We start from the raw sequence: 230,686 nt of genomic DNA on the forward strand, positions 1-230,686 counted from the left end.
CTAAACCAGCTAATAGTTTGTCAACATTTTCAATAAAAAAATGAAATTACACATGCTATACTAAAAATGAGTATACCAAATAACCTACCAATCTGTACTTTTTGGAAGGTCTTGGTCTATCTAGTTAGATATAGCTATCAAGCTACATCTTGGAAAGGTGTTTTGCTTTTCAGTAAAGCATAAATCCAATGTAAGAGTTTATTGACACAAGCAATGACAGCGACTCTAAATGGTTTACCTTCTTCGCGTTTTTTATCGTAAAACTCTCTGAGTCTCTTGTTCCGTGCAATAATTTCGTCGGTTGTCTTTTGCTTACGAGAATCTCTAATCCCGCATTGAACGGCCATAAATAAGGCATGTCTCAGTCTGGAAGAGCCTCTTTTAGTTATCCGATTAACGGAAGCTGTAAACTTTCCTGAAGAGTAAACACTAGGGTCGACTCCAGCGAATGCAACCAACTTCTTTGGGTGATTAAACCGATCTATCTCACCGATCTCAGAAGTAATCGTGGCGGCGATCTTTTCTCCAATTCCGGGAATAGATTGGATAATCTGATATTCTTCAATTTCTTTCGCAAGGGCATCTATTTCAGTTGCGATGTTGGATAGGTGCTCTTGGTATTGAAGAACGATGTTCGTTAACATCTCCAAATTAAAAATATGACTCTCATACAAATTCTTTTGAAACGGGTTACGCAAGGCAGCCTCTCGCAGCTTTTGTGCTTTTTCTATGGCCCACCTCTCAGAACGACTTTTACATAACGAAGCGATCTTTTCGACCAATTCAGACTCATCCACTTGTAAGACAGCCTCTGAAGTTGGAAAAGCCTGCAGGGTTAATAACGATACCTTCGAATACAAACTACCAAATACGCCTCTGTATTCAGGAAACACCTGATCCAATAAGGAATGGAGTTGTAGTTTCGTATTCGCCGATACTTCAGCGATCGTCTCTTGTTGTCTGGTTAAATTACGAAGATTTAAGAGTTGAATCCCTCGTTTTTTATAGGGTTCAAGCTCCTCCTTGTAGTAAAGCTCGCACAAATGATACGCATCAACGGCATCTGTTTTTACCTTGCGTAAGCTCGAACTTTTCGCTCGATGCGAAATGAGTGGGTTGATGACAATATACACATACTTTTGGTCCTCCAGAAACTGAATCACAGGTAGATGATAATGACCTGTCGACTCTAAAACCACAGAAGGTGGTTGTCCTTGTGCTGCTTGTTCGACTTCTTGAAGAAATGCCAAGAATGTCTCGAGACCCTCACGATTATGTTTAATACTGAAACTCTTACGATAAGGCTTTCCCTTGTCCAAGAAGGCTTGAACCTGACTTTCTCCTTTTGAGACATCCAGACCGATGACTGGATTCATTGTTTATCAACTCCTAGAAATAAATTAGTCGGTAACCCCTAGAGCTTCTTGTAGTGTCATAGGTTCGCTTGTTAAACGGGATCATTTCTATGTCCCAACCAGCCTGAAACATGTTCATACAAGTAGGGGGCGAACAGTTTAGCTAACGGGATCGAGTCCCACGGGTGCGACGTTCTACCCCGACTACCGCTATCATATGACCATAAAAAATAAGGTCAACCAGAAATATTTTCTTATCTGGCTAACCTTATATTACGAACGGGTGCTTTAGTTGAATAAGGTAATAAAATTGGACCACACATATTAGATATGTGTGGTCCTTTTAATTTCAACTGTTTCACTTATCTAACCTAAACAGAAGAAATCTGAGCGTTTTTACATGCCATTTACATTACCAATTGGTTGTTAATATATATGCTGAGTAGCATACTATTGACATAGTTATTTCTACTTTTCTCCTCGTCAACCGAACCCGTTATTTAGCAATCACTTCTTTTTTATATTCCAATTTTCAGTATCTACTTTCTTTTGCTTACCGATCCACCAATCCCTTGAATGTTTCATCATACGTATCCATCATTTCATTGACACTATCTAAAAAATCTTGGTCAACTTCCTTAGTGGCAGGAGACTTCTTTGATTTTTGAATGCGAATTTCATTGCCTTCCATATGAAAAGAAATATGATCCCCATAATTGATACCTAGATGCTGCACTACTTTTTGAGGGAGCATAATCCCTAACCCATTTCCAACATTTGTGATTTTACTTTCCACTTTCCCCACCGCCATTATCATTATTTACGCTCCAAATATTCTTCCCATTATAACAGACATATATATCGGCTACATACTTCCAACTTCCTTGTTAAGAACGCAGTCTTTTAAAGCCTCCATACGTAATCTAGATTGCAAGGGGGAGGGGATTGATACCCCTTCTTAGTCTGATTTCCCGTCGACACCTTCGAATCAATCATACTTGTAATTCACAAAAATGTTGACTTTTCCCAACCGAACTATTAATATAAATTCTCATATATATGAGGTGATATAATTGACAAGAATTCTAATGATTATATTTTTAGGCTTCTTTCTTATTGTTGGTGCTGCATTACTATTGATAAATGACAGAGTAAATGTAGGTTTAGAAGATTTGCAAGGCAAGGGTGAAGTAATTGAATCAATTACTTCACCTGATGAGAATTATACTGCTAATGTTTATCTTATTAATGAAGGAGGGGCAACAACTAGGTTTCAAATTAGAGTAGCAATTTATTCAAATAACAATGATACTGCATATGAAAAGACTTTTGATGACAACACAATTTATTGGGAATACGGTACAGGTGAAAAAACTACAGTTTTTTGGGTCGATAAAGAGACTATAAAAATAAATGATGTCACCTTAAATATTTTTAATGACACATATAATTGGAAAAAAGACAGAATAGAATAGATTAATAATTGAACTTACTATCTGTGAACTACCCACCACTTACCACCCTTACGGGTTGCTTGGCGTAGTACCCATCTATATGAACCAAGCTAACCCTCTTGTTCCAAGAGTTTGTATTTTTACTAGGCAATCGCTAACAAGCGAATTAGCAGGATCCAAATCCATGCAGCGCGTAGGTAAGTTCAGAAGATACCTACCCTAAGCTCGTTTATCTTTCTTGAGCAGTAAAAAAGGCTTCAAGAGTTTTAATTCTACCTTCACGGATCTCAATAGTACCTCTCATGAGTTCTTTCTCCCTTTCTACCCTCAATTTCGCCTAGACCAGCTACATAAGCGACATTTAACTAAATATCCCAAAAATCATTCATTTTAAGACCAGGATCAACTTTTCTGACGCTTTTCAGTATCTTCTTCATCACCGCAGGACTAGGAACATAATCGGCTTCATTGCAAGCCTTCGTCAACGTCCGTCTACTTACACCTGTCTCCTTAGAAAACTCTACCGTAGAGACACTATGCTTATCTATAAATTTTCCTAACTTACTTCTCTTTTTCCCTAATCCGAACATGGTATCACGCCTCCTATGTGAACCATATTTGCCAAAAAAAAGAATACCTATACTCAAAATGAGTAAATTACTTCGCTTATTGTACAATGTCCTTCCCAACAAGACCCGATTCTAGAGGTCAATCTCCAAGGAGTGAAATTACTAGAGGGTTGACAGGTATGGAGTAGCGAGGAATATTAAAACCCAAAAAGTCGGCCCTAGGAATATAGGAACCGACCTTTCTAATGTAAAAAATGCTCATTTTTATATATTTAGAAATGCTTTTAACATCCAATTATTTTTTTGGAGTTTTTCGATCAATCCAAGAAAAAGATCACTTGTAACTTCGTCGTTGTTTTGCTCAGCAATAATCATACCAGCTTTTAATTCATCGATGATTAAAGAAAAGTCTTTGATCACCGTTTGTACCATTTCTTCTGCACTTAATTGCTCAGTTGTTTCCTCAATTGATGCTAGTTGAAGGGACTCTTTTAACGTTGATATTGGTTTGCCATTATTAATAAGTAATTGTTCTGCAAATTCGTCAATAATGGTAGCTACTTCCTCATATAACTCCTCAAATTTAGAATGTAAAGTAAAGAAGTGTGGCCCTTTCACATACCAGTGAAAACGATGTAATTTCGTATATAATACGTTCCAGTTCGCAATTTGTTGGTTCATTACTTGTTCAAGTGTCATGTGATATTCCTCCTAAGTGATTATATTATTAATTATAATAAATAAAATTTAATAATCAATACTATATTATAATTATTATAAATAACGGTTGTTTTCTTTCTATTGTGATCGAAATAATGTAGTTAATGGTGGTGAGAACACAGAAGAAACTATGCTGATCGGTATTGCCCATCCAAGTTCTTAACCTCTCATAAACAGAAAAGTTCAAATACTATCCTATCCATTCCTTTCTAATTTCCCTTGTTATATAGTTAGTATTGACTAGGAATATATAGGTGTGTTGCACACCGCATATTGAGATATTGTGGAAGAATTTAGGTTGAGATCGAGAGGAGAAAAGGAATGAAGGGTTTTATGAATGTATTTAAAGCATCATTAAAGATGAAGTTAATTATTTCTTTTGCCATTATTTTAATCGTACCGTCTGTTATTATAGGCATTTTAGCTTATAATGCCGCTAAAGATGCTGTGGAGGACGAAATTATTTCGGCCGCAGCACAGAAGGTAGATATCTTAGATATGATCATCACTGATACAATTGATCCTAAGATGAATGACATGAACGTATTCTCTGAATCCACTACATCTGATTTATATGATGGACCAGAGAGTCCCGAATTAAGAGAACGCTTTTCACAATACGCTGCCTTACATCCGGAAGCGACGAGTATTTTTGTAGGGACAGAAGAAGAGGGGTTGTTTATTCAGGAGCCTGCTGTAGCAATGGACCCTGATTATGACCCAAGAGAAAGAGGCTGGTACAGCGACGCTATATCCAATAGAGGAGATATCATTATTTCAGAGCCTTATATAGCCGCTGGAACGGATGACATGGTTATTACCATTTCGAAAGCTATACAAGATGGATCTGGGGTTGTAGCAGTAAGTGTAGACTTAACTCATCTCCAAGCACTAGTAAATTCGATACAGATAGGTAATCAAGGATATGCGATCTTATTAGATGCCAACCAAATGTACATCGCTCATCCATTTGAAGACGGCGGTTCACAAGCAACTGAACCATACTATGGAAGTCTATACAACCAGGAGAATGGTGAATTTTCATATGCTTCAGATGGAGATTCGAAGTACATGGTTTTTGAAACAAATGGGACGACGGGATGGAAAGTAGCTGGTACTATGTTTGAAGAAGAGGTCGATCAAGCCGCACATCCTATCTTCCTTACAACAATTGCAGTAATTGCTATTTCAGTACTGTTAGGAGCGGTAGCCGTTTACTTTATAATCCGTTCTATTATCAGTCCAATCAGAATGTTAATTGACACTGCTGAAACAGTGAGCAGAGGTGACCTTACTCAAAAGATAACTGTTCACTCTAAAGATGAAATAGGTCAATTAGGAACAGCATTTAATAATATGCAATCGAGCCTTAAAGAGTTAATACATGAGGTTGACTCAAGAACGGATTTAGTGGCCGCTTCAGCGGAACAACTAACTGCCAGTTCCGAAGAAACAAGTGCTGCTACTTCACAAGTAGCTAGCTCTATCCAATTAGTTGCTAGTAGCGCAGAAAATCAAACAAACGGAATCGACAAGAACTCACAAGCAGTAGATGAAATAGCGATCGGTGTGGGAAGAATTGCAGAAAGTTCAATGAGTGTAGCTGAATTGACTCAACAGGCTACATTGCAGGCAGAGGAGGGGAATGAAGCCCTTCAAAACACAATTAGCCAAATGAATTCAATTGATGCTTCGGTTGCTGAATCTAATACTATGATACGTTCATTATCTGATCGTTCAAAGGAGATCACATCTATCCTAGATGTCATTACGGGAATTTCTGAACAAACCAATTTACTTGCTTTAAATGCGGCGATTGAAGCGGCAAGAGCGGGTGAACATGGAAAAGGATTTGCGGTGGTAGCTGGTGAAGTTCGTAAGCTTGCAGAACAATCTCAAGACTCGGCTAAACAAATTTTTGAGCTGATTCAAGGTATACAAAAGGATACAGATAGTTCCGTACAAGTCATGTCAAAAGTAACGCATAATGTAAAAGATGGGATGACGATCTCTCAGGAGGCAATGGATAAATTCAGAGAGATATTATCTAGCATGAGAAACATTACACCTCAAATGCAAGAGGTCTCTGCTACAGCTGAACAAATGTCAGCTGGAGTTCAAGAGGTAAATGCAACAGCAAGTGAATTAGCAAGCATTGCTACCAATAATGCAGCAACATCTGAAGAAGTGGCAGCGACAACAGAGGAGCAGTTAGCTGCTATGGAGGAAGTAGCAACCTCAGCTAAATCTCTTTCTGAAATGGCTGAGGAATTAAAACTATTGCTATCTAAATTCAAAATCTAAACATCCAGCCTAGCCATTACTAACCCTTGTTCCGGCCATATTTAATATTGCGTATTGACCCAACTATTCCGAGGAAAGGATTAGTTGGGTCTTTTTCCAATGTATAACTAGCTCCTAGCACATTTATATACCCATATTTATATACCCATATTGAGAAAAAAATTGCGCATAATGTACAAGGTGTTTCTCATATAAATAAGTAAGACGTAAAAAAAGACGTCACTTACAAGGAGAGTGTGTTTACATGAGCAAAGAGTTAGCAACAGAATTATTAAAAAGAAAAGACGTCTACCTTACCGAGAACGGGCGTCAGGAGTTAATTAGAATTGTAGAAAGGGAGGAGGGTTGAGATCTATAGACCAACTGTACGTTATCCAGACACCTATAAGAAGTATGTAGATGACGTCTTTGAAGCTACTACATTAGATCGCAACCAAATTATGAGAGCTGCTTTATTTCAGGCAGCACTTTCCGAAGATTTTAATCGGATTATTCACGAACATTTGAAAGAAGGGAAGGAACTACCTAGACCACGATGGGGGGAAAGTGATGACTCCGTTTGGCTAGAAGCACCAGCTAAACAGAAGGTTATTACAGAAGAGAAGCAACCATTCTTGATTAGTCAGTCGAAAAAGAACGGGAAGATTAGTATTGTCATCACATGATTCCTATATTTTTCTAAAGGTACTCCATGCTTTTGTCGCGGTATTGTAATATTTCCATGCTGTTGTGACCGCTGAGGAGAGGCAGCCATTCGTAATCGAATAAAAATTGGAGGACATTGCGAGGAGGCAATGTTCTTTTTATTTACACCACCTGTCCGTTAGATTATATCTAAACAGGACATTAGTTGTGGTAATATAATATCAGTTTAATATTATATGCTTTTGCTTTAAGGTAAGGAGATGCTCATCATTAGCAAGTTTTTTAGCTTCTATTTTTTTGAGAAAATGGCTATTTTAAACCTTTTCTTAGTTATACCTACATGTATTTCACTCTCCTATTTAGGGATATTTCCTATTTTAGTGTACACGATGATTGCACTTGGAGTCTTGGTGAATTTTACAGGGATTGTTTTAACGACACCTCGCTTCGCAAAGAAATTAAGTAGTTAATTATAGCGATAAGTTGCGCTTTAACAGAGAAAAATTTCAATAATTAAAGAAAAGGTAAAAATAAAAGCATACTAATTTAGTATGCTTTTATCCTTTATTTATGTAGTCTACAAATTATATAAGGTTGTAGACAGCTAAAAGAAATCTTTGACTGAATTAATAACAACCAGTATAGCAAACACTACTAATACGGATGGTAAGATAGCTTTTTTTTTAATTTTCTTTTTGTTTGCATAGTGCGCTCCGAATACAATCCCCGCTGCAACTACAAGTAGACTTAGATATTCCTCCAAATTAAATAAGATCCTTTATAACATTTACAATAATCAACAGAACAAACATGAGAGCAGAAGCTGGCACAATAGATTTTTTTGGCATCTTTTCTTTGTCAAAGTAATGCGTCAATAATACAATACCCACTGCAATAAATAATAGCATTATGTACTGAGTCACCCTAGTCATCCTTTCTCTTGCTAATACTATGTGACCCATCTGGTTTGAGTGTAAATAAGAGTGGTTTGCTGTCTCTCCAATCATCAGGGTCTTTGCTCAGATAAAGCAATACTTCTTTTGTACCGCTGGTTGGTACAGGTGTGCCGGTGATGTAGCCCCAATACGGGATCTTTTCTTGTACAGCATACCCTCCAACACTTGCAATTACTGTCCCAGCACGTGAAGAATTAAAGGTTTTATCGGCTTTATCAAAGAGTTTATTCACTCCGGGAATTTTAGAAGCGGTTCGGCCCAACATATAAGATCCATAAACCGTCGTAGTCGCTTGAGCTGTTAACCCAACATAATAATTCACGGTTCCTTGCTGAGCATTTTGAGTGTAATAATAATAATCAGGATTATCCTTGAAAATGATAAGTTGGTCATCAACAATTTCATATCTTACTGAAACGCCATCTACTGTTACACTTGAAGGCTCTTTACCCAAATAAGCCGCCGCATCAAAACTTTCCCCTTTGGTTATAGCCATTTTTCCATTGTCACTTTCCCATTTAATCTCCCCATTCCTCCATTCTTCCTTACCATCTTTATTCGTCGGAGTTAGTGCCGCATTTAACTGAGTGTAATAAGCTAATGGATTATGCCATTTGTCAAAAGTCACAGGAGACTTTGAAAGAAACAAAGGATTATGTGTGAATGGGTTTGATTGTCTATGCCTGCTAGCTAACGATGAATTTAACAATAACGAGGCAGGGGAAAAATGTAGGGCTGTACCGTTAAAAGTAGCTTGCCCCTTAGAAACTTGAAACGCTGACTGAATCTCTTGTAAATAATTATTCATGAGAGCAAGGTCTGCTTCAAGAGTATTTAGGCTTGTTGTGGTCTGATAATCTAATTCATTTAACTGTTCAACCGTGTCATTAGCTTGTTTTTTTGCTTCTATGATATCCTGCTGTACGTTTTTATCGGATAAAGGTGGTAAATAAACCAGGTCGGATACCGATTGCATCACTTTATTCGTTGATGAGGTCAGCTGAGAAGTGGCTTGCTCCAGTTGGGCTAAACCATTTTGGACGTCTATTTCAATAAATTGCTCTCGAACAACTCCCGAAGTAGATGGTTCATATTGAGAGATGGATTGTTTAATTTGATCTAAAGTTGAATCATATTGCAAAAAGCTCAAGTGTAGAAATTGAAGAAAAGGAAGGTGGCACTGCTCATAAAAAGAGCGGATTGCTGAAGCTGCTGCTCCAGTGAAGAGGTGTTTTGTTTGTAAAAAAGAAGTAATAGAAACCTCTACTTGATTAAGTTGTTCTTGTTGCTTACGAACTTGTTGTTGGACCTCTTCAATTCCTCGAAGTAAATCTTCAACTACTAATAATTTCATCCTAACACCTCATTCCATTATTCCATTTAAATATTAACATAATATAGGAAATGGTGAAATTATTGTTAGTGAAAAAGATCACAAAATTTATACTTCAGTATGCACACGCATACTTAGTTCGTGAGCATATTAATTTACTTTAAGAATGGAGGAATACTCTATGCGCACCCTAATATCATCTTCAGTTAAGATGGAAAGTTTCTGTTTCATGCCAGGTTTCTCAGAAATTGTACCAGTGACACTCTGTACTGACTCCAGGTCCCAATAATAGATGGTTGCTGGTTCCCCATATCTCATCTTCTCTTCAATCAAATAACCAATTTCGCTTAGTTCCTGCTCATCTAATTTGGGTCTGATCGGCCTTTTCTTTTCTTCTCGTTCCCTTCTAATCATTTCAATGTGCTCGGGTATGGCCATTTGAGTCCATTTAATCATGCCTCGATATTGCATCAATAACACTTCCTTATTTTTTCAGTTTATAAGAACGTAAGTTCGGTATATACTAATTATAACGAATAATATCGGAGATTCAAGGGAGCGAGTGAAATGAACTATGATCTTTTTCCAAAGCAGTCGTATTTATGTCTCGACGTGAAAAGCTTTTACGCCAGTGCCGCAGCAGTAAAAAGAGGCTTAGACCCTCTTCATTGTAAGTTAGCTGTAGTTGGAGACACCAAGCGACAAGGTAGTGTAGTCTTGGCAGCCACTCCTAAATTAAAAGAATGGGGGATAAAGACAGGGAGTCGATTATGGGAGATCCCTAAACACGAGGACATTCATATCGTCAATGCAGAAATGGAAGAATTTCTAATTATCTCCACAGAGATTACGAAGTTGATTGAAGAGTATGTGCCCCCAGAAGATGTTTGGTGCTACTCTATAGATGAATCATTCATAAAACTGACTTCTAAAAGGATGAAGGGAAGAGATAATCAAGAAGCTTTTTCAAGACATCTCCAAGAAGCGATAAAACTATCGTTCGGCTTAACTGTGGCCGTAGGTTCCTCCGAGTGCAATATGCTATTGTCTAAGGTTGCCCTAGATATAGAAGCTAAGAAGAAACCCAATCATTTTGCTCATTGGGATCACGACGATGTTCCAAACAAACTTTGGCCCATTCAACCATTATCTGATCTATGGGGAATTGGACGTAATATTGAAAAGAAGTTAATGAATATGGGGATTCGATCAGTAGGTCAATTAGCTCGAACTCCAGTAGATCGACTAGAAAAAGTGTTTGGTCGCGTCATGGGGCAGCAGTTGTATCAACACGCATGGGGTGTTGACCTTAGTGATATTCATAAGCCTGCTAAAATCAAGGCAAAGAGTTATTCTTCTGGGCAAATTCTACTCCGTGACTACCTAGGGGAAGAAGAAATTAAAGTACCTCTACTAGAACGCTGTGAGGAAATTGCAAGAAGAGCAAGGAAAGATCGCATGGCAGGGAGAACATTAAGTTTGGGTGTTGGTTATAGTCATGAGCAGGGTGGAGGAGGCTTTTCTAGACAATTGAAATTGTCCCATTCTACTAACATCACAATGGAGCTATATGAGCATTGTATGAAGCTTTTTAAACGTTATTATAATGGTATGATTATTAGGCAAGTCCACGTAAGTCTTAGTGATGTAGCGGACGACTCAGTGAGACAAATTTCATTATTCGAAGATGAAAAAGAAATCACCCGTAAAAGACAGCTGGGATACACGATGGATGCGATACGTGACCGATTTGGTTCAACAGCCATATTACGGGCTAGTTCCTACACTAAAGCAGGTACAGCTCTACACAGGAGTGGTTTAATAGGTGGTCATAAAAAATAAATGTAGGGGGAAGTAAAATAATGGACGCTTTTATTGAAACAAGGAGACAGCTGATAGTGATTCTGAGCCTTTTCTTAGAACTTCGTATCAACCTACAACAGCATTTGAGGATTTAGTACAATATTTGCAAACCAAGCATCCTACCGTCGAGCCAGCACTCATTCGTGCAGTCGCCAAAACAGAAATTGAAGCCTATGAAGATGAAATTGTGTAAGGGTAGATACATTTTATGATTAAGTCCTTTTTCGACTCTATGGATACATTGATCGAATCCCAGATAAATAGCTTGTCCTGTCATGGTTTGGCAACCTTGTATCATGAGTTTTTAGATGAACACTTGGTTCGATCCGGTACAGCAGAGAATTTGACTGGTTTAAGTGAGTTTCTCGTTATTCGGTACTTCACTTTCTTATTGAAAGATAACCCAATTTATCGATTGGATGTAAATCAAACTATAAAGGGGAAAGAAGGCAAGAATAAGCCGGATATTGTGATTTACAAGCGAGATGACATGTTTGCGATTATCTCCATTAAAGGGTCAAAAAGTGTGTCTCAAGCAGTACTTAAACAAGATTTAAGTAGAATCGATAATATACGACCAGAGGGAGTTAAGTCGATGTTAATAAGTATGAGTTCTAACCATTCAAAGACTCCCTTCAATAGATATGATCACAAACTCCTCTATTTAAAGGATAACAGTAGCACATTAAAAGGTGAGATAGATGGCTTTTTTTCCTTTAATTAAACAAGGCGCTTGATAAGTCACTTCTACCGTAACTGAATATCATTTAGAGAATAACCAATTAGGGCTAAGAAGGGCTTTAGAAGGCAGTTGCATCCATTGCAACTGCTTTTTTTGAGCCACTAATATAATAGCGGCTCAATTGTGGAGTATATCTAACGACCGATAGTTAATTCTAGGTGTAGAGGTGTCGTTATTTCTAGCCTTAACTAACCTTTTAACGAACTTCCGAAAGAAGTCTCCCTCTTCAAGCGTGTGAAGGGCATAGCCCAACGGTAAGGGGGAGACTTCTTTCGGTTGGGCGACAGCCCAAAGACTGTTACTTTCGAATGCTATATGGTATAGTCAGTCTTATAACGAATAAGGAATGATGTATCAATGAAATTAGATAGTAATAATCATTCAGTCTTCTCGATGTATTACCATCTTGTTTTGGTTGTGAAATACAGAAGAAGCGTCATTGACGACACGATTTCAGACTATGCCAAAAATAAATTTGTCTCTTTGGGCGAGAATTACAATATTACATTGGTCGAGTGGAACCACGACATTGACCACGTTCATATTCTGTTCAAAGCTCACCCAAATACGGAATTATCCAAGTTCATCAACGCTTACAAAAGTGCCAGTTCAAGGCTTATTAAAAAAGAGTTTCCTTTTGTCCGAAAAGAGTTATGGAAAGAGATGTTCTGGTCAAGAAGCTTTTGTTTGTTGACGACTGGCGGTTCACCTATTGAAGTCGTGAAAAAATATATTGAAAATCAAGGAATGAAATGAGGTGATTTGATATGGCTAAGCAAAACAAAGCGTATAAATTCCGTTTGTACCCCACAGAAGAACAGGAATTGGTTATCCGCAAAACCTTCGGTTGTGTTCGCTTTGTGTATAACAAAATGCTAGATGAACGAAAAGCGACTTATGAGTTACTGAAAGAGGATAAAGAAGTATTGAAAAAAGTGAAACATCCTACTCCCGCAAAGTACAAGCGTGAGTTTGAGTGGTTGAAAGAAGTAGACTCATTATCTTTAGCGAACGCTCAACTAAACTTGGATAAAGCGTATAAAGCCTTTTTCAAAGGCAATGGTAAGTTTCCAAAGTTCAAAAGCAAACGACATAAACAAAGCTATACAACCAATGTCGTCAATGGAAACATTCAACTGTTGGACAGTCATATCAAATTGCCGAAACTCAAAATGGTTAAAATCAAACAACATCGAACCATTCCTTCGGAATGTATCATTAAGTCCTGTACCATTTCTTTGTCTTCATCAGGAAAATACTACATCTCTATTTTGACAGAGTACGAAAAAGAGATTGAAAGCAAAAAAATTGAAAGTGTTGTAGGATTGGATTTTGCGATGAATGGATTGTTTGTCGATAGCGAAGGTAAGAAAGCCAATTACCCGAAGTTCTATCGTCAAATGCTCGACAAGTTAGCACAAGAACAACGCAAACTTTCTCGAAAGAAGAAAGGTTCTTCAAATTGGAACAAACAACGGATTCGAGTTGCCAGAATTCAAGAGAAGGTCGCCAATCAACGAAAAAACTTTCTTCACCATAAGTCAAAAGAATTGGTGTCCAATTATGATGCCGTCATCATTGAGGATTTGGATATGAAAGGGATGTCACAAGCCTTGAAGTTTGGCAAGAGTGTTGCCGATAACGGATGGGGGATGTTCACTTCCTTCCTGAAATACAAACTAAATGAGCAAGGAAAACAACTTGTGAAAATCGACAAATGGTTTCCGTCAACAAAAACTTGTTCCTGTTGTGGAAACACACAACCAATGCCAATGAACCTTCGGTCATACATTTGCAGCTGCGGACTGCATCTCGATAGAGATGTCAATGCGGCAATCAACATCAAAAAAGAAGGCATTCGCTTATTAGCGATCGCCTAATCACCAAATATAAACTCTTGGAACAAGAGGGTTAGCTTGGTTGATTTCGTCAGCTATCAAAAGTGGCGATTACCCAAGAAGCCCCCACTTCAAGCAACCCGTAAGGGTGGTAAGTGGCGGGTAGTTCACTAAATATCCATCCAAAGAGGTAATGAATATGGACAATACCAATTTATTTATTAGACCCATGCTCCTACATAAAGCCCCTAATAATGAACCACTACAGTCAAAAGATTATATTAATGAGGTTAAATTGGATGGTATTCGCCTTGTGGCATGTTTTTATAATCGAAAACGATTTTTTACTCGTCATGGTGTAGATTAACTATACTATAATAATAGTAGAACAATTAGTATAATATATGAACCTATTCTATTATTTTTTTACATACTAAAATTATTAAACAGATTTAAAAAGATTGGTTCAATATGTATAATATGTAAACGGTTCAGAGGGGGACATAGATGAAAGTTCAGGAAGTCTTATTGAAAATAATATGAAAAGATACATGTTACTGGATGACAAAGGGCTGCTAGTCCTTCCGGTGATGAAATACATAAAATACCTAGATACACGGGGAAAAAGCCCAAATACTCAAAAAACGTACTGTTATGCATTAAAGGAGTATTTTACATTCTTAGAGGATGTCAACCTGGGATATAAAGATGTAAGATTAGAAGATTTGGTGGACTTTATTGCATGGCTTCGGAATCCATACGGAATTAATAAAGCAGTGCCACTTCAACCAACTGAAGCCAGAAAAAAGGAAAACACTATCAATCTAATTCTTACAGCTGTAAATGGTTTTTATGACTATTTATATCGAAATGAAGAGTTAGATAAAGCCATGGTTGATTTAGTCACGAAAGAACAATTATTTAAAGGGGCAAAGAGGGCATATAGAGATTTCCTCTACCATGTTAATCAAAATAGTCCTTCGCATAAAAACGTCCTGAGGGTCAAGAAGAGGAAAGTAAAGTTAAAAGTGTTGTCAAAAATGGAAGTTGAAATGCTCTATAATGGAGCAACGAATATTAGGGATAAGTTGTTAATACAAACTCTATATGAGACGGGCTTACGAATTGGAGAATTACTTTCGCTTTTTATTGAGGATTTTATATTTGATCATAAGGGCGGTCATAGGATTAAGCTTGTTGACCGTGGTGAGCTTGAAAATGGTGCCAAACTAAAAACTAGCGAAAGGGAAATTTATGTATCGCAATCACTTATGGACCTATTAGACGATTATCTTTATGAAGTGATTGACGATCTTGATATTGATACGAATTTCGTCTTTGTAAAATTAAAGGGAAAAAATATTGGACACCCAATGAATTATCAAAATGTTTCTGCTCTATTCAAACGGCTACGGAAAAAAGTCAAATTCAAGGTCCATCCACACCTTCTTAGGCATACTCACGCAACCATGTATTACAGACAAACTGGCGACATTAAACAGGTGCAAGAGCGTATAGGGCATAGCCAAATTCAAACGACTATAAATTTTTATCTTCATCCTTCCGAAGAAGATATCCGAAATAACTGGGAAAAGGCTCAGTCAGCGTTTCAAATCGGCAGTAAAGAATATAGTAATGGGGAGTAATGAAATGAACCTAAATGAACATAAGAGAGAAACTGAGGATTCGTTCTATCAGCGATTGACGAAAGAACTTTCCTTTTACATTGAAAAGGTGAAAACCAAAGAGGGATTAACTAATCTTACTGTTAATGACCCATATTTTTTATTGAATGATACATGGAGTATCGAAAAACTAGCCACCATCGAAAATTTTAAAGATGCGATTGCGAAGAAAAAATTTAATCGAACGAACGTTATTTTTAGGTTCAGTAATCCTCAAATTCTACTAGAAATGAAATATTTCGTCTTCCGGAAAATGTTCGATGATAACTGGACTATTAACACTTTATTTGTTCAAGGAAATTATAATTTAAAACAGTTAGGACTTTTTCTGGATGAAAAGTTTCCAAGATTGAATTCTATTTTAGATCTTGACATCGAAAAAGCTAATAAAAGGTGGATGATGTGGCTTCAGGAAAAGGGAATCGGTACACATACTAAGGATAAAAGATATGAGAATCCCGTTAAACGACCGGTAACAAGGTTTCTAAAGAGTGTTTATAATGATTTATCAAAACTACTTGATTTTCGGGATGAATGGGAAAAAGAAGTTTGGGATGTGCGTAATCTAAACCAGAAATACGGGATTTATTATAATCATGCTCGTAGTCATGTGAGGCTAGATTTTACAGTTGTGAAACAAATCCCCTTCCGTTTTGAAATACAAAAATGGCTGAAGTATCGCCTTCTTTCAAATGACTTAACTTGGGGTACAGCCGTTAATTATATGGTCAGCATTCCAAAGTTTCTGGATTTTATCTTTGAGTTAGAACCCACATGGAAAAATCTTAATGAACTTTCACGATCTCATTTTGAAGAATATTTGGACCTTTTACATAAAGAAAATGCCGAAAGGCAAAGAGTAACGTATTCTTATGAATACGTTACAAAAGCCATTTCTTCGGCAAATAAATTCCTTGAAGGTTTACAAACGATCAATTCACCTTTAGCACCTAAAAAAGATGTTAGAATGATTATTTTTAGATATGACCGTCCTAAAAAGAAAAAGAAGTCAAAAAAAGTAAAATATATTCCTGATTCTGTTTTACAACAACTATTTGACAATATTAATTACCTTCACGAGGAAGTACAACCTATTATATGGATAAGCTTTAAGACAGGATTAAGGGTGTCTGATACCTTGAGGCTGACACAAGACTGTTTGTTGAGAATTGATGGAAAATACCAACTTATTTCAGACGTGACCAAAACATGTTTAAAAGATCATTCGATACCGATAGATGATGAATTGGCAGATGTAATTGCGGTATTAATTAAGAATTCAAAGGAAAACAGTAACGAAGAAAACAATCCGCAAAACTACATATTCGTTCGCTATCGAGGAGTCCGAAAGGGAAGACCGTACTCTGCCGATTGGATTGGTGAAAGACTTAATTCATTGGCGAAAGAGAAAAAGATTGTTGATGAAAAAGGAGAGATATATCATTTCAGAATGCACCAATTTAGGCACACCTACGCTGTTAAAATGTTAAATAGTGGCGCAGATTTCTTTACAGTTCAGCAGTTATTGGCGCATTCCTCTCCGGAAATGACGCTTGTTTACGCAAGATTATTAGACACGACCAAGAGAAAAGTATTCGAAGAAGCAATGAAGCAAGGGTTGTTTAGTTTTGATGTGAACGGAGAAATGAAACAAATCAAGCCAAATGAAGAAATTCCTGAGGATATTTTAGAAGTCTTGTGGCGTGAACAAAAGTTAAGTGCTGTTGACAATCCTTACGGAACTTGCCACGCTAGAATCAATGGAAATTGCCCACACGCAGAAGAACCTCCGTGTCTTACATGTAATGGCGGTAGCCCTTGTAAGGATCTCGCAATAGGCTTTTCTGAATTAGACATCCAAAAATATGAGCTGCTTGTAAAAACTTCCTCTAGGACTATTGAAGTGTTGGAACAACGTGGTCGTCAAGATATTGCTGAAAAGAACAAAAAGAACTTGGAGCGATACCAAAATATCTTAAACACCATCCAATCCGGCAAATTTATTTTTGGACGTTTGGACAGCATTAAAAGAAAGCAGGGTTTGGCAAATGTCTAATTTTAATCGAAAAGAACAATTGAAAAAAATCCACGAGAGCCGCAAAGCAAATACGGCTTTAAAAGTGGACGGAGCAATCAAAAGGCTTATAAAAGCAAATGAAAGTATTAATTTTAACAGCGTGTCAAAGGAAGCCGGCATTGCAAAAGCAACGTTGTATAACAACGAGGACTTCCGTTCGAGAATTGAAAAATTAAGAAACCAACAATCACAAGTACCCACCCCGAAACAAGTGAAACAGGAAATGAATGAAAGCAACAAGGATGCCCTCATTGCATCCTTAAAAAGAAAAAATCAAAAACTGGAACAGGAAAACAAGCAATTAAGGAAGCAGCTGAAAGTTGCTTATGCAGATGTCTACAAAAAGTTATGAGGGAGAACAACGTTCTCCCTTTCTTCTTGAACGAACGGGCAGTTTAATTGAATAAGAATCAGACATTGGGAATTGGGATAATCCAATTTTTTATTTTTCATTCAAATAAAGGTTTGAATATCATTTAAAAAAGGAGTATACTTTAATCAAACAAACATTTGAATAATAAGGGGGGATTTTATGGAATTAAATAAGTTAGAGTTTTATTTGATGAATAATCCGATTAGACGTTGGTTACAAAAAAACGTTGAATTTAAAACTTTTAAGGGATTCTTAGATGAGCATAATCTTTCATTGGAGGGAAAAGTAGTATTAGATGCTGGTTGTGGATCGGGCTATAGCACAAAATTAATCCAACAATTCTCACCTGCTGAACTTGTAGGATTTGATTTAATGCCATCGCAAATTGTAAAGGCGAAACAAAAATATCCGGAATTGGATTTTTTTGTTGGGAATGTGTTAGACACACAATTAGATTCTAATAAGTTTGATGCAGTTTTTGTTTTTGGGATTTTACATCATATTCCTAAATGGAAAGATGCTATTGGAGAACTTTATAGAGTATTAAAGCCTGGAGGGGTACTTTTAGTTGAAGATTTGAATAAAGATGGCTCTCACTTCTTTGCAACTTATATGAAATTAGATCATCCCCCGGAAGCCTATTTTACTTGGGATGAGTTTACTCATCATCTTGAGGATACAGGATTCACTATTTTAGAACAAAGAAGGATTATCTCAAATGGAGTCGGGTCTTTCCTTTGTTTAAAAAGATAATATTTAAAACATTTCATTGATAAGGAGTGGTCAGTTTGAGTAAAAAAGACAATTGTGAGATTTATTGTTATGACGAAGAAAAAGTCAATCGAATACAAGGGGAATTGCAAAAGGAAGATATTTTTAGTGTTGCCCAACTATTTAAAGCACTTGCAGATGATAACAGGGCAAAGATTTCTTATGCTTTATGCCAAGATGATGAGTTATGCGTATGTGATGTTGCAAATATCATTGGTTCCTCTGTGGCAACAGCTTCCCATCACTTACGAACTCTTCATAAGCAAGGGATTGTGAAGTATCGAAAAGAAGGAAAACTTGCGTTTTATTCGCTAGATGATGAACATATTAAGCAGTTAATCGTTATTGCTTTGGCACATAAGAAAGAGGTGAAAGTAAATGTCTGAACAACAAGCAAAATTATCTGAAGAAGAAATGAAAACCTATCGCGTTCAAGGGTTTACCTGTGCAAATTGTGCAGGAAAGTTTGAAAATAATGTTAAAAAACTTCCTGGAGTTCAGGACGCAAAAGTAAATTTTGGTGCGTCTAAGATATCTGTTTACGGAGATGCAACGATTGAAGAATTAGAAAAAGCCGGTGCATTTGAGAATCTTAAAGTAAATCCTGAAAAATCTGCCCGTCATGTTTCGCAAGAGGTAACCGATGATACAAAAGAAGAAAAAGTTCCATTTTATAAAAAGTATAGTACATTACTTTATTCAACTTCGTTCCTTGCTTTCGGTTATCTCTCCTACTTTGTAAATGGAGAAGAAAATCTTCTTACAACCCTATTATTTTTAGCATCAATGTTGGTAGGTGGATTGTCGCTTTTTAAAGTAGGTTTGCAAAACTTATTACGCTTTGAATTTGACATGAAAACCCTTATGACAGTAGCTGTTATAGGTGGAGCCATTATTGGTGAATGGGGAGAAGTTGCTATTGTTGTCATTCTCTTTGCTATCAGTGAAGAACTTGAACGATTTTCCATGGATAGAGCAAGAAATTCGATTCGTTCTCTAATGGATATCGCTCCTAAAGAAGCACTCGTTAGACGTAATGGTCAAGAAATAATGATTCATGTCGATGAGATTGCTGTTGGTGATATCATGATTGTAAAACCTGGTGAAAAAATAGCGATGGATGGTGTAGTTGTAAATGGTTACTCTGCCGTCAACCAAGCAGCTATTACGGGTGAATCAGTTCCCGTTGAAAAAACGGTTGACGATGAAGTATTTGCAGGTACTTTAAATGAAGAAGGATTACTTGAAATAAAAATAACGAAACTTGTAGAAGATACAACGATATCTAAAATTATTCATCTTGTAGAGGAAGCACAAGGAGAACGCGCTCCTTCGCAGGCATTTGTCGATAAATTTGCAAAATATTACACACCCATCATTATGATCATTGCAGCATTAGTTGCTGTAGTCCCTCCCCTACTCTTAGGTAGTAGTTGGGAAACATGGGTTTATCAAGGATTGGCCGTTCTTGTTGTTGGTTGTCCATGTGCGTTGGTCATATCGACTCCGATTTCTATTGTTTCAGCAATTGGGAATGCTGCGAAAAAAGGTGTACTTGTAAAAGGCGGAGTGTATTTAGAAGAAATGGGTGCTTTAAAGGCAATAGCATTTGATAAAACAGGTACATTAACAAAAGGTGTTCCCGTTGTAACTGATTTTGATGTATTGAATAACCAAACGAATGAAAAAGATTTATTGGCGATTATTACTGCACTAGAGTATCGTTCCCAGCATCCCCTTGCTTCAGCTATCATGAAAAAAGCAGAAGAAGAAAACATTTTATATTCTAAAGTACTGGTAGAGGATTTCTCATCTATTACAGGTAAGGGTATCAAAGGAATTGTAAATGGGATGACATATTATATCGGTAGCCCGAAACTCTTTAGGGAATTATTAACTACTGATTTCGATAAAGACTTAGAACAAAATATTACTGCTCTTCAAAATCAAGGTAAAACAGCAATGATTATTGGAACTGAAAAAGAAATACTTGGAATTATTGCAGTTGCTGATGAAGTCCGTGAATCAAGCAAGGACATTATTCAAAAGTTACATCAACTTGGTATCAAAAAGACTATTATGCTTACAGGTGATAACAAAGGTACGGCGAATGCAATAGGAAGTCATGTTGGAGTATCTGATATCCGAGCCGATCTGATGCCTCAGGACAAATTAGAATATATAAAACAATTAAGGGCCGACTTTGGGAATGTCGCCATGGTTGGAGATGGTGTCAATGATGCACCTGCATTGGCAGCCTCAACAGTCGGTATCGCAATGGGTGGAGCCGGTACAGACACAGCCTTAGAAACGGCAGACGTCGCTCTAATGGGAGACGATTTAAGAAAACTTCCATTCACTGTAAAACTTAGCCGAAAAGCTCTTAATATCATCAAAGCTAACATTACTTTCGCCATTGCTATTAAATTTATTGCCTTACTATTGGTTATCCCAGGTTGGTTAACACTTTGGATTGCCATCCTTTCAGATATGGGGGCGACCATTCTAGTAGCGCTAAATGGTTTGCGCCTAATGAGAGTGAAAGAAGAATAAAGGAAAAGGGCTAAAAAGGCTTTCTAGACAGTTTGGAAAGCCTTTTTCTAAAATAATTTCAAATAGTATTACTTCTTAATATCCATCCTAAATAAATATGGGAAGATTGGGTATAAGTAAATAACAGCTTCATATTACATATAGGTATCCATATGGATAAAAAGAACTTTCATTGGAATTAAAATTAATTCTATTCTTTATCAAATCAAAGGAGGAAACTGATATGACTGTTGAAGGAAAAAGAGAAGTAGATTTGTTAGTTATTGGTGCAGGTTCAGGAGGTTATGTAGCTGCTATACGTGCTGCTCAGTTAGGGAAAAAAGTGGTGTTGGTGGATAAAGCAGAGTTAGGAGGGGTTTGCCTTAATCGTGGATGTATACCTTCAAAGGCTCTTATCAGTGCTTCTGAACGAGTAAAACACATAAAACATGCTAATACAATAGGGATAAAGGTTTCAGGTGAAGTTAATGTAGAGATGCCAGAAGTAGTGAAATGGAAGGACGGTATAGTGAATAAACTAACGAATGGTGTTCAGACTTTGCTGAAAGGAAATGGTGTCGAAGTCATTAGTGGGGAAGCATATCTGACTGAACCCTTTGTTGTCAAAATAAATATTGGTAACCAAGAACAAGTCTTTTCATACAAAGACTTAATTCTTGCAATAGGATCATTACCTACTGAGTTAAAAAGTATGCCATTTGATAGAAAAAGAATCATCTCTTCGACTGAGGCATTGACACTTCAGGAAGTACCGAAACATTTAGTTGTAGTAGGTGGCGGTTATATCGGTTTAGAGTTAGGAACTGCTTATGCCAAATTCGGAGCTAAAGTGACCATCCTTGAAGGATCAGATACAATTATTCCAGGTACGGACCCTATGCTGACAAGCGTAGTCAAACGTCATTTAAAGGAACATGGAATCACGGTCAAAACGAATGCTTTAGTCCAAGGCGGAGAAAATACAGGCGATGAAGTAAACATTGAGGTTCAAATTAATGGAAAAGAAGAGATAATCAAGGGTGACTATTGCTTAGTTTCCATTGGAAGAAAACCGAATACAGGGAAAATGGGGTTGGAAAATATTGGGGTAGAACTTGACCGACACGGGTTTATTAAAATAAATGATAAATGTCAAACAAATGTTGAACATGTATATGCGATTGGAGACTGTGCTGGTGGTTACCTCCTTGCTCATAAAGCTAGTTACGAGGGTAAAATAGCTGCCGAAGTAATAAGTGGGCTAAAAAGTGTGATTGATTTTCAGGCAATGCCTTTTGTAATTTTCAGCGATCCTGAAGTAGCCTATACAGGTTTAACGGAGAAGGAAGCAAAGGAAAAAGGATATGAAACGGTTTCTAGTCGATTTCCATTCCAAGCTAACGGTAGAGCCTTATCTGTTTCGGACGGTGATGGTTTCGTAAAAGTTGTAGCCGACAAAAAATCCAATCGAGTGTTAGGTGTACAAATGGTCGGACCAGATGTATCATCCCTGATTGCTGAAGCAGTTTTTGCGATTGAGTGTGGAGCAACAGCAGAAGATCTCAGCCTTACGATACATGCACATCCAACTTTACCTGAGCCCTTAATGGAAGCTGCTGAAGGTGTTATGGGACATGCTATTCATATGTTAAATAAAATATAATTAGAACAAGTTTGAGCATTAGAGTTGTCTAGAATAATAAAATCACGCCTCCCAACAATTTTTTTAATACATCTATATAAGAGTGTAAATTAAGGGGTTTTTAATATGAAGAAAAGTCCACATCCCAAAACATTGGAGATGGAAAAATGATTGTAACAATGCTTACAGCTGCTACGGTTTATGTGGCGACAGGAATTGATTATCTCGTTATCTTAATCCTCTTGTTTTCGCAAATAAAAAAAGGTGAGGTAAAACATATTTGGATAGGACAATATATAGGAACTGCGATTATTATAGGAGTAAGTCTTTTTGTTGCTCTAGGGGTTGCAAATTTAATTCCTCAGCAATGGGTTATAGGACTACTAGGGCTTTTACCACTTTACTTAGGTGTAAAAATATGGATTAAAGGAGAAGGTGATGAAGATGAAAGTAAGATTTTATCCTTATTCTCCTCAGGTAAATTTAATCAATTATTTGTGACGGTTACTTTCATTGTATTGGCTTCTAGTGCGGATGATTTTTCCATTTATGTACCGTACTTCACGACGTTAAATATGATTGAAATCTTTGTTGCTATTATTGTCTTTTTAATTATGGTTGGAGTTTTATGCTATGTCAGCTATCGTTTAGCTTCCTTAGATTTAGTATCGCAAAAAATTGAGAAATATGAACGTTGGATTGTACCAATTGTATTCATAGGGTTAGGGGTTTATATAATGTTTGAAAATGACACATTCGATGCTTTGATTTCATTTCTTCTTTGAAGTGACAAATCCAAACAATAAAGGAGAACTTTTTATGAATGTTGTTATAATCGGTAGGCCGACAGGCTGGTTAACAATGGGGAGGCACTCAAACAACATAAAATAAGTTTCATAGCGATTGCTAAAAAAATGTACAAGGTAAACAGTCGGTCTTCCGTAATGGGCACGATTGTTGAATAAGGAGTAAAGGAGTGATACATATTAGTCATAACTAGTATGTATCACTCCTTATTTTTTATGACTTTTTTTGATTTAGGTCTTGATAAAAACAGAAGTTACTTCACGATTTCCAGAGTTGCAACAAATTGAAATAGAACCAGGTACGGTGTTAGATGGAGAGCTGATTGTTACAGACAAAGAAGGGAAACCAGATTTTGAAGCAATGATGCGACGGTTTCAAACTAACTTAGTGAAAGATAGACAACAGGTACAATATGTAGTCTTTGATGTGATCTACAGGAACAACCAGAATGTAAGTAGAATGCCTTTGGTAAAGCGGAAGGAACTGTTAGCAGATTTCTTAGGTCCTGACACCGAACTATTAGCTCAAATAAAGTATGTGATAGGTTACGGTAAAGAATTATATGACGCCATTAAACAGGAGCATTTAGAAGGCATTGTCCAAAAACAAGCACAGTCGGTTTATGAGATCGGAAAGCGCAGCCATTCGTGGCTGAAAGTGATCGATTATAATTTTGCAGAAGTAATGATATCTGGTTATTTAAAGAATAAGTTGGGTTGGTTGTTGCAGTTTGATAATGGTGTATATGCAGGAATGATGGAATTAGGAATACCAAGTGAGGCTAAAAATGTCTTCTATTCAATTGCTTCCCAATTGATCACTCGTGAGAAAGAAAACGTTGTATATATAGAACCCATCATCCAATGCAAAGTAAAGTATCGAAATATGACTAGTAAGGGGCTTCTACGACTTCCAAGCTTTGTTGAATTTATAATTCAATGAGACTGCCTAAACAACATAGGAAAGAAACTATATAGCCATTTTTGAACCTTCAAAGAAATTTTAACGTTTTTTAAAAACACCTATACTTTCTTTACTAATTTTACTGGAGTTGATATTAGAAACGTAACAAAGCCCCTTTTCTAAGCATTAAAAATGGGGCTTTGTTCTTAACACTTTTAGACGGAGGCTCTATTTACTTCAATAACCCTCTTAACGATTTCAATTTTATTTTTCACTCTTAACTTCTTCTTGATTCTACTAATATTATTATTGACTGTATGCACACTTATACATGCTTTGTTTGCTATTTCTTCAGTCTTGTACCCATTAAATAGGTAGTGGACAATATCTTTTTCAGTTTGGTTAAACGTAGAGAAAGGTTCTTGGGTGAAAGAAGGAGCCTCTTCATTCTCTTCCCCTTTTTGTACCTCTTTTAGGACTAGTTCTTGAAAGGTTAATGCTAAATAGGGGTGGTAAGTGACTGCTTTATTTAATTCTTCACCAAGAGTCTCCTTTATAGAAGGGATAACACTCGCCTCATGGTACGTTAAAATGGAATTAACTAATGCTCTCTCTTCAGGGTCTATAGCCCAAATAATCATTGAATCATTAAGTTCTTCAAGTAAGTCATCTATGAAAGAAGCAACGTGTTTCCATTTCAGATTTAGGTAATGTATTGTAATGGTTTGCGGTGTTTTTTTGAAATGACGTTTAATGGCAGGGGATAGTGAACGATGAGTAGTAATAACAGCAATGCGTGGAACAATAGGGCTTACAATCAACCTTATTCAACTTCCTTTCTCAACCTCATTAGGCATACAAATATTCCCTAAATATAAAAAGAATAGTAACCCTTAAGAATATTAACCTATTTTGCATACTATAAGAAACATGTCGAAAGTTGTATTTTATTGTTGAATAATGGTAATTGGGTAAACGGGGAAGATTATTCTGTTGACGTTAAGTGGTTTAACATATCATGTGCGAGGAGTAGCATTTCGGTGTAATAATCAACTGGCAAATTTAAATTAGAGGCTGCAATATCAAAGGTTCGACGAGTATCGAGGTATCCATTTTTGGCTTTTTCTATCTCAACGCGTTTATCTTCGAAATAAATTTCTCGCAAATCGTCTGGCAAATAAAAGAGAGCATTTTGACGCTCTAGGTGTGTAATTAGTTCATCTACTTCATCTTGAAACTCTTCTTCTAAGAATGATAACCATTCTTCTTCGGGCAACTGTTTAAATCCATCTTCCATATCTTCATTCATCTGTCATTCCTCCTTATATAGCATTTTTCGACACTCTCATTGTTTTTTCCTTTAATTAGTAAAATATTTCTTTACTACTAAGAAGAGCCTATTGGAAAATTATGTTGCTGAGCCTTTTCCATGGTACGATAACACAGTAAAACAAATGAGGAGGATGAGAAATGAATAATCGGAGTATATTTATTACTTTATTGATCGTATTAACTTTGATTGTTACACCGGTCAATGCACAGAGTAAATTCCCAGATGTCGCAAATACACACTGGGGAATCAATGAAATTAACTATCTATCTGAAAAAGGGATCATTAATGGGTTTCCTGATGGAAGATTTGGCCCTACTAATAACGTGACTCGTGGGGATGCAGCAATCATGATAGCTGGTGCTCTAGGGCTGGAGTTAACAGGATCAAAAGCCCCTTTTAACGATGTTCCGAAAACTTATTATGCTCATGATGCCATTTCAGCTGTTGCTGCAGAAGGGATTATTGGGGGGTATAGAGGTAACTATTCTCCGCGTGATCCATTAACAAGGGGACAGATGGCCGCAATCCTTCAACGCGCCTTTAACTTATCTGGAACGTGGGACAGAGAGTTTAAGGATGTAGCCAACGATCATTTATTTTATTCTAGTATTCAAGCAGTAGCTTCTAATAATATTACGGTGGGATACCCCGACCTAACGTTTAAGCCAAGTAATCAAACGCAACGAGCTGAGTTCTCTGCCTTTTTAGCTAGAACTCTTGAAGAAGAATTCAGACCGAAGTTGGTATCACCATTACCAATCGACGACTTAGAAATTCACCACTTAGATGTAGGACAAGGTGACTCGACCCTTATCATAGCTCCTAATGGCAAAACCATTCTAATTGATGCAGGTACTCAAACTGCTGGACAACAAGTGGTAAGCTACTTAAAACAAGCGGGTATAACGACAATCGACCATCTTATTATCACTCATGCTCACGCAGACCATGTAGGCGGTGCTATTCAGGTGATGAATGAGTTTCAAGTAAATAATGTCATAGACAGTGGGATTCCTCATACCTCCCAAACATACTTAAACTATTTAACGTATATTGATGAACATAATGTTCCGTTTGAAGTAGCAACAGTAGGTGACTCTATTAACCTAGATCCTTCACTAGATATTATAGTTGTAAATAGCGGGGAAGAAGGAGATAGTTTAAATGACGCTTCCGTTTCCTTGCACCTTACGTTTGATTCATTCACATACTTAATTACAGGCGATGCAGAGGAAACAGCTGAGCACCGCATTGTAGAACAATTCAACGTACAATCTGACGTATTAAGAGTAGGGCATCATGGATCTCGTACCAGCACGACTCCTTACTTCATTACAAATGTTCTACCACAAACGGCCATTATTAGCGTCGGTGAAGGTAATTCTTACGGACATCCCCATCCAGAAGTATTAGATCGTTTAAAAGAGGTTGGAGTAGAAGATATTTTCACCACGATCGGTGGAAGTGTCATTGTCTATTCTGATGGTAATGACTATACAGTAGAAAAACAAAACGGTAATGGGCAGCCCGGTTCGGATCCGATCATCGATGATCCAATCGACGAATCACCTTCTTACCCTATTAATATTAATACAGCTGGTTTTGAGGAGCTTCAGCATATTACGGGAGTAGGTGACGTTATTGCTCAAAGGATCATTGACTACCGTCAAGCGAATGGTCCATTTCAAGCGATAGCAGAGATTAAAAATGTTAGTGGTATTGGAGATGCAACGTTTGAAAGAATGAAAGACCAAATCACAGTACACTAAAGGGTGAGGGTCATGGAGAAGTACACAGTAGATCGGATAGAAGATGGTCAAATGGCCGTCCTTTTGAAACGTGATGACGAAAAAATCAGCAAAGATGTTTCTCTGGATGACCTTCCCAAAGGTATTTCAGAGGGGGATATCTTATCTATCCGATTTGATGAGCAGGGTAACATAGTGCAGGCTAAAATATTGAAGGTTGAGAAAGAAGCCGCTCTAAAGAAAGCTAATGACTTATTAGAGAAGCTGAGAAATAAAAACAAAAAATCGTAATTATTCGTTCGAGCACTTACATTAGTAAGTGCTTTTTTGTACATGACCGGTAATGGCGAACTCTAGGGTGCAATTCTTGTGGAGGAGCATACAACTAATGGAGGTGTATCTGATGAGACTAAGCTTGAAAATTTTCTATTATCTATGTGTTATTTTAATAGGGATTATACTTACTATTGCTATTTACAATTACCGATTAAATCTAGTAAGCGGTAGTAAAATAGAGAAGGACAGAATTTTACAAGAAACGATTTGGAGTTTACAAGAAGAGGGATATAATAAAGAGGATATTCATTTTGTTTATAGTGATTTCAATTATTATAAAGGTCAATCCTATGAAGCGTATGTAGCGTTTGAAGAGGATCATCAAACCTTATATATCTATACCTGGAATGATCCTAAGAGAAAAGAGTTTGTAAAAAGAGTAGGAGAAACTGGTAATACTTTAAATGACTAAAGCGTTTTGAAAAGATTCAGACGCACCTTGGTTACGATCACAATTGTAATTAATTAAAAAAGACCATTAGTAACCTCAAAATCTCTGTTGTTAATCTGTTGCCTATGATAAAAATAAATATTATCATTAATAATAACAGAACCCACCACGCCTCTTAGCAATGCGGACCAAGGTGGGTCATTTTATTTTTAAGGAGAAATATAAAATAAATGGGATCTATTAATACCTGCACGGCTTGAAATACGTTTGATGAAGTATCTCATCTGGGCATTGCTCATTCGATGTGAGGATCGATCTGTGAAAAAATAGCAGGGGCAGCATCTTTCCGGTTGTGGATATACCGTTTTAAAATAAGGTCTTTGGAAGTTGTAACAAAGATGCCCGGCTAATTATTAATTATATCCCTTGCTCTCCTATATTACTGAGCTTTTTTCGAACGTATGTTAGTATTAATATAATCTGAAATTTCTCAAGGGAGGAAAATAAAATGGACCAAGTGAAACCTTTAACCTTTCAGATCGAAGAGATACAAGCTAGATTTGAATTATTTGTAAGCAACGTCTTCTTAAATGATGAAAATAACGTGGTGAGAACAGAGATATTACCTAAGCTATGGGAAGTCTCGGTTCCAGAAAAAGATTTCAAAGTATTGGTCGAGTGTAAAAACATAGGGAATTGGCATGGAGTAGAGCAATGGTGTGCTGTAGTTACTGAGCCAAACGGAGATAGCTCTAATTTTCTCCTATTTGAAGAAGAAATCAAAGTGTGGTTAGAAGAACAGAGGAGAATGAGAGGGATAGAATCTTGAAAGGAAGATGCTTATGGCTGACATTAATCAAGTAGTCCTGTCTGGCAGGTTAACTTCCGATCCACAACTCCACTACATTAATCGAAATAACGAAAAAGTAGCAGTCTGTAATTTCTCAATCGCTTCAAAGGATACACATGGCCGAACTTCCTTTATTAGCATTATTGTATGGCGTCAATATGGCGAGGCTGCAGCCAACTATCTAGAGAGTGGGCAGGATGTAACAATAGTAGGTAAATTGTATAGTCGCAAAGATCCGAAGTCATCTAGAACATTCATAGAGGTTCATGCTAGTGAGATAAAATATGGGAATAAACCAGGTGTTAATCATGAATGATTTTAACGAACTTATAAATGGGCTATGTAGACCTTTTCCACCAGAAACATATCAACCTAGACATGATGGCCATGGAGTGTATATTCCTATTAGATATTATATCGAACGTCTTAATCAAGTCGCTAGCGACCACTGGTCACATGAACGAGTAGGAGAGCCTATATTTTATGAAGACGATAAATTTGTCCATACGGTAGTCAAAGTGACCATTATGGGCAGAAGTCATATGGGAGAAGGTTTTTCCAGATATCAGACAGATGATAAAGGGAAAATCATAAATAGACATTATGCTATCCGTTCAGCAACAAAAGATGGCATTAGAGATGCTATTTCGTTCTTCGGGATAGGGAAAGACCTAGAGTCAGCTACTAAGCCTACAGCGGCTAAAGTAAAAGAAAACGAGAGAGTTGACCATTCAATACAGAAACTCATTTGTATAAAGTGTAATAGAGAGTTGAGTGACTATGAAGTGAGATTGCTTCAATCACACAAAGTAAAATTAACGTATTGCGAAGATCACATTCCATCCCACTTCTTAAAAAAATGATAAAAGAAGCAATTTTAATCAGTAGGAAGGTTGTGTCAAAATGATCGACTATTATAAGTTTGACGTAATGTTCTTTGATGAGGTCATTGCCTATGTAGATTTAAGACCTTATGGAAGTGATAAACCATATGTTATTAATTATATTGAAGGATTTAACAAACAATTTTCCCCGAAACCCGAAGGAAACATCACAATAGTTGAATTAGAAAAATGGCTAAAGTGGCGGGTGTTTCCTGAAACTAGGGTCAATGCTGATGAATTACTAGCAGCACTTGGTTTAAATAGCTATAACCGGTGGGCTATTGTTCGTAAAACACATGGTGTAATGGCTGATGATGAGATCTGGCTACGCTTTAAAGGTGAAACCTTGAAGCATCGTGATGTCACCCTGCGCAAATCTCTCTATTATCCAGATTCCCCCTCTATATAGTCTCAAACTGAGAACTGGGATTAATACAGAAAATCTGTCATGGTAATCAGATCTATCGATATCAATTATAAGAGTGGCGGTGCAAATATTTATTTTGAAATTAGATAATCTTTAAGTATGTAATAGGTGGAGTTTTTCACCTGTTACTTTTAAAATTCGTGCTACAAGTATCTTGAGGGTAGGGGTCTTAATCTAAAAAGAAGTCATTATTTTATTGTTCGTATAATATAAATTTCATGAACAATTGGTGGTATAATTATTTTATAGTAAAAGTTAAATGTCGCCAATTGTACGTTGAAGCAAAGTCATATACATATGGGAACCGAAGTTATATACATAAGAGAAATTTCACTTAAATAGCATCATTATTCTCTATCTGTTGGGAATCAAAGTTATATACATACCGAAAGCGATGACGCAAACTCATATGCATTCTCGTGTGTCCTTTTTAAGAATAGTAATTGGTAAATCTTTTTTATTTATTCAATCAGCTATTTTATTTAATATTAGTGTAAAGGTCTTACTAAATAAAAAGGTTGGTTGATTACCATGGCCCTTAGCTCAGAAAATAAAGATAAAACATTAAATAGTTTTCCTTGGTTTGTAAAAGAATATTTTGATAACAGTAATCTAGTTACACAAACCAAAGAAGGTTATATTATTGATCTTCTAACATTTTTTAATTGGCTATCGAATTCAAAGCTAAATAACTGTTTAATTTCGGAAGTTTCTCTTAAAGATCTCCAAAATCTTAAGGCTCGTGATATAGTGCAATTTAAAAAATACTTAGAGACAAATATCTTCAATCCTAGAAATAATAAATCTGGTCTGAGCGATTCTGCAGTTTCACGCAAGCTATCTGCATTGAGTTCACTTTTTAATTATCTAGCTTATAAAGCAGAGTTTGATGATGGTGAACCTTATCTGAATTACAATGCTGTCTCTCACATTAGAATAACCAAAGTTAAAAATGAAAATATCAATAGTATTAAAAAGCTCGATGACTCACTATTTCTTACTGAAGAAGAATATAACAAATTCAGGACTTTTATAGTGAAAGATTATGAATTAATGATTAAGAACAATAGACAGTTGCTTTTATATCAGCGTAATAAAGAACGCGATATTGCCATTATATCTTTACTATTGGAAAGTGGATTACGTGTAAAGGAGCTCACTAATCTGCAATTAGAGAATTTAGATTTAGAAAAAAATAAAATAATTACTAATGACTGCACTCGAAGCACTGTCGTCTTACCTGAACAAGCAAAGGTAGATTTAGAAAACTATCTTAAGGTTCGAAAGGTGCGTTATAATCCCAATGAAAATGTAGTTGATGTATTCATAACCAGGTATTCTCAAAGTGCGAAGTCACTTAGTGTTAGAGCAGTTCAAAATATAATCGACAAGTATGCTGAAGCTTTTGGAATGGTTGGACTTACTGCACAAAGACTAAGGTATTCTTTCGCGATTAATTTGTATAAAAGAACAAATGATTTAAGATATGTTAATGATCAACTAGCTCAAAAATCTACAAATTTGAAATGGTTCTATAATAGTTTCGAGGACAATTTATAACATAATTAAATTTCAGTCTTAGGTATATCCATATTATCAACAGCATTTTTCAAATCATCATTCTTAATGTGTGTATATATCATAGTTGTTTGAATAGAAGAATGACCAAGTTGCCTTCTTAGTTTAGGTACATCATTTATTTCCCTATGGTATCTTGTTGCAAAAGAATGTCGCAGTTTATGAACTGAAAGAGAAGGTTTACCATATGCAAGTGCATACTTTTCAACCATTTTTTCAATGGCTCTGGCACTTAACCTTCGAGATGTTCCCTTAGGTCCCATTGGAGCAGATACAAAAAGCGCTTTTACACCTTTCTCGACTTTATACCGTTCGGTTCTTACTGTTAGGTATTCCTGTAAATCGTCCATCGCTAATTTACTAAAATAAACGAATTGCTCTTTGTTCCCTTTGCGAATTGCGCGTGCTGTAAATTTGTTAAAATCGATGTCAGCCAAATCTAGGTTTACAACTTCGGATAGTCTAAGGCCTGAACCTAGAATTAATGATATGATGGCTGTATCTCGTTCCTTATTTAAAATATGAAAGTTAAATATTTTTTTGTTGTTTTTATTTATTTGACCGTAATCGTGGGAGATGAACTGCCTAAAGGCTTCATATTCATCTCCCATGAGTATTTTCCCTTCCATTTTATTTGCAGTAGTTTCTATACTGTCTTTCATTACATTAAAATCTATTTTGGTCATAACATTCCTGCTAATATATGGATTTAAATCAGGCGTTTCAGCTATATTTTGTAGATAATTGAATAATGATTTTAAGGCGGAAAGTTTACGGTTGACTGTAATTTCTTTGTTTTCCAATACATATTCTAAGAAACCTAGAAAACTTTCCATTTGTTGTACAGTTAATTTCTCCATTATTTCTAATGGGACCTCTTTGATATTACCTTGATAAATAGATTCAGATATAATCCAATTAAAGAAGATTTTAAAATCATGACAGTAATTCATCAGAGAACTCGAAGAAAGTTTTCTTCTCCTGTGATCAATGAACTCTCCTACGTACCATGGCAAATCCTTAAGTAACTGCTGCATTTTTATATAATGATTTTGTTGCTGTGAATTTATTGCCATATAATCACCTCATTTTAAGTAATTCTATAAATAAGTCTTAAATCCTTTAAATTTATTACGTAAAAACAACATTTTACGTAATAAATTGAAGGTGATACTACATATAGAATTTAGATTTGTTGTTATATGTTCAAAGCCAAAAAGTACGTACAGTAAAGACATGAATTTATGTACCAAAATCTTTAATTGTAATTACCAATCAAAACGGTTCCTTCTCCCTCCATAAACTGTTCTACTAGTACAAAATTTTATGTCTTAGAATTACAATGTACATACGTTATTTGTTTTAATTTAGAGACAAAAAACGTATGTACATTTTTCGTTAGCATTTGATACTTGATATCTTGTACAGATTTTTATATCCTTTTACATTTATATTCATTCAGACTTTAAGCTTTTTCAATGTTTATTTTTATGTTTGTATATAAGCTTTTGTATCTCAGAGTAATGCGATCATTCTCCATTTATGGTAGAAACACGCACCACTGTCCTGCTCATTTAATTTAAGTGTAACATTTCACAATCTAAAAGCCTATGAGATATCCTCAAAGGATGGTCATTATTCTACCATTGCACTAGTAAACCACTAGAAGTATTTTATAAGCGCTAGAACTTTTTTTAAAACATTACGTCTTTATTTCATATCTACAAAATGACTGAGTTGAAAATAGGTGTTTGCACCTGTTTGGACCTGTTTAATTTAACTGCAAATAGGCTTTGCAAAAATCAATCGCCCTGTACTTGTTTGTAATGCCTTCGAAACAACAACAATTACATTCTGCCCTATATGTTCTTGGCCATCATCAACTACGATCATTGTCCCATCATTAAGATAGGCAATACCTTGATGATATTCTTTTCCATGCTTTATAATTTGTACCTTAAGTTTTTCACCGGGTAGGACAATAGGTTTCATTGCATTTGCCAAATCATTAATGTTCAGAACCTTAATACCTTGGAGTTCGCATACTTTATTTAAATTAAAATCATTTGTAATGACGACACCTGGTAAAACTTTTGCTAACTTTACTAGCTTACTATCCACCTCTTGTATATCTGGAAATTTGCCTTCATAGATTTCAATTTCAACATTAGCATGTAAATTGTTTCGTATTTTATTAAGAATATCTAAACCGCGCTGACCACGAATTCGTTTTAATTTATCAGACGAGTCTGCAATATGTTGTAGTTCTCCTAACACAAAATCTGGAATAACTAATGTCCCTTCTATAAAACCCGCCTCACAAATATCTGCAATTCTACCGTCAATAATCACGCTCGTATCGAGAATTTTCATTTCTATTCTGTTTTTCTTATGTGCTCCTTCTTCCGCTTTCTTCTTGTCTTTACTGAAGTGTCTTGTTAAAGAAAATAAATTATTTAACTCATGACGTTTCTTAAATCCAATCTGATAACCTAAGTAGCCAATAAAAATCGTTACAAAAATTGGTGAAATTGTACTTACAACAGGAATTTGAATGGCACTAATAGGAATTCCAATTAAATACGCAACGATAAGTCCGAGAATCAATCCCATCGTACCAAATATCACATCCGTTACTGGTGCTTTAATTATGGATTCCTCCATTAGCTTCATTAAATTGACAATATAATGAGTCAGCCCAAATGTCGTATAATAGAAAATAATTACTCCAAAAGCTGTACCTACATAAGGATTTATCAACCATAAAGGTATTTCTCTTAAAACATTACTAATTTCTGGAATGAATAAATAACCTAACGTTCCTCCAATAAATATAAATAATAAATGCACAAGACGGTTTAACACTATTTACCTCCTGCTTTTTCTTTTTGAGGAGTTTTCAACTTTCAACTTTCAACTGTTAGCTGATTTCTGGACTCCACTATCTATTGAACTACTTATAATGACAATTAGGGCACACAATAATTTGTCGAGTTGATTTGCTAAATAGAGAAATAAAGGAGTTCTAACATTTCCGGCGAACTTTTATATATTAATTTACCATTTTTATTTGACTTCAGGAAATTTAGGAAAATCCTATCATTCCTATCACTAGTTCAGAGATTAAACAAATAAAAAGGTCGGTATTTTGCATTTCAGATTATTATTACTGCTTTGTACGAATTGGTCTTTATCTTAATTGTAGACAATAAATTTGAAGAAAACGTGAATTTAAATTTATTAGGGAATACTTATTTTCTTTTTAATATAGTGTTTCTGTTAAATTGCTGATTTCATTAACTCATCTTTTAAAATCCTTTTTATTATTTTCTTGTGGTTAAATCGTGTTCTTCATTTTTAGCAATAATACTCATTGTTTCTTATAAAAACCATTATGATAAATAACACGATATGAATTATAAAAAAGACAACCCTAGTCCTTTTTGGAACCAGAGTCGACTTGAACGTATATATTCGTAATGAATTACTCTTTTTCCTGAAATAATGCAGTAGATAAATATCTTTCTCCCGTATCAGGTAAAATAACAACCATAGTTTTGCCCTTGTTTTCAGGGCGTTTACCTAGTACAGAAGCTGCATGAAGAGCTGCACCGGAGGAAATTCCAACTAAGATACCTTCTTCCCTCGCAAGCTTACGCGCAGCTTCAAAAGCCTCCTCATTACTAATCTGAATAACTTCATCATAGCTATCAACATTTAACACCTTTGGAACAAAACCAGCACCTATTCCTTGTATTTTATGAGGCCCCGGATTTCCTCCAGATAAGACAGGAGATGCAAGTGGTTCAACGGCTACAGAAAGGAAAGATGATTTTCGTTTTTTTAGTACTTCTGAGACACCAGTGATCGTCCCACCGGTACCAATCCCGCTAATTAGGATATCAACCTCTCCTTCAGTATCAGCCCAAATTTCTTCGGCCGTGGTTTTTCTATGGATTTCTGGATTAGCGGGATTATCAAACTGTTGTGGCATATACGCATTTGGTGTACTTTCAACTAGTTCGTTAGCTTTTTCAATTGCACCTTTCATTCCTTTTGCTCCCTCTGTTAAAACTAACTCTGCCCCTAGGGCTTTAAGAATATTACGACGTTCAATACTCATCGTTTCAGGCATAACGAGGGTACACTGATAACCTTTGGCTGCACATACATATGCTAGTGCAATTCCCGTATTCCCACTGGTTGGCTCAATTATGACTGTCTCTTTATTAATGAAACCTTGTTCTTCGGCAACACTTATCATCGCAAATCCGATCCGGTCCTTGACACTAGACAATGGATTAAAGTACTCCAGCTTTGCTAAAACTTCAGTACATGTGCTGTCACTAATTTCGTTGAGTCTAACTAAGGGTGTTCTACCGATTAACTCTGTGATGTTTTTAGCTATCTTCGGACGATTTAAATCCACTATGAAACTCCTCCTTAGAATTAATATTTTAATTGTTCATATTTATCATAGGATTAAAATGTGTTGAAACTATGAAAGATATAAAAAATAATAAACTCTTTATGAAGAAACAAAACTTAATCAAACACCTTCAATTGTATCTGTGTTATCCCTACTAATCCGGAAACTTTCTTCGGTTAGTTTATGTCTAAATAAGGTACTCTAAATAAGCTGACATTTACTGTTAATAGTTTTTACGTAATTTACTTTGCCTACTTTTCCCATATCGCGTCATTCCTTGTGGCTTATATACTGACAAGATAATAGTTAAAAACAACACCACTAATCCACCCCCAGCATGAAGAAGTTGGCCCCACAGACCATCAAAGTTAAAAGCACCAGTCTGATGGGTGATATTCGCTAGATAACTAACTGTCGGCATATTTAAAAGCAAAACAACAGTTGCAACTATGGTAAGAAGAAGTTTAAAGAGAATCCAATAATGCCTAAATAAGCCCCAGGCGGTCCCGAGTGACATGACAAGCCCAGTTAGAAAAGAAACGAGTGCTAATGGGACAATGACATACCATCCAATAATCTCCATAGCACTCCACGCAACTCGCCCCGTTTGAACATCTTGCGTTGTCAATGCAGCTATTACGAGAGCTATGTATCCAAATACCGCTCCCAACCAGCCAACTGTAGATGTAATATGTATCGTGAGTGTTAATTTGCGAAACCATGGTACCATAATCATTAATAACTACCTCCGGACGCTAAATGGCGACCTGGTCCATGATCGCCTGTGAAGATCATTATGATAACTAGTACAGCTATGAGGATCACAATGATTCCTATTACCTTAACCCAGGTTGGTGTTCTATGGTTAGAATCAGAGCCGGAATTTTCCATATCCTTATCAATTTTAGTGTCTGATGAAAACTTTTTCATTTAGGTAACCTCCAAATTATAAACTACAGTTAAGTATAACAATTTTTTATGAACATTCGATGAATAGATTTTCTCTTTTTAGCTATCAAAGAACAGATGGTTTATCGAATTTTTCTCTTTCATATGTTATATCCTTTTTCCAATTCCACTAACAAAACACTTAATAATTTTTCATCAAGGAGACACAAACGTGTCGTTCTACAAACTTTCTACAAAATTTATTTATAATATGTGGTTAGAATATAAAATCTAGAGGCGAAATCAAGGAAACTTAGATTTTTGTGATGACTACCTTAGGGAGAGTAATAGCTAAAAAGATATAAAGCAAACAAGAACGAATACTAGCTAATATCCGCATCTTGATATTTAAGGTCCTTACAAAAATTGCGTTTTCAAAATATGTGTATAGCTGATTTGTCAGACTTTTATAGCCTCAAAAAGTATAGGAGATGTATTATGATATATGGAATAGAAAGCAGAAGGTTAATTTTTATTCGACATCTAGGCGTAGCGGTAATTTCCGCTATATTGGTTTATTTGTTTTATCTATCTTATTCAGCATGGGGGGTTGTTCCTGCTTTATTCCCAGATTGGGGAGCTGATCATCCATTTTGGAGGGCATGGGCACATGCTGCATTTGTTCTTCTTTTCCTTACCCTGATCATTTCACCAGCTGCCACACTATGGCCCCCTATTAAACGATTGTATTCTTGGAGGCGTGAATTGGGTATATGGTTTGCTGTGTTATCTTTCGGACATGGTTACGCTATATGGGACCGTTGGGCACGCTGGGATGTGGCAAGATTATTTGGATTTGAATATATGGAAGACGTAGGTGGATATATTCTCTTTAGACCAGAAGTTGGCATAATGAACATGATGGGACTTATAATAGCTCCTATGATCATCTTACTTGTCGTTACTTCTTTTGACGGGGCAGTAAAGTTACTCGGAGCATCTGCATGGAAGTGGCTTCACACCACATTAGTACATGTTATTTTCTATATTGTTATGATTCGCGGTGTATTGTATCTTTTTTATTTCTTTCAATATTCACCTCCTAACTGGCGGGCGTATCCTCCAATTTGGTTCTTATATGTTTTTCTTGGGATGGCTATTTTTGTCGTTTTACTTCAGGCGTGCGCCTTTACTAAGACTGTACTCCATCGGAGAGGACGCAAACAAAAGAATGGTATTATCCAGATAGCTGCAGTAATTAGTATAGCCATAATGTTTGCAATGCCTTTAGTGCTAATGACGGGAACGGTTGCGTATTTTGACAATCGAACGATAAAAGAACCACCCGAGTTTACCCAGGCCGCAGAAGATTATGCACAAAATTTTGAAATGGTTATCCATGAAGAAAACCAGAATATTTACATTTGGGCAAAAAACCTTGACAGTGCACCATACTTTCGCCAAATGACCGAAATATCAGGGGAGAAGGTTCTGAACCAGATATACCGTTACGACGATCAGACTTTATATATGGAAGAACTAGATGCTGACATGGAGCTTGTTTGGTCTAAAATAGAGAATGTGAGACCAGAAGATATTGGAATTTTAGAAGTTGCCATAGAAACAGGGGGATGGGCAGAACAGTACGGAGCAGGAGAACACAAAATTCCATTTTCTAGTGGAGAATTACAAGTCTCCATTCATAATGTAGGAGAAATCATTCCCGATGCGGTGTTTGAAATTCCCGATGATATTGAATTTAGTTCACCTTAATGAGGTATCCGTAAGTTAATTCTGAAATTATACATTGTAGTGTGGCTATATATGAAGAGCTTGTTTTTACAATCACATTGAATTTGTAGAGACAAGCTCATTTTTTTCATAAAACATGGAATATAGGAATCGATTATAAATCCTTATTCATTACCAACAAATTACTTTCCCACAAAAAAACATTATAATTATATTTCAACGTGTAACACGCTAACTAATTTAATAAAATTATGGCTCTATACCAAAACATGTTCTTGACTAAGAGCCATACTGAATCCATTCTTCATTGCATTCTAATAAAATATGTTGTTTATAACACTCTTGGTTACGCGTGAAATAGTGACGACGTTGAAGTGCCTTGATTTTATTGTTTTTCCCTTCAACGGCCGCATTCGTAAAGCGTAATTGATGGTAATTACAGATTTCCTCTTGCCAATGAAGCATTGTTTTTAAACAGGATTCTACAATCGGATGCTCAATTGCTTTCCCTTGTGCCAACCATCTTTTGTAGCTTTTCTGGGCAATGACATAGGATGGACTACAGTCATACCAAGCAATAAAGGCTTCTTTCCATTCATACACTTGGCGAAGTAATTTTGCATAACCTAACAGTCGTTTTAAGATATCCATTTCGTCTTGTGTGAGCTGGTCATGGCGCTTCCCTAATATACGGAAGTGTTTGCTTTACATCCGCTTTCGCAAAGGGGGAGAGGCTTTTTTGAACCAACTTTCGCGTATTTTGTAGAGCGTCCGTTACATAACGATTGACGTGAAAACGATCGGCAATTCGAATGGCATTTGGGTACATTTCTTTTACGAATGTATGATAGCCTTGCGCTAAATCCATGACGACAGCGACGGGATTAAGCGTCTGCCAAATCGGCTGCGCTTGATAATAATCCTGTAATTCTGCAATCGTACGACCTGGGATGACATCTAAAAACGTGCCACCACGTAAATCGTGTAAGCCAGTGTTATAGCGATGTCCTTTACGAATCGCAAAGTCATCGATACCCAGTACAAGACCCGTACTCACTTTAGCCTGTTGTTCGCATCGTCTTTGAACGCGAACCGACTCCACTGCCATCCATTGACGTACAACACGGTGAACCGTTGTTGGTGGTGTTTCAGAGAGGCGCACCGCATGGGCAATCGTCGCTCCTATCGCTTGTTTCGGTAACGTGGCTTCAAATGCCTTTGTATAGCGCTTTTTTGGCGCAACACAGTCGTAATGCCACACAAAATGGGCATGACAATCTTTGCATGTTAAACGGATTGCGGGTAGAAGTAAATACACTCGCTTCCCAAACGCAGCGAGGTGACGTACTTTTCGTTGATATGCCGTGCCACGACGAATCGTTTGCGTTGATGCACAAACTGGACAAGGCTGTGTGGCATCAATCGGTGTCACTTCAATGAGCACTTGATCTTTTTCTTTTTGAATAGCACATACATTTAACTCTGGTAAATCGAGTAAAACCTTGATAGAATGGGAATGCATCTGTATACCTCGTTCTGTTGTTTGGTCGTACTTTCAACATTAACGGATACAGATGTTTTTTTGTATGCTTTTTTTAATGCAAGAACAGATTTTGGCGTTGAACCAAAATTATTTTTAAACTTTTGCTAGTCTCTAATTTACATAAGATTGAAATCCGAACTTTAAGAGGAGAGGTTGACATAGGAACCTCTCCTCCTTTTATTAATGTCCTCCGTGGTCATCTCCACCTAATGAGACAATTTCCAGTTTTTCATCTAATATACCTTGAGTTGTAAATGGAATATCAGTAAATGTACCAATTATAAAGCCGTGGTTATATGGTCCTTCTGTTGGTTCTTCCTGAAATGCGGGTTTAACTTTGGCAAGATACTGATAAAGTTCATCTGTGATTTCACCTTCATCTAACCAAATCATTGGAGCATGCTTCCCTAAATGAGCAAAAGGAGCAGCCGCAATGGCAAGTTCAGGTGTATTAGTTGATGAAAACACAAAACCGTGCCCAGGACTAGTAATTCCCCAACCAAATCCTGTTTCAGCATCTTTATATGAGGCGAATTCAATGGATTGAGCTACTGGATTATCCCCTTCAATTCGGTGAACCGTTCCATACGTTTCTAACTCTTGAGCAATCTCATCAGATATAATATCTTCTGGTCCTACAAGATAGATCGTTACCCCATTCTCTCTTGCATTAAGAGCATCAATTGTTTCTTGAGGAATACCATCATTGTCTACATAAAGTAAAGATTCGTTCATGTGAGCAATCCAATTCCCAACAGAAATTGTATATTCTTTTGCGTCTTCCTCTGAAGAACCAATGATTACATTTGGATGAACTTCGTTAATGGTTTCTGTGAATTTTGCTTCAATGTTTCTAGCGAAATCAGCAGCATTTTCACCTTGTACTTGTTCAACATTATAAGCGTTTAATTTATTAAATTCCGCTTCTGGAAGATCGCCAACCACAAGCACTTGAATATGTTCACTATTACCTTTTGGTTGTAGTCGATTAAGTTCATTTAAGACATCATCAGAAATTTCTCCGTCCCAATACAGCAATGGACCATCATTAGGATGGTGAACCAACGTTAGGGCGGCTAAGGAATATTGCCATTGATTTAAAGGAGCCAATATAACTGTCCCAGGTTGATTCTCCTCATGGGTTGCTGGCCAAACAGTTTGTGATACGTGAATGGATAATTGGATAGGGTCGTTCTCGTTTATTCGAGTAATATTCTTAGTATTTACGACCTTTAATTCATCAGTTGCTAAATCATTTAGGTTTTCTGGAGCTTTTGCAGCTTCCTGTTCTAAATTAGATCTATCAACATCAACTGAATCGTTATGATGCCCTCCATGATCCATCTCTTCGTCCATACGATCCATTTCTTCGCCGTGATCGATATCCTGATCGTTTCCATGCCCTGCATGTTCTTCTTCGGCTTGGGTACAAGCGGCAAGAAGCATACTTAACAGTAAGAAGGTTACAATTAACATCAACTTAGTAGCTTTTGCTTTTTTCAATTTATTCATTCCTTTCTACTCATTAGCTTCTTTTATATCTCCTGCTTTTATCTTATCCTAATCAACTCTACTCAATCGTTGATTTGAATTTTTTAAGTCTCAAAGTGTTTAACACAACTGAAACAGAACTAAATGCCATTGCTGCTCCGGCTAACATAGGATTTAGTAAAATTCCAAATAGAGGATATAGTAAACCGGCTGCAACTGGAATCAAGACAATGTTATACCCAAACGCCCACCCAAGGTTCTGCCAAATCATCTTCATCGTTGATTTAGATAGTCTAAGGGCCGTTACAACGCTTTTAATATCACCACGCATCAATGTGATATCAGCGGTTTCCATCGCAACATCAGTCCCCGTTCCAATCGCAATCCCTACATCGGCTTGTGCGAGTGCAGGAGCATCATTTATACCATCACCGACCATAGCCACCATTTTTCCTTCTCCTTGTAGTTTTTTTACTTCTTCTGCCTTATGTTCTGGTAACACCTCAGCAATATAGTTATCGATTCCGGCTTCCATTGCAATCGCTTTGGCCGTTCGTTTATGATCGCCTGTTAACATAATCACTTCAATGCCCATCGATTTTAAAGCTTTGATAGCTGGGATGGTTCCTTTTTTCAATGTATCAGCTACTGCTATGATCCCTGCAAATTCCCCGTCAATCCCAACATACATGGGTGTTTTCCCTTGATCAGCTAATGCAATTGCTTTTTCTTCGTATAACCCCAAATCAATATTGTATTTACTCATCAGTTTGATGTTACCAATTAAGACTTCTTTGTTATTTAATGAGGCAAGTAATCCGTGACCAACAATCGCTTCGAAAGATTCAGGGTCATTTATAGGAAGGTCTTTTTCTTTTGCAGCTTCCACAATTGCTTCACCTAATGGATGCTCTGATGCAGTTTCAACTGATGCAGCCACTTGCAATAGTTCCTGTTCACTTACTATTTCAGTTGTAATGATATCTGTTAGTTTTGGCTTGCCTTCCGTTATGGTACCGGTCTTATCTAAAACAACGGTCTTAATTTTATGGGCACGTTCTAAACTTGTAGCATTTTTAATTAGGATGCCATTTTCAGCTCCTTTTTCTGTACCAACCATGATTGCCGTTGGTGTTGCCAAACCTAACGCGCAAGGACAAGCAATAATAAGAATCGCAATAAAGGTAGTTAATGCGAAAATTAGACTTGGGTCCGGACCGACAAAATACCAAACAATAAATGAGACCACCGCTATTAGTAAGACTGCCGGTACAAAGTAAGCAGAAATTAAATCAACGACACGTTGAATGGGAGCTTTCGAACCTTGAGCTTCATTAACCATTCGAATAATTTGTGCGAGTGCCGTCTCTTTCCCTACTTTTGTTGCACGAAAACGGAAACTTCCAGATTTGTTAATAGTCGCACCGATAACCTCATCTCCAGCTGCTTTTTCTACTGGGATAGACTCACCGGTTAACATGGATTCATCTATCGTAGATCTACCTTTCGTGACGACTCCATCGACAGGAATACGTTCGCCTGGTCTTACAATGATCTCATCATCAATCTTTACTTCATCAACAGAAATTTCGAGTTCATTTCCATCTCTAATCACTCTGGCTGTTTTTGCTTGCAAACTCATTAATTTCTTAATTGCAGTAGAGGTTTGCCCTTTTGCTTTCGCTTCAAAGTAACGTCCTAAGAGGATAAGCGTCGTAATAACGGTTGTGACATCGTAATAAAGTTGGTACGGGAAACCCATTGCCGTAAGCTGATCTGGAAATAACGTCATCGCACCACTATAAAGCCACGCAGCTGACGTACCCATTGCTACTAATACATTCATATCTGCTGAACCATTTCTTAATACCTTATAGCTATTTTTGTAAAATCTCCAACCAGGTACGAGTTGGATGTAACTTGTTAACACAAGTAAGAATAAAGGATTAGACAAAAATGTCGGTACCCATGCTCCCCATCCATGCATCATGTGAGGGATGCTACCAACTAACACAACGGTTGTTAAGACGGCTGCTAATGTAAAATCTTTTAAAAGCTTTCTCGTTTCTACCTCTTGCTCATCAGATTCTTCTCTCTGTTCATTTTCATTGATAATTGATGCTTCATATCCTATCTTTTCAATTCGTTTTATAACAGCTTCGGGATCTAATATTCCTTTTTCTCCTTCAACCTGAGCTTGATTAGCAGCCAGGTTCACATTAACAGATTGCACACCTTCTACTTTTGCAATAGCCTTTTCCACACGGGTAACACATGATGAACATGTCATTCCCTTTACAGAAAATAGAACCTTTCTTCGATCATCGTTATCAATGGGCTTAGCATCATATCCAGCCTTCTCAATAGCCTTTATAATTGCCTCAGACATTTCTATTGTTTCATCCGCTTCAACTTGAGCTTGATTGGCTGCCAGGTTTACATTAACAGATCGAACACCCTCTACTTTTGAGATCATCTTTTCAACGCGATTGACACAAGAGGCACATGTCATTCCTTTTACCGAAAATATCATCTTACTCACCTGATTCCCCTCCTTTACAATTCGAATAATACTGTTATTGTGATCATATTTCCCCTATAGATTACCAAGAGAATGTAAAGAAAATATGTGAGATACATCACAGATTCTTCTTTGTTTCTATAAGTATCTTCATTTAGATAAAGCTAATGAAAATAGTGAAGAAGGTCGTACTAAAATCGTGCGACCTCACTTATATGATCCCATGCAACTACTTCATTCTACATCATATCCTTGTTCTTCAATCTCATGAATAATTTGATCTAATGAAATAACATCAGAATCATAATTAAGGTTTACTTTCCCTTCAGACAGCATAACTTTTACTGAGTTGACACCATTTAACTTTCCTATATTGTTTTCTATTGTACTTATGCAATGCCCACATGACATTCCGTTCACTTTTAATGTTTTTTGTTCCATTATTTTAGCCTCCCAAAATGTTATGATATGATATTTTCTTTTCAAACTAAATTTACCATACCCCCCTACGGTAATCAAGTTAATTGCTTCGTTGAAATTACTCCCCAAGCACTTCCATGCAGGGGAGTATTCGTTATGCAGAATTCTTTGATGTATAAAATACTTTACCCAAATTTTAAAAATGTATTCTTTAGTGGCTTTTTAATTGGAGGGATATAAGTTGCTAATCACACCAAGCATGAAAAACCTATGAATCTGATAAACGAAAGACATTTCGAATTTAATAATTGTATAAAAGCAAAAACCGAAAGTTCATTTGAAATTCAAATGAACTTTCGGTTTTCTTGTACAAAGTACATATTTCATAGTGTCGGAGATAGGGGTTAAATACTGTTAGGATCTTCATTCACTCCAAAACGTAAAAAAAGCATGAATGACAATATTTATTAATGCTACGATTGCTACAACTACCCAATACTCCTCATTAACACCGTACGCAATAAGGATAGTTAACAATATGCTTAGGCTAGCGTATACAAACTTATTTCTTTTCCTTTTAATCGACTTGGGAGAGTCTTTTTCAAGCTCATCTCTAAAGGCATCTAAAATAGAATCAACTTTCTTGTCAATATGGCCCTCTTTAATAAGAAATTGAACCATAGCGTCCTGGTCAACATTTTCAGCGGACAATTCTTGTTTAGTTTCTGAAATGACATGCCTTCTGACTATTTCCCTTAAATTACTCATTTATCCTTTTTGCCTTTCTTAAACTCTTTTCTCGCAATATCAGCTAACTCTTTTGCAGCTAACTTAATATGAGACATTAAGTGTTTACCTAAGTCACTGGCCATTTCTTCAGAAACTTTCTTAACTCCTTTTTCTTTAAGAAAATCTTGGATTTCATCATCTAAATGTAATTTAGAAATACTAACCTCTGTAGCGTCCATGTATCTTGCATCCTGCTTTTCATAAGGTTTTAGCGGTTCTGTTTTCAACTCGAATAACGCCAATTGACAAATTTTAATACCAGGAATAAGTCTAAAACGAACGGGTGTATTGTTTACTGCAATTAGACTAATTTGTCCGCGATATCCGGGATTCATATAGTGAGCAGGACTAATCATTAGACCCAGAGACTTTACTCCATACCGCTCATATATGCGAGCAGTCATATTATGGGGAACCTTTAAGAATTCATGTGTCTGAATCAAAACAGATTCTTTTGGTTCAAGCCAGAACTCATCTACAGAAATATCAAACTTTTCATAGTGATCCTCAGTTACTTCCTTACCTAGTATAATGGGCTCATTGGAAGAATAACGTTTAACAACTGTATCCAACGTTAAGTTGATAGTCGCTCCTTCACAATACTCCGGATTATATGGTGTTATCAACTCTTCCTCTATTGCTAGGGTGTGCAAATCACGATCACTTAACATTCCTTCCTCCCCCTTTCCATTTTCATTTTGTTACCTTAATATTGCCATAAAAAATGAATTTTACAAGGGGGAACATGTGAACTAATGTATAACCTTGAAATCTCCTCGCGTAATATCCATTTTTTCATTCTGCCATCAGTAGCATTGCATAAATAAATTCTACTAATGTCAAATCACTGTTTTTTGGTCGCTTAGATAAGTCTGAACATTCAGATTTTATGTTATTCAGGTCAAAGTGAAAAAAGGGCAACAGGTAAGTAAATGGTAGTCCTTATCCACAATTTTACATTTATTATTTTTCCTAGTTAAACAGTGGATCGTACGTCAAGTCGTCTAGATGGCTCACCTCACCTTCTGCGAATTGGTGCTCGATTACTCGAAACTCTTGTTTCCAATTCTGTTTTCGGCGTCCTGTTGAAAAGCGTGTTGGTTGCCTAAAAAGCGAACGAAGAAAGGTGTCAAAGCCTTTAAACAACAGATTCTGTAGGGTTTTCTTTATCTCGAGTAAAGGACCATTGTGCTGCAGCTGCTCTTGTAAAAGCACTTGTAAACAGTACGTGATGAGCGCGACCCAGATTTGATTGCACACCGCATTCTCACTCTTTCCATAGAACGTTTTGAACGTGAGGTGCTGTTTCATCCATTTGAAAAAGGTCTCGATCTTCCAACGATAACGATATAAGTCACCGATTTCTTCGGCAGATAAGTCAAAACAGTTCGTGACGATCATGACGACGTTTCCTTGACTATCTTGTGTCTCGATTAAGCGCAAGGGATGTGTCATTTTTGTCCCATTTTGCGAGTTACCTAGAAACACTTCTTGGTCTTTCACAATAGGTGAACCTGCTTGTGGAATTTGTTCGGATAGCACTTCGACCTGTGCGTTCTTCTTCAAACGAGTGATAAAGCGAACATCGTGTAAACAGAGATGATCAAATTGTTTATAGTCGATATAACCACGATCAAACAAGTGGATCGCATCCGAATCCATTTCAATGAGATCTCCCATTTGAGTGCGGTCTGCATGCTTAGCTGGTAAAAGAATTCCTTTATCGGGTAAGGTCAACTCTTTGGTAACCACGACTCGTAAATGAAGGCGAATCCCAGCTTTCGTTTTACGAAAAGTCGCCCAAGGGTACTGACTTACACTCATGCTCATCGTTGTTGAATCGATCACGTGTAAGCGACCAATCTCACGAATGATCGGCGATTGCTTCATCTTTGCTTGAATGTTCAACACGAGATAATGAAAGATCTTCTCAAATAACGTTGGGGATAAATCACCCAATTTCCTTGAAAGCTGTGACGTGCTAATCGTATCAAATGCGAGTTGAACTTGAAGCTCTTCCTTATCTTTTAGCTTCTTTGACATTTGAGTTAAGCTTTTGGTTTCTTTCAATTGCGAAATGATCAGCAGTTGAAGAAACTTATAGGCTGTCAGCTTTTTCACGTATTTATCAAGGTCAATCACGTTAATTAGATTGGAAAAAAGTATGTTCATCAATGACTTTTAGTAGTTCATTTATTGTAGATTTTATGGTATTCTTGTCCATGTGAAGGCTCCTTTTAATTTGGATTTGGACAGAACTACCAAACCTAATTATAAGGAGTTTTTTTATGTCTTGAAACCATAAATTTCTACTCGAAACTACTTGACAAATTTTTAATAACTTTATGCAAAGCTAATGTTCTGCCATTAGTTTATTTGACAAAAAAGTGACCACATTTTTAACGAAAAGTGAACACTACGTTAAATGTAATCAAAATCTCTTTTAGTGAGGGGAGATAACATTTAACATATAACTATATAAAAAAGTTTTTAAAAATGTAGGGGGCAAGAAGATGAAAAAATTTAAAGGTTTATTAGTACTGTCAATGACGGCTTTTGTTTTAGCAGCTTGTGGTGGGGACACAACAACTGAAGAACCAGATACGTCGACACCGGAAGAAACTACAGAGGAAAATACTACAGAAGAAACAGAAGCTTCAGCAGTTGAAGAAGGTCAAGTATTCACACTGGAAGAACTTAGTGAGTATAATGGGCAAGATGGAAACCCCGCTTATGTAGCGGTTGACGGAGTCGTTTACGATGTTTCAGATATTGGAGCTTGGGAAGGTGGAGAACACTTTGGTGGAGTAATGGCTGGTGCTGACAACACAGAAGAAATTTCAGCATCTCCACACGGCTCTTCTGTATTGGAAAACTTACCAATCGTCGGTACACTTGAATAACAATAAGAATGAAACAAGACACCTAGTTACGATTCAAACAATCGTAACTAGGTGTCTTTGTTTAAAGGTGGCGGGAGAGCCTTATTACAATCCCAGTGTTGTCTATAGTCTTGAGTTTTGGAGAAGTTCGTTAACAAAATAAACATTAGGGGCTGCAACTGACAACTTTGAGTTCCGCTCTAGTTAGCAATAGGTAAGCCTTTGAAGCCATCTCCAGCTTTTCCCCTGCTCCGCACCGAACGTGCTAGTTTCCCAGCATTCGGCGGTCCATCTAACGATGTATATTAAATTATAAGTTCTTCGTTACTTTTTGACGTGAGATGTTTCTACCTCTTCAAGCCCACATTCTATTCGAAATTGATTTATTTTCTTTATCATTAAGTTGTTAAAGTCGAATTTTTGTATTTCTGATACAATCATGTCCTTATCTTTACTGTGAATAAGCCTATGTATGTCTTTATGTAGAATGCGAAGGTTGTTAAAGTTATCCGTTCCTCCAAGATGTTTGGGTAAATAATGGTGACAGTGAACATCATGGGCGGATAGATCCCAACCTGTGATTTCGCATTTTCCCATTTTCATACTGAAACGACTAATTCGATTATCCAAATATTCAACCGTTCTGTTAGGAAGTGTTGCTTTCATCAGTACGCTGATTTCAGTTTCAATATCTGGTTTTAATTTATCATAGATTTTCTTTCTGCCTTCTTCTGTAAAGAGAGATAATGTTGGACTAAAGTTCATTGCATTTACCGTTTTTACGTTCCCTATCGGGAACAGGTGAACAGTGGCGATTTTGAACGTTTTAAATCCTGTACTGTAAAACTTTTTATAGGTAGACGTAGGATTAATTGGATGTCCATATTTCCCCACAGGACGAAGGCGATTGTACAGAAAGGCTTTTAGCTCGTAGGCAAGACGTGAGAATTCTGGATTGACTTGTGTAGCTCGGTTAAAATAGTTATGGATACCTAAAACAAAACTGTTAAAGCGTAAGGCATTTTGAATTGTAGGGGAGTCTTTAATTCTTCGGATGTGCATTTTAGCTTGTTCCTTGAGTTTCTCCCGTTTTTTGTGTTTAATGCCTGTGTGGGCAACTCTTTTCTTTCCTTTAATATCTGCCCTAATCGTGAAACCTAAGAATTCGGATTCTCGTTTTCGCAAATTTACGATTTGCGATTTCTCTGGTGAAATATCTAGTTTTAATCGTTCCTTCAAGTACAATCTTACTGCGTGATACCACTTTTGAGCCGTTTTTCCATCTCGACAGAGAATTTTAAGGCAAGTAGACCACTGGAACTTCCCCAGTAGTCTCTCTCAGAACCGGACGTGAACCTCTCAGCTCATCCGGCTCCCATTATTCAGCCGTAGGTTTGATACCTAAATCCCAGTGTTTGAAGAGTTCAGGATTTTGTTTAGAAATTCTGCCTAGAAAGTGTTCTGCCCTTTTCTTGTGTCGAGATAACTTTTTATATTTCCTTCTCGCCCACATAATTAAGGCTTTGTTTATGTGCCTTAAAGAGGAGTACATTTCAGATTTGTAGAACTTCCCATAGTAGTTAATCCACCCTTGAATTACAGAGTTAAACATATTAGATAGGTCTATGAGCTCCTTATCAGCCTTCAATTGTAGTTTCCAATCTCTCACTTTTTGCTGAATTGATTTCTTAGATTTATTACTGATAGCTGGCGTGAAATTCACAAAATGCTTTCCCCACCTGTTCTTCGACAGCCTTGGTCTGAACGTGTATCCCAGAAAATCAAACGTTATGTTTTTATGGTCTTCTCTTCTGTCTGCATCTTTACAATATACAATTTTGGTTTTGGAAGGATGCAGTTCGAGTTTACATTCGTTCATCCTTTGGTTTAAGGATTCAAGCACTCTCTTTGCTTCTTCCTCTGTCTTGCAGTGGATGACTGCGTCATCTGCATATCTAGCGAACGGATTTCGTGGATGATTAATAGCCATCCATTTATCAAACGCATAGTGTAGAAATAAATTTGCTAGTACTGGACTAATGACTCCACCTTGCGGTGTGCCGGAGGTACGTTCTTTTATTCCTTCTTTTGTTTGAAATGGTGCTGTTAACCATCTTTTGATGTACAACTTAACCCATTCTATGTCTGTATGCTTATCTACTGCTCTCATCAGTAACTCATGGTCGATGTTATCGAATAAACCTTTAATATCAAATTCAAGTACCCAATTGTACTTCCAGCATCTTTTTCGAGTTGTCTCTATTGCTTGAATAGCGCTTTTCTTAGGTCTGTATCCATAGGAATCCTCATGAAAGAATGGTTCTACCAAAGGTTCGAAATATAATTTCACTGTCATCTGTGCAATTCTATCCGCAACCGTTGGAATTCCAAGTGTCCTAATACCTCCAGCTTTCTTTGGTATTTCTACCGCTTTAACCGCTGGAGGAATGTAGCTTCCCGATGACATTCTGTTCCAAACTTTATACAGATTATCTTTTAGGTTCCTTTCAAATTCATCTATGGATTGCTCATCAATTCCTGCTGACCCTTTATTTGCTTTAACTCTATTAAAAGCTTCAAATACTATCTTTTTAGATATCGCATAAGGCTTTGTTTTATGCATAAGTTCCTCCCAATTCGATGGTTGACTTGTTTATAAAACTGAATAACATAACCCCTTTGCTCCTTCTCCGTTAGGAGATTTCATTGCTACTACGAGTTATTCCGCCCCTATACATGGTATTGGTACTCTGATTCTTGTGGGGCTTCCACTTGAAATCTCTCCCTTAGCATCCATGTCGTAGGTTCCCACGTTCCACACAAAAGCCTGTATTAAGTTCACGCCGCCTTTATACCAGTCACCGAACGGACAGTAAAACAGGTTTCCTCCGAACTTATCCTGAGTTAACGACTCCCCCTCAGTTTTGATGACATTTCTACGCTTTCGATACTTCTTCAGCGGTTCAGTGGTTTTCGTCTCCTTAATACGTACCTGACAGTGTCCTGCACTGCCTTTTCCCTAACGCTCAATACCATAGCTTTTGACTAAAGCACCTTAGGGTGGTTTGAAATCTCCACCTGTATGGCGATTTCGAGGGGCCCACCCTCATCTTTTGTGCAGCATGTTACACTATGCAACTCTTCGAGTTGCTTTTGTGTCCCTTCGTGGCACACAATCGTCCGCGTAACGGACGAGATACCCCTCTTTGAGATTTGTACGCTTCTTAGCGTATAGCTCACCTTCTCTTGTTTTATATTTATTTGTGAGATGGAAGAATTCCCATTGTTCGGAAACCCAGTGGTCCAAGTCATTGAGTACAACATTTGATAATATTGTCGATAACAAACCACCCTGCGGTACGCCTTTAGATGATACGCCTTCTTTATCAATTTCAGCTTTTAGCATTTTAGCAATGCAAGCTAGAACCTTTCTATCATGTATACCTAAGTTCCATAATTGTTTAAGAAGAAGGGTATGGTTGACATTATCGAAAAATCCCTTAATATCAACATCAACCACATAATGCAGTTGCGATTTATTGATTAAGAATTGTATTCTTGCCATAGCATGATGAGTAGACCTTAACGGTCTAAAGCCGTAGCTATGTTTATAAAAGTGAGCTTCGGCGATTGGCTCGAGAACTTGTTTAAAACATTGTTGAATAATGCGGTCAAGAATACATGGAATGCCAAGTGGTCTAAATTTACCGTTTTCCTTTTCAATCCATTTTCTTCTGACCTTCTTAGGGTGATAGTTTTCTAGTTTTGTTTGGATAGTTTTCACTAACTCATTTTCCGATAGCTTTTTAATATCTTTGATGGTTTTCCCATCTGTACCAGGTGTTTTCGAACCTTTATTAGATTTCATTGTGCGGTAGGCTAGTAGAATATTTTCCCTTGATGTGATGATTTCATATAGATAATCAAAGGACTCGTTGTTACTAGCTCTTTCGTGTAAATCCGTAAAGGTTTCTGTCATATTGTAGTAATCCCAATATCTCAAAGTTGACACTGTGGCATCCCTCCTTATGAGTGATGTCCCCACATTCCTACCCGATCGGTGTCATACGTGTGAAGAAAATAATCGTTCTAATTCGCTAGACTTGGGGCTGTTCCTCCACTCCCATTACAGGAGATTCGCCAGTCGTACCCCTACCTTCGCAAGAATAAATGCATTTCAGCTTTTGCCTTATAGCAAACGTTTCGAATGACAGTCCTTGATTCAACGTTTCTTACTTCCCAAGTACCTTACAACGTAGCTATCCATTCTAAACGTAGGTGCTTCCTTTAAGCCTGCGAGCTTGATACCGCCATTGTTCGGTATAGCGTTTTTCAGAGGGTGCAGTTTTACTCGACACCACTCGCCCCACCGTATGGTGGGACATAGCATTACACTATGTTCTAACTTTAGACCCTTAAATTCGGAAGTTTGTCAGTTCCTTTTGAATGGAACATTCTCACCATATCTAGTTTTTTAGCCATCCGGCATATCAGTTAACATACCTTTTCCATTGGAATGGCTCTAGTCTTCCTTCTGCCGACTCTACCTGTGCTTCGAACCCCATGAACTGTCATTCATGACGCACGCAGGAGTCTTGATGGGATTGTTTCGGGAAACTTGGTTCCATCATTCCAATCCGCCGTTGTAAAGTTGAAGATTTTCTAGTAAACTTCCTGTATTTTCACGCTAGAAAGCGTTTATAACAGAACTTGTCGCGTGCACCCGTTAATTGAATAAGTTAGTTTTTCTCCACGTCTCTGCTTTATCATCAATTGCCTTAATATAATTGTTCTTGCCTTCTATATACTTAGTTATATTTGTAGGGGATTTCTCTGCCAATGTTTGTTTCAATTCACTGTACTTTATAGCTTCCTCTGGATGTGCAATCATATAATCCCTAAATGCTAAGTGACGAGCAATTTCTTCATTACCTTCTTCGTAAAAATGAACATGATGAGTTCTATTATCGCCACCCTTAATAAAAAAACGCCTTTTAGGAATTCCGTATTCACCCATCACTACAGAGCCTAATTGTTCCATCTGGCTATTGAACTTATCAACTTCACTAATGTTAGTAACCTTAACCATAATATCAATTACTGGTTTAGCTTTAATATTTGGAATGGGTACTTCCAATATGATACACATTTAAAATTTCGTTTTTAAACAAAGCTTTAAGTTTCTAACTTTCCTCCCGAACCATTTCTAACCATTCCTCACTATATGGTAAAACCTCAACTCTTCGCAACATAAATAATACCAGAAAAGGACTAATTGTTGTTCTTGTTTTTCATAGGGTTGTAACGGATTGGGGGTTAATATCTTGGAAGTGACGGACTAAGAGATTTGCTTGCAGTCGGTAGGCATTCAAGTATGGGGCGAAAATCCTTCAATTCGTTTCTCAGCTTTGTATGCTTCCCAGGCTTTGGTTAGTTGCACAGCTTGTTCCCTCCTATGTATTATGTGTATTTTAGAGGAATTATTTCCATTAAAGATTACTTAGCTTTATCCAGCGAAGGATTAAAACCATCGAGTCTTGCTCATCGTGTTCGTTTTATCCGATCATTTTTTCGTTGGTTCACGAGGAAGGTCATATAACCACTAATCCTGCTGCCAAAATCACGGAACCAAAAGTAGGAAAACGAATCCCAAAGTTCTTAACAGAACGTGAAATTGAACATTTAAGGGAAGGTTGCCATACCCCGATGGAGAAGGCCTTGTTTGAGTTTATGTTTTCGACGGGATGTAGAATTGGTGAGATTGTTTCATTAGATAAGGATTGTATTTAATGTTGGGAATCGTTCAGCGAGTGTAAGAGGGAAAGGAGATAAAGAGCGTGAAGTGTATTTTAATATCAGATGTGATATTTGGTTAAAGCGTTACCTTTAGTTGAACAACCTATTGGACGTTTTAAATAACTTTATTGTAAATGTAACAACTTTATTTGTATTTAAACGACTTTATTGTCAATCGACATTCATGACAACGATGGAAGATTTAGACTTTTTGAAGTTTTTGAAAACTAAGGAAGGTCTAGACCACACTTTCTGTTCCCTTGAAAAGATTTATTGCCTGTTAGCATTCAGCAATTTATGAAGAAGGTCACGAAAAGGTCTTCTATATGCGAACGCACGTTGCACAAATAAAGAGGAAGGGTACTCCTTCCTCTCATACTAAAAAATTATTTAGAGTTCCTAATTTGTTTCAGTCTCGTCGCTTCCATATGATTCCATAAAGTTATTGCATGCTTCCATCATATTCTCGCCTTCTAAGGAATTCATACCTTCCATCATATTCATCATGCCATGGTTTTCATTAGCTTGAGATATTCCTGAGAACCCCATTGTTCCTACGACTAAAACAGAAGATAATCCAAATGAAAAGAGTAACATTTTCGTTTTTTTCCGCATGTTATTCACTCCTCTTAATAATGTATTGAATTTATTTTACATTTTTAGTTTAGACTTTAATTTTGATGAAACTGTGATAAATACTGATTTAATTTAATTTTTTTCTTTTAAATACGTATATTTTTGTTCGAATTCACTTTGTGTTTACAGCCATTAAATTGACCCAGTAATGCCATCTTTTTAACCCACCTCGGACATGGTTTTGACCCAAGAGAGACACGACTGACCCACCCTCCTATATAATGAAGGAGCACATACGTGCAAATTTATTATATAGGAGGTTTTTTTGTGATTAAGTACCGAGAAATTTTAAGGCTTCACTCGCAGGAAGTCACACAAAGGGGGATAGCTTCAAGTTGTGGTCACTCTAGGAACACTATTAGAGAAATAATTAGACGAGCGGAAGAGAAGAGTATTCAGTGGCCAATTGAGAAGGAAGTGACAGATTTAGATTTACAAACGATTTTATTCCCGGAGAAGAAGCTTCCTTCGGACCATCGTCGAAAACCCGATGGCGAGTATGTTCATAAGGAATTAGCTAAATCTGGGGTTACACTCTCCCTTTTATGGGACGAGTACTCATTACAGTGCAGGGCAAGCGATGAAATCCCTTATAGTTATCGCCAGTTCTGTAGGTTTTACAACGATTATGCCAGGAAAACCAAAGCAACCATGCGAATCAAAAGAAAACCGGGGGAACACATGGAAGTCGACTGGGCAGGTAAAACCATGCATCTCACGAACAACCTAACCGGTGAAGAGATTCCTGTTTATATCTTTGTCTCTACATTACCGTGCAGCCAATATTCCTATGTAGAAGGGTTCTTATCAATGGATATAGAGAGCTGGATTACGGCTCATATTCATGCTTTTGAATATTATGGAGGAGTCACGAGAATTATTGTTCCTGATAACTTAAAGACTGGAGTAACAAAGTCTTCCCGTACCGACCCAATTATTAATCAAAGCTACCAGGAAATGGCTGAATATTACCAGACTACTATTATCCCAGCACGTGTACGTCAGCCCAAGGACAAAGCAAGTGTAGAAGGTAATGTTGGCCATATATCAACTTGGATCATAGCCTCCCTTCGTAATGAAAAGTTCTTTTCTTTGGTTGAGCTAAACAAAGCGATTAGAGAGAAATTAGATGTGGTGAATACAAAATCTTTCCAAAAGAGAAAAGGGAATAGGCAGGAAGCATTCTTAGAAGAAGAAAAATTTGCATTGATTCCCCTGCCTCATTCACCATACGAGATTGCGAGCTGGGCAAAGACCGTTGTCCAGCCCGATTATCATGTGAAAATTGATAATAACTATTACTCTGTACCCTATGATTATATCAAATGTACGGTAGACGTTCGAGTAACGAGGAATATCGTTGAAGTGTTTTATAAGAATATTCGGATTGCTTCACATAAAAGGTCAAATAAATCAGGTGGGGATTTCAACACGATTCCTGACCATATGCCTAAGGACCATAGAAAGTATGCATCCTTTGATAGGGAATTTATATTAGAGTGGGGTGCCTCAACCGGCCCTTCCACTTTATTAACTATTGAAAGAATCCTAGAATCTTATCCAACGGAAAAGCAGGGACTGAAATCCACCTATGCATTGATGAAACTGGCAGATAAATACTCTATTGAACGCATAGAGACAGCATGTGAAAGAGTACTATCTTATACACCAAGGCCAAAATTAAAAAGCATACAGACTATCCTGAAAACAGGACATGATAAATTACCATTAGAGGACACAGGCAAACAAATAAACACACAAAAAAATGATAACGCTTACGGATTTACTCGTGGCGCTGCTTACTATGGAGGAAAGAATAATGACAACTGATAATACTTTAACAAAGTTAAATGAAATGAGAATGTCTGCGATGGCAGAAACATTTAGAGAGCAATTGAGAAATCCGGAATATCAAGAACTTTCTTTTGAAGATCGATTCGGCTTACTGGTTGATATCGAATGGTCCAGAAGGCAAAATAATAAACTGGATCGCCTCATCAAACAAGCAGAATTACGGGACACACAGGCATGTATCGAAGATATTGAATATCATCCGGATAGAAAGCTAGATAAGGCACAAATTTTGCGATTAGCAACTGGTAATTATATTGAAGAGCATCACAATATTATATTGATGGGTGCTTCGGGAAATGGGAAGACGTATTTAGCCTGCGCATTTGGCATCGCTGCATGTCGTCAATTCTATAAAGTAAAATATATTCGATTACCTGATCTTTTGGACGAATTGGCAATCGCAAGAGGAGAAGGAACGTACAGAAAGGTTATGAAAAAATACAAGAATATAAATCTACTTATTTTAGACGAGTGGCTATTAACCCCTTTAAAAGAAACAGAGGCAAGAGACCTTCTTGAAATCGTAGAAGCACGCCACCAGCAGGGTTCAACTATCTTTTGTTCTCAATTTGATCCGAGAGGATGGCATGAAAAAATTGGAGAAAGCACATTAGCAGACGCAATTTTGGACAGAATTGTGCACGATTCTTACAACATACTTATTGACGGTAATGCCTCAATGAGAGAACGTCATGGACTGGCGGTATCCAAGTGATTCCTGAAGAAGTAGAACTCCGTATAGCAAGGTATTTCTTTCATATGTATTTACCGGATGACGTTATGAGAAAGGTGGAAGCGAAGCTATTGCCTACATGTACATGGAAAGATGAAGAGGATTTGAACCATGAGGAACTCGTTCGCTGGGCACTAGAGATAATTGATAAACAACTAGACGGTAAACGTTTTAAATAAGCTAAACAGCCAGTGGGAATGAAATACATCCCCCTGGCTGTTTATAAATCTACTAGTGGATCACTTCTGTCATAGGTGGATCAATAACTTGTCCGAAGTGGGTCAAAAAGATGGCAGAGGTGGAACTAACTTATGTCCTTCTTCACTTTGCGTTAAATCTCCTTTTGCAAACCGTTCTTTTAAAATTTGAAGTGATGTATCTTGGTCCCAATCTTGAGAATTATTGTTAGAATCCTTTTTATTTAAAAGTCTCATGACTAATACCAATCCACCATAAATGATTAAACCTAATATAAGAATTACTAAGATCATGTACAAAATCATACCGAGATTCATCATTCCCCAGTTCATCATCATGATTAAACACCTCCAATTATTTAGACTAAATGATTCCTTAGATTAAATCCAAATTATCCTTGCTACTCAATTCAGTCACAATAATATATTTCTTATTTCAACTATCCTTCGTTACTTTTATTTTAAAATATAAATGTGATAAAACTTTGATACATCTAAGAAAACAGTTTGCTAGTTTTGAAAAAAATAAAGAACTACTGTGTATAAACGCGAATCCAAGGTTCGTGTGTCTCAATATTTACATAAATTAATATGTTTACTATCTTTATACACATGTAATCAACCTTCTGTTAGGTAAGAGTCTAATAGAATATTAGTTTTTTTCTGTATTCTTACTGTTACTTCATCATTAATTAACTGATGCTGAACTCCGCCATGTAGGGTTAAAGCTGCTTCTAAATGATCAGCATCCCCAATCGCCGTAATAATAAAAGGAGCTGATGAAATATTTCCGTCTACACTTATTACAGGCCCTATACATTGAATAAATGATGAATGTCTTAGGCGATACCCATTTACGGCAATTGCTTCCGCTCCAGCAACATATAATTCTTGGACCACCTGTTGGATATGTCCTTCATGAACAATGTAATCATTCGGATTAGCCCCGTTAGGTAAATAGTCTGAATCCTCTAATGAGATTTCAATTCCTGGTCCAGTTACTTGCACTTGTCCTACAATCTTTCTTAACCTCTCTATGTCTTCGAGCAAATTTTCTGCTTTTTCTTCACTTTTTTCATTAACGGTGCTTAAGTTTTCTTCAAGTTCCCGTACCTGATATTGATATAACCTTAACTCCTCTTGAAGCATTTTGTTTAAGGATTGTTCCATGATGATTTGGTTTCTAAGTTCATTTTCCTGTGCCCATGTCGAATTCAATCTATTCAGAGGATCAAAGTTACCTGAATCTGTAGACTCATAATTCACCACTAAAATAAAACCAGTCAAGAACAGGACAAAAAATAAAATAATATGTTTTCCCCTTATCTTCAATCTTCTCCCCCTCTTCTAAAACTAGTTTTCAACCCAAGAATTCTTTAAGGGTCGCACACTCAAATGGATTAACCGAGTTTTATAAAAAACATAACCTTAGCTGTATGACATCTTGAGAATAGCGGTAGAATCATCATCATTTTGACACTACTAGAGAAATAATCTTTAATTACTTTAACATTATTTACCAATAAAAGTATAGTTATCTGACTATGTACAAAAGTAAACAGTGGAGAGAAGCATATTCATAGCCAGTAAAGGGCCCTTAGAGAAAAATCGTAAGCGTCAAATAACACACACATTCCAATAGGTATAAGCCCATGCGATACTCTAATCAAGAACGATGAAAGGGTGTCGCTATGAATCGTAAAGAAAAATACCATCTATGGAAAAACCGCATGGAAGACTTTGAAGCTAGCGGAGACACTATCCATGAATGGGTAGCCAAACAAGAAGAGATTACGGAGTATCAATTCCATTATTGGCGAAAGAAATTCAAGTCAGAAACAAACTCACAGTCAAACAACCAGATAAACAGTGGTTGGACATCCTTAGATGTCCCTACCTTTACCACTAACACAGCTATTGAGTTGAGACTAGATGATCTATCTGTCTATATCCCTGAAGATGTGAGTGAAGAACACCTTTGCCGTGTACTTCGGGTGTTGAGAAATGGATGATTAACCATCGTTCCATTGACAGAGTCTATCTTGCGAAAGGAAGTACAGACTTACGGAAATCCATTGATGGCCTTGCCGCAATCGTGCAAGAAAGCTTTCAATTAGATCCCTTCTCTCCCTGTCTCTTTGTTTTCTGCAATCGTCAACGAGATAAGATCAAAATCCTCCACTGGGAACATAATGGCTTTTGGCTCTATTATCGTCGCTTAGAAAAGGGGACGTTCACTTGGCCAGATGATTCTTCTTCCTCTCCGCAAATGATTAGCCACCGTCAGTTCCGTTGGTTACTTGACGGCCTTTCGATTGATCAAAATTCTGCACATCCAAAAGTGACCGCAGGACGAGTCATCTAATGGATAAAATGAAAAAGCAAATCGTTGAGAGGTAGTGTATAATGAAAGTATGAAAACAACAGAAACCACCTCTCGACGTACAACTGAAGAGTTAGAAGAACGTGTCTCATCACTTGAGAAACAGAACGCAGAGCTGACGGCAAAAATTAAATGGTTCGAAGAACAATTCCGTCTTAGTAAGCAACGCCAATTCGGTACTTCAAGTGAGAAGACAAACGCTGACCAGCTAGAGCTACCTCTTTTTAATGAAGCGGAGATCTCTGCTGATCCAACTATTGAAGAACCTACGGTTGAAACGATTACATATAAACGTAAAAAGACCAAAGGGCAACGCGACATCAAACTTGAGAACCTTCCGAAGGAAATCATCGAGTATCGATTACCTGAAGAAGACCAGGTTTGTTCCTGCTGTAATGGAAACTTACATGAAATGTCGACAGAAATACGTCGTGAGTTAAAAGTGATCCCGGCAGAAGTAAAGGTCATTGAGCATGTTCAACATGTTTATTCATGTCGTCATTGTGAACGTGAAAACATTGAAACTCCTATCGTCAAAGCTTCAATGCCTAAACCAGTATTCCCTAAGAGTCTAGCTTCGCCATCTGCGATGGCTTACATCATGAATCAAAAATATGTAGAAGGACTTCCATTGTATCGGCAAGAACAGCAATTTGCGCGTCTCGGCGTTTCTTTGTCACGTCAAACATTAGCTAATTGGGTTCTTTATGGTGCTAATACTTGGCTAAACCTCATCTATAACCGGATGTATCAACATCTTATGGAGCGAGATATTCTTCATGCCGATGAAACGACGCTGCAAGTGCTTCGAGAACCTGATCGAGCATCAACAGCTTCTTCCTATTTGTGGCTCTACCGTTCTGGGCAGGAAGGTCAACCGATTGTATTGTTTGATTACCAACAAACACGTGCAAGTAAACATCCTAGGAATTTTTTATCTCCTTTCCAAGGGTACTTACACGTGGATGGTTACGCTGGATACAACGGAATACCAAAAGTGAAGTTAGTTGGCTGTTGGGCTCATGCCCGTCGTAAATTCGATGAAGCTCTAAAAGCTTTACCTGAACAACAACGGTAGAAAGATGTCACAGCCAAAGAAGGCCTGCAGTTCTGTAACCAACTCTTTGCGATTGAACGAGAAATCAAAGATTTATCTTTTGATGAACGTCATCAAGTGCGACTAGAAAAAAGCCGACCACTTCTTGATGCTTTTTCAGTATGGCTTCGCATGCAGACACCAAAAGTGTTACCAAAGAGTGCACTTGGACAAGCGATCAAATACTGTCGCAATCAATGGGATAAGCTAAAAGCTTTCTTAGAGGATGGTAGACTGGAGATTGATAATAATAGAAGTGAGAGATCCATTAAGCCATTTGTCATTGGAAGGAAGAACTGGATTTTTGCCAACACTCCGAAAGGAGCGAAGGCTAGTGCTGTGACTTATAGTATTGTAGAAACAGCCAAAGAAAATGGCCTTAATCCTTATCAATACTTGATGTACATTTTCGAGAAGCTACCCAATGTAGATGCGAGTAATGAGAACGCCATTGATCAGTTACTTCCTTGGTCGAATAGTCTTCCAACTCGCTGTCGTATTCAACATGATAAATAGATTATAAGTCAGTCCCCATCTTTTTTAATAGGTGGGGACTATTTGACGCTTACGAAAAATCTAAGAACCCTTTCTGTGAGAAGCGTGACATTCTTTATACAGTTGTGTCGGCAATCAAAAACGAAGCATTACATATCGCCGGGCACTTGTATTTCATATGGAATCATTAAGTTTTCGCCACTCGTTTTAGTGACATGAATATTTAAATAGGTCTACCAGAACCATGTAATAGTCCACCAGTCACTTGAAAAGTCCCTTCCCCTAACGAAAACGCGGTTATCGTTCTGGTCATAAAAGGTGGCATAAAAAGCTCAACATCAACATTCTTTATATCTTCTGATTGATCAAATTTTATAATTAAATCATTATATCCCATCTGAAATGGTGTCAGTGATACAGAGACATCAACAGGAGAATAAAGATCTGTGGGATAAATTCCTTGTTCAGCAGCCTTGGGTGACGTGTTGATCATTGATGCTGCAAAGAAAAGAATACTCATTCCAATAATGAGTTCGGTTCTTCCTAAGATAGCGGTAAGAGATGTATGATTATGATCAATACCGCTTTTCAATAATCTCATTTGATAGAATCCTATAAAAGTTATAACTAGAAATAAAATCACCTTAAAAAGGAGAAACTGCCCCCAACTACTTATCATTAAACTGTCCATAGTAAAAGAAGGAAGATAACGCAATAGCATTCCTATCCCTGTTAAACTCATAATAAATATACTTATAAGTGCATATTTGGAGAACTTTCGTCCATTTTCTTTTAGCCATTTTAAACCTTCCTCTTTAGGTATCATGACTATTAATGCAAACAATCCACCAAGCCAAATCGCAATAGAAAATAAATGCAAAGCATCTAACGTTATTGAGATAAGCCCACCATACCAATCTGATACAGCATGACCTGATAATGCCCACATCATAATCGTTCCAGCTAACAATAATACCTGTCCTATCATCGACCTAAGAAAAAATGCAATAAGTACAAGGACAAGTTGAAGGACCATGCCCCAAACAAATTGAAATTGAATAAACTCCACGACTGAAATATTAGTAATTTCATCCTTCCGAATTGTAATAAGTAGTAGAAACCCTACAACACTCATGATGAAGAAGATCCGTTTCATCTTGTTCCACCGGTTGGTGTTTTCACTACCTTTTGAAATCAATAATTGAAAAACCATACTACCAAACAAGATGAAAACACCCAGATAGGACAGCCAACTAGCAAATTCAATCAATCCGACATGTTGCCATCCCCCCATTGAAACTCTTTTTCCCTCTGGAGGGGTAATAGATGTGACTTCATCCACTGCGAAGTAGAAAATTCCATTTTTACTTTTGTTATCTTTACGTACGTACCAATTAATTTCATATGTCCCTTTTGATAATTTCTTGTCTAGCTCTATTATATAGTGGGAAGCATCAGCTGGATTTACATAAGTTTCTCCTATCGGTGCTAAACTTTGATTATCATCATAGATCGCAAAAACCTCTAATTCTATCTCATCAGAGAACCATAGTTCAATTTTGTTTGGAGAAGTTGGTACGATCTCCCCATCTGCTGGAGCGGATTGAACGAGGGTTAGATTTCTCCAATAATCTAATTCTGAAATTTGTTCCTTTTTAATTTCAAATTGGAAACGCTCTTTAATTTCATGTCCATCCATGGCAATTGCGAAAATCTCTAATGTATACCTGCCATCTGATAATAGAGTTTCAACCGGTAATGTTACTAAACGTTTGTCAGTAGGATCAATCACCGCTTTTCCGATTCGAACGTTTGATCCGATCGAATTGGTTAAGCGAATAGACTCTGAATAGACTTCTACAGGTTCAGCAAACAAAACACTAATACGTTCTGGTGAATGGTCCAATATTTCATTCATTCCCGGACTTATTTCTTTTATTTCTGAATGGGCTTCAACCGCAGTACCGTCTACCAGTGAAATGAATATTGTCAGAAAGAGAATAAGACCGGCTAGTAAGTCTTTTTTTGTCCACACTCCATACACACATCCCTATTTTTTCTCATACAATTGCTTACTTTCTTTTTTTGAACAACAGAAAAATTAGTCCAATCGTTAGAGATGGAATTCCTACCCAAAGACAAATTTTTAGGAGAGAGATGATAAAATTCTCGTCCGTCGTTAACGTTAAGGACATACTTAAACAAACTAACCCAATAAGCAAAAGCAGACTAACAATGACCCAGTCTATCCATTTCATATCTTTTCTCCCCTCTCCTTGTTCCCAATATCATTAGGAAAAGAAAGAGTAAATTGGGTTCCTTCGTTTTCCTTACTCGTTATATCTATTGTACCACCGTGTAACTTTACTAACATTTTAACGATGGCTAATCCCAATCCGGTCCCTCCGAATTCTCTTGAGCGAGATTTTTCTACTCGGTAAAACCGATCAAAAATAAATGGAAGTTCGTCGGCTGGAATTCCTGATCCGGTATCTTTGATAATGATGTTAATTTGATTATCACCTTGCCTGAACTCACAGGTTACCTCACCGTTAGTCGTATGCCTCATCGCATTATCCAATAAGTTGGTAAAAACTTGTTCTATTCGTTTTCCATCTCCATAAAACAAGGAAAGGTTTTCATCCACTTTAACCGTAAATAGAAGATCTTTTTCTTTTGCTTTTAATGAATATTTCATATCGAGGTTATCGGCAAGTTCTGTTAAATCGATCCACTCCTTATTTATGTCAAACTTCCCTTCTTCCATCTTCGACAAATCAAACAAGTCTGATATAAGATAATTTAATCGAGTTGCTTCATGTTCAAGGATTGATAAATACTGTTCTTTTTCTTCCTCCGTCTGATACAGCTTTTCTTTCAAGACTTCCGAATAACCCATTAAATATGAAACCGGTGTCTTTAACTCATGAGAAATACTAGCAAAGAATTCACTTCTTGTATCATGGTGCCTCTTTAGTTCCTGAGTTAGGTTGTTAATGCCAACAGCAAGAGAACCGATTTCATCTTTTGATCGTACAATCACTTTTGTATTTAAATCCCCTTTGGCAATCTTTTTTGTTGCAGCCTGCATTTCAAGTAAAGGTGACGAGAGCTTTCGTGAAGCAATAAATGTAAACCCAAGAGCTAGAAAGAAACCTCCAACACCAGCAAGAAGAAACAACTGTCTTACCGTAGACATCGAATCATACATATCATTAAGTGGAAATAACATGAACAGACTACCTTTGAATTGATCAGCATTTATTGGATGACCATACAAAAGATAAGGAATGTCAGTGAACGGTTCTACGTATTCATAGAAAACAGGCCTTCCTTCAAAAAGGTTTTGCAAGTCGAACTCTTTAATGTTTATTTCCAGATCATCCGTACCTGTAAACGTGATCATATCTCCATCTTCGTCTAGTAAGAAGATTTTTTTTTGTGTAATATTTCCTGCCATTTCGACCATTGGCGTTGACATTAACATTTGATTATTCGCTATCATCTGGGCATAATTTGACGTTAATTGATGAGCTTCCTCTTTTGCCTTATTGTAATAATAATTACAAAAAACCTGATCAATGACATAAACAAAAGGTGCGAAAACTAATAAAAAAACGGTAATCATCGTCAGCCCTAATTTTACATCAATTCGATTCCATCTCATGTGTCTATTTCCTTTAACTTATAGCCGACACCCCAAACCGTTTCGATGATAGTAAAGCTCAGCCCTTCTTTCTTTAATTTCAAACGAATACTTTTTATGTGAGAATCAACCGTTCTTTCATCTCCGAGAAAATCCACTCCCCAAATTTTCAAAAGTAACTGGTCTCGGTTAAACACTTGCTTAGGATTCAAGAGTAATAATTTTAATAACTCAAATTCTTTAGGGGTTAAATGAACAGGATTGTCTTGAACAAAAACTTTATGATCATCCACATCCATTTTCAGCTCGTGGAAATGGAGTTGTTTTGTTTGCGTTGTTTGATTTACAACAGCTCTTCTTAAAAGTGCATTCACTCGTGCGATAAGTTCTTCTGGTTTGAAAGGTTTAGTTAAATAATCATCCGCTCCAATATCGAGTCCCTTCACCTTGTCCGTTGTCTCAGTTCTAGCTGTTAACATTAATATAGGCAAAGCCAAATTTTCTTTTCTAATTTCTTCACACACTTCCCAACCATCCATCTCTGGCATCATTACATCTAAAATAATAAGTTGAAAAGAATGACATTTCATTTCTTTAAGCGCTTCTTTCCCATTCACAGCTTCCACTATGTTATATCCTTGCTTGGATAAATGAATTCGAATTAGATTTCTCATATTCCATTCGTCATCAACAATTAGAATTTTAGTGTCCATGTTCTCCCTCTTTTCTATATAAAGAATCTTACTTATAAAATATTTTTTTACACAAATCTACTTGAAAAGAAGAAAATGGAGGCAACTCAATTAAAAGCCTCCTCCACCGATTGATCTTACTATAATTTAGACCCATTGTGAGTTTGTTAAGCGGGATAATCTTACAATAAGGTTAGTTGCTTTTTTCCCGTTTATCGAAGGGGTCATTCTGTTTATTAAACGAAAATTCATAACCCTCTGGTTTTCTTTTGATAGTAGCATAAGAGTGAATCATCATCGCAATTATTAGTAAGAATAAAAGTATGATCGGAATAAAAATTGATAATTCCTCCAAACGTACTCCCCTCCATTATTGTGACCTTTTTAAAGAATCAATTTCCTTCATCAACTTTTGATTTTGTTCCATTAAGTGATTCATATTTTTTTGTAAATCTTTTCCGTTTGGTTCACTCTTATTACTGTTATTTCCATCAGACATCCTTTTCATAAAGAAAAATAACATCACTAACATTAAAGGACATAATAATAGTGGAAGATAATAAGCTAAATTTTCCATAGTCAAATACCTCCTAATTTTTAAATCTATTTATATTATAAAAGGTAATTGTGTTGAAATTTTGAAGAAAAAAATATAAATTTCCTTTTGAATTAGATCATGGTTTAATGCAATACATACTTTCTTAAATCCCCCAATAAGTTATTGTATCTAGAATCCCAAGGATGATCAGAAAGCCCCCTGCGACTCGCTGGATCCATTTTCCGATGTTTCTTCCTTTTTTCAAAAGTGTCCCGTTTAATCCAAAAGTCCAGATGAGATACATTGTAATGAACAAAGGAATCGATGTACCAAACGAAAACACCGTTGGTAAGATGAATCCGTATGAAGTTGAAAGGGTTAGCGGCATTAACAAAAAGAAAAAGATTGAGAACATGGTTGGACAGAACCCTAATGAAAAACTACTTCCTAATAGAAATGCCCCCCATTTTCCTCTGTTTTTATCACCAGCTTCTCTTTGTTTTAGACCGATAGACCATTTCCATGTGATGAGTCCAACTAAATAAAGACCGATTATGATAAAAATGGGCCCAAGTATTTTACGTATCCATGGAAGGTAACCAATTAGTTCTTGTTGAAATTCAGAACCTAATATCCACACTAGTAATCCTAACCCCGAAAAAACAACGACTTTCCCAAGTTGAAAGAATATGACTTCTGACCATGGAATAGCTTTTTGGATAGACCGATTCCCATAAAGTGTAATGGCACCTACATTTCCGGTGAATTGACACGGTGCAGCAGCTGCTAGAATTCCAATAATAAGCGCTGCTAAAAGCGGAATATGTTCAAAACCATACATTAGTTGAATTAAGGGATCATATAATAATCGACTAATAGAATTAAATACATCATACATATTACAAACCTCGCTTTATAGTAATCAATTTTATGAAGCATCCTCATTTGAAATTTCTACATTTTCTTTTTTTCTTTCTTTTTTTGCCCACCGGAAAAAAAGTATTCCAATGATTGAAATAAATACCCCTTCTTGAACCAGCTTCATTACAATCCCTCCAAGTTGTTGATCATCTTTTATTGATAAGAACGAGATCAATTGAGGAGCATTTATATAGGTTGTATAAAGTACGTTATTAGAAAAGATAATTAAAGCGCAAACCGGTGTAATTAATACACTATTTAAGAAAATGTAGCCTAAACTTTTCAATTCAGATAACTCGTAATTACTTTTGGAATGAAGAATAGATAACCACATTGTAAAAGCTAATATTGTGAGAATTAAATGATAAACAGATTGATATAGATGGTTCAAACGTAAATAGTCAAATAGACTTGGATAATGGTATAGGGAAAATAATCCATTAAATAAAAGCGATGCGATGATCGGTTTGCTCAATACTCCTAGTAATCCCCTGCTTAGTAACCTGGAGATGAAAGGATGCTTAGTTAATTGATTAGGTAGTCCTATAAGAATCAATGGTGGTGCCACAAAATAGACTATTGCCTGTTCAAGCATATGAGCACTAAACAAATAGTTGTGTCCGATTAAGTGAAGTGGACTTCCTACTGCAACATAAAAAACCCATACTCCTATAACAAACGATACGGCTTTTCCTTTACTGGTCCTATTAGCAACTTTTTTAGTGACATAGAAATAAAAAAATGTAATAAGAAAAATAAAGAAAAGCCACCCTATATTCCATAGCTCTTGGTAACTGTAACTTTCAAAAATATAATTCATCATCATATCTCCTACTTTTATAATCAAGCGTTCTTACTATAGCGAAAAAATGTGATGGATTTATGATGAAAAGTAAAAATAAAAACTACGTAATATCCATGGAACTAAGTTCAGAGTGAGAAAAAGACCAACAAACAGATTCCTTACCAGTGTCAATGGAATTTCATAGAAGTAGCAAGAAGAAACTCGAGGATTGAACGATCCTCGAGTCTTAATTCGTTGTTATTTTCATTAAATCAGTATTCGTACAAGGAAATCCACTTAAAAACTTTTATGATACTAAATGTTTTATTGACTAACCATCCTGGTTCATTAATTCGTACATCCACTTGTCATAGGGCATTCAGTAGCAGTGGCACAGTCAGAAACCCCGCGTTCCATTTTTTGTGCACACATTGCTACATGTTGTCCCTTCGACATTTGCGCACAATCCGCAACTCCGTTTCCACTAGCAAAAGCAGGAGTACCAATTGTCATGGTTGCAGCTAATACAAATAAAGCCAACTTCATTTTCATTCCATTCCCTCCTCATAAGTGTATGTTCATTACAAGAAAAGAATATAAAGAAATTGTGATGAAAATATGATGGAATGGAAAAAAATTATTGCTTAAAAAGAATAAAAATGTTGTGATACACGAAAGAGTTGGTTAGTTTTTTTCTTATCATACTGAGAATTTAAATAGCTGCCCGTTTGGAACTCGTAAAACCCTAAAAATTAGACTAATGCCTAAAGCATAGGTAATCAACTAGACATACGATGAACTTGTGATATAAGTTTTTTAAATTTAAGGAGGAATTAAATTGAATCATACTATGTCTTATCATATGGAAAACCACATGTCACAACACAGAGCACTTGAAACGGTTCAACATTGTGAAGCTATTTGTGAATTTACCGAGTATTCTATTTTGCAAATGGACAGCTCAAGTCACAGAAAAGAGCAATTGCGATTACTTAGAGACTGCGCTGATATTTGTATGTTAACTGCTAAATATATGGCCCGTTGTAGCGTCTTCGCAAAATCTCTTGCTTCGTTATGTGCCCATATTTGTGAAGTTTGCGGGAACCACTGTTTACATCACCCAGACGAAGTTTCGCAACGATGTGGTCAAATGTGCTTACATTGTGCTCAAGAGTGTCGCGCCTTTGCTATGGGTGCATAATTATAGTAAAGCTAAAGATAAGAAGTGAATACCAATGGCTAGGTAAAAACAAGTGCGCTACGTAATAAGTAGCGCACCCTTAGCTGAACCTATTTCTTCCTAAATCCTGTCAACAGCTTATTACTTTCAGTAGATTGAATTTTTGATTATCATTTATCTTTTTTTAAGAACTTGCTGCTGTAAATTTTCAAAGCCGAATCGATTAATAAACTTGAAAAACGGTTCTCTTTTTTTTCCAAATTCGTGATAAAGATCTAGTATATCATCCACCATCGCATATAATTGTTCAGGTACTAGTTGTTTCTTGAACAATGTACCTACCTTAGCATCTGCTCCCTTGCTTTTGCCACCGATGTATAAATCGAACTCATTTGTACCTACTTTAATAATCCCAATGTCATTGATTAATGGTTCACCACAACCAACTCGACATCCCGTATATGCTGGTTTGAGGGTAAAAGGCACTTCCCTTCCCGCAATTCGTTTATTTAACTCGATAGCTACCGGCATCCCTTCTTCCTCCGATCCTTTACAAAAATTACAGGTACGAAGGCTTTTAACAAAACTTCCAACCGGATAACAGATTAAACCAGCTTCTTTAAATTTTCCTTTTACTAACTCCAGTTTATTTTCAGACACATCAATATAGAGCTGTTGAAACGTTGTTAATTCCAATTCTTGATCATCATTCATATATTCAGCTAGAACTCGTAATTGTTTTGCATTTAACTTTGCCCCAAAGGATATCCCAGCATTCACAGCAAGTTTAACAAGTTTCTCTGTTTGACTCATCTATTCTTCCCACCTTGTTTGTTTTAACAATGTATTCTAACTAAAGTTACATTACCCTAGTAAGGTATGTCAATAACACAATAAGAGCCAGAATTTAATTCTGGCTAAGGAAAAATCACATTTCTGATTTACATTTTTAACAGAGGTTGAAAAATAAATAACAAGAGATAAACAACAATCCCTACTATTATTGTAAGATTCATTCCAAACGTTAAAGATAACATGGCTGCTACTATTGAACCGGCAACCGTCATTAAACCGTTGATCCCCCAACTAATTGAAATTTGATGCTTTTTAAGCCTACTCATCCCATATGGAAATGGCATTCCTATAAAAAAACCTACTGGGATAAGCATAGTAATGACAAGCAAGGTTCTTTGAAATGTGGAGAGTGCCAGCTCAGACTGATAGTAAAAATGAATTAATAGATACACGACAGATGTTAGAAATGCCACAAGTAATATTGGGACAAATCTTCTATCCTCTTCTCTTTTCCATTTAGTCGAATAGGCACTTCCAATTCCACCGGAAATAAGAAGTGTTGTTAATACGATAACAAATGCCCAAGTAGGATGCCCTAGAGGCAATGTCAGGCGTTGTATCAGTGTTACTTGAATAAGCATAAAACCGATTCCAATCCCACTGAAATAAACCATGCTTCCAACTGGAACTTGCTTTCGATAAATTAAACTCATTACAGAAGTGCCAAGACTTATAAGAATCAAACCAATCCATAAAAAAGAAGGAATCCCATCATTCTTATGAAAAAAGAAAGGCTGAGCATCTCGGTTTGCTTTAAAAGGGATGGCCGTATCATGAAGCCTGTTTGCTAAATCTTTGTAGTGATCAAATCTATATGGAACATGTAAAGGGAGCTGTGCGATATTCGCGGCAGAGTCGAAAAGTTTCGTCGCTTCCTTTTCTGTAAATGGATGCTTTTTCAAAATAAGCAGTGGCCGTTCGATGCTTCCCGGCTCGGCTACTACATGACCAAAAATGTGTTGACTACCGACAACGGCTATGTGATTTTTAATTTCATTAGATGGAATTCCCCTTTCTTGATAATAGCTTTCTGCACTATGGATGACTTTAGCTAGCTCCTTTTCGTCGTGAAGTAGAAATGAAAGTTGGCCATTTTCTTTGAGTTTATTAAAATAGTCACGTAACGCTTCATTCGTATAAATGAAATTTTCCGTTAAGGCTAACCCTAGTCCACTATCAGATTGCTTTGTTACCAGTGAAAGGAATATCAAATCATAAGTATTTGTTGTCTCACGAATATAATTTCGACCATCAGCTACAATCGTTTCGACACCATCTCGTTCAAATACATCCCCAGCAAATGATCGAAGTGAATGAACGGCGTTAAAGCTACCTTTATTTATGTCTAGAGCTTCAATCTTGGAATAGCCTGCCATTTCAGCAGATAAGACTTCTTGTCCACCACCACTTCCAATAATCAATGCCCTCTCTTTTTCTTTTGGATTCTGAAAAGCTAAATCACTTGTATTCATTTGCAAATAGTCTACTGTATTTAGGTCTCCGTCAAAACGAGAAATCGAAGAAACAGCACCTCCGTCTATCGTCATATACAAAAAATCTCCGTCTTTTGCATCGTAAACATCAGTGCGTGAAAATGAATCCCATTCAGAATAGATAATGTTTCCCTCTAGTTCAGAAAACGTTGTATATGGACTTGTTTGATAAGACAAAAAACGTTCCGTTGTTAAAAAAGGAGAAAATATATTTATCATCAATAAGGCTAGTATCATGATTAACATAACTTTTGCAGCTTTTTTTAATTGAGTAAATACCAGAATACTCCCAACTAAAAATAAAGCAAGTGATAACATAGATATCATTGGAATAGGGGATAAATGATTCATCAAGAGGATGGCAAGACTCGCCCCCAAACTTGCTCCGACTAAATCGATGAAATAAACAACATGAACTTTAGTATGTAATTTTTGAAAAATACTAGCTAAAATATAACCAGTAAACAAAAATGGTACTGTTGAGAGAATGGAGTAAAAGGTGATGCCTTGAAATGGCGTAAGATAAATTAATGACGTTACACCTATTAGTAAAACACCTTGCCCACATAGTGCAAATGGATATAGACTACGGAAAAGAATAGGAAACTGATAAGCAAAATATCCTCCAATTCCAATTCCTAATGTAGCTAACGAAATGACAAGAAATACATAATTGTAATCAAAAATAACTGCAAACAAACGTGTTAAAAAAATTTCAAACATGATCATCGAAAATGCAAAGAAAAAAGTCAGGGATAGATCCTTTATTAATTCTGGTTGTAATTTTACGAAGACTGATTTTTTCTTAATATTTAAAATTAGTTCTTGCATAAATCAATCACTTCCTATGCGAGAGTTTCACAAATAATTCTTGCCTCAAATCTAATTCTTTAACCCTTGAAACTCCATAGGATGTAATAAGCATTAAATTGGTTAGGAGTAAAAAAAAGGGCGAACAAAGAAAAGCCTTAAAAAGTTTACCTACAACTTCTTAAGGCTTTTCCTCTAGTTTATAGAAATACCATTAGGGTATTCCCCTACATCTAATCGTTTTACTTCTTCTAACGTTTTTAAATCAACAACGGAAACCGTGTCTTCAAACATATTTGTAACAAAGGCATATTGACTATCCTTAGAAATTACAATACCATGTGCCCCTTTTCCTAACGGAACCTCCTTTTCAACTTCTAATGTATCAAGTCCTATAATAGAGATCGTGTCTGATGGGTTCTCTTCACTTCCTTGATTTGCAACAACGACATATTGATTGTCGTAACTAGCAAACATTTGTACCGGACCTACTCCGACATCAATGTGTTTGATTACTTCTTGCGTTGACGTATTAATAACAGCTAGTTGGTTATCAACATGCAATCCAACAAAGGCATACTTTCCGTCATGGGAAAATCCAGTTTGAACAGCACCCTCTCCTACATGAACTCGATTAACTTCTTCATTCAATTGTAAGTCAATAATGCTAACATCAGCACTTTGCATATTCGCTATATAAGCATTTTGTTGATCGGGCGATATCCTTACTCCATGTGGATATTCTCCCACCTCTACATTAACAACTTCATCTGTCTTTCTATTAATAACCGTGACAGAATTATCACCAGAATTTGTTACGACAACGATCTCACCATTCTCTGTAGTCGTTACATGAGCTGGGTGACTCCCTACCTGATGTTCTTCCACTTTTTCTAACGTGTTTATATCATATGCTACAATCATTTCTTGTTTTACCTTATCTTGTTCTTCGTTACCATCATCTTCATGGTTATGACTATGTTTCTCATCTTCATTATCCTCATGTGGCGGATTAATAGTTACCCAAATTAACTGAGACTCGACATTGACTTCTAGATTATGTGCTTCCCCATCAAGGTAAACAAGCTCTTGCCTTCCTTCTGGATAGTAAATGACAGACATAGTTCCATCCTTTTCATTTCCGACTACAACAATGTACTCTTCTTCGAAATCCGCTTCCCCCACGTCCACTTGTTTTTCTGTCTCTTCCATACCATCGTTCAACTTGTTTTCTGCATTAGCATTTTCTTCGTTATTTACCACGCTTTCAGCGTTCTGTCCACAAGCAGCAAGCAAAAGTGAAATCGTCAAAATCATGAGTATAAAGCAAATTTTTCTATTCATCTATTTCCCTCCTAGTTCTTTATAAATGTAAGTATAAAAGGAGGATTATACGACAAATGTGATTCCAATCACAAAAGCAAATATTAAATGATTTTTGTTCAATAGATTGCCTTGCTTTCTTCATAGTTTCTATATAAATATCTGTAATGAAAAGTTGTTATCTGGTGACCCCTTTTTAAATTATAGAAATCAAAACACTTTATCTAATTTCCTAATTACCTGTGTATGATACTGCTTTTTCAAGATAATATTCATAATTTCAATTCATCATAACTTTTAAAATCATCAATAACCAATCTCTGAGTTAAATGGTTCAATTTACATTGGGGGAGAAGAACGGTGAAAAAAAGTGTAATGTTGTCTATTGGTGGTTTAGTTCTCTTTGGGTTCGTAACAGCTTGTTCAGATAGGGACGATGAAATATCAACAAATGAAGGGGAATACATAGGATCGAGACTGAATAAAACGAGCTTGCAGTCGAAAATGAGGACGATCACGAGCATCTGCAACAAAAGACACTGATGCCCCTCCCAATGAAGAATCAGAAATTGATCATCACGACGATCTTCCTTATGAATGGTCTGCGCTTTATAATTTTGATCCTGGTACTTATTCCTTAGAACTTAATCAAAATGATTCGAGGATGAGACTATGAGGAAAAATAAAAATATTAAAGACCTAGAACATCATGCTGCTCACCTTATCAAATCAACTGCCATTGAAGTAGCGGAAAATGACCATTTTGAGTTGTTTACGAAATACTGTTGAATTTGGATCAGTCGTTTTATTCGTTCAAAATTGAAGAAAAAGGAACTTATATGATATTTACAGAGCATCACCCAAATGAATTCGACATGATTATCGCTGCTGAAACAGGGGCAACTATTGATCCGCAAAATCCAACTGAATATAAAGGACTGGGACACAGTCCTAATTTTCCCCGTTCCCTATAGGATTCCAAAGGTTGAGGTGTGTAGCCATGGACAGATTGTTTATTATAAGTTTGTTGTTATTAACAATTATACTCATTACGAATCCTTCCACCACTCATGCACATAGGTTAGTAATAGAACCTTTAGAACCAGGAGAAATTCGGGTTGTATACGATGATAGTCGTTTTTCAACACGAACAACTGTGACCGTTTATGTTGTAAATGGTATCGTGTTACAAACTGGAGGACTTGATGATCAGGGCTATTTTCATTAAGACGAGAATCACGCTCATTTTTTTGTAGCTGATGATAGGATTGGTCACCGTACAGAGTGGACTGCGGGAGAAGAAGTTGTTTTATCTCGGATCCTCATCGCTGGCTTATAGCAGGAATTGTTCTCTTTCTTTTAATAAGCATTGCTGTCTTTTTCTCTTATCGAGTTAGAAAATGAAATTAACTAAACAAAAGTGAACTGAGCAATAGACAACCTGTAATAGTAAAATATTTGCACAACAGGAAGAAGTCCTCTTACCCTCTATTGCTTTAATAGCCCTGGCCTTCATGTTATTTATCAGGAACCCTACTTAAAATCATAAAAGATCCTCTTCAGGTTATATGCACAAATCCATTGACGATTTGTGCATTCATTTAGTTAGATTGTTATAATGGGTAGCCTCTTCAAGAGTAAGCTAAATTCACAAAATCGTTTTTTAAACACTATTCTACCTAGTAACTAAACATTTAACCAAGAGACTTTTCTTTTTATTTTTAACGCTGTAATACCTACAACAATAAGGAATAAGAATAGATATACAATATATTGTTCCTCAAATGAAATCAGTCCAATAGATAAAATAGATAGTACAAATACAAAGATAGCGTGACCAAACATAGTACTAAGTACGTAATCTTTGGTTTTTATATTACTCATTCCACATGAAATATTTATAATACTAGACGGAATTACAGGTGTAATGCGACTCACTAAAATAACTAGGAACCCATTCTCTTCAATCGTTTTCTTTATTTTCAAATGATTGTGTTTAAAGATCTTCCCTTGTGAAAAATACCTCGCTATATAAAATACAATCACAGACCCGATAATATTTCCGGCTAAACTCCAAAGATACCCATAAAAGAAACCAAATAACCAAATATTGAACATGGTGAGAACTAAAAATGGTAGAAATGAGAATAGATTTTGCATTATCATAAGTCCCATGGTTATTAATAAGACAATTATTAATTCATTGCCGATTAGTCTTTTTAATTCTATCCATTCACCAGCTTTCAGATATAAAAACCAATCATTTTGGCTAAAAATTAAAATTTTGAAGATAAGTAGTGTTACTAAAAATAATAATACTTTCATTCTATTTCACTCTCCTTCTAGGAAAGAAATAGAGAGGTATCATCTAGACTTAGATGTACCTCTCAGATGATTAGAACCAACCTTTAATTGCGTTATAAAGAGTTACCCATAGTTCTGAGAAAAATCCACCTACTGAACGAAGAACCAAGCTAAAGAAACCTGCCTCTTCAATCGCTTCATTTGTTATTACATCTACTTGGGCAATATAATGACTATCTATAAATTCATAATCATTTTCTCCTACATACTCTAACGATATCGTTCCTATTTTCTCTCCTTTTTCTACAGGAGCAATTAGCTCGCCATTCTCGTTTAAACGTTCTTGGTCAAAAGTAACTACAGGAATATAATTGTCTCTTTCTCCTACACGCACGAAACTTATTAGACTTTCGTCAGTAAAAACAGCAACTTCATGTTCTTTCCCTTTCGAAACTCCAACGGTTTCCTGTCCCTCAGGTCTATATCCTTTAGGGATAAGTTCTTCTATTGAAAATTGTGAAAAACCATAGTCTAATAGTTTTTTAGTCTCGCTAAAACGTTCTTCAAGTGAGCTTGTCTTTGTTACAACTGTAATTAATCGAACGTTATCTCTTTCAGCAGTTCCAGTAAAGCTATATCCAGCTTGAGCAGTATATCCCGTTTTCAAACCATCTACGTCCGGGTATCCATAAACTAAACCAGGGAGCATCCAATTCCAATTATCCATTTGGATAAAGTCCTCTGTTCCTTCTTTAAAGATTTTTCTTTCAATACTAGCTGTCTCTAGAACTTCTGGATAATCTTTTAGTAAATGAAAAGCTAACTTCGCAGTTGCCCTAACCGTTAATTCGTTCTCATCCTTTTCTGTCGTTCCTTCTGGGTGCTTTCCTAAAAGATATTGGTTCGGTAGACCTGTAGAGTTAACAAATTTATAATCAATTCCATACTCCCCTAATTCCAATTGCATTGCTTTATCATTCATCATGTTAACGAATGATTCTTCTGATCCAGCAATTAGCTCTGCTAATGCCATCGTAGCACCATTAGCTGAATATATAGCTACTGACTCATAAAGTTCTTTAACTGTATATGTTTCATCTTGCCGTAAATAAACGTTGGAAAGATTATTATTATGTGATATTTCACGAACGAGGTCACTTATAGGAACGACCTGTTCCCAAGATATTGCCCCATTATTAATAGCCTCGAGAACTAAATATTCACTCATCATTTTTGACATGCTAGCAACTTTTAATAATTCATTTATATTTTTTTGTAATAAGATCTTTCCAGAGGTAGCATCTACAAGGATAGCTGAGTTTGTATTTATATTTGGATTCGCACTAACTGACACGGGAGAAGTTATTAATACATTTGTTATCACCAATAATAAAACTGCCTTTATAAAACTTTTTTTGAATCTTATTCTCACTTTTTCTGCCTCCAGTTCCAATTCTTTATTTAATATTCATTATTTATAATTAGCGACCTTACTACTATATTAGCGTACCTCTTAATTGTGTTTTTTTTGTGGACTTCTATCAATTTATATTTTTTTAAACGTCAGCTCATCCATTTCTATGCTTAGAAAGTTATTCTGGTAGTTTTTTCAATCGTATAGTATTCGTTTTATATTCACACTAGCCTTTGTAGGATTATAAGCAAAAAGAAAAAGACAAGAATTTTTGAGATTCAAGTCTCTGATAAGGCGTGATAAAATATTTCATGCATTTACTTTTCCTTTACTTCTATCCAAAAAGGAAAAGCAATTATTTGTTCTGCAAATTTAAATTCAACCCATAGTTTGTAAAAACCGCTATCTATAAATTGAGCAACAAATACTGTTTCATGATCTGAATTAGGATGCACATGAATAAATTGCTTTACTTCATCATCAATGATTACTACATGTCCAAGAGCCCCTAGATAAGGTTCAGGTTTCTCACCTTTGAGATCGAAATGAAGTGTAACATCTTCTCCGATTTTCAATGGACCGTGAGTCATTTCAACGATCTTCCCACTAATTTCCTTTATCTTTTCTTTGTTAGGAATAAGGTTCATTTCATTATGACAGAAATGAGTATGATTAAGTATATTGTCCTCTATTGCATTCGCTTCAATTAGATAATGTTTCCCTTTCGGATTTATATCAACAAAAGCCTTATAAGATGTAAGATCACGAAGAGGGAGCGTTACTTCATACGTATACAAATCAATTTGCTCAGGATGTAAATGATAAAACTCTTGCAAATCATCACTGACGACGATCAGGTGCATATATTTCTCATGTGTTTGTAATAGCTCTAGTGGGCTCCCTTCTCGATCTTCTAAATGAATATTCAAAATAGAGTCCTGATATGTAATGGTTGTAATGATATCGTTTTCGGCTGCGCCCATGTGCATATGATGTTGCATTTCATGATGTTGATGTTGTTCCATTTGATTATCTTCCTATCTCTGTGGATGATTTTTTTCTGAAAAATACTTCTTGTTCCCAACCACTAAACGGATGAGAGCGGTTTTTCGTAGGTCCCGGTTGAACTCTTGGTGCGTGTCTCGGCTTATCATCTTGTGTCGTAGCCTTTTGTAATAATTGTTCAAGTGGCTGCCATTTCTTGAGTAATAGAACAACCAAGAATAACGCTACCCCTGTTGCTCCATACACGACCCACGGTAAATAACTAACTTCTGTTCCGATTTGAAGTAATTGACCACCAATAAAGTTTCCACCAGCTTCACCTAAGCCTGACATCACATTCGCCAATCCAAAGAAGAGACCGATCAATCCGGCTGTCGATAACTGTGAAATTGTACTATCGATAGTTGGTAAGATAAGCATTTCACCTACAACAAAGATGGCACCACTTAAAACAAGGTGAAAAAAAGATGTAGCAAAGTAAAGAGAACCGACTCCAAACCCAATAAATAACATCCCGAATGCAAGTGCGGTTAACGGATGTAACCTCTGAATAACTTTTCCTGTCATCACGTTTTGAGCCAAAATGACAATCCCACTATTGATCGTCCAAATCAAAGCCACATTACTTGGATCAGGCAAAACCTCCGTTGCCCGTAGTGGAAGCGTTAAAGCTAACTGAGCATACAAAGCCCAAATCACAACACTTACTACACCAAACATAATAAAAGGTTTGTTCTTAAACACTTCCTTATAAGCACCCGATGGGATAACGGGACAATTTGCACCTCCGCAATTTTTCGGAAGGAAAAACCAACTCTTTAATGCGAGTACCACATAAATAACTCCCGCTATCCAAAAAATCAACTTAGAGGATCCTGTCACAACAAAGAAGATAATAAGGCCAGCAGCTGCTGTTCCGATATTAGCTGCAATCCCACGCATCGAAAAGGCTGTCGTTTGCGTTTCTTCTGATGCCAGTGCCGCAATGGCCGCCTTGGTTGATGGAGCATTCAATCCATTGCCAAGACCTGTAATCAGTGAGGCTACAAGTAACAATCCAAATATATTAAAGAGTCCAAAACCGATTAATCCAACTGCACCAATCATGGCTCCTAACCCAATAATGAACCTTCTGCCAATACGATCTGCCAAAAATCCTCCGAGTAAGCTCCCAAATTGAAATGATATGGCATTCATTGCTAAGATCATTCCTATTTGCGCTAGAGATAATGCTGCATCTATTTTTAACATAATCGGTAACATAGGAATCACTAAGTATGTTCCTAAATGGGAAAGCAAGACTCCGAATAATAAAATCAGCATGGTACGATCTAATTTTTTAATGTCTTGTATAATCATTTGATCCCTTCTTTAACAGATATTGAACAAAAACAGGCAACCTTGATCACCTGCTTTTGCTCGATTTTAAGCTACCATTTTACGGCATTCTTCTGCACACTTGCGGCAGTAAGTAGCACATTCCTGGCAATGAGCGTCTTGGAACTTCTCACAGTCAGTAGCACAGGCTTCGCAGATCATAGCACACATTTCACAAAATTGTTTTGCAAACATACTTCCACGTGACATCCACTGAGATGCCATTGAACAAATATCTGCGCTGTCTCTTAACATACTGATACAGTGAGTTCTAGCTTGGACATCAGGCTCTTTTAGACATGATGATAAACATTCTTCGCATGCTTGCATACATTTGTTGCAAGCATCAATACACGCCTGATGTTGGTGTATAGTTGAATCAATCAAAGTGGTCATTTTACATCTCCTCCCTTCTTTCTTATTATTTAATAGACCACTCCACATAAAACTAGTAAATATTACCAGTTTGCACAAAGAAGAAGTATTAAAGGAAATTTGTTCAAAATTTAATTATTAATCATGATACCAAAACGTAAATAAGCCCCCTTGCGAAGGGAGCTAAGAAAAAAAGATATTAGTTTTTTAACTTTAATTAAAATCTACTCTTCAAAGCTTACTCAAATCCTAAGTATTCTTCTAACGTTAACCCTTGTTCATGAATTATTTTGGCCGGCTCTTTGCCTACAAACCGAAGATGCCATGGCTCGTATTGATAACCTGTAATTTTTTCTTTATCTTTTGGATAACGTATGATAAATCCAAACTGCGCAGCATTTTCCTTAATCCATTGTCCCTCAGGTGTATCTTCAAATGAGGTGACTAATTGAAAATTCACTTCCGGACTAGTTACATCCATGGCTAGACCAGTTTGGTGCTCACTATGCCCAGCATTCGCACTTACTCGACTTGCCTTTTCTTTACCGGTTCTCTCAACATAATACGCAAAGATATTTTCCTGTCGTTCATAAGAGCGATACCCGGATTGAGCATAAAGATTTAAGTTTTCATCATTGGCTTTTTTAAATAAATCTTCAAGTGCTGCCGCTGCTTCCTGTCGTATTAAGCGTTGAGGCAGCTCCTCAATGAACGGAAAGGGGACATTTGGCTCAACTAAATCCGAAGGTACATAGTCTTTTGGTAAGCCCCGCTCTTTATCTATTAATAAAAGAACATCATCTAATTGCTCTTCCGTGTAAGATTCCCATGGTTTATCTTTATCAAAATCTTCTTGGGATTGTTCGCCTTTATCAATACTATTTTTTATTGGAGCACTATCTAAATCATCGTTCTTATTCTTCATTTTTCCGTCGTCTGTTGATAAGTGAATCAATTTCATAAAGCTCAAATCAAAGTGCCGATAAAAGTCGAATTTTCTTCTGACATCTTTAAAAACAAGTGATTAAGCAGCTAGATTACCTTTTACTTCAGAAGAACATTTAGCTATACGATCACACGCGAGCTTCGCTCCGTTATAAACCAATTGTGTCAAATCAAACTGTACCTTTGCTCGCTTTCCTTTGCAGTAACGAACGTTGTTTAACTGGAAGAATCCTTTGAGATAAGCGATGACTCGCTCGACGGAACTTCGTTTCTTGTAGAGGGTTTTCCAAGCTTTGGACCCTCTGGCTGGAGCTGTGTAACGACGCAAATCAGTGGTGATTTTCACTTTATACACCTTTTGACACAACGTATCTTCAGCTAAAGGGCAGCCGCTGCACTCTTTCGGACGTGTGTATTTGAGCATCTCGTACTTAGAGTCATAACTATCATAACGATAGGAATGTTCTCGAACACAAGTAGGGGCAAAGTGCGGATCAAACCCTTCCATCTCAGATTCGTTTTTCTTGTTGTAAGCAATGACCGATTGAGCACCCATTCGATAGATTTGTTCGTAAATCGCTGGGTAGTCATACCCCGCATCGAGTGTGCTAAAGCTAATTGGAAGCTCAGATAAACGCTCTTGAACCCCCTTTAATAAAGGGATTGCGGCTTTTCCATCATTTAAGTTTCCAGAAGAAAAGAGCGATTGAAGGATGTATTGACTCTTGGTGCCAACCGCAAAGTTCCTTTGTAACCAAACCAAAAGACGTTCTTGCCTTCGCTGTTTTTCTTGATGCCCCATTTAGGATCGAGAGGAACCGAAGATCGTAGTTCAGCTAATGACACGTCAAGTTGATCTTCTATCTTTTTCTCGAAAATCGGAAGCGCAGCTTCTCGCTCAGTCTGTTCTTGAAGCCATTTTTCTTGCTCTTCTTTGGTTTTTCGTCCACGTTTTTTGGGTGTAGTTTTGGGCTTCTCTTTTTTCACGGGCGCTTGATCACGCGCTTCAATATGAGTCGCATCGATGGCGATCGTGTCATCGGTAATAAACCCTTCGTGAATGGCCTGAAGGATGAGCGTTTCTTGAACGCGTTCAAGAACAGGCGAGTCGACTAATTTAGAGAGCATTCTTGAATAAGACGCTTCGGATGGAATCGCATCAGAGAGAAGAAAACCACAATCTAAACGGAACATATAATCATGTTTGAGCCGTTTAATTAAGTCCTTTATCGTTGGGATTCGCTCGAGAATTCTAGCGATAAGAGAGTAGAACATTGCTGCATAATTAAGCTGAACAGGTGCGCCGTATAAGGCTTTTTTTGAAACCACAGCTAGCACAGGATAAATATCAATCGTTGAAAAGACGGCTTCAAATCGGTGGGTAGGTTCTAAATCATATAAATCTTGCAGGTCAAATAGGCTTCCTTGTCGTATAATAGTCATAAGGGAGTCTTCCTCCAGTCTTTAGTTTTGTTGTGGTAACTAACTAATTCGACTTTTGGGGAGGTACTCCTTTTTTTGTGTCTTGAAAACCTTGCGAGACTAAGGGTTCAAATTATGAAATTTGTTCAAGTAGTCACTTAATAACATTTCTTTATTTTCTTCTTTTGTAGAATCTGTTAATAGTGAATTTTCTTTATAAATTACAATTAAGATTCCAAATACCACTGCTAGTGCAGCAATGTAAAAATACCTCATTTAATACATGACCTATCCTTTCTATGTTATTACAGCAAGCGTTACAATTTAGCGTGGTTACAGATTTTAAAATTTATTAGTAAGTGGCTGATTCAAGCAGAAGTGGGTTGCTTCCTTTTTTTCCAAACAACAAAAATTAAATAAATCGCTACAATGCTAAGGATCATTTTTCCTTGCCACTCAAATTGAGTAATCTGATAAACTGAATACGCTTCAATCAAAAGCGCAGGTATTTTACCTATTGAGCTTGCAATAGCAAAAGTGATAAATGAAACACTACCAATGGCTCCTGCAAAAGTAACCAGACCTGAAGGAACAAATGGAAGAAGACGAAGGGATAAAATCAAGTAAAAGGCTTCTTTTCCTTTCAAATGTACTAACTGTTTTAATTTTGGGTACTTGTCCAACGGTTTCTGAGAAAATTTTTTCAACCCTTTTCGATACAAATAAAATGCTATGATGGCTCCGAGCGCTTCTCCAACAAAAGAAATAAATGTCCCCATCCAGAAACCAAAAAAAATTAAATTTGCTGCGGTCACAAAGAAACTTGGAATAACTCCTAATACAGCAACAATAATACTAATTCCAATACTAATGAAGATTGCAAAGTGTTCATACTCTTGAAAGTAATATATAAGTCGATCCTCCATTTTCCCCTCCACTATTTGTCTTCATAATGATTTCAACCCTCGTATTTTTAATAGATCTCCATAGACCCTTACGTTTTATTTTTCGTGTATTGTTACTCTGATCAAGAACTATTATTCTATCGTTCAATTATGTAGAAAATATGAAGTTTTTTAAATTTTGGTATTATCTTATAGTAACTTTGTTTATAGACAACAAAAGACTCCTACAACAAATTGATAGGAGTCAATGCCATTATTCTTTCATGCGTCATTTGTTTTCTTCGATTACCAACATTACATTAATCTTTTACAATGATTACTCTATAACATGAGCATTTTCCTTAAGATGACTTTGACTTTTTTAGTTCCTCTAAAGATGCAGTCAACTTTTTATTTTCTTCCATTAACTTACTCATTTGTTTTTGTGCTTGCTGCCAATCTTCAGATGAGTTAATTAAATTCTCATTCTTATTTTTTTGCGTCCCATTAGGGGTACTCTGCTTAGCCATCTTGACGGCTTTCCAACAGAAGAACAGACAAACGATTTTAATCGCAATAAATACTAGTAAAAATGTGTTCAATTGTTACAACTCCTTTCGTAATCCGTCCATTTCTTTCAATAGTTTTTGATTATCCTTTTCTATTTTCTCTATTTGTGAATGCATTTTTTGTAACTCGATCGATTCAGAAACTGATTCTTCGTTGTTTACTGGATTAGCAGTTATGTTTTTTTTAGGCGAACAACAGGTAGAACTTCCACCGTGCTTGCCCATGCCTTTAACACAAGTTAGGCTTAAGAGAACAAGAACACCAAGTAAAAGAAATGTAACTAAATCCATTTCGCAAAACCCCCTTCATCAGTTCGACTCCCTACAGAGCACCAAGAACCTCTCATAAAAAATGTAACAAAAGAATTTGATAGAAATATGAAGAAGTACAAAAAGATTAGAAAATTCCCTATATTATTTAAAACTCGTTTCTGTTTATGAAAAAAACTTATTCCACTTTCATGTTGCTAAACACAACAATTTTTCATAACACTCTATCAAAAATCGTATAATCAAATTGTGAATACCGTTCCTACATTGACCGTACTTTCAATATGAAATGTTCCACCATATTGTTTCTCTCTCAATACTTCTAAGCCGTTGATCTCTGGCATCATGATATCAAGTAAGATTCAATTAAACTGTTGCTCTTGCCCATTTATTAGTTCAAGCTCTTCTTTTCCAGATCCCGTTATTGTTAACTCATATTCATCCCCCCGTTATGATAAATCTCTTGCTCCTCTATTAAAAATCAAAAGTACCACTTAAATTAATAAACCTTTGTAGAATAATATTCTTCTAGTTTATGACTTGCCGACATATCTATTAACGAGTGAAAGGAGAGGTCACTATTGAAACCTAGTAAAACTCACTCTACAATCCTATCCATACAAAATGTGATAACTACTTTAATTTTAAGTATGATATCCATCTTTATAATTATTGGAGCATTAACAACCTTTCAAACATCGTTAACTAGTGTATCCTTCAAACGAGCAGCTAATGATTTTACAACTGATTCCCTCTTCTATTTGATAAGTAAGGAGAATCACTATTTTTCTGAAGTATTACCAACTGAGAGTCGAAATCCTTCATTAGGAAAAATAGCCTTTGAGATAATGACAAGTATAAATTTAGGTGATCCAAGAACTTTTCTAGGGAGAGAACTTCCTGGGTTCTCCTTCTATGATGGAACAATTGTTGTCGCTGGAGAAGGATCTGATTTTACAAACATGCCTACTTCTGAATCAGCGCCCCCAATGGATGTCATTCTTGCTGAAAGAGAGGCAGCTTCTGAGAGTTTGGCAAATATGAACGAAGAAACTTCTGATGAAAGTAATGATATGAGCGCCGAATCTCAAGTAACAGAGAATAACATTGTTCATATTATCCATTCACATAGTCGAGAGTCATTCCTGCCTGAGTTAAAAAACGTATCTGAACCTAATGACGCTTGGCATGCAGAGGTCAATGTTACTTTAGTAGGCGAGAGATTAGGCAACGAATTAGAAAAAAGGGGAATTGGAACAGAAGTCGACAAAACTGATATAAGTGGTATGTTAAGCGAACGTGGTTGGAGCTATCCTCAGTCCTATGAAGCGTCAAGAGATCTTATAAAAACAGCAATGGAAAACAATCAAGACTTGGAATTCTTCTTTGAAATTCATCGAGATGCATTACGCAGGGATATAACAACCGTTACAATTAATGGGATAGAATATGCGCGAACGTATTTTGTTATAGGAAAAAATAACCCTAACTATGAGAAGAATCAAAAACTAGCTGAGGACTTGCATTATTTACTTGAAAAGCATTATCCAGGGTTAAGTAGAGGGGTTCTTGTAAAGGACGGAACTGGGATTAACGGTAGATATAATCAGGACCTTTCAGAAAACTCCATACTAATTGAAATGGGCGGTGTAGATAATACTTTAGGGGAAAGTTATCGGACGAGTGAAGTATTAGCAGACATTATTAGTGAATATTATTGGAATTAAACCAAGAAGATGAGTAATTAAATTTCCCTTAGTATATTACTTAACATATATAGCGCGAAGTAGCCCTAATACTGCTTTGTATTTTGGCAAAACGCTCTTCAAAAAAAAGAAAAAATATTTAAATAAATTGGACTAATACCATGTTAGGGAAGCCCAATTCAAGGTAGTTAATTTATGGGCCTTCTTCTCCCCGTCTTGTAAACATTCCGAAGAAATTGTAACTCTTGTAAATAGTTAATCTTTTAAGCCAATAAAAGTAAGAACTTGAAGGGAGAGAAATAAATTGCTAAAACCACTTGTACTCATTATTATTTTTATCCTTTTGCTAATATGGTTAATAAGTCTTTCTTATTTTTTCAAAGAGAAATTAAGCAATATGATAGGGATGGTTGTTTCTATGACTCTAGGAATGATCACTGGATTAAGCATAGGTACATTTTCTGCAATTTTTTTCCCGAACTTCTTTTTTGAAATGACTGTTTTAAGTATGTTAGTAGGCGGAATCATTGGTGTAGTGACAGGATTCCCTCATTCCTTAATCGCGATTATAGATGGACTCCTTTCAGGCGTGATGGGGGGAATGATGGGGACGATGTTAGGTGTTATGATTTCTCCTGAACATTATAACCAAATTCTAAACATCATGAGTCTTTGGACTGTCGGGATTTTCTTTCTGATCTATTTACTTTTAATTTATGAAATTAATATGGTAACAAACAAGAAATCTTTGACTTTACACCCACTTCCGTATTTTACGCTTGTTTGTTCGTTTATTCTTGGCTTTCACTACTTTACTATTGAGTTTAATGACAGAACAAACCACCATGCCAATCATGTATATAATCAGGAAGTAATCGTGGCTGCGAATGAATATCAATTTGGTCCAGATCAGGTTCAAGTATCACCTGGTGAAGAGGTAACACTAACACTCGTTAATAACGGAATAGAACAACATGATTTTGAGATTAAAGGGTTGGATTTCCATCTTCATGCGATGCCTGGCACTTCTGAAAGTAAGTCAATTGTTTTTCCGAAATCTGGTTCGTACGAAGTAATTTGTACCATACAAGGGCATGAATCTGCTGGAATGACAGCTACTATAATCGTTACGGAGTTATGAGACAGTTTCCCTACTTACTTCAACCTAAGTAGGGAAAAGTATTTTTGATGTTTTAAAAGGAATTGAATCTTTATTCTATTGAAAGAGGACCATCCCATACAGCCATTCCACCGCCGAAATTTGCTACTTTATCATATCCTTTTTCCACAAGAAAGTCGGCACTTTCAACCCCCATTCTTCCTGTATGGCAAATAAGAATAATGCGTTTTTCTTGGTTTAATTCGTCATAGCGATCTTGAAACTCTTCATAGGGGATGTTGATGGCACCAGATATATGTCCCTTCCTATAGAGCTCTTCTTCTCGTAAATCAACCATTTCTACGTGTTCGTTACCAACTTCCATTAGTACTTCCTCTTGGTCAATATCATCCCATTTTTGACTTATAGGATCCTCTTTTACAATAGGTGCTTGGAATGGGTTAACAGTGATTAAAACTGATATTCCTATTACGATGATAAAACTTAATGGTAAAAGATATTTCCTCATCATTTCTCGCTCCTTTTTCTAGTTCTATATTTTTCTTTCTTATTTAAAAGCTTAGGGAAAAGGATATGTCTTTAAACTGGAACATGTCCCCCCATAAGGTAGGAAACAAGCGTTGTAATTCTTAGAAAGTATCCAACATATAGCAAAAATAGCCGAACATGTTGAATAAAGTTATTCAACATGTTCAATGAAAAAATTCAAAGCTATTTACTATGCTCCATAGAAATATCAAACTCATAGACCTTTTCAATAAAGACTTGGTGCCAAAGCATGAAAGTCAGTACTGTCCATAATGGACGGCTATAATCCCCTTTGCTCTTAAACATTGAACTCTCAGCCAAATTAGTTCTACGATGTTGTTCAAGCAACTGAAGAATCTCTTTTTTCTTAAATAAGTAGTCAGTCTGACTATCCATAATCAAATTCTTTGCCCAATCGTACAATTCATTTTGTAGCCAATGTCTAATTGGGACAGGAAATCCTAGCTTAGTTCGATTGACAATATGCTCTGGTACAATGTGCTTCATTGCACATCTAAGAGCAATTTTCGTTTGCGATTTATCAACCTTTAAAGTGGGATGAAGATTAGCAGCTACTCTAAAGACTTCTTTATCTAAAAATGGAACACGGAGTTCTAATGAATGCGCCATTGTCATTCGATCAGCTTTCACAAGAATATCACCTCGTAGCCATGTCTGAAGATCGATATATTGCATCTTCGTAATATCATCCAGGTGTTGAATTTGCTCATAAAATGGCATAGTGATCTTTTCATAGTTATAATCTGATTGATACTGGCTCAACAACTTAAATTTATCGGCTTCCGAAAACATTTTTGCATTCCCAATGTAACGCTTTTCAATCGGGGTAAGCCCACGTTCTATATAGTTTCTCCCCTTTACTTTTTGTGGAACTCTATTAAGAATGAAATTCATCATTTTTTTCCCGCTATCCGGAAGAGTTGATAAAGGACGGAGTGACAAAGGCTCTTTATAAATTCGGTAGCCTCCAAACAGTTCATCTGCACCCTCGCCAGATAGAACAACTTTTACATGTTTGGCAGCTTCCCTTGCTAGAAAGTAAAGAGGAATAGCTGCTGGATCCGCAACGGGATCATCTAAATGCCAAATAATTTTAGGAAGTTCCTCAACAAATTCAGTAACTGAAACTTGATAATAAGAATTTTCAACCTCCAATGCCTCCACTGTTTGCCTCACAGGATTTAGTTCATGATAACCTTCTTGCTCAAATCCTACAGTAAATGTTTTAATGTCAGGATTAATTTTTTTCGCTAATGTTACTATACAAGTGGAATCAATTCCTCCAGATAAGAAAGCTCCTAATGGAACATCACTTATCATATGACAATTTACAGACTCCTCCAACGTCTGTGCTATCTGTTTAGAACTTGTCTCAAGATCGCCTTGACTTGGTTTAAAGATTGGCTCCCAATATTTTGTTTGGATTAAATTCTCCCCTTTCTTTTTGATGAAATAATGGCCAGGCTCTATTTTAAACGTATCAGTTGTCATCGTTAATGGCTCAGGCACATATTGAAAAGTTAAATAATGATGTAATGCTTCCTTATTTAAAGATTTATTATTTCTTAGTGCTACCAAACTTTTTTTCTCAGAAGCAAAATATAGTTCATGCTTACTTTCACCATTTGTATAATACAATGGTTTGATACCAAAGGGGTCTCGTGCCCCGTACAAAGTTTGCTCCTGCTTGTCCCAAATCAAAATAGCAAACATTCCTCTTAAGTCAGAAAAAGCTTCTTCTTTTTTATGACTAAATAGAGCAAGAATTGTCTCTGAATCTGATGAAGTTTGAAACGTGTAACCTATATTCCCCAAGGTTTTACGTAGTTCTTGGTAATTATAAATTTCACCATTAAATACCATCCAGTAACGCTCATTTTCATAGGAGATAGGTTGATTGCCAGTTTCCACATCAATGATACTTAGCCTTTTAAATCCAAAAACGATATGATCATCCTTGAAGAAACCTGTGTCATCTGGTCCACGATGATGAATCAACTTAAGCATATTATTTAGTTCATTTTTTTCTAAATTTCCTATTTCTTTTTGTTCATTTATATATCCAACAAAACCGCACATTTTGACAACACCTCATATTTCTTTTTGTTATAGATAAGATAATGATAATACCCTCAATGTTTGTTTTTTTATGGAGTATTCATGTAAAACAAAGGGGAATTAAATGAATGTTCAACATCACCGTTCCCCTCCAATTTTAAATCCCCAAAAATTCATGGATATTATAAGAACATAGATTCCTTAAGTGAGATGGTGATTTGATTATGATTAAACGCAATAAAGCAGATAAATTTCGTCTATACCCACCCGATCAACAAGCTTTGTTTCATCCGCAATACCTTTGAAAGTAAAAAGAGGGATAAATGACTGTTTCTGTCATTTATCCCTTACTGTTTTCATTGATTTTTATCTTTACTCTTATTTAGTTACCTTTTTAATTCTTTCTTTTCCCCTCCTCTGCCAATAATTCCCATGACCTTCCGAAGTCATTTGTCTCATAAATACTTTGATTCATTGATCCAAGTACTAACTTTTGATCGTCAGCTGGGTGGTTACTAATATACATAATGTAATCATCGTCTATCTTAAAATTAAGAGATGCCCACGTTTCTCCAAAGTCTTCACTCAAATACAAGCCTTCCTTTTCTCCAAAGAGATAGGCTACTAACTCTTCTGAATCAGAATCAAGCGTTTGGAAAGAGCTAGCGCTAAGATTATTTTCTTTTAAAGCCCACGTTTGACCACCGTCAGATGATTCATACAGTCCTGTCTCAGTTCCTGCTAATAAGTAATCAGGAGATTGTGGATGAGACGTTAATGATAGAACGGAAGCTACAGGTCCTGGTAATCCGTCTGTATCAACCATCTTCCAATCATGGCCCCCATTTTCTGATCGATAGAGGTTTGAATTATATACATCGATTCCATACATCTTTTCCCGATTTCCCTCATTCACGTGTAGAAGGTGAAAGTCAACTTCCTCATAAAGGGCAATTGGTTCCCATGTTTCACCAGAGTCATGACTAATAATAACCCCTAATGGATCAACATAGTCAGACCGAATACTAGGATGTCCGCTTGAGATCATGACGTTCTCATCTTTTATGGTATAACCCATGAAATCATGCTGATGTTCTGGCTCACCAACTAATTCCCAACCAGATTCATTTATATTAAGTAAGCCATTATGTGTAGCCACAAAAATACTCTCGTCATGTTGTGAGTATTCTAACCCATGAATATGCATAAACGAGTCAACCTGGCTTGTGTCACTTGAGCATGCCGACATGACAAAAAAAGATAAAGTCAGTATGCTCACAATTAATCCTTTTTTCATTAACATAATCCCCTTTAAATCTATTTTTTGGTGAAGTTTAGTAACTTTTCTTTATCCCTCAATCCATAGAACGATACATTTAATTTTAACACGTTCTTCTCTTTTTTACCCGTTGCCAAATGTTCCTCTCAATTGGCACGAGGAGAGACTTCGCTTTACTAACCAAATAAATGGTGAAAAGTAAGCAATTACAACAAATCCCATTATAGAAATATACGACCGATTCCCCTAGTATACTATCTCTCTTTAAAAGCCCATAAAACCATTAAAAATATTGTTTACTAAATAAGAGGTAATTCTAGTCAACCAATCGAAATATAAAAATACACCAAATATGATCATTAAAATTCCGCCCAATTTCATAATGAGATTTGTATATTTTTTAATCCAATTCATTCTCCCAATAAAGAATGTCATCATAAAGAAAGGTATTGCAAACCCAATACTATAAGCACTCATATAAAGCATACCGGAACCCGGGTTGGTCATACTTAAAGCAATGACGGAAGCTAGGATAGGACCAATACAAGGAGTCCACCCAGTTGCAAAAGCAATTCCTATTACATAGGTTCCGACATATCCACTTGGTTTTTTGGAGAATTGGAATTGATGATTTTTCATTAGAAACGGCGGCCGGATTACTCCAAGAGTTACCAGTCCAAACAAAATAATGAAAATGGCCCCTAGTTGCCTAATAAGATTATTGTATTGCAAGAATAAGTCTCCTACTAATGTTGTGGACATTCCAAGCACAACAAAAATAGTAGAAAACCCTAAAATAAAGATGAACGTGTGTAACATAGCTCTTGGAGGTAGAAAACGACCTTTTTTCTTTATCTCATCCATCGTCATCCCAGTTATATAGGATAGAAAGGCTGGATATAAGGGAAGATTGCAGGGGGAAATAAAAGATAAAACCCCCGCTCCAAAAGCCAATAATATAGTTAAATCTGCCATAACAATCTCCTTTTAAGCGTATGAATGTAATCCTGCGATGACTAAATTAATAAATAGCAAGTTAAACATGATGATCCCAAAACCAATCACTAAGAGCCATGCGGATTTCTCACCATGCCACCCCCTTGATAGTCTTAAGTGTAAATAAGCAGCATAAAAAAGAAACGTTATAAGAGCCCAAACTTCTTTTGGATCCCAACCCCAAAATCGTGTCCAAGCGATTTGAGCCCAAATCATGGCAAATATTAATCCACCTAAAGTAAAGACTGGAAACCCAATAATAATCGATCTGTAACTAACTTCATCAAAAAGTTGTGGACTAACGTTTTTCAAGATAGGTTGTATCGCAGCTGCAATCCGTCTTCTTAGAATGAAACGTAATAGAAGATAAAGAATACTTCCTGAAAGGATTGACCATAAAAACGTATTAAACTTTCTTGGAGACTCCACTCCGTTCATCCAGCCGGGTGTTTCAAATAATGGGCCAAATCGGTTTTGATCAGCTGTTATTAATTCACCTTCATAAGGACCTACAATAGCCGGTAATTCATATTCAAGCTGTGCCTCCACTTCCCATTCATTTATCCAATTAAAAGTGACAGAATAATTATTTAATGAAAACACTCCCACCGTTATTGCAATGGCTACAGCACACGTAACCGAATAAATAACAGCCTCAAGCCAAAATGTTTGTTTAGAGCGTTTGCTTTGGTCAACAACACGTATGAGGTAGATTAAACCTGCAATAAATCCAACCCCTAGAATCCCTTGACCAATAGCAGTGGTTATCACATGAATATGAAGCCAGTAAGTTTGCAAGGCAGGTATTAAAGGCGTAACTTCTCTTGGGAATACTGATGCATAGGCAATGATCACAATTCCAACAGGCATTGAGAAAATACCTAATACCGGCTTCTTATAAATAAGATAAAGAATTAGAAACGCAAAAATAATGGTTAATCCTAAGAACGTGGTATATTCAAACATATTACTAACCGGAGCATGTCCAGCCGCAATCCACCTAGTGACAAAATACCCTAGTTGTGCTAAAAATCCTGCACACGCCAGACCAAAGCTGATCCATCCCCACCTCTTCGTTTTATTACCTAATGTACTATTTTCATAATAGATCGTAATAGAGAAAGTAATTGTCGCGAAAATGTAGATAAAAAACGCCGCGAGCAATAGATTACTACTTAGTTCGACCATGTTGTAACACTCCCAAACCACTTATTTGTCTTCTGTCCTATCGACCGGCTGTTCGAGCTCTGCCTCTTTTGCCACTTCAGCCATTTCACGTTTAAAAGCATACCAATTCTTATTCGTATGGCCTGCCATCATTACTTTCCCATTCTCTTCTTGTATCCAAATTCTTCGGTGAGTCCAATAGCTTCCTTGAACTAAACCAATCATAAAAATGAATCCTCCTATTACTAAAATGGGCAAAGTATAGTCTTTTCGAACAATCAGCGCAGATACATGTTTTGTCTCTAGATCAGATAACCTAATGGAATAAACATTTTCATCTGTAGGATCGAAATTACGTCCAATAGTTAAAAAACTTACTTCTTTTTTTTCTTGATTTGGACTATTCACTTCAAAGATAAAGGCAGGATTATCAGGAATCCTTGATTTGGTACTTGGAATTCCATCATTATTTAAATAATAGTCTGGTAGATAATCTTGTAATTTAACGTAGTAGTCATTAGGAAGATCATATTGTTGTTCAGGATAAAATAGATCAACTGTAAACTCTCCAATCGTTTCACCTGTTTCATCATGTTCAACTGTAAACATCATCTTATTTAACTCATGGAGTTTGTAATCAACTTGATATAGACCAAACCCATCAAATTTAAAGGGATCATTCACCCTGATTTGGTACGTATCCACTTCTTGAAGATCGCGCTGCGAACCTACTGGACCGTCATCGTTTCGTTGGTACAGTGTCACGTTTGTTTGATAGGTTTTAACAACAACTCCCCCTGCTCTATCAATCGCCGTTTGGAAGAGCTCGTCATTTTCATCGTATAATTCAACAATAAACTGATGATTTTCCAGATAGTATTCTCCATTTGTTCCTGGGATTACCTCCGTATCCCCTTCTCGAACCCAAAGGTGGTGATCAACAAACATTCCCGGAAAAAAGCGTAGCATCCCACCAATTAAGAAAATAATGAGACCAATATGGTTTATATAAGGTCCCCATCTAGCAAATCGGCCTTTTTCAGCTAAAATAGCGGTTCCATCTGTTCTAACGTTGTATTTCTTTCCCTTTAAACTACTCAACCATTTCTCTTTATTTGGCGCTATATCTAGTTGTGTTTCACTTACTAGACGCTGTTTCTTCATAAAATTGATGTGTTTATGGACACGTTGGTGTTTTAAGGAACGATATAAGGGAAAAAAACGATCCACACTAGCAATGATAAGTGAAACGGTCAAAGCCGCCATTAATAATAAATACCACCAAGATTGATACAGGTTATGAAAACCTAATTCATAATACACTTGTCCGAGAAACCCATATTGATCTTGATAGTACTCTGCCGGATTAACGGTTGGTGGTATATACATTTCCTGTGGAAGAATGGTCCCCAATGATGACGCTAGCAACAAAATGACAATAATCCAAATCCCTACTTTTACTGAGGAGAAAAAATTCCATATTTGATCAACTATCGTTTTATTGTAGGTTTGCGAACGTCTTGCCGCTCCTTCATAACGCATATTTAAAACTTGCTGATTTTCACTCGCGACTAATGGTTTGCCGCATCCTCCACATAAGTCTGTTCCTTGAGGATTTTGCTGTCCACAAGAACAGCTAAGGTTATTCATTTCAATCACTCCTGCGGTTTAATACTTTCCATATACTGTGCGATCGCTTGCTCTGTCATGCCTCCTGTAATGATGTTAATGATTTCCCCTTCCGCATTGATTAGAAATGTAGTCGGAAGTGGAATAACACCATAACGGTCTAATACTTGTTGTCCTTTATCCATAGGAATTGGGAACGTTAAGTTTAGTCTTTCTACAAAGCGCTGAACGGTTAATTCGGGTTCACCTACATTTACAGCAAGGATTTCAACTCCCTGATCTTTATATATCGCATATTGGTTTTCCATATAAGGCATCTCACGCTCACACGGTGGACAATATGTACCCCAGAAATTCAAAAAAACACCTTGCCCCCGGTAATCTTCAAGCTCCACCTCATTGCCATTAAGATCTGTAAGAACAAAATTTGGTGCTTCATCGCCTACCCGAACAGCTGCATCCGCATCTGAAAAAAAATTAGAATAAAATGTATACCCTATCGCGATTGCCATGATGAGCAAGGTCACTGTTCGGATAAATAATCGTCTAGTTTTCATAGAACTCCTCCTTTAAACCTACAATAGTTAAGAGTATAAAGAGAAATTGTGAAGGAATCATGGAGAAATGCTAAATTGGAAAATCTGTCACATCCTATTCATATAATCACTATGACATAAAAAATGAGCCCCTTAATATTAAGAGGACCCATTATAGTACTATTTAATATGCTTTGCCTTTTTGGTGTAGATTTTAAAGATCATATAAACGCAACTTACTAGGAAAACTGGAATAAGAGTATATAAACAAATGGTAATAAAGGTAAGACTAAGATGACGATGGGCTTCAGGTAGAATCCAAGTTGCTGAAATCGTTAAACATATAATTCCTAATAAAATAAAAACAAAAATAACTAGCCATTCTGCTTTCTTCAATTGGCTTCATCTCACTTTAATCCAAAATTTTGGGTAGAATAATAGTGAATTCAGTTCCTTCACCAACAGTGCTCTCCACCTCAATTGTCCCATTGTGTAACTCTATTAGTTGCTTCACAATGGACAATCCAAGACCAGTACCACCGAAAGCCCTAGACCGAGACTTTTCTACTCGATAAAAACGCTCGAATATATACGGTAGCTCCTCTTCTTCCATGCCAATTCCCGTGTCCCTAACCTTAATCTTAATATTTTCATCATTACTAACAGTATAAATTGTAATGGATCCTTCTTTCGTATACTTTATTGCGTTTTCGACTAAATTTATAAGAACTTGCTCCAATCTTAAAGGATCACCAAGCACTATACTGTCATCCTTATCAGATAGTCCACCTCGGTATTCTATTTTAAGATTTTGTTCTAGAGCTTTGTATGCCGTTTTCTTTACAACAAGTTTTATAATTTCATTAATGTTCACTTTTTTATGTTCAAGATTAAAACGGCCTTCTTCCATTTGTGCTAAGTCAAATAAATCATCGACTAAATAAGTTAGTCTTGTAGCTTCATGATCAATAATTTCAAGGTATTGGTTTCTCTCTTCTTCTGTTTTCCAACGCCCTTCACGCAAAACTTTTGAGTATCCTTTTAAATAAGTCATAGGTGTGCGTAACTCATGTGATATATTGGCAAAAAACTCTCTTCTTTGTTCATTTACACGTTGTAAACTGAAAGCTAAATCATTGATAGCACGTGCCAGTGAACCTAACTCATCACCTGATTTCTGAATAATACGTGTATTATAGTTGCCTCTAGCAATTTGTCTTGCAGCTTTTTCCATACTTACTAAAGGCTGAGATAGTTTTTTGGTAATGAAATAAGTAAGTCCAATCCCTAGAAATAAAGATCCAATCGCTGAGAGTTTTAGGAAATCTTGTACTTTTTTTATGGATTGTATGATACTCTCGAGCGAAGAAAAAACAATTACATGCCCCTTTGAATTATTAACATTTATATGTGAAGCAGTCGCAATATACGTTTTCCCATCAGAATCTTCAAATGAATTAGTCATATAGTGCTGCGAATCAGCAAAATGGATAAGGTTAAGAAGGTACCCTGTGTCATGATGACTCATCGAAAAATTCGATTGAGCCCAGACCTCTCCCTCATCACTAAGTGCTAGCATTTTTTGATTCGAGATTTTCGCAGCTACTTCCACAACCTCTAATCGGTTTTCAACAGTACTATCATTAATTAAATTAGCATATTGAGAAGACAGCATATGTGTTTCTTCTTGGGCTTGACTAACATAAAACCCATAAAAAATTTGATTCATGACAAAGCCTAACGGTAATATTATCGTAATTAATAAGAGTAGAATCGTAAGGCCTAATTTAATATCAATTCGATTCATAAGTTGTACCATCTCTTTTTATACAAATTTGTATCCAACACCCCATACAGTTATTATTCGATTATTTTTTAGGCCAGCAGCATAAAGTTTTGATCGTATATTTTTCATATGAGAGTCTACAGTTCTTTGTGCTCCTACATAATCCTCTCCCCAGATTAAATAAAGAAGGTCGTCTCTCGTATACACTCGTTGTGGATTTAAAGCGAGCTTATATAAAAGCTCGAACTCTTTTGCTGTTAATTCAACCAATTCATTATTCACATAGACACTTCTATTTTCATAATAAATAGATAATCCATCTTCAAATGCTAACTTTACTTCGTCTTTCTTTGCCTCAATTGTAGTTACTCTTCTTAGCAATGCTTTTACACGCGCTATTAATTCTTCTGGTTCAAATGGTTTTGTAAGGTAATCATCTGCTCCTAAATTTAACCCATCTACTCGATCTTCTAATGCCTTCCTGGCTGAGAGCATTAGTATAGGAATTGTTGAATACTCTCTTACGATTTTACATACCTCAAAACCATCAAGATCTGGCATCATAATATCTAGTATAATTAGATCATAATTATCTGGGTTATTCCGAATCTTAGTAATAGCTTCCTTACCCGTCGAAGCCTCAAATAGGTCAAATCCCTCATCCTTCAAATAAATCGATAAAAGAGTTCGCATTTGAAACTCATCATCAACAATTAAAATAGTTTTGTTTTCAATCATATGTTTAACCCCTTAGTATTTAATTTGAAACGAAATGGTGAAAATTATGAAAACACGTTATCATATTAATGTTAAAATTCTAATGTAAAAGGAAGTTCCCATATCGTTTCTGACAAATTTGCTCTTGAGATCATTAATAAAATTGTCTCAGGTAGTGGTTGAGCGAACTCAAATTCACCTTTCATCGTATTTAGATTTTGCTCAGTTCTAGATACCACTGGATAAATCCTCTCTCCTTCAAGCTCTATCGTTACCCCCATTCCTTTTGTTGGATGTACATCATTTAAATTTAACCTTAAATAGTTATCCTTTAGATCTATATTTGTTAGTATAATTCCGTCACTCATAACATTATTTCTATTCCCATCTATTTCAAAGGTCACTAATTTTTTATTGAAAGTTGGCTTAACGTATAACGAAAAAGATAGGAATCCTGCTAATTTTTGGTTTTCACTTTCACTTAAATAGAACTCGCGTATCATCACTTTCTCATCATTAACGAACTCTGTTTTTTGCTCCTCATTAATTTTGTAAAATTCATGACCATTAGCTAAAATGATCTGACTTGGAAAAGCAACAGCATAATCATTTTTGTTAATTCCGCCCTCCGTAATACTTTCCAGCGTTACTGTTAAGAAAAAACCATTCTCTACTTCCACGATTTCATCTATTACCACTTTTATATAACTGTTTTCATAAATATTTTGAACGTCTTTGGTATCTGGTTGTTGACATCCACCCAAAGTAATAAAAACGAATATCAATACTGATATTATTCTCACATTACTCCTCCTATAGCCCACATATATAAAGGGTTAACCTGTCAATTTATATTAAGTTACAATGATTTCCAATATTTTCAGAGAGTAAATATTACTAGTCGCACTATTATATTTCCCCTAGATAGAAACACTGCTTTTATTTGATATAACAATAGAAGATAAATGTGGAGAAAAGATGAAGATAAAAAAATAAGATATTACCTTTTCAAAAAAAACACTGTAATTATTTAGAAACACATACTTTCTACACATTTTCTAGTTAACATCCAAAACGTAACAATTTCGATTTAGAAAAGGAGACAAGATTATGAAAATGAAGCTTACGGTTTTACTACTATTATTTTTCATCGTTATTCTTGGTGCATGTAACGCATCAAATAACGAGGAAGAATTAATAGACGGTGAAACAGAAAATACCATTACAGAAGAAGTCTTAACAGTTGTCACAACTACTTTTGTTTTAGAAGACTTTACTCGGAAAATTGGTGGAGAACATGTTGATGTGATCAATGTAGTTCCTTTGGGCGCAGATGCTCATTCGTTTGAACCGACAGCTAGACAAATGATCGAAATAATGGAAGCAGATGCGTTTGTATATAACGGAGCCGGCTTTGAAGGCTTTGTTGATGCGGTACTAAAAAGTATGGAGAAGGAGGACGTTGTAGCTCTTCAAGCTTCTAATAACATTCCTTTAAGAGAAGATGATGATGAACATGTGGATGTTCATGAAGAAGACGAACACAGTGATGAGAACTTGGATGTTCATGAAGAAGACGAACACTTGCACGCTGGAGTCGATCCGCATGCTTGGCTTGATCCGGTATATGCCCTGCAATATGCTAAGAATATATATGATTTACTTGTTCAATTACAACCTGAATTCGAAGAGCAATTTACAGAAAACTATACTAACTTAAAAATTGAATTAGAAAATTTACACGTTGAATTTGAAGAAATGGTATCTACTGCTGAACGAAATCAATTTATAGTATCTCATGCTGGCTATGGATATTGGGAACAAAGGTACGGGCTTGAACAAATTGCAATATCTGGACTATCACCTACAAACGAACCGTCTCAGCGTCAAGTTGAAGAGATTCTTGAACTAGGTCAGTCTCTGAATCTTACTCATCTGTTTGTTGAACAAAATTTCACATCTAAAATTGCTGAAATGATAGCTGACGAAATTGGTGCTGACATATTATATTTACACAACCTTGAAGCAGCAACACAAGAAGATATTGATAACGGCGAGAACTATATAAGTATAATGAGAGGGAATATTGAAGCTTTAAAACAAGGTTTAAATAAGTAAGAAATTAGAATCTCATTCATTTACATTAGTAGGCAAACACATTTCAAATTGATTTGTGTTTGTTTATTTTTCACTAAAACAACTTTATAAAATCATTCTTATTATAATTCTAATCCTAGTTAAGGTTGTGAATTTCAACTTAATTCAGATAAAACGGCAGTGGTGGCATTGTAGTATGTTATAATAATATTTTGAAAATCCCTCCATAAACTCAACGTTTGTTTAGTATCGTATCATGCCCCCCAATCTACATTTTTTAATTACAATTTAAAAAATGATCGAGTCCCCCTTGCTTTAAACGTTAACTCTACAGAACAGAACATCACTATTTTATTATTAAAGTAAATTACCCGAACAATAAACCGAAAACGGCCTATCATTCGAGTAAATTTCATTTTAATGATTTTTAACTAATAGGGATTACTCTGGTGTATTTGGAATAGTTGGATCTAATGTGAAAGTTGGTTCGTATCCTTTGTAACGAACTTCTGCTACCATCCCACCGCTCGCATGATGAAATTCATGACAGTGGAACATCCAATTCCCAGGGTTATTAGCCTCGAAGACGATTTCGTATGTTTCACCAGGTTTAACGTTTAACGTATCCTTTAGAATCGGAGATCCTTGAATTGGGTTTCCATCTTTCGAAATTACGTTGAAAAACTCTCCGTGCAAATGCATTGGGTGATCGACCTCTGTATCGTTTACAATGGTAAACTTAACAATGTCACCTTCTTCTACTTCATAAATTTCATGGTCAGGAAATTGTTTGTCATTAATCGTGAAGGTCTCACCTCCATCTTCCGTTCCAAGAAGCATATCATACTCTTTTGTAATAACTCCAAGATTCTGTTCCATCGCCTGTCCATAAGTAGTTAAATCAAAAAATGAATAGTTTGAATCATTCTCTTGTAATTCCTCATCTTCATAACCATCATAAATAACAGGAATTACAGTATTAAGAGTTTTCTCATTTTCTTCAGCAAATACTTGTATTCCCCACGCTCCAGGGTTTTTCATTTCTACCTCAACTTCATAGCGTTCTGCAGGTGCAATTCGAAAAGCTGTATCATTTAAAAGTTCTGGTCCATTTACAGGTTGGCCATCATAGTGTGTAATTTTAAAAGAATGACCCGGTATAGATACTACTTGTGTGAATAGCCCTGCATTCACAAAACGAAGTTTGACTTTATTTCCTTCTTCTACTTCAATTGCTTCAATTGCAGGTGAAGCCTTACCATTTATAAGTGGTGTGTCATACATTTCATTCATCATATCTGCATGACTTAATTCACTTGCAACACCGTCCATATCACCGTGATCCATATCATTCATTTCACTCATGTCCATGTCACCGTGGTCCATTTCACTCATTTCACCCATGTCCATGTCACCATGATCCATTTCACTCATATCAGTTCCCATTGAAGACCATTCATCAATTACAATTACTTCATCTACATCATATGACTTATCAGCTGACGACTCAACAATAAAGACCCCATAAAGACCTTTCCCAACTTGCTTTGAACCATCTTGGTGCGAGTGATACCAATATGTTCCTGGTACATCGGCCTGATATTCATAAGTGAACTGTTCGCCAGGCAGTATTGCATTTTGTGTTACACCAGGAACACCATCCATCTCATTCGGAACCGGAAATCCGTGTAGATGAAGAGCAGTAGGTTCGTCTAAAGAATTGGTCACATTTAAAATTACAGTATCTCCTTCTTGAACTCTAATTTCTTGACCAGGTAAACTTCCATTATAAGTCCATGCATCATCCATGATTTCATCATTGAACATCCAGTGAGTTTCTGTAACATTTATGTCAAAAACTCTCTTTCCATCTTCTGTTGTCGCTTCCTGTGTTTGTTCTTCCTGCTGAGATTCACCATGTCCCATCGCAGAATGGTCAACAGCATCATTTGAGCAACCGGCTATAACTAAAGACAATGCCAGCGCTATACCAGCTAATCCGTATGGCTTTTTCAATGTTTATTTCCCCTTTTCCAAAAAAATTTAATTACGTTCTCAAAAATAAGTCTAATAAAAAAGTATATAGAATTTATGAAGAAATAAAATTAAACTGCATCTTCATAAAAACGTCACACTTATTTTTCTCTGAAAAAATAAACAAAAAGCTAAATTACGCCAATCAATTTTCCTTTTTTAGAAGGATACAATTATCCTTTATTAAAAGATATATGTGAAATACATCACCTTTACACAGACCCAAAGCTCTTGTTAATTCTGTAGGAATACGAATAGAGCCTCTTTCACTCACTATCATTTTATTATCAAGAGAATGATCGGAGTTTTTTTTAATAATTAGATCTTTTAAGCCATCTGCTAATCCTACTGCAACCTCTTCTCCAGGTAAGATATTTAATTTCCTCCTAATTGAACTGGGAATGGTAATGTGCTGCTTATCCTTAAGACTACACATCAAATTACTATCAGCTAATTCTTTAACTTTTTCTTTAAAATTACTACTTATTAACATTAATCTCACCTCATTTCAATGACTATTAATAGAATAGGATTGAAATTTAAAGAAAGTGTGAAGAAGTTGCAAAAATTTTATTGGTACATTTTGTGAACTAATTTTTGCTTAAATAGTTTTTAACCAATTGACGATTCATAAGAAAACACATTACCCTTTGTACGGATAATGTGTTTTCTTTAAAACATAAATCACTTACTTAAACCTTCAATAATTACATTAATGTTTGACTCCATCATTTTTAAATAAGTATCCCCATCTGTTCCTTCTTTTCCAAGAGAATCTGTATAAACAGTGCCTACAATAGGTACACCCGTTTCTTGTGATACAGTTTCCATGGTACGGCGATCTACACTTGTTTCAATAAAAAGAGATGTTATCCCTTTATCTCGCACTAGATCTATTACATCACGCATTTGTTGAGGAGAGCCTTGATTTTCAGAATTAATTTCCCAAATATACCCTGTTTCTATGTCATAGGCGGCACCAAAATATTTAAATGCCCCTTCACTTGTAATTAAAAATCGCTTATTCTCATCGATAGTCGCAATGCTTTCAATCGCTTTCTCATGCAGTTCGGATAGCTCTTGTATATATTGAGTAGCATTTTCTACATAAATACTCTCATTCTCGGGGTCTTCTTTAATTAATGCATCGCGTATATTTTCAGTATACGTAATTCCGTTACGCAAATCGAGCCAAGCATGTGGATCAGCTTCCTCTTCTAAGCCTTGGGATTCTAAAAGAATCGGTACTACTCCTTCACTCACTAGATAAACGGGTGCATCCTCATCTCCTTTTCCAGCAACTTCAATTAACTTCCTAAACCATCCGTTTCCTTCTTCTAAGTTTAACCCATTATAAAAGACAACATCTGCATCAGTTGTTTTCTTAACATCCTCTGGAAGTGGGTCATATTCGTGTGGATCTGCACCGATGGGGGTTAAATTATAAATTTCTACTATATCTCCTCCGACATTTTTTGTAATATCATAAATAATAGAATAAGTCGTGACAACCTCCAATTTTTGATTCGTACTTTCTTCTTGACCAGTCGGTTTACTACCACATGCCCCAAGTAAAAACAGTGTAAGAATTGTAGTAATAAATAATAAATTTCTCATATTTCCTCTCCCTTTTACGAATATTATTTTAACCATTTGATTGTGTTACCAGCGCTCTATTTTTTCGAGCACGTAAAGAACGCCATAACAACCCTTGTTTAGGTGATAAGAAAAATGCCATGGCAAAAAATGTACTTGCTACAACGACAATCGTTGGTCCAGAAGCTAAATTATACGAAAAGCTAAAATAAAGACCAATTATTGAAGCAACAACGCCAAAACCAGCTGCTAGAAAAACCATAATCCCCAAGTGATTCGTCAAGAGGTAGGCAGTTGCTGCAGGTGTTATTAACATCGCTACAACTAATACAATCCCGACTGTTTGCAATGAAGCAACTGTAGCCATTGTTAAAAGGGCCATTAACAGATAATGTATGATTTTATTAGGTAAGCCATAAGCTGCTGACATAGTAGGATCAAAGGTCGTAACAAGTAACTCTTTAAAAAATAGATAGACAGATAGTAATACTATGACTGTAACAATTAAGGTCATCCACATTTCAGAGGTAGGGACAGCCAGAACATTCCCAAATAAGATATGGTATAAATCGGTGCTACTTTGCAAGAAAGTAATAACGATAATTCCCACTGCAAAAGCAGCAGTAAACATGATGCCAATCGATGTATCATCTTTAATCCGACTATTTTGACTAATATAGCCAATGGCAATCGCTGTAAGTAAACCAGTCACTACAGCACCATAAAAAATATTGATTCCTAGCATATAAGAGATCGCAACCCCTGGAAGAACAGCATGCGAAATGGCATCCCCCATTAAGGACATCCCTCTTAAAATGATAAAACAACCTATAACTCCACAAACAATCCCTACTAGAACTGATGTAAGTAATGCTCTTTGTAAAAACTCATATTGTAAAATAGACTCATAGAAAGCAATTATACTCATGATATTGTCATCCCCATTTCTTCTAAAAAGGATAATTGTCCATGGTAAGCTTTCGAAATTATCTCTGGTCGACATACCTCGTGTACAGATCCATATTTGATTAGTTCTTTATTTAGTAACAACAACTCATCAAAATACGCACCTGCTTTACTTAAATCATGATGGACAATGAAAACGGTTTTTCCTTCATCTCGCTGTTCACGCAAAATGTTAATAATGGTTTCCTCACTTGTCACATCGATCCCGACAAATGGTTCATCAAGAAAAAACAATTCTGGATTTTGAGCTAACGCCCTAGCAACGAATACTCGTTGCTGTTGCCCACCCGATAACTCTCCAATTTGACGCTGACTATACTCTTTCATCCCAACTTTTTTTAAACATTCATAGGCCCATTCTCTTTCTCTTTTCTTTGGTCGTTTAAACAAGCCAAGTTTCGGATATGTTCCGATCAAGACTGTATCAATCACTGTAATAGGGAAGTCCCAGTCAATAGTGCTACGTTGAGGGACATAGGCAATTTTCTCCCGCATTTCCTGAATCGATTTACCTGCGATGTTTATTTCACCCTTATCTTTTGGGATCAAATGCAACAGTGATTTTAATAAAGTTGACTTTCCCGCCCCATTTGGACCGATGATTCCAACAATTTCCCCTTTTTTTGTGGAGAATGATATATTTCTTAACACTTCTTTTCCGTGATAGGAAACATGTAAATTCTGAATTAATAATATGTCGTCCAACGTTTTTCACTCCTTTTAGTTGTTTGATGATTTGCATATAACTTACAAACTTTCACTAAGGCAACTTTTCGCCAAAAATAAAAGGTTCTACAGGAACACCTCTAATAAATTAATTTATGTATTTGCATTAACGAAATAAACTTGTACTTGTAAATTTATTTTTCCCTAGTGCAACTTTAATACCATTATATTCACTCTATTTCTAATTTACAACCTAAATATTCTGTTTATGATTGTCTATTTTAAAATAAGTCTGCAAAAAAAAGAGTCGAATCGTAGTTACTATGCGATCTGACTCTTTTTTTGCAGACTTATTCTCTTTCTACTAGAATAAACCTTGAGAATTTGATCTTTTGCTACCTGTTATAACTCCTCTTTTCCGCCGACTAGACAAGTACACTATTGAATCGTAGAAAATATTCCAGTTCAAGTAAGAAGTATGATTGGTTCCAAAATGAATAAAGTCAGCCTCAGTTTCCACTTGCAAAACTATTTATATTCTATCTATAGCATCTTTTAAAGGGTGTTTATTTATTTCTTCAGTTGTATTACTAACTCGAGTAGTTGTTTTTGATGGGCAGATTTTTTGATAATCTATATTTATAGTTGCACATTCCCCCCATGAATGGAATACAAAAGGCCCTCCTTTGACAATAGGAACCTCTATGATAAAGGGTTCTATATAATCACCATGAGTAACCAGATCCGGTATATCAGCTTTTCCTAAACTAAGTTGTTCCAGTATATAATTAAAGTAGTTAATAGCTAAATGATAAACTAAACGTTTTAGGAGTTTAATAAATTCTTGAACATTATCTAGGTCGGTAATTTCAAACATACTATTAAGGTCATCAGTTAATAAATACAGAAATTCTCTATCTACATGATTAGCATAGTCAAGTCGCCTTTTGTATAAGCGATCTGAATATGATTGTGAATTATCTACATCATAGATCTGATCAAAACCTTGGATTGCGTATCGCTGTATTTGGCAATTAAAAAATGTACCAAATGGCAATTAAATATGCATGCCACTTGTCACTTCAAATTATTGATGCAATAAAGACTCTTTATAACGAAAACTATCTCCTTTAAAAACAAGTAAATGAGAATGGTGAATCAGGCGGTCAATGACAGCTTCTGTTAGAATCGGGTCGCCAAAAACATGATTCCATTGACCGAATTGAAGATTGGTTGTAATCACTATACTTCGGTTTTCATAACACATAGAAATCACTTGAAATAAAAGCTCTGCTCCTTCTTTGTTTAACGGAATATAGCCGAGCTCATCAAGTATTAAAAGGTCTAGCTTTTCGATTTGTTTCATCAGCTTTGGTAGAGTGTTTTTCTGGTTTGCTTCAATTAGTTTATTAACCAAGCCTGCCACTGTATAGAACTTTACCTGGCTGCCAAATCTATGTATGGCATTTAAGGATAGTAATGTTGCCAAATAAGTCTTTCCTGTACCGACACCACCGTATAAAATAAGGTTTTCCCTCTCCTTAATAAAGTCACCATTAATGACAGCTGTACGTTCAATTCCTTGTGGAATTTGTATATGTTCCCATTGGAAAGGAGTAGAACCTGTCTTCGGTAGCTGAGCTTGACTTAGTAATAAATTAACTTTTCTTTCTTCCCGATTTTGGACTTCCTTTTCAAAAAGCTTTAATAGGTACTCTTCATTTGTTTCTGCTTCTATTTGATTAAAATTCTCTCTAATCCAACTTAACTTTAGTCGCTTTGCGTAGGCTTGTATTTGCTCGTTCATTCACTCGTACCCCCTTGAAAAAAAGCATCGTAATGAGAAAGCCCACGAGTTGCGCTAGGTACTGTTGGAACATTAAGACGAGGAGTAATCGCCTCATAAGATGTACCTTGATTTAGTAGAGAATAGAAACAATGCTTGATTTGATCCGCACTAGGATGACCATGTGAAGAAGCTAACTCTAATGCCTCATTCAATAAAGTAAAATCATCATTTTTTAAGAGCGTAGCTAAAAGACGTAAAACTTCTTTCTGCTCTTCTTCTGTACAATCTCTTAAAAAGTTGGACCATTCAAGGGGAAATTGGTCATATAAACTAGAATATTTAATTGCCTTTGGACGTTTTGATAGTAAGTGTAAATATGGTTGCCAGTTCATCGACCTTCTTTTTACTCCATATAAACGAGAATGCTTTACAATAACCTGACGTTCTTCGTTCAATACAATAATAGAGTTATAGGTTACACAAATATTTATGCGCTGCTTGGCAAATCTAGGCGACGTTGAATATTCCTTGTTATCGATGTTTATAATCCCGTATTTATCTGCCTTCACTTCCTGATAACGCACACATTCAAACTTCTTCTCAGGAAGGATAAGCCATTCCTTTTTGTCTTCCTTATATAACTCTGATTGAAGCGTTTCTTTTAAGTAGTGTGGACGATTTCGGTCTTCCTCTGCGCATTGCCAAAGTGTTTCATTAAATTGGTCGAGATCCACTATGGTGCACTCGGGTAAGAAGAAGTTATTTCGAACATATTTCACCATTGCTTCAACGTGTCCTTTTTCATTCCCCTTCCCAGGATTACAAAATTCGTAACTGAACCCATAGTGTAAGACAAAACGTTCAAATGTATCAGTGAGTTCACGTTCACCCTTACCTTTTATCTTTTTCACGGCGGGGGATAAGTTATCGAATCGTATCGTTGTCGGCACACCACCCATATAGTGAAACATACGTTGTAGACCCTCTAGTAAACACTCAGTGTTTTCCGAAGGAAATACCTGAAACAGGAATGAATTACTGTACGGAAATGACATCACTAAATACGGTAGGTCTATTATCTCTGATTCATATAAGAAGGGTGCTGTACCAAAATCAACTTGTGCTGTTCCTGGTATGGATTCAAGAGGTAATGAAGCTCCTTCTATATATTCTTTTAGCTCTTTCTTCCTTCTTGAAACATAGTCACGAACTGTACGTGCAGAACCTTCGAAGCTATGAAACTTAACTAACTGCTCGTACATTCTTTTGGCAGTTCTATGATTCTTCTTTTTCTTTTTTAAGTCTTCTCGAATCCACTTATCTAAAATAGGCTTCACTGGATCCATCACTCTAGAGCTTCTTTTCTGTGGTTTTTTTACTGGAAACTCTTCTTGATTCGCATACTTAGAAACTGTACGAGGATCCAGTTCCATCTTTCTTGCCACACTGGAATAAGTTCCACCTTTTTGATTCACTTCATGTCTGATATAATCAATTTGTGCCACTGCTAACATCTCCTAATAGCCTCCTGTTAAACGTTGTTGGTCCAACGAGGAGTTTAAAGTTATTATGAGAAGTTGACAAGTGGCTTTTTTAATTTGTGTAGGGCCCTCCGGGCCCTACACAAATTAACTGCCATTTCCTACATATTTAGTTTGCCATAAACAGTTTGCTTTCATATCATTGGTTGTAGGTTTTATTCTTGTTTATTTTTTAGAAATTTCATTTGTAGACCTAGCTCCATATGGGGACTTTATTTCAGGAAGCACAATTCCCTTTTTCACAATTATAACGATCTTATATATTATTAGAACAATCAACCTTCAAAAAAAGCAAATTATTCTTCAACAAACAGAGGTAACTTTGCTTAGGGAAGAAATAGAATCTGCAAAAACTGCTTTACAGGAACAAAGTAAAACTACAAGAATGCAGCGTTTTGAAAGTACTTTCTTCACACTAATAGAAGAACTAAAAAAAACTATTAATAATTTAGAAATTGCGAACAAGGCAAGGATTTATAAAGGAAAAAAGTGTTTAGAAATTATGCAAGAAAGGTTACATGACAAAATGGAAGCTACTGTAGAAAGTAAACTATCCGATAAGGAAAGTTTCGAGAAGGAACTAAATAACAAGTTTAAGAATTCTACTATTCTTTTTTATGGTGATATAGCTGAGAAATGTTACTTAGAGTTGGATAAGACTGATGAATATTCTTATTTTTTAAACAATGTACAACAAACCCTTATGATAATAGCCAAATATAAAGGCTTGATGGAACCGTGGGAAGAAAAATTCTATACTGAATATCTCATTCAACAAGTAGGAAATGCAGGAATGTATTTATTTACATATAACACAATTCTTAGGTTTGATTCGGACTGCTTACCAATAATTAGAGAATTAAATATTTTGGAATTTTCTAATAGATATTCAACACCGAGCCCCTCTGACTATGATTTATTTAAGACAGTCGTAGAAGAAGATCTTGACGTTACTACTAAATTTAACTTTTCATGATAATTGGATTATACGAACAATTCGACAAAAAACGACAAGGAGGTAGCTTATGTCTTCTAAACAACATGAATACTACGAAAAAAGATTACTAGACTTAATGGATAAAATGCCCCCTTACATCATTGAATACTTGGATTCTCGCTTAGACTATCGCTCCTCACTTACCCTATTTAACTATGCTCGTGATTATCAGGAGTTTTTGAATTGGCTGATTAGTGAAGGGATATCCGAGGCAAAAGATATAAAAGATGTGTCAGTGGAGACCCTTGCTAACCTCTCCTTACAAGAAGCTCAAGCCTTCTTCAAAACCATGCTGCGAAGAAAATACTTGGTTTCTAAGAAGTCTGAGGAATATAAACAGGTACAGGAAAAAACGGTTAACCGTATGAAATCAGCCCTTAGAAGTCTTTTTAAATATTTAACGGTCGAAGCCGAAGCTGAAAATCATGAACCCTACTTTCATCGGAATGTCATGCAAAAGATTCCTGTTCATAAAGTCATAGAGTCACGTAGTGAACGTGCTGCTAATATGACAAGTAAAATATTTGTAGATAACGCGGACGCTGACTTCTTACATTATGTCCAGAAGGAATATGAACAAACGCTTACGAAGGGTCAAACACGTTATTTCAAAAGAGATAAAGAGCGTGATTTTGCTATCCTTTCTTTATTTTTAGGATCAGGCATTCGCTTAAATGAGTTATCTAATCTTAAACTGGGCGATGTAGACTTTACTCAAAGGCTCATACGAGTCATACGCAAGGGAAATAAGAAAGATTCGGTGACCGTTATACCAGAAGCCTTAGAAGATTTAGAAGCTTACTTAGAGATCCGGAATGAACGGTATAACGCAGATAGTGATCCAAATGCTTATGTATTTATTACTAAAGGGAAAAATGGCTATTCCCCTCTCTCTAATCGAGCGATCCAAAAAATAATTGCTAAGTATACTGAATCCTATGATAAGCGTATGTCGCCTCATAAACTAAGACACACGTATGCTACCAATCTTGCAGAACAAACGGGCGACATTCCGCTCGTTATGACACAACTCGGGCATAGTTCACCAGAAACTTCCCTTCTTTATATCAATACGAGTTTAGAGAAAGCGAAGAAAGCTGCTGAAGAGATGGGGAAAAGGAGAAAAAGAAAATAATGTTCCCCTCTCCTATCCTGTTAGAAGTTTCGTAAACAGTATAGTCAGGCAGTAATAAAAGCAAAATAAATAGTAGAAGCTCAAAAATTTATGCTTCTACTATTTATCATTACCTGATCAAAAATAAAATATACTGTTATTATTATATTACCTTTTTTGATTGGAGCTAAAATATGTTAACAGTTATTTCTTCAACTATAATTCTCGGTATCTTAGTATTAATTAATGATAGCATTTACAGAAAGTTAAAATCTAACGTACCTAATGAAAAGAAAAAGTATGAATTGAGAATTAAGCTAATTTATACACTAGCTACCGTTCAGGTAGTCATTGTTTCTATCTTTTTATTTGGAGTAATCCCCTTAGCCTTAAAATTACTGTAACCTAACAGTCGGCAGCAAAGATAAAAAGGGCTTAATATCAACAGGATCTTCTTTCGTTCCGACTTTTACTGTAACCCCTAACCTTTTTTCTCCAGTGAATGGATTCGTTTCTGGTTGTGCATAAGCCAAGCCTACAATTTTGTATACTCCTGGCTTTTCAGATAAATAACGCTTTAACTCCATATTATTTCTCTCCTTCTCCCTTTTAGTTATAGTCAATTATTTTACTTAGCTACAAAAAAAGCCAATACCCAAGCAAGGGTATTGGCGGTGCTTCCGTCCGATAGTTAAATATTTATATTACTACTCAATAGTAACACAAAATGTACGTTTAAAATAAACAGATTTCTTTTTCAAGTAAACTTTGTATTCTAGCGAGGGTTCCTAGATCAGCATCTTTATTCAACTGCACTAGACTTCCGGGAGCATGACGTAGCAAGGGCTCCCCTTGTTTAGTTATTATTAACGCGTTCGTATAAAGAAGTTCAATATCTTCTAGTTGTTTATGAATGTGTTCTCCATCAAGTTTACTACTCAGACGGTCCGCACATGTTTATGATATTACTACGTAAATCATTTAGCTCCTGATCTATGAATGGATCACCAGTCCAGTCCATCTTTACCCTCCTCATGTACCCACATACTTTTTATGCTAGATACCCTCTTTTTATACATGTCCATGCCTTGCTCTAACTCTTCACCAGGTAACACAGTTAAAGGGACCCCATTCTTTTCTGCTTCAATACGAGCTAAATCTACACCTAGCTCTCTAATGGCTTCTCGTTGCCCTTGTCTTGTGTAAATTCTCGGAACCCCAGTAAATATATCACCTTGTAGATGTACATCACCATTGGCTGGTATAGCCCTCTCTGTCCCTCGATGTGTATAAACAAACAAAGGTACACCATTTTCGTCTTTAGGCAGCTTGCTTAAATCTTGCTGCCAATAGTCTGCTTGGGGATCATTATCATCAAAATAGTTATGTAAAGAAGGTAGAACATTGATATCCCTTACGAACCTTCCTTCATTGCTACATTTCTCTGCTGATTTTTTATCATCTAAAGTCTTATCAGTATGTAATAGAATACAATGTTTTCTAATGGCGTCAAAATTAAGGCACATAGAACAAGATGGTCTTAGTTTCATCTTGATTCTCCTCTCAGGTCAATCTCAAAATAATAATTACACTGAATTTAACATGGAAAAGTAAAATTGCAATGAAATGACAAAATTAATTATATTTCTTTGAACTCGAACCTTGAGGGAAAACAAATACATCATATTGGAAATTTTGCTTTGCTTTATCTTTGTACTGCGTAATAAAAAGAGTCACTTTCATTACCTTTTTATCCATACTAAAAAAGGCTCCCAATTGGGAACCTCTTTTATCATCCTGCACAACAAGATAATTTCGATACATCTTTATCAAAGGTAAGTGCAGCCAGCTTTAATCCTTCTGCCATTGTTAAATATGGTGCAAGGCTTTCTTTTAAATCCTCAACAGTTAAACCAAATTTAACGGCTAATGTCGCTGCATAAATCACATCACCTGCATTTTCAGATACGATATGAACCCCAAGGACTTTTAATGTTTTCGCGTCAGCAACTAGCTTGAAAACACCTGTTGTTTCACGATTTACAATCGCTCTTGGAACGGCATCTAAAGGTAATACAGTGGTTTTTACTTCATAGCCTTTTTCTTTTGCTTGTTCCTCTGTTAAACCAACCGTTGCAATCGATGGATTTGTAAATATCACACCAGGAACAACCGATAAATCTAATTTTTTATTTAATCCACCAATCGCATTATCCGCAACAAGTCCACCTTCATAGGCTGCTACATAGACAAATTGAGGTCCTAATGTTACATCTCCTGCTGCATAAACCTTTTCATTACTTGTTCTAGCATAATCATTTATCAGGATTTCTTTTCGTTTTCCGACTTCAACCCCTGCTGCACTTAAATTTAAAGAATCCGTATTTGGTTTTCTTCCTGTTGCAACAAGTAACTGCTCTGATTCCACAACTTTTTTCTTACCATCTATTGTTACATGAACCTTTTTTAGCTTTCCGACTTGTTCTACACGCTCAAGAGTTGCCCCTTTGACAAGGTTTATACCTTGTTCAATTAACGCTTTTTCTACTGCTTCTGAAATCTCTGGGTCATACTCTTTTAAAAGTCGCTCACTTCTTTGCATAAGTGTTACTTCTGAACCTAAATTATGAAACAGTTGCCCAAGCTCCATTCCGATATATCCTGAACCGATAACCGTTAATCGCTTTGGCACCTTTCTTAATTCAAGTAGTGTTGTACTTGTTAGATAATCCACTTCTTCAAGTCCTGAAAGCGACGGTAAAGAAGGAGAAGCCCCCGTTGCAATTAAGAAACGCTTTGCTGAAAGTTTCTTCCCGTTAACTTCAACTATATTTTCATTAACAAACTTTGCTTCACCTTCAATTAAATCAAAGCCATATTCATCAATTAAATCAACATATTTTTGATTCCTAAGCTCACTCACTAATTTATTTTTCTGCTTAATTAGAGGTGCTAATTCCACTTCTCCAGCTGAAGTTTGCAAACCCGTAAATGAGTTAACTTTTGCTAAATGATTGATTTCCCCAGCTCTAAGAAGTGTTTTTGATGGCACACAACCAATATTTACACATGTTCCCCCAACCGTTCCACGCTCAATCATGCCTACTTTTGCCCCGTATTCAATTGCTTTAATCGCAGCCGAAAAAGCAGCCCCACCAGAACCAATGATAAGTAAGTCATAATCTCCATCATCACCCAACACCACATTTTCTTGTGGTGAAACTTCTTCTATTTCTCCTAGTTGATATTTTGCTTCATCAATTGCCTTTTTTACAATTTCAACCCCAATATCATCGGATAATTCAAATACTGCTTCACCACGACGAAAGCTAGCTTCAATATTTCTAGCACCTATTTTTTCAAGTGCTACAGCTACATGCTCTTCACAACCCGTACAAGTCATTCCTTGAATATTTATCTTGAATTTATTCATGTAGTCATCCTCCTGTTTTATCTTAATTTTCCCTACTTTCTTATCTCATACCCTAAATCAGTAATTACTTTTTCAATTTCATCTAAACTAATCTTTGATGAATCAAATGTAAGTTGAGTTTCTCCTGAACCTTCAACCTCTACATTTTGAACATCCTCTAAATTGGAAACGGCGGACCTCACCGTAAATGCACAAGATACTCAAGTAAACCCATCTATTTTAAACGAAACAGATTCTAAATTTTCCGATGAGTCTGTACTTGTTTTAGAACTATCTTCAATTGTTTCTTGACCGCACCCAGAAAGGATGAAAACCGATCCAAATACAATGAACAGATATATTAAATATTTCATCATGCCTTATATCCCCTGACTAAATAATGTATAGATAAGCATTGCTCCAGAAACGATTGTGCTAATCCATAACAACTTTTTCGTTTTCTTCTTTGAACTATTTTTTTGTTTCCATACAAGTAAATGAGCGATAGAAAGCATAATAACCGTAATAACGATAAACAACATTCGATATGGAGCAAACGTAACTGCAAGTGTTCCAGCTAAACCACTTAGACCAAGTGGTATCAAAATCGCTAAGCCAATTCAACATAGACTAGCTAAAAAAGCTGAAAACATCGAAGCAATTGCAACAACTCTTTCTTTCATTTTTTACATCTCCTTATTTTTATTTGATTTTTCATATTTAGAATAAGCATAAAAAGTTAAACCAAGAAAAACGGCTAAAACAGGAATCAGAACATAATCCAAATAGCCTGTTATCGCCCCTAATCCAACAGCACCTAATAAAATAACTAATATAGGTGTAGCACAACATAACAAAACAACAAATGTACCTATCAATCCTGCAATAAAGGTCTTTTTATGTTTCATAAAAAAACTCCTTTTGTTACTGCTCAATCAATGTTTCAATTATTGGGCAGGCATGTAATTGTTTTTCATCTGGACATCGCCTTTTTAAATCTTTTAACATCGTTTCAATTCGCTTTAAATCCTCTATTTGTTTTTGAACTTCCTCTTCTTTTTTAGATACAAATTCAAACATATCTTCACAGCGAACTTCTTTATCTACAACCCCAAGTAATGTAAAAATTTCACTTAAAGAAAAACCAAGCTCTTGCATTCTTTTAATAAAACCTACCCGCTTCACATCTTCATCTGAATATATCCGATAACCAGCATTTGTTTTTAATGGTTCTTGTAATAAATTCTTTTTTTCATAATATCTAATGGTCTCTTTATTTACTCCACACTTTTTTGCAAATGCACTTATACGATAACTCATTTTTTCACCTCTAGGAATATAATAAACCGCGTACCATAGTACACGGTCAAGGATAACTTCATTATGTATGTTTTCTCGTTCAATATTCAACTGATAGTTGTACTCTAAATAAAAAGAGATCTGTTTCTATTTATGAGGACAGAGTTAAAAGATACTTTAAAAATATTTTTGTTTTTTAAAGTTATTGCATACTAGGCACGTTTAAGCATCCACTATTTCCGCTACTTCTTTGCTAATGACATTCTTTCTAAAACAATTATTTATTGCGCAGTATTAAGTCCACTACGTATATATTGAATAAAAAAAGCCCCTATTACGGGGCTTACAAGAATAGTTGATACAGAAAGGGACCTGCTTGAAACAATAGCCATAGGGCAGGTGCAAATATTGTCATCCCCATACCTACTCTCTTTCTAACTGGATCTTTTGCTGCCATGATCCAAAGGAAGATACCTACATAAAATAGAATGAAAATTAATGGTTCAGACACATCTGCAATGTATCCAAATATTTTCAACCCTAACGGTTCTGCTTTTTCCGTTAAGCTATATATAGTAGCAGAATGGTCTATATTTGAGGTATTCTTTTTGGACGTCATATTCGTAATGATTAAGGGTAAATAAGCTGTTAGCAACAATCCTACAAAGCCGAAAACAGTAAATAGATATCCTTTTCTTTTATGATAGATGTTTTTCATCGCCCATAAAAAGAATAGAAAGCCTACAAATATTAAACAAAAGAATACACTTATAAATACATATTGAATTAATCGTATCGCTTGACCGCCTACAACGTGTACTGGTTCCATAAGGCAGCTCCTTATCCTAATTTTTTCTCAATGAATGAAATGATCTCCCAAGGGTTTGTTAAGACGACATAATAACTTGAATGACCCAAGCCATGGTTTTCACCGGTATCTTTATACTCCCCAACAAGTATCCCATAACGAATCGGCTCGTGACCTTCATAAGTAATTTCTGTCACTAGTCGTAACTGACTGCGCTTAAGAACTCTTCTTGCCCGAATAACCTCCACAGCCTCTATCGTTCCATCTCTTGATAAGCGATTCATGATGTCGTAGGTTACAGCTAACTTATCTGGATCTCGCACTTGAAATAGAGCCTCTATAAAGACATCGGGGTCTAAACCCTCTACAAATAGGTCAGAATGGGTGGCATTTGCTGTGGAAAATAAGTACTCAATAGCAGATTCAGGAGAAGTATAGTAGGGTAAATATTCATTAATCTCCGCCTGTATCGAAGTGGCTTCTAAGGGAGAAAGGGTGTTATCACCCTCCTCAACGTCTGAATATATATCACCCAAAGAATATACAGCGTTCGCAAAATTAGAAACACTCTCTGACGAGTTGTTAAGTTCACTATATGTCTGTTCTACATTTGGTGTAAGGTAATGATAGAGAAGACTAAAGGTTCCAAATAAAACCAGAGCCCCTCCCGTCAACCATAAGCGGCGCATACCATCCCCCTCCTTCATCTTAGATTCAAAAGACTAATAAATCATGGTATTTGTGAGTTTTATCGGATACAAGCTTTATAATTAAATCCGAGCGATGCTGGATTTCTCTTGTAATTACCCCACTCACCACCAACATGAGTTTCAAAGTGGAGGTGTTTGTCATAATCATTATTACCTCCAGAACTACCTGAACCTCCCATGATCGCAAGCATTGTACCCGCTTTGACAGTTTGACCAGAGCGTACTTGAATACTACCTGGTTGTAAATGCCCATAAACGGTATAAAACGATTGACCATTGACCACATTACCATGTCGTATGGTGACTTGGTACCCGAGGCTCCCCCGGTGGTGTGCTCGATCTACAACGCCGTCCATTACTGCATAAATAGGTGTAGGGATTTGTCCAGTACCGAGATCCATTCCCCCATGAAGCCTCCCCCATCTCATGCCAAACGGAGAAGCTAATCGTAGGTTAGGATGAATCATTGGACATGCCATTGAGCCAGCTAATACAACTTCCCCTTCCACAGCTTCACACATATCGCCAGATAACTTTTCTATAGCATTCTTTACCTTAGGGACATAGTTTCTCGTTTCTGTAAAAGGTATATTTGGCCAAGTTCCTTCTCTAACCCAACGATTAACCGCTGTCTCTCCAGCATTATAAGCAGCAATTGCCTTATCAAGGTCCCCTCCATATCTATTGAGGTTATCTCTTAAATATTGAGTACCACCCATAATATTTTCCCTAGGATCCCAAGGGTCTTGTACCCCATAGTAATTGATAATTAATGGCATCAGCTGCATTAAACCTCGGGCACCTTTATCACTACCTGCAGTTGGGTCCCAGGTACTTTCCACTTCAATGATGGCAGCGATTAATGAGGCATCTACCCCAAATGCTTCAGACGCTTCATTAATATACTCACTAAATTCCCCGGTACAATATCCTCCTCCAAAGAAAAACATATCGAATCCTCCACCTACCTCTACAAGACAGCGTTCAATACTTCCCTTTTCTTCATAACATTTGGTGAGCGCATTAAAGTTTACTTCTACATCAGGAAAATCAGGATCAGCTGTTTTCATGATTTCAAAGGCAATTCGTAAATCACGCGGATGAAAAAGTTCAGTGCGATCTCCCTCTTCGGCCGTAATTAATAAGTGTCTCAATATATATAGTGGATCTTCCCTTACAAGGTCTTCTGGATCAGTAGAAGTGTCAATAACCCAAATATCATACTCTTTATATGTGATATCGCAGTACTGAACACTTGTTTCATCTTCTCCTTCGCCGCTAGTAACGGTATAACAACTTCGACTTGTTTCTCTTTTCGCTGTAGTTGTTTTTACCATAGGTATATCAACGCTTTTATATAAGGCACGAACGTTACTTACATACTGTCTTGGAGGCATGGTACTCTCTGTTACCGTTTCAGTCCCTGTTTCTTGACTATATGTATACGTCCTTTCAATTTCATCACTGGCTGTAGCATGCATAAACGTTAGTTGTAACCCTTTACCACCTAAATGGTGAAAATAATATTCTAGGGCCTCATCTCTGGCGTAATTATCAAGAAGAATTTTATTTCTTTCCGATATATTTCCCTCTTTATCTACTAACTTGTTTGGAACAAACTCTTCTCTTTCCCCGTCGGCATTTATAGCCGATACCTTTTGTTTATGCCATTCAGGTTTCTTTTCATTGGAAAGTTTATTATATAGAAGAGCTAGCGTGATAGCGTGACTTGGTATTAAAGCTTCTTCCAAGCGATACATCCAATCAGTATCATTTAAATCATTAAATTCTAATCCCTCATAATTCCATGTTCCTGTATAAGCAAATGCCCCTCTAAGCGGGGCTACCATGTGTCGATGATTCGTTTTAATACCCTCTACCATAGCGGTATCGTAATACTCTTCAGCTGCATTCCTTTCACCGCCTTTTAGAAAGAAATCCGCAAAGGGGATCGATGCGATGAGTAATAATACGACGACAGCTATGATAATAAATAAACACCCTAAACAACCAAAAAAGAGCACGATAGGTTTGGCTAATAGAGCACCGGCTTTTACTAAGGCACCAGCAACTAATTTAATGAGTTTGGCTCCACTGGCAACACTTTGAGCAGCTCTTCCAAGATTAACGCCTTTCCCAACTCCTTTGCCCGCGGTTCCCAGTGCTCCTTTTGCTATATCATTAGAAGATCCCTTATTTTCTTGACTCACTTACATTCACGCCCTTTACGTAACACCATTGTGCCTTCTCCCCTCAACCTTTTGATACCATGCTCCTATTTGGTCGGCAGCCTTATCAGAACCATGCTCACTCGGAGTATTAGTTATGCCATGTGCAAAGTATGAATCAGGGTTAATATCTTTACCGTCTACTCTAGGATCATTAAATCGATTACCGTTTGCATCTCTAATGATAGGATTAGAAACCCTTTGCAAATCGGGCGTAGAGCCTGCAAACCCACCAGCCGGTGCAGTGTACAAACCATTCTCATTCTTTCTAAGTGCTGACTCCCCGCCTAATCTATAATCCATTGAACGTACTTCCCCATTGCGTAAGTGAGTATCTGCTTCCCCCATTGGACTTACCTGTCTACCGAGTTCTCCAGACTCATTAAGCAAAAAGAAAGCACTACCTTCATTGGTTTGTCTCCACTGCAACGTTTGATTCGGATGTAAGCGAGCTAAATCTTTTGGCATCATCCCGCCATATCCTCCCTGACTTAGTGGAGCTTCTAGTAATCTACGATTAGACACTCCGCTTGCTGCCTCTCCTACTTTTCTTCCTGTACCACCTGCACCTACAATCGATCCAACTGACTCACCTAAATTGCCACTTATCCGTCGTCTTTCTTGTAAATTAGAAATGGCCCCTTTTATACCTTTGCCATTTGATCCGTTATAGTTTAAGGCTTCCTTTATGGTCTTCACTGTGGAAGAAGCGCCAACCGATGCATTTCTACCTACTTGAACCAAAGCTGGCGTGACTTTAGAACCGATGGCAGCTCCAGCAGCAACACCCACGGGTCCAAGCGGACTGCCAATCATTGCTCCTGTTCCAGCGCCAACCTTTGCAGAAGCATGTTTCACACCTTGCCAAGCCTTCGATTTCTCTCCCTGAGCAATTGACGAAATACGGGTCTTTTGTGCAGTTTGAGTTAACTTTGAGCCTCTCATTGCACTCCCTAATCCTTTAACATGACTACCTGTACTTTTAAGGAGTTTAGCGGACCGATACAATGCGCCTATTCCCATCGCATTTGCAGCTTGTCCTGATAGATTACTAGAATCACCCATACGAAACATTTGAGTGAAAACGCCTGTAATTGGGATGAACAAAGCGAGTAAAACTAATTTAACGAATAAATTGTGCGTCCCATATAAATCGTTAAACATTAGAATAAAGAAGAATAATAATCCGTGGATACTTTGCAAAAAGATTAGACCGGTTAGGTCTCTGGCCCACGTTGTGAAAAATGCTCTAGTTGTTGGGTAGAGTAATGAAATACAAGCAAGTGGAGCTAGCATAAAGATCAGAACAATTAAGATCTTCCTAAAAAAATATACAAGGTTTAGATAAGTGGCTAACGTCCACTCCGCCAACCCTGCAATAACTAAAAAGAAGGAATCAAATGCATTGGTATTTAAAACAGAAAAGCTATGTAAATCAATCCCTGCCCCTTCCATATACGTTCGTAAAGAGAGTAAAAATGCATGATTTAGGTATAGGAGGAAATGAAGGATTGGAAAGATTGCAACCATTAGAAAGGCTGAAAAGAATAACATTTTTATATCTTCCCAAAAATCATTGCGGCCTTGGGGAGAAAAAGATTGAACCTGCATCCGCAAGCCAATTATTAGAAAAGCAATTAAAACAAATATAAAGTACGATGTACCAAATATAGTGGTTATAGAAGTGATCATTGTATTCATCTCGAATTCAGTGAATATCCCATAATATAGAGCTGGAACTTCATCATCTTCTTCATCTGCCCAACCACAATAGGGATTTCCGTAAAATAGATTTGCGAGAGAATTCAGGTTAAAAAGAGAAAAACCGGTATCAATAACATCTACAAAGTTACGCTCAAAGAAATCAGCGTCCGTATCTCGATAGATTTGGAGTTTTTCTCGTATTTCATCATCAATAACGTGACTAGGATCCCCACATTTTATGATAGGAGGGCTTATGCCCAGAGGATCATTTTCAAGGGCATAGGCTACGTCTCCAAAAAAGAAGGTAAGGAGGAATACCATACCTATAAAAATTTGTTTGGTTTTTCCTCCACTCATGTTAAAGCACCCCTCTTTTTCTACTCGTTTTAGATTCACTTACTGCTGAAGACCAACCTGCTGCTGATACTTTCTCAGTTGATTTCAAGTTTTTCTTCCCAACAACGTCTGCTACTCTATCGCTTGTACCTCTCATATCTGCACCACTTACCACATGTGAAAAATAAGCATCTGGATTTACTTTGCTCCCATCCATTCTTGTATCTTGAAACTTATTGCCATTAGCATCCAAAACATAAGCATTAGATGTTCTTAGTAAATTTTCAGTTGAGCCAGAAAGTCCGGCCAATCCTGCCCCTGCTTCTTTTGGAGGTGAGGTGCTATCAGGTACTGATGGCTTAGAAGCGTTTACGATATTTGCTCTTTGTATGTTAGTAGCGACAACTTGGTTAACATTAGCTTGGTTTCCCATCGTGACAGATTGTTCCACCTTAGCAGCAGCTGGTGTTTGATAAGCTACTTGCGCTTCTTTCACTCTTGGTGTGCTACTTTGACCTAGTGTTACAGACTGACCACTCGGTTGAGTTTGAACACTTGATGTTGATGTGTGGTTCGCCATTCCTGGCTTTATTCTTTGATCTGTGGATGAACCACCCAACATCACCCTCTCACCTATAGTTTCATTCTTCCCACTAATTACTGGACCCGTGGAGCTTGGGATCGGATTATAGGTTCCACTCGTTTCACTTGTCACACCTATAGAAGGAGAACCAGAATATCTCTGTGGTATACTACCGCTGTTTATAGGAACTTGTTTATTGACCATTCCTTTGATTCCAGTGGATACAGTAGGAAGAGCACCGGTAGTATTAGGTGTGATAGGACTTTGAGTGATAGATGAAGAATGCGATGACATAGGATTTTGAGTAATAGGTGTAGACATAGGTTTTTGGTATCTAAAACTACCATTCTCTTGTTGCTGTAAAGGTGAGCCATTGTTAAATTTATAATCCATCGCTCGGACCTCTCCTGGTCGAAGAGAAGTATCTGCAGCCCCCATTGGGCTTAACTGTCTCTCAACCTGTCCAGCTTTATCCATTAAAAAGAAGGCACTACCTTCATGGGTTTGTCGCCATTGAACATGTTGACCTGAATGTTGTTTTGCTAAGTTTTCAAGGGTAGGTGCAACAACCTTCCCTTCCGCATTCCTAATACCAAACCCACCTGATTCCGCTCCCGTTTGCATAAGCGTACCTCTCGAGATACCGCTCAACCCTTGGCCAGCCTTTCGACCAACGGAAGCAGCGCCAGCTCCTAATGTGCTACCTACAGATTCACCCATATTACCAAAGAAAGAACGTCTGGCCGCTGCATCTTGCATAAGACCCTTTATCCCTTTTCCACCAACGCCTTGATATGATAGTGCGTCTCCGAGAGTCTTTCCAACATTACGAACAGAGGAAGTTACATTACGCCCTGCTTGCATAGCACCAGGTATAGCTTTAGAACCAACCATAGCTCCGACACCAGCACCTAACGGACCTAATGGAGCACCCGCAAGAGCTCCCATTACTCCTCCGGCACCAGCACCATATTGTTTTACCTTTTGCCAAGAAGCACTATTCACGCCTGATGACATTGAGGTAATCGAAGTAGTAGAGCTATCTAAGCCACCACCTGGACCTGTTGGACCTCCACCGTCACCTGGATCTCCACCCAAATTCGTAGTACCACCCAGATTGTTTTGTGTAAGGGCTCCGCCTTTCACTACAGACCCTGCTTGTCTCATAACCATCATGGCACCCGCAACACTTCCAAGTCCCATCATCGTCATTGTTTGTCCCAAACGTGTAGAACTATCACCAATTTGTAATAAACGCGTTAATAATCCAGTAATAGGGATAAACATAAGTAGGATAGCTACTTTGAAAAAAGTACCTGCTCCTTGAACATTAAACCCGACCATACCGAAGACGATGATTGCATGTATGGCTGGTAGAAAGATCGCACCGCATAATTCCTTTAACCATAATCCAAAGAACCCACGCGTTTTCGCATATAACAGTGATACAGCTGCCAAAGCACCCAAAGGTAATAGTATCGTTAGGATCACTAACCTTGTAATATAAATGATGTTAAGATACGCACTTAACCCCCACTCGACTAGCAATGTGACAATAAAACCAATGCTATTTTTAGCTGACACCGTATCTTTTATAGAATAGTCAATGCCAGAGATTGAAGAGATGCTCCGCACGTCCACATCGAAAATATTCTTAGCTTGGTTAGCTACAGACTGTGCGAATCCAGTATTTAGCCCGAAAAGTATATTAGTAAATGGCACTAAAATAACCATAAACAGTGCAGCTGCAAACCACATCTTCACATCTTCCCAGAAGTCGACTCTTGATTGTGGAGAATAAGCATTCATCCCAAGTTTTAACGCACTGATTAACATCGCTATTAGGATGAAAAGATAGAATGTACCTGAGAAAATCCCTATAATTGGATTGATAATTTTATCTCGATGTTCTACCGAAAAAACTCCATCCTCTGCCATTACTGCATCCTTATCTAACCAAGTACAATACGGGTTGTTACCACCTTCAAGTGAACCAAACACAAGAGTAGGTATACTGTTAATAGGCCAGTAACTCATTAAATCATTGGCAAACCCGATCCATTGCCTATTAACGATATTTTCCTCATCATAGATTTCACCAACTACTTCCAATGTTGCAGCATCAATTACTTGCCCGTTACAATTTAAGTTGGTTTCAGACTCGGCTAAAACCGAGCTGGGGAAGATTGCAAGAAGCAAAAGCAAGACAATGAAGAACGAAGTATATCTCTTCACAATTCAACACCTACCCTTGAATATGTTCTTCGGCTGTCTTATTTTGGTTAGTATTTAGATATGGCCACTCCCCCGGAGTTGGTTCACTGATTAATTGAACAACCTCTTTCCCTGCCTTTAAAATTACCTCTCCCTGATCAGCTGTACGAATAAGATCCCCAACTTCTCCGGAGAATTTAAACGTTTCTAATATACACGCAATATCTTGATCAGACTGTTTTAGGAAGGCTACACTACCCAGTTGGGCAATAATATCCTGCGCCTCTTGAGTCCTGTGGAACATTTCATAGCGTTGAGATACAAGGGTAAGAGACACATTCCATTTACGTCCTCGTGCAGATAACAATTTAAAAAAGTCAATCCATGTTTTATAACGTAACGTCATCCAAGCTTCATCCTGCACAATTCTCTTCTTAGATTTTGGATCATTCTTCACAAATCGATTCCAAATCCAAGTCATTAATACATGCTGCGCTAATGGTCGCTCCGCACCACTTTCTGATAGCTTTGAGATATCAAACACAATGATAGGAGAAGTATCTAAATTAACACTGGCATTACCAGCCAAAGTAGTTTGCCCATCAAATAAACCAAAAGCCTTGCCTTGTGTGAAAAGTTTCACGACGTTTATTAAATCGACAAGTTGATCTTCACCACTTTGAGCAAGATGTAGCAATTCATTGTATACATCTGAAATCGTTGGCATAGGAACATAGCGGCGTTCCCACTGTATATTTCCTACATCATCTATTTTCTGTACCTGTTCATATAACGAATCTGGATCATCAGTAATTTGATACTTTACTCTATACAAATTCTCTAAAATGTCATTTAACATACCTAGTTCAACAGGTGTAAGCTTTGCTTCGTACCCTGCGGTTGTCTCTTTCATGACTTTAAAGAACTCAATAACCTCTTTTATCTTTTCTGTTAAATTAACTCGTTCAACGATATATTCATCAGCAGTTCCTGGGTTTTTGACTTCCTTTTCAGCGTAAAGGTCTAAAGGATTGATACGACTTGATTGCTGAGAGTCATCGGACCGAATGACAATCACAGTACCGCCCAAAGCTTGAGCCATAGACACGTACTCAGGTTCAACATCGAGGATAACGGTTCTATTAATCCCATCCATAAACCCTCTTCCTATTACTTGTTTAAGGAAGGTCGATTTACCCGAGCCACTTTCCCCGAACACTCCAAGATTATAGTTATTTAATTTTGCATCAAACTGGTTGTAATAGACGTATTCATTACCTGAAACCCCAATTGGGATGCCACCTGTATGATTTAATTTAGAAGAGGAGTGAGGAAAGATTGCTGTTAATGCTTGCTGATCAAGATTACGATCCGATTTGGCTAGATAATTTCTTCCCAATGGCAGGGTTGAAAGCCATCCTTCTTTTTGACGGCCATGAGCAGAAATTAACTCGATAGATTCCGCCGAAACTTCCCTCTCAACCTCCACACACTTAGAATTTAGCTCTTCATATGAGTTAGCAAAGATCGATGCCTGCACACTAACGTAATACAAACCATTTTGATTGTTACGGATCTGTCCTTGTAAAAATCTCGTATCTTGAACCTTTTGCATGGTTTCCTCTACTCTTGAATGGTTATCATTTTTAGCTGCTGAATCTAAAACAGCTTCTAACCGGTCAATCTCTGTCTTCAGCTTTCTAACAGCTACAGAGCGATTGAAAGGTTCAACGTGAATAGAACAATCCATATCATCGGACGTAAACAACCCCTCCAACCATCCGATACGTACCGTCCTAGGATAACCTGATGGCTTGATAAAAAAGCTACGACCGTACTTTAATACTCCTAAAGCGGTTTGCATTTGAAAATGGTCGTTATGAAAGGTAATGCCATCATTTAATGCATTTTCTACAAGAGACGGAAAAGATAGAGGGCGTTCGTTTACTTGACGTAAAGAAGGTTCCTCCAAAAAATCTTCATCCTGTTCTAATTCCTCTTCTTCTTTCTTTTTTTTCTTAAGAATTTTCAACAAGGTCTCTAACCTCCTCAATATCTTGAACTAGATCCTCAAAACCAGGCAAGGTCGTAGGGTCCGCGGTAATGTATTGATTAATTTTCTCCATCCCCTCACCTACTACAGTATCTATTGGCATATGCAGCATACGGTCGCGGTTTAAAGCTCGCTTTAACACTTCCATTGCTTCTAGTGAACCTAACACCTCTGACTTCACCCTTGCTCTTGATAACATCTTCATAACGATGTAAGACTGTTGATACAGGGTTTCTACAATCTTTTTTTCTTTTTGTTCAGGAGTTAATTTAGCCATTTTCGAGGGTTCATAGATATATGAAACGACATAATATGTACGTCGAATGATTCGGAATTTCTGTTCAGAAGTCATTTTGATATGACTTATAACAGACTCGTTATATGCTTTTGTCTGTTGATTCAAATCTTTTAAATTCTCTTTAAACCGTTCTTCTTCTTTGCGAAGGTCCTGTCTTACTGCTTGACCTAATATTTGTAAAGGAAAATCAATGACCCTAAACAGTGATTGGTATCCTAAGATAATCGTTCCTCTCTCTGCAGGGTTTAATAAATCAAAGTTAACACTATCTGTTGCAATAATTAGACTATATTCATTCCTTGCCTTCTCAAAAACTCCGTAGCGGATATCTTTTAATCCTATTAACTCTTTTAGAGATGCTTTATTTTTTGCTACTTTCTTTTCATCAATTTCGTCTGACGCCTTCTCTGCAAGGAATTGCTTTCGTTTCCAACCTAGAATGGGCTCATTGTTATCAAGTCTTTTCTTGATAAAAAATAAGCTAATTAAGGCTAGTCCGAACAAAATCATAAAGAAATTCACGAGAATAGATAACATATGTCCTCCCCCATTACCAGTAATAAAACACTTTTTGTGAACGTTTGAATTTATACTGAGTAACAAGGAAGTCGCTAAATGATTGTTCATATTTATCTAAATGCACAAATGCCAGTAAGCAAGCTGAGATCATTGTTATAAGTGGAAAAAGTATTTTCATAGTAATAACAATCCCTGTTGGCAAAAAAGGTAACGGGATAAATACAACAAAGCCAAAGCTCACTAGAAATGCAGGAACTAAGATCATAAATTGCCGTTTACTTAGGATCGCCAAGACTTCCTTTTCTTCAGCTGTAATGTCTATCGGTACAACCACTTCGTTCAAGCCTCTTCCTCCTCACCTGATACAAATGAAATGAGAGCTAAAAGGAGAACCCTTTAGCTCTATAATTTTTTTACTGAATCAAATTTGCAATAGCTGGAGCAAGACTATAAGCTGAGAAAAATAAGATTGCTCCTGCTACACATGAAATAAGACTAATCCATACAGTACGCATCTTAGCAGCAGAGATTGATCCAAAAATAATAACAAGTCCAATAACAAGGACCGCTAATGTAAAAGCGATTCCACCAATTCCCCCTACCCATCTCACAATCTCATAAAGTGCTCCTGCAAAAGGATCAGATTTAATATCTGATTGATTGTAAATATCAGTTTTGATATTCGAAACCCCATTATTTGCAAGGACCCCCGTTGGAGCCAAAAGTGAGGCAGCACCAATCGTTATAAATGCAACTAGTTTTTTAAACATACCTTTCACCTCCCCTCTAAACGAAAAAAAGCACCGCAAAAAAGACATACATGTCTCTTTTGCGGTGCTTCCGCTTAAGTATTTTCATTCATTTTTAAATTATGTAGTAGTATCCTACCACTTCAATTATAAACCCACCTAGAAACTTGTCAACACATGCTGACAAATAAAATACTAATTATGGTAAGTGAATTTCATTTTGGAATCGCACATTACAAATAAAGGTCTTGCCATCAGGAGAAGCAATATAATTAACAAAGATATAGCCGTAATCAAAGCGATCTGATCTTCTAACGATTTGTGATACTAACTGAAAGAGATAGCTATGACGTTCTTTCAGCAACCCATTTGATGACGCAGAGGCTTCTTCTTCAAAGACATTTACTGGCTCAGTTAACATAGTGATCCTTTTCAAAGATCCCTGCCTAACAAAAAGACCAATAGTCCCTGATCTTTCCTTGGTTAAAAAAGTAGTAAGCTCTCTCTCTAATCTAAGCTCTGTTTTAATTTGACTTGCAAGCAAAGCATTACTCATCATACATCCTCCTAAAAATTAAACTTAAACAAATCTTTCTAGTAAATAAACGTTGTATTAATAGTTAATAGGTTTGTACACAAGAGATTAAATCACGTCCGTTTTCCTTTTTCTCCTCCTGCACATATCTATTTAAATGGTCTGAATACCAGACAAAAATTTTCATTCCTCCCATACTTTTATACTGAAACTTTTAGGGTATTATTAACCACTAGGCTAATTACATGGAAAAACAAGTTAATATTTACTCGTAAAATTATATAATACTAGGTTAATAGTACCCTATAATTTAACGAAATTCCAAGAAGTCTCAAATTTTATCTAAAAATAGTACATTATTACTATATTAGACATATTTTTAACAACCTCTTTTCAACACACTTCGTCATCGTAGTGCATTGAAAAGAGGTTGTGCTTAACACACTTCCTCTTTATAAAGACCAGATATTGGTCGGCTCCCATCCATTACCTCCTCTGCAGCCAAATAGCTAGTCACATAAAAGGTATTTTCAGAGATAAATTGTCCTCTAACTAAATAGTCTAAAGCCTCACCTAATGGAATATTTCCTACTAACCTTATCTTTTCTTCTCGAAAGGAAAAGCTGCTTCCATCTACTTTACCAAACAGTACATGAACTGTTTGATTCCCGTTAGCTTGGCTTGGAGTGGCTGTAATGGCCGCTAAGATGTCTTCGCCATAGGTTTCTGTAATTATTTGTTGATCCCTCATATCTAAAATGGGAGGGGATTTAAAAAATGGGTCCGTTTGGACTTCTGAATGGTCTGGTTCTGTTGTCATTTCCGGTTTAGATTCAGCTTCTAATTGGGATAATAGATCGTTTAAATTTTTAGATGTATTTTCATCGGGGACTGAGGTCTCGAAAGATGGTTGAATATCAAAGTCGCTGTCTTGCGGGAGGTAACTTTCCTCAAAGGTGCCATTTAAATCATTAAGATTAGTTGCTCCTTCAAAAGGTTCTTCTTGGTCTAATAGGTATGCTACATTGTCATATTCTTCTGGCGATGCCTCTTCTACATTACTTGTTTCAATTTGCCTTTCACCGGCTTCATACCACGCTTTGCGGCCATCTTGTTTGATTGCAATTACTCCAAAGAGTGTACCTACTAAAATGGGTACCAGCAAGAGTGATAAGAGCAAAAATAGAAATATCATACTATCTCCCTCCAAAAAACACCCAAATAAGTATGTACATTACGATCAAACCACCAATTAAAAATAGAGCTCCGGTAAATTCAAAAATCATTTTTGCCATAAAGAGCCTTTCCTTATCCCTTTCTTCTTTTGTTGTTTCCTCAGCACCGCGATTAGCATTTCTTTTCTGCATAAGCGTCGGCTCGTACTTTTCAAAGTCTAACGATTTTCTTTCTATTCTCATGTTCATACATCCCTTCAGTATGTTTTTATATATAAAAAAACCTCTCAATAGGAATCTCCCTAATGACAGGTTTTGAATAAAAGATTATATAGCTAAATAAGCATTTTTGATCCTACTAGGTCGCAAGAAATCACAGGTTGTGCGCTGTGTAAAAAACTTAAAGGTCAGCTTGTTCCGCTTGGATCAAGTAAGATAAATAATAAAGTAATGTATATAGATATTTTATCATACATTATTTACAATGGCTAGAATTATAAAGATATAATTCCAGCCACAATCTCAAAAAAGCCCTAATTGACCTTGGACTATATTATGTCGTTTGCTTGGTTTTAATACTACCTCTTGATTAGACTTCCCGCTTGATAGATTTGTCTCTTCATCCTTGCATGGTAATTTAGTATTCGCTTCCTCTTGATTCCCATCTATTAGGATAAACTGGTTGGCGTGTTCCTTTTGTTCATCTTCTAGAATGATAAATTTTTCTTCATAAGACTCGTCAATGAAAGTTTCTTCAGTTTCAAACTCAACCTCTAAATCAAAGGACTCCTCGTGGAAGAAATCCTTTTCCTGGGTATCTAGATCAACCTCGAATTCATCGTCAGTGGAATCTTCCTCCACTTTCTCTGGTAGCGGTAAATGTAATTCTCGCAATAGATTTTGGATAGATTCAACTCCTACGTCTGTAGTTGGGTCTAATTGGGCCGTATTAATAGCTACTATACCACCTTCTCCGACCGATGCAGCTCGATAGACCATTCCCGCATCCTCATAATCATGAGCATGCTGAATCATTCTCTCTACTATGCTGTTTTGTTCGTTCTCTAGACGCTCTTTTTCCTCTTCTAAATCATCTGGTAACCATTTTATAAATTGACGGAAAGCCCCTAACATACTTGGAGCTGAAAATGGTTTCCACTTCCCCCACTGATTCCAATTTGAAAGCCACCAGCCTTTCTCATTTTTAAAAGTGGTTTCTTGGCAAGTATATTTCTTTGCTGCAGCATACTTTTTGATCCAAGCTGGCATATCTCCCTTGAAATACAAACGTACAAATTCATCATTGTCAATTGGGTGGTATTGCGCTCTTGTCACTTCCTTGTGCAAGGTGTGCTTTAGTGGTGAACCATCATCCTTTGGTTCGTACCACTCCGCCACTATTCGATTTCCTTTAATTAATGTAGGTTTCATCTGATCAACTCCATTGTTTAGGCTATTCCAATATCTTCTCTACTAGTTCCACGAGTTAGCATGTCAGTAGCAAAGGCTTCGTAATCAAAGGTAGTAGGATGACCAGCGGCCCCTTCTCCTTCAAACTGTTTAGCTATTTTTTCAAAATCGATTTCTTCTTTATCCACTGCAATATCCACACCGCTATCTTTAGATAGGATCACTCCATGGATATTAACCTCAATGGTATCTAACGTAATAAGCCAATATACATCCACAACATCCGTTTGCCCTAGTCTAACTGCTCTGGAAAAACATTGTTGTAGCTTCTTTCCGTTAAAATCCATATCAAAAATAAAGACACCTTTGGCTTCTGTTAAAGTATAGCTTTCTGCTCCAGTCCTCACTGTAAATACAATGATAGAAAGTGGGTCAGTCGGATCTTGGAATCGTTCCATATATTGAAACCGTTCTTCCTTCTTAACTCCCCCATGGATACAAACTGCTTCTTTATCAGGATATTTGCTTGATAAAAATTCTGCTAAGACAACAGCTGTCTTTTTATGTGCAGTAAAGATTAATACCTTTTGATCTTTATTCATATACTGATCCGTTTTGTTTTTTAAATAGGAGACTTTTGCTGGCAATTCCGTAGATGTAAACTCATCAAATGACCACGGACAACTAGCTACCTTCCTCAAAACATCCATCCATGAACAAATTTTAATTGTTTGGATACGATATTTGTCTCCTCTTTTTTCAGCTTCCTCTTTTTTCAACAATTCTAATTGATACCAGTCTTGAAATTGTTGAAGCTTTGACTCATACAGAGCTTTTTCATCCTGAGACATCGCTAGATGATGGCGGTGATGAATAGGTTCAGGAACATTAATTGAATTCTTTACCGCTGCATCTTGTTTTTTTCGTCTTATAAGAATGGTATCTAGCATCTCCCAAAGTTCTTCTTGGCGAGAGACTTTTGATTGGATTCTATTGGTATCAAGTACAGTCACATGACCTCCACCACCATATACAACACGAAAATGATCTTCTCCAACCTTTCCATGACTCTGATAAGGGTATCGTGTAAGTGGATCTTCAAAGACAGAATCAAAACCGTAAAGCCAACCAATTAACCAATACAAATCAGAAGCACCATTTTCAGCAGGCGTACCAGAAAGAGCCACTTTGTATGGAGCCTTAATTTTACGTACTGACTTTGAGCGCTTACTATTACCATTCTTTATTAAATGTCCTTCATCTATGGCAGCTGCATCATATCCTCGATGATAATAGTGGGATAAGCTTTTTTTCTTAGATTCCACTATTGTAAAACCACAAGAGCAGTGATGAGCACCCATTTTCCATTTTTCGTAACATGTAGGGCAATGTTCTGGTAACTGATCCTTGCTATACCTAGCAAGCGTTCCTTCTTCCATTATTGGGTCTGCTTTCTTACATATCTTGCATACCTGCCGCTGCGCATTCCACCACACTCTACTCTTACACGTTGGACACTTCTCATGGACCCTTGATCGAAATGTCATCTTCTCACTTGCCCATTTCTCATAGGAAACAAGATGAATTCGTTTGGAGGAATGCATATCTCTAGGATTTTCAAGAACAATATAATCATTTTGCAACCCTAAATTTTTACATTCTCTTTCCCAATCATTCATGTTGCGTGACATGGTAACAATCAAGATTCGTTTAATAGTTGGGATAGATGTTAAACCAACTAAAGTCGTTCTAGTTTATGTCGATAGGTAACCCTTTGATGTTATCTCCAGGTTTTCCCCCGACCCACACCGTGCATGCAAGTTTCCCTGCACACGGCGTTCCATCGTGATTAAGAGAAGGATTTGCCCTCTCGTATACTCAGTTCCCCTCGAAAAAAAAAAATTACAAGTTTCCCTTGAGCTACCTATTTTTAGTTTTGGTTTTTAATATAGCCTTGCTTTTCAATAAGTAAGTTTCTATACTTTAGAATTTTCTCAGCATATTTTTGGGTATTGAAAATAAGATGTGGATCTCTTTTAGAATGAATTAACTCGTGACATCTCGTACATACCGACGCTAGATTTTTGACTTTGTTAACCTTGTCTAGATCAAGTGTAGGATCAATATGGTGTCTGTGGTAGGCACCAACCAAGAAAATTTCACAGCATTTGCATTTTCCTTTGTCTCTTAGATAAGCGTATTCTGAGTTCATGATGTACTCAAAATTATATTTATGGTTACCCATTTCCGCTTGCTTCGTTGCATACCAAGTTCTCGATCTTAAGTGTTCTAGATACTGTTCAGAAACACCCTGCCTCTTTAGAGGTAGTTTTTTCTGCTTGATTTTCTCGTATCTAGCCCTTCCTTCTTTGGTATAAGGAGTCAAGGAGTCTGCAGCTCTGATAGCACCATCCTTAGTAGATGTGAAGTAAAATTTGGTAATCCCAACCTTCACATTATCTACCTCAACATAGTAAAGCTGATCTTTTCTTCCTTTGTGTCTTGCTATCCTATTATTTAAGTCTCCCGCCTTAACTGTGAGGTCTGTCCATCTGCCCTTATTGCCATTTCTTCTTTTGAATGTCCTGTATTGTTGATAGGAAATTCGATTGTCCCAAGATTTAAAGAACGTTGATGAATTAGCAATAGAGTAGTAATTGGTTAAACCTACAATTTTGGCATTAATAGTTTCAATATGTTCAGCGATGTTTCTTACATTTTTGAGTCTCATCTTATTTATTGCTCTAATTTCCCTATTGATTTCTCTTACCTTTTTGTTAGACTTCTTCCGATCTGGTATCATCTTGGCAACCATCTTATTACCTTTTCCTTTTTTTCTGGGTTCAACGAAGAATTCGAACCCTAAGAAGCTTGCTTTTTCCTCAACAAGATTAGTTATCTTTGTTTTCTCTTCAGAGAGTTCAAGAGATAACTGATGTTTGAGGTACTTTCTTATTTTTATAAGTAAAGTATCTGCTTGCTTCTTAGAGCTACAAAGAACGACCCAATCATCGGCATACCTTATAGAATAGACTGGCTTATGATCTCTTCTAATTGCTCTGAGACCCTTATCCCGTCTTTCATAGTTATTGATATAGTGATGTTGATCAAACTCTTCAGCAATCATCCAGTCGAAGAAATTGAGGTATATATTGGCTAAGAGGGGAGAGATAATTCCTCCCTGTGGAGAACCGAGATCGGAAGGATAAATCTCTCCATCTTCCTCCACAATGCCTGATTTAAGCATCTTTTTGATGATGGATAAGACTCTTTTATCCTTGATACCTATTTTCCATAGCATAGTGATTAATTTGTTGTGATTGATGTTATCAAAGTATCCTTTAATGTCCCCTTCAATTACCCAATATGTTTTACTCTTTCTAGCCTTTTCTAGTATTTCTGCCATTGCATGTTCCGCACTTCTCATCGGTCTAAAGCCGTATGAGAATTTATAAAACTTTGCTTCAGCAATAGGCTCAATAACTAGACGAGTAATTTCTTGGATAATGCGGTCGATCATAGTAGGGATACCTAATGGTCTTAATTTATCACTATTTTCTTTAGGTATATATTTCCTTCGGACTGGCTCAGGGTTGTAATCCTCTATGCAAGTCTGAACTTGAGAAACAAGGTCTTCATAAGGTAAGTGAAGATAGTAATCAATAGTTTTGTTGTCAATACCAACAGTTTTGCTACCCTTATTTGATTTGATGTTGTGTAAGGCAGTCATAATTGTTTGCTGATTTTTCATCAATTCTATTAAGTTATAGAATGGCTCATTGTTGTTTTTCGCTAGATCGTACATTTCATCTAGTGTATTTTGCAAGTCAATTTCGCTTTTGATATTACATGTCTTAACCTTCACTCTATCAGCTCCCTTCTATTAGATGGGTTGAGTGAATTAACTGTTTTACTCCCACAAAGGTTCGTTTTCACGTAATATACAACCAAAAATAGTTAATCACGACTGGGAGCCTTCGCTACATTGTTTTTTTCTCTCCTCACCATTTCCACAGCGTTTCATCTGCTTTATAGGTGAATCACTGAGACAATGATTATTGCTACTATGCTCCCGCTGACTTCTTTCACGCTTCTATGAACCTAACTTCTCCACGTGAAAGATCTCAAACGTTCCATTTATCCTAGCCCTTCATTTGTATTCCTTAGAAGCCCTCTATACACCGGGAACCTTAATCCAATGAGAACTGACCTTCAACTATCGGATTGAGTAATATGGGTTAGGCAAAACCATATTACTCAGAAAACGAATTAGGAAATTTCATTTTCTTAGGTACCGTCTCCCCGCTATGATGGTTTGGGAGGAGATCATGGGTTACGATGCGTACATATCGAGGATTCGTCTTCGCTCTTCATAGAATACTTTTAAGGCCCCCCGCCTTATTACAGATCAATCCACTATGATCTACATTGTGACGACTTCACCTGGCTCTCATATCCTTCCGACATTAGGGACAGAAGCACACGCAGGAGTATTAGGGGTAGAATTGATAAGGTCTTTAATTCTACAGTAGGGATTTCATCTACTTAATCAGATAAATAGTTAGGAAAATATAACGCTATTTTCCCCAGCTTTTCCCGATTAATCGGTTATAGCTGAACGTTTCGCACTGCCCATACCCATGTCATAACCTAACAACAATCGATGATTGGCATACATTAGAGCAGCATCTTCTAGTTGATAACGAAACATTTCTGTTCCATCAGGCAACTTGCCTGAATACTTGTCTTCTACCTGTTTTAAAGCTTGGAAATATCGATCTGTTTGTCTCACTTCATCTATGGTCTGATTATGGTAAAAATACTTTTGTTTCTTTGACTTTAATATTGGAGCAACCCTTTCAGTTGATTCCTGACAGACATCTAGTCCAAATTCATGTAATGCATCGTAAGCTTTTAATAATTGAAGAGGCTCGTGATATCGTGTAACTAAATGATGCCAAGAAAGAAGATCTACTTCCCTTTTCTTCTTTTTCATTTGACCTCTTTCAGTGACCTCAATTTCAAATGACTCTTTTTTCGAACGTGTATTGGCTAAACATTCGTCTACTTGAAGTGCTTCATCTAACGAATTTGCCGAAAACAATAATCCTTTAGTATCGTATGTTAAATTCATTTGAAAAGGCCCTACGAATAATACGTAGAGCCTTCACCTCCCTTATTTAAGTTTTACTCTTTTACAAGACTAATCATCACTTCTAGTGATTCGTCTTCTTCAGATGTAACAGTCATTGGTGCCAAATTAGTACGTTGAGTAAAGATTAGTTCCTCCGAGCGATATAAGATTGCTGCTTTTTCAACATTACGGGCATTAATGCAAAAATCATTTACATTATCACCCTCACCAAAAGCACCAATTTGTTGCTTTAAGGAGCCATCTACTGTAAGCCCAAAAACTTTCGACCCCTCTTTTTGCAATTTAAGTATAGGTTCTTTACCGTTTAATTTACTTACGCTACGAGCTAATGAAAGCAATTCTAAACGATCAAAAGTCCATATTGCACCTGCATCTGTCGTTGAAACAAAAGCAGGATCGAGGTTAGGATATTGACCGATAAGTAAGCGAACGACACTCACGGTATTAGAGCTAGATACTATCAGTAGTGACTTATCTTCATTTAACCCTAACTTCACTATCCCTTTTGAATCTATTACTTCAGTTAAAGCAAGCAAAGCTCGGATAGGAATAGAAGTAGTAGTTTTTTCAAACCAATCCACATCTTTTGGCATAACCCTAATAGCTGTTTGACCATCCGTCGCTTTAACCATTATCTCTTTTTTATCTTTAAAGATATTAATACCCATAGTAACTGGTGATTTTTTAGCCGGTGCAGAGCCACTTACCGCACAAAACGGGAACAATGCAGCGATTAAACCCTGGAAATGACTAGCACCCCATTCAACCCAAGATGTCACTTCCGGCACACTAAATGATGCCTCCGTTTCAGTGATTAGTTGCATTTTCACATGGGAGGAACGGCCCCAGCAAAATTGAAGAATTCCTTTATCAGGTATCACTCCTACTGTCTGTTCCTTCGGTAAAATGCTTGCTTTTAGGCTGGCTTCTCGTAATGTAGTAGAAATTGTTGCCTCCTTAGTTACTTCAGCATGCAACTCTCGTTTTATACAAACTTCCTCACTATTAAAGAACAATGTAACTTTGTTTTCTTTATTAGATGTAATAATTAGCTTAGGATCAGATAACCCTAGACGACTAGCCGATGTTTGTAATTCCTTAACTGTTTCTTGTAGTTTTACTCCTTCAATTTTGAACATGTAAATCTCTCCTTTAGGTTTTTTATATAAAAAACAACAAAGAGCTGGTCTTTGTTGGGGTTACTGACAATTAAGCCAATAAAAAAAGCCCCAGCAGGAGTTTTGCGCATAGATATGCAGACAAAAATCACCCACTGAGGCGTTTATACTTGTAGTAAAGGTTTAACCGCATGGTCAAACAATAAAATAAATAAATTAGAATATAATTCTATTGTATGGTAACACTAGGCATCTTGCAAGCGTAAAACCGCATATTCAAGAGCCATCTGACCAGTGGTATTGGATCTCATCATTCGTTGAGCCTCCTCTACCCCGATCATTGCTTTCTTTATTACCGGTAGTTCATTTTCTCTTGCTATTGTTTCAATAGAAGGATAATCCTTGTAAAGGCGACAGAGACTTTGTAAACCTAATACCTGGTACATCACTTCTTGCAAAAGAGCTTGCATTGTGGATAAGGCGGCTATTTGCTCTGATTTAGAGGGCCATAATCCTTGTGCTTTAGAGACATGAATTAACCCTTCTACCTGCGAAGATAACATCCCCTCAATTAATACGATAAGATGTTGTACAGTATTATGGATATATTCATGTGAAGCTGCTTCTAGCCCTTTATAATAATGTTCATATAAATAGGCAGTTGCTAAGCTATATTCTCCTTGAGTTAACCTTATGTTCTCTTCTCCCGACCTACCTACAGGTTTTAAAGTAAGTAGCTGACATCTTGAACGGACAGTAGGAAGCATATTATTAGAAGAAGATGAAAGTAAGAAGAATATAGTTTGTTGTTCTGGTTCTTCAATACTCTTCAATAAGGCGTTCTGGGCTTGAATTGTTAACGTGTCCGCTTTTTCAATTACCACCATCTTAAAATCACTTTCTACATTACAGTAAGAGAGTGCTTTTTGTAATTCGCGTACTTGCTCAATCTTAAGTGTGGCTGCATCTGTTTTTACACAGATAAGATCTGGATGATGCATATTGCTAATTTGTTTACACACTTTACATCCTTCGCAAGCTTCCTTACCACATAGTAGCTTCTTCAAGAAAAACAACACCACCCTCATTTGTTCTTCTAGATTGGCTCCCTGAAGGAGATAAGCGTGTGACAAAGTACCTCTCTGTAAACTATTCAACAGTGTTTGAACGGCAACCGGCTGGTTCAATTGTATACTCATATATGAGACCTCCAATAAAAAGAGGTAGTAAAACTACCTCAAGCTGTTTGAGACTTAAACGAAGAAAGGGCAACATTCCACGTTTCTCTATCGATGTTTTTTATATTCATTTCTTTACCTAAGATATCCTCAATTGCACCCATAATGAAAGATGAGTTCCCTACCCTATCAGCAACCTTTGCTTTTGATTTAGTAGGATAGATCATTACCACTTCTTCTGCTGTAACTAACCCTATCTCTGATTCTTTTAAAATGGTATATGCGGTCATCCTAGCCTCTTTCACGGTTTTTTCTAATTGTTCTCTTTGGGCATTTAGGTGCGAACGCGCTTCTTTATCCCCTATTTCCATCAGAGATACAATCCATTTAGAATCACTGTTACCTTCATTATTCTTAACTTCTCCTTCCACGGACTCTGCGTCAATTACCTCAACATATTCAGGAACAGACGAGTTCGCCAAATCTTCTTTAAGTTGAGTTAAGAAATCAACATTACTTTCCTTTACATCCGGTAGCTGGTGTATTTCTGGTTCTATCTCTTCACTTGAATCGTGTTGAGTTCCATTATCGTCTTCAGGTTGGACTTCTATGGTTTCTTCGGGTTCTTTGATTTCTTTAGCTTCTTGTAAAAGAACCTTATTAGAAGAAAGGTCTTTCTGAACTAAATTGCGCAATTCAGTAATTTCCTTTTTTAACGCTAGAAGTTCTGAGGAATCTAATCCATTTGGGTGGTCAGCAGTCATATCTACTAAAGCAATTTCTAAAGAGGCTTTTGGATTAGAAGTCACTTTTAAAACTGCCTTCACTTCATTCCATTGTTTAATCAAAGATTGTAAGTGCCCAATTGGTACAGTATCTATAAAAGACTCAATCTTTTCATCAAGTATCACCCGATTTAGTTCTACTTCTTTACCAATCGTCTTTAACAATAATAGATCACGATAAAACAAGGTTAGATCATCCACAAGAAGCATTGGATCCTTTCCTAAATCTATTAGTGTATTGACCTTCTGAATGAGAAATTGGATATCTCTGTTGTAGACATTAGTTACTAAGTCAAATAAATGGTTTAACGAGACCCCTCCGGTTACTTCAATAACATGGTCGATATTTACATCCTCTAAGGCATAGGCTAAAACCTGATCTAAAAGTGAAAGAGCATCTCTCATTCCACCTTGAGCGAGTCGTGCTATCATCTCTAAAGCTTCCCTGTTTACAGATGCCTTTTCTTCCCGTACGACATGCTCCATTCGACTAATTAACGTCGGTGTAGCAATTCTACGGAAGTCGTATCTTTGACAACGTGATTTAACGGTCGGAAGGACCTTGTGTGCATCTGTTGTCGCAAGGATGAAGATAGCATGTTCAGGTGGCTCCTCTAACGTTTTTAAAAAAGCGTTATTAGCGGCCTCGGTGAATAGCGATAGGTAAGTCTTTGGATTTTGTATCCTCCGTTAATAACTTTTCGATAATACTATCTTTTAGTGTGTATTATCTTACTAAGTTAACCTTTTCCCCCGCTCCGCACCGTACGTGCGAGTTTCCCCGCATACGGCGCTCCATCTAACTTTTAAATAGCTATACTTTCAAGTTTACATAAGGCTCTTAATTGATTTAATTTACGAAGCTGCGCTGTGTTTAGATTAAGAATCTTCCTGTAATTTTGTATGGTATTGTTGTCTGTCGCATGAATTAGGCGATGGACAAATACGTGAACTATGACAAGGTTATCAAATGCGTCGGAACCACCTAAGCTCTTAGGAACTTTGTGATGACAATGTGTAACATCAGCGGTTAGTAACATTTTACTGATTACACATTTTCCTTGTTGCATTGAATATCTTGAGAGACGATTATCCAAATACTCTATAGTGGCATTGGGAATATTTGCTCTCATTAACTTGACTAATTCTTTATCCCACACAAAATTTTTGGGAGTGTCATATGGATTTAGACTTTGTGAGAAATTTAGATTTGATTGCGTTTTGACTGCTGCAATTGGGAAAAGATATCCTGCCTTTTTAATGCTGAATGTCTTTTTCCTTCTATTTCCATAAATTCTGTAGTAGGTGCACTGTTTGTCGACTTTTATATATCCATATTTAGCTACATCTTTTAATCTAGTTTTCAGTGTTTTAAGTAAATTAAATTCAATTCTCTCGAAGTCTTTTACAACGTGAGTTGCATATTTGAAATACTGTTGCGTTCCAAGTACAACCGAGTTGTAGTAGACTACGTTTTCGGGAGTTGGGTGTTTTTTAAGTTCCCTTACACTTTGGCGTAGTTTAGATTGAATTTGTTCGATTCTCTTATCTGTTACATTAGTTTTTGCGACCCATTTCTTTCTCTTAGGAACAGCTTTAATCTTATAGCTAAGGAAGTCTGAACTCTTCTTGCGGAGGTTGATGACTCGTGACTTTTCATTAGAAATTTCTAATTTGAGTCTATCCTTGAGGTATCCTTTGACAGCATGAAACCATTTCCATGCCGTATTGTGGTCCCTTGCAAGAATACGAAAGTCATCAGCATATCTCACAATATATCCTTCCTTGAGATTAGAAGCTCTTTTGAGATTAGCGATTTTAACATCGTTTCCAGAGTATTGATGTTTGGTATTAAAACATTCCCATTGACCTGCTACCCATTGGTCTAAGTCATTTAGAACTACATTTGAAAGGAGTGGAGAAAGAATCCCACCTTGTGGAACACCTTTCTTCGGAATCCCCTCTTTTTGGATAGGTGCCTTTAACATCTTGGATATTATCGCTAATACCCTTTTATCTTTAACACCGATATTCCATAGTTGTTTGATGAGTAGGTTATGGTTCACATTATCAAAGAAACCTTTTATATCAATATCAACCGTGTAATGCAACTTGTTAATGTTGATTAGGGTTTGAACTCTGGCTATTGCGTGCCTAGTTGATCGTAAAGGTCGGAAACCATATGAATGGTTGTAAAACTTTGCTTCGCATATAGGTTCTAAGACTTGTAAGAACATTTGTTGAATGATTCTATCGGCTATGGTCGGTATGCCCAAAGGGCGTTTATCGGTTCCATAATTTTTATCGATTAGAACTCTTCGTACTCTTTGCGGTTTATAGTTCTCTAAACGCAGTCTCATTTCTTCAATGAATGATTCTTTGTTTTTCTCCGCTAGGTGTATGATGGTGTACCCATCTGTTCCTTTGGTTTTAGATCCTGTATTTTTCTTTATGTTTCTATATGCAAGCATGATGTTTTCTTCAGATAAGATGATTTCTAGTAAATTCTTGAAACTTTCGCCAGTTTTGCTTTTAGTGTATAAATCTTTTTGAATTTCACCAAACTCATAATATTGTTTGTATCTGATACCTTGTGCGCTCATAGGTGTATCACATCCTTCGTGATATACTCACCTTCCTACCCGAAATATGAGCTTCAACTTGTTTTGTCGTATTTACTATCCAAAGTCAGACTTGGGGCTATCCCTCCACTATGTTTCCATAGTTTCAATGGTACTGTGCCCCTACTCTCACAAAGATAAATGCATTTCGTTCATCGTGTTTTATTGATGAACTTATAGCAACCTCCCGTTTGTAGACGTTTTATGGAGTCCTTTGCTTTCCACGTTCCGATAAATGTAGCTGTACATATACTTTTAGGTGCTTGCTTTGAGCCTGTGAATTTATAATCTCATAGCTGATTATCCCGAGTTTCATAACATGCAATTTTACTCCTCGGTAATTCACCCTACACTAGTAGTACCTAGCTTTCGCTTAGGTTAGTTCTCTAGACCCTTTCATTCGCAAGTTCGTCAGTTCCGTTTGGAACATTCTCACCATGAGTATTTTATAGCGCTCCGGCCTATCCTTAACCATATTATATTTTCATATTACTTAGATTAAGTTCAGCCGACTTTACCTGGCTTCATACCAATCAAATCTACAAATTTGAGAGGCATGCAGGAGTATCAAGCTGTTAGTTTCAGTCAGCATGATGACTTCATTCCTAACATCCATTTATCAGTTGTCATTTAGTTTGACTGATATTTCGTTTTAGCATTAAGAAATGTCACATCTACTTTGACAGGAGGTTTCTCCGTCGTCTAAATGAACTCTTTTCCTAGTGTTAAACACTAGTTATAGAGTAACGTGTCGCACGCATATGAACCTCATCAATGATGTATATCTTATATTTACCAACTGATGGAGTATATCTAACTTTATCTCTTATATCTCGAATTTCATCTACGCCATTATTACTAGCAGCATCGATTTCAATAATATCGGGATGTTTGTCACCTAACTTGCAACTTTCACAATCACCACATGGGTTTCCTTTTACGGGTGATGTGCAATTTAGAGCTCTAGCAATAATTTTTGCTGAACTTGTTTTTCCCGTCCCTCTTGGTCCCGTAAACAGGTATCCGTGGCTAATTTTATTCTTCATAATGGCGTTTTTAAGTGTCGTAGTGATGTGTTCCTGACCTACTAGTGAATCTAAATCAACCGGTCTATATTTACGGTATAATGCTTGATAACTCATTTTTCATCTCTCCTTAGGGTCTTTTATAGTAAAAAAACACATTTCTAAAGGGATCAAGTGATCACTAAAGAAACGTGTTTCTGTCCTTTCTCGCTTGAGGAAGGAAGGCGTTTTAAATAAATAGAATACTTCGATTATATCGTATTTATTTGTTCTGTATACGTTTGTCTTTCAAAAGCTCAAAATGCTTTTTAAACACTGGTTCAGGAATAAAGTGAGGCTTTGATCCTGAATATTGGGCATTAAAATCAATCACATGAGTATAGAGCGATTTAGTATGAAATAACCCTACTATCACACCATTCGCTAATTGAGCTGCTAATTTATTTGTTGCACAACGTTGTGGGTTGTTTACAATGGCTGCTCCACACGACTGACCAGGAAAACGATCCTGCTCCATTAAGATGTTTCGGTAGACGTCACCTACAGGAGGGAGAAAGATCTCTCCATCTCTTTTATAGCCTGTGACAACTTGGCCAGTAAAGCCCGTAGCATCAATTATACCTTTCTCTATTGCCCTTTCTGATGGTGTGAGGTTGGGATTAGGTAATGTAACCCCTTCAACACCTAGGTCTACATAAATAATGTTCTCTTCTTCATAAAAGAAACGATGCATTAGTTGTCTTGTTGCGTTATTATCCACACACCCTATTAGAACAGGCATGATAACAACACCATCTCGTACATCTTTTTGTGTTAATGAAAAAAGAGAGCGTAACATTGATATGTCCGTTATGTAAGAAGTAACAGACTGTACAAAACATCCGTAGTGCATACTATAGCGATCTACTAATGCTTCTACTTTAAACTCTCCTATATCTTCCTTATCAAATAGCTGATTTTTTAAATTTTTCCCTTCGACTTTATCGGCATCGGCGATCGTAATCTTAACTGTAACCGACTCCTCAAAACCACTTAAATCCTGTAATAAGGAACGGAAAAAATGGGAGCCATTTGCACCGGCTCCAATTATGACAATATCATAAGCAATACTTGTGTCAGATAACTTAAGTCCTTTCATTCTCCTGCTCCCAATACATCCACTTGATTAATCCATTCTTTTGGAAAAGAAGTAGTGTTTCTAACATGATTATTCATGTCGAATACATCGGTTAAAGCCAAGTTAATAAAAGCACCATTAAACCCTGCTCTCACACGTATTTGGCTTGGTTGCTTATGAACCTCACCTACTACCCCATAAAGTAAGGGAGCCACCTCATCCGCGTCATCAATAGAAGAGAAAAAGGCTGGCATACTGTTATGGGAATGAATATGCATAACAGGTTCATAGCGTTTCTCTGATTGGTTTAAAAGGTCTTGCTCAAATTCTTCGACCCACACTCTGGTCTTTGAAACCGTTTGCTTAGGACAAATGTTTACATATTGTTGTTTTTCCTTATCCCAATAAATCATTACCATTACCTCTGTTTCAAACCCTTGTTTACAAAAATATTGAAAAAAGGATAGGATCTCAGAAAGGTGATCAATCGGGATTTTAGGTAAGTGAAGAGAAAACCCTGGTTCAATACGATCTAAATCTGGAAGTAATCCAGTTACCGGAGTAGTCATTTCTCCGATAAAGGATCGATTGATTTCATACAGCTTTCCGTCTGTACTAGCAAGTATAGACTTAGGGCGCGGATCAACCTCCTGATTTAGATGTGATTTCTTCCAATAGTATTTCCGAAGTCGTCCTAAGAACGAAGAACCTTTTGTAGTCCCTGATACATCCGGATAAAGATGCTTTTTCTTTTCATCTACAGACCATTTCGTTCTTTGTTTCGTCATTGCAAAATATTCTTTTTCCATCCCTTGGCGAAGTTCCTCTAGCGTGATTCCTTCTTCTGGTATTGCGCTCACAAAATCAGAAGGTTTGAAGGTATACACTACGTAATGAATGGTCCACTCGTCATTTACTTTTAATTCTTTTTTAGGATCTGGTTTATTTTTCGCTTTTTCTCCAGAACCTTCTTTCACTTTCTTTTCTTTTACAGGAGCCTCCTTTTCCTTCTCTGCAGCTCCAACGTCAAATAAATCAAACTGTTTCATAAATGATCTCTCCTTTTAAAAAATGGGTTTGGTTTAGGTGTAGAGGCACAAAAAAAACACCTCTAGTAAATAACCATGTAGCTGTTCGGAAAAAGAACAGTTTTATCCCTAAAGATAAAATGGTCACTTACGAGAAGTGTTTTAGTGGTTGAATAGATAACCGCTTGGTCATCGCAAAAAATTAAATAAATAGTTAATAAACCTATTATATCACATAATTATGTGGTGTTACATTAGAAGGAAAAATAAAAAGACCCGAACTTAGTTCTAGGTCCAAAAATCCTTCTTCCTTCTATTAGCACCTGAATAAGAATTAAAAAAAGTCTCTATGATAAAGTAATAATTAAACATAATATGAAAATGAAACCTGATAATGGCGTCATAATAAGTCTTTCTTTTTTACTCCTAGATGTAAGGTTTGCTATTGTATTTAAGCCCAAGAAGATTGTAATAACCCATACTAATATATTTGTAGATAAAAAACCGAAACCATTTAAGACATTGGTATGTTGCAGAAAAATAAAGCCCATAAATAAGAGAATCAAAGCATTCAATGCACTCACAATTCGTAATTTTTTAGGTAAAATCTTATAATATCCTCCCATTGCAAATTCACCCAAAGGATAGCCAAGTGAAAGTAGCACTTGAAAAACTGCTACGAAAACACAAAAAATCGCCACCACGATTGATAATATGTAGATAAAATCCACTTCGATTACCTCCTAATTTAAGTTTTCTTCTTAAATTTTTTCCTTTTGTTTGATATAGAAAAAGAATCCCTTGGGGAAGAAATGCTACCCTTTGGCTTAACAATATTCTATTTATCTCTTGTTATTCCACATTCTGTATAAACCAATAATTAAAATAGTATAGGCAAGAATTTCAATGGTTTTAGGTATAAAGGAAAATAATAAAGCTAATTCTCCTATGGATATTGCCCATGTTTCGGTATTGTTTAACGTAAAATAATCTATAATACTATTCGTAACAATGGGAGAAACCAACAGATAAAGTTGGTTAATGATCAAAAGGAGAAAAGAATAGATCCCTGCAATAAAAGAGTGTTTCTTCGATTGGACCAGTCCAAACAAAAGCTGTTTATGGCAAACTAAATATGTAGGAAATGGCAGTTAATTTGTGTAGGGCCCGGAGGGCCCTACACAAATTAAAAAAGCCACTTGTCAACTTCTCATAATAACTTTAAACTCCTCGTTGGACCAACAACGTTTAACAGGAGGCTATTAGGAGATGTTAGCAGTGGCACAAATTGATTATATCAGACATGAAGTGAATCAAAAAGGTGGAACTTATTCCAGTGTGGCAAGAAAGATGGAACTGGATCCTCGTACAGTTTCTAAGTATGCGAATCAAGAAGAGTTTCCAGTAAAAAAACCACAGAAAAGAAGCTCTAGAGTGATGGATCCAGTGAAGCCTATTTTAGATAAGTGGATTCGAGAAGACTTAAAAAAGAAAAAGAAGAATCATAGAACTGCCAAAAGAATGTACGAGCAGTTAGTTAAGTTTCATAGCTTCGAAGGTTCTGCACGTACAGTTCGTGACTATGTTTCAAGAAGGAAGAAAGAGCTAAAAGAATATATAGAAGGAGCTTCATTACCTCTTGAATCCATACCAGGAACAGCACAAGTTGATTTTGGTACAGCACCCTTCTTATATGAATCAGAGATAATAGACCTACCGTATTTAGTGATGTCATTTCCGTACAGTAATTCATTCCTGTTTCAGGTATTTCCTTCGGAAAACACTGAGTGTTTACTAGAGGGTCTACAACGTATGTTTCACTATATGGGTGGTGTGCCGACAACGATACGATTCGATAACTTATCCCCCGCCGTGAAAAAGATAAAAGGTAAGGGTGAACGTGAACTCACTGATACATTTGAACGTTTTGTCTTACACTATGGGTTCAGTTACGAATTTTGTAATCCTGGGAAGGGGAATGAAAAAGGACACGTTGAAGCAATGGTGAAATATGTTCGAAATAACTTCTTCTTACCCGAGTGCACCATAGTGGATCTCGACCAATTTAATGAAACACTTTGGCAATGCGCAGAGGAAGACCGAAATCGTCCACACTACTTAAAAGAAACGCTTCAATCAGAGTTATATAAGGAAGACAAAAAGGAATGGCTTATCCTTCCTGAGAAGAAGTTTGAATGTGTGCGTTATCAGGAAGTGAAGGCAGATAAATACGGGATTATAAACATCGATAACAAGGAATATTCAACGTCGCCTAGATTTGCCAAGCAGCGCATAAATATTTGTGTAACCTATAACTCTATTATTGTATTGAACGAAGAACGTCAGGTTATTGTAAAGCATTCTCGTTTATATGGAGTAAAAAGAAGGTCGATGAACTGGCAACCATATTTACACTTACTATCAAAACGTCCAAAGGCAATTAAATATTCTAGTTTATATGACCAATTTCCCCTTGAATGGTCCAACTTTTTAAGAGATTGTACAGAAGAAGAGCAGAAAGAAGTTTTACGTCTTTTAGCTACGCTCTTAAAAAATGATGATTTTACTTTATTGAATGAGGCATTAGAGTTAGCTTCTTCACATGGTCATCCTAGTGCGGATCAAATCAAGCATTGTTTCTATTCTCTACTAAATCAAGGTACATCTTATGAGGCGATTACTCCTCGTCTTAATGTTCCAACAGTACCTAGCGCAACTCGTGGGCTTTCTCATTACGATGCTTTTTTTCAAGGGGGTACGAGTGAATGAACGAGCAAATACAAGCCTACGCAAAGCGACTAAAGTTAAGTTGGATTAGAGAGAATTTTAATCAAATAGAAGCAGAAACAAATGAAGAGTACCTATTAAAGCTTTTTGAAAAGGAAGTCCAAAATCGGGAAGAAAGAAAAGTTAATTTATTACTAAGTCAAGCTCAGCTACCGAAGACAGGTTCTACTCCTTTCCAATGGGAACATATACAAATTCCACAAGGAATTGAACGTACAGCTGTCATTAATGGTGACTTTATTAAGGAGAGGGAAAACCTTATTTTATACGGTGGTGTCGGTACAGGAAAGACTTATTTGGCAACATTACTATCCTTAAATGCCATACATAGATTTGGCAGCCAGGTAAAGTTCTATACAGTGGCAGGCTTGGTTAATAAACTAATTGAAGCAAACCAGAAAAACACTCTACCAAAGCTGATGAAACAAATCGAAAAGCTAGACCTTTTAATACTTGATGAGCTCGGCTATATTCCGTTAAACAAAGAAGGAGCAGAGCTTTTATTTCAAGTGATTTCTATGTGTTATGAAAACCGAAGTATAGTGATTACAACCAATCTTCAATTCGGTCAATGGAATCATGTTTTTGGCGACCCGATTCTAACAGAAGCTGTCATTGACCGCCTGATTCACCATTCTCATTTACTTGTTTTTAAAGGAGATAGTTTTCGTTATAAAGAGTCTTTATTGCATCAATAATTTGAAGTGACAAGTGGCATGCATATTTAATTGCCATTTGGTACATTTTTTAATTGCCAAATACACAAAAGCAAACATATATATATAGTCATTATAATAAAATACAAAAAATTTACTATCTTTATCAACTCCATTATTTGCAAATACTACTTTAATTTTAACATTAAAATTTCCAATTCCTACTATATACTCACATAAGTTCAAATATAAAATAAAAAAAACGGCTCTCCTTTTAAGAGGAGAACCGTTTTAAATTAAATGTTTTTAAGCGTTAACTCATTAGGCACTAATTGCTTATCGTCGAATTCCTTATTTATGAAATCTTCAACTCTATGCGTCCCTAATATGTCCTGTGAATAGGGAGAGTTAAAAAATAAGTCTATTACCATAGGTAAGTGTACTAATGATTTAAGAGTCATATTCTTGTCAGGCCAACAAACACCACAATCTCGAAAGACGTTATTGTAAGGGAATTTAAAAAGTGGGGTATCAAAATCGACTGGTACGTTTGGCACGGCCGCTACTCTCATATCAATAATGGTCAGTTCTTTGTTTAATGTAAATATCACAACAAGTTTAGGATGACCAACTTCTCCAACCTCTATCTTCCCTAATCTAACATTTCTTAGTTGCTTAGGGACTTCCATTATAACAACATGATGATCTGCTAATGTTTGCTTATAGTGAATTGTCCCAGGCGGTAGCATAGGCGTCTGAACCTTACTTGCTTTAGGTCGTCTTCTCATGATCGCCTTATCTACCCAGTCATTATCACAGTTAGTTAAAATGGTTTCAAAGATAGCCTTAATTTCATTACTGTTTTTTTCACGGAGATAATCACTTTCCATTACCTTACGTAAAACATAAATAGTCGTTGGCACCGATGCTTTTTCATTTAGATTGAGCTTATTAATTAAAGCATAGAATAGCTTGTTAAAGACCGCAGCTTCTGCATAATTAATTTGCTCTACTTTTTGCGTAATAGCATTTAGCTGTTGTGTAAGTTCATTTGGAGTAGAATTTTGCAATTTAATATGTTTGGCCATGCTTGTGAAAAAAGTTTGGACAAACTCTGGATGCTTTTCGTTCATTTTATCACTTAAAAAACTCATGAATTGATTCAAGGCATCAAACTTGTTGTGCTTGTATAGCCCTTTAAGTACTTCCTCGAATACTTCTGAGTAATTTTCAATGTTATTTAATAAATACCAAATGAGTTCTTCATCTTTCATCATATGTAAAGAAAACATGATAAAAGTGTCCGTTGGGACATACTTCTCTTTGGCTACGAGACCATTGATATACTCTTTATATTGTACTGGCTTATTATCTTCTATATAAAAGTTAACCCCATGTTTGTTATTCATATCTTTAATCTCCTTTAGATGAGAAAAAACATGACCACCAATAGGTATGATCATGTTTTTACTCTTTCTCTGTTTTGTTTTTAATTACATCTAAGGCTTGAACTAAATCAAAGAACAGCTCCGATGTTGTAGCGGTATAAGCAACGGAAGTTAACCCTAATAGCAATTTACCATCCCTAACAAACACTGTCGTTTCGATTTCCCCCATTTCACACTGATAGTAATCCATAAGACTTGATAGGATTATATCCTTAGCTTGTTCTAGTCCGAGTTGCAGTATAGTTGGATGGACGATCTCCATCTCTAACATCTCTTCAATATCTGCTTCATTTATAATATCTAGTCTAGCACCGCTACGTATCATAAGTAATCGGTTGATTGTGTAGATTCTTTCCTCCCAATGAGGACCAAATGAAAAGAATTCAATAGAATCATCTATTTCATACCCTTGTTCTAATAAAACACTTATTATTTTCAAATTATCGATGGCTACTAGATAATCGTACTGTGCCTCAAAGCTTAGCATCTGCATAGGAGACTCCTTTTTAAATGAATTTTGATCTTTTCTTTCGAATAATATCTACGAATTCGCTTTTGAATTTCTCTCTACTATAAATATCTTGTAAAAGGTTCCTAAAGTAAGCAGCTCGCTCGAATTCAATTTGATCATAGTCATCATCCTCTTCAAAAGTAGGGAGACGAAGAACGTGATGTGCAGCAATATCATAGGCATCAAATGGAATTAGTTTTAAAAATTCTTTAACTCCGCCAACAGTAGTTACTGGCGTATTATGAACTAATTCTAACAGTAGACTTGCCCCTAACTCATCAGAACAATACTCTTCTTCATTGGCCATAAATTTTTTTGCTTTTTCTAACTGACCCATTAGAGTATTCCTCTCTTTTTATAATCTGCCTTCACAGACCATAAAATTTTAGCTATGTGTGCATTTAAACACGTTGCTACGTAAGGATCATCAATTACTGTTGAAATAACCATGCGTTTCTTTCCTGAAAACTCAAAAAGGGTTTCACGAAACATATCTAATTCGCGAAACTCCTCTCTCATTAACTCCGCTATAAGTTGGATAACATGGCTTGTGGGATCCATTTTTATAAGGTCGCCCCACTCCATCAGAAAGTCATATACATGCGAGTCAATCTCACGATTCTCAAGTATAGCGTCCATAAATTGTTGTACAGAACTTCTTAACGATTGTTTAATAAGTGCATTCATTTTCATTCCTCCAGAATATTTTAATAAAAAAATGGTTTGTTCAAAAAGAAATATAAACCTCTCAAATTGTTTCTAATAATCCTCCTTTTTAATTGGTGCAAAAAAAAACACACCTCACCAAAAAGATTAGGTTTCTGTCAAAAACGACATACTAATCACTTTGGTAAAGTGTGTTGATTAATCAAAAACGAATCTCGCTTGAGATACGTAAAATAAGGAAAATAAATAATAGAATACATTAATTATAACATGGCAACTAAAATAAAAAAATACATCAAGCAAGAACTTGATGTATTGGAAGATTAATTTATTCTTGGAAAGCCCTGTACAGGACCAGGGAGTGTCTCCCCTTCTCCACTATCAATTACCATATAAGAAGGATTAAGCTGCTCAAAATCATTAATGGGATCTCTGCCATCATTTATGTGCTTAAATATAGCACTTTCTACGTTTCCATTGGTTTTATTATAAAGAACCAGCCAGTATTTCTTTTCATTTTGAACAGTTGAAGACATCTAGTTCACCTCTAATTATTTAAATTACAAACTCTCCAAAATTTGCAAACATATATTGCTAAACATAAGATGAAAGCACCAGCATTGCATACTATTATGGGGGTGTCTTAACGAATGATTAATACACTATTAAAATTTGCAAAATATGTGCTCCTTATTGGAGTTGGCACATTTTTCGTTGAATGGTTAACGGACTATTCTGCTTTTCAAGTCTATAAAGAATACAGTTTGAGAACATTTATTTATATATATACTTGGATAAACTGGGTGATCATAGCCCTATTCATATATACCCTATCTTTAAAGGGCAAAACTAAAGTTTTAAAATTTACAGAAATGTTGAGAGAAAAACGCTTTTTCTATGATGTAGACAGATGGTCTTGCACTCCTTATATTTCGCCTATTCACTATACTTATATGTTAACACCACTAGAAAGCATTAACAATAATATACAGGCAAGAGTTTTCGACAGTTTCTACCAAAAAGTAGTAAACTCATTTAGAGATAAAGTTTATAGCACTAAAAATTTCTCATCTTATGATCCAAAGAATAGAATATCTTTTATTAGAGTGGTGGGTTTATTTACTTTAGCTAAATACTATCTCCCACCATTCTTACTATTAAGCCTTACAGCTTACTTAATTTCATTAAAACCATTAACTTTTTGGTATGAAGGACTTGGTCAATTTGTTGTCCCATTTGCTGCATACTCGTTTATATTGATCGTATTTTTAACTAAAACACTAATACATCATAGTTCTTGGGAGCTTGTCGATCATGAAATCTTGCAACAGCTAGGAGAAAAGGACCCCCGTATAGCTTGGACATCACTAAATCAACATACCGAACAAGGGAGATTAATTATCGCTGCATGGAAAACAGAGATGGAAAACAGAGGGAGAAGGGAGTATCAATTAAGAGGCCAACCGGTACCGGATAACCCTAAACCTATCAACCATTATAATATTGCTCCATTTCCCTATCCACCTGAAACCGAACGATTTCATGTAGCGGGAAATAAAGTATACGAAGTTCCAATTGAAAAAATTAATCAACTTCAAACAAATGTAATTCCTTTTAAAAGGAAAATATAAAAAGAATCGCCCTAATAATGAGGGCGATTCTTTTATCTTTTCTCTATAACAGAAATGATCAATCTTTTTTATAAAACCTACATATTTATAAGACCGGAATCCATTTTGATTCAATTAGTAATTAACTTTGTTAATAGTGTATTAACATTATCATAAACTAGAGCCATCCTTAATTAAGAGGTGGTTTTGCGTATTGTAAATCAAATGGGTATATTCTAGAGAATCAATTTAGAAAACTAATCAAAATAAGAATTGCTATGAAACGCGTACCACACTTTATAATTGCCTTGAACTTTAAAATAAATGAAATGGGGTAAATAATGTGAAGGTAATAGCGATCGACTTAGATGGTACACTTTTATCAGAGAACTTATCGATTTATCAAGATGATTTAAACGCTATAAAACAAGCACAACAGAAGAATTATATTGTATTAATTGCAACAGGAAGGGCTTTGTTTGATGCTCAGTATATAATGAAAAAATATATGTTGAGTTGTCCTATAATTGCATCAAACGGGGCACAAATTTATGTAGGAAATAAAAAAATACACGAACGATTTATGAATCAAGATTTCATTCAACCTATAATTCAGTGGATGAATAAAGAAAATATGTATTATCAAGTATACCTATCCGATAAAATTGTTGTATCAGATCAGGGAATCAAACATCTACAGAAGCAATTACATGATGTAGTAAATCAAGATGCTAGTTTTAATAAAGATGGTTTTTGGGAGTCAATTAGAGCTCAAATATACCAGTATGGCTTACAAGAAGTTAGTGGTATGATTCAATCTACAGATTATGATTCCATTATTAAATTTATGGTTGTTTGCCCAGATATTAGTAAACTAAGGATGGCAAAAGAATATTTTAACCAACTTGATGGTTGTGTTGTTTCAAGTTCAGGAGCATTTAATCTAGAAATTATGAGTATAGGAGTCGACAAGGGAATAGCCTTACAAAAAATTTGCGAATATTATAAAACGACAGTGAAGAATGCTATCGTAATTGGAGACAATCTAAATGACATGCCTATGTTCAAAGTAGCTGGAGTAGGAATTGCTATGGGAAATTCAGCTGAAGAGCTGATCCGAATATCTACCTTTAAGACTTTATCAAATCGTGAATGTGGTGTGTCGTATGCTTTTTGCCACTATATACAAGAGAATGAGACGGAAAGTAACGATCTCACTGAAAGTGTGTAAAGATGAACAACAACTTCTTTTATAGATGTGTAATCTATATTACTGGGCTTTTCATCTTATCCTTAGGTATAGTGTGTATGATAAAATCCAATGTGGGAATAGCTCCATGGGATGCATTAAATGTGGCATTATCAAAGAGAATTGGATTGACGATTGGATCATGGGTTTTTATTATTGGCACAATCCTAATTCTAATTAATAGCTTGATAAAAAGAAGTATTCCGAACGTAGCTGGAGTAATTCCTATCTTAATTATCGGGGCTTTTGTGGACCTTTTAAATTTAAAGATCCTTAGCTTCATGGAGATTGACATTTTATTTTTTCGATGGAGTTTGTTTTTTGGAGGGTTATGTATATTGGCTTCCGGAATAGCTATCTACTTACGGGCATCCTTTCCAACTGTTCCAAACGACGAATTAATGTTAGCCCTCACTGAACGTACAGGATGGGGAATCAATATCACGAAAACCATAGGCGAAGCAATCGCTTTTCTCTTGGCAATTGTATGGAAAGGACCTGTTGGAATTGGAACATTCATAGTGGTACTGTGCCTTGGGTTACTCGTAGGTTTTTTTGATCAGTTCTTGCATAAGGTAGGAATGCCACGTTATTTTATAGTAAGGAGAAATGTAGATGAGTAAATTAACAGAAATAGCAAAAAGGGCAAATGTATCCCGCACAACTGTATCCCGAGTTCTCAATAATCATCCCTATGTAAAACCAGAAAAACGAGATGCTGTGTTAAAGGCCATAAAGGAACTAAATTATGTACCAAACTTAAACGCGAGAAACCTATCCAAAGGAAAGACAAATGTAATTGGGGTTATCGTACCGAAAATTAATCATCCATTTTTCAGTAATCTTATAGAAGGAATTGGCAACGAATGCAATAAGTATAATTATAGTTTACTTGTTCATCAGTCTAATAATGATCCTGAAAAAGAGTTACAGTTTTTTGACCTGTTAAAATACAAAATGATTGATGGCCTTATTTTAGGGTCATGTGTGAGTGACACCAGTGTAATCGACGAACTTTCCTCTTATGGAAAAATCGTTTCTTGTGAGTATTCAGAAAGTAGTAAGGTTCCCAAAGTATTTGTTAATCATGAATATGGGATCCAGATGACAGTGGATTACTTGAAAGCTCAGGGACATCAAAAAATAGGTTTATGTATAGGAAACCCTAGAAGTGGCGTAGGGATCAGTAGAAAGAAAGCTTTTTTTAAGCTTCAAAGAGAATACAGTTTAAAATGGATAGATTATTGGTACTTTGAAAAGCAATATACGATTGAAGATGGGTTTGAGGTTGCAAAAAAAATTCTTGAACAACCATCTCGTCCTACTGCAATGGTTGTAGGAAGTGACCAAGTGGCAGCTGGAATTATCTTTGAAACAAAAAAACAAGGAATCATGATCCCTGAAGAATTAGCTATTGTAGGGTTTGATAATCAACCGATTTCTAAGGGAGTGGAGCTAACAACAATTAACCAACCAATTAAGGAAATTGGTGAGAACGCAGCCAGCTTGTTATACAGCATTATTCATAACCAGGATGTTCCTTCTTTTACCACATTAGAATTGCAACTTATTAAAAGAAATTCAGCATAAAAAAGAGACTGACCCAAAAAGTTATTTTACTTTTTGGAAATCAGCTCTTTTATTTTTATGTCTAAGCCATTACTAATTCTGGTACGTAGGCTTTAAAATGTAGTCTGTTTTTCGTTTCATCCATATAACTGAAAGGTTTAAAGGATAAATTTTCGAGTGTAGACAGGTAGTTACAAGATCTAAGAGGCACAAAAGAAGTCATATCCCATATCGTCTTTCCATTAAAACCAATGGCACGAATATTATGCATGAGTCTATCAATTGTATATGAGCCTGCTGCTACGTATCCTTTTCCCTGGTACCACAAATTGTTCCCCTCAATTTTTTCCAATGGTTGCCCACACATTGTGTCTGTATCGATGCGGTCTGTCATTGCAATAATCCCCTTAGAACCAACTAGTTCAACAACCCTTCGAGCAATTTCCAAGTCAACATGCTCACTATCAAAATTCATACAGATTGTTAATAGTCCTTCTGCAGCTCCTCTAATTAGAGTACCTGGGACTTGTCCAACCAGTTTGTTTATATTATCTAGATTCCATTGATTAAGCTGAACATTATTCAGCCCTTCTATTCTGATTTTTCTTTCCTCAGGGGTTCTCCAACTGTGTCTAAAATTGTTAGGCATATCATTGAATAAGTGGTCAGTTAAGACTGCATCTGGTCCAGTATAATTACTACGCTTTTGTGCTATTTGTATCACTTGCATAATGAGCTTTGAAGTTTCTTCTGGATATGCTTTTTGAAAATGACCTAAGGCGGGTTTAATACCAGCTTCTACAAGGGTATCCACGATCCATTCTAGGCTTGGATGATCTTTGGTTATGAATTTTTTTAAATAAGACTTCTCAGTCATGGCATCTGGAGAAAGCACAGTATAAATAAGTCCGTACTCTCCACAAGATGCAATCTTGTTCCATTCTTCTTTTGTAGGAGCCCAGTTACCTTTTTCTGGTGTGCCTGCAAAACTTGCTAATAATGGTCCTTCTAATGATATCCCTAAAATATTGGGATACAGACCTGTTTTCTTTTGATCATGGAAAGTTCGCATAAAACATACAAATTGATCTAATTGGTTGTGCGGAAGAAAGATGGAAGGAATACAGAAAATGCCTTCTTTTTCTGCTAATGAATTTATTTTTTCAATATCGAGTTCATCTAAATTACTGAAGTCATAATCCCCAATCCCGTGACAATGGAATTCTACGGGAAGGGAAGGAACTAAATACGAACCAGATTTTTTAAAGATACCCTCTTTGGCGATATCGAAATTTTCCCATCGGTTGTTTTTATAAGATATATTAGCAATTTTCATAACACCATTTGTTTCAAGATATGCTGGACTAATAAATGACGAATTTTGCTGCATTTGTAAATCCCCCCAAAAAGTAATTTTCATATTTGTAATTTATTTACTTTTACATCCTACAGTATGGAACGGGTACCACATCAATAGGTAATTTGTTAATTAATTGTAAAAAACATCATGTTTTTGGGGGCAGTATATAAAATGGTTTATTCAATACTTAAATTATTTACGAAGAGTTGCAATTTCTATTTCTTTCTCCACAAGAGGAATCCACAATTAATGTAATAATCTGGAAATATCTACTACTTTTAGTTTTAAAGAATAAGGCGCATTATTGTTTTGTAGCCATTAATATATTTGTAGTTCATTCATTTTTCCAATACCACCAGTAAATACTTATAGGTAATGGACACTGGTCGTAACGCCATTTTAAAGAGAAACTACTTTTTGTCACGCCGACCAGTGAACTTCTTAAGTGTAATTTGTGGTACTAGTTTCAAGTCAATAAAAATATATTTTAAGTTCTTTAGAGTTCAATTTTGGTGAGAAATAAAAATCAATCTTAGACCAATAAAGAGCAGAAGGCTAGGAATTTGTAACAATTTACAGCTCCTACGTTTGATGCTGCCTGATCAAAGATGTTATATGGTAATTCCAAACCTCGTTGACTTGGAAATAAAGTTTTGTTATTTCAGTATTTACAATAAGTATACCAAAGTATTTCATCGCATCTTTTTCGTGATTTTATTCAAAATATCGCAACTTTTTTATAAACATCGTTACTTTATTTCAAAGCCGCATCAATAGCTAAAATGGTAAATAATGAACCTAATGATACTAACCAAAAACTAAATGTAAAAAATATGGCTATATTGTTCCAATTGTTCATTAATCCCTCTGAAAATAGCAAAAAAGATAAGAGCGTAATAGTAAGGAGTAAAAGTACACTCAGGAATCCTTTAGTCATTTCGTTCACCTCCATTGTTGACGTTATTCTTTAAACAAAGTTATAATAAGGCTACAACTTATTACTAAGTTGTTCTTTTTAAATGGTTTTTTTGGTGTAGAGCGCAAGCTCACTGACCCCTCAATGAGCGCTCACTCATTGAGGGGTTTATTTTTGTTTTTTTCAAACTGATTAGCTTTGTAAATTTCAAGCAGCGCTTTAAGATCTCTAGATAGACCGAACGGTTTTAGATTTTCTAGATCCCTAATAATTAATTTCAAATCATAATAAAGATCATTTTCTTTTCTGACACTCAAATCTAAGTAATAAGAAGCTACTTCTATATCAGTAGTTACACCTAAATTAATTAAGTGTTTGACGGTATTAATTAATCTACCCAAAAACGATACCTCCTAATAAATAAAAAAGCACCCATATATCCATAAAAGGACATATGAGTGCTTCTCATGATCTAACATTCCGTTAATTAAGTTATATTTATTATACTGCTTTATTATTCATTTGAAAAGCAGATAGGTCCATTATATTGCCCTCAATCCATCCCTGTTTTGTTTCGATAAACCAGTCCATTAATATCCCTTCTAATTGTGAATCTAATTCTCTTAAATTTTTTGTAATATACGAGATAGACCCATAGGTGATATTTTCAGGAACTTTTAATACTAAGGGACTTTTTAAACGGTCAAATAAAATGGTTACAAGAAACGTTTGATCTACTTTCTTAATTTCTTTAATTTCCATCCAAACGTTGTTAGTATTTACTTTTCTTTTTTCCATACGAGTTAAAAGTAATTCTATAAAGCATCTAATTCTATATGCCCCCACTTCATTATTAATGGGTGGCATAGATAGTGAAACTGCTGCTTCTCCAGTCGTTCGCTCCATAAAATCTGCTATATCTTTAAATCGAATTGTTCTCATAAAAATACCCCATTCTGTTCTAAGTTTATACAAAGAATTCTTTTGTTAGAAGTTTAATATACACATCCATCGCTTCATTTATCTGTTTTCTCTCTAATTCTTGTGGGAACACAGGATCATTTACGCGAGTACCTGAAACAAGATAGTCATTCTTACGTCCAATCTCTTGAAGGCGATCTTGGATATAACTTTCAAATGCTCGTGCAAACATTTCTCTACCGGATGACCAATATTTACCTATTTTTCCTTTATCCATAGAAATAGAGTGCTGAAAATAATTACTTCGAAATACTGGATAAGGAATTGTTTCAACGCGTTGTTTAGTTTGCGCTTGATGATACCAGGCTACCGCTTGAGCTGCCGTTAGCCGATTTCGTTTATAAGCACGAATCTGCTGGTTGCGTCGTTTTGTTGCATAATTATTACCTTCCATCAGAATCAACTTATCACCTTTTGAGATGTCATACCGGCGACGTAGGTCGTCATCTACGATAGAGAGTACAAACTTTAGGTCTCCACTTTGCGTATAAGCTTCCTTCCAAGCATTTGGTAGTCGGTACGTGATCCCATCTTCATTTTTATTCTCGATGTATTCTACTGTTTCACCAGAAAACATTTGTTTTACAAGTGCCTGCCGCGCTTGTTCTACTTCAAATGAGCAAGCTGATCCTAATGTATTTTCTGATGCATACCCAAGTGATTCAGGCTTAAACGAATGGGAAGCATCATAAATAAAATGGTCCAAAGCATGAGCGTACTCATGTGCTAAAATGGCTAACACACCTTTATCTCGTGTTAAATTAATGATTTTAGCTAAAGGTTCATAATGACCAAGGGCATTCCCTGATCCCCTTGCACCAAATGCCATACTCAAACGACCATTTAATGATAATTTATCATCCTTGATTTTCAATATATCAGCAAGATCAAAAAAGCTTTCTGCAGACAAGCATAAATGTTCACTAGCTTTTTTATCAGAGACGTAATGGCCGTATTCTACTGATCTAAAACCAAAATTTTTTATTAACCCTTCTGGTTTAGTGAAATTTGGTGTACGACCACCTTTTCTCTCAATTATATCCGGGATCTGCCTTTTCCACTTTTCGGATCTCTTCTTAGTCTTTTTTGAAGTAGATGGAGTTAAAACATCATCCCAGGTAGTGTAACTAGTAAAAACCTTATTTAGGGACTGTTTACGACTATCATACTTTAAGAAGTAGTTAGTAAACTTTTCGCCTAAGATAGTAAGAGGTTTCTGCAATACTACTTCAGTAAACTCCATCTGCTTCTTAGCTTGCTGTAAATTACTGCTAGCTTTTTGGACCCTATCTTCTTGCCCCCCTGCTAAAGCGAGGGTGTATTCTTTCTCTGCAAAATCTACGTAACGGGTAGCTGCTTCCATTCCTCCACGCTCTGCTCGTAGTCGAGGAGTCCACTCATTATGAAAATCCTTTAATTCATTCAAATTCCTCACAGTATTCAAGTGTTTTTGCACTTCCAAAAGAGCTCTAGTAAATTGTTGCCGGCTTTCTTCAGATTGGTTCTTAGGGCTAGCATTTATCCGCTGCAGTAGAAGTTTTTTTATCATTGCTACTTGTGGCTCAGTTCCCTCTTCTTTTTCTTTTTCTAAGCTAAATGAAAGAAGGACCGATTTCGTAACTGCTTGTTCTGCCAATAGTGGAGATTCTTTTTCAAGTATATTTAAAATCTCTAAACTAGGTCGCTGCTCAAATCGTTCACGAAGCTGATGTTGCTCTTTTCTAGACCCTCCAACAAGGTCACCAACATCATAAGAAACTCGGTTATTTTGTTGCTTTTCAGTGCGAGCTACCTTAATGTTTTGAGGTTTTCTCGCAAATACATTCACTGGGTACTCCTCATTAATAAAATCAAATAGATTTGTTTGTTCCATGGTGCCCTCTCCTTTTAAATGGTTTTAATGAAAAACTAAATACTCATAAGTCCTAGACACTTACGAGTTACATGACGCAGCATGTTAAGTTGGTGTAGAAACGCAAAAAAAGCGCCTCATCCAAAGAAACTCACCTCTAAGAAAAGAGGTTTCACCTAAAGGTGGCGTTTCGCTTGGATCAAGCGCTTTGATTTAAAAATATTACTTTTCCGCATGGAAAAGGTAACTAAACAATTAATAAATGAATATAAGGTTATTATATCATAAATCTGAAGACAAACTCACGCTTGGCGGGAGTTTGTCTCTAAAATTTTGATTAAAACAGCGGTATAGATTCTCCACTTGAGACTAGTGATAGATCCACTTCATAAGGTGGAAAATAATCTATTTGCTCCGTATTCTTCTCCATAATCTCATCAACAACTGATACCAATAAGTAGTCTATTGCTGCTTGTTTACTCTGACCCACCATCTGATAGGGTGCTTTAGAGAGTGGTGACTCAATAAATAACCACCTAACTACATATTCATTTGCTTCTTTTACATTATGAATATTGGGATCGCATACAATAAAGGTTGCCGTATTATATACAATATTTTGATCTTTGTATGCCTTATTATCAAAATAACAGAAGATGCTTCTCCTCGTTTTAGTCTGACGTTCTTTAATGTATTCTACAATCTTACTATCACCATATTTAAATGGAACTTCGATATAGAAAATAGGGTTTGAATTGGTCGTTTTTGATACATTAACTGACCAATCTTCTCTTAATACAACTGCACCATCATATTGATGATTCCGAGGTTTAATCATTGAGTTACTTATATCATAACCTTCTTCCTTCCAGGAACTTAGAATTGCTTCAACTTCTTCTTCTTCAATCAGCTGATATCCACATTCTTGTTGAGCAAACAGCAATTTTTCTAAAAGTTGTACCCGGAGGTTGATGTTAAATCCGCCGGGTTCGTAATTCCCTCGATGCGCTCGTTCATAATTTCTATAGTACTGGTCGTCTTTACTTAAACCGAAATCTAACAAGCTTGTTTCATTAGATGGATTTCTTAAGGTCTCTAATTTTCTCTTTACAGCAGCTCTCCTTAGAGGCTCGCGATAACGAACGTCATTAGTGACATCAAATAGGAATGCTTTCCATTCAGCTAAATATGCCATTTCTTTATGGCCAGTTTTAATAAGACCTTCAATCATTTTGTCATTTCTGCCTGCATAAAGACATGTCCAGCAACCACTACGGCTATTTTTAGATCCGCAACTTTTAGAATCTTTTAGTTGATCCTTCGATGTATATAATGGGCATTCTTCAGAACCATCAACATACAATTCCACTAATTCCATTACGGGGATACCCCAAGGAAGTAAAGGACTTTCATATTGTAAATAGGCCCATAAATCAGACTCAATCACCTCTTTAATAGGATGATAGACACGCAGCTCCTTAAAATCTGAATGCTGAGCAAATTTCCCTTCTGTTTGAAACTTCTTAATAGACTTCGCTCTTTTAATTGATTCACCCTCCCTTACCCCAAGCAATAATGTAGCTTGGTGCTGGGTATTATTAAAAGTGAATGGTTGAGCCGAGATAATCTCATGGATTTTCTCATTCATTGGGTCAATTTTCATTTTTTTTGTACACCATTGAAATGGGTATCCTCCGTAAGGTGCTATGACTCCCCTACCAATTACATTCCAAAAAAATGACTGTTTATATGTCGGTTGTACCAAATGTGCCTTAATCCCAAGAGGTGATCCGTTCTTAGCAATTGCATTCAGGCTTCTCTTTAGATAACTGGTCATCTTATGACTTTCAACTTTGGTATCTGAACTTATTACGTGAATGGTTTTATTGTGTTGATGTGGTTTCAGATCTATTAAGACTTCCCATACTAGGCGAAGAAGTAAAGAGGAATCTTTTCCACCACTAAAGCCAATCAACCAGTCTTTCTCATCTTGTAGATATTGTTCTCTAATATGATCTTTAAGCATATTGAACCTCATCCAAAACTCCCCTGTTTCCATTTCTTCAAGGATGCGAAAATCCTCTTCTGCTTGTAGTTGTTTACTATTCAATTGTTTTCCTCCTAAAAAAACAACAGGAGACACCATTGTGCTCCTGTTGTTTTAAAAATTCTATTCAAATGTTTAAACCTGTTCTTCTTTAAGGAGACTGCTTGATACTTAAGCAGCATATTCAATCTTATCCTTCATCTTTAGAACAAGGTGGTCTGTATCCACTCTTTTTTAGTTTCAATAAGCACCTCTGGCGTTTCTTCTATAACTGGCTCTGGCTCATTATCATATAACTCCTCATAATCGGAAAGCCATACTAACGGATATTGTCCGCATAATCTAGTGCAATCGCGATCACGATACACCAAAGCATGTGTCTTTCTACATTTTGCATAGTGAATTTCCTCAGTTAATGATAAGGCTTTTACTCCAGGAACCTTTCGCACTTTATATATAACGCCCTTTTTTAATCCTAATTCTTCACTAGTAGGGTACGAGGCCGTTGTATCCTTGCGATCAGTCACCTTGAATAACTCTTTTCGATAAGCACCAAAATGGGAGGACTTATTATCAAACTTAGAAACGTATACATGATCATCACCATGCGGAAAGATAAAATATTCTTTCCCCTCTATAAGTTGTAAACTACCTTCTGAGTCTGTACATATTGCTTTCATTCATAGCCCTCCTTATTTAAAGGTTAATGTTTCTCTAGGCTTAGTCCAGGTAACAATGGCTTCAAGATCTCCGTTCTCATCTTCTTTCAACCATTTTTCCACCGACTGCGTATCTGGTTTTATTACCTCCATTAAATTTAAATCATAATTTTCCGCATAGATTGCTAGCTTTTCCACATCCACTTTGGGTTTTGGAACAGATTCATTCATAAACCATTGCCCGTTTCCTACAGTGATATTCCCCTCTGCTTTTACCCACTTTTTCAGGCCACTTTTGAGATTTCTTAGGACTTGCTCCTGCTCCAATATAAAGGAACCAATTAGTTCTGCTTCTAAAGAATCTTTTGGTATACCATCTGAAGGAAGATCGTGTATATAATCACCTGCACAAAGCGATACAAAAGGACATGTCTGACAGTTTGAACGTTCTTTAGTCTTTTCCCAGTCTAAGCGGTTTAGGGCATTTTTCATTTCAATAGTGGTTATCGTATCTTCCAACCATTCTTTTGCTTCAGTCATATCATCTTGAGTGATCACTAAAGATGAAATCATTTCTTTCTCTTCCTTTATACGAGGAAAGATAAGTTTCCCAATGAAATTCTTTCCTCCCATTCCTCTTCGCATTTGATGAAATAGATAAGCATATACTTTCAACTGACGACTTTTTTCGGCTTTAGTGGTTGTCCAACCTGTCTTAAAGTCCCAAATCTCAGTAGTGTTTGTACGGGGATCATCTATAATAATATCTAAGTATCCTTGTACTAACCCTTTAGCTGTTTTAACCTCTAAATGTAATTCAGAGGTGACATCTACATAAGAATCCTTCGGTAAAATGTCATATACTCGATACAGCATCCACTCAATAAATGTTTGCTTTTCTCCATGAGGTAATTCTCCCTCCTGATATACGGCATAACTTATCGCTTCATCTGGTGAGTACCCCTCCGTAATCATTAACTGAATAGCCAAGTGAAAAATTTTCCCTGTCATCATAGGTGCTGACGATGGTGTGGGTCTACCCTCTACATACTTGTGGTAAAAACTTCTTTGACATCGCTCAAAGGAAGTTAACCTTGAGTAACTCCACACATCGGCTGTATAAGACTTATGAGGTGAACTCGTTGTTTGCTCTTTAGGAAACAACCGAAACACCTCCAACGCTTACAAGATCAAAAGGGTCATGTAATAATAAACCGGAATGAAGCTCAATGAACCCTAAACCTCTCATATTTGAGTAGCAAAAGGGGATATGAATTAACATAGGACCTTTCACTTTCAATGATAGAATCTCTAGCAACTCCTCTACCCCAGTCATACTACCCTCTAGCTCTGCAATAACCGGAAGCATTGAAATGTTTCGGAAAGAGCCGTCTTTCAGCTCACACTTCGCTAAAACTTCTCCGCCTCTAAAATACTTGTAAAAAATGCGGTCACCTTCAATGACCTGTACTAAACCTGATCGCTCAATCATGTTCATTCTCCTTTTATATTTGTTTTTTGGTGTAAAGACATTAAAAAACGCCTTATAAAAACGCCAAATACCCCTGAAAAAAATCAGTTTTCCAGTAGGATTAGGTCGCTTTTATAAAGCGTTTAATGATAAGGATCGTCTACCGCATGGTGACGTAATAGAATGATTAATAAAGGAAAATATATCTTTATTATACCAAAACTATCGTAAGATGAGAACCGCGTGCTTCTACCCACGCCCAAAATAAATTACTGTGGGTAAAGATTTTCTTTTTCAAATAATGTATACTATTGAATATATTACTTTTATTTTTTATTTAATTAATTCCAAGCGGAATTAACATTCTAACGAACCAAACGTCTATTTGAGATGATTTTTTGTGCCTTTTTTTGGCCAAACACGTCTTAAATAGGCGTTTTTTTTATGGAGGTGAAAACATTATGAATATTATTTATGCTGGTTTAATTGGGGCCTTTTTAGGACTAATCTTTCATATGATTAGAAATAATAAGGAAATCAAAAAGCCCAAGAATAAACAAAACTCATTCTATTTAGGGTTTATTTTCGATATGGTGACAGGTATGTTTGGTGCGATTCTTATGATTACAGTTATTGCACCCATTCACTATACAGAACTTGATGTATTCTTACTCAGAACCCTCGTAGGTGCAATTATTGGTGAAGGAATATTAACCCACCTTGAACTTAAGAAGAAGGATTTAGTATCAAAACATCAAAATACCATTGATGACAAATTAGATGATGAGCTTTAAAAAACATGGTACAATTTAGAAAAGGTCAATAGGAGGGTGTCTCAATGACACATAACAACAAACCAACACTTCGAGACATAATGACGAGTGAGGAAAAAGACCATCTACACAAACTTCGGAGCAAACTTAACGAAGCAGACACTATTAGAGAAGCCAACCAAATAAAGAAAGAAATTGACAATTTTCTTAATCAAATTAGAGAAAATTATTATAAGAATCAAAGTGGTCAGGAACTTTCGGCTACACGTGAGCGGGAATTTGTCATCTATGGAAGACGAATGAAACCCGATTTCACTTTAAGAATTAATGGCAAGAAGTATTCTGTATAAACCTATTGCGCAGCAATCGCGCAATAGGTTTTTTTAGTGTAATCCAATTACCATAAAAAAATAACCACTACTTGCTTTGCAAGGTAGTGGTTATTTTGAAAGCTTTAGAATAAGCTTGTTTGTACATATTGCTTTTTACTTAATGTTTCTTGCAATATGTCCTCGATTTGAGGTTGTTTTACTTGAAAGGTTTTCAAGAACTCTTCATTGCTTTTATCTAACTTGATAATCCGATCCTTGTACTCTTTTCCAAGTTTAACGCTAAAAGGTGGATTTGATAATGTAACATCAAAGCCAAATTCTTTTGATTGAGCTGCAACAATTTTGAATCGTGTTTCTCTATCTAAATTGGACCAATTCTCTAATTGATCCTGATATTGTATAGCTTCATTCTTGCGTAAATCATAGGGTCTAATAAAGACATCTACCCTCTCCTCGCTTTTCTGAAAAATCTTCTCAGGAGCCACAAATTCCCCCATTAGACTATCACCACAAAATATTCGAGTATCACTATTAAAGACAAAGAATTTTTCCATCCGCTGCTCTTCTTTATTGGCATGTAAATTCATTATCGGAACAGGGCAGTATAACAACCATGGAAGGTATAAAAATGCCTGTATGCAAGAGGCCTTAATCAATGTCAGGTTTAATTCTGTCCCAGTTAAGTTTAGTGAGTTCGTAGGTAATAACATGGCAGCAGCCCCTAAACACGGTTCATAGACACTATCAGTCCGCTTCGGGCTAATCATAAGATTCATAGCCTTGGTCACTGTCATAGGGGTTGGGAAATAATCTAAAACTCCTCCTACACCATTCATTTGAGTGAATTGAGATAAAACATCACAAGGATACTCCCAAAATAGATTAATATTAAATGTTTCATAAAGACGCCTCCAAGCTTTATTAGAAAGCGAAGGTTTTTCAAACCAGCCAATTCCCAGGCTGTAACCAATCCAATCTAATAATTGCTCCATGCGTCTCCCATCTTGATAGATGATTTCTAAACATTCGTCTAACATCTTTTGTACAGGTTTAATAATCCCTTCACCAAAGGAAATGGAAGGAATTATATCTGATTCTAGTAGCTCTCCACGATCAATAATTGATAGCCATTTAGACCAACGACCGATCAGTAAGGATTCGCCTTGAAACGCCACCCCTCTTAACCAGCCAAATTCAAATGAGTCTTCAAAACTTTGCGGTGGTTTAGTAGAGAGGGGATGTAATAAGGTATAAGTCATTCTTTCAAAATCTGATTGTTTGAATGTGTGTGTCATATAGATGCTCCTTTGTTTTAAATGAAAAATAGCGCCTTCCCTACTAGTGGTAGGAAAAGACGCTATTGTTTAAGAACATGCCGCTCAACATGTTCTTATTAATCTCTTTAAATGAGTTTTTATTAAATTTCTGCAATTATTCTAGACTTCCCAGATTTTAAAGCATAAATTTTGTTTTCCAATTTATATAAGTATCCTTTCTTTTCACAAAAACCTAAAAAGACACTTTGTTTAAATTGACGTAGCTTTAAGTAATCAATGTTTCCCATAATATTCTCCTACACAGACTCCTGCCACGAAGCAGCAAGAGTTCTATGCCACTTCGTTTTATGCCGGAAGGGGAGGCAAAATAATAATAAATGGTTTATATAATAATAAATTAGTTGAATGTACCCTCATTTATTAGAGAAGAAAAGGTACCGTCGCCTATAATCACATGATCAAAGAATTCAATATCGACTGCATCGCAAGCTGATTTGAGTTTTTTAGTTACAACCAAATCATTGGTCGAAAAAAGTGCTATCCCGCTGGGATGGTTATGAACTGCGACTATTTTTGCAGCTGATACACGCAAAGCTTCTCGTAGAATAATACGAGTATCAACAAGTGTTGAATCGAGGCCACCTATTGAAATGGTCTTTTTTAGAATGACATGATTTTTAACATTTAAGAAAGCTACACAAAATCTTTCTTCTTGCAGATATCTCAATTCTTTAAAACACTCGTAGATATCGTTTGGAGATGTTATGGTAAAAGGCTGATCTGCCTCTTTCTCGTTAGTTTTCTTACATAACTGCATAGTCCAAAACAGTTGCTCTGCAATGTACTCGTTGCACCCTAGAGATAAAAAGTCTAACTTACTAAAATTTACAAGTTCACGTACCCGATATTGATTTATCTTTTTAGTAACTAAAGGGTAATCCTTGACTAATATACGTAAGATTTCATGGAAGCTTAACTGCTCAATTCTATCAGCAAATAATGAATGGTTTCGAGCCAACATTTTTTCTCCTTCACGCCCTCTTGCCTTGAGACGGCAAAAGAACGTACCGCCTCTTATGTGCCGGAGGAAAGGCAAATTTGATTATCACGAGTTCATTGATTAAAAAGGTAAATCATCTGAAGGATTATCATTTGAACCATATTGTGAAAATGGATCGTCATTAAACTGCTTTGATTGATTCCCTCTTGACTGCTCTCTTTTTGATCCTGGATTAGCTGTGTTGTTGTTATTATTACCTCGCGGTTCTAAGAACTGCACACTCTCCGCCACTACCTCAGTAACAAACTGTTTTTTTCCTTCATTATCATCATAACTTCTTGTCTGGATTCTTCCATCGACACCAGCTAGGCTACCTTTTTTAAGATAGTTTGCTACATTTTCAGCAGGCTTTCTCCATACCACACAATTAATAAAATCAGCATCACGCTCGCCATTCTGGTTACTAAATGTACGATTAACCGCTAGTGTAAAGTTTGCTACTGCAACTCCTGATGGTGTATAACGAAGCTCCGGATCTTTTGTTAACCTACCTACTAAAATCACTCTGTTCAACATTATTCATTTCTCCTTTTAAATGGGTTTTTTAATTACAAAAAATGTCTACCAAACTTGGTTAATGTTTTCTAAAGTAACTGCTCGACGTTGTTTTGTTAATAAGTTTACTTCTATCGGAAGTTTACGATTCTTTAGCAGATCATCAAGCCCTTTACCATCATTGGCATTCCAAGTCCAAAGGTAAGTGGGAATCCCAGCAGCTTTACTTTGTTTGGCAAAATCAATCACATGATCAAATACTTGTTGATTCTTACCATCCACAGAGTCCTCTTTCGAAAGAGCGTCGGTATCGTAAGCAATAATGTGCTTTTTAGTACCAAACCTTACCAACATAGGCAACACATCTTTAAAATATAATGCATCCCTAGTCCTTCCAATGTAATTGGTTAGGATTTCGGGGTAGCATTTACCCATTTCGGGTGCGATAGGTGATGTTCATCTTTTATCCTATTGAGACAGTCAGATTACTTATTTTCCCCCGCTTCACACCGTACGTGAGAGTTTCCCCTCATACGGCGTTCCATCGGACATTTCATTAGTTACAACTAACCTAGAGCTTTCCTAAATTTTATTATTTTCTTTTGTATTTTATCTGATAGATAACTTATATCTGACGTTCTTGCAGTCACTTTCTTATGGCATTTCATATGAAGTGACGCGAGATTTCTTACCTTATTTACCTCGTTTAGAGGTAATTTTGGATTAATGTGATGAACTTCTAGTTCAAATAGGCTCACGCTGTCCCCGCATATTTTACATTTCCCTTTATCTCTGTTATATGTGTATGGCCTGTTCATATAATATTCGAAGTTGTAGAAAGTGCCTTGTTTTCTGCCTGTTCCTATCGCTTCAGATAGTCTCTCGGAGAAAAAGCCATCCATTCTATCCATTGGTTTACGCTTATTCAATCTCTTGAAGTAGAGCATTCGACCTTCCGGTGTGTATGGAGTTTCTTTCTGGGATTTTATTTGCGGTTGTTTAAAATTACTGAAATATAAATCTGTTAATCCGATTTTAACTTCGTCAATTTCGATAGTTGGAATGGTTAGTTTGTACTTCTCGTGTACACTCATTAGATTGTTTGTTTCGTTTGCCGGAGTCCATGTTGCTCCGAATCTACTAAGTGTGTACATTCCAGTTTTTCTTAAGTTATTGGCGTATTTTTCAAGGGATTTAGAGATACGGCTTGCGATCTCGTAATATTGAATTACACCTCTAATTTGAGAATTTACCTTATTGATAGAGTGAGTTATTTCCCGTTTACCATCAGTGTGTGTTCTCTTAATGGCTTTTAGGTTTTTTCGGATTGTTTGGATTTTTATTTCAAGCCTTTTAGGGTCAGGTTCAGTTCTTGTTACCCATCCATTCTTACCTTTTCCATTCTTGACTTGTTTGAAATGGAAACCTACAAATTTAATCGCCTTTTTCTTTATGTTTGTTATCAAGGTTTTTTCCTCTGAGAGTTCAAGTTTTAATTGCTCTTTCAGATGTTTGGCGATACGTTGTTTCCATTTGATAGCATTCGCTTTTGAATTCGTTATAAGAACCCAATCGTCTGCATATCTAACAAAGTGAGCTGGTTTTAGGTTGCTTGCATTTTTGAGAGCTCTGTATTTTCCATCTAATCTTGAATATTCATGTTTGGTTTCTTTATTTTCCCATTCTCTAGTAATCCAATGGTCTAATGAATCCAAATACGCGTTTGCAAGAAGCGGTGATATGATACCACCTTGTGGTGTTCCAACAGTAGTCTGCTCTGCTTCTCCCAATACCCCACATTGAAGCATTGCTTTAATTATCATTAGGACTCTCCGATCTCTGATACCCATACTGTAGAGTTTCTTTATTAAGATGGTGTGGTTGACATTATCAAAGAATTTCTTAATGTCTCCTTCGACCACCCAGCAGTAGTTGGTGTCGTAAGCGGTGTTAGTAACCTTAGATAGTGCATGTTCAGCACTTCTGTAGGGTCGAAATCCATATGAGTGACTAAAAAACTGGGCTTCTAAAATGGGTTCGATAATCATTCTGATACATTCCTGGATAATTCTATCGATTATCGCGGGTATACCTAAAGGTCGCTTATCTTTGCTAACTTGTTTGTCAATATGGACTCTTCTGAGTAATTTTGGATTGTACGCAAGAAAGCATTTGCGAACTCTACTTATTACTGATTCATAACCATCCTGTAAGATGTCATCAATAGTTTCTCCATCTGTTCCTTTTGTATTGCTACCCTTATTAGCTTTGATTTTGTGTATTGCGGTTAAAATGACTTCGTCGGATTGTATTATTTCTAGTAATCCTTTAAAACATGGGTGTTTTTTTGAGTCTTTGTATTCTTTGCTAATAAGGTATAACTTGTCCAAAAGTTTATTTAATTCAGATTCTGTTTTAGGAATGTCAAGTTTTTGGACCATTGGCGTCACCCCCTTATTGGAGTTTGCCATTTGGCTTTAGTCAGTTATGCACAACGGCTTCCTTAACGCTAGGTCGTGTCTGTAACTAATTACTATCCCGACTATGCCCCTTCGCTCCACAGGAATTACCCTGTCTCTACACTACTACGGGCTGCTGCCACTCAGATTAGAAGGTCATTTCCTACCTTCGAGAGTCATTGAGTTTCACCACCATTAACATCCTCTACTGAGCTTCAGTTGTTCCTCATATCTTAGCCTTACATAATGCCTTAGCCGCCTCTTTAACCCGTCAACCGCTCTTTTTCCCTTGATTGGGGGGAGCAGAGCAAATGGCTTTTACTAGCCAAATACAGTTTTGATAGGAAACAGTATCATTACTGCGATTGAGATCTCCAATGGAGACGCAATATCTTGATTTTGATATAACGGCGTTATCGAGTTTTTATGTCGAGGTTTCGTCGGTCCTTATGGACATCCTAGGCATAGCATTTTTATGGCCCCAGACTACTTCGCTAACCACTTCTCAGGTCTACTTTTCGCCAACTTTACCGAGCTTCGTACCATTAACTGGTGAAAGTTAATCGCACGTCGGATTCTTAGGGTTTTTAGACTGCCAATCTTCAGTCCGAACGACCACTTCCAGTCGTTCTTATCAGATATAAAGTTAGACAATGGTATAACCAATGTCCCTTGCTTTTATTAAGTATTTCTACTCAACTTTGTGCAAGAACAACTCACACATTACCTACACCTGGTACACCATCAACTAATGTCTGAAGTATATTAGCAGAGAGTTGAGACTTGTGTTCCCCTTCTGTACTAATTACAGTATCTGTAGAAAAGTAATCTTGGATGGAGTCACCAACATGCCAATTCTGTACAACATTGGTTGGCACAGTTATGTTTAAAGGCGCACCGGAAGAAGCTCCATATCTTCGCAATAGATATACTTCGCATGAAGTATCATCTGAATTGTCATAAGAACTAAACCAAATATATTTTGGCTTTCCTGCATCCCTGCGAATCCTCATTCGATACCACTGTCCAATTTCATTACGTACTGGAATAAAGTAGCCATCTGTAGCATTAATCGACCATTCCCATACTAGTCCTTCAGCTGATTTACTTGCTCTTTGCGAAAAACCTGGAATATGTTTCAGATCGAATCCTTGTTGATGGAGAGATTGAAGAATATCTTGTAATTCTTCTTTATTAGGAACACTTCTTAATCCAAACAATTTGATCTCTTCATTGGAATACCCACGACTCTTCCATTCTTCATAATGATGCGCCCTAATAGGACATAATGAAAGAAAGGACCGGTATAGACGGTCACATTCCCCATCGTCTCTAGGCTCTGTTTCCTTTGGTTTATAAACCTTTGTACGCTTAACGGGAGCAATGGTAGCTTTTTCAGAGCTTCCATCTGTGTATTTCAATGATATGCCCATTAGAGCAGCAACACCTTTTACACTACTTAAGAAATGCTTTTTGGGATCGTACTCACCGTTCTCTGTCCAACTGTAATATGCAATAGAACTGTTTCCCCCACATCCGCAGCCTCCACCTCCAAAGCACTTAAAGATATTTTTGTAAGGCTCAATATAGGTGTCAGGTGTCCGCTCAGATCCATGATTAGGGCTGGGGCAAAAAATTGCGTATTGTTTACCTGATCGCCTAGGACTGTGACCAAGTTGTTCAGAAATATCCAATATAGATACATCTAAAACTTCTTGAATAGTCTCCTGGCTAATCCTTTTAAATGGTTTTTTTGTTTCTGCTGTCATAACAGAAATCTCCTTTCGTCATTGTATTTTGAGCATAAAAAAAACACCCATCCCAATGACCAATCACATACTCAAATAAGAGTTGTAGATTAGGCACTCGGATGAGTGTTTGTAATAAGGAAGTCCTATACCGCATGGTTTAGGTGAAAATAAAAAGGAAATAAAAGAACTATAGGTGAATTATAACATATCTTTCTATTAATTGTGTAGCAATTAAATATAACGAAAAAAGAGAGAATACTTAATAAATATATATAGAAGAAATACGTTTAAAACCTAAAAGCGTTTAAGAAGACTTCGTTTAAGAGATTCATTTTTTCTTAATAGATTAACGTTAAGAGCTATTATTATAAGATAAAACCCTAAGAGTACCCTCGATTGGAAACGCTTCATATATTATGTAATCCCAAACCAGATTAAAGCTAAATATTATAATTCCGAAAGGATTTTGAACTGTTTATTTTAGTGGTAATCTCATGCTAAATAAAGGTAATGTTATCAACAGTTTTACGCACTTGTACACGGAACTAACATTATCCACATTTTTCTTTTTGGTTTTTTAATATTTATGAGAATCGATCTCTACCATAAGCATGGTTTTATATATCCTAAAGTTTGTTTTTAAAAATTACAGCCATGACAAAAAGCCCTCTTTCTTCCATTTTTTTGAAAGAGAGCTAAGAAAAGGATGGACTTTCCCATATTTTCACTATGAATTCATCGGCATGATAGGAAAGCTGATATCTTGGCTGCATTTTGTCCTCTTCTTTAGCCGTTTTAATCACCGCAAGCAACCAGTCATAACATTCTTTAAGTGAGAACTCGCCTTGCGCATAAAAGAATTCAGCTTTACGTACAAGAGCTTTGAAGGAGTTAGGCTTTATTCTCTCCTGGTATGCTCGTTGTACGATCACTCCCATCTCTTTTTCCTTGCCTAAAGGTCCATAGGTAATATAGTCATCAATATAGACTTCATCAATCCTTGTTCCATAATCTTTTAAGGCCTTTCTTGCTTTGCTAAATGCTTTCCTCATATCCTTGAGGTTGATCACTCTTGATAAGTTAACCGCAAAATGATGGAAAGCCTCTTCGCGTTTTATAGGATCGTTATCCTCAGTGACATATTGGTCAAAGTCATATTCGTAGGCTAAATCTATAATGTTCCGTTCTGATTCTCTACGAGTTTGCTTTTTGATAAAATCTGGTATTGAAGGGTATTGCCCTGTTGTTTTTATGTAATGAGCTAATTCACGAATCATATTACGAATGACTCGATTGCCTATACGTTTAAAGAGGTGAATAAATGCTCCAATCTCACCAGCTAGCTCCCCGATACCCTTAGCATCAAGTAACCTTTTAATAAAACCTACTTTTCTCGGGTATCTAATGGTGGGTTCTAGCGGATCACGCAAATGGGCTCCTGTCATTTTACAATGGTAATCTTCATGAACACAGCAGACCGCTTGGTGGTAAACACCCTTCTCTTTTTGTATATATCCATAAGTAAAGAAACCGGCCTCGATTAATTCATCCATTGAAGATTGGATTTGCACAGGCAAGGACTTTCTTAAACGTGTATATAAACCCTTTTTTCCTTTTAAAGTCATATGAATGATTTGCTGTTTATTTTCTTGACGCATAGCAACCAAGAAAAAGAGCTTACGCGCACTTAGAGTCAACTTTTGAAAAGCTTGACCGAAAACAAGTTGGTGGATGGTCGCAAAACGTTCAGGCTTGCCGTCTTCTTTTAGGAAGTGTTGTAAAGTATAGCTATACAAATCTCGGTCTTCACAATAACTCTCTTTAACTAACCCTTTTTCAATGAATCTTTGAAAAGCATCGTAAAACTGCGATGCAGAAGATGGGTTTGTAAAATATGCTTTGTAACGAGTATAGATTTGATTTCGATTGGTATAACGAATTACTCCATTCGTGTTACAAATTTTATGCAAAATGATCATCAAGTCAATCTCTGTAGGTGTCACTCTCCCAATTGCTTCCATATCCTCTAAATGTAAGCCGAAGGCATGTTGAAAAAATGGAAAGCTTATACGAATAGGTGTCTGCAACGATGTCATTGCTTGATTCGTTTGATCGGCTACCTTAGATTGGCTCATTTAGTTCACCTCCTTTCTGGAATGAAAAATAGTAGTGGATTACCTAGTCGCACACTTGAAAATGTATGAAAGGTTACGTATAATAAAAGTATCTAAAAAAGACAAAACTAAAGACGACCTCGCAACCTATTTTTTTGCGAAGTGTTTGATAAGTATTTAGTTTTTTACGACTAAACATTCATCTTGTTGGATTGGCCGTCCGGATGAATGAAACTATCTACAAATTGGCGTTTGTAGATTCTATTCTCACACTAGAGTTGATCCTTTGGATCGACTCTTTTTTCTGTATCCAAAGCTGTTGGCGCAGCTTGAAAATCTATGAGATTGCATACTCTTTCCAATAATCTCTTTTATTCTACACAAAAAGGATAGGCACCGCAATTGGATTGAATTTACATATAAACGGAGTGCGATACCCCTGTTAGACGGAGTACAATACCCCTTTACGGAGTGCAGTACCCCTTTACGGAGTACAGTACCCCTGTTAGACGGAGTACAGTACCCCCTTTCGGAGTACAGTACCCCTGTTAGACGGAGTGCAGTACCCCCTTTCGGAGTACAGTACCCCTGATGAAAAATCCTAAAAACTTTTCGACATTTTTCTACATTAGGACTCTTTACTCAAAGTAATCCCTTGATCTAGCGCATTTATGAGCTCTTTTGTGGGTATTACCTCTACCATTTTGTAACTTCGATTTACTTTAATGAAAGTATATTCTTCAATCAGGTCTTTGTTTTTTAGGTCGTCAAATGATTCTCTTAATTGCTTTAAGACCGCCTTCCTCTCTTTATTTTGTATATTGAGAGATTGAATAATTTTATCCAAATCAAGTGTTTTCGTCTCAGTCAAAAGTGAACTTAATAGTGGATATAGAAGCTTAGTGGTTAATGAACCTAGGTCATTGAATATTAAAGCATCTAAATCAATTCGGTTCCCAAGTTCCAAACCACTTTGCAGGTAATCATTAAAAACAATATCTGCACTATTAAGATCTCTGTTTATTTCAGCTGATTGGATTAAATTGTGCACTCTAGTTGTTATACTCTTCTTAAGTAATGGATCGTTATAATCCTCCATAACTATAGAGGTCGTAGAAAGCTTAAAAATACTGTCCCCTACTAATTTATAATTTCCACCTTCCAAGGCTAAATCTAGGACTTCACATAATTCGGCAAATTTCAGTGAGAACTTTTTGTTATGCCCTTTAACATCCCATAACTTTTGTAAACCGGCAAAAACTTTAAAGTCCATAGTAGTAAGGTCATTCTTACCATAATACTCGATTTTTCTATATCCTTTTCGAGACTCTACAATTTCTCCATTCTTATTCTGCAGCTTAACTAAAGCTCTTGCTGACCGATTGGTGACTGAAAAGATAGGAGCTTCTGCATAGTTTCTTTCCATTGGTAATCTCTTATTGATCTTCTTTCGTGCTTTTAAAGCTTCTTCTACTAATTGAATTTGAAATTCATTTACAGAAGAGGTCTCTTTCCGAGATAGCAAAAATAAAGTGTGCTGTAAGTTTGCCGTAGTTTGCCTTCTCAAAGAAGGAATATACTGTTGAATAATACCGTACTTAGCTGTAGGTGTTAGGTCGTCTTTAAAAGAAGCAGAAGCACGCGCTAAAATGGTTGCTATTGACTTTTTAATTGTCTCAGCCATTTGATCCTCCTTCAAAGGATTATCAATGTTTAATGCCACAAGGTAGCCCTCCTAACCAATAAAAAAGGGCATACGGGTAGCCCGTATGCCCAGTGCTTCTGGAATTTAATCAGAATATTATCTTGAATCTATTATCTCAAAAGTATTGCTTAATAGTCAAGATACGATTAGTAAGGGCATGTGGCGAAAACATTCTATCCTTTTCTTTTTTCTAATAATAATTCAATCGCTTCGTCAAGAAGTTTCGACTTTGGAACCTTTGTCTCTTTATGCAATTGATCTAAACGATCGTATAGTTCTTTATCAATTGCATTGGAAAGAGGCTTACGGGTAGTTAATCCCCTCTTATTTTTCTCTGACATAAAATGATACTTCCTTCCTTTACCCTTTGTTTTGTTTTGATTATAAATGAGGGCACGATAACTTGCAACTACATGTAGTTTAATGTAGTATAAAGATAGAGTAAGAACACCAAAAACCTAAAGGGAGTCGATACGACTATGGAACCTATGAATCAAATCATGATGAAGCTTGAGCAACTTCAGAAACAGATGAATGAGTTACAAATTACAACAGAAAAGGTAGATGCATTTATATCTCCAAATACGCCATCCAGAGAAGTGAAAATCTATAAGTCTGCCAATAAGAAAAGTACCCTAGATGTCACATCGATGTTATCGGGAAGTAAGATGTATAACAAAAATAAGCATGAAGAGTTCACATATAAAGGAAAAATCATTATTGGGATTACGGAGCATGGAAAGGATTACGAGAAGGCATACCTTAGTAAAGGCAGAGCTAAAGTGATCTTATCTGAAATGTTGAATCACACCTTCTCTAAACGTTACGGTGTGGGCTTTAGCCGAGATAATGGCGTACATATTCACGGTGGATCAGTAAAAGATGGAAAAGTTAGAGGTCGCATTCTCTCCATTTTTTACACAGATAGAAATCAATATGTTTTTCAGATTGAAGAAGGCCCAGCTGAAAAGACCGAGACTGGTGCGTTTAAATTGAAGAAGAAAGAAAGGAAAGTACAGAAATTTTTATCCCTTGATGAAGCTTTAGAGATGGCACATGAAGTAAAGGACTATATAGGTCATGAAGAGATGGTTAATCATCTTAGAGGAGCGCCATTATATGATATTTTACCTACCGAATACCCAAGAGCAGTAGCTAATACCTAAAAGGAGGGATTCCCCTCCCTTTATTTCTCGCCAATATTCCCAACTATTCTATGAAATTGATCGAACTGGAGGTTATAGAAAATGAGGTTTGTTAATGAATATGCCGTATATAAAGGTGACGAATTTTTAGTATTAGGTACTGCTGAAGAATGTGCAAAACAATTAAATGTTTCGGCTGATTATATCAAGTGGCTAACCATGCCTACCGCCAAGAGACGGGTAGAAAAAAGTAAGAATCCTGAAAAATGTATGGTTGCCATACGATTAGAGGATGAAGAAGAAGAAGTTTCATAATCCTCAATAAAAGCCGATAATAGAAGTGTATAGAAGATAATTTTCGATGAGTTATATAAGGCGCAAGGTATGACAGAAAGTGAAATGTAGGAGTGCAAAGTAATGTACGGTATGACATGGAAAGATTTAGTTAACAAATATTTTCCGAATGCAACGTCTAATGAGTGCGAATCTATATTGTGGAGTGAAACTAGCTTTCCGATTGGTTCAGTAAGTTGCATAGAAAAACAATTAAAAGATTTTCATATGAAGAGCATGGAAAAGATAAAAACTTAAAATGTTGCCTGGCACATAAAAAAACCACATCAATAGATGTGGTCAGATTGTTGAGAAACCCCCCTTATTTAGAAGGCGGGTTTCTCATTTATTTAGTTAGACATCTAAAAATACAAATGGAACAAGAGTCTAAAGAGGATCGCAAGCCACCTCACCCTCTAGTGAGGTGGTTTGCGATCTTCTTTATGTTCTGCGCTGTCGCAGTCATTAGCGCTTGTTCGCTCGCACCCTCTAAGCTGCGTAACCGGCAGTAGCGAAGCCCGTGGAGTTGTTTTGAATCCGCAAAGCTTCGCTCTATTGTTTCTTTTCTCATTTTGTAAATGGTCTTTCCTTCGGGTGAGAGGCGATTCTCTCGAACTTTCTCTTTCTTATCCTCCCATACATGACGGGTGATAACCTTCTTATGATTTTTAGATTTAGTACATTGAGAAAGCGACGGGCAATCTTTACAGATCTCTGGGTTGGAATGGTATTGCCGATATCCTTCACGATTTGTCGTTGCGTAGGTTAAAACTTGTGACTGAGGACAAATGTAAGTGTCTGTTTCATGATCAAACGTAAACTTCCATTTAGGTAGTAGTCCTTTTACGGTCGAAAATCTTCGGTGAGCAATGACACCCATAATGCCTCTTTGGTCAAGTCCATGACAAATAGGCATGGTTAAATACCCTGCATCAAGTCCAACAGCCTCTAGTTTAAAATCGAATCGAGTACATTGCCGATCTAATCGTTCCAAGTAAGGGCGAGAGTCATGAACATTGCCAGGAGTAACATAGACATCTGTAATAATATTGTATTTGTGGTCGGTCGTACGGTGATCTAAATAGAAGAACCCTTCAGGCTTTCCATCTCTAAACATATATCCGCTATCTTTATCCGTTGTACTCACTTTAATCTCTTTTTCCTCCACCTCCTTCTCCTTTTTGGGTAATGGCTTTTTTCCATGAGCTTTGCGATCGTCTTCGATTGCTTGATTTAACTCCTCTATGTATTCTCTTGTGTCAACTTGAACGGTTTCTTTTACAAATTTACGCTTGTTTGCATTCGCTTTTAAATGAGTCGAGTCTGTAAAAAGTAATCGACCACCAACCATACGGTGTTCCATTGCCAAAAGAACTACTTCATCGAAGATGTCTTGAAAGATCTTCGTCCCTTTAAAGCGTTTATGGCGATTAAAGCTAATTGTAGAATGGTGAGGAACAGAGTCCGTCAAGTTTAAACCTAGGAACCAGCGGTAAGCTACATTAGTTTGAATCTCTTTCTCCAACTGTCTTTCAGAGCGGATGCCAAAAAGGTATCCAACGAGCATCATTTTGAATAGCATGACAGGGTCAATGGGAGGACGCCCATTATCTTCGGAATAAAAAGACTTCACACGGTCATAGATGAAATTAAAATCAATCGTCGCATCAATTTTCCGTAAAAGATGATCTTCAGGAACCAGTTGATCAATAGATACCATCTCTAATTCAATTTGTTTTTCACGAATCGGACGTAACAATGTCATCACCTCAGCACATTTTTTCTATATATATTATATCTATCTGAATAATTGGTTTAAAGTATAAAAATAGGCTGTTGAGAAGACTTTCTCAACAGCCTGACCACATCAATAGATGTGGTTTTAAAATTACTTATAATCTATTCCGTATAATACGTTTAACGTGTCTTTCAGTTTCTTTTATGAGACCACTTTTAGCAATAATGCTGCGGCTAGGATACATTTCTCTAACCTGATCAATAATTACTGGTGAATGATCCCCAATGAATAAACAAAGAGTCTCTATCCCCTCTTTTTCAGCTTGTTTCACAAGAGTGGACATCGTGCTTGTGTCCTCATTTCCCTCAAAACACGGTAACCCATCGGAAATCATGATGAGGAGCCGAATATCCTCTTTCCTCTTTTTCAATTGTTCATATCCCCATGCAAGTGCAGCTGGATCGTGATTAGTTCTCCTTGGATGTACTCCTCCAATTAGTGAACGGTTATAATCTTTTAGACCCGACTCAAAACTAACTAGAGGGTAGATTTCATCTACATAAGTGCAAGCTTCTTCTAAGAAATCAGTACTAAACCCATGCATGCTTAATGGTAGGTTAATCCTCTGGCAAGCTTCGGCCAAAAGAATTGCTGCTTGTTTCATTTGGTCAATAATCATTTCTTTTCCATAAAACATATCTGTACTGCCTGATTGATCCCAGATCACTTGAATGGCAGCTCCTTTTGAAGGAGAGCCTTTCTTATTCTTTACAAATACATCATCTTGTTCTAATTTACTTGCTTTCCACGCCTTTGAAGGATCAAATTTTCCACTACGTTGATTTCTTCTGACTTGATCTTTTTTCCCTTCTAAAAGCTTCTGTAGAGTTTTACTAAAGGGTATGATCTGTCGCTTTACTTTCTGCAGATGGTAATGATAGTGGTTTATATTTGAATCTTTTAATGGGCGAACAATGATGTCACAAGATTGCTGCCCCTCCGGTGTAGGAATGTCTAATTGGTTACGCTCAGTTTTAAACTGAGGGTCCTCCTGCTGTTCCTTAGTTAATTGCTTTTCTTCTTTACTAAGTAAGTCTTTTACAATTTGCTTTGTATTGTTTAAAGAGCGTTTAGAGGCATTTGAAAGGTCAATATCGCCATCACTGGTGAGGAGTCCGTTAGCTTCTAGTACCTCCTGAGCATGTTGATCGCCGTCATCTGATTGGTAGGTTGGTTCTTCATGGGACACAGTAAAAAAGGAATCATCTGATTCTTGATCAGGTTTTTTTCCGTTCTCGTTATACCAAGACAATATGGTTGGCCATACTTTCTCCATAATTTCCTTAATATAGTCTAAACAGGATTGAGTAGTAGGAGAAAAGCGTGCTAATTCAAGGAGAGGTTGTATGTCTTCAATTACTTCCATAGTTTCGATATGCCAATTTGGTATATCTTCTAAACCTAGAACTCGTGAACCATACGCTTCTCTGAAATCTTTAATACGACACTCCCCAGCCTGTTCACCACGTATACCAAACCGCCATTCATAATTATTGAAATCAATATAAGGAGCGTAGGATGGGTCTTTTAAGATACAAAGATTCTCCATACGTCCATCGAGGGCCATGTTTCCAAAAAACACAACCCAATCATGAGGATAACCCTTATTTTGCATCCAATCTTCATTCTTTTGGCTTGTAAGATCTTTCAACCACTTAAAGTAGTCTTGGAGCTGGTCAAAGGCTAGATGACCTACCTCGTGTATGCTATGTCCTTTACGAAGGAGTTTACATTCTGCTTCAGTAAATGGACGTCTAGCAGGCTGTTGCATCTCAAATTGAATGTAGATATCTTTCCCATCGGTATAGGACGTTCCTTTATTTGACCAAAACATCTCAAACTGATGATTGAAATTAAAACGGAGGAAGCGGTATAGTCGCTTCCTCTCACGCTCTTGCTGAATTAATTGGATACTCATAGTTAATATCCTCCCTCGTAATGTTCTTCTTCATCGTTCACCGGAAATTCGGCCCAAGCTAAACGAACAGCTTGTCTTACAGCCATACGTTCATCCAAGTCCTCCACTCTATTGACGATAAAATCTTCCAAAGCTTCTGCTTTGATATCTTCAGTTGTACCAAATTTTTGTAAGTGTTCAGCTGCAGCAATATAGCCACGAATCGTGTCTGCTGAATCACCCTGATTTTCTTCGGAAATTAAGCGTTTAATAGCTGACCGTACTTTCTCTAATAAGGAAAGGATGGATGCACTGGTCACACCTGTTTTACGCTCTATCATTCCTCTAAAGTTTTTTGCATACGGTAAGTGAATTACCGCCAAGCGATCTTTTAGGGCATCATTAAGAGTCTTAACTCCTGCATACCCTTCCCCTAAGTTAATGCTGCCAATAAATAAATGATGAGGATGGCGTTTGATGACTCCATTTGGTGTAGGTAACACCTTGTTATCATCTAAAACACTGTGAAATATAGAGGTTACATCTCCTGACATCATATTTAATTCCGCATAATGCGTAATTCCCCCTTGCTCCAGACATTGAGTAAAAGGGCTCTTTTCAAAAGTAGTTTGATTATCTTTAAACCCAGCACCGCCGACTACAGATTCTCTAGTTTCATCTACATTACCTGTCACTAGTAGCAAGGGTAATCCGAAAATCCATGCTAAGGTTGAACACAATGTGTCCTTTCCTGTTCCTTTTCCACCGACAAGCAGTAAATCGCGTCCTGAAATGACATGACGAACAGCCCTGGCTAGAATCTCACCTTCATAAGGGAAGACTGGTTTTATTGGGGGGGTGCAGATGGGTTGTAAAGAAACCTTGTCACACACATGTTTACGTTTTTCTTGTACCGCACCGATCATCCCGCGAGTGAAATTTTGAGAAGTGAGATATTGTTCAATCTCTTTCCAACCTTCTTTCCAGTTTTGAGAAGCACTTTTACCCTTACTTCTTGGAATTTTGACTGAGCTTGGAGGTTCTACTGCTTTTATAGTCGTTTCAATGGTCGTGTATTCCAAATCCTGATATGGATGCTTTTCAATGTGGCTTGATAGCGTTTTTACAGTTATTTTCTTTAAAGGCACACCAAGGTCTTCGGCTAATATGACAGCTGCACCTAGATGGACACAACTTTTACCTTCTTGATTTGCTTCGCAATGGTGAATAAAGCTCCCTACATTTGATCCGTTTTCATCTTCTACGACAAAGTAGCCTGGCAATAACAACTTAGAGTAAGTAATACGGTAAATCATTTTATCTTTATGGGTTGCTACTTCTACTTGGTCTACAACTGTATGGAATCGATCACGGTAAGACTGTAAAGGATAATTTGCTGGCATAGTAAAATTAATAGTTTTCATAAAAGAATCTCTCCTTATAAATGGGTTTAAATTAAAAAATAAAGAAGAGAACCTCGGGCTCTCTTCTCATAAGTCTTATGCTGTTTGTATCTGCTGGTCCTCTGTAGTAGCGAACCTCTGAACTCGTATCACTGCATCATGACGATAACCTAATATACAAATGACATCATTGATAGTAAGTTTCCTTGCGTCGCTTAATAATGCTTTAGGAAATAACACATCAACAAATGTACGATCCTGCAGCATCCCTTTAACAAAACAAGTAGAATCCGCATTAATTTGTGGATTTTCCTCTACTCTAAACTTCACAAGATCTAAATCATCCTCTGTAGAATCGTTTGTTTTCTTATTTATCATTGAGGTAGATTGATCTTTGCTCTGTTTTTCTTCAGCTGTAATAAAGCCGCCACCGATTAGACCGTACCCTAGAAAGCCAAGTGCACGCCCTAATGCGGAAGTTTGAGCCATTTCAATAGCAGAGGTGGCAGCAAACCCTTGGTTTCCTACGGGGATTGTACTACTACCAGAACTACTTCCTAGCCATTCACTTTCCACATGTACAGTTAAAAAGGTACCATCTTCTGAGATTGCAGGTGGATGAATAAATAACTTCTTTTCATTCTGCTTATGTTCATCTCTAGCCCACTTTACACGTCCGTCTACCATCATATAGGGCTTTGAAATAGAACAATAGGCTTTACCATCTTGCAGCATGATACCCACGTCAATTTCGTCTTTAGATAGTTCATTAGCAGCTCCTATACATTCTTGCTCGGCCATCATAACAATAAATGAATGATAAGCTTCAGGAATGACATTAAACGCTTGCTCACGGCGCTTTTGAGTTGACTCACTTAATTGCATTGCTTTCTCTGTGTAACGTGTCATGTTAAGACAGCTCCTTTTAAATGGGTTTCTTTAAAAAATACAATCGATGATTTGGGTAAGAGGTGAACGATGGCAGTAAAAGGAATCGTCGCATCACACACTTTACTCATATGTGTTGCAGGCTGATTATCCCCTAATACAGCAACTACCTTGGTACCTAACGCTTTCGCTCTTTCTATAGCTGGCACTAGGTCCGAGTCGCCACTAAAGACAATAAGTAGTTCATATCCTTCTAGTGCCTTTTGGTAAATGTCTAACGCAAGTTCTACATCTACCCCTTTTTCAGTCATCACTCCTTGGGCATTTAAAAGACAATATCCAAGTGATACTTTGATTTGATCTTTGCTTAAAGAGTGGAAGAAACGACGTCTCTTTTCATGTAAGCTATAATTGACTTTCTTTGGAACAACCGCGCCATACATACAATAATCCATCTGTAATGTAGGGTAATCCCTTTTTACGACATGGTGAATGGCATCAAAAAACGTTTTCCATCTTGTGAGTCCCTTTACATCCATCAGGTGCATGGTACTCATCGCATTTTGCTCATCAACTAAAATAGCTGCTTTCATAATTTTCCTCCTTCATCCGATTTTTGGCACAAAAAAAACGCCAATCAAGAGGAACTTTGCTGTCATTTGGACAGAAATTCGCCTTGATTGACGTTTTGGTAAACAAGAGAATATTGCACCCGCTTGGGTTCAATAGAAGTAAAAATAAAGAGAGTAATATAGAGTAATTATAGCATGTCGAATGATGAAAATCTATTAAATACAATACAAAAAAGTGGTTTCTATTAACGTAAAGCTATTAGGTTGTTTCTTAGTTCAAAAGAGAGCAATAAAATGGTAGTCTTGCTATTCTTCTGGGATAGTTACACTAATGTCGAAACAAAGAAGTATGTTAGAGCGGAATTTTACATTTTTTATAATTCTTTATTTTACAATAAAGCTAGTTCCATTCGTCATGCAGATTTTTTTAAAAAAAATAATTAAATGCTTAGTAGTACGAGGCTGTTATGTTATTACAGCCTCGCTTTTTTTATGTTCATTGTTTTTGGCTATTCTATCAATCCCAATAAAAAGAAAATTCATTAGTATTAAGCTTTAATGTTACTTTTGTATCGTCATTAATCGCTTCTCTTATTACGGGTCCAATGACAATCGTGTATTTTTTATATTTTTCTATTTCTGTAGCTTCATAGAATTTATAGTCATTTTCTAACTGTAAATCAGTGTAATCCAACACCTCGTTTGGTATTAAGTAAACATTATTAATTTCCATGTTATTAAAGCTAATACCCTCTAATTTTTTTGTTCTGAAATAATTACCATCTATATAAAAAATAAAGCTCATATAGGTTTGTTCATTATGAGGAAAGACGGTTTGTGAGGTTATATTGAACTGAGCATTGTTTTCAGATCGAAACAGGAAGATAAATGCAGATATTATAATGACGAGAATAAAGCAGATTATGAATATTAATCTTCGATTTTTAATGGTAACCCCTCCTTATTTCTAATAATATACACCTTAATTACTAAAAGATTCAATATTTTTATATATTTTGTAAAATTATAGTATGTTTTTACTGTTTAGTAAGGTATTATTTACCTATAAATAAAAGGAGGTAGGTTCTAGGATGGTATGTAAATTTGATATAGCAAGGGTTAAAGTATTATTTTTGCTCAGTATTTTCTTTTTGATTTTCACATCTTTTGCAAATTTTGTGGCAGCCTCTGAGACAGACGTGAACAAAAAATTATCAAAATATGATGAAGAAATTTTACAAAGTTTAAAAAGTAACAAAATAAGTGTGACTACCGATTTAGAAGTTATAAAAGAAGTATTATTGGAAGAAAGTAGTGAAGATAATCCATTAATACAAACCTTCAATATTGATGAAAAATCGCAAGATGATTATGTAGATCAAGCTAAAATTCAAGTTCAAATCTTTGAAGAAATAAATCAAACTGAATTGATCAACGTCATTATTAATTATGATGAAATCAATGATATTGAAATTACCCCTCCTAGTGAGCTAGTTACTCAATTTTCAAAAGAAAGTCACTATAAAATTCCTTATTCTATGATTGTTTCAACTCCAGAGCATGTAAGTGTATACAATTTCGATAGGTTTTATTTTAATGAGTACGAAAACGTTTCTATGGATGATAAGATTAATATAATTGATTATATGACTTTAAATAATTTGGATGAAGGATTAGATTTACAATTTGTAGAGGTTGATCAACCGCATACTTATTTATACCCTGAATCAGATGATTCGATCTCAATCCAATGTATAGCATGTGTTGGATATAATAGAGTATCTACGACAAATACGGATGAATGGGTAAATGTAGTCCCCGTCCATGCTATTAAGGGGGTAGACACTACACTTACAATTAGTAGAAATTCAAATACCTCAACATCATTCCAAACAAGAACTATATTTAAGAATGGTTCGGCTGAAGTAAGTGGAAGTAGATCTATTTCTTATGGTTCTCAAACAACGTACCCAACAAGAACAGGCTCTTCAGTTTCCGATGAGGGCAGGTGGGCGAGAACTCAAGTGAGATTTGCGAACTCGTTATGGCGACATCCAAACGGGAATGAATATAGAACAAAAAATGCTACTTCATGGTTAGGTGGAACAAATTGGGGAAGTACAACTGGTGGTAATGGTAAGTCATTTAGTTCGGTAACAGGATCAGAGTATCTTCCAGGATCATCACAAAGATTTTCCCATAGTTCTACTCGTACTACAAGTACAGGTGTAAATTTAACTGCATATGGTGTAACAGCAGGAATTTCTCATACAATAAGTAATACAAGTACTATATCGTGGCTTTTTAGTTTTAAGTCAGGTCATGGTTATAATCGTTATAAAGTATACAATTCACCCACGATTAATAATTTGACAGCAAGATGATATATAATCAGCTAAATTACAGAGCCATAACTACTATGTCCAACCAAGTTATTTTCAGCGCTGTTTTGCAATAAAAATAATTATAGACAGTCCGGTTTCTCAACAATTATGTGGAGGAATTGGACTGTTTTATATTTACTTATGGTGCAATATAACTCTTGAAATGTGTGTCACTTATAATCTACTTGTTGCAAGACCACCTTTAAGGGGAAAGTGTTTTTCTATCTTGAAACACGACTAACCTCATTTCACCTGTATATCGCTGTAGCAAGCACCTGTAGCATTGATTCAGGACGGATACTGTGTGTGTCTGATTCTCGTATTACTTAATAGAGAATTCTATAACGATCTCTTTAATCAAAAAAAGATGCTGAATTAGCATCTTCCTAGTAAAACTTTCTGGGAGAGACATTGATTAGAGGAATACATAAATGATTAAATGGCTTACTATGATTGGGGGTAGTAAATATATAAGAATCAACTCTTTTAAAATATCAAGAGCGCGTTGCATGACATAACCTCCTAAGTTTCAATCCCTCTCCCTAAAAGCAGGAATATCAGAAAATTTTTGAGTAACTGCTAGGTACTCCTGTTTATCAGTAATATCTTCTAATTCCATTTCACCAGTAGATGCAGTCACAATACGGACAAATACCATTGCATCATTTGGATGTGTTGCTTTGGCGTAATACGTTCCATCTACTTCTATCACCTTTTCAATGGCATAATCTGTTACGATTTCTCCTGAATGATCACTTAAGATTAGGTCAATCGCCTTCTTCATTAGACTCTCCTCCTGCTCTTTTATTGTAAAAGTACTGAATGCTGCTAAGCTCAAGAGAGTCTGCATAACCTTCATCTTTTAAAGTAGATAGAAATACCTCAAAGGTTTCAGGCTTCATATCATACACATGATGTAAACGCTCGCTACTAGTTAGGGCATGAAAATATTTTATGTAGGCCAACTCAAGAGTGTAGTCAATATAAAACTGCTGTTCTTTAGTAACACTGAATTCCTCATTTTTTATAGTGATATACTCAGTAGATTGCTCCCGATTTCGAGTCCGTAGGTATAGTACATCAATAAGGTCTGGTCGAATGAGATGAGGGAACACCACCCACTCAGCAAAGTGAGTGAAGGTAATTCCCGCCTCTTCTAGTCGGAGGTATTTAAATAATTGGGGCAAACTACATTCAAGTTGCATCATCCAATACCATTCTAGTCCTAATTCTTTTTGTTTTGATTTAATCTTCAAAGAGATCCTCCACCTCATCCTGAAATGATTCTGATAAACTTGCGAAGTATTCACTTGCGTTCATTCCTGTGTGGGACTCAGATAGAAATGGAATAGGAGAACGAACTAATGATCCATCATCTTTACGACGTAAAAATGTATTTTGGTTAATCCCCTCTAATAGAAGTTCATCCGTGGTAAAACGGATTGGCACATCGGGCATGATATCATTGGCTGCATCACATAAGCACTCTACCCTTGATACGGAATCAACGATAAGAACAACGCGAGAAGGTCTTTCTGCAGGAGCAAGTTGTTCAAATGCTTCTTGAATTAAACGAAACCTACCTGCTACAGCGGATTCCCACCCGGGAAACACTCTCACTACTTCAAGCCAGAATTTATGGAATTCTCCTTCATCTTTTATCACTTCAAAAGATACAAATGGTTTATAAAATCGACCATTAGGAAATCGGTAAGTCCTCTTCTTGCGTTCCCACTCTATTACTCGATCTAATCGTTTTAACTCCGAATATAATTCATTTGCAGCTAAATCAAGATAGAAGTTAGTCATATCCGGTGCTTTACCTTCCGGAAAGATAATTGGTTGGAAAGTAAACTCACGCTCAAGTTCTTCTCTATACAAGTGATAAACCGCTTCAACGCCCACTCGTGTCAGTCCATATACTAGAGGTTTTTTTCGGCCGTCCTTTAAAGGTGAGATCCAACTGAATGAGCAAATGATCCCGCGCTTTCTGCATTTCTGAAGAAACCTTTTAACTTTATCTACTGACACCGTAGAATCGAACAAAACTCGTTGTATTTGGTTACGGGTAGCAATACGATTGGTTGAAAGAAACTGTAATAACTTCATTTCTTCTTGAGTGATCGAGTGCGATTCTAGCGTCTCTTGTAACCAGTATCTACCTTGGCTATTGCCAATTTTGGGTTCGTAATACATCATGCGACCATAAGGATCTGCATATAAAGCAAACTTACTATTATCTGGAGGCAGGTAATCCAGAATATCCAACGGACTAGTCACAGCATCATATGGATTGTCTGTTGCTTTAACGATAGGAGGAAGAGAAGTCGTCTTACGAACGACTTCTTGCTTCTTCTTATGTTTAATTTTGTCTTCATTAAAGTGAAGCAGACTATTTTCTGTCATACAATAAACCCTGTCTTAAACGATGATCTCTTGTACGTTTTAACGCCCCCTGCCTTGGCGTAATAATAACCGTACTAATCTGACGCTTAGCAATATCAATGTCGCGAATCCTTACGTTTACTTCTTCCCCTTCTTGTAACAAGCGGAGATCTGTATTTGGTGGGAAGTTAGAACGAACCGGTAAGCCAAATGGTTCTAGTTTCAAGAAAATACCGTAGTCGATATTGATATTTTGAATCACTCCAAGGTAGGTAGAACCAACTTGATATTGATTGATATAATCCCAAGGATCTTTTTCTAATGCCTTACGGCTTACAAGGATTTGTCCAGGTTTTAATTTGCGCTCTTGAACAACTTCTTCCGTTTCATCTTCTGTAATGACATTAATACTGTTAATGTCATCGATTGCTTCAGCCTCTACAGATGGCTTTTCATAATCAAGCAGCTTAACGTCGATAACATCCCCTAAGCCTACAACATCTCTCATGTCTTTATAAAAGTCATAACTGAAGTCTTTGCGGTGCATTTTTGTAGGTACACCCTCAACTAATAGATATACGTTGTACTGGTCAACCCCTCTTACGAAGGCTTCATAGCTCTTATCTACTTCAGCGGTAGACCAGAACCTGTTAGATAATACTTCAAGTGCTTTAATACGGTCAGCACCAAAAATTCCGGCTTCGCGGTCGGTGTAGTTAACAACAAACTCAAATACCTTACCAACCATTGATTGAATTCCTTTTAGCTCATAGGTGTCAATAAGGGCTTTAGGAAGATAGCCGAATATTCCTTTATAATCTAGCTTTAAGCACTCATTATTATTGATGTTCTCAATACCTATTGCCCTAGCATAAAGAACGGTATTACGTTTTGATGATCCGATGAGTTCATTCCACGAAATCATCTGTTCCTCATTACGGTCTAATCGTTGAGCCATACTTAACACTCCTTTTAATTGTGTAGACACAAAAAAGCACCGCAAAAACGACGCACATGTGGCGTTGTTTTACGGTGCTTCCGTAACTACATCTTAGTCATATATAGGTTGTTCTACCTAGAGTATACAAAGATTAGTTCTTATTTGCAATGGTTTCATGAACATCTAAGTACATTGATGAGAAATTAGGACCAGTGAATATCGTGAACTACTCGCCACGTACCACCCTTACGGGTTGCTTGAAGTGGGGGCTTCTTGGGTAATCGCCACTTTTGATAGCTGACGAAATCAACCAAGCTAACCCTCTTGTTCCAAGAGTTTATATTTTGTGATTAGGCGATCGCTAATAAGCGAATGCCTTCTTTTTTGATGTTGATTGCCGCATTGACATCTCTATCGAGATGCAGTCCGCAGCTGCAAATGTATGACCGAAGGTTCATTGGCATTGGTTGTGTGTTTCCACAACAGGAACAAGTTTTTGTTGACGGAAACCATTTGTCGATTTTCACAAGTTGTTTTCCTTGCTCATTTAGTTTGTATTTCAGGAAGGAGGTGAACATCCCCCATCCGTTATCGGCAACACTCTTGCCAAACTTCAAGGCTTGTGACATCCCTTTCATATCCAAATCCTCAATGATGACGGCATCATAATTGGACACCAATTCTTTTGACTTATGGTGAAGAAAGTTTTTTCGTTGATTAGCGACCTTCTCTTGAATTCTGGCAACTCGAATCCGTTGTTTGTTCCAATTTGAAGAACCTTTCTTCTTTCGAGAAAGTTTGCGTTGTTCTTGTGCTAACTTGTCGAGCATTTGACGATAGAACTTCGGGTAATTGGCTTTCTTACCTTCGCTATCGACAAACAATCCATTCATCGCAAAATCCAATCCTACAACACTTTCAATTCTTTTGCTTTCAATCTCTTTTTCGTACTCTGTCAAAATAGAGATGTAGTATTTTCCTGATGAAGACAAAGAAATGGTACAGGACTTAATGATACATTCCGAAGGAATGGTTCGATGTTGTTTGATTTTAACCATTTTGAGTTTCGGCAATTTGATATGACTGTCCAACAGTTGAATGTTTCCATTGACGACATTGGTTGTATAGCTTTGTTTATGTCGTTTGCTTTTAAACTTTGGAAACTTACCATTGCCTTTGAAAAAGGCTTTATACGCTTTATCCAAGTTTAGTTGAGCGTTCGCTAAAGATAATGAGTCTACTTCTTTCAACCACTCAAACTCACGCTTGTACTTTGCGGGAGTAGGATGTTTCACTTTTTTCAATACTTCTTTATCCTCTTTCAGTAACTCATAAGTCGCTTTTCGTTCATCTAGCATTTTGTTATACACAAAGCGAACACAACCGAAGGTTTTGCGGATAACCAATTCCTGTTCTTCTGTGGGGTACAAACGGAATTTATACGCTTTGTTTTGCTTAGCCATATCAAATCACCTCATTTCATTCCTTGATTTTCAATATATTTTTTCACGACTTCAATAGGTGAACCGCCAGTCGTCAACAAACAAAAGCTTCTTGACCAGAACATCTCTTTCCATAACTCTTTTCGAACAAAAGGAAACTCTTTTTTAATAAGCCTTGAACTGGCACTTTTGTAAGCGTTGATGAACTTGGATAATTCCGTATTTGGGTGAGCTTTGAACAGAATATGAACGTGGTCAATGTCGTGGTTCCACTCGACCAATGTAATATTGTAATTCTCGCCCAAAGAGACAAATTTATTTTTCGCATAGTCTGAAATCGTGTCGTCAATGACGCTTCTTCTGTATTTTACAACCAAAACAAGATGGTAATACATCGAGAAGACTGAATGATTATTACTATCTAATTTCATTGATACATCAGTCCTTATTCGTTATAAGACTGATTATATACCATATAGCATTCGAAAGTAACAGTCTTTGGGCTGTCGCCCAACCGAAATTCATCTCCCCCTTACCGTTGGGCTATGCCCTTCACACGCTTGAAGAGGGAGACTTCTTTCGGAAGTTCGTTAAAAATCATCATCTTCTTCATCAAAGTTTGAAACGAGATGATCACTATGCTTGTTGGTAGCACTAGGTTGGTCCTTTACATCAGATTTAACTTTATGCGGTAAAGGGGGAGTTATGACAGCTTCCTGACTCACTTCGTCTAAAAGTACTTGTAAGTTTTTACTTTGATGTTCATCCGGTATGCTATTAGTAAACTCTTGAACTACCTCATCATTCTCTCCAAAAGGAAGTTCCTCATTTAGAGGGTCACTTACTTCTTTAGCTTCCTCAACAATCTCATTTACTTCCGGATAAGATGGAACCTTTAACTCATTCACCTTAGTATCTGAGGAAATATTGGATTGCGCTTTAGTGGCCATATCCAATAAGCTTAGCTGTTCTACCCCGAGTTCTTTAGGTTTTTTCATTCTCTTTAACTTAGGAGGTGCTGTGGTATCGGTAGGTGGTTCCTCATTTAGTGTAGGTTTCAATTGCTCCTCATTAGATGCTGCTGAGTCATTTTCGTTAAAAAGGGCAATCGGTTCTACATTCTTAGGGATTTCTTTTACTACAGCAACTTCATTTACTACCTCAATTTCCTTGCTTACCCCTTCCTCCTTATTCACTTCCTTTCTATTCAATACCTTATGCTCTTCTTTATGCTCTTCTCCTGCTAGGTCTAACGTTAGGTCTGAATAATACTCATCATCCTCATTTGTAGACTCGGCAGGTATGGATGGCTCAATTCCTTCATGTACACTTTGAGCTTCCTCTTTTGTTGGTGGGGTGATTAACTCTCTAAACTTACTAACGGCTGCCCCTATATCTAGCGGATTTGACTCTTTTGTTCGTAAAGTCAAAGATGACACATCTAAATATTTATCAATAAAGTCTGTTTCATTTAAAAACCTACCTATGGCATGGACAGGAGGTGCAGCACTACCGTCTTCTTTAACAGTAGAGACAATCATATGCTTAAACTTTAATTCTCTAATCTGTGTTGGAGTAAATCTGGCTATTAATTTCCTTTGAGTGTTATGACGATAGGACCAACTTGGATTTCCTACCGTAACTGGTGTAGTTGATTCATTCAAAGACTCTTCATATTCATATTCCTCACCAAATTCATTCGAGAAGATTAGGTTGTCATCATAAACCCCTCTACCGAAGACAACTTTGGTCGATGAGTTGGCCATTATAACCTGTCTATAACCTGGTACAATTCGTTCTAACTGACCAAGTGATTGGATAGCAATGGTTACGCCCACCTTATAAGAACGTCCTAAAGTTAAGAAACGTTCAAACGCTTCGTTTGCATAGAGTGGAAACTCATCAATCGTAAAGAATGTAGGAATCCGTTTGTAGTTACCGTCTTTTTCGCTAGGACGTCTAAATACAGCGCTTTGAAATTGCCGAGTAAAGAATTGACCTAATAATAAACTCAATTCTTCAAGCTCACCTAGCGCACTATTCACTAACAAGATCCCGCCTTCATCTAGAAATTGATCCAGATCAAGTGCTTCATCATCGTTCCCTACCATTAAGTCCGTAAGCATGGTATTCATAGCAATATCATTAAGATATTTTTTTGCACCTGTAATGTACTTATCCTTTTTGTTATCTACTACTTGTCTTCCTTCATATTTTCCATTTGAATAGGTGACTGGTATTGTATCGCCTGTCTTTTGGTCTCTATAGGTTTTATACTCAAGAACCTCATCTTCAAAATAGGCAACAATTCGTGAATGTTTCTCTAAGTCTTTTAAATTATGTTTAATACCTTCTAGTTCATCACTTAGTTTTAAACGTTCATGGGGATCTCCAGAGTGTTCTTTGAGAGCATTTAATTGAGCACTTAAAGATTGTTCTTTAACCCGCCATTTACTTATCTTATCTTCTATTTCTTCTCGTACTTCCTCAGCCATATCGCCTAAGTACCTTGCATCGGTAAACATTTGTTGTATATGGAGAATATTAGCCCTGTTGCCGTATCTCAACTTAGCTAACATGGTAAACATACTTGCTGTTTCTCCTTGTTGACCACGGAAGAAAGAATCTTGGTCACCCGTTAAACTGTCTAGAGCTCCTCGGAATGATTCTGCTGCAGCTTCAAGTGGTCCACTAAAAGGGTTGAATTTTATAGATCGTATTTTATCTGTAGGGTCTACTACTTTTATTTTTTCTCGAGGGATTTCTAACTCATCACAAATTTCTAGGATGTCTGCAACGGCATCCCCTTTTGGCTCCAACATTACAACCGACAATTTTTGCCCTCTAGCAATACGAACTAAATCTTGTGTAATCTCAACTAACAATTGGGTGGAGGTCTTACCGCTTCCCGTAGCTCCGTTAACTAACTTATGAATATACCGTTCATTCTCCTTGAGGACGATAGGTTTTTTCGAGTCCTTCTCCCACCCTACAATAACATCTGCGGAGTCATCTTCTAGACTAAAGGCTACTTTGCTGAGAGGTCTAAATTCCCACTCATAAAATTGCTCCCTTATGTCTTCGTATTTCATAAAATGGCGAATACCTAAAAACAAAGCAAACCCTGTGCCAAGTACTGGAGCAAAATATAAAATTCCTAGCACACTTGAAAAGTTTGTAAATAATAAATGTGGATGGGTATTTGTCACGTCAATCGCTAGTAGTGTTGCTGAGTAGTTATCTTGGACATACCTCGCGCATACTGCCCAACCCATCACAAAAAAAGGAATACCAGAGAAAATCGCTGCTAGATTTCTCCCTTTTATCGTTTGTTTCCAGTCAATTATCAACTTATACCCCTTCTTTATAGGGGAAGTGATAGTTGAATACAGCCAGGCAGCAAGAGGTATGTTTAGACTGACTAATAACCAAAACCAATGAATTGAATCATATCTAATAAAAAATGTCGGCAATTCCCATCCCATAATAATGGCAATGTAGGATAAGAATGCAGAGGGTAGAATTAGCAACATTTGCAGACTAAAAGAAGCGGTGACCAAATACGAGTGAAACTTCATTCTCATAAATTGGTCTATTTCATACCTGTTGCTGTGCCAGTAATGGAATGGATTCAAGCTTATTCTCTTTTTCTCCTCTACTTTCTCATTCGCTTTTTCTTCCAATCTCTCAACTCCTTTCTTATGAACACAAAAAAGCACCGCAAAAAGGGATAGATTAATCCCAGTTCACGGTGCTTCCGTAGTCGGTTGAATTTTTATTTGTTGGATATTACTAGATTAGCGAATCGCTAAAGCCTCGTCAACATGTATCAAAGGATTTAAAGAGATTACTTCCCCAGTTAAACGAGCAAAGGTAGCAGACTTGTCATTTTCAGTATGTAAAATGAGCATACGATCAGCAGGTACTCCAGTTCTCTTGGAGAAAACATGATCCGTTGAGATAGATGACGGGACTTCATGTGCAAACAGAATATGAACTAATTTTTTAACATTCGTGAAATCAGGAGATTTCTTTAAGTAACCAAAATGATTCTCCATGTTTTCTATTGAGATCCAGGGTGACGTCTCGTAGCCCTCTATATTGTGATAAACAAACAAGACGTCTCCTTCCTTACCATACGTCATAGAAGCGAACGTTGGCTTATGGAAGTAGTTAAATCCTTTATCAATCGTAAATACTTCCGTCCCATTATAGGCATCGTTAAATAATAGTTGTTGTAACGTGGTAAGTTTTCTCTTTTCATAATCTTTTGAATGAATGGCGTCCGTTAGAGTTCGTTGGACGTCATTACTGTGTATATAACGCAAATTGATGACGTCAGTAAACTCACCCATGCCCTTGATAAAGGCTTCTTGTATGGTTTCCCATCTTCTCTTAAGAGTGTCCACCCTTTCTCGGTAAGGAGCAACAAAAAGAATAGTCGTATAAGGAAGATCCTCTTTAGCACGTAGGTAGCGAGCATAGCTTTTAAATTTCTCAGTTAATGCAGCACTACTTTCGCTGGCAAGATCTATTTCAATAGCCCATTGCTCATTAGAATTAATCCTAATTTCCGCATCGGGACGCATCCGGAATGTACGTTCGTAGGTTTCTTTTCCTTTTACATCCTCGGAAATAAAAATCTTGCTAGCATACCGATTGTCACGATATGAGAATGTATGTTCGTCAGTTTTACTAGCGATCGAATGACATTGCAGCAGAAACTCAATGGTAAGCAAATGATGCTTTAGCAATCGCTGGGGTGGCTTATACAGGCTATAGGCAAAATCACCATGATCATTTCCGTATCCGGTTCCTACATAGCCCTCTGGTATATCAAACCTAATATTTGCAAGTTCTATACCTTCCTTGCTTAGAAAATAGAAATGTTTCGTTTCTCCTTGTAGAAACATTGAATGCGCTTCTAATAGTCCATTATTCCTCAGGGTGCGTAAAGAACGGTAAGTATTATTAATAGATGATTTATTACGTTTTCCATAAACATACATACTTAGATCATCAACTCTTCCCCCCCTAAACTTAAACAATCCCTCAAACACCATTAATTCCTTAGGTGATAGATGCATTAAATCCCCCCCTATCTTAACCCTTCTAAATTAGACCCGAACAACAAGCTAAATAGTCGGGGTCTATTTTTCCTATTCTAGTATCCTTCTCTATCATAAGCCAGTCAATAGTTTGAGAAAATTAATGATTGATTCTAAGGTGATTATACGATGATTATAATAATCAACTCAGAATCAATAAATAATCAACCTAGAATCAATAAATAATCAACTCAGAATCAATGCAGATACTCATACAATTTATAATGCAGATCCAACTATTTATTGGGGTTATACTAAGCTTTTGTTAGATAACTTACTGCTTGCCAGAGTTAATCTGTTAATCAATATTGTTGTGGGTTCATGGGGAAATTATAAAACTTTTTATTAATTAGAGTTTATGGTTGGTGATAATAAAGGGGTTAGTTATAGTTGTAGTCCATTTACTAGATAATGAAACGAAAATATAGAATAATACTAAATAATATTTTTTACCGAAGAGTAATATTTTGTATTATAACCCGCTTGAAATCTTGCAAAAGTATTTTTCATAGGATAAAATATTATTAGGTAATACTTAGTAATATTTAGAATTAATATCTATTACAGGTATACCAACACCAAAAACCATATTTAGGAGAGATGTACATGAGCAACTATCATTACACATTTGCAAATGACAATGGAAATTCAAAACACAAAGCGATGATTAACGATTCTTTATATGTGTACCCAAATGTATATTCTGTTTTACATAGTCCTCTAGGTGAAGTTGATAAGAGTCTAGAAGAAGCTGTTCGAGATCTTCATAACCGAATGGATGTAAGAATTGAAAGCAAAGCCCTTAGTTCTAATCACCGCTATTTAATTGGTAAAGCTGCTTTAGATAGTAAATCTGATCTTTATAATATGGATGTAGGATCTATTCAAAAGCATAATGAGGATATCCCTATTATCAATAGTTTAGGTTTATTAGCAGTTAAAGCTGTACAAGATCATTACGAGAAAAAAGGCACATTACAAGATGCTGAATCACTAGAAGTTACGGTAGATATGACAACAGCCCTCCCTGTGAGCCTTCATAATGCGGTTAATCAAAAGACGTTTCAGGATAGATGGCTAAATGGTCCTCATCAAGTGAAAGTATATGTGAAAGAGCTTGCTTTAAATGTTGTGATTCGTTTCAGAGTTGTAAAGGTATTACAAGAAGGTGTGCCGGCATTATTTACAATCTTTGAAGATGAAGATGGCAATTACAGAAACGACGACATGTTTGATGAATTCAAAGAACAATATAAAGAAGAGCTTGATGAAGAAGTCACTGGAGAGTATTTCTTAGACAAACGTATCCTACATTTCGATATTGGTGATGGGTCCACAGAAGCGGTCTATACAGAGGGCTATAGTGTTAATGTTGAAAAGTCAGATGGTAGAAAGTTTGGCCTAGGTGCTACATTAGAGGCGGCAGCAGAAAAGCTTAATTTGGAGCCGAAGTATGCAAATACTAACATCACAAGGCAAAAACTATCAGACTTCCTTTATGTTGGACCAGGTAAACCGAATAAAAAACGGAAAGATGCTGTAAAAGCACTAGCGGAACCTCTAAATGAACTAGTGGATGGTAAATTAATGCCGTTTATGAAGAAGAGACTAGAAACCTTGGTATTCGAGGTAGACGTTGTTGTGGTTTATGGAGGAGCATCTATTTTAGCCAAAGATAACATGTATAAAAAAGTCCTCGACTACTGTTCGATTTATGATATTCAAGTATTATGGGTACCGGCACATTATTGTGTAGAAATGAATGTACGAGGAATGAATATGTATAACAAAATTAAAATGGATGAATTAATTGCAGAAGCTGAGGAATTAGTGAATCAATAACTAAACCCTCTCCCCTTTTAGAAAGGAGGATAATGTGAAGAAATCATTGCAAATACGGTTGGATACCAATAGTACCCACCCTCTTATAAAGGAGTGGGTGGCAAATCAGGGCGGCTCACATAATGCAGCTTTAAAAGAAGTACTAATGTATTTCATTCGGGTCTATGGTACAAACGATATTAATTCGCTTGAAACAAAGGCTAAGATGAACCTTCATGAGTTAAATGTAAGTGGACTCTTATCAGATAACGAATATACTAATAAAATGGTGAGTGTGGCAAAATCTACACCGCAAAATAACAATCAAGAAAGCCCACACCCTATTAACAAAATAGAAGTAACTGAGGATACAAACGTAATTAATAAAGATATACCAGAATCAAGTACATCAGATTCAATTACTGACCAATACAAAGAAGAGCCGGCAAAGGGTAAAAATGAAGCTTCGTTCTCTACATCATCTGACAAGTCGGATGTAAACACCGTAGAGAGAAAAACTACTAAACCTGTAGATCGTTCTAAAAGGAAAATAAATTTCTAGTTGAAGCCACTTATGTCTATCCGGTAGATGTAAGTGGTTTTTCTTCTAGTATCTTTAAAAATTAAAACAATTTATGAGTTACATTAAGGTTAGATAAGTGAAAAAAGTTTGAAAGAATCACCCCTATGAAATATTAATATGTGTGGTCCCAAATTTTTAATACCTTCTTAAACTAAAGCTCCCGTTACTTTAAGTACATTATTTCACAAAGCCTCTAATCATTATAAAATCTAAATATGCTTGTATTAAGAATTAAAAAAGTAGCTAATTTCTGCACTAGCTACTTTTTTAACTATATTAGTTTACCAACTAACTCCATATGAATTTTGGAATTGTTCAGCTAAATGGGGGTGTTCAGTAAGACTAAAAGCATCTAATATCGTCCTATTGTTTTGATAAACTCTAACTATGTACTCGTCACCGTCAGCTTTAGCTAAATAAAATTTTCTTAATTGCGGAGAATCTTCTGTTCCAACATACTCAAACGATAAATCACTGCTTGAGCTCAGGACTTCAACCATATTTGCTTCAAGCGTATTTTTTTGTTGAGTGTTTGCAAATGTAATCATCCCAGCAAAAAATATAAAGGAAAAAATTATAAACCCAACCATACCTTTAGCAATACTAGCTTCATTACCTGTAACAACTTTGGATTTTCTATTAACCTCAATTTGCATAACAACACCTCCAACGCAATATTACTACACAAATTCCAATAATTCACTTTTATTGTTTATTATTCACACAAATTACTTATTTTGGAGTTAGCTACTAGGATATTTTATCATGCTCTGATTATGAAATTAACTTGCTTCTTATGCTTAATATAATTTTCCTTTTTTTAACAAATAAAAAGCATCCCTTTTTTGAAGGAATGCACCCTTGACTGTAAGTCCATGTCTTTCATAGCCTTACTTCTTTAATATACGAACAAAAAATAGAAATGTCTTGTTAAGCGTTGTTCTGTAAGCTTTATTCTTTACTTGTTACGGATAATTTTTGAGACAAAAAATAAGCTAATGTTGCGATTGATAAAGTTGTCAGAATCGGAATTATCGAAGTTTGCCCAAACATTACTTCTTGACTTACACCCATGTTCGTTAAAGAAAAATCAGGAGTATAGAAAGCTGTTAGAACCCACCCCGATAAAATTTGTAATACGATAAATAGAAGAAAAAAACTAAATATAAATACAGTATATTTTTTCATTTTATTCACTCCCTTTTAATTTGATACGATACACATAGAAGTAAGGTTTCAATTATTCCAATATTTAACACTGCTGCCTCTTTAGTTCAATAACAAGAACTAACTCTTCTTCAACTAACCTGCTCCTTCGTATTATAAGGTCAGCCAGATAAGAAAATATTTCTGGTTGACCATTTGTTATATGGTTTTATTATAACGGTAGCCGGGGTAAAACGTAACTGCTCGTGGGACTTGATCCCGTCAACTAAACAGTTTGCCCCCTACTTGTAGAAACATGATTGAGGCTGGTTGGGACATAGATCTCGTATAACAAGCGAAGCTGTGATACTGCAAGAAGGATTAGGGGTACCGGTTAATATTAATATTTGGAGGGGATTGAGAATGAATCCAGTCATTGGTCTGGATGTGTCAAAAGGAGAAAGTCAGGTACAAGCATTCATAGATAAAGGGAAACCATACCGTAAGAGCTTTAAGGTATCACATATTAACGAAGGGCTTGAGTCCCTTGTACAATTCATTGAAGGTTTGACAGCTGAGACAGGGAAGAAACCTCCGGTTATTCTGGAAGCAACAGGACACTATCAAGCTCCTATTGTTCATTATCTTGAGGAACGGGGCTATCTCTTGATTTGTTATTAACCCATTGATTTCTTACAAAGCCAAAAGTTCCAGCCTGCGAAAGGTTAAGACGGACGCAGCCGATGCTTATCTTCTGTGTGAACTGTACTATAAAGAGGAACTTGAACCCTATAAAAAGCGCGGTGTTCAACTCCTAAACTTACGTAATCTTACGAGACAACATGAGAATATTACTGGTACTTTAATTCAGACAAAGTTACAATTTCAAGCGATTCTAGATCAGGTATTCCCTGAATTTAGAGGAGTGTTTGGAGATTTATATTCCGTTGTGTCCCTGCTAACTTTAAAGGAATTTCCCTCGTCTGAAGATATTCTAAATGCCAGTGATGAGGTCTTGACCGAAAAGATCCACGGGAATTGTAAGAGTCGTTCACTAAGTTGGGCTAGTGATAAAGCAGCCCAAATCAAAGCTGCGGCCATTCGAAATCCGTTTGAGAAAGCCGTTTATCAGAGTCACATTTTGAGCCTTGGAATGTTTATTAATATTATCCTCCAATACAAAGAGCACCTATCAATGTTAGAATCCGAGATAGATGCCCTTGCGCAAGAAGTTGAAGAATATGAAGTTATCAAATCAATTCCTGGTATCGGAGAAAAAATCGCTGCAACGATTATATCCGAGATTGGGGAAATTGATCGATTTGACCATCCAAAGAAGCTAGTCGCATTCGCTGGAGTGGATCCAAGCGTTTTTGAATCTGGTAAATTCACAGCTACTAAGAATCGAATAACCAAGCGTGGCTCCAGCAGGCTTCGTCACGCGTTATATATGGCCGTACGTTGTGCCATTCGAGACTGTCGTAAGAAGAAAACGAGTGATGAAATTATCCCTCGTAATAAGAAGTTACGTGAGTTCTACGACAAGAAACGTGATGAAGGAAAACCTTTTAAGGTGGCTGTCATTGCTTGTGTGAATAAGCTCTTACATTGGATTTATGCCCTGTTAAAAAGCAACACATTATTCCAAGATGTAGTTTAGTCACTACGTCTATCTAAATAGTCCAGAACCTTCCATGTGTTGAGAAATGGTAGGTTATTTAGTGCACTCATTTTTAGTATATCATTTGTATTTTAACTTTTTTATTGAAAAATATTGACAAACTATTAGCTGGTTTAGTTTAACATTAATTTCCTTTTTGTTGACAAACAAAAAAGCATCCCTTGTTGAAGGAATGCCACCCGTTACTTTAATAATATTTTGTTTATTCTGATTTATTTAATAACTCAAAGGTTTCTTCTAAACCATCCCATTTCACAATAACGGGTATGATTTCATCCTCATATACTTTAGCTCCATTATCACTACTATTTGACCTTAATGTAATGTCAGTGGGTGGTTCATCAAACTCTCTGCTTCCACTACCCTCTCCAGCTGATGTTTTATAGTTATATTCTATTTTTTCTATTGTTTGCATCTCTTCAACGTCCCCTTTGTAGGAGAGTGTAAATACATCGCTATTGATTGTAGAATATGTCGTCCTTCCATTTTTCTCCTTCTGTGTTTCTTCACTCTCAAAAACATATTCAGCTTCCCAATACGCACCTTCACCTATAAAGGTGTATCTGTCATTCACAACTTCTTCGTTACTACATGCGGTAAGCAAGACCGTTATCACAATAATGGAAATGAAAATTAAATTTTTCAAATCGCTACTCCCCCTTTTTAATGAAATCCCCTCTTATTACTACAACTTGTTATTGAATAATCCTGCTCCGTTACTCCAATAAGGAAAAGCGATAACCCTTATTCAGCTATCGCACCCGTTCGTAATATAAGGTTAGCCAGATAAGAAAATATTTCTGGTTGACCTTATTTTTTATGGTCATATGATAGCGGTAGTCGGGGTAGAACGTCGCACCCGTGGGACTCGATCCCGTTAGCTAAACTGTTCGCCCCCTACTTGTATGAACATGTTTCAGGCTGGTTGGGACATAGAAATGATCCCGTTTAACAAGCGAACCTATGACACTACAAGAAGCTCTAGGGGTTACCGACTAATTTATTTCTAGGAGTTGATAAACAATGAATCCAGTCATCGGTCTGGATGTCTCAAAAGGAGAAAGTCAGGTTCAAGCCTTCTTGGACAAGGGAAAGCCTTATCGTAAGAGTTTCAGTATTAAACATAATCGTGAGGGTCTCGAGACATTCTTGGCATTTCTTCAAGAAGTCGAACAAGCAGCACAAGGACAACCACCTTCTGTGGTTTTAGAGTCGACAGGTCATTATCATCTACCTGTGATTCAGTTTCTGGAGGACCAAAAGTATGTGTATATTGTCATCAACCCACTCATTTCGCATCGAGCGAAAAGTTCGAGCTTACGCAAGGTAAAAACAGATGCCGTTGATGCGTATCATTTGTGCGAGCTTTACTACAAGGAGGAGCTTGAACCCTATAAAAAACGAGGGATTCAACTCTTAAATCTTCGTAATTTAACCAGACAACAAGAGACGATCGCTGAAGTATCGGCGAATACGAAACTACAACTCCATTCCTTATTGGATCAGGTGTTTCCTGAATACAGAGGCGTATTTGGTAGTTTGTATTCGAAGGTATCGTTATTAACCCTGCAGGCTTTTCCAACTTCAGAGGCTGTCTTACAAGTGGATGAGTCTGAATTGGTCGAAAAGATCGCTTCGTTATGTAAAAGTCGTTCTGAGAGGTGGGCCATAGAAAAAGCACAAAAGCTGCGAGAGGCTGCCTTGCGTAACCCGTTTCAAAAGAATTTGTATGAGAGTCATATTTTTAATTTGGAGATGTTAACGAACATCGTTCTTCAATACCAAGAGCACCTATCCAACATCGCAACTGAAATAGATGCCCTTGCGAAAGAAATTGAAGAATATCAGATTATCCAATCTATTCCCGGAATTGGAGAAAAGATCGCCGCCACGATTACTTCTGAGATCGGTGAGATAGATCGGTTTAATCACCCAAAGAAGTTGGTTGCATTCGCTGGAGTCGACCCTAGTGTTTACTCTTCAGGAAAGTTTACAGCTTCCGTTAATCGGATAACTAAAAGAGGCTCTTCCAGACTGAGACATGCCTTATTTATGGCCGTTCAATGCGGGATTAGAGATTCTCGTAAGCAAAAGACAACCGACGAAATTATTGCACGGAACAAGAGACTCAGAGAGTTTTACGATAAAAAACGCGAAGAAGGTAAACCATTTAGAGTCGCTGTCATTGCTTGTGTCAATAAACTCTTACATTGGATTTATGCTTTACTGAAAAGCAAAACACCTTTCCAAGATGTAGCTTGATAGCTATATCTAACTAGATAGACCAAGACCTTCCAAAAAGTACAGATTGGTAGGTTATTTGGTATACTCATTTTTAGTATAGCATGTGTAATTTCATTTTTTTATTGAAAATGTTGACAAACTATTAGCTGGTTTAGTGAAAGAACACGCTATTTCTTTTCAGCAACTATATAAACATAATCACCTAAGTCGCTACTAAAGTTATTAAGAACATTTTCTATTTTTTTAGTTTCAATGTCCTTTTTGAGCTTATTACAACCTTCTTCCACTTCTTCTTTAGATGCCAAATTTGCAAAGGTAGATATTCCTGAGCGTACTTTTTCATCTAAATACATCTTTGGTTCATACTTGCCACTATAAAGGAAGAAATCTTTTAAATTAGGTTGTATCAAGAATGTTTCATGACCAACAATATTAAATCCAACAGTTTTCAATATATCGCTGACTTCTACTATACTCGGCATTTGATTAGCAGATTTTTTCAATAGCGTCTGGAAAATATTCTTTTAGCCAATAATTTTTCATCTGTTCAGGGGATGAAGTAAAAATGACAAATCTACCTTTATCAAGAACTCTAAAAACCTCTTTAAAAGCAGGTAACAGTTCATTAAAATGGTGAATAGCTAATGTACAAGTTACTCCTTCAAAAACGTTATTCTCATAAGGTAGTTTGTTTACATCAGCTACTTCCCAATCTATTGTGCTTGATTTCCCTTTAGCTTTTTTAATCATCTCTTCTGAAACATCGCTTCCAGTTATTTTTAAACCCGTTTTTTCTAAAGCAATAGTATAATTTCCTGTTCCACAAGCAATATCGAGAACTCTGCTTCCGTTAGGTACTTGTAAATGATTTCGTAACCGACTTGCGATTTCGGGGTCAGCTTTAGGGGAGTATCATAAGTTAAGCCAATGCTATCGTATAAAGATGTCATTTCTAAACCTCCTACACTAAATTATCCTTATATGCATATTACCATTTAATCATTTTTTCGAACTATTTTGTTTCTATAGTTTAATATTATTTTCCTTTTATTCGACTTAGAAAAAGCTTTCCTTGTTGAAGGAATGCACCCGATAGTAAATAAACACCTTAGTTCAATTGCTTATAAAATCCTGTGGCTTTTCCTTCAAACCCTCTACGAATATAATAATTGTGTGCATCGTTTCTTTCAGTCCGATTACCACTATTCAAAGTCACCATTTTTGCTCCTTGTTTTTTAGCCCAGTTCTCAGCTTCATTTAATAGCTTAGTACCAATACCATTACCTCTTAATCCAGAGTTTACAACAAAAGCAACCACCCTTATATAACTTTCACTTTTTTCAAAACGGTAACATAAAATCATTCCAATCATTCCAAGTAATTTCTCATCTTCTTCGTACACATAAGTCTGATAAGCATTATTTGAAAGAATATTAGACATTCTATAATTCATCTCATCGATATTAGTCGGGTACCCCAATTCTCCCATCAACTCCGCTAAACCCCCAATATCCTGCTTTGTTGCTTCTCTAATCATTTCTTTTTCCTCCCCAAAAAATTATTTTCTTGTTGTATTAACCTGCTCTTTAGTTTAACATTAATTTCCTTTTAGTTGACAAAGAAAAAAGCATCCCTAGTTAAGGAATGCACCCGATAGATGAAATTACATTTCATTCAAAATTTCATCAACAAACTGTTTCTTTTCATTTGTATATGAATGTTCATCGTTAGGGTATTTTTCTGCTAGATTTTTCTTGAGTGACTCATATTCCTTAGAAACTAATGGATTTGCATTTAAATAATCTCTGAATGAAATGTGTTCGTTCCACCAATCACCTTGATATTCAACAACGTGAAGAATATGTGTCTTGGTTAGGTTTTCTAAGTCAGTAAACTTAGCAAAAACCTCTTTTCCATCAATTTGAACTCTGGATAAATGATAATATCCAGCTTCTTTTAATCTTTCATTATTAAACTTTTCAACATCCTTTAATGACTCTACACCAACCAATATATCAATAATAGGTTTTGCTTCAATGCCCTTGATTGCTGTACTGCCAAATTGTTGAATATCCTTTACCTGTTCCCCAATAATCGTCTCCAATAAAGATTTTTCTTTATCAAATAACCTCTTCCAATTTTCAGAATGAGTAACTAAAATCACTTCACCTTTGTTAACCCCTAACATTTAATTCCCCCTAATGTGTAACTTTCACCTTAAACTAACCTGCCTCTTTAGTTTGACATTAATTTCCTTTTCTTTGACATAGAAAAACCATTCCTTTTTAAAGGAATGCACCCGTTAGCACAAGAAAGAGTTTAATTATTACTAATTGCATTTTTCTTTCTAAAGTAGCGGAACATTGCTAGAACTACTGCTGAAGTGAATAATAAAAACGAAATCATTATAGAAAGCAATGTAAAGCTCTGTGCTATAAAACTCACAATTAACATCACTATGCTTAAAACAAATAAACCAATAACCATATAAATTCCCCCTTTGTAATATTTCAACATAACAATTTCACTTTTTAAAGTAATTGCTTTTCTTCTTTCACAATCCTGCTCCGTTAGCGGAACAAGGGTAGCGATGCCTTGTTAAAGCATCGAACCCGTTAATGGAAAAGAGAAATAGGTTCTATCTCATCCCTATTTCTCTTTTAAATTCATTTATCTGTTGAGATTGACTGACTGTAAATTCTTCAATTATTTCTTGCTGAAGCTCATTCCAGTTCTTCATTGGATTTTCATTTTGTTCATACTCCATTAGCTTTTCCCTCATTACAGCATGAGCATAGGAACTAAGCATATATTCATTCCAATAATCATCTTCAGAAATTCCTAATTGTTCAATCTCTTCTTGAATGCCAATCAGTACCTCTTTAACATTCTCAGCCTCTTCGTTCTCCAGATCCTCTCTAGTTTCTTGAGACTTTTGAAACGCTTCCTCTTCTGAAACATTGATACCTACGTCAATTGCTCTATTGATGACTGCTACTTCATTCAATTGAACACGAAAAGCTTCTTCATCAGCATCCTCTTTGGTTAGTCCACGTTCATCTTGAAGCCTTTCTGCATATTTTACATGTTCCTCTATTGAAAACTCGCTATTAATCAAATTATGCCCTTGACTACCTTGATTAACATTCGACGTGTTACCACATGCTGCCAATAATAAAACTATAATTAAACTAAAAGCACTAACACTTACTTTATTGATAATAAATCTCCCCTTTAAAACCTATTTTCTTATACAACTGTCCTGCCAGATAGTTGAATAGCACCTAATACTTTATTTTATCTTAACATTAATTTCCTTTTATTCAGGAGAAAAAGAAAAAAGCGTTGCTGCTGTTATTCTAGAAACGCATCCGTTTGTTGAACAAGAAATTTGACAGTTGGTTTATAAATTGAAAAATGTAATTATGCCCCAAACAAACAAGCAAACAAATATTATTAAGAATACAATGTCTTTGATGTATCTCTTTGTATTATAAAAAAGGAGCTTACAGACCGAGTAAGTTACGCCTATAACCGTTCCTGTGAATACAAAAATAAATCCAATCATTTTATCAGTTCCATTAACTTGTAATAAGAATACAAAAGTAATAAACATTATAGCTAATACCTTTTTAGTTTTTGAGTATTTACTATCATTGAAAATAACATCTTTAAGTTGTACGTTTTCCCCCATACAATCCCCCTCTAACTCTTTAAATATTTCGTTCATTTTACCATAACAAACCAATTGCCTTATTAAAGATTACTGCCTCGTTAGCTTAATAAACAGGTCATTATGGTATCACCAAATTTTCGAACATCAGCTAAGTAATTGAATCCTTCAGGAGAACCGAAACTATTAAAGGCACGTACAGCAACTAGATTATGCTGAGGTACAATCAAAAGCGTTACTCCTGTATAGCCCAGAATTTGAAAAGATCCTTTAGGCAAATATTCACCAATTTCTGATCTTCTTGTAGGCAAATCTTGTACAAACCATAAGAAACCATTTGTAGGATGTTCTTCATTAATTGTGTTGGGGCTTTGAATTGAAGTAACTAATTTAAATATTTCGCTTGGAACTATCTGTTTCCCATTTATTAACCCTTCTTTAAGGTGAAAATATCCCCATTTAGCTAACTCTCTTGTAGAAACATACATATTCATTTTGTCACCGTCTGTACTTTTACTTGTGTACCAATTTGGATCACCAGGCTTCCTTATAACTTCCACAAGTTTCTCATTGAGTTCCCCGTACCAACCAGTTTCTTTAAATTCTAGGGATTTAAACACTTGATCTACTATTTCGGCTACTGATTGTCCTGTTGTAATCTTGACAATTTGAGTTAAGAGTTCAATCCCGATTCCTCTATACGCCCAGCTTTCACCTGAAGTAAATTCTTGTTGTAGTTTTCCATTAACCATTTTTAAACCGTGTGTATGAGTTAACAAATGTCTTATGGTTGTTTTCTGCAGAATTGGTGAATTTATTGATAGATATTTAGTTATTGGGTCATCGGTTGATATTAAACCTTGTTGAACAGCATATGCTACGGCATATCCTATATAACTTTTTCTAACTGAAGCAACGTGGAATTGAGTATCTTCCTGGATGCTTCTAGCATTATTAGCCTGGGAATGCCTTCCCCAATATTCTTCTGTAACTATATTGTTGTTATGTATAATAAAAACTGATGCACCAGAACAATCAACTAGTTCTGAGGTCTTCTTAACATTTAGAACAACCGAATCAAACTGATTACTCAACATTTTATTCAAATTCATCTTTTCACTACTTTCTTCTTGTTTGGCTTTATCTGCGACTTAATAAAGGTTAATTCCTTTCTACTTCTTCAACTAACCTGCCTCGTTAGCGCAATAAGACAATCGATACCCTTTTGCAAATATCTAAAAGTTCTAAAATTTCATTTAGAAGCAGTAATGATATGATAGAATTACTTAACTATTGTAAGGAGGAGACATATGGAAACAATTACACAGATTACTTATAAAGTAAATGAAACAATTAAAGCGGAAGAACTTTCAAATGTTTTCAAAACATCTGGCATTAAAAGACCGTTTAATGATTTGGAGAGACTTCAACGAATGATTGAAAATTCTAATGTTTTGATTACTGCATGGGATAATGACCAAGTCGTTGGTGTTGCTAGGGCTATTACCGACTATTGTTATTGTTGTTACCTATCAGATTTAGCTGTAAATAAAAATTATCAAAGTAAAGGCATAGGTAAAGAACTGGTGAGTTTAGTACAAGAACATATAGGTGAAGAAGTTGCCTTATTGCTTCTGTCTTCCCCTATTGCGATGGAATACTATCCTAAAATTGGGTTCGAAAAAATTAAAAATGGATTTAAAATTTCTAGGAAAAAATAATAACCGCGAAGTGTCTTTTAAGTCACTTCTTTTTTATCGCTATTCTTTTAACCTGCTCCTATTAGTTGAAGAAGCGTCAGCCCTGTCACCCGTTAGCACAATAAGGAGTAGCACACTACAAAATGCTTAATTGTTGAAGATGAATTACAATAATTCCTCTTTATCTATTCATTAATGTCATAAACTAAAATATCAAATAATTCATCATTTGTGTAAAGTAAAAATGCCCATTCTCCTTTTTCTGGTAATGCTATATTAGAAGGCATATGTGCATCTGCACCGTTATTTTCTCCACCAACTTGTCTTGTCCAATAAGAATCTCCACCTGGTCCGTTATATAAAACTTGGTGAACCGTTTGTGTTTCTTTGTGAAAACCAACAACAGTTAACTCCACATTCTCAACACCCCAGAGATGCCACATCCATTTTTTGTCCATTTAAAGTTGGCATATCTGCACCAATAACACCAGATTTGTTTTCATTTCCTATAATTCTTCCATCTCCAAATTCAACAGCTTTCCTTTCCCAATCAATTTTAGTGAAATCACTTTCTTGAACAAACGAAGGTATACTTTCTGGTAAGAGAATATTTGTTTCTTTTGTTTCCTCCGAACTACAAGCAACAACAACAAACAGCATACTGACTAACATTAAAAGCAATGATATTTTTTTCAATAATTTCATCTCCTAAAGATAAATATTATCAACCTAATAATGTAAACAATAGCATAAAAACCCTTACCTTAGTTTAAGTATTCTGCCCGTTACTTCAACAAGAAGAAACGATTACCCTTTATTTAGCAATCGCTACCCGTTTGTTTAAGTACGTCTCTTCACAAAGTTTTGTTATACTCCTCTATATCTTCAACTACACTCTGGATTGACTGTTGCCAGAAATCTGGTTTTGAAATTTCTATATTGAAGTGTTTATGAATAAGTTGTTCAAGTGGCATTAATCCAGTCTCACTTAGAAACCATTGGAATTTTTGGTCAAATTGTTTATCCCTTTTAGCAAGGTTTAACAGTCCAATACTCAACAAGAAACCAAAAGAGTAGGGGTAATTATAAAAAGGAATATTCGCTTGGTAGAACTGTACATATTTAATCCATACAAAAGGTTCATATTCACTTAAACTATATCCATATGCTTTTTCTTGACATTGCAACGAAAGTTCTTCTACCTGATTAGCATCTAATGGTCCCTTTTTTCTATTACCATAAAACTTATCTTCAAATAAGAATGCTCCTCTAATTGACATTAAATAATTTAAACTACGCTCAATCTTAGCACCAAGTATAGCTTTTTTGAGTGAAGTATCATCAGTATTTTGAATTACATAATCAATATATGCTGTTTCAAAGAAAATTGAGGAAGTTTCAGCCATTGTCATTTCGAATGTATCATCTGAGAAAAATAGAGATGGAACGTTTTTCATTTGTTTAAAATGCCAAGCATGACCTAATTCGTGCGCAAGTCTTCTAGCACTGTCTATACTATTATCATAATTTAATGATATTCGTGATTCACCTTCTGGAATAAATGGAGCACAAAAGCCTCCCGGTGGTTTTGTTTTACGTTGCTCTGAATCAACCCATCCCTTTGCTATTGCTCCTTTGACAAATTCACTCATATTGGTGTCAATATCAACAAGGGAATCAATAATTCCCTTACTCGCTTGTGAGTATGTAATTTCGTTAGACACCTCCTGAGAAGAAGTCATCAATTCATGCCAAGAAATTCTTTCTTTCCCTACTTCCCCTGCTTTTATTTTTAAATATCTCGAAAGAGAGTGTATATTGGTATCCACAGTATCCCACATTGTATGAAGCGCTCGTTTAGATATACCATTCAACCTTAAAGAGTCGTCAAGGTAATCTGTATTTTTCACCATATTCTCTTTCAGTCTCAACCCCACCATTGAATTGTAAACGGATGCAAAAACCTCTGCTTGCGTTTTAAGTGTTTGGTTAAGTTCCCTGAATGCAAAACGTCTATTAGTTTGTTCTGGATGAGAAAGAGCCAAACTACTAGCTTCAGCAAAAGATATCTCTTTTACATCTTTATCAATGTTGCCTTTTACTTTCAAATTGTTTCGAGCTTGCACATAAATTTCTTCCAGATTACCTAATGTTTCTCTAGCAAAATTTGAAATAATCTTTTCTTCTTTACTTGTTCTTTGTGTATCCATTAATAATTCCTCTATAAAAACTTTTTGGTTAATACTGTTAGACCAAACTGAAAATTGTTTTTCACTCATATTACCGATTCTTTCTTGGAAATTCGACACAATAAAACGGGCTTGCGATTTTAACATCGAAATATTTGTATACAATGATGTTAATAGAGAAGGTTCTACGTCTTCTGTTGTTAAACAATAGTAGAAAGATTCTGCCGATTCAAGTTGTTTTATTATTTGTGAAATTGCATTTAATCCACTTTCATTCAATGGATTTAACTTCTCACATTCCTCAATTTCTAACAAATTTGCTTTTATACAACTGATATAATTCTTGAATTTTTCCAAGTCTGAATCACACTGAAGAAGGTTATTTAAGTTCCATCGAGTTGGAGTAATGAATGATTCCATAACCTTTCCCTCCTTCTAAATTGAAGCCTAACATTAAGTCCTATAACCTAGTTATTACTAAAACCAAGTAGTGTTATTTAATGAACCTGCTCCCTTAGTTTAACATTAATTTCCTTTTCGTTGACAAACAAAAAAGCATCCCTTGTATGCACCCTTTAGTTTAAGAAGAAATCAATATTTGAATGCAGGATTTTCTTTTATATTCAGAAGGATTTTATCTAATTCTGATGGCTGTAAGTTAGTTGTATTATAGACAAAGCGATTATCTATTCCTTTACTTTCAAATTCATTTATTAATTCTAAACATCTAACTCCCATCTGATGTTCTTTAATCCTTAAAGCATCTCTTCTTAGCAGTTCATCACCATCCACCCATAAAACAACATATATAATTTCTACGTCCTTTACCTCTGTATAAATCTTTTGAGAAAATTTTTCTACTTCTACTGGAAATGCAACATAATCAATGATTACATTCTTATTCGCCTGAACAAAGTTAATACTTAAATCGGCTATATTTACCCAGGTTAATGATAGTAATTTCTCGCTTTCCCACGGTGGAACGTATCCACCAATAACCATATGATTGATTAGGTCACCTTCAATATATGCACTGTTCTCAAACTGTTCAGTAAGCTTCTTTGAAGTGGTGGATTTACCGACTCCTGCTGGACCAGATATTATATAAATTTTATTCATTTTTTCCACCCACTCTTAATATGTTCATATCTATTTCAATGTTAATACCTTCTTCCACTAACCTGCTCGTTACTTTAAGTACATCGTTTCACAATCTCTACTCATTCTAACATAAATATCCAATTTCATTGTCAAGTGTTGTTCAATTATACCGCCCTAACCGAATATCTTTATGTAACTCAATAGGTTCTAAATCGATCTTTCAATTCAAATGTTCTTTTCTTTTTTTAATAAACCCGTCTTTAGATAACCATCCAAAGGCGGGGAAACGGTGCAACTTTTTTACAAACGGTATAATTTTATTCAAAACAGTACATCTTTTTTATATACGGTACGACTTTACTTCAAAGCTACAGCTAGAAATATAAAAACAATTAAATAAATTAACGAAAGAAGGCCAAAGAAATAAAACCAAAATCTATGTGATTTACTAGGCATCTTAGTACACCTCGATATTGAAACTTATTTTGAAGCAGCCTGACCTATAGAAAGTTCCGTGTATAAAATTGCACAGAGACATTAGAAGAGCAAGCTAACCCCAACAATGCATAGAACGATGCCACCTATTCTATTGAACAGTAATGCTAGATCACTTGGTTCTGCCTTGTTTAGCTTCCAACCGATTTGTAGATACCAAATCACTCTGGGTGAGATAGTACCCATAAGCCCTACCATGATAAGAATAACGCCCGCTATACTCCCAGTTAATGAAGTAGAATTTCTTCCTGTTGCATTATGCTGTTGTTTATAGAGATTTAATGCTTCATTCGCCTGTTCTCTTTCTTTAGTCGTCAGTTCAGAGGATCCCCCTCCGGTGCCGATGTGTCCTTGATCTTTCCAAAAATACGTATTCCCGCTCGGAAACCGAATCTCATATTGATGCCCATTATTGATAGTTGTTACAGAAACTTCTACAACGTCACCATCTGAGAGTGTCACTTCTTGATAACTAGATGCTGCAGCACTAGAGATAAAGGAGAAAAATAAAAGCAACGTCAGTCCGGTTAGTATTACACGCTTCATGAGGCATACCCTTCCCTTCTGATAATATCTTTTTTTGTAGCTATTAGTTATTACGTCTCAGCCTCCATAAAGTTCCTCAATGTACATGCCACGAAAAAATAGAGTAAACTTCTCTTCATACACGTAATTTAACCGCTTTTAGCAGGGATTCCATCCAAAGTAGGACCTCCCCCTTGCAGTATAAACTCTGGAGTTTCAATCCAATTGATGATTAACGACCGCACACTCTTGACTTCAGTCGTGAGTAGTTCAATAGATGTTGGAAATTCGAACGTTCAATAATATTGATTCAATCATAATAAAGTTCTCCTCGTTTCGGATTACCATAAGAATAAATTCTGTTATCCCCCCACTCCCCTAATCAAACTTTAAAAGTATAGTAGCTTTATATTCATTTATAATATATTTAAATATGTTGAAATATTATTAAGTTGAAAATAATAATAAATAAAATTTAGTATTATTTTGTATTATGTTTTATTATTTTATAGTTTCCTGTAATAAATTATAAAATTAGCTAGTGTAGCATCCGGTTTTTAATTCGATTAAAGAACGAACATCCTTCAATTTTCATTTGGAATTTGCGAAGTGACTTATCTTTTCTTCTAGCGGTAGTTTGCGATCTTGCGTAAATAAGGGGCTGGAACCTTTGTTGTTAAAGGGAATTGGACATATAAAACAACTCATATACTTTTATTTTTACTAGTATAAAGTTAATTTTTAAAATCAGTTAGGTAGTAGCGAATCGAGACTTTGAGATTCCTTGCGGTAATTTGCAATCTAAAGAAAAGTTAACAATAAACCCTTTAGCTACAAGTTATTTTGATATGTAGCCGATTTATAAAAAAACTAGAGTCGCTTAATATAAGCTGATTACAATCATTTTGGGCATTAGCGAAGTTTTCTGAAGAATTTTCGGGCGGTAGTTTGCGATCTGGGGAATGTTACGAACCAAATATTTATTTAATTATGTGAATAAGTGAGCAAACTTTGAATTTTATATAGCTTGATAAATTTCGAGTAACTAGGATTGGGTAATTACTTGGAAAAAGTTAAATAGGTGCAATTCGCTTTTGCGGTAATTTGCGATCTTGCGTAAATGACCTCAATAACCTTGATTGTAAAAGGTTTTTTAATCTAACGTGTAATTCGGTGTAATTAATTAGACTAGTGCTTGGTCGGTTTCGATTCTTGCGAAGTGGTTGCGTAGCGGTAATTTGCGATCTTGTGTAAATGACTTCCTAAAACGTTGATATGTAGGGGATTAGAATAGATTTTATATTGGCGAAATTAACAAATGACATTCCAAATGAGAGATGGATTTGGTATGATTGGGTAATAGCGAAGTGTATCAGTGGTTTTCGCTGGCGGTAGTTTCCGATCAAGCGAAATCAATAATGTGAGTTTGGATCTAAATGTTAATGATACTTAGAACAAGAAGTAAAGGAGGGTTTAATATTGTTTGTTACTAAAGATTTAATAAAAGAGCAATTCGAAAAAGATTTGTTATATATGTATTTAGCTGCTGAAAAAAAAACAAAGGATATCATTTTACCTGATTTTCTAGAGAAGTTACATACACAAGAAACATATTCAACTACAAAAATAGCAAAGTATATAGGTAAAACTGATGCTGTAATCAGAAATTATTATAGAAATCCTCATATAGAAGCATATATAGGGTTGGAAAGAGTAGGGAGGATTATTAGGTTAGACTATAAAGCTGCGTATCGAACGTACATGGTCACTATAATGGTACAAATGGGAAAACAACTTAAAGACGTTGAATCGTTATTAGGTGTGAGACCAGGGGTAAGAACTAGCAATCCAAATGTTACTGAAGTAGCAGCTACACAGAATAATCAACTTTTAGCAGAGCATGTAACCAGTATGACTGAGTATTATAATAAAAGTCTTAAGGTATTATACGCTCAAGATGAATTAAGATTGGCTGAGCGCGAACTGGATAGGAATAAACTAGAGTACTTAGAATTGGAAAACACTAAGTTGAATTTAACGCAAGAAATTAATACAAGAAAATCTGAGTATAAACAACAGCAATTATTGAGATTGGCACTAAAAAAATCAAATGCCAGTAATGGTGGTTTTTTTGCCTCCTTATTTAAAAAACAAGAGACAGTGGATACAGACACGATCGTAAATGAGGCCTTAGATTCACTAAATTCTCTTGAGGAGATCCAAGGAATCTATAAAGATAAGCTTCAAGAAATTGAATTGAAACTTCAAGAAAACAAAAATGAAAAAATTGAAATCGAAAAGAAGATACAACAAAAAGAAATTAATTTAAAAGCTTTAGACAAGCAATTGTCGTTAAGGATTCCTTCGGAGAAGAAGGAGGATAGTACGTGGATAGAAGAAGCAGCTGCCTCAGTTGAGTATGAGGAAAGTGATTGACGAAGGAACTTTCTTCCACTAAGATTAAAATCATTAAATGAAAAATTAATTTATTTGCGAAGCACGCACTCTTTGATACGAGTGTGTGCTTTTTTTGAATGGAGGAATGAAGATGGAATTAACACCCTCTGAAAAGCTAAGGTTGTTTAGGATGAGAAGGGGAATAAACCAAACTGAACTAGGGAGTATTCTAGAAGTCTCCCAAATGCAGATCTCCCGCTTAGAGAGGGGTGAAATTATACCCGATAATACTGAGCAAGTACGGATAGAGAAGATACTCAAAGAAAATATATGGAAAGTAGATGATTGACTATGACTATTGTAATGCCGAAAGTAACTATTGGAAAGTTGTTAGATGGAACTAATATTGATTGGAGCTATAAAAGTACGTTAGATTGTAGATTTCTTTTACTAAGCCAACAAAATGCTCAAAAAGAAGCTTTAAAAAAGTTACTAGCACAAGAAACGACCGAAACGACCTCACTATTTACTATCCAGCCTGAGAAAATAGAATGTGACACGAAGGGGGAACTATTAGATTTATTGGAATTTGAAAACGCACCTGCAGCGGCGCATGAAGATGAGCAAGTCCTGCGATTTATAGAGCAACGAATTTTTATAGTGAATCAATTTGCTCGAGTTCTTGCAGAATGTACACAGGTTGAAAAAGATGTTTTCTTTAAAGAGGGGTCTTATCGTCCTCATGTCGAAGGGCCTTTGAATTATTTTATTCGTAACATCGAAGAAGTTGAAAATGAGAAGGTGAAATCTAGACTTAATGAAGAAGTAGAAAATCTTAAACAGGTCGAGTGGTATAAAGTAAATAATTTTGAAAGACTTACATACTCCTATGGCAGTAATGGATCAAGTGAAACATTACTTCATTTTATTAAAGCGATCTGGACATTCTGGGCTACTGTTCAAGTACTCCAAGAACCAAGAGACCTTATACTGTTGGTAGAAGTAGAACAAGAATGGTATGAATCACTATCTGATACGGATAAAAGTGTAGTTAAGGACTTATTAAAAATACTTCTTGATGTTACTCATGATTTCACTGTTACATTAGTTGTTGTTACAGAATCACTTCACCTTTCTGTAGAATTAGGAATTCGATATAAATTGTATGGGAAAGGCAGTTATATTGAATTTATAGAAGAATCCGATAGAGATGATTTTCTGACAGAAACTCTATTAAGTGATTGGACAGATAATGAGGAATCTCTTAAAGGTTTGTTGTATGATGAAGGTGATAATCAGCGTTATATTGGGGAGTTTTTAGAATAAAAAACTTTTCTAAATTTAATATCGGTTAATAGCAAAGTTAAATCCATTTAAAAAATGTGGATTGTGCAGGTCATCTAACTATTATTCTCGTATAAGATATTTTAAAGATAATAATAAACCTATAATGGTCTGTAATAAATGTATAGTGTATGTAGAACGTAAAGCGTGTAGGAAAGTAAATTAATTGTAATAAGCAGTTAACAATCTCATAATGTTTAAATTAAACCTTTACATTCCAAATAGTCTCTAGTAATATGAGGACAGGAAAAAATAACTAGATAAAATTGAATAGAACTATTTACTATATAACGGAAGCACCGTAAGAAGGACAAGTATGTCCTTTTCTTACGGTGCTTTTTTTATTTGCATGGAAAGGAGTTATGGATGAGTACTCGCAAGAAAGTCATAGTGGCAACACCAGATATAGAATTTGCAGAAGCATTTAAGAGACATCTGCAAAAAAACAATGTCGATGTGGTTGATATCGCAAGCTATCTAGAAATGCTAATTGAAACAGTTGAAAGTAATGATGTAGATGCAGTTATTTTTACGAGTAATCTAGCGAAGAAGTTGAATGACACACGCCTGGAACTATTAGTAGATACGATCTATTCAATCAGACAAGCCTTTCCAAAAGTGAAGTTCATTGTTTATTCAAATGAGCCTGCTGGTCATCCATTTTTAACGGAGTTAGTCAGTCTAGGTATTTACAATATCTTTTTAAAGGATGATCGATCAAAAGGAAAAAACTCCATTTCTTCTTTAATCGAGCTAATTGAATATCCTAAAGAATTTGCGGAAGTTAGTCATTTACTACAGGTAGACAAATCATTTAAATGGCGCAAAGACATTGATAGTAGAGACTTCAATCTTATTGATATTCAAAGGTCTCAGGGGACTCCTGAAATTGAAGTGAAAGAGGGTCCTAAACAGGAAGAAAAAAATGCTGAAATTCCAAAAGTAAAGCAAGCAAAAGTAAAGCAAGCAAAAGTAAAGCAGCCAAAAGTAGTAAAGGTAATTGAATATAATGCACCAGAGATAAACGAAAACGAATTACTAGAAGATCTGGAAATGGAGCAAAAAGTACAGATTATTAGAGAACGAACCATCGTAGGTACAGGGATCATATCTGTTGCCGGATTTGAATCTAATACTGGTTGTACAAGTTTAGCAATTTTACTTGCTAACTACCTGTCAAAATCCGATCACCAAGTAGCTTTAGTGGAACGAACTTCTAAACAATCGTTTAACCGTATTGAATATGCATATGAGGGGAAGCGAGGTTTCCAATCAAAAAAGAAATTATTCGATATACAGGGTGTAGATTATTACAAGTATGACTTATCCTTGAACATTTCAGACTTTATTAATACCTATCATTACATCATACTCGATCATGGTTGCTTCAAAGAAACCAAATTTATGGACGAGATAGAACGCTCTAATGTAAAAATCATGACTGCTCATGGAGCGGAATGGAAGCATGAAGATATCCGTCAATATTATGAAGAGCAAAAAGGAAAGGATAAAGGGTGGATATGGGCCCTGCCCTTTGCGGAGAAAGAAGCTGCCACTGATATTCAGTCTGATATTGAAGGAATTGACATTGAGCCAATACCATATCATCCAGACCCATATGTACTGACCCCTCAAGTTAATAAGGTGCTAGATGCACTGTTATTGGATTTTGCACCTGTAAATGAGGGGATTCCTAAGCGTTTAACATGGGCTATAGGAATTGTAATGATACTTTCATTAGCCCTAATTCTAGGTACATATTTTCTAATCTAAAGGAGACATAGCATGAAAATTAGACAAAGGAACAAGAACTTATTGTATGCAGGGTTAATAGGAGCGTTAAGTATTGCACTCATCTCTGCTGGAATCTTATATTTCATGTACAAAAACATGAAAGAATCAGAAGAGCTATTGATTCAGCAATACGAGGAAGAGTTAGAAGAGTTTCAGATATGGGCGGATCAACAAGTAAAAGCATTTACAGCTAACAGATACATCGAAGCGGGTGAAACAATCGAAGAAAATGATTTAAGAGAAGTGCTTCTTTCTGCTGAAACAGCAGCTGAAGATATAACACATTATGATGAATTATTAGGGAGTATTGCAAAAGTAAATCTGGAACCAAGAACAGTATTAACAGATAGCATCCTTTACTTTGAAGAAAGAACTCCGCGGGACCTACGGTTGGCTGAATATGCATTTATAGACTTACCCAGCAGAGTTGAAGTAGGGGATTTTGTAGACGTTCGTATTCAGTTTCCAAATGGTAACGATTATGTCTTGCTGTCAAAGAAGAAGGTAAAAGAGTTAAACGAGGATGTTGTTTGGTATGAAATGAACGAACAAGAACTGTTAACAATTAGCTCTGCAATTGTTGATGCATACCTAGAGAATGCGATTATCTACGCTTTAGCTTATGTAGAACCATATGTACAAGATGAAAGCGTAGTGACGTATCCAGTTAAAGATAATGTACTGGAACTAATCGAAACTAGTCCTAACATTGTAGATCGTGCAAGGAATGAACTCGAAGCTAGGAATCGTCAAAAGCTTGAGAATCAGCTAGAAGAATTAGAGTCTTCTGAGAGAGAGAAGTACCAACGTGAAAGCGAAAAAGAGCAAGAGGCAAGAGCAAATAGACAGCAAGAGGTCTTTGAAGCAGTCGATACAGTTAACCTAGATGTTGATGAAACAAATGATGAGGAGTGATAGGGATGAAAAAGGTACTGTTTTTAGGTTCAAGAGATAAGACAGATCTTGTTATGTATGTTGGGCAAGTATTATCTAAGTTGGATTTAAGAGTCTTGATTGTTGATGGTACCGAGAAAGAGAAGCATGTGAAAACCTATAATGCTGAAATGGATCACAGATTAACTGACTTTCACGGTGTTGATATAGTGCCTTCGGCTGGATCTAAAAAGAATTTAGAAGCAACTCTAAAGGTATATAAAGAGTCCCTTAGCACTTACGATGTAGTTATTTATGACTTAGATCAAATTGCTGGTTTAGAGGGCTGGGAAGAGTTTAGTCATCGAATTTATGTTACAGATTATTCAAAACTTACATTGCGGCAAGATAAAGAAATATTTAATTATTACGCGACAAAATTTGATGATATGGAATTCACTAGAGTTGTTTTTGAGGTAGATAGTTCTGTTGATGAATTTTACATTGACCAATCACTTGACTATAAGCCTAAATGGACAGCCTTAGATTACTTCATACCTTTAGATGATCGGGATGAGGCGAATAAAATAAACATGCACTACGATATGATCCCTTCATTAAAAAAGCTTACTAGGCCATATAAGAGCTTTTTAGCCTCATTTATTAGTGTGATGAATGAGACACATACTAAAGATGTGAAAATCAGCATGAAAACTGTAGAGAGGAGTGTTTCTTAATGGCAAATATCGCATTTTGGGGTACGGTCCATGGACAAGTAGCAACTACGACAAATATCATAACCGCTGCTCATTATTCTACATTAGAGTACGATGTTAAAGCGTTGTTAACACAAACTCATTGGAGTCACTCTACTTTAGAGAAATCAATTACCAAAGAAAATAGTTCGAATACTTTCTTTAATGATACAGGAATAGATGCCTTAGAGCGTTTAGCAAGGAGTAACCGATTGACAGCAAAAGCTATCCCTGATTATACAGAATCGATAATGAGTGATCGACTGGACCTTTTACCAGGTACTACAAAAAAAGATGAGAGTTTGTTTGCTAACGTTGAAGACGTGATGTCAAAGATAATGACTGTGGCTAAAAATGAATACGATTTTTCTTTCTTTGATATAAATAGCGGCACTCAGAATGAGTTAAGTAAAATCGTACTTAATCATGCTGACCTGGTTGTTGTGAACCTTAACCAAAACAAACATGTACTTGATCGCTTTTTTAACAAAGAAGATTATGTCTCCGCATTAGACCAAAAGCCATACATTATCGTGATTTCCCAATATGATGAACAATCTAGAATGACACTAAAAAATATAAAGAGAAAATACAAAGTTAATGTACCTATTGTAGGCATTCCGTATTGTAGTCAATTAAGAGATGCTATGAATGAAAACCGTATGACGGAATTTTTGATTAGATCCCATAACTCTACTAAAAAGCATCATGACTATAAATTCAGACAAAGCGCACTTAAACTTGTAAATCTAATTTATAAGCTCTCGCAAAAGAAAACTGAGACGATACAAGGTGCTTCATAAATGAATACCACGCTAAATTTCATACTTATTGCGATAGTCATACTATGTGGCATCATATTGTTCGCGTTAAAACTGAAAGGTCGTAGTAGAGAAGTTGAACCAAAGGATAATACCGACAAGAGGCTCTACACTATGGAACAAGTCGCCCTGTATGTTAAAGAAACCATCAATAATATGGGAACAACGAACATTCACGATTTGGGTTTATCGAAAGCTGAGTTTGAAAGAAGAAAACGGAAGCAATCTGAATTAGAGTTTGCTCTAAAAAACTGTAACACCGGAGATTTAAATAATAAGACGTATGTTAAAGAATTTATTTTCGATCTCTTAGCAAAAACGTACGACTTTAATGAAGTAAATATAAATTACCCCATTCCCTTTAACGATGTAGAAGAGCTAACTTCTAGAGACAAGTTTGATATCTTGCTCCACATCTACAAAAAAAAGCATGGATTTGATGGATTAAGTATCTTATTTGATAAGTATGAGCTTGCAGCAATGAAACAAGTTATTGAAGATGGGGTCGATTCCTTTATTGTAACTAACAGTGAAATATCCTCGACCTTTGAAAAAGAAATTTACAATACTCAAGCCCTAACGTTTGAGGATAAGTTACAGATTATTACACAGCGAATTTATGCTCATTACAAAGGTTTCGGTGTAATTGATGAGATTAGAGATATGAACATTGACGGGGTTTCAGGGGGAGTTTCAGGTCTTCCTCCTAGTGTAACTGATTTTGATGAAGAAAAAGATTTAATAGATTCGCTTAGTAAAAGACCTTCCGTTCTAGAAAGTATTTGGGTGATGTACAAAGGTAAAACTATTCATCTTTCATTTCTAACTTTTGGGAAGGAAAGCGAACTAAGAAGGGTCGTACAATCTATTCATAAATTCAAAAACCCTGGGCAATTATCTGAGTCTAATCCTTATATAGTAAATGAAATGGCAGATGGATCACGTGTCGTGGTAGTACGTCCTAACTTTGCAGAGTCTTATGCATTTTTCATTCGTAAATTCGATCTTCCTTCAGCTTCACTAGAATCTTTAATCCAACACGAAAATAGTGAGCTAGTGATTAAATTACTAAAGTTTTTAATGGCTGGTTGTCGAGTTACAGGAATAACAGGGTCACAGGGTTCAGGTAAAACGACTTTATTAATGGCATTAGTCAAATATATTCCTGCACCTTTAACATTACGTTTACAAGAAATGGCATTCGAGTTGAATATCAGAAAAATTTATCCTCAACGTAACATCTTGTCATTTCAGGAGACCAAGAATGTGACTGGTCAAGAAGGTCTTGATATCCAAAAGAAAACAGATGGATCGGTTAATATCCTTGGGGAGGTTGCAACCGATGCTGTAGCTGCTTGGATGATTCAAATGTCTCAAGTTGCTTCGTTATTTACAGTGTTTACACACCATGCTAATACACACAAATTACTTATCGAGTCTTTACGTAATTCGCTGCTTAAATCAGGAATGTTCAATAATGAAAAAATCGCTGAAGAGCAAGTTATTAACGTAGTCAACTTCGATATTCATTTGAAAAGAGACTACCATGGTAATCGCTATATTGAGCGAATCACTGAATGTATTCCGTTAGACAATGATTCTGATTATCCGCAAGGCTGGAAGGATTGTACTACTGAGTCTGATAGGACTGCAGCAATGTATGAGACTATGAGCGAATTCTTTAGAAGAATGACCGACAGAAGGTTATACGAGAGTAGAAATATTATTGAGTTTAGAGAAGGGAAATATGTACCTGTTCATCCAATAAGCGACGCACAATTGGATCAAATGAGTGCTTATCTATCTAGAGATCAAATGGATGAACTAACAAGCTTCTTTAAAAAGTACTGGGAGGAGGTAGCTTAATTGATTCTTGAACTAATTTTCGCAACAGTAGTTCTGGGATTTTTACTGAACGTATTGATGTACAAAATACTAAGTAAACGATTCCCTAAAAAGAAGAAAGAATTAAGGCCTGTAGATCTTCTCCCTTCAAAAAAGAAAGGAACCCAGTGGTTCAACAAGGTCACCCAGAAACTATATGTCAGCATGATGAGGATTCCAATCCTTAAGAATTATGTGTTGAAAATCCGAATCCGTTTAGAGGCTATCAATAGTTATGATGAATATTCGATTAGGAAAGAAACAGCCAAGATTGTAGCTGCCGTCTTAATCATAGCTATCTCACTTATTCTACTAATGATTATATTCAGTAGAAGTTATGTAGCTGTTTTTTGGTTGACCTTAGGTTTGATTTTTTTGAATGGTGTGTTTGTAGATTTTTTTATTCATCGTTTAGAAGATCGAATGCTAAGAGAGTTGCAAACGTTCATTACTGCATTAAGACATCGATTCCAACATTTAAAAGTTGTCGATGAAGCAATGTATGAGGCGGCGCAGGTTTCTTCATTTGAAATGAAACTACAAGCTGAAAGAATTTATGAAGTATTAATCTCTACTGAGATTAAAGAAAAACTTTCAGAATATGAAGATACAGCGCCTAATAGGTTTTTGAAAGCTTTGGCTGCCATTTCAGTAATGGTGATGGAGCAAGGGGATAGGAAGACGGATAAGGGATCTGTTTATCTTAATGGATTAGCTGGAATTTCTCGTGAATTGAATTTTGAAGTATCAAGGCGCACCCAATTGAACTGGGTTTTAAAAGGACTTTCAGTTTTAACGGTGGTACCAGTATTTTTTGCGATACCGATTAAAACTTGGGCTACAACCTATTTTCCGGTGATGATCGATTTTTACCAAAACCGCATAGGACTCTTTTTGGAGATCATCGTATATGTCACTCTTGTTATCTGTTACTTACTAATTAGGAAAATGCGTGAAATACAAGAAAGTAAGTATACAGTGGGTGTTAAAAGAAATCCCCTTGTAAAAAGAGTATATGAGGTTCGCTTTATTAAGAAGTTTGTGGATTTGTTTGTACCTTCCTATCATGAAAAACAATATTACAAACAAACCATCTTGTTAAAGGAAGCTAATTCTCCATTGAAAGTGGAATGGCTAACCTTACAAAGACTTAGTTTAGTAGTATCGGCATTCCTCATCTTTATTGGGTTTATCTTATACAGTAATCACGTTAAAACTAACAATATTTTGTTCTCACCAACATCCTTAAATGCCTTTGGATTAATGGATGAGCAACAACTAGGAGAAGCTCTAGAGTTAACTGCATATGATCGTGAAATGATCGATCATTTAAAGGAGGTGAGAATTACTGATAGACAAGACGTAATTGAAACGGTTAGTGAGGACTTGGGGATTGATCCAGGAGATTCTTTAGCCATTGTAACCGGTAACCGAATACACAATAAGATACTGAACCTTGAGAACACTTATTTAAAATGGTGGGAGCTAGTGGTAGGGGCTGCTTTAGCCTATGTAGCTTACTATATCCCAATTGGTTTGTTACATTTCCAACGATTCTTTAGAAAAAGGGAAATGGAAGAAGAGGTTCATCAGTTTAACACTATTATTTCGGTTTTATCAAAATTCGATCGTATCACTGTTTATGAGATTGTTGAATGGATGGAGAGATTCTCTGTAATGTTTAAAGATCCTCTTCGCAGAACCATTCTTACATACGATAGTGGTCCAGAAGAAGCATTATCACAACTAAAGAAAGATGTGTCATTTCCTGCGTTTACACGTACAGTTGATCGTTTAGTATTAGCGGTTAATAGAATCTCTATTGAAGAAGCATTCGAAGATCTCGATATTGAACAACAGTTTCACACTGAGCAGAGGGATCATTATAACAAGAGGATGATTGAGAATAAGAAGTTGTGGGGAAACATGATTGGCCTTACACCGATTATTGTTCTTGTTATTTTTTACTTAGTGGTACCTCTAATTTGGGTAAGTATTCAAAACTTAAATCAAACAATTTTCAATCTAACATCATAATGGGAGTGGATACAAATGGATTCAGTAACTAAGGCAATAATTTTCGGAGCAAGTCTATTAATGGCCATTGCTTTTATCACGATCGGAGTACAATTATTTGGCACATCGACAGAAGCTTCAAAAGCAGCTACTAACGACTATTCAAGCATTCAAACAGAACTTTCAGAACAAAAATACTTAGCATTTGAAGGCACAACGGTATCAGGTTCTCAAGTAGGTAACGCAATTAGACGTTTCCAGAATGAAGATAACTTCGGTATCCAAGTAATTACAGGGAAGAACTCAACTGGAACATGGTATCACCATGACGCGAGTAACAGTGATAATGTATCACCGGTTGATAATAACCCAGCAAACATTACAAAGCCCGATTCGATTGAGTACGTAAATTCATCTGGATCATTCAAATCTTCAGTCATTCGTGATAGCAACCATGTTATTAGAGGGATTGTTTTCACACAAAACTAAGGGGTTTTAGCATATGACATCTCTTACGAAAGTTATAGTATTTGCAGTTACAGTGGCTATGGTTATAGCTTCTGTGACTGCAACTCTTCACATATATCAAACGCTTAATCAGGGGTATGAACAGGTTCAATCGTTAAGTACATCAAGAGAGGTTATTCAAACCTTAGAAATACCAGAGGAACGATTGTTTCAAGCAGACGAAGTGCTATTTTATTTATACCAAAATCACCAATCCCCTTATTTTATAAGAGTTAATAATACGGATTACCCTTCTACTTTTAAAATAGCAGATATCAATGTTAATAGCATCTTAAGTGAACCTTATTATATGCGCACTATCCATTACGATTCTACAGGTATTATTCACATGATTGAATTCAAAGGAGGAGTAGACAATGCCTAATCCCGTTTCATTTATTGCTTCATTTTTTATAGCTATCGCGGTGATGGTTGTATTCCCCTTGTATCAATTACTAGATAGGCAGGAAGATCAAGCTCAAATCCTTGCTCAAACTGCTACCGTGTCATTCGTAGATAGTGTACGTAATAAAGGATACATTACTCCGAATATGTATGAGGAATATTTTCAGCTTCTTCATTCTTCTGGCTATACGTTTGATATAGAAATAGAACATCAAGCAAAATCGTACCATCCAGTATACGAAGATCCGGCAAACCCTTCTACCTTCACTGGTGAGTATATAGTTACGTACGACCATTATTACAATTCGCAAATCTTAGAGATTTTATTCCCTGATAATACGTTGCAGCAGGATAATGTTACAAGAAGGTACGAGCTCATTGCAGGCGATTTCATTAATGTGAGAGTGAAAAATAGTACGTATACTCCAGTCAGCATTTTAAGGGATGCCGTTACAAATCATGCTAGTGACGATCCGACATCCATCCATATTCTATATGGAGGTATGGTTCATAATGAAGATTACTGATTTAATTCTCTTATTTTTTATTTTCCTTATTCCTATTACATTTGGTTTAGGCATTAAAAGTTTCTTTGTAAAGGAAGCTATCTACTTAAGTAATACATATGATACTGCAATGACAACTGCCACCATCGATGCTACCAGAAGCTTATTAATGAATGAGCGTCAAGAGTATGAAAGTGGCTACCAATCAGCAAAGTACGCAAGTGTCAATTTAGAACAAGCAGGAGAAACCTTTTTCCATACTCTATATAACAATTTTGGAGTAGTGGATGATCCTATTGGACAAGGAACACTGAAAGCCTTTTTACCGGCACTAGCAGTGCTAGGATATGACGCTCTTCACTTATATGTAGTGGATGAACATAAGGATGTAAATGGAATGACGATAAAAGAACATAAGTGGCTGCCGCCGATACCATTTACGTATAAGGATACTCAAGGCAACCTTATTTACTTTACGTTAGATGATCAAGTGACGATCTATGATGTGGAAACTAAGGAGTGGGATGAAGGGAAGCGCGATGAACTAGCAACCTATTATAATATTCCCTTGCTACATGATAAAACGCTTTTTGAAGAGGTAAGAAAGAATACGATTGTCCATGCTTTCCAAGATGAGGTCGCGTTTTATATAAACGAACATAATACGTATGCCCGTCAGATGGGAATAACCTATCAATTTACATTACCAACGATCAGCCAGGAAGATTGGTTAAATAGTATTGATGATATTGGGGTTTTAAGTTTCCTACAAGGAATCCCTTTAGGGTTGGATCAAGAATACAACAACTATGCCTTTGGAGGTGGGCGACTCGTTAGGAACCATAATTTTGAGGGGGTGATTGAAAACGGGGTGAGGACAGCTTATCGTTCAGATTGCCAGCATGGTAGACAAGTATATCAAACGTTTTCGAATGCAAAGCAGGCAGCCGAATCAGGTTACTTTATATCTAGGTCTAGGTGTAATGTCGGTGGAAATTAGACGATATATAGGTATAAACATATAATGAAATTATAGGAAATTATACTTATTATTCAGAGGAGTGACGTTATGAAAAAGACCGTAAAATTATTAAGTGCCACCGTCCTAGCAGGCTTACTTCTATTCAATACTAATGCAGAGGCTAGTGCCCAATCATTTAAAGATGTAGCAACCAACCATTGGGCTTACAGCACTATTGAACAGGTTGCTAATCGTGGATACATAGCTGGATACCCAAATGGAACATTTGCTCCAAGTAATGAAGTTACTAGAGCTGAGTTTGCGGCTTTCCTCTCAAGGATTATACCAGGGGAGAGCACCAAGCAGCATACTTTTTCTGATGTCCCTTCAAATCACTGGAGTACTCATGCCATTAATAAAGGGTTAGCGTTAGGTTTTATTAACCCCAATGATTTTAACAATGGTCGGTTTGAACCGAACCGTACTCTGACTAGAGCAGAAATGGCTAAGTGGATGGCTAACGGGCTTGCCCAAATTGATGAGGATTATGGTCAAGCTCTAAAAGATACTAAAGACACGCTTGTTCCAATTCCAGAATATTATGGAGGCCAACTTAAAAAGCCAGATGTACCTTATGTTGCAGTGTCTCTTGGTACAGGTTTATTAAATGGATATCAAGATGATACTTTCCGTCCACAGGGTAAAACTACACGAGCTGAAGTCGCTGCCTTATTAGTAAGATACCTAAATGTTATGCAAGCTGATGCAGAGTCATTTCAAGGTTTAGAAGAATTAAGAGCTGTAGGGACAACTGGTACGAATGTAGAAGTTACTACAAATTATGAGATTACTGAGCCTTTTAGTAATATACGGAACAAAGAGATTCCTCACTTGAGAGGGATCGGATCAGCTAGTGTTAATAGATTGATTTTCTTAGATGGAGTAGGTCAGAAACATAACAGCATTTATTCAAAAATGTTTGTCGGTGAACGAGGTGCTGGTTCTGATCAACACATTCCTGTGTTTGTAGAAAAGTCGTTTAAAGCATCGAACTCACCAAATTATAACGCCTATTATAATGATTATATTCAGGGTTTGATTTATGGGTCTCGATTAGATGTTAAAAATTTAAATAGATTTAACTTGCCTGGTTTTGACGGATACAATTTTTCTAATTATATGAACTCCATTGCTGGAACAGGGAAAACATACTGGGAAATGACTACTGTTAATCGAGCTCCTTTAGGTGATAGTACATTCCATCATAGATCTATATTTTTAAATCCTAACGCAACAGTTAACGGTGAACGCTTTACGATTACTGTTAGAAAGTAAGGGGATGCTTAATGAAGAGAATAATATTAATTATTCTATCTACTTTCTTTGTAATCTTGTTAGGTCAGCAATCTTCTTATTCTCAACAGCCGGCTGCCAAACAACAAACAATCTTTAAAAACGTGGAGTCGATACCTGCTGAGATAAATCCTAGGGTGACCTATTATCAATTAGATGGCGGAGAGTTTAGAGTTAATTATACAAATGCTGCTGGACAACAAACCGCTAAGAATGTACCAATGGAAGGTACTAATGCCAATCCAGTTCCAAGAACTAATTTAATTGTAGATCAAATTGACTGGAGGAACTATTCTGCTCCTTCATTTATAGATGAAGATGGTAATAGATATTCTGCTAGTACAATTAATAATCCAACTCTGAAATACGTAAACTTTAACGAACACAGAGAACCTTCTTTTGAAGGAGTTAATTACTATTTTGATGTGAATCAACCTTTCGTTGTACAGCTATACACTAGAACAGGGCATGATTTCGTTCCCTCTGAAACTTTTTCTCAAGGTGTAAATAGACCAGGTACAAATTTTCCTAAAATGGTAGTTCGTTATAATGTATGGGCTGAAGCGGTTTGGAACGGGAGATTAGAAGAAACAAAAGAGATCCGTGTAATTCAAGATACCACAATGAGAATTGGGGAT

General features: G+C 36.3%; 216 protein-coding genes and 9 pseudogenes (1 of these 225 cut by a window edge). 72 read left to right on the top strand and 153 right to left on the bottom strand.

Annotation, left to right across the window (positions count from 1 at the left end; genetic code table 11):
* Positions 1–137 precede the first annotated feature (137 nt).
* Both BPOF4_RS19215 and BPOF4_RS19220 read right to left on the bottom strand, forming a co-directional pair.
* Positions 138–1,376 carry an IS110 family RNA-guided transposase gene (locus BPOF4_RS19215; protein ID WP_012960920.1) on the bottom strand — a complete coding sequence of 413 codons (1,239 nt, stop codon included), beginning with the start codon at positions 1,374–1,376 and terminating at the stop codon, positions 138–140.
* A 532-nt stretch (positions 1,377–1,908) separates the two neighbouring features.
* Positions 1,909–2,172: an AbrB/MazE/SpoVT family DNA-binding domain-containing protein gene (locus BPOF4_RS19220; RefSeq protein ID WP_012960921.1), complete on the bottom strand. Its 264-nt coding sequence runs from the start codon at positions 2,170–2,172 to the stop codon at positions 1,909–1,911.
* Between the two features lie 256 nt (positions 2,173–2,428).
* Between BPOF4_RS19220 and BPOF4_RS19225 the strand changes: the two genes are divergently transcribed.
* Positions 2,429–2,830, top strand: a complete 402-nt coding sequence (locus BPOF4_RS19225) for a DUF5412 family protein (RefSeq protein ID WP_012960922.1) — start codon at positions 2,429–2,431, stop codon at positions 2,828–2,830.
* Between the two features lie 344 nt (positions 2,831–3,174).
* Here BPOF4_RS19225 and BPOF4_RS19230 read toward each other — a convergent pair whose 3' ends face one another.
* Together BPOF4_RS19230 and BPOF4_RS19235 are read right to left on the bottom strand one after the other, a co-directional pair.
* On the bottom strand, positions 3,175–3,399 hold the full coding sequence (locus BPOF4_RS19230; protein WP_012960923.1) for an XRE family transcriptional regulator: 225 nt from the start codon (positions 3,397–3,399) through the stop codon (positions 3,175–3,177).
* 243 nt (positions 3,400–3,642) lie between these two features.
* Positions 3,643–4,077: a Dps family protein gene (locus tag BPOF4_RS19235; RefSeq protein ID WP_012960924.1), complete on the bottom strand. Its 435-nt coding sequence runs from the start codon at positions 4,075–4,077 to the stop codon at positions 3,643–3,645.
* A 342-nt stretch (positions 4,078–4,419) separates the two neighbouring features.
* Here BPOF4_RS19235 and BPOF4_RS19240 point away from each other — a divergent pair, with 342 nt between their 5' ends.
* Together BPOF4_RS19240 and BPOF4_RS19245 are read left to right on the top strand one after the other, a co-directional pair.
* Positions 4,420–6,402, top strand: coding sequence for a methyl-accepting chemotaxis protein (locus tag BPOF4_RS19240; RefSeq protein WP_012960925.1), 1,983 nt, complete (start codon positions 4,420–4,422; stop codon positions 6,400–6,402).
* 440 nt (positions 6,403–6,842) lie between these two features.
* Positions 6,843–7,067 (top strand): hypothetical protein, encoded by a 225-nt coding sequence (locus BPOF4_RS19245; RefSeq protein ID WP_012960927.1) that lies wholly within the window; start codon positions 6,843–6,845, stop codon positions 7,065–7,067.
* A gap of 904 nt (positions 7,068–7,971) precedes the next feature.
* Here BPOF4_RS19245 and BPOF4_RS19250 read toward each other — a convergent pair.
* Positions 7,972–9,357: an LXG domain-containing protein gene (locus tag BPOF4_RS19250; protein WP_012960930.1), complete on the bottom strand. Its 1,386-nt coding sequence runs from the start codon at positions 9,355–9,357 to the stop codon at positions 7,972–7,974.
* Positions 9,358–9,486: 129 nt separating this feature from the next.
* The gene (locus BPOF4_RS19255) at positions 9,487–9,807 is read right to left on the bottom strand and encodes a YolD-like family protein (RefSeq protein ID WP_012960931.1); all 321 of its coding nucleotides are present in this window, start codon (positions 9,805–9,807) and stop codon (positions 9,487–9,489) included.
* 96 nt (positions 9,808–9,903) lie between these two features.
* Here BPOF4_RS19255 and BPOF4_RS19260 point away from each other — a divergent pair, with 96 nt between their 5' ends.
* The 13 genes and pseudogenes from BPOF4_RS19260 to BPOF4_RS19320 all read left to right on the top strand — a co-directional run bounded on the left by BPOF4_RS19260 (position 9,904) and on the right by BPOF4_RS19320 (position 24,608).
* A complete protein-coding gene (locus BPOF4_RS19260; RefSeq protein WP_012960932.1) occupies positions 9,904–11,178 on the top strand; it encodes a Y-family DNA polymerase in 1,275 nt (424 codons plus the stop codon).
* Between the two features lie 253 nt (positions 11,179–11,431).
* Positions 11,432–11,923: a hypothetical protein gene (locus BPOF4_RS19265; protein WP_218959110.1), complete on the top strand. Its 492-nt coding sequence runs from the start codon at positions 11,432–11,434 to the stop codon at positions 11,921–11,923.
* Between the two features lie 375 nt (positions 11,924–12,298).
* A complete protein-coding gene (tnpA, locus tag BPOF4_RS19270; protein ID WP_012960935.1) occupies positions 12,299–12,697 on the top strand; it encodes an IS200/IS605 family transposase in 399 nt (132 codons plus the stop codon).
* An 11-nt stretch (positions 12,698–12,708) separates the two neighbouring features.
* Positions 12,709–13,821, top strand: a complete 1,113-nt coding sequence (locus tag BPOF4_RS19275; protein ID WP_012960936.1) for an RNA-guided endonuclease TnpB family protein — start codon at positions 12,709–12,711, stop codon at positions 13,819–13,821.
* Between the two features lie 465 nt (positions 13,822–14,286).
* Positions 14,287–15,425: pseudogene (locus tag BPOF4_RS19280) on the top strand (tyrosine-type recombinase/integrase).
* Between the two features lie 4 nt (positions 15,426–15,429).
* Complete coding sequence (locus BPOF4_RS19285) at positions 15,430–17,520, top strand: tyrosine-type recombinase/integrase (protein WP_012960939.1); 2,091 nt, start codon at positions 15,430–15,432, stop codon at positions 17,518–17,520.
* Positions 17,513–17,893, top strand: coding sequence for a DUF6262 family protein (locus BPOF4_RS19290; protein WP_012960940.1), 381 nt, complete (start codon positions 17,513–17,515; stop codon positions 17,891–17,893). Before BPOF4_RS19285 ends, BPOF4_RS19290 begins: the two co-directional genes overlap by 8 nt.
* Positions 17,894–18,073: 180 nt before the next feature.
* Complete coding sequence (locus BPOF4_RS19295; RefSeq protein WP_012960941.1) at positions 18,074–18,667, top strand: class I SAM-dependent methyltransferase; 594 nt, start codon at positions 18,074–18,076, stop codon at positions 18,665–18,667.
* A 35-nt stretch (positions 18,668–18,702) separates the two neighbouring features.
* Positions 18,703–19,071 carry an ArsR/SmtB family transcription factor gene (locus tag BPOF4_RS19300; RefSeq protein WP_012960942.1) on the top strand — a complete coding sequence of 123 codons (369 nt, stop codon included), beginning with the start codon at positions 18,703–18,705 and terminating at the stop codon, positions 19,069–19,071.
* The gene (locus BPOF4_RS19305; RefSeq protein WP_012960943.1) at positions 19,064–21,238 is read left to right on the top strand and encodes a heavy metal translocating P-type ATPase; all 2,175 of its coding nucleotides are present in this window, start codon (positions 19,064–19,066) and stop codon (positions 21,236–21,238) included. The genes BPOF4_RS19300 and BPOF4_RS19305 overlap by 8 nt, the downstream gene beginning before the upstream one ends.
* A gap of 223 nt (positions 21,239–21,461) precedes the next feature.
* A complete protein-coding gene (lpdA, locus tag BPOF4_RS19310) occupies positions 21,462–22,880 on the top strand; it encodes a dihydrolipoyl dehydrogenase (protein ID WP_012960944.1) in 1,419 nt (472 codons plus the stop codon).
* Between the two features lie 146 nt (positions 22,881–23,026).
* On the top strand, positions 23,027–23,644 hold the full coding sequence (locus BPOF4_RS19315) for a CadD family cadmium resistance transporter (protein ID WP_012960945.1): 618 nt from the start codon (positions 23,027–23,029) through the stop codon (positions 23,642–23,644).
* A gap of 259 nt (positions 23,645–23,903) precedes the next feature.
* Positions 23,904–24,608 carry an ATP-dependent DNA ligase gene (locus BPOF4_RS19320; protein ID WP_148229605.1) on the top strand — a complete coding sequence of 235 codons (705 nt, stop codon included), beginning with the start codon at positions 23,904–23,906 and terminating at the stop codon, positions 24,606–24,608.
* Positions 24,609–24,784: 176 nt separating this feature from the next.
* On the opposite strand, the gene BPOF4_RS19325 is transcribed toward BPOF4_RS19320, so the two are convergent.
* Both BPOF4_RS19325 and BPOF4_RS19330 read right to left on the bottom strand, forming a co-directional pair.
* Positions 24,785–25,390, bottom strand: coding sequence for a helix-turn-helix transcriptional regulator (locus BPOF4_RS19325; RefSeq protein ID WP_012960947.1), 606 nt, complete (start codon positions 25,388–25,390; stop codon positions 24,785–24,787).
* A 164-nt stretch (positions 25,391–25,554) separates the two neighbouring features.
* Positions 25,555–25,878: a hypothetical protein gene (locus tag BPOF4_RS19330; RefSeq protein ID WP_012960948.1), complete on the bottom strand. Its 324-nt coding sequence runs from the start codon at positions 25,876–25,878 to the stop codon at positions 25,555–25,557.
* Between the two features lie 161 nt (positions 25,879–26,039).
* On the opposite strand from BPOF4_RS19330, the gene BPOF4_RS19335 reads away from it, so the two are divergent.
* The 8 genes from BPOF4_RS19335 to xerS (BPOF4_RS19370) all read left to right on the top strand — a co-directional run bounded on the left by BPOF4_RS19335 (position 26,040) and on the right by xerS (BPOF4_RS19370) (position 32,098).
* Complete coding sequence (locus tag BPOF4_RS19335) at positions 26,040–27,671, top strand: S-layer homology domain-containing protein (protein ID WP_012960949.1); 1,632 nt, start codon at positions 26,040–26,042, stop codon at positions 27,669–27,671.
* A gap of 12 nt (positions 27,672–27,683) precedes the next feature.
* Positions 27,684–27,941: a DUF3006 domain-containing protein gene (locus tag BPOF4_RS19340; RefSeq protein WP_012960950.1), complete on the top strand. Its 258-nt coding sequence runs from the start codon at positions 27,684–27,686 to the stop codon at positions 27,939–27,941.
* Between the two features lie 97 nt (positions 27,942–28,038).
* Positions 28,039–28,398: a DUF3139 domain-containing protein gene (locus tag BPOF4_RS19345; RefSeq protein ID WP_148229606.1), complete on the top strand. Its 360-nt coding sequence runs from the start codon at positions 28,039–28,041 to the stop codon at positions 28,396–28,398.
* 487 nt (positions 28,399–28,885) lie between these two features.
* The gene (locus BPOF4_RS19350; protein WP_012960952.1) at positions 28,886–29,206 is read left to right on the top strand and encodes a hypothetical protein; all 321 of its coding nucleotides are present in this window, start codon (positions 28,886–28,888) and stop codon (positions 29,204–29,206) included.
* A 13-nt stretch (positions 29,207–29,219) separates the two neighbouring features.
* Positions 29,220–29,543, top strand: a complete 324-nt coding sequence (locus BPOF4_RS19355; protein WP_012960953.1) for a single-stranded DNA-binding protein — start codon at positions 29,220–29,222, stop codon at positions 29,541–29,543.
* A complete protein-coding gene (locus BPOF4_RS19360; protein ID WP_012960954.1) occupies positions 29,536–30,090 on the top strand; it encodes a Rad52/Rad22 family DNA repair protein in 555 nt (184 codons plus the stop codon). Before BPOF4_RS19355 ends, BPOF4_RS19360 begins: the two co-directional genes overlap by 8 nt.
* Before the next feature lie 40 nt (positions 30,091–30,130).
* Complete coding sequence (locus BPOF4_RS19365; protein ID WP_012960955.1) at positions 30,131–30,520, top strand: hypothetical protein; 390 nt, start codon at positions 30,131–30,133, stop codon at positions 30,518–30,520.
* A gap of 549 nt (positions 30,521–31,069) precedes the next feature.
* Complete coding sequence (gene xerS / locus BPOF4_RS19370; RefSeq protein ID WP_003321456.1) at positions 31,070–32,098, top strand: tyrosine recombinase XerS; 1,029 nt, start codon at positions 31,070–31,072, stop codon at positions 32,096–32,098.
* Between the two features lie 5 nt (positions 32,099–32,103).
* Here the strand turns inward: xerS (BPOF4_RS19370) and xerS (BPOF4_RS19375) are convergent, their stop codons facing one another.
* The 5 genes from xerS (BPOF4_RS19375) to BPOF4_RS19395 all read right to left on the bottom strand — a co-directional run bounded on the left by xerS (BPOF4_RS19375) (position 32,104) and on the right by BPOF4_RS19395 (position 37,475).
* Positions 32,104–33,192: a tyrosine recombinase XerS gene (gene xerS / locus BPOF4_RS19375; protein WP_012960956.1), complete on the bottom strand. Its 1,089-nt coding sequence runs from the start codon at positions 33,190–33,192 to the stop codon at positions 32,104–32,106.
* 700 nt (positions 33,193–33,892) lie between these two features.
* Positions 33,893–34,981, bottom strand: coding sequence for a PIN/TRAM domain-containing protein (locus BPOF4_RS19380; protein WP_003321458.1), 1,089 nt, complete (start codon positions 34,979–34,981; stop codon positions 33,893–33,895).
* Positions 34,982–35,600: 619 nt separating this feature from the next.
* Positions 35,601–36,545: a cysteine synthase A gene (gene cysK / locus BPOF4_RS19385; RefSeq protein WP_003321459.1), complete on the bottom strand. Its 945-nt coding sequence runs from the start codon at positions 36,543–36,545 to the stop codon at positions 35,601–35,603.
* Positions 36,546–36,768: 223 nt separating this feature from the next.
* On the bottom strand, positions 36,769–37,281 hold the full coding sequence (locus BPOF4_RS19390) for a hypothetical protein (protein WP_012960957.1): 513 nt from the start codon (positions 37,279–37,281) through the stop codon (positions 36,769–36,771).
* Positions 37,281–37,475: a hypothetical protein gene (locus BPOF4_RS19395; RefSeq protein WP_012960958.1), complete on the bottom strand. Its 195-nt coding sequence runs from the start codon at positions 37,473–37,475 to the stop codon at positions 37,281–37,283. The genes BPOF4_RS19390 and BPOF4_RS19395 overlap by 1 nt, the downstream gene beginning before the upstream one ends.
* A 456-nt stretch (positions 37,476–37,931) precedes the next feature.
* Here BPOF4_RS19395 and BPOF4_RS19400 point away from each other — a divergent pair, with 456 nt between their 5' ends.
* On the top strand, positions 37,932–39,206 hold the full coding sequence (locus BPOF4_RS19400) for a hypothetical protein (RefSeq protein ID WP_012960959.1): 1,275 nt from the start codon (positions 37,932–37,934) through the stop codon (positions 39,204–39,206).
* 258 nt (positions 39,207–39,464) lie between these two features.
* On the opposite strand, the gene BPOF4_RS22840 is transcribed toward BPOF4_RS19400, so the two are convergent.
* The 8 genes from BPOF4_RS22840 to BPOF4_RS19435 all read right to left on the bottom strand — a co-directional run bounded on the left by BPOF4_RS22840 (position 39,465) and on the right by BPOF4_RS19435 (position 48,121).
* Positions 39,465–39,836 (bottom strand): transposase, encoded by a 372-nt coding sequence (locus BPOF4_RS22840; protein ID WP_012960960.1) that lies wholly within the window; start codon positions 39,834–39,836, stop codon positions 39,465–39,467.
* 19 nt (positions 39,837–39,855) lie between these two features.
* Complete coding sequence (locus BPOF4_RS19405) at positions 39,856–40,707, bottom strand: transposase (protein ID WP_012960961.1); 852 nt, start codon at positions 40,705–40,707, stop codon at positions 39,856–39,858.
* Positions 40,708–40,908: 201 nt separating this feature from the next.
* Positions 40,909–42,240: a hypothetical protein gene (locus tag BPOF4_RS19410; RefSeq protein ID WP_012960962.1), complete on the bottom strand. Its 1,332-nt coding sequence runs from the start codon at positions 42,238–42,240 to the stop codon at positions 40,909–40,911.
* 58 nt (positions 42,241–42,298) lie between these two features.
* Positions 42,299–44,761, bottom strand: coding sequence for a heavy metal translocating P-type ATPase (locus BPOF4_RS19415; protein WP_012960963.1), 2,463 nt, complete (start codon positions 44,759–44,761; stop codon positions 42,299–42,301).
* Positions 44,762–44,974: 213 nt separating this feature from the next.
* A complete protein-coding gene (gene copZ, locus BPOF4_RS19420; protein WP_012960964.1) occupies positions 44,975–45,181 on the bottom strand; it encodes a copper chaperone CopZ in 207 nt (68 codons plus the stop codon).
* A gap of 402 nt (positions 45,182–45,583) precedes the next feature.
* A complete protein-coding gene (locus tag BPOF4_RS19425; protein ID WP_003320839.1) occupies positions 45,584–45,928 on the bottom strand; it encodes a hypothetical protein in 345 nt (114 codons plus the stop codon).
* The gene (gene dcd, locus BPOF4_RS19430; protein ID WP_003320838.1) at positions 45,925–46,620 is read right to left on the bottom strand and encodes a dCTP deaminase; all 696 of its coding nucleotides are present in this window, start codon (positions 46,618–46,620) and stop codon (positions 45,925–45,927) included. Before dcd ends, BPOF4_RS19425 begins: the two co-directional genes overlap by 4 nt.
* Before the next feature lie 301 nt (positions 46,621–46,921).
* The gene (locus BPOF4_RS19435) at positions 46,922–48,121 is read right to left on the bottom strand and encodes an IS4 family transposase (RefSeq protein WP_012960965.1); all 1,200 of its coding nucleotides are present in this window, start codon (positions 48,119–48,121) and stop codon (positions 46,922–46,924) included.
* Positions 48,122–48,462: 341 nt separating this feature from the next.
* Between BPOF4_RS19435 and BPOF4_RS22915 the strand changes: the two genes are divergently transcribed.
* Positions 48,463–48,852: a cytochrome b5 domain-containing protein gene (locus tag BPOF4_RS22915; RefSeq protein WP_003322272.1), complete on the top strand. Its 390-nt coding sequence runs from the start codon at positions 48,463–48,465 to the stop codon at positions 48,850–48,852.
* Positions 48,853–49,155: 303 nt separating this feature from the next.
* On the opposite strand, the gene BPOF4_RS19445 is transcribed toward BPOF4_RS22915, so the two are convergent.
* From BPOF4_RS19445 to BPOF4_RS19460, 4 genes and pseudogenes are all read right to left on the bottom strand, one after another.
* The gene (locus BPOF4_RS19445; protein WP_012960966.1) at positions 49,156–50,070 is read right to left on the bottom strand and encodes a group II intron reverse transcriptase; all 915 of its coding nucleotides are present in this window, start codon (positions 50,068–50,070) and stop codon (positions 49,156–49,158) included.
* A 139-nt stretch (positions 50,071–50,209) separates the two neighbouring features.
* On the bottom strand, positions 50,210–51,454 hold the full coding sequence (ltrA, locus tag BPOF4_RS19450; RefSeq protein WP_012960967.1) for a group II intron reverse transcriptase/maturase: 1,245 nt from the start codon (positions 51,452–51,454) through the stop codon (positions 50,210–50,212).
* 552 nt (positions 51,455–52,006) lie between these two features.
* Positions 52,007–52,843 (bottom strand): annotated as a pseudogene (locus BPOF4_RS19455) (reverse transcriptase domain-containing protein); the annotation flags it as partial.
* A gap of 714 nt (positions 52,844–53,557) precedes the next feature.
* Positions 53,558–53,968 carry a GrpB family protein gene (locus tag BPOF4_RS19460; protein ID WP_012960969.1) on the bottom strand — a complete coding sequence of 137 codons (411 nt, stop codon included), beginning with the start codon at positions 53,966–53,968 and terminating at the stop codon, positions 53,558–53,560.
* A 318-nt stretch (positions 53,969–54,286) separates the two neighbouring features.
* On the opposite strand from BPOF4_RS19460, the pseudogene BPOF4_RS21790 reads away from it, so the two are divergent.
* Positions 54,287–54,718: pseudogene (locus BPOF4_RS21790) on the top strand (tyrosine-type recombinase/integrase); the annotation flags it as partial.
* Between the two features lie 308 nt (positions 54,719–55,026).
* Here the strand turns inward: BPOF4_RS21790 and BPOF4_RS19465 are convergent.
* Positions 55,027–55,242: a hypothetical protein gene (locus tag BPOF4_RS19465; RefSeq protein WP_012960970.1), complete on the bottom strand. Its 216-nt coding sequence runs from the start codon at positions 55,240–55,242 to the stop codon at positions 55,027–55,029.
* A gap of 288 nt (positions 55,243–55,530) precedes the next feature.
* Here BPOF4_RS19465 and istA (BPOF4_RS19470) point away from each other — a divergent pair, with 288 nt between their 5' ends.
* Genes istA (BPOF4_RS19470) through BPOF4_RS19480 form a run of 3 tightly spaced genes read left to right on the top strand, consistent with a single transcriptional unit; the run spans position 55,531 to position 58,029 of the window.
* Positions 55,531–57,093 (top strand): IS21 family transposase, encoded by a 1,563-nt coding sequence (istA, locus tag BPOF4_RS19470; protein ID WP_012960971.1) that lies wholly within the window; start codon positions 55,531–55,533, stop codon positions 57,091–57,093.
* Entirely contained in the window at positions 57,083–57,832 is a 750-nt protein-coding gene (istB, locus tag BPOF4_RS19475) for an IS21-like element helper ATPase IstB (RefSeq protein ID WP_012960972.1), read from the top strand. The genes istA (BPOF4_RS19470) and istB (BPOF4_RS19475) overlap by 11 nt, the downstream gene beginning before the upstream one ends.
* Positions 57,829–58,029: a hypothetical protein gene (locus tag BPOF4_RS19480; RefSeq protein WP_012960973.1), complete on the top strand. Its 201-nt coding sequence runs from the start codon at positions 57,829–57,831 to the stop codon at positions 58,027–58,029. Before istB (BPOF4_RS19475) ends, BPOF4_RS19480 begins: the two co-directional genes overlap by 4 nt.
* Before the next feature lie 102 nt (positions 58,030–58,131).
* Here the strand turns inward: BPOF4_RS19480 and BPOF4_RS19485 are convergent, their stop codons facing one another.
* Together BPOF4_RS19485 and BPOF4_RS19490 are read right to left on the bottom strand one after the other, a co-directional pair.
* A complete protein-coding gene (locus BPOF4_RS19485) occupies positions 58,132–58,386 on the bottom strand; it encodes an SHOCT domain-containing protein (RefSeq protein WP_012960974.1) in 255 nt (84 codons plus the stop codon).
* Between the two features lie 279 nt (positions 58,387–58,665).
* Positions 58,666–59,379: a DUF881 domain-containing protein gene (locus BPOF4_RS19490; protein ID WP_012960975.1), complete on the bottom strand. Its 714-nt coding sequence runs from the start codon at positions 59,377–59,379 to the stop codon at positions 58,666–58,668.
* Between the two features lie 359 nt (positions 59,380–59,738).
* On the opposite strand from BPOF4_RS19490, the gene tnpA (BPOF4_RS19495) reads away from it, so the two are divergent.
* The 3 genes and pseudogenes from tnpA (BPOF4_RS19495) (at position 59,739) to tnpC (ending at position 62,042) form a co-directional block, all read left to right on the top strand.
* On the top strand, positions 59,739–60,059 hold the full coding sequence (tnpA, locus tag BPOF4_RS19495) for an IS66 family insertion sequence element accessory protein TnpA (RefSeq protein ID WP_012960976.1): 321 nt from the start codon (positions 59,739–59,741) through the stop codon (positions 60,057–60,059).
* Complete coding sequence (tnpB, locus tag BPOF4_RS19500) at positions 60,026–60,412, top strand: IS66 family insertion sequence element accessory protein TnpB (protein WP_148229607.1); 387 nt, start codon at positions 60,026–60,028, stop codon at positions 60,410–60,412. The genes tnpA (BPOF4_RS19495) and tnpB overlap by 34 nt, the downstream gene beginning before the upstream one ends.
* Before the next feature lie 49 nt (positions 60,413–60,461).
* A pseudogene (tnpC, locus tag BPOF4_RS19505) lies at positions 60,462–62,042 on the top strand (IS66 family transposase).
* 202 nt (positions 62,043–62,244) lie between these two features.
* Here the strand turns inward: tnpC and BPOF4_RS19510 are convergent.
* The 8 genes from BPOF4_RS19510 to BPOF4_RS19545 form a co-directional block, all read right to left on the bottom strand.
* On the bottom strand, positions 62,245–64,056 hold the full coding sequence (locus BPOF4_RS19510) for a copper resistance protein CopC (RefSeq protein WP_012960978.1): 1,812 nt from the start codon (positions 64,054–64,056) through the stop codon (positions 62,245–62,247).
* 37 nt (positions 64,057–64,093) lie between these two features.
* Positions 64,094–64,279, bottom strand: coding sequence for a hypothetical protein (locus BPOF4_RS19515; protein WP_003322280.1), 186 nt, complete (start codon positions 64,277–64,279; stop codon positions 64,094–64,096).
* Complete coding sequence (locus BPOF4_RS19520) at positions 64,276–65,688, bottom strand: sensor histidine kinase (protein WP_012960979.1); 1,413 nt, start codon at positions 65,686–65,688, stop codon at positions 64,276–64,278. The genes BPOF4_RS19515 and BPOF4_RS19520 overlap by 4 nt, the downstream gene beginning before the upstream one ends.
* Positions 65,685–66,380 (bottom strand): response regulator transcription factor, encoded by a 696-nt coding sequence (locus BPOF4_RS19525; protein WP_012960980.1) that lies wholly within the window; start codon positions 66,378–66,380, stop codon positions 65,685–65,687. Before BPOF4_RS19525 ends, BPOF4_RS19520 begins: the two co-directional genes overlap by 4 nt.
* 349 nt (positions 66,381–66,729) lie before the next feature.
* Complete coding sequence (locus BPOF4_RS19530; RefSeq protein WP_003322284.1) at positions 66,730–66,936, bottom strand: hypothetical protein; 207 nt, start codon at positions 66,934–66,936, stop codon at positions 66,730–66,732.
* Between the two features lie 124 nt (positions 66,937–67,060).
* Positions 67,061–67,795, bottom strand: a complete 735-nt coding sequence (locus BPOF4_RS19535; protein WP_012960982.1) for a cytochrome c biogenesis CcdA family protein — start codon at positions 67,793–67,795, stop codon at positions 67,061–67,063.
* 30 nt (positions 67,796–67,825) lie between these two features.
* A complete protein-coding gene (locus BPOF4_RS19540; RefSeq protein ID WP_238446522.1) occupies positions 67,826–68,644 on the bottom strand; it encodes a cytochrome c oxidase assembly protein in 819 nt (272 codons plus the stop codon).
* Between the two features lie 306 nt (positions 68,645–68,950).
* Positions 68,951–69,154, bottom strand: coding sequence for a hypothetical protein (locus BPOF4_RS19545; protein WP_012960984.1), 204 nt, complete (start codon positions 69,152–69,154; stop codon positions 68,951–68,953).
* 322 nt (positions 69,155–69,476) lie between these two features.
* On the opposite strand from BPOF4_RS19545, the gene BPOF4_RS23045 reads away from it, so the two are divergent.
* Positions 69,477–69,803: a four-helix bundle copper-binding protein gene (locus tag BPOF4_RS23045; RefSeq protein WP_012960985.1), complete on the top strand. Its 327-nt coding sequence runs from the start codon at positions 69,477–69,479 to the stop codon at positions 69,801–69,803.
* Positions 69,804–69,956: 153 nt separating this feature from the next.
* On the opposite strand, the gene BPOF4_RS19555 is transcribed toward BPOF4_RS23045, so the two are convergent.
* The 3 genes from BPOF4_RS19555 to BPOF4_RS19565 all read right to left on the bottom strand — a co-directional run bounded on the left by BPOF4_RS19555 (position 69,957) and on the right by BPOF4_RS19565 (position 74,284).
* Positions 69,957–70,595: an NAD(P)/FAD-dependent oxidoreductase gene (locus BPOF4_RS19555; protein ID WP_003322291.1), complete on the bottom strand. Its 639-nt coding sequence runs from the start codon at positions 70,593–70,595 to the stop codon at positions 69,957–69,959.
* A 128-nt stretch (positions 70,596–70,723) separates the two neighbouring features.
* Positions 70,724–72,961, bottom strand: a complete 2,238-nt coding sequence (locus BPOF4_RS19560; protein ID WP_012960986.1) for a spermidine synthase family protein — start codon at positions 72,959–72,961, stop codon at positions 70,724–70,726.
* Between the two features lie 174 nt (positions 72,962–73,135).
* Positions 73,136–74,284, bottom strand: coding sequence for a YncE family protein (locus BPOF4_RS19565; protein ID WP_012960987.1), 1,149 nt, complete (start codon positions 74,282–74,284; stop codon positions 73,136–73,138).
* A 764-nt stretch (positions 74,285–75,048) separates the two neighbouring features.
* Here BPOF4_RS19565 and BPOF4_RS22555 point away from each other — a divergent pair.
* Positions 75,049–75,237, top strand: coding sequence for a hypothetical protein (locus BPOF4_RS22555; RefSeq protein WP_218959111.1), 189 nt, complete (start codon positions 75,049–75,051; stop codon positions 75,235–75,237).
* 712 nt (positions 75,238–75,949) lie between these two features.
* Here the strand turns inward: BPOF4_RS22555 and BPOF4_RS19580 are convergent.
* The 11 genes and pseudogenes from BPOF4_RS19580 to BPOF4_RS19625 form a co-directional block, all read right to left on the bottom strand.
* Positions 75,950–76,588 (bottom strand): TVP38/TMEM64 family protein, encoded by a 639-nt coding sequence (locus BPOF4_RS19580; protein WP_003322320.1) that lies wholly within the window; start codon positions 76,586–76,588, stop codon positions 75,950–75,952.
* Positions 76,589–76,658: 70 nt separating this feature from the next.
* Entirely contained in the window at positions 76,659–77,999 is a 1,341-nt protein-coding gene (locus tag BPOF4_RS19585) for a serine hydrolase (RefSeq protein WP_012960991.1), read from the bottom strand.
* A 299-nt stretch (positions 78,000–78,298) separates the two neighbouring features.
* A complete protein-coding gene (locus BPOF4_RS19590) occupies positions 78,299–79,006 on the bottom strand; it encodes a hypothetical protein (protein WP_012960992.1) in 708 nt (235 codons plus the stop codon).
* 4 nt (positions 79,007–79,010) lie between these two features.
* Positions 79,011–80,345 (bottom strand): MDR family MFS transporter, encoded by a 1,335-nt coding sequence (locus tag BPOF4_RS19595; RefSeq protein WP_012960993.1) that lies wholly within the window; start codon positions 80,343–80,345, stop codon positions 79,011–79,013.
* 66 nt (positions 80,346–80,411) lie between these two features.
* Positions 80,412–80,807, bottom strand: coding sequence for a four-helix bundle copper-binding protein (locus tag BPOF4_RS19600; protein ID WP_420796446.1), 396 nt, complete (start codon positions 80,805–80,807; stop codon positions 80,412–80,414).
* Positions 80,808–80,976: 169 nt separating this feature from the next.
* The gene (locus tag BPOF4_RS19605) at positions 80,977–81,663 is read right to left on the bottom strand and encodes a M15 family metallopeptidase (protein ID WP_238446523.1); all 687 of its coding nucleotides are present in this window, start codon (positions 81,661–81,663) and stop codon (positions 80,977–80,979) included.
* A gap of 99 nt (positions 81,664–81,762) precedes the next feature.
* A pseudogene (locus BPOF4_RS19610) lies at positions 81,763–83,126 on the bottom strand (IS1182 family transposase).
* A 99-nt stretch (positions 83,127–83,225) separates the two neighbouring features.
* Complete coding sequence (locus BPOF4_RS22310; RefSeq protein WP_012960996.1) at positions 83,226–83,381, bottom strand: hypothetical protein; 156 nt, start codon at positions 83,379–83,381, stop codon at positions 83,226–83,228.
* A gap of 92 nt (positions 83,382–83,473) precedes the next feature.
* Positions 83,474–84,031 (bottom strand): TVP38/TMEM64 family protein, encoded by a 558-nt coding sequence (locus BPOF4_RS19615; protein ID WP_012960997.1) that lies wholly within the window; start codon positions 84,029–84,031, stop codon positions 83,474–83,476.
* A gap of 320 nt (positions 84,032–84,351) precedes the next feature.
* Positions 84,352–84,591 (bottom strand): hypothetical protein, encoded by a 240-nt coding sequence (locus BPOF4_RS19620; protein WP_012960998.1) that lies wholly within the window; start codon positions 84,589–84,591, stop codon positions 84,352–84,354.
* A gap of 3 nt (positions 84,592–84,594) precedes the next feature.
* Positions 84,595–84,849, bottom strand: a complete 255-nt coding sequence (locus BPOF4_RS19625) for a hypothetical protein (protein ID WP_012960999.1) — start codon at positions 84,847–84,849, stop codon at positions 84,595–84,597.
* Between the two features lie 560 nt (positions 84,850–85,409).
* On the opposite strand from BPOF4_RS19625, the gene spoIIP reads away from it, so the two are divergent.
* Both spoIIP and BPOF4_RS19635 read left to right on the top strand, forming a co-directional pair.
* Positions 85,410–86,555 carry a stage II sporulation protein P gene (spoIIP, locus tag BPOF4_RS19630; protein ID WP_012961000.1) on the top strand — a complete coding sequence of 382 codons (1,146 nt, stop codon included), beginning with the start codon at positions 85,410–85,412 and terminating at the stop codon, positions 86,553–86,555.
* A gap of 283 nt (positions 86,556–86,838) precedes the next feature.
* Positions 86,839–87,675 (top strand): cupredoxin domain-containing protein, encoded by an 837-nt coding sequence (locus tag BPOF4_RS19635; protein WP_012961001.1) that lies wholly within the window; start codon positions 86,839–86,841, stop codon positions 87,673–87,675.
* A 70-nt stretch (positions 87,676–87,745) separates the two neighbouring features.
* Here BPOF4_RS19635 and BPOF4_RS19640 read toward each other — a convergent pair whose 3' ends face one another.
* The 10 genes from BPOF4_RS19640 to BPOF4_RS19685 form a co-directional block, all read right to left on the bottom strand.
* Positions 87,746–88,165: a rhodanese-like domain-containing protein gene (locus BPOF4_RS19640; protein ID WP_238446524.1), complete on the bottom strand. Its 420-nt coding sequence runs from the start codon at positions 88,163–88,165 to the stop codon at positions 87,746–87,748.
* Between the two features lie 200 nt (positions 88,166–88,365).
* Positions 88,366–90,282 (bottom strand): asparagine synthase (glutamine-hydrolyzing), encoded by a 1,917-nt coding sequence (asnB, locus tag BPOF4_RS19645; protein ID WP_012961003.1) that lies wholly within the window; start codon positions 90,280–90,282, stop codon positions 88,366–88,368.
* Positions 90,283–90,655: 373 nt separating this feature from the next.
* The gene (locus BPOF4_RS19650; protein ID WP_012961004.1) at positions 90,656–91,558 is read right to left on the bottom strand and encodes a F510_1955 family glycosylhydrolase; all 903 of its coding nucleotides are present in this window, start codon (positions 91,556–91,558) and stop codon (positions 90,656–90,658) included.
* 246 nt (positions 91,559–91,804) lie between these two features.
* Positions 91,805–92,515, bottom strand: a complete 711-nt coding sequence (locus BPOF4_RS19655) for a cytochrome c biogenesis CcdA family protein (protein ID WP_012961005.1) — start codon at positions 92,513–92,515, stop codon at positions 91,805–91,807.
* 12 nt (positions 92,516–92,527) lie between these two features.
* The gene (ccsB, locus tag BPOF4_RS19660; RefSeq protein ID WP_012961006.1) at positions 92,528–93,724 is read right to left on the bottom strand and encodes a c-type cytochrome biogenesis protein CcsB; all 1,197 of its coding nucleotides are present in this window, start codon (positions 93,722–93,724) and stop codon (positions 92,528–92,530) included.
* 21 nt (positions 93,725–93,745) lie between these two features.
* Positions 93,746–95,353, bottom strand: coding sequence for a cytochrome c biogenesis protein ResB (gene resB / locus BPOF4_RS19665; RefSeq protein ID WP_012961007.1), 1,608 nt, complete (start codon positions 95,351–95,353; stop codon positions 93,746–93,748).
* Between the two features lie 5 nt (positions 95,354–95,358).
* Positions 95,359–95,889: a thiol-disulfide oxidoreductase ResA gene (gene resA / locus BPOF4_RS19670; protein ID WP_012961008.1), complete on the bottom strand. Its 531-nt coding sequence runs from the start codon at positions 95,887–95,889 to the stop codon at positions 95,359–95,361.
* A gap of 391 nt (positions 95,890–96,280) precedes the next feature.
* Complete coding sequence (locus BPOF4_RS19675) at positions 96,281–97,675, bottom strand: sensor histidine kinase (RefSeq protein WP_012961009.1); 1,395 nt, start codon at positions 97,673–97,675, stop codon at positions 96,281–96,283.
* A gap of 18 nt (positions 97,676–97,693) precedes the next feature.
* Positions 97,694–98,392 (bottom strand): response regulator transcription factor, encoded by a 699-nt coding sequence (locus tag BPOF4_RS19680; RefSeq protein WP_012961010.1) that lies wholly within the window; start codon positions 98,390–98,392, stop codon positions 97,694–97,696.
* A gap of 71 nt (positions 98,393–98,463) precedes the next feature.
* Complete coding sequence (locus BPOF4_RS19685; RefSeq protein ID WP_012961011.1) at positions 98,464–99,174, bottom strand: hypothetical protein; 711 nt, start codon at positions 99,172–99,174, stop codon at positions 98,464–98,466.
* Between the two features lie 307 nt (positions 99,175–99,481).
* On the opposite strand from BPOF4_RS19685, the gene BPOF4_RS19690 reads away from it, so the two are divergent.
* Complete coding sequence (locus BPOF4_RS19690; RefSeq protein WP_012961012.1) at positions 99,482–100,489, top strand: metal ABC transporter solute-binding protein, Zn/Mn family; 1,008 nt, start codon at positions 99,482–99,484, stop codon at positions 100,487–100,489.
* 420 nt (positions 100,490–100,909) lie between these two features.
* On the opposite strand, the gene BPOF4_RS19695 is transcribed toward BPOF4_RS19690, so the two are convergent.
* From BPOF4_RS19695 to istA (BPOF4_RS19730), 8 genes are all read right to left on the bottom strand, one after another.
* The gene (locus tag BPOF4_RS19695; RefSeq protein ID WP_012961013.1) at positions 100,910–102,484 is read right to left on the bottom strand and encodes a multicopper oxidase family protein; all 1,575 of its coding nucleotides are present in this window, start codon (positions 102,482–102,484) and stop codon (positions 100,910–100,912) included.
* A 163-nt stretch (positions 102,485–102,647) separates the two neighbouring features.
* A complete protein-coding gene (locus tag BPOF4_RS19700) occupies positions 102,648–102,995 on the bottom strand; it encodes an AbrB/MazE/SpoVT family DNA-binding domain-containing protein (RefSeq protein ID WP_012961014.1) in 348 nt (115 codons plus the stop codon).
* A gap of 191 nt (positions 102,996–103,186) precedes the next feature.
* Positions 103,187–104,119, bottom strand: a complete 933-nt coding sequence (locus BPOF4_RS19705; RefSeq protein WP_012961015.1) for a metal ABC transporter substrate-binding protein — start codon at positions 104,117–104,119, stop codon at positions 103,187–103,189.
* 28 nt (positions 104,120–104,147) lie between these two features.
* A complete protein-coding gene (locus tag BPOF4_RS19710; RefSeq protein ID WP_012961016.1) occupies positions 104,148–105,026 on the bottom strand; it encodes a metal ABC transporter permease in 879 nt (292 codons plus the stop codon).
* Positions 105,023–105,769 (bottom strand): metal ABC transporter ATP-binding protein, encoded by a 747-nt coding sequence (locus tag BPOF4_RS19715; RefSeq protein WP_012961017.1) that lies wholly within the window; start codon positions 105,767–105,769, stop codon positions 105,023–105,025. Before BPOF4_RS19715 ends, BPOF4_RS19710 begins: the two co-directional genes overlap by 4 nt.
* Before the next feature lie 493 nt (positions 105,770–106,262).
* Positions 106,263–106,787: a hypothetical protein gene (locus BPOF4_RS19720; RefSeq protein ID WP_012961018.1), complete on the bottom strand. Its 525-nt coding sequence runs from the start codon at positions 106,785–106,787 to the stop codon at positions 106,263–106,265.
* A gap of 30 nt (positions 106,788–106,817) precedes the next feature.
* Positions 106,818–107,537 carry an IS21-like element helper ATPase IstB gene (gene istB, locus BPOF4_RS19725; protein ID WP_003320558.1) on the bottom strand — a complete coding sequence of 240 codons (720 nt, stop codon included), beginning with the start codon at positions 107,535–107,537 and terminating at the stop codon, positions 106,818–106,820.
* Positions 107,534–109,033, bottom strand: coding sequence for an IS21 family transposase (gene istA / locus BPOF4_RS19730; protein WP_012961019.1), 1,500 nt, complete (start codon positions 109,031–109,033; stop codon positions 107,534–107,536). Before istA (BPOF4_RS19730) ends, istB (BPOF4_RS19725) begins: the two co-directional genes overlap by 4 nt.
* A 169-nt stretch (positions 109,034–109,202) precedes the next feature.
* Here istA (BPOF4_RS19730) and BPOF4_RS19735 point away from each other — a divergent pair, with 169 nt between their 5' ends.
* Together BPOF4_RS19735 and xerS (BPOF4_RS19740) are read left to right on the top strand one after the other, a co-directional pair.
* Positions 109,203–110,036 (top strand): hypothetical protein, encoded by an 834-nt coding sequence (locus tag BPOF4_RS19735; RefSeq protein WP_012961020.1) that lies wholly within the window; start codon positions 109,203–109,205, stop codon positions 110,034–110,036.
* A gap of 49 nt (positions 110,037–110,085) precedes the next feature.
* A complete protein-coding gene (gene xerS / locus BPOF4_RS19740) occupies positions 110,086–111,192 on the top strand; it encodes a tyrosine recombinase XerS (RefSeq protein ID WP_012961021.1) in 1,107 nt (368 codons plus the stop codon).
* A gap of 374 nt (positions 111,193–111,566) precedes the next feature.
* Here xerS (BPOF4_RS19740) and BPOF4_RS19750 read toward each other — a convergent pair whose 3' ends face one another.
* From BPOF4_RS19750 to BPOF4_RS19890, 32 genes and pseudogenes are all read right to left on the bottom strand, one after another.
* Positions 111,567–111,758, bottom strand: a complete 192-nt coding sequence (locus tag BPOF4_RS19750; RefSeq protein ID WP_012961023.1) for a hypothetical protein — start codon at positions 111,756–111,758, stop codon at positions 111,567–111,569.
* A 417-nt stretch (positions 111,759–112,175) separates the two neighbouring features.
* Positions 112,176–112,721: a hypothetical protein gene (locus tag BPOF4_RS19755; protein ID WP_012961024.1), complete on the bottom strand. Its 546-nt coding sequence runs from the start codon at positions 112,719–112,721 to the stop codon at positions 112,176–112,178.
* 242 nt (positions 112,722–112,963) lie between these two features.
* Entirely contained in the window at positions 112,964–114,604 is a 1,641-nt protein-coding gene (gene merA, locus BPOF4_RS19760) for a mercury(II) reductase (RefSeq protein ID WP_003322304.1), read from the bottom strand.
* Between the two features lie 32 nt (positions 114,605–114,636).
* A pseudogene (locus BPOF4_RS22920) lies at positions 114,637–114,789 on the bottom strand (heavy-metal-associated domain-containing protein); the annotation flags it as partial.
* A gap of 174 nt (positions 114,790–114,963) precedes the next feature.
* Complete coding sequence (locus BPOF4_RS22070; RefSeq protein ID WP_250634608.1) at positions 114,964–115,266, bottom strand: mercuric transporter MerT family protein; 303 nt, start codon at positions 115,264–115,266, stop codon at positions 114,964–114,966.
* Between the two features lie 3 nt (positions 115,267–115,269).
* Positions 115,270–115,491: a mercury resistance system transport protein MerF gene (merF, locus tag BPOF4_RS19765; RefSeq protein ID WP_003322309.1), complete on the bottom strand. Its 222-nt coding sequence runs from the start codon at positions 115,489–115,491 to the stop codon at positions 115,270–115,272.
* 16 nt (positions 115,492–115,507) lie between these two features.
* Positions 115,508–115,903 (bottom strand): Hg(II)-responsive transcriptional regulator, encoded by a 396-nt coding sequence (merR, locus tag BPOF4_RS19770; RefSeq protein WP_003322310.1) that lies wholly within the window; start codon positions 115,901–115,903, stop codon positions 115,508–115,510.
* 322 nt (positions 115,904–116,225) lie between these two features.
* Positions 116,226–116,711 (bottom strand): hypothetical protein, encoded by a 486-nt coding sequence (locus BPOF4_RS19775; protein WP_012961027.1) that lies wholly within the window; start codon positions 116,709–116,711, stop codon positions 116,226–116,228.
* An 11-nt stretch (positions 116,712–116,722) separates the two neighbouring features.
* Positions 116,723–117,379 (bottom strand): hypothetical protein, encoded by a 657-nt coding sequence (locus BPOF4_RS19780; protein ID WP_012961028.1) that lies wholly within the window; start codon positions 117,377–117,379, stop codon positions 116,723–116,725.
* A 59-nt stretch (positions 117,380–117,438) separates the two neighbouring features.
* Positions 117,439–119,610, bottom strand: a complete 2,172-nt coding sequence (locus tag BPOF4_RS21360) for a transglycosylase SLT domain-containing protein (RefSeq protein WP_012961029.1) — start codon at positions 119,608–119,610, stop codon at positions 117,439–117,441.
* A 15-nt stretch (positions 119,611–119,625) separates the two neighbouring features.
* Positions 119,626–121,689 (bottom strand): O-antigen polymerase, encoded by a 2,064-nt coding sequence (locus tag BPOF4_RS19790; RefSeq protein WP_012961030.1) that lies wholly within the window; start codon positions 121,687–121,689, stop codon positions 119,626–119,628.
* 1 nt (position 121,690) lies between these two features.
* The gene (locus BPOF4_RS19795) at positions 121,691–124,486 is read right to left on the bottom strand and encodes an O-antigen polymerase (RefSeq protein WP_012961031.1); all 2,796 of its coding nucleotides are present in this window, start codon (positions 124,484–124,486) and stop codon (positions 121,691–121,693) included.
* A 10-nt stretch (positions 124,487–124,496) separates the two neighbouring features.
* Positions 124,497–126,500, bottom strand: coding sequence for a VirB4 family type IV secretion system protein (locus tag BPOF4_RS19800; protein ID WP_012961032.1), 2,004 nt, complete (start codon positions 126,498–126,500; stop codon positions 124,497–124,499).
* On the bottom strand, positions 126,484–127,353 hold the full coding sequence (locus BPOF4_RS19805) for a hypothetical protein (protein ID WP_012961033.1): 870 nt from the start codon (positions 127,351–127,353) through the stop codon (positions 126,484–126,486). Before BPOF4_RS19805 ends, BPOF4_RS19800 begins: the two co-directional genes overlap by 17 nt.
* Positions 127,354–127,366: 13 nt before the next feature.
* Positions 127,367–127,669 (bottom strand): PrgI family protein, encoded by a 303-nt coding sequence (locus BPOF4_RS19810; protein ID WP_238446526.1) that lies wholly within the window; start codon positions 127,667–127,669, stop codon positions 127,367–127,369.
* Positions 127,670–127,748: 79 nt separating this feature from the next.
* A complete protein-coding gene (locus BPOF4_RS19815) occupies positions 127,749–128,105 on the bottom strand; it encodes a TrbC/VirB2 family protein (protein ID WP_012961035.1) in 357 nt (118 codons plus the stop codon).
* Positions 128,106–128,283: 178 nt separating this feature from the next.
* Positions 128,284–128,643: a hypothetical protein gene (locus BPOF4_RS19820; protein ID WP_148229610.1), complete on the bottom strand. Its 360-nt coding sequence runs from the start codon at positions 128,641–128,643 to the stop codon at positions 128,284–128,286.
* 412 nt (positions 128,644–129,055) lie between these two features.
* Positions 129,056–129,814 (bottom strand): hypothetical protein, encoded by a 759-nt coding sequence (locus BPOF4_RS19825; protein ID WP_012961037.1) that lies wholly within the window; start codon positions 129,812–129,814, stop codon positions 129,056–129,058.
* A 1-nt stretch (position 129,815) separates the two neighbouring features.
* Positions 129,816–130,037: a hypothetical protein gene (locus tag BPOF4_RS19830; protein ID WP_012961038.1), complete on the bottom strand. Its 222-nt coding sequence runs from the start codon at positions 130,035–130,037 to the stop codon at positions 129,816–129,818.
* Between the two features lie 279 nt (positions 130,038–130,316).
* Positions 130,317–131,225, bottom strand: coding sequence for a hypothetical protein (locus BPOF4_RS19835; RefSeq protein WP_012961039.1), 909 nt, complete (start codon positions 131,223–131,225; stop codon positions 130,317–130,319).
* Between the two features lie 17 nt (positions 131,226–131,242).
* Entirely contained in the window at positions 131,243–132,643 is a 1,401-nt protein-coding gene (locus BPOF4_RS19840; RefSeq protein WP_012961040.1) for an SNF2-related protein, read from the bottom strand.
* A gap of 491 nt (positions 132,644–133,134) precedes the next feature.
* Positions 133,135–135,069: a group II intron reverse transcriptase/maturase gene (ltrA, locus tag BPOF4_RS19845; protein WP_012961041.1), complete on the bottom strand. Its 1,935-nt coding sequence runs from the start codon at positions 135,067–135,069 to the stop codon at positions 133,135–133,137.
* A 735-nt stretch (positions 135,070–135,804) separates the two neighbouring features.
* Positions 135,805–136,338 carry a hypothetical protein gene (locus tag BPOF4_RS19850; protein ID WP_012961042.1) on the bottom strand — a complete coding sequence of 178 codons (534 nt, stop codon included), beginning with the start codon at positions 136,336–136,338 and terminating at the stop codon, positions 135,805–135,807.
* A 53-nt stretch (positions 136,339–136,391) separates the two neighbouring features.
* Entirely contained in the window at positions 136,392–137,498 is a 1,107-nt protein-coding gene (locus tag BPOF4_RS19855; RefSeq protein WP_012961043.1) for a hypothetical protein, read from the bottom strand.
* 224 nt (positions 137,499–137,722) lie between these two features.
* Positions 137,723–138,676 (bottom strand): DNA polymerase III subunit delta', encoded by a 954-nt coding sequence (locus BPOF4_RS21365; protein ID WP_012961044.1) that lies wholly within the window; start codon positions 138,674–138,676, stop codon positions 137,723–137,725.
* Positions 138,677–138,714: 38 nt separating this feature from the next.
* Positions 138,715–139,926 carry a hypothetical protein gene (locus BPOF4_RS21370; protein WP_148229612.1) on the bottom strand — a complete coding sequence of 404 codons (1,212 nt, stop codon included), beginning with the start codon at positions 139,924–139,926 and terminating at the stop codon, positions 138,715–138,717.
* Positions 139,927–139,965: 39 nt separating this feature from the next.
* Positions 139,966–140,124, bottom strand: a pseudogene (locus BPOF4_RS22990) (hypothetical protein); the annotation flags it as partial.
* A 122-nt stretch (positions 140,125–140,246) separates the two neighbouring features.
* The gene (gene ltrA, locus BPOF4_RS19870; RefSeq protein ID WP_012961046.1) at positions 140,247–142,043 is read right to left on the bottom strand and encodes a group II intron reverse transcriptase/maturase; all 1,797 of its coding nucleotides are present in this window, start codon (positions 142,041–142,043) and stop codon (positions 140,247–140,249) included.
* Positions 142,044–142,819: 776 nt separating this feature from the next.
* A pseudogene (locus BPOF4_RS19875) lies at positions 142,820–143,203 on the bottom strand (AAA family ATPase); the annotation flags it as partial.
* 145 nt (positions 143,204–143,348) lie between these two features.
* On the bottom strand, positions 143,349–144,224 hold the full coding sequence (locus BPOF4_RS19880; RefSeq protein ID WP_012961048.1) for a ThiF family adenylyltransferase: 876 nt from the start codon (positions 144,222–144,224) through the stop codon (positions 143,349–143,351).
* Positions 144,221–145,252, bottom strand: a complete 1,032-nt coding sequence (locus BPOF4_RS19885; protein WP_012961049.1) for a Mov34/MPN/PAD-1 family protein — start codon at positions 145,250–145,252, stop codon at positions 144,221–144,223. The genes BPOF4_RS19880 and BPOF4_RS19885 overlap by 4 nt, the downstream gene beginning before the upstream one ends.
* A gap of 326 nt (positions 145,253–145,578) precedes the next feature.
* The gene (locus tag BPOF4_RS19890) at positions 145,579–145,962 is read right to left on the bottom strand and encodes a hypothetical protein (protein WP_012961050.1); all 384 of its coding nucleotides are present in this window, start codon (positions 145,960–145,962) and stop codon (positions 145,579–145,581) included.
* A 538-nt stretch (positions 145,963–146,500) separates the two neighbouring features.
* On the opposite strand from BPOF4_RS19890, the gene istA (BPOF4_RS19895) reads away from it, so the two are divergent.
* Positions 146,501–148,000, top strand: a complete 1,500-nt coding sequence (gene istA / locus BPOF4_RS19895) for an IS21 family transposase (protein WP_012961019.1) — start codon at positions 146,501–146,503, stop codon at positions 147,998–148,000.
* Positions 147,997–148,716 (top strand): IS21-like element helper ATPase IstB, encoded by a 720-nt coding sequence (gene istB / locus BPOF4_RS19900; protein ID WP_003320558.1) that lies wholly within the window; start codon positions 147,997–147,999, stop codon positions 148,714–148,716. The genes istA (BPOF4_RS19895) and istB (BPOF4_RS19900) overlap by 4 nt, the downstream gene beginning before the upstream one ends.
* A gap of 254 nt (positions 148,717–148,970) precedes the next feature.
* Here the strand turns inward: istB (BPOF4_RS19900) and BPOF4_RS19910 are convergent, their stop codons facing one another.
* From BPOF4_RS19910 to BPOF4_RS19930, 5 genes are all read right to left on the bottom strand, one after another.
* Positions 148,971–150,083, bottom strand: a complete 1,113-nt coding sequence (locus BPOF4_RS19910) for a hypothetical protein (RefSeq protein WP_012961052.1) — start codon at positions 150,081–150,083, stop codon at positions 148,971–148,973.
* A gap of 58 nt (positions 150,084–150,141) precedes the next feature.
* Positions 150,142–150,615: a hypothetical protein gene (locus tag BPOF4_RS19915; protein ID WP_041823151.1), complete on the bottom strand. Its 474-nt coding sequence runs from the start codon at positions 150,613–150,615 to the stop codon at positions 150,142–150,144.
* A gap of 13 nt (positions 150,616–150,628) precedes the next feature.
* Positions 150,629–150,970 carry a hypothetical protein gene (locus BPOF4_RS19920; RefSeq protein ID WP_012961054.1) on the bottom strand — a complete coding sequence of 114 codons (342 nt, stop codon included), beginning with the start codon at positions 150,968–150,970 and terminating at the stop codon, positions 150,629–150,631.
* Positions 150,970–151,320: a hypothetical protein gene (locus BPOF4_RS19925; protein WP_012961055.1), complete on the bottom strand. Its 351-nt coding sequence runs from the start codon at positions 151,318–151,320 to the stop codon at positions 150,970–150,972. Before BPOF4_RS19925 ends, BPOF4_RS19920 begins: the two co-directional genes overlap by 1 nt.
* 302 nt (positions 151,321–151,622) lie before the next feature.
* Positions 151,623–151,835 (bottom strand): hypothetical protein, encoded by a 213-nt coding sequence (locus BPOF4_RS19930; RefSeq protein ID WP_012961056.1) that lies wholly within the window; start codon positions 151,833–151,835, stop codon positions 151,623–151,625.
* A gap of 114 nt (positions 151,836–151,949) precedes the next feature.
* Between BPOF4_RS19930 and BPOF4_RS19935 the strand changes: the two genes are divergently transcribed.
* From BPOF4_RS19935 to BPOF4_RS19950, 4 genes are all read left to right on the top strand, one after another.
* Positions 151,950–152,930: a hypothetical protein gene (locus BPOF4_RS19935; protein ID WP_012961057.1), complete on the top strand. Its 981-nt coding sequence runs from the start codon at positions 151,950–151,952 to the stop codon at positions 152,928–152,930.
* Between the two features lie 322 nt (positions 152,931–153,252).
* Positions 153,253–154,140 carry a Cof-type HAD-IIB family hydrolase gene (locus tag BPOF4_RS19940; RefSeq protein ID WP_012961058.1) on the top strand — a complete coding sequence of 296 codons (888 nt, stop codon included), beginning with the start codon at positions 153,253–153,255 and terminating at the stop codon, positions 154,138–154,140.
* A gap of 2 nt (positions 154,141–154,142) precedes the next feature.
* A complete protein-coding gene (locus tag BPOF4_RS19945; RefSeq protein ID WP_041823152.1) occupies positions 154,143–154,781 on the top strand; it encodes a YczE/YyaS/YitT family protein in 639 nt (212 codons plus the stop codon).
* Complete coding sequence (locus tag BPOF4_RS19950) at positions 154,774–155,748, top strand: LacI family DNA-binding transcriptional regulator (RefSeq protein ID WP_012961060.1); 975 nt, start codon at positions 154,774–154,776, stop codon at positions 155,746–155,748. The genes BPOF4_RS19945 and BPOF4_RS19950 overlap by 8 nt, the downstream gene beginning before the upstream one ends.
* 61 nt (positions 155,749–155,809) lie before the next feature.
* Here BPOF4_RS19950 and BPOF4_RS19955 read toward each other — a convergent pair whose 3' ends face one another.
* From BPOF4_RS19955 to BPOF4_RS19995, 8 genes are all read right to left on the bottom strand, one after another.
* A complete protein-coding gene (locus BPOF4_RS19955) occupies positions 155,810–157,117 on the bottom strand; it encodes an amidohydrolase family protein (RefSeq protein WP_012961061.1) in 1,308 nt (435 codons plus the stop codon).
* A gap of 1,038 nt (positions 157,118–158,155) precedes the next feature.
* On the bottom strand, positions 158,156–158,404 hold the full coding sequence (locus BPOF4_RS19965; RefSeq protein WP_012961063.1) for a hypothetical protein: 249 nt from the start codon (positions 158,402–158,404) through the stop codon (positions 158,156–158,158).
* A 100-nt stretch (positions 158,405–158,504) separates the two neighbouring features.
* A complete protein-coding gene (locus tag BPOF4_RS19970; RefSeq protein ID WP_012961064.1) occupies positions 158,505–158,945 on the bottom strand; it encodes a hypothetical protein in 441 nt (146 codons plus the stop codon).
* A 25-nt stretch (positions 158,946–158,970) separates the two neighbouring features.
* Positions 158,971–160,812 (bottom strand): LPD1 domain-containing protein, encoded by a 1,842-nt coding sequence (locus tag BPOF4_RS19975; RefSeq protein ID WP_148229614.1) that lies wholly within the window; start codon positions 160,810–160,812, stop codon positions 158,971–158,973.
* 361 nt (positions 160,813–161,173) lie between these two features.
* The gene (locus BPOF4_RS19980) at positions 161,174–162,946 is read right to left on the bottom strand and encodes a phosphoadenosine phosphosulfate reductase domain-containing protein (RefSeq protein ID WP_012961066.1); all 1,773 of its coding nucleotides are present in this window, start codon (positions 162,944–162,946) and stop codon (positions 161,174–161,176) included.
* Positions 162,947–163,086: 140 nt separating this feature from the next.
* Positions 163,087–163,563 (bottom strand): hypothetical protein, encoded by a 477-nt coding sequence (locus BPOF4_RS19985; protein WP_012961067.1) that lies wholly within the window; start codon positions 163,561–163,563, stop codon positions 163,087–163,089.
* A gap of 12 nt (positions 163,564–163,575) precedes the next feature.
* Positions 163,576–164,715, bottom strand: a complete 1,140-nt coding sequence (locus tag BPOF4_RS19990) for a RecB family exonuclease (protein WP_337999217.1) — start codon at positions 164,713–164,715, stop codon at positions 163,576–163,578.
* On the bottom strand, positions 164,696–165,034 hold the full coding sequence (locus BPOF4_RS19995) for a hypothetical protein (RefSeq protein WP_012961069.1): 339 nt from the start codon (positions 165,032–165,034) through the stop codon (positions 164,696–164,698). Before BPOF4_RS19995 ends, BPOF4_RS19990 begins: the two co-directional genes overlap by 20 nt.
* A 440-nt stretch (positions 165,035–165,474) precedes the next feature.
* Between BPOF4_RS19995 and BPOF4_RS20000 the strand changes: the two genes are divergently transcribed.
* Both BPOF4_RS20000 and BPOF4_RS20005 read left to right on the top strand, forming a co-directional pair.
* Complete coding sequence (locus BPOF4_RS20000; protein WP_012961070.1) at positions 165,475–165,807, top strand: DUF4257 domain-containing protein; 333 nt, start codon at positions 165,475–165,477, stop codon at positions 165,805–165,807.
* Positions 165,808–165,851: 44 nt separating this feature from the next.
* Positions 165,852–166,136 (top strand): hypothetical protein, encoded by a 285-nt coding sequence (locus BPOF4_RS20005; RefSeq protein ID WP_012961071.1) that lies wholly within the window; start codon positions 165,852–165,854, stop codon positions 166,134–166,136.
* Between the two features lie 104 nt (positions 166,137–166,240).
* Here BPOF4_RS20005 and BPOF4_RS20010 read toward each other — a convergent pair whose 3' ends face one another.
* From BPOF4_RS20010 to BPOF4_RS21805, 10 genes are all read right to left on the bottom strand, one after another.
* Positions 166,241–167,413: a DNA methyltransferase family protein gene (locus BPOF4_RS20010; protein ID WP_012961072.1), complete on the bottom strand. Its 1,173-nt coding sequence runs from the start codon at positions 167,411–167,413 to the stop codon at positions 166,241–166,243.
* 122 nt (positions 167,414–167,535) lie between these two features.
* Positions 167,536–167,682 carry a hypothetical protein gene (locus BPOF4_RS22320; protein ID WP_012961073.1) on the bottom strand — a complete coding sequence of 49 codons (147 nt, stop codon included), beginning with the start codon at positions 167,680–167,682 and terminating at the stop codon, positions 167,536–167,538.
* 110 nt (positions 167,683–167,792) lie between these two features.
* On the bottom strand, positions 167,793–168,416 hold the full coding sequence (locus BPOF4_RS20015) for a JAB domain-containing protein (RefSeq protein WP_049779960.1): 624 nt from the start codon (positions 168,414–168,416) through the stop codon (positions 167,793–167,795).
* Between the two features lie 99 nt (positions 168,417–168,515).
* On the bottom strand, positions 168,516–168,971 hold the full coding sequence (gene ssb / locus BPOF4_RS20020) for a single-stranded DNA-binding protein (RefSeq protein ID WP_012961075.1): 456 nt from the start codon (positions 168,969–168,971) through the stop codon (positions 168,516–168,518).
* A 45-nt stretch (positions 168,972–169,016) separates the two neighbouring features.
* Complete coding sequence (locus tag BPOF4_RS20025; RefSeq protein ID WP_012961076.1) at positions 169,017–169,304, bottom strand: hypothetical protein; 288 nt, start codon at positions 169,302–169,304, stop codon at positions 169,017–169,019.
* A gap of 212 nt (positions 169,305–169,516) precedes the next feature.
* On the bottom strand, positions 169,517–171,391 hold the full coding sequence (ltrA, locus tag BPOF4_RS20030) for a group II intron reverse transcriptase/maturase (RefSeq protein WP_012961077.1): 1,875 nt from the start codon (positions 171,389–171,391) through the stop codon (positions 169,517–169,519).
* Positions 171,392–172,125: 734 nt separating this feature from the next.
* Positions 172,126–173,178: a CHC2 zinc finger domain-containing protein gene (locus BPOF4_RS20035; RefSeq protein ID WP_012961078.1), complete on the bottom strand. Its 1,053-nt coding sequence runs from the start codon at positions 173,176–173,178 to the stop codon at positions 172,126–172,128.
* Positions 173,179–173,855: 677 nt separating this feature from the next.
* Complete coding sequence (locus BPOF4_RS20040; protein WP_012961079.1) at positions 173,856–175,295, bottom strand: hypothetical protein; 1,440 nt, start codon at positions 175,293–175,295, stop codon at positions 173,856–173,858.
* Between the two features lie 607 nt (positions 175,296–175,902).
* A complete protein-coding gene (locus tag BPOF4_RS20045) occupies positions 175,903–176,997 on the bottom strand; it encodes a hypothetical protein (RefSeq protein ID WP_012961080.1) in 1,095 nt (364 codons plus the stop codon).
* Between the two features lie 155 nt (positions 176,998–177,152).
* Positions 177,153–177,320: a ribbon-helix-helix domain-containing protein gene (locus tag BPOF4_RS21805; RefSeq protein WP_012961081.1), complete on the bottom strand. Its 168-nt coding sequence runs from the start codon at positions 177,318–177,320 to the stop codon at positions 177,153–177,155.
* 138 nt (positions 177,321–177,458) lie between these two features.
* On the opposite strand from BPOF4_RS21805, the gene BPOF4_RS20050 reads away from it, so the two are divergent.
* From BPOF4_RS20050 to BPOF4_RS22325, 3 genes are all read left to right on the top strand, one after another.
* Positions 177,459–178,145 carry a hypothetical protein gene (locus BPOF4_RS20050; protein WP_012961082.1) on the top strand — a complete coding sequence of 229 codons (687 nt, stop codon included), beginning with the start codon at positions 177,459–177,461 and terminating at the stop codon, positions 178,143–178,145.
* An 81-nt stretch (positions 178,146–178,226) separates the two neighbouring features.
* Complete coding sequence (locus tag BPOF4_RS20055) at positions 178,227–178,439, top strand: hypothetical protein (RefSeq protein WP_012961083.1); 213 nt, start codon at positions 178,227–178,229, stop codon at positions 178,437–178,439.
* A 102-nt stretch (positions 178,440–178,541) separates the two neighbouring features.
* Positions 178,542–178,715 carry a hypothetical protein gene (locus BPOF4_RS22325; RefSeq protein WP_012961084.1) on the top strand — a complete coding sequence of 58 codons (174 nt, stop codon included), beginning with the start codon at positions 178,542–178,544 and terminating at the stop codon, positions 178,713–178,715.
* Positions 178,716–178,866: 151 nt separating this feature from the next.
* On the opposite strand, the gene BPOF4_RS20060 is transcribed toward BPOF4_RS22325, so the two are convergent.
* From BPOF4_RS20060 to BPOF4_RS20085, 6 genes are all read right to left on the bottom strand, one after another.
* Positions 178,867–180,216 (bottom strand): IS1182-like element ISBspe1 family transposase, encoded by a 1,350-nt coding sequence (locus tag BPOF4_RS20060; protein ID WP_012958852.1) that lies wholly within the window; start codon positions 180,214–180,216, stop codon positions 178,867–178,869.
* A gap of 133 nt (positions 180,217–180,349) precedes the next feature.
* Positions 180,350–182,173 (bottom strand): vWA domain-containing protein, encoded by a 1,824-nt coding sequence (locus BPOF4_RS20065; RefSeq protein WP_012961085.1) that lies wholly within the window; start codon positions 182,171–182,173, stop codon positions 180,350–180,352.
* A 2-nt stretch (positions 182,174–182,175) separates the two neighbouring features.
* Positions 182,176–183,576, bottom strand: coding sequence for an AAA family ATPase (locus tag BPOF4_RS21375; RefSeq protein ID WP_012961086.1), 1,401 nt, complete (start codon positions 183,574–183,576; stop codon positions 182,176–182,178).
* 75 nt (positions 183,577–183,651) lie between these two features.
* Positions 183,652–184,464 carry a hypothetical protein gene (locus BPOF4_RS20075; protein ID WP_012961087.1) on the bottom strand — a complete coding sequence of 271 codons (813 nt, stop codon included), beginning with the start codon at positions 184,462–184,464 and terminating at the stop codon, positions 183,652–183,654.
* Entirely contained in the window at positions 184,461–185,036 is a 576-nt protein-coding gene (locus tag BPOF4_RS20080) for an NYN domain-containing protein (protein WP_012961088.1), read from the bottom strand. Before BPOF4_RS20080 ends, BPOF4_RS20075 begins: the two co-directional genes overlap by 4 nt.
* A gap of 496 nt (positions 185,037–185,532) precedes the next feature.
* Positions 185,533–185,820: a hypothetical protein gene (locus BPOF4_RS20085; RefSeq protein ID WP_012961089.1), complete on the bottom strand. Its 288-nt coding sequence runs from the start codon at positions 185,818–185,820 to the stop codon at positions 185,533–185,535.
* Positions 185,821–186,106: 286 nt separating this feature from the next.
* Between BPOF4_RS20085 and BPOF4_RS20090 the strand changes: the two genes are divergently transcribed.
* Positions 186,107–187,399 (top strand): hypothetical protein, encoded by a 1,293-nt coding sequence (locus BPOF4_RS20090; protein ID WP_012961090.1) that lies wholly within the window; start codon positions 186,107–186,109, stop codon positions 187,397–187,399.
* Positions 187,400–187,928: 529 nt separating this feature from the next.
* On the opposite strand, the gene BPOF4_RS20095 is transcribed toward BPOF4_RS20090, so the two are convergent.
* The 8 genes from BPOF4_RS20095 to BPOF4_RS20130 all read right to left on the bottom strand — a co-directional run bounded on the left by BPOF4_RS20095 (position 187,929) and on the right by BPOF4_RS20130 (position 197,253).
* Positions 187,929–188,183, bottom strand: a complete 255-nt coding sequence (locus BPOF4_RS20095; protein WP_012961092.1) for a hypothetical protein — start codon at positions 188,181–188,183, stop codon at positions 187,929–187,931.
* Positions 188,167–188,655, bottom strand: coding sequence for a hypothetical protein (locus BPOF4_RS20100; protein ID WP_012961093.1), 489 nt, complete (start codon positions 188,653–188,655; stop codon positions 188,167–188,169). The genes BPOF4_RS20095 and BPOF4_RS20100 overlap by 17 nt, the downstream gene beginning before the upstream one ends.
* Positions 188,645–189,805, bottom strand: a complete 1,161-nt coding sequence (locus BPOF4_RS20105; protein WP_012961094.1) for a replication-relaxation family protein — start codon at positions 189,803–189,805, stop codon at positions 188,645–188,647. The genes BPOF4_RS20100 and BPOF4_RS20105 overlap by 11 nt, the downstream gene beginning before the upstream one ends.
* Positions 189,792–190,742, bottom strand: coding sequence for a hypothetical protein (locus BPOF4_RS20110; protein ID WP_012961095.1), 951 nt, complete (start codon positions 190,740–190,742; stop codon positions 189,792–189,794). The genes BPOF4_RS20105 and BPOF4_RS20110 overlap by 14 nt, the downstream gene beginning before the upstream one ends.
* A 332-nt stretch (positions 190,743–191,074) precedes the next feature.
* Positions 191,075–192,187 carry an RNA-guided endonuclease TnpB family protein gene (locus BPOF4_RS20115; RefSeq protein WP_012961096.1) on the bottom strand — a complete coding sequence of 371 codons (1,113 nt, stop codon included), beginning with the start codon at positions 192,185–192,187 and terminating at the stop codon, positions 191,075–191,077.
* Between the two features lie 11 nt (positions 192,188–192,198).
* Complete coding sequence (gene tnpA / locus BPOF4_RS20120; protein ID WP_012960935.1) at positions 192,199–192,597, bottom strand: IS200/IS605 family transposase; 399 nt, start codon at positions 192,595–192,597, stop codon at positions 192,199–192,201.
* 159 nt (positions 192,598–192,756) lie between these two features.
* Complete coding sequence (locus BPOF4_RS20125) at positions 192,757–195,849, bottom strand: type IV secretory system conjugative DNA transfer family protein (protein ID WP_012961097.1); 3,093 nt, start codon at positions 195,847–195,849, stop codon at positions 192,757–192,759.
* Between the two features lie 114 nt (positions 195,850–195,963).
* Entirely contained in the window at positions 195,964–197,253 is a 1,290-nt protein-coding gene (locus BPOF4_RS20130; protein WP_012961098.1) for a replication-relaxation family protein, read from the bottom strand.
* Between the two features lie 627 nt (positions 197,254–197,880).
* Between BPOF4_RS20130 and BPOF4_RS20135 the strand changes: the two genes are divergently transcribed.
* The gene (locus BPOF4_RS20135; protein WP_012961099.1) at positions 197,881–199,116 is read left to right on the top strand and encodes a ParM/StbA family protein; all 1,236 of its coding nucleotides are present in this window, start codon (positions 197,881–197,883) and stop codon (positions 199,114–199,116) included.
* A gap of 34 nt (positions 199,117–199,150) precedes the next feature.
* On the top strand, positions 199,151–199,657 hold the full coding sequence (locus tag BPOF4_RS20140; RefSeq protein WP_012961100.1) for a hypothetical protein: 507 nt from the start codon (positions 199,151–199,153) through the stop codon (positions 199,655–199,657).
* A 302-nt stretch (positions 199,658–199,959) separates the two neighbouring features.
* Here BPOF4_RS20140 and BPOF4_RS20145 read toward each other — a convergent pair whose 3' ends face one another.
* Both BPOF4_RS20145 and BPOF4_RS20150 read right to left on the bottom strand, forming a co-directional pair.
* Positions 199,960–200,334 carry a hypothetical protein gene (locus tag BPOF4_RS20145; protein WP_012961101.1) on the bottom strand — a complete coding sequence of 125 codons (375 nt, stop codon included), beginning with the start codon at positions 200,332–200,334 and terminating at the stop codon, positions 199,960–199,962.
* A gap of 295 nt (positions 200,335–200,629) precedes the next feature.
* The gene (locus BPOF4_RS20150; RefSeq protein ID WP_012961102.1) at positions 200,630–200,866 is read right to left on the bottom strand and encodes a hypothetical protein; all 237 of its coding nucleotides are present in this window, start codon (positions 200,864–200,866) and stop codon (positions 200,630–200,632) included.
* A 381-nt stretch (positions 200,867–201,247) separates the two neighbouring features.
* Here BPOF4_RS20150 and BPOF4_RS20155 point away from each other — a divergent pair.
* Positions 201,248–202,484: pseudogene (locus BPOF4_RS20155) on the top strand (IS110 family RNA-guided transposase).
* Positions 202,485–202,707: 223 nt separating this feature from the next.
* Here the strand turns inward: BPOF4_RS20155 and BPOF4_RS20160 are convergent.
* A complete protein-coding gene (locus BPOF4_RS20160; RefSeq protein ID WP_012961105.1) occupies positions 202,708–203,151 on the bottom strand; it encodes a hypothetical protein in 444 nt (147 codons plus the stop codon).
* A gap of 377 nt (positions 203,152–203,528) precedes the next feature.
* On the opposite strand from BPOF4_RS20160, the gene BPOF4_RS20165 reads away from it, so the two are divergent.
* A complete protein-coding gene (locus tag BPOF4_RS20165) occupies positions 203,529–204,767 on the top strand; it encodes an IS110 family RNA-guided transposase (RefSeq protein WP_012960920.1) in 1,239 nt (412 codons plus the stop codon).
* 149 nt (positions 204,768–204,916) lie between these two features.
* Here BPOF4_RS20165 and BPOF4_RS22705 read toward each other — a convergent pair whose 3' ends face one another.
* The 8 genes from BPOF4_RS22705 to BPOF4_RS20195 all read right to left on the bottom strand — a co-directional run bounded on the left by BPOF4_RS22705 (position 204,917) and on the right by BPOF4_RS20195 (position 209,534).
* On the bottom strand, positions 204,917–205,231 hold the full coding sequence (locus tag BPOF4_RS22705) for a hypothetical protein (protein WP_238446519.1): 315 nt from the start codon (positions 205,229–205,231) through the stop codon (positions 204,917–204,919).
* Positions 205,232–205,235: 4 nt separating this feature from the next.
* Complete coding sequence (locus tag BPOF4_RS22710; protein WP_337999218.1) at positions 205,236–205,637, bottom strand: class I SAM-dependent methyltransferase; 402 nt, start codon at positions 205,635–205,637, stop codon at positions 205,236–205,238.
* A gap of 220 nt (positions 205,638–205,857) precedes the next feature.
* Positions 205,858–206,286, bottom strand: a complete 429-nt coding sequence (locus tag BPOF4_RS20175) for a GNAT family N-acetyltransferase (RefSeq protein ID WP_012961109.1) — start codon at positions 206,284–206,286, stop codon at positions 205,858–205,860.
* Positions 206,287–206,412: 126 nt separating this feature from the next.
* Positions 206,413–206,937, bottom strand: coding sequence for a GrpB family protein (locus BPOF4_RS20180; RefSeq protein ID WP_012961110.1), 525 nt, complete (start codon positions 206,935–206,937; stop codon positions 206,413–206,415).
* 131 nt (positions 206,938–207,068) lie between these two features.
* Positions 207,069–207,236: a hypothetical protein gene (locus BPOF4_RS22520; protein WP_012961111.1), complete on the bottom strand. Its 168-nt coding sequence runs from the start codon at positions 207,234–207,236 to the stop codon at positions 207,069–207,071.
* A gap of 151 nt (positions 207,237–207,387) precedes the next feature.
* A complete protein-coding gene (locus BPOF4_RS20185) occupies positions 207,388–207,921 on the bottom strand; it encodes a hypothetical protein (RefSeq protein ID WP_238446520.1) in 534 nt (177 codons plus the stop codon).
* Between the two features lie 231 nt (positions 207,922–208,152).
* Entirely contained in the window at positions 208,153–208,479 is a 327-nt protein-coding gene (locus tag BPOF4_RS22330) for a hypothetical protein (protein ID WP_041823163.1), read from the bottom strand.
* A 44-nt stretch (positions 208,480–208,523) separates the two neighbouring features.
* Entirely contained in the window at positions 208,524–209,534 is a 1,011-nt protein-coding gene (locus BPOF4_RS20195) for a serine hydrolase domain-containing protein (protein ID WP_012961114.1), read from the bottom strand.
* Between the two features lie 198 nt (positions 209,535–209,732).
* Here BPOF4_RS20195 and BPOF4_RS20200 point away from each other — a divergent pair, with 198 nt between their 5' ends.
* A complete protein-coding gene (locus BPOF4_RS20200; protein ID WP_012961115.1) occupies positions 209,733–210,143 on the top strand; it encodes a GNAT family N-acetyltransferase in 411 nt (136 codons plus the stop codon).
* Between the two features lie 164 nt (positions 210,144–210,307).
* Here the strand turns inward: BPOF4_RS20200 and BPOF4_RS22715 are convergent, their stop codons facing one another.
* The 5 genes from BPOF4_RS22715 to BPOF4_RS20220 all read right to left on the bottom strand — a co-directional run bounded on the left by BPOF4_RS22715 (position 210,308) and on the right by BPOF4_RS20220 (position 214,453).
* Positions 210,308–210,580 carry a hypothetical protein gene (locus BPOF4_RS22715; protein WP_238446521.1) on the bottom strand — a complete coding sequence of 91 codons (273 nt, stop codon included), beginning with the start codon at positions 210,578–210,580 and terminating at the stop codon, positions 210,308–210,310.
* Entirely contained in the window at positions 210,543–210,818 is a 276-nt protein-coding gene (locus tag BPOF4_RS22720) for a hypothetical protein (protein ID WP_012961117.1), read from the bottom strand. Before BPOF4_RS22720 ends, BPOF4_RS22715 begins: the two co-directional genes overlap by 38 nt.
* A gap of 158 nt (positions 210,819–210,976) precedes the next feature.
* Positions 210,977–212,731 carry a M3 family metallopeptidase gene (locus BPOF4_RS20210; RefSeq protein WP_012961118.1) on the bottom strand — a complete coding sequence of 585 codons (1,755 nt, stop codon included), beginning with the start codon at positions 212,729–212,731 and terminating at the stop codon, positions 210,977–210,979.
* Positions 212,732–212,902: 171 nt separating this feature from the next.
* A complete protein-coding gene (locus BPOF4_RS20215; protein ID WP_012961119.1) occupies positions 212,903–213,430 on the bottom strand; it encodes an AAA family ATPase in 528 nt (175 codons plus the stop codon).
* 519 nt (positions 213,431–213,949) lie between these two features.
* Positions 213,950–214,453, bottom strand: a complete 504-nt coding sequence (locus BPOF4_RS20220; protein ID WP_012961120.1) for a DUF6199 family natural product biosynthesis protein — start codon at positions 214,451–214,453, stop codon at positions 213,950–213,952.
* Between the two features lie 1,458 nt (positions 214,454–215,911).
* Between BPOF4_RS20220 and BPOF4_RS20225 the strand changes: the two genes are divergently transcribed.
* The 15 genes from BPOF4_RS20225 to BPOF4_RS20295 form a co-directional block, all read left to right on the top strand.
* A complete protein-coding gene (locus BPOF4_RS20225; protein ID WP_012961121.1) occupies positions 215,912–216,868 on the top strand; it encodes a coiled-coil domain-containing protein in 957 nt (318 codons plus the stop codon).
* Positions 216,869–216,980: 112 nt separating this feature from the next.
* Entirely contained in the window at positions 216,981–217,178 is a 198-nt protein-coding gene (locus BPOF4_RS22995) for a helix-turn-helix transcriptional regulator (RefSeq protein WP_012961122.1), read from the top strand.
* Between the two features lie 2 nt (positions 217,179–217,180).
* Positions 217,181–218,155 carry a hypothetical protein gene (locus tag BPOF4_RS20235; protein ID WP_012961123.1) on the top strand — a complete coding sequence of 325 codons (975 nt, stop codon included), beginning with the start codon at positions 217,181–217,183 and terminating at the stop codon, positions 218,153–218,155.
* A 384-nt stretch (positions 218,156–218,539) separates the two neighbouring features.
* A complete protein-coding gene (locus BPOF4_RS20240) occupies positions 218,540–219,946 on the top strand; it encodes a hypothetical protein (RefSeq protein WP_012961124.1) in 1,407 nt (468 codons plus the stop codon).
* Between the two features lie 12 nt (positions 219,947–219,958).
* Positions 219,959–220,882 carry an SAF domain-containing protein gene (locus tag BPOF4_RS20245; protein ID WP_012961125.1) on the top strand — a complete coding sequence of 308 codons (924 nt, stop codon included), beginning with the start codon at positions 219,959–219,961 and terminating at the stop codon, positions 220,880–220,882.
* 5 nt (positions 220,883–220,887) lie between these two features.
* Positions 220,888–221,577, top strand: a complete 690-nt coding sequence (locus BPOF4_RS20250; protein WP_012961126.1) for a hypothetical protein — start codon at positions 220,888–220,890, stop codon at positions 221,575–221,577.
* Entirely contained in the window at positions 221,577–222,398 is an 822-nt protein-coding gene (locus BPOF4_RS20255; RefSeq protein ID WP_012961127.1) for a P-loop NTPase family protein, read from the top strand. The genes BPOF4_RS20250 and BPOF4_RS20255 overlap by 1 nt, the downstream gene beginning before the upstream one ends.
* A 132-nt stretch (positions 222,399–222,530) precedes the next feature.
* Positions 222,531–224,282 (top strand): ATPase, T2SS/T4P/T4SS family, encoded by a 1,752-nt coding sequence (locus tag BPOF4_RS20260; protein WP_012961128.1) that lies wholly within the window; start codon positions 222,531–222,533, stop codon positions 224,280–224,282.
* Positions 224,283–226,337, top strand: a complete 2,055-nt coding sequence (locus BPOF4_RS20265) for a hypothetical protein (protein ID WP_012961129.1) — start codon at positions 224,283–224,285, stop codon at positions 226,335–226,337.
* A 15-nt stretch (positions 226,338–226,352) separates the two neighbouring features.
* Positions 226,353–226,805, top strand: coding sequence for a hypothetical protein (locus BPOF4_RS20270; protein ID WP_012961130.1), 453 nt, complete (start codon positions 226,353–226,355; stop codon positions 226,803–226,805).
* A 13-nt stretch (positions 226,806–226,818) separates the two neighbouring features.
* Positions 226,819–227,208 (top strand): hypothetical protein, encoded by a 390-nt coding sequence (locus tag BPOF4_RS20275; RefSeq protein WP_012961131.1) that lies wholly within the window; start codon positions 226,819–226,821, stop codon positions 227,206–227,208.
* Complete coding sequence (locus tag BPOF4_RS20280; RefSeq protein WP_012961132.1) at positions 227,201–227,755, top strand: hypothetical protein; 555 nt, start codon at positions 227,201–227,203, stop codon at positions 227,753–227,755. Before BPOF4_RS20275 ends, BPOF4_RS20280 begins: the two co-directional genes overlap by 8 nt.
* The gene (locus tag BPOF4_RS20285; protein ID WP_012961133.1) at positions 227,742–228,734 is read left to right on the top strand and encodes a hypothetical protein; all 993 of its coding nucleotides are present in this window, start codon (positions 227,742–227,744) and stop codon (positions 228,732–228,734) included. Before BPOF4_RS20280 ends, BPOF4_RS20285 begins: the two co-directional genes overlap by 14 nt.
* A 69-nt stretch (positions 228,735–228,803) precedes the next feature.
* On the top strand, positions 228,804–230,030 hold the full coding sequence (locus BPOF4_RS21390) for an S-layer homology domain-containing protein (RefSeq protein ID WP_012961134.1): 1,227 nt from the start codon (positions 228,804–228,806) through the stop codon (positions 230,028–230,030).
* 11 nt (positions 230,031–230,041) lie between these two features.
* Positions 230,042–230,686, top strand: partial view of a DUF5704 domain-containing protein gene (locus BPOF4_RS20295; RefSeq protein ID WP_012961135.1) — the 5' end (the start) only. The gene runs 2,676 nt beyond the window's last position; only the first 645 of its 3,321 coding nucleotides appear in the window; the start codon lies at positions 230,042–230,044; its stop codon lies off the right edge, out of view.

The sequence above is a fragment of the Alkalihalophilus pseudofirmus OF4 genome (assembly GCF_000005825.2).
Classification (GTDB): domain Bacteria; phylum Bacillota; class Bacilli; order Bacillales; family Bacillaceae_D; genus Alkalihalophilus; species Alkalihalophilus pseudofirmus.

What these genes read in the sequence shown, in the direction of transcription:
- BPOF4_RS19215 (WP_012960920.1), bottom strand. Translation starts at nt 1,376, where the DNA reads ATGAATCCAGTCATCGGTCTGGATGTCTCAAAAGGAGAAAGTCAGGTT.
- BPOF4_RS19220 (WP_012960921.1), bottom strand. Translation starts at nt 2,172, where the DNA reads ATGATAATGGCGGTGGGGAAAGTGGAAAGTAAAATCACAAATGTTGGA.
- BPOF4_RS19230 (WP_012960923.1), bottom strand. Translation starts at nt 3,399, where the DNA reads ATGTTCGGATTAGGGAAAAAGAGAAGTAAGTTAGGAAAATTTATAGAT.
- BPOF4_RS19235 (WP_012960924.1), bottom strand. Translation starts at nt 4,077, where the DNA reads ATGACACTTGAACAAGTAATGAACCAACAAATTGCGAACTGGAACGTA.
- BPOF4_RS19240 (WP_012960925.1), top strand. Translation starts at nt 4,420, where the DNA reads ATGAAGGGTTTTATGAATGTATTTAAAGCATCATTAAAGATGAAGTTA.
- BPOF4_RS19245 (WP_012960927.1), top strand. Translation starts at nt 6,843, where the DNA reads ATGAGAGCTGCTTTATTTCAGGCAGCACTTTCCGAAGATTTTAATCGG.
- BPOF4_RS19250 (WP_012960930.1), bottom strand. Translation starts at nt 9,357, where the DNA reads ATGAAATTATTAGTAGTTGAAGATTTACTTCGAGGAATTGAAGAGGTC.
- BPOF4_RS19255 (WP_012960931.1), bottom strand. Translation starts at nt 9,807, where the DNA reads ATGCAATATCGAGGCATGATTAAATGGACTCAAATGGCCATACCCGAG.
- BPOF4_RS19260 (WP_012960932.1), top strand. Translation starts at nt 9,904, where the DNA reads ATGAACTATGATCTTTTTCCAAAGCAGTCGTATTTATGTCTCGACGTG.
- BPOF4_RS19265 (WP_218959110.1), top strand. Translation starts at nt 11,432, where the DNA reads ATGGATACATTGATCGAATCCCAGATAAATAGCTTGTCCTGTCATGGT.
- tnpA (WP_012960935.1), top strand. Translation starts at nt 12,299, where the DNA reads ATGAAATTAGATAGTAATAATCATTCAGTCTTCTCGATGTATTACCAT.
- BPOF4_RS19275 (WP_012960936.1), top strand. Translation starts at nt 12,709, where the DNA reads ATGGCTAAGCAAAACAAAGCGTATAAATTCCGTTTGTACCCCACAGAA.
- BPOF4_RS19285 (WP_012960939.1), top strand. Translation starts at nt 15,430, where the DNA reads ATGAACCTAAATGAACATAAGAGAGAAACTGAGGATTCGTTCTATCAG.
- BPOF4_RS19290 (WP_012960940.1), top strand. Translation starts at nt 17,513, where the DNA reads ATGTCTAATTTTAATCGAAAAGAACAATTGAAAAAAATCCACGAGAGC.
- BPOF4_RS19295 (WP_012960941.1), top strand. Translation starts at nt 18,074, where the DNA reads ATGGAATTAAATAAGTTAGAGTTTTATTTGATGAATAATCCGATTAGA.
- BPOF4_RS19305 (WP_012960943.1), top strand. Translation starts at nt 19,064, where the DNA reads ATGTCTGAACAACAAGCAAAATTATCTGAAGAAGAAATGAAAACCTAT.
- lpdA (WP_012960944.1), top strand. Translation starts at nt 21,462, where the DNA reads ATGACTGTTGAAGGAAAAAGAGAAGTAGATTTGTTAGTTATTGGTGCA.
- BPOF4_RS19315 (WP_012960945.1), top strand. Translation starts at nt 23,027, where the DNA reads ATGATTGTAACAATGCTTACAGCTGCTACGGTTTATGTGGCGACAGGA.
- BPOF4_RS19330 (WP_012960948.1), bottom strand. Translation starts at nt 25,878, where the DNA reads ATGAATGAAGATATGGAAGATGGATTTAAACAGTTGCCCGAAGAAGAA.
- BPOF4_RS19335 (WP_012960949.1), top strand. Translation starts at nt 26,040, where the DNA reads ATGAATAATCGGAGTATATTTATTACTTTATTGATCGTATTAACTTTG.
- BPOF4_RS19340 (WP_012960950.1), top strand. Translation starts at nt 27,684, where the DNA reads ATGGAGAAGTACACAGTAGATCGGATAGAAGATGGTCAAATGGCCGTC.
- BPOF4_RS19345 (WP_148229606.1), top strand. Translation starts at nt 28,039, where the DNA reads ATGGAGGTGTATCTGATGAGACTAAGCTTGAAAATTTTCTATTATCTA.
- BPOF4_RS19350 (WP_012960952.1), top strand. Translation starts at nt 28,886, where the DNA reads ATGGACCAAGTGAAACCTTTAACCTTTCAGATCGAAGAGATACAAGCT.
- BPOF4_RS19355 (WP_012960953.1), top strand. Translation starts at nt 29,220, where the DNA reads ATGGCTGACATTAATCAAGTAGTCCTGTCTGGCAGGTTAACTTCCGAT.
- BPOF4_RS19360 (WP_012960954.1), top strand. Translation starts at nt 29,536, where the DNA reads ATGAATGATTTTAACGAACTTATAAATGGGCTATGTAGACCTTTTCCA.
- BPOF4_RS19365 (WP_012960955.1), top strand. Translation starts at nt 30,131, where the DNA reads ATGATCGACTATTATAAGTTTGACGTAATGTTCTTTGATGAGGTCATT.
- xerS (WP_003321456.1), top strand. Translation starts at nt 31,070, where the DNA reads ATGGCCCTTAGCTCAGAAAATAAAGATAAAACATTAAATAGTTTTCCT.
- xerS (WP_012960956.1), bottom strand. Translation starts at nt 33,192, where the DNA reads ATGGCAATAAATTCACAGCAACAAAATCATTATATAAAAATGCAGCAG.
- BPOF4_RS19390 (WP_012960957.1), bottom strand. Translation starts at nt 37,281, where the DNA reads ATGATTATGGTACCATGGTTTCGCAAATTAACACTCACGATACATATT.
- BPOF4_RS19395 (WP_012960958.1), bottom strand. Translation starts at nt 37,475, where the DNA reads ATGAAAAAGTTTTCATCAGACACTAAAATTGATAAGGATATGGAAAAT.
- BPOF4_RS19400 (WP_012960959.1), top strand. Translation starts at nt 37,932, where the DNA reads ATGATATATGGAATAGAAAGCAGAAGGTTAATTTTTATTCGACATCTA.
- BPOF4_RS22840 (WP_012960960.1), bottom strand. Translation starts at nt 39,836, where the DNA reads ATGGATATCTTAAAACGACTGTTAGGTTATGCAAAATTACTTCGCCAA.
- BPOF4_RS19405 (WP_012960961.1), bottom strand. Translation starts at nt 40,707, where the DNA reads ATGCATTCCCATTCTATCAAGGTTTTACTCGATTTACCAGAGTTAAAT.
- BPOF4_RS19410 (WP_012960962.1), bottom strand. Translation starts at nt 42,240, where the DNA reads ATGAATAAATTGAAAAAAGCAAAAGCTACTAAGTTGATGTTAATTGTA.
- copZ (WP_012960964.1), bottom strand. Translation starts at nt 45,181, where the DNA reads ATGGAACAAAAAACATTAAAAGTGAACGGAATGTCATGTGGGCATTGC.
- BPOF4_RS19425 (WP_003320839.1), bottom strand. Translation starts at nt 45,928, where the DNA reads ATGAGTAATTTAAGGGAAATAGTCAGAAGGCATGTCATTTCAGAAACT.
- dcd (WP_003320838.1), bottom strand. Translation starts at nt 46,620, where the DNA reads ATGTTAAGTGATCGTGATTTGCACACCCTAGCAATAGAGGAAGAGTTG.
- BPOF4_RS19435 (WP_012960965.1), bottom strand. Translation starts at nt 48,121, where the DNA reads ATGAACATACTTTTTTCCAATCTAATTAACGTGATTGACCTTGATAAA.
- BPOF4_RS22915 (WP_003322272.1), top strand. Translation starts at nt 48,463, where the DNA reads ATGAAAAAATTTAAAGGTTTATTAGTACTGTCAATGACGGCTTTTGTT.
- ltrA (WP_012960967.1), bottom strand. Translation starts at nt 51,454, where the DNA reads ATGCATAAAACAAAGCCTTATGCGATATCTAAAAAGATAGTATTTGAA.
- BPOF4_RS19465 (WP_012960970.1), bottom strand. Translation starts at nt 55,242, where the DNA reads ATGCGGAAAAAAACGAAAATGTTACTCTTTTCATTTGGATTATCTTCT.
- istB (WP_012960972.1), top strand. Translation starts at nt 57,083, where the DNA reads ATGACAACTGATAATACTTTAACAAAGTTAAATGAAATGAGAATGTCT.
- BPOF4_RS19485 (WP_012960974.1), bottom strand. Translation starts at nt 58,386, where the DNA reads ATGATGATGAACTGGGGAATGATGAATCTCGGTATGATTTTGTACATG.
- tnpA (WP_012960976.1), top strand. Translation starts at nt 59,739, where the DNA reads ATGAATCGTAAAGAAAAATACCATCTATGGAAAAACCGCATGGAAGAC.
- BPOF4_RS19515 (WP_003322280.1), bottom strand. Translation starts at nt 64,279, where the DNA reads ATGAAATGGATAGACTGGGTCATTGTTAGTCTGCTTTTGCTTATTGGG.
- BPOF4_RS19520 (WP_012960979.1), bottom strand. Translation starts at nt 65,688, where the DNA reads ATGAGATGGAATCGAATTGATGTAAAATTAGGGCTGACGATGATTACC.
- BPOF4_RS19525 (WP_012960980.1), bottom strand. Translation starts at nt 66,380, where the DNA reads ATGGACACTAAAATTCTAATTGTTGATGACGAATGGAATATGAGAAAT.
- BPOF4_RS19530 (WP_003322284.1), bottom strand. Translation starts at nt 66,936, where the DNA reads ATGGAAAATTTAGCTTATTATCTTCCACTATTATTATGTCCTTTAATG.
- BPOF4_RS19535 (WP_012960982.1), bottom strand. Translation starts at nt 67,795, where the DNA reads ATGTATGATGTATTTAATTCTATTAGTCGATTATTATATGATCCCTTA.
- BPOF4_RS19540 (WP_238446522.1), bottom strand. Translation starts at nt 68,644, where the DNA reads ATGATGATGAATTATATTTTTGAAAGTTACAGTTACCAAGAGCTATGG.
- BPOF4_RS19545 (WP_012960984.1), bottom strand. Translation starts at nt 69,154, where the DNA reads ATGAAAATGAAGTTGGCTTTATTTGTATTAGCTGCAACCATGACAATT.
- BPOF4_RS23045 (WP_012960985.1), top strand. Translation starts at nt 69,477, where the DNA reads ATGTCACAACACAGAGCACTTGAAACGGTTCAACATTGTGAAGCTATT.
- BPOF4_RS19555 (WP_003322291.1), bottom strand. Translation starts at nt 70,595, where the DNA reads ATGAGTCAAACAGAGAAACTTGTTAAACTTGCTGTGAATGCTGGGATA.
- BPOF4_RS19560 (WP_012960986.1), bottom strand. Translation starts at nt 72,961, where the DNA reads ATGCAAGAACTAATTTTAAATATTAAGAAAAAATCAGTCTTCGTAAAA.
- BPOF4_RS19565 (WP_012960987.1), bottom strand. Translation starts at nt 74,284, where the DNA reads ATGAATAGAAAAATTTGCTTTATACTCATGATTTTGACGATTTCACTT.
- BPOF4_RS19580 (WP_003322320.1), bottom strand. Translation starts at nt 76,588, where the DNA reads ATGAAAGTATTATTATTTTTAGTAACACTACTTATCTTCAAAATTTTA.
- BPOF4_RS19590 (WP_012960992.1), bottom strand. Translation starts at nt 79,006, where the DNA reads ATGGAACAACATCAACATCATGAAATGCAACATCATATGCACATGGGC.
- BPOF4_RS19595 (WP_012960993.1), bottom strand. Translation starts at nt 80,345, where the DNA reads ATGATTATACAAGACATTAAAAAATTAGATCGTACCATGCTGATTTTA.
- BPOF4_RS19600 (WP_420796446.1), bottom strand. Translation starts at nt 80,807, where the DNA reads ATGTGGAGTGGTCTATTAAATAATAAGAAAGAAGGGAGGAGATGTAAA.
- BPOF4_RS19605 (WP_238446523.1), bottom strand. Translation starts at nt 81,663, where the DNA reads ATGAAGAATAAGAACGATGATTTAGATAGTGCTCCAATAAAAAATAGT.
- BPOF4_RS22310 (WP_012960996.1), bottom strand. Translation starts at nt 83,381, where the DNA reads ATGAGGTATTTTTACATTGCTGCACTAGCAGTGGTATTTGGAATCTTA.
- BPOF4_RS19615 (WP_012960997.1), bottom strand. Translation starts at nt 84,031, where the DNA reads ATGGAGGATCGACTTATATATTACTTTCAAGAGTATGAACACTTTGCA.
- BPOF4_RS19625 (WP_012960999.1), bottom strand. Translation starts at nt 84,849, where the DNA reads ATGGATTTAGTTACATTTCTTTTACTTGGTGTTCTTGTTCTCTTAAGC.
- BPOF4_RS19640 (WP_238446524.1), bottom strand. Translation starts at nt 88,165, where the DNA reads ATGATGAGGAAATATCTTTTACCATTAAGTTTTATCATCGTAATAGGA.
- asnB (WP_012961003.1), bottom strand. Translation starts at nt 90,282, where the DNA reads ATGTGCGGTTTTGTTGGATATATAAATGAACAAAAAGAAATAGGAAAT.
- BPOF4_RS19650 (WP_012961004.1), bottom strand. Translation starts at nt 91,558, where the DNA reads ATGAAAAAAGGATTAATTGTGAGCATACTGACTTTATCTTTTTTTGTC.
- BPOF4_RS19655 (WP_012961005.1), bottom strand. Translation starts at nt 92,515, where the DNA reads ATGGCAGATTTAACTATATTATTGGCTTTTGGAGCGGGGGTTTTATCT.
- ccsB (WP_012961006.1), bottom strand. Translation starts at nt 93,724, where the DNA reads ATGGTCGAACTAAGTAGTAATCTATTGCTCGCGGCGTTTTTTATCTAC.
- resB (WP_012961007.1), bottom strand. Translation starts at nt 95,353, where the DNA reads ATGAATAACCTTAGCTGTTCTTGTGGACAGCAAAATCCTCAAGGAACA.
- resA (WP_012961008.1), bottom strand. Translation starts at nt 95,889, where the DNA reads ATGAAAACTAGACGATTATTTATCCGAACAGTGACCTTGCTCATCATG.
- BPOF4_RS19675 (WP_012961009.1), bottom strand. Translation starts at nt 97,675, where the DNA reads ATGAATCGAATTGATATTAAATTAGGCCTTACGATTCTACTCTTATTA.
- BPOF4_RS19680 (WP_012961010.1), bottom strand. Translation starts at nt 98,392, where the DNA reads ATGATTGAAAACAAAACTATTTTAATTGTTGATGATGAGTTTCAAATG.
- BPOF4_RS19690 (WP_012961012.1), top strand. Translation starts at nt 99,482, where the DNA reads ATGAAAATGAAGCTTACGGTTTTACTACTATTATTTTTCATCGTTATT.
- BPOF4_RS19700 (WP_012961014.1), bottom strand. Translation starts at nt 102,995, where the DNA reads ATGTTAATAAGTAGTAATTTTAAAGAAAAAGTTAAAGAATTAGCTGAT.
- BPOF4_RS19705 (WP_012961015.1), bottom strand. Translation starts at nt 104,119, where the DNA reads ATGAGAAATTTATTATTTATTACTACAATTCTTACACTGTTTTTACTT.
- BPOF4_RS19710 (WP_012961016.1), bottom strand. Translation starts at nt 105,026, where the DNA reads ATGAGTATAATTGCTTTCTATGAGTCTATTTTACAATATGAGTTTTTA.
- istB (WP_003320558.1), bottom strand. Translation starts at nt 107,537, where the DNA reads ATGAACGAGCAAATACAAGCCTACGCAAAGCGACTAAAGTTAAGTTGG.
- istA (WP_012961019.1), bottom strand. Translation starts at nt 109,033, where the DNA reads ATGTTAGCAGTGGCACAAATTGATTATATCAGACATGAAGTGAATCAA.
- xerS (WP_012961021.1), top strand. Translation starts at nt 110,086, where the DNA reads ATGTCTTCTAAACAACATGAATACTACGAAAAAAGATTACTAGACTTA.
- BPOF4_RS19750 (WP_012961023.1), bottom strand. Translation starts at nt 111,758, where the DNA reads ATGGAGTTAAAGCGTTATTTATCTGAAAAGCCAGGAGTATACAAAATT.
- BPOF4_RS19755 (WP_012961024.1), bottom strand. Translation starts at nt 112,721, where the DNA reads ATGAAACTAAGACCATCTTGTTCTATGTGCCTTAATTTTGACGCCATT.
- merA (WP_003322304.1), bottom strand. Translation starts at nt 114,604, where the DNA reads ATGAATAAATTCAAGATAAATATTCAAGGAATGACTTGTACGGGTTGT.
- merF (WP_003322309.1), bottom strand. Translation starts at nt 115,491, where the DNA reads ATGAAACATAAAAAGACCTTTATTGCAGGATTGATAGGTACATTTGTT.
- merR (WP_003322310.1), bottom strand. Translation starts at nt 115,903, where the DNA reads ATGAGTTATCGTATAAGTGCATTTGCAAAAAAGTGTGGAGTAAATAAA.
- BPOF4_RS19775 (WP_012961027.1), bottom strand. Translation starts at nt 116,711, where the DNA reads ATGGAACCAGTACACGTTGTAGGCGGTCAAGCGATACGATTAATTCAA.
- BPOF4_RS19780 (WP_012961028.1), bottom strand. Translation starts at nt 117,379, where the DNA reads ATGCGCCGCTTATGGTTGACGGGAGGGGCTCTGGTTTTATTTGGAACC.
- BPOF4_RS19790 (WP_012961030.1), bottom strand. Translation starts at nt 121,689, where the DNA reads ATGAGTGGAGGAAAAACCAAACAAATTTTTATAGGTATGGTATTCCTC.
- BPOF4_RS19805 (WP_012961033.1), bottom strand. Translation starts at nt 127,353, where the DNA reads ATGTTATCTATTCTCGTGAATTTCTTTATGATTTTGTTCGGACTAGCC.
- BPOF4_RS19815 (WP_012961035.1), bottom strand. Translation starts at nt 128,105, where the DNA reads ATGTTTAAAAAACTAGTTGCATTTATAACGATTGGTGCTGCCTCACTT.
- BPOF4_RS19820 (WP_148229610.1), bottom strand. Translation starts at nt 128,643, where the DNA reads ATGATGAGTAATGCTTTGCTTGCAAGTCAAATTAAAACAGAGCTTAGA.
- BPOF4_RS19825 (WP_012961037.1), bottom strand. Translation starts at nt 129,814, where the DNA reads ATGATATTTCTATTTTTGCTCTTATCACTCTTGCTGGTACCCATTTTA.
- BPOF4_RS19830 (WP_012961038.1), bottom strand. Translation starts at nt 130,037, where the DNA reads ATGAGAATAGAAAGAAAATCGTTAGACTTTGAAAAGTACGAGCCGACG.
- BPOF4_RS19835 (WP_012961039.1), bottom strand. Translation starts at nt 131,225, where the DNA reads ATGAAACCTACATTAATTAAAGGAAATCGAATAGTGGCGGAGTGGTAC.
- BPOF4_RS19840 (WP_012961040.1), bottom strand. Translation starts at nt 132,643, where the DNA reads ATGGAAGAAGGAACGCTTGCTAGGTATAGCAAGGATCAGTTACCAGAA.
- BPOF4_RS19850 (WP_012961042.1), bottom strand. Translation starts at nt 136,338, where the DNA reads ATGAATTTAACATACGATACTAAAGGATTATTGTTTTCGGCAAATTCG.
- BPOF4_RS19855 (WP_012961043.1), bottom strand. Translation starts at nt 137,498, where the DNA reads ATGTTCAAAATTGAAGGAGTAAAACTACAAGAAACAGTTAAGGAATTA.
- BPOF4_RS21365 (WP_012961044.1), bottom strand. Translation starts at nt 138,676, where the DNA reads ATGAGTATACAATTGAACCAGCCGGTTGCCGTTCAAACACTGTTGAAT.
- BPOF4_RS21370 (WP_148229612.1), bottom strand. Translation starts at nt 139,926, where the DNA reads ATGGAGCATGTCGTACGGGAAGAAAAGGCATCTGTAAACAGGGAAGCT.
- ltrA (WP_012961046.1), bottom strand. Translation starts at nt 142,043, where the DNA reads ATGAGCGCACAAGGTATCAGATACAAACAATATTATGAGTTTGGTGAA.
- BPOF4_RS19880 (WP_012961048.1), bottom strand. Translation starts at nt 144,224, where the DNA reads ATGAAAGGACTTAAGTTATCTGACACAAGTATTGCTTATGATATTGTC.
- BPOF4_RS19885 (WP_012961049.1), bottom strand. Translation starts at nt 145,252, where the DNA reads ATGAAACAGTTTGATTTATTTGACGTTGGAGCTGCAGAGAAGGAAAAG.
- istA (WP_012961019.1), top strand. Translation starts at nt 146,501, where the DNA reads ATGTTAGCAGTGGCACAAATTGATTATATCAGACATGAAGTGAATCAA.
- istB (WP_003320558.1), top strand. Translation starts at nt 147,997, where the DNA reads ATGAACGAGCAAATACAAGCCTACGCAAAGCGACTAAAGTTAAGTTGG.
- BPOF4_RS19910 (WP_012961052.1), bottom strand. Translation starts at nt 150,083, where the DNA reads ATGAATAACAAACATGGGGTTAACTTTTATATAGAAGATAATAAGCCA.
- BPOF4_RS19915 (WP_041823151.1), bottom strand. Translation starts at nt 150,615, where the DNA reads ATGCAGATGCTAAGCTTTGAGGCACAGTACGATTATCTAGTAGCCATC.
- BPOF4_RS19920 (WP_012961054.1), bottom strand. Translation starts at nt 150,970, where the DNA reads ATGGGTCAGTTAGAAAAAGCAAAAAAATTTATGGCCAATGAAGAAGAG.
- BPOF4_RS19925 (WP_012961055.1), bottom strand. Translation starts at nt 151,320, where the DNA reads ATGAATGCACTTATTAAACAATCGTTAAGAAGTTCTGTACAACAATTT.
- BPOF4_RS19930 (WP_012961056.1), bottom strand. Translation starts at nt 151,835, where the DNA reads ATGTCTTCAACTGTTCAAAATGAAAAGAAATACTGGCTGGTTCTTTAT.
- BPOF4_RS19935 (WP_012961057.1), top strand. Translation starts at nt 151,950, where the DNA reads ATGATTAATACACTATTAAAATTTGCAAAATATGTGCTCCTTATTGGA.
- BPOF4_RS19945 (WP_041823152.1), top strand. Translation starts at nt 154,143, where the DNA reads ATGAACAACAACTTCTTTTATAGATGTGTAATCTATATTACTGGGCTT.
- BPOF4_RS19950 (WP_012961060.1), top strand. Translation starts at nt 154,774, where the DNA reads ATGAGTAAATTAACAGAAATAGCAAAAAGGGCAAATGTATCCCGCACA.
- BPOF4_RS19955 (WP_012961061.1), bottom strand. Translation starts at nt 157,117, where the DNA reads ATGCAGCAAAATTCGTCATTTATTAGTCCAGCATATCTTGAAACAAAT.
- BPOF4_RS19970 (WP_012961064.1), bottom strand. Translation starts at nt 158,945, where the DNA reads ATGAGAACAATTCGATTTAAAGATATAGCAGATTTTATGGAGCGAACG.
- BPOF4_RS19985 (WP_012961067.1), bottom strand. Translation starts at nt 163,563, where the DNA reads ATGAAAGCAATATGTACAGACTCAGAAGGTAGTTTACAACTTATAGAG.
- BPOF4_RS19995 (WP_012961069.1), bottom strand. Translation starts at nt 165,034, where the DNA reads ATGATTGAGCGATCAGGTTTAGTACAGGTCATTGAAGGTGACCGCATT.
- BPOF4_RS20000 (WP_012961070.1), top strand. Translation starts at nt 165,475, where the DNA reads ATGAATATTATTTATGCTGGTTTAATTGGGGCCTTTTTAGGACTAATC.
- BPOF4_RS20005 (WP_012961071.1), top strand. Translation starts at nt 165,852, where the DNA reads ATGACACATAACAACAAACCAACACTTCGAGACATAATGACGAGTGAG.
- BPOF4_RS20010 (WP_012961072.1), bottom strand. Translation starts at nt 167,413, where the DNA reads ATGACACACACATTCAAACAATCAGATTTTGAAAGAATGACTTATACC.
- BPOF4_RS22320 (WP_012961073.1), bottom strand. Translation starts at nt 167,682, where the DNA reads ATGGGAAACATTGATTACTTAAAGCTACGTCAATTTAAACAAAGTGTC.
- BPOF4_RS20015 (WP_049779960.1), bottom strand. Translation starts at nt 168,416, where the DNA reads ATGTTGGCTCGAAACCATTCATTATTTGCTGATAGAATTGAGCAGTTA.
- ssb (WP_012961075.1), bottom strand. Translation starts at nt 168,971, where the DNA reads ATGTTGAACAGAGTGATTTTAGTAGGTAGGTTAACAAAAGATCCGGAG.
- BPOF4_RS20025 (WP_012961076.1), bottom strand. Translation starts at nt 169,304, where the DNA reads ATGTTGGTAAGGTTTGGTACTAAAAAGCACATTATTGCTTACGATACC.
- ltrA (WP_012961077.1), bottom strand. Translation starts at nt 171,391, where the DNA reads ATGGTCCAAAAACTTGACATTCCTAAAACAGAATCTGAATTAAATAAA.
- BPOF4_RS20035 (WP_012961078.1), bottom strand. Translation starts at nt 173,178, where the DNA reads ATGACAGCAGAAACAAAAAAACCATTTAAAAGGATTAGCCAGGAGACT.
- BPOF4_RS20040 (WP_012961079.1), bottom strand. Translation starts at nt 175,295, where the DNA reads ATGAGCCAATCTAAGGTAGCCGATCAAACGAATCAAGCAATGACATCG.
- BPOF4_RS21805 (WP_012961081.1), bottom strand. Translation starts at nt 177,320, where the DNA reads ATGTCAGAGAAAAATAAGAGGGGATTAACTACCCGTAAGCCTCTTTCC.
- BPOF4_RS20050 (WP_012961082.1), top strand. Translation starts at nt 177,459, where the DNA reads ATGGAACCTATGAATCAAATCATGATGAAGCTTGAGCAACTTCAGAAA.
- BPOF4_RS20055 (WP_012961083.1), top strand. Translation starts at nt 178,227, where the DNA reads ATGAGGTTTGTTAATGAATATGCCGTATATAAAGGTGACGAATTTTTA.
- BPOF4_RS22325 (WP_012961084.1), top strand. Translation starts at nt 178,542, where the DNA reads ATGTACGGTATGACATGGAAAGATTTAGTTAACAAATATTTTCCGAAT.
- BPOF4_RS20065 (WP_012961085.1), bottom strand. Translation starts at nt 182,173, where the DNA reads ATGAGTATCCAATTAATTCAGCAAGAGCGTGAGAGGAAGCGACTATAC.
- BPOF4_RS21375 (WP_012961086.1), bottom strand. Translation starts at nt 183,576, where the DNA reads ATGAAAACTATTAATTTTACTATGCCAGCAAATTATCCTTTACAGTCT.
- BPOF4_RS20075 (WP_012961087.1), bottom strand. Translation starts at nt 184,464, where the DNA reads ATGACACGTTACACAGAGAAAGCAATGCAATTAAGTGAGTCAACTCAA.
- BPOF4_RS20080 (WP_012961088.1), bottom strand. Translation starts at nt 185,036, where the DNA reads ATGAAAGCAGCTATTTTAGTTGATGAGCAAAATGCGATGAGTACCATG.
- BPOF4_RS20085 (WP_012961089.1), bottom strand. Translation starts at nt 185,820, where the DNA reads ATGAGCTTTATTTTTTATATAGATGGTAATTATTTCAGAACAAAAAAA.
- BPOF4_RS20090 (WP_012961090.1), top strand. Translation starts at nt 186,107, where the DNA reads ATGGTATGTAAATTTGATATAGCAAGGGTTAAAGTATTATTTTTGCTC.
- BPOF4_RS20095 (WP_012961092.1), bottom strand. Translation starts at nt 188,183, where the DNA reads ATGAAGAAGGCGATTGACCTAATCTTAAGTGATCATTCAGGAGAAATC.
- BPOF4_RS20105 (WP_012961094.1), bottom strand. Translation starts at nt 189,805, where the DNA reads ATGACAGAAAATAGTCTGCTTCACTTTAATGAAGACAAAATTAAACAT.
- BPOF4_RS20110 (WP_012961095.1), bottom strand. Translation starts at nt 190,742, where the DNA reads ATGGCTCAACGATTAGACCGTAATGAGGAACAGATGATTTCGTGGAAT.
- BPOF4_RS20115 (WP_012961096.1), bottom strand. Translation starts at nt 192,187, where the DNA reads ATGGCTAAGCAAAACAAAGCGTATAAATTCCGTTTGTACCCCACAGAA.
- tnpA (WP_012960935.1), bottom strand. Translation starts at nt 192,597, where the DNA reads ATGAAATTAGATAGTAATAATCATTCAGTCTTCTCGATGTATTACCAT.
- BPOF4_RS20130 (WP_012961098.1), bottom strand. Translation starts at nt 197,253, where the DNA reads ATGCATCTATCACCTAAGGAATTAATGGTGTTTGAGGGATTGTTTAAG.
- BPOF4_RS20135 (WP_012961099.1), top strand. Translation starts at nt 197,881, where the DNA reads ATGAGCAACTATCATTACACATTTGCAAATGACAATGGAAATTCAAAA.
- BPOF4_RS20145 (WP_012961101.1), bottom strand. Translation starts at nt 200,334, where the DNA reads ATGCAAATTGAGGTTAATAGAAAATCCAAAGTTGTTACAGGTAATGAA.
- BPOF4_RS20150 (WP_012961102.1), bottom strand. Translation starts at nt 200,866, where the DNA reads ATGAAAAAATATACTGTATTTATATTTAGTTTTTTTCTTCTATTTATC.
- BPOF4_RS20165 (WP_012960920.1), top strand. Translation starts at nt 203,529, where the DNA reads ATGAATCCAGTCATCGGTCTGGATGTCTCAAAAGGAGAAAGTCAGGTT.
- BPOF4_RS22705 (WP_238446519.1), bottom strand. Translation starts at nt 205,231, where the DNA reads ATGCCGAGTATAGTAGAAGTCAGCGATATATTGAAAACTGTTGGATTT.
- BPOF4_RS20175 (WP_012961109.1), bottom strand. Translation starts at nt 206,286, where the DNA reads ATGATTAGAGAAGCAACAAAGCAGGATATTGGGGGTTTAGCGGAGTTG.
- BPOF4_RS20180 (WP_012961110.1), bottom strand. Translation starts at nt 206,937, where the DNA reads ATGTTAGGGGTTAACAAAGGTGAAGTGATTTTAGTTACTCATTCTGAA.
- BPOF4_RS22520 (WP_012961111.1), bottom strand. Translation starts at nt 207,236, where the DNA reads ATGGTTATTGGTTTATTTGTTTTAAGCATAGTGATGTTAATTGTGAGT.
- BPOF4_RS22330 (WP_041823163.1), bottom strand. Translation starts at nt 208,479, where the DNA reads ATGAACGAAATATTTAAAGAGTTAGAGGGGGATTGTATGGGGGAAAAC.
- BPOF4_RS20195 (WP_012961114.1), bottom strand. Translation starts at nt 209,534, where the DNA reads ATGAATTTGAATAAAATGTTGAGTAATCAGTTTGATTCGGTTGTTCTA.
- BPOF4_RS20200 (WP_012961115.1), top strand. Translation starts at nt 209,733, where the DNA reads ATGGAAACAATTACACAGATTACTTATAAAGTAAATGAAACAATTAAA.
- BPOF4_RS22715 (WP_238446521.1), bottom strand. Translation starts at nt 210,580, where the DNA reads ATGGACAAAAAATGGATGTGGCATCTCTGGGGTGTTGAGAATGTGGAG.
- BPOF4_RS20210 (WP_012961118.1), bottom strand. Translation starts at nt 212,731, where the DNA reads ATGGAATCATTCATTACTCCAACTCGATGGAACTTAAATAACCTTCTT.
- BPOF4_RS20215 (WP_012961119.1), bottom strand. Translation starts at nt 213,430, where the DNA reads ATGAATAAAATTTATATAATATCTGGTCCAGCAGGAGTCGGTAAATCC.
- BPOF4_RS20220 (WP_012961120.1), bottom strand. Translation starts at nt 214,453, where the DNA reads ATGAAGCGTGTAATACTAACCGGACTGACGTTGCTTTTATTTTTCTCC.
- BPOF4_RS22995 (WP_012961122.1), top strand. Translation starts at nt 216,981, where the DNA reads ATGGAATTAACACCCTCTGAAAAGCTAAGGTTGTTTAGGATGAGAAGG.
- BPOF4_RS20235 (WP_012961123.1), top strand. Translation starts at nt 217,181, where the DNA reads ATGACTATTGTAATGCCGAAAGTAACTATTGGAAAGTTGTTAGATGGA.
- BPOF4_RS20240 (WP_012961124.1), top strand. Translation starts at nt 218,540, where the DNA reads ATGAGTACTCGCAAGAAAGTCATAGTGGCAACACCAGATATAGAATTT.
- BPOF4_RS20245 (WP_012961125.1), top strand. Translation starts at nt 219,959, where the DNA reads ATGAAAATTAGACAAAGGAACAAGAACTTATTGTATGCAGGGTTAATA.
- BPOF4_RS20250 (WP_012961126.1), top strand. Translation starts at nt 220,888, where the DNA reads ATGAAAAAGGTACTGTTTTTAGGTTCAAGAGATAAGACAGATCTTGTT.
- BPOF4_RS20255 (WP_012961127.1), top strand. Translation starts at nt 221,577, where the DNA reads ATGGCAAATATCGCATTTTGGGGTACGGTCCATGGACAAGTAGCAACT.
- BPOF4_RS20260 (WP_012961128.1), top strand. Translation starts at nt 222,531, where the DNA reads ATGGAACAAGTCGCCCTGTATGTTAAAGAAACCATCAATAATATGGGA.
- BPOF4_RS20270 (WP_012961130.1), top strand. Translation starts at nt 226,353, where the DNA reads ATGGATTCAGTAACTAAGGCAATAATTTTCGGAGCAAGTCTATTAATG.
- BPOF4_RS20275 (WP_012961131.1), top strand. Translation starts at nt 226,819, where the DNA reads ATGACATCTCTTACGAAAGTTATAGTATTTGCAGTTACAGTGGCTATG.
- BPOF4_RS20280 (WP_012961132.1), top strand. Translation starts at nt 227,201, where the DNA reads ATGCCTAATCCCGTTTCATTTATTGCTTCATTTTTTATAGCTATCGCG.
- BPOF4_RS20285 (WP_012961133.1), top strand. Translation starts at nt 227,742, where the DNA reads ATGAAGATTACTGATTTAATTCTCTTATTTTTTATTTTCCTTATTCCT.
- BPOF4_RS21390 (WP_012961134.1), top strand. Translation starts at nt 228,804, where the DNA reads ATGAAAAAGACCGTAAAATTATTAAGTGCCACCGTCCTAGCAGGCTTA.